Below are 230,686 nucleotides of genomic sequence, written 5' to 3'. Positions count from 1 at the left end.
TTGAGAAAAAAGCCGATCTTGGTTAAATCCTTGTCCTCAGCCAGACATTGAAAAACAGATTCCACAGCAGACAGCACCCGTTTTGTCACATCCTCCGTGTTTAATCCGTTTTCCAGAAGAAGTGACTCTGTCAGCTTTCTTACTCGGAAGTGAAAATCGGTGATTAACTCCTCAAAGATGGCTTCTTTGCTTTGAAAGTACAGGTAAAATGAAGGCTGCGTGAACCCAGCTTTTTTTACAATTTCACTTACCTTCGCGTCATGGAATCCCCGAATCGAAAATTCATTAGCGGCAGCTTTGAGTAACCGTTTCCGGCTTTCTTCCCCTTTACGTCCTTTTTTACTTTTCAACGAGGACCACCCCCAAAAATAATACTCGCAAGTAATGTTACTAACGAGTATTATTTCATGACATTAGCTTCATTGTCAATGATTTCAAACTGATCCTGTTTGCCAGCTTCCTTTATTAAAAGGTCTCATGCATTTCGAATAACTGAATCAATTCATTGCTTCCTATATCAATGGCTTTTCATTCACTGATAAGTATTTGCTGAATAGATTGACATTCAGGCTGTGACAAACTTTATTCTTTTTTCTAACGAGCATCACTCCAGGGCCAGATAGAGTTTTGCCCGCAAATGCTAGGAACAATTGGGTGCAGCGGCGCATAATGTACTGTACAGAAAGATGGAAGGGTGTGATGGGATGCCGTCTACAGTAATCAACCTATATTATTTGAAGATCAACAGTATTTCGGGCAATGGTTCAATTACAATAGGCGAAGCTGCTTATAACAGCCCTACCAACAATCAAAAATCTCAAGGGACCAACTCTTCTTTCGGTGATACATCACCTACAGAATCCGTAATGGAAAACTTCTTAAACGATCCTGATGTAAATGACCAGACATCTATCGGCAACTCTGATACATCCAACGTTAATGCTCCTCCGATTGCACCACCGCCAATTTTAGATTAAAGGGGTTTCGTCTATGCCATATCAAATTAATATCGCAAATATTAAGATCAACGGCGTCACGCAAAACGGAAATATAGATGTCGGTCCGACTGTGCACAACAGCCATACTGCGAACAGCAAATATTTTGGAGCAAACTTTTCCTTAGGGGATCTTTCGCCTACGTCTTCACTTTTGAACACTGGAAATATTGATTCAGACGTTAGTGACCAAGACCAAATCGGAAACCCTTCTGCGCCGATTTCAAATCAAATTTAAGGAGAATCTCATATGGATTTCGAAAAAATTCGAAAGTGGCTTGAGATTACGAATGAATATAAACAAAGTGACTTTTGGACAAATGTGCTCAAATATAAAGCCCCGGAACATTTTTTTGATTCCGAAGCTTCTACGTTTGTTTATGACTTTTATCAAGATGAGGAATATAATTTTATCATTGTGGAAATGCCCGGTGTGTATGAGGAAGAATTAACGATCCGTTTACTGTCTAAAACCCAGCTGCTGATCAAAGGAACGATCACGCCTGTTTTTCCAGCCGAAATGGAAGTGCTGCGTGAACGGTATTACGGAGAAATTGAGCGAATCATTCAGCTTCCCGAAGCCGCTGAAACTCATTTGTTACAGATTCAGCTGTTAAACGGGCTTCTGCATATTTCGTACCCAAGACAAGTTGAAACCATTGCGTTCAATAAGGGGCTTTAAGATTGATTGTTCCTTCATTCCTTATCCATAGGGACTGATATATGGTCTTTATATTGATCCACATAAATATCCCCATTACCCAGCAGCACTGCGTACACGGTCTCTTTCACCTTTATGTCTCTTTTTCGCAATTCTTCCAAAAGCCAGGATTCCGTCAAACGATTCTGCTTTAAATTATTCTCAATGATTTCTCCGTCCATAATAAGTTCTATCGGAAGCCTTTGTTCTTGGTTTACCGCAATCATTAAATCCTGTTTGGTCACATGCCGGAATTGCGGTTTTCTTAACACAGTCAGCTGACCATTCGTTTCAAGAATGGCAAAAAGAACTTCTTCGATATTAAATATTTCTTTTTCCCGTAATTGCTGATTTAAATAATCAAGTGTGTAACGCATTTTCCTCATATTTGATTCAAGTATCTTCCCGTTTTGAATCAGCACTGTTGGATCTCCGGCAAAAAATTTCCTCAGCTTCCTGTTCTTTATCGACAGAAACGAAATTAGAAAAATGGTTAGCACAAAAATACTAAACGAAATGGCCATATTGTGCGGTTTTATTGAAGTATTGTAAGCTAATCCGGCAGCAATCGCCCCTAGTGTGATCGCCGCAATAAAATCAAAAATCGTCATTTGAGAGATTGTCTGTTTGCCTAAAATTCGTTCTGCGATTAACAGCAAGCCAAAGCTGGCAACCGTTCTAATGACAACTTCAAGTTCAATCATGTTATGGCGCTCCCCGCTTCCCAGATTGTTTCGGCCAAAAAACTCCTGTTGCTATCATTGTTTGGCTTAATATATCCATCTATACCAAAAATATTGTTCGGTTCAGGACAGAATGAACCGACTGCCTTTCGGATATATTAAATTGCGATTGGCCGGAAGAAAAGCCAATCCCATGACAAATCTAATTCATCATTGGTCAGGTGGTAGCATGAATTTCACTTGGGAATCTCTTGTTCTCATTGTAGCCGGGGTCATTTTGCTGAGAATTTCAGGAAGGAAATCAATCGCACAAATGACGTCGACTCAAACGGTTGTCATGATTTCGATCGGAACTATTATCGTTCAGCCAATCATCGAGTACAGCCTCTTCAAAACATTAATTGCAGCGGCAATTTTCACAAGCACACTCATCGTTATGGAATGGATCCAAATGAAATCGAACACCATTGAAAAGATGTTAACCGGAAAAGCAAAAATCGTCATTGAAAACGGACAGCTTCATATCGAAAACTTAAAGAAGATGAGACTTACAGCTGACCAGCTTGAAATGCAGCTAAGGCTTCACGGCGTTACGGCTATACAAGATGTCAAAATTGCGACATTAGAGGCAAACGGGCAATTAGGAATAGAATTAACTGATGACGCCAAGCCTTTAACAGTCAGGGATCTGAAAAAACTCATTCACCCCGATTTCATAAATAAGGACGGACAAGCCCAGTCTGGCAATCAGAATATTTTTGATGAAGTTGGCAAAAAAAATAAAAAAAACGTCCCTAAAAAGCTGCATTAACAAAAGGCGCTTGTGGCATTTTGCAGGTTTTTGTCTCTTACTGAAAGTTTTTGCCGTTTTGTTTAAGCAACTGCTGCTCACACACCATATTGTATAAACAGTCATAACAGAGAGGAGAGATGAATGATGAAATTCCCAGTTTATATTCATTCGATATCCGGGAACAGCGTTTTTAATAACGGATTTGCAGTTTCCATCAGCCCGTTCTCTGTGTCTAAAACAACAGAGGGTTCCGGTGGGAGTAATACAGGTTTGGTTTTTGAATCCAATGCTTTAAGCCAAACAAGCTCCGCCAATCAAGCCCAAAATGTAACATATGCGATCCAAGAGCTGCTTTCCAAGCTTTTAGCGTAAAAATTAAGAAATAAACACTTCATGAGGTGCCGTATGGCTTTTCCAATTATTCACACGAACTTTTGGGATGCTGTGATAGCTGTTCCAATCATCATATTGATAACCCAAATCCTCAAAATATTATTGAAAATCCCCAAAACTTTTGTACCGTCAGTTGCCTTAATAACAGGCCTTGTCATTTCTGTTTTCATAAGCCATCGACACAGCCTCTTTTCTGGCGTATTTATGGGCTGGTTTTATGGCTACGCTGCTATAGGCTCCTACTCATCATTAAAAACGACTATCTTATCCTTCAGGCAAACGAAAAACGATACATCAAATTCATAGATGACATATAACGATCTGCCGCCTCTTTATCAGGCGGCTTTATTTCTGCTGATAGGTTGATCATCTTCAAAAGATGATCATTCACTCGCTATTATTTTTACCATTATGTTGATGCAATGATATAAAAACGCAATATCATAGAAGTAAATAGACTGCCAGCGTCCTTTATGACAGCTACTTCTGAGTGAAAGGAGTTTTTGAAGCATGCGATCTCAAATCAACATCTCAAATCTCACGATAAATGGAATGACACAAAACGCCAATACAGATATCGGACAAAACTTGCAAAACAGCCATACTGCGAACAGCAAAAATTACGGAGTGAATTTCACATTAGGAGATTACTCTCCTTCTCATTCAATTATTATTTCAGCAAGTTGTGATAATGATACAAGTGATCAAGGGCAGGTTGATAACCCTTCTTCGCCTAGTGAAGAATAAAAAAAGAACTCATTTGAGTTCTTTTTTTGCCTTATTCCTTTATTCGCCTTCATATAATCGATAAACCCTTTTCAGCTTTTGTTCAAGCTGTTCAAAATGAACAAAACGGGCTTCTCTTAGAAACTCAGTCCCATCAATGAACAAAAGAAGCACAGGAACGGTGAAAACTGAAAATCTGCCGGCGACCTCTGCTACATCGTCAGCATTGATATGCCCCAATTTGATGTTTGGAAACTGATCCAATACTATTCTGAGCTGGGGCAGAACTGCGTGACATACTGTACAGCCAGGCCTTGATATATAAATAAAACTGAATTTGTGCTGTTTGATAAAGTTTTCTATAGAAACTAATGAATGTAATCCTGTCATCTCTTTCATCCATTTACTCCTTCAAATAGGTCTGTTTTTCATGACCAAGCTCATCAATACGTATCATTCACTATACAGATTTATATTTATGATATCCGCTTTTTTGCTTTGCAGAGTACCTGCAAGCTTGCCGAAAATGTGAAAATAAAAGAACAGTTACTGACAAGCAGCAACTGTTCTTACATACTTTCGTATTAAAAATGCAAAGCGTAAGCTCCTGAACCGATGAGTGCAACCCCTATGGAAACTGCAATGAGCACCAGGTTATATTCAAAACCTCCGGCGCCATTCGCAAAACCTTTCGCTCCATGGACTTTTACGATAGCACCTAACATGATGATTGTTATGATAGCAGCTCCAAGCGGGAGGAATACGCCTAAAATAAATAGAATTCCGCTTACTAACTCCCCAAGACCTGATAGAGCGGCCGCAACGTTTCCTGGTTTCACCCCAATTGATTCGAACCATTGTCCGGTTCCTTTAATCCCGTATCCGCCAAACCAGCCGAATAATTTTTGTGTGCCATAAAACAAAAACACCACACCAATCATTATACGAATAAGCAACAGTCCTGCATCTTCCATTTGTATCTCTCCTCATCTTTGATTTTATCTGATTCTTTGCTGACAGTACCATCCAGCAATCATCAATTGAATATATGTTTCTTTATTTTTTATGTGTCAAATCAATCTAACTCTCTTACTTCAAACGGCAGCAGCCCTTGTTCAATTTGTGTGCGATGCGGTTCATATTGCACAGGCAGCATCAGTTTTTCGCCCATTGTTTCCTGTGTTTCATCATGTGCAAAGCCTGGGGGATCAGTTGCGATTTCAAACAGGATTTCCCCGTGTTCCCTGAAGTAAATGGCATTAAAGTAGTTTCTATCCCGAACAGGAGTTACACCATATCCGTGGGAAGCAATATATCTTTGCCAATCTAACTGATCTTCATCATCGTTAGCCCGCCAAGCGATGTGATGCACCGTTCCGGCCCCCATTTGCCCGCGGCCAATAGGCGTTAACTTAAGGTCAATCACATTTCCGATATCACCGGCGGAACGATAACGAACGAAGTCTCCTTCTTTGCCGACTCGCTCCAGCCCCATGATGTTTTCTAAAAGGTCAGCGGTTTTGTCAGGCTGCTCTGATAATAGGGTTGCACCCCCAAAACCTTTAATGGCAACATCGGGCGTTACTTCTCCGAAAGTCCACGTATTAGCCTCTCCTTCTTCTCTTTCCACGATTTCTAAGTGCAGTCCATGAGGATCATCAAATTCTACATATTGTTCCCCAAAGCGCTCGATTTTGGTGTAGGGAACGTTGAACTTTTCTAGTCTCTTTTCCCAAAATGCCATAGCCCCTTTCGGCACGACATACGAAGTCACGCCAACTTGACCGTCTCCAATGACGCCTTGGCGGGCTCCGGCCCACGGAAAGAAGGTAATGATTGTTCCCGGCTTCCCGCCTTCATTCCCAAAATAAAGATGATACGTACCTGGGTCATCAAAATTGACAGTTTGCTTGACCAAACGAAGCCCAAGCACTCCTGCGTAAAAATCTGTGTTCTCTTGAGGGTGACCGACAATCGCTGTAATATGATGAATTCCCATCGTTTTTTTAGCCATTTTTATCCGCTCCTTTTACATATACTCAACAAACTCATTCACAGGCTTCCGGTAGCCGCGCGGTCTTCTGCTCTCTGTTTTTTCTTTTCCAATCGTAATCATCATGACAACCTCAAATTGGTCGTCTATGTTCAAAATCCGTTTTACGGCTTCCGCATCAAAGCCGATCATCGGGCAGGTATCCCAGCCTTTTTCCTTAGCACTCAGCATAAACATCATCGCAGAAAGTGAAGCATTCCTTATCGCCTCATCTCTCTTAAATTGTTCTCCCCTGTTTTCATAAAACGAAACGGTGTCTTGCACCATGTGGTCATACTCTTGCTTATTTAATATCCCCAATACCTTTAAACCTTCATAGATATCGGCCGCTTGTTGATATGCCTGCTTATCCCCTAATACCAAGAGAACCGCAGAAGAGCTAACCACTTTATATTGTCCGTTTGCGGCCTGCTTCAGCTTTTCCTTTACGTCCTGGTCAAGAACCGTCACATATTTTGTATGCTGCAAATTAAAAGCCGATGGTGCCAATGCAACCAATTCAAACATCTCATTGAGATCTTCTTTTGTGATTGGATGACCTGAAAGAAAATTGCTTGCAGATCGTCTTTCATTGACTAAATGAGTAAATTCAGCCATTACGCTACACTCCCTTTTATCTCGAATTCGAGATATTATGTTATAAAAAATCATATTGAATATTGTGTAAAAGAACTGACAACGATTGAACACTTAGAGTTGCGCTTGATCGCTGATCTTTCCGACCAAATATCTCAAATTAAAATATCTTGAATATGAGATAATAGTAAAATACAGATCTTCTCATGTCAATAGGTTTTTGAAAATTAGGTGGAAATTTTTCACTGACGGCAGCATTTTAATAGCGAATCATCACTGTTGTTACATAAGAACTCATTTGTTTGCTGTATGACCTTTTTAGCATAGCTCCAACTTTTTTTCTGTCACCTTATTTATTAGTAAACAGGAAACAACGTTGCTATAGACCCACTCGAAATTGAATTGGTATGATAAACAAAGTGATTACACAGGAAATGATACGGAGAGCGTATATAGAGCACTCCTATTTTTTTGTGCAGTTTTATAGGAGGAAAAAATGGCAAGTGAAAGAGAACAAATAAGCAGAAAAGTTGCTTTGATTGCATTGATCGCCAATCTGATCTTAATGGCAGGAAAGGTCTTTTTTGGGCTGGTAGGCGATAGTGAAGCCGTGTTTGCAGACGGAATACATTCCGCGGCAGATGTCGTTGCTTCGATTGCAGTCTTGGCAGTGATCGGAATTTCCAATAAACCGCCCGATCAAGACCATCCTTTTGGTCACGGAAAAGCTGAAGTCATTAGTGAGGCGATTGTAGGAATTATCTTAGTGATCGTATCCGTTTATATCCTCATAGAAGCGATTCTGTCCTTTGTTAAAGGGCCAAGCGTTCCCCAATACAGCGCATTGTTTGCGGCTCTGATTTCGTACGTGGCTAAGGAAATCTTATATCGTTATTCTATAAAGCAAGGGAAAAAATGGAACAGCAAAGCGATTATAGCGATTGCGTACGATCATAAAGGCGATATCGTTGCCTCTCTTGCCGCTTTTATCGGCGTCCTGTTGGCTATCATCGGAAACAGCCGTGGATGGTCCTATCTGTTGTACGCCGATGCCATTGCCAGTGCAATCGTTGCTTACCTCATTTTTAAGATTTCAATGGAATTAATCAGGCCGTCTGTTGATGTGCTCATGGAAAAGAGTGTTGATCCCGAGCTGATAGAGGAATATAAAGCTGTTATTTTTCAATGTGATCAGGTAAAACGAATTGATAGAATCCGCGCGCGAGAACATGGCCACTATAAATTGCTTGATGTCCGTTTATCTTTGGATCATGATTTGACAATTAAGCAGGGACACGACATTGCCCGCGAAATTCGAAATGAAATCAAAAGACAGTTTTCAGATGTAGAAGAAGTGCTCATCCATGTAAATCCTTATTTCGAAGAATGAAAAGCTCCTTTTTAGAAGGAGTTTTTTCTTTATGCTGCAAACTTTACCTTTAGTACTCGCCGTACTATATAATGTGTGTATATCAATCATAGGACAGAAAGGTTGTTAGAATGAAGGAATTTTTTTCGATTGGAGAAGTGTCAAAGTTATTCAATGTGAAAATCTCTGCTCTTCGGTATTATGATGAAATCGGCCTTTTGAAACCGGAATATAAAGATGAGCAAACGAACTATAGATATTATTCTACCCAACAGTTTGAGCGGCTGGATACCATCAAGTATTTGAGGGCCCTAGGCCTGCCAATCAATAAGCTTCTTGATTTTTATAACTCTCAAAATACAAACACTCTTCTTCATTTACTAAAAAGCCAGCAGGTTGAAATTGATCGCAAGAAGAAAGAATTGGAACGCATTGAACGAAAGATCTCCCGACGCATCACACATATAGAAGATGCCGTTAACATGCCGTTACATCAAATTTCAAAAATCAAACTTCCCGCAATGCGTGTGGCCTATTTGCAGCATGAATATGTTCTCGGCCATGATATCGAACATTCGTTAGCTGAATTGAGAACCCACCTGAATGTAAACGAAGATATATTCATAGGCAAGATTGGTTTATCCATTTCTGCAGCAAATGTGAAAGCAAAACAGTTTGACAAATATTCCAGTATATTTATGATTCTTGAAGATGAAAATGAAAAAACTTCTTCAGAAATCATCTTTCCTTCAAGAGAATATCTGCAAATTAGGTTTAAAGGGTCACATCCAGAAGCCGAACCATACTACAAAAAATTACTGGCATATATGAAAGAACATCATTATGAGGTAGCAGGGGACTCAATCGAAATCACACTCATTGATTATGGCATTACGAATAACCTAGATAATTACGTGACTGAAATCCTGCTGCCCATCAAATAATCTCATGAATATGTTTTGATCTCCCTTGACTCTCTACTAACTAGAGGGTTTATTTTTTATGCAGGAATGATTTTTGGAGGAGAAAGCTTATGTTTGGAACGATTTTTAACACAGTGATGATCATTGCAGGAAGCATAATCGGGGGGATATTCAAAAAAGGCATTAAAGATGAATACCAGGATATTTTGATGCAGGCAATGGGATTCGCTGCGGTCGCACTGGGGATCAACGCCATTACACAGCATTTGCCTGATAGTAAATACCCCATTCTATTCATCGTGAGTTTAGCCATTGGAGGTTTGCTAGGCCAGATCATCAATTTAGAATTACGATTCAACAAGCTGGTGAACAAATTTTCTAAAAGCAATTTAGCAGAGGGCTTATCAACTGCGGTCTTATTATTTTGTATAGGTTCGCTGTCAATATTAGGCCCTGTTGAAGCCGCTTTGCATGGAGATTATACATACCTTCTGACAAACGGGATGTTAGATGGGATCACCTCCATTGTGCTCGCTTCAACTTTTGGTTTTGGAATAGCGGCTGCCGCACTTGTATTATTTTCCTGGCAGGGCTCCATCTATTTATTTGCACAAGTAATGGAGAGCGCAATCAATACAGACCTTATTAATGAAATCACAATTGTGGGAGGCATACTCATCCTCAGTTCAGGTCTAAGCATTCTTGGAATCAAGAAGTTCAAAACACTGAATCTGCTGCCTTCCCTCCTGATCCCTCCTGTTGTGATTTTTGTGATTCATGCATTTGGATTGCGGTTTTAATGAAGCGGCTCCACAAAGGAGGTTAATATTCTGTTATATTGATTTTCAATAATCTGTTTCAATCGTTTTTTTCCTTTTCATCTTGGATTTGACGTCTAATAACAACTGTATTATATTGTAAATAAAGTCTGTTATATCAAAATCAGATTCCCCATCACGAAACGGCACATTCATTTAAACAAAATTGGGAGGGGCATTTGTATGTCAAACCATTCATCTAGTATTCCCGAATTAAGTGACAACGGTATCCGCTATTATCAAACTTATAATGAAAGCCTTAGTCTTTGGCCGGTCCGTTGTAAATCATTCTATATATCTACTCGTTTTGGTCAAACACATGTGATTGCAAGCGGCCCAGAGGATGCCCCGCCGCTTGTATTACTCCACGGAGCATTATTCAGCTCGACGATGTGGTATCCCAACATCGCCGATTGGAGCAGTAAATACAGAACTTATGCAGTTGATATCATAGGTGATAAAAACAAGAGTATTCCTGAGAATGTAAGCGGTACAAGAACGGATTACGCCAATTGGCTTCTTGATGTGTTTGACAATCTGGGGATCGAAAAGTCCCACATGATCGGACTTTCGCTTGGCGGTCTCCATACGATGAATTTCCTTTTACGTATGCCTGAGAGAGTAAAAAGCGCAGCTATACTGAGTCCGGCAGAAACGTTTTTGCCATTTCATCACGATTTCTACAAATACGCTCTTGGCCTTACAGCGTCAAATGGAGTTGAAACATTCTTAAATTGGATGATGAATGATCAGAATGTGCTGCACCCGATTTTTGTGAAGCAGTTTAAGGCAGGGGTAATGTGGCAGGATGGATCAAGAAATCCAAATCCTAATGCCGACGGATTTCCGTATGTTTTTACCGATGAGGAATTACGTTCAGCAAGAGTTCCTATCCTATTATTACTTGGTGAACATGAAGTCATCTATGATCCCCACTCAGCCCTGCACCGAGCCTCTTCATTCGTTCCAGATATTGAGGCGGAAGTCATTAAAAATGCCGGACATGTTTTATCGATGGAACAACCCACTTACGTAAATGAACGTGTAATGCGTTTTTTCAATGCAGAAACAGGCATTTCACGGTAAGGGCTTATAAGATAGTGATTTGCATTCATAAAGTCCTGCAATATGCTTCTAGCCGGGCACTTCAAAAAATAGAGTCCCTCTTATGGACTCTATTTTTCTTGGACAAAACCCGCAGCTGGTTTTGTGTGCTTGTTTCTTTAGGTTTCTTATATGATCAGTTGTAAAATCCTTTATTTTCAAGAAGGATTCTCAAGATCCTTGGCATCAAGTAGTGAATGCAAAGTCAAAAAATCATGTCACTTCTCCTGGGATGCCTGCTAGTATGATGCAGCTTCTGCCAATATGAAACAAAGTTCCATCCATATCGAAAATGAGTGATGGCGCCATAAGCGTCTCCTTTTAACTGCCGACTTCATCTTCTAAATACTACCATAAGCAAAAGAGCAGATCATAAAAGATCTGCTTTTTCTATTACACACTGATTTGTTTCTTTTGTTCATGATCTATTTCCGGCTGTATTTCCTTTGTCAGTTGATGCCCTTCTATATCCACATTCGGAATAATCTTGTCTAACCATTTCGGCAAATACCAGGCTGCATTCCCCATCAGCTTCATGACACTTGGAATCAGTGTCATTCTTACAATAAAGGCATCAAAGAGTACACCAAAGGAAAGAGCCAGCCCATTGGCTTTAATAGAAGCTTCGCCTGCAAAGATAAATCCTGCAAAAACGAAGATCATGATCAAGCCGGCTGCTGTAACAACAGGACCACTGTGTTTTAATCCAGCCTGAATGGCTTGTACTGGATTGTTTGTTTTTACATATTCTTCACGCATTCTGCTGACAAGGAATACTTGATAATCCATGGCTAACCCGAACAGAATCCCAATCGATAAAATCGGCAGGAACGCGAGTATCGGCCCTTTTTCAGGTATTTTGAAAAAGTCGATGAGATTCCCGTCTTGCAAGACAAATACACAGATTCCAAGAGTGGCTGTCATCGTCAACATGAAACCTGCAACAGCAACAAGCGGCACAAGCAGCGAACGGAAAACGATGGTCAGCAATACAAACGCAAAGCCAACAATAAGTACAGCAAACACCGGTATCGCATCATTCAGGCGATCTGAAATGTCAATATTCACTGCAGTTGATCCAGTAACAAGCAAATCTACTCCGTTTTTATCTGATAAACTGCGTACATCATGTACCAAATCTTTCGTTGTGACATCATTTGGACCTGTTTCAGGAACGACCGTAATGATGGCAAAGTTCCCTTCTTTATTAGGCATTGCAGGAGTGACACTTGCTACATGGTCTAAGCCCTTTATTTCTTTCACTGCATCTGCGAAAGCCTCCGCCTTATTTTCTGTAGCATTTGTGGCATCCGCTACGATTGTTAATTGGCCATTAAATCCTTCTCCAAAGCCTTCGGCAAGCAAGTCATATGCCCGGCGATCCGGATTATCCTTAGCTTTCATCCCAGCATCAGGCAAGCCCAGTTCCAAATGCATAGATGGGATACTAATGACGATCAAAATCAGAATGCTGCATACACTTAGCATGATAGGATTTTTGGTGACAAAGCGTCCCCAGACATTTGTTTCAGTGCTTTGTTTTTCTATTTTCTTGTTTGATTTCGGAATCATCCGCTTCCCTGCAATCGATAAGACCGCAGGCACAAGTGTGATGGAAGCCAAAACAGCCATCAGTACACTAAGCCCTGCTGTCAGCCCCATCGCAGACATAAAAGGAATGTTAACGACAGTTAATCCGCAAAGTGCAACGATAACAGTAAGTCCGGCAAAAACCACTGCACTTCCCGCTGTTCCCACGGCTCTCGCAATTGATTCATTCTTTTGTATGCCTTCGCCTAAAAACTGGCGGTGTTTCGTAAAAATAAATAAAGCATAATCAATACCAACAGCAAGGCCAATCATTCCGGCTAATGAAAGACTGACAGAAGCAATATCAAATACTTGTGTCCCAATCAAAACCAGTCCAATACTTACACCTAAACCAATCAGTGCAGTTAAAATCGGCAAACCTGCTATTAATAAAGAACCGAATGTAATGGCTAAAACGACAAAAGCCAAGATAATGCCGACAATTTCAGAGACACCGCCTATCTCCATCTCCGCTCCCGGTACATCTCCGCTTAGCTCAGTTTGCAATCCTTCATCATCAGCCATTTTCAAACTGTCTTTTAAGTGTTTGATAGAGTAATCCTTTATATCATCTGCTGATGATTTATACTGGATATCAGCATAGGCAACTGTGCCATCTTTCGCGATTGTCCCTGTCACAAAAGGACTTGCAATCGAGTCAACAGAATCATCTTTACTGATTTCTTTGAACGTATCTTCTATTGCTTTTTTTGCTGGCTTCCCAGTAAGTTTCTCCCCATCACCAGCACCGAAAATAACCCGTATGCTCCCTTTATCAGGACCATGAGGAAATTCTTTTTGAATCACATCCATCGCTTTTTCCGAAGGTGTGTCAGGTATGGACATATCCTCAGAAAAACTTGGTTTCAAGGTCACTGCAAGGCCTATCGCAGCAACTAACACAACGATCCACGCACATATTGCTTTTATGCGATTGCGAGCAACCCATCCTCCTAATGTATATAACATTTTTGACATGATAATCTCCTTTCAACACATTGCTTGATCACATTCTTTCTCATTGTAGTTGACAATGAAATGAAAAAAACGTACATTCGGGCATGTACGTTTGGGCAATTTTCAAATATGCAGTTTAGTTGTCTATTGTCAGAATACCTTTTTGCATGGCAATCGTTACTGCCTCAGTTCTTGAATTCGCGCCTAATTTATTGTAAATGGACGTTAATCTGGACTTTACTGTTCGCTCAGAGACGCCCAAATCAAAGGCAATCGCTTTGCTTTTAAGACCTTTAGCAATTGCTTTTAGAACAATGACTTCCTTTTCTGTCAGCTGCGTCTCATTGCGCTGCTTTTTCATCCGCTCAAATTGGATTTCTTGCAGACGTTTAAGGATATCAGGCTGCAATAGCACATTTCCTCTGATGGCTGCATCCATTGTGTGAAAAAGGGTTTCTGAACTCGTATCTTTTAACAGATATCCTTTCGCTCCTAATTCAATCCCTTCGATCATTAAGTGATCTTCATTATATGTAGTCAAAATAATGATGGGGGTATCGTGTTTTTCTTTTATTTGTTTAATGGCCTCTAACCCGCTCATCTCCGGCATATACAAATCCATCAGAATGATATCCGGTTCTAATTCATCTGCAAGACGGACTGCTACTTTTCCATTTTCCGCCTCTCCTATAATGGTGTATTGATCATTCGTTTCAATTAAAAGCTTCAGACCTTCCCTCACGACAAGATGGTCATCAACGATTAAAACCTTATTCATCTTGCATCTCTCCCTGAATTGGTACAGTGATCTCAATTTGTGTTCCTTTCAATTTTGTACTCTTGATATTGAATTGGCCATTTATTGCCCTGACGCGTTCTTGTATGCCAAGAAGCCCATAATGTCCTCTCTTTTTCTTTCCTTTTTCAACATCAAATCCCTTGCCGTTATCCTTAACTGTTAAATGGAGCCTTCCCTTTTCATCATCCCAAATGGATATCCAGATTGTTTTCGCCTCAGCATGCTTTGCCGCATTCGTCATGCATTCTCCAATGATGTAATAACAGTTTTCAGCTGTACGCACATCCAGCACCTGATGCAATCTGTAATCTAATAAACAAGCCATGCCTGTCGACTCTATAAAATGATCCATTAGCGAGGTAATTCTTTCTTTTAAAACACCGATTTCTTCTGATTTGCTGCGGAGATCGTCAATAGCTGAACGTGCATCAGCTATTGTGCTTTTCACTCTTTTCATCGATTGTTGTATGATTTCCTTCGCTCTCTCTGTGTTGCCTTTGGCGAGATGAACATGAATCGCATCCAGCTGCATATTTAAACTGACAAGACCTTGAGCAAGCGTATCGTGTAAGTCTCGGGCCATCCGCTGTCTTTCGTTCTGCAGCGTCAGCTGTTCTACCTGCTGATGAGCCAGCTCCAGCCTTTCAAGAGTCAATTGAGCTTTTATTTTTTCATCGACTTGGGCAAAAAATGTTGCGGCATAAGTGATGATGACAATCATGATCGGCGCAGCAATAACAATAAAATGCAAAACTTCACCTTTATGAAGGTGATACGCCGAATTTATGACCAGCAGCAGCAATAGATAAAGAATGAGAAAAGTCCTTCTTCTGTCTGCCATTCCTATAATTTGTCCAATTAAAAATGCATAAAGGCCGATAATCACAAGTATAAAGAAGCCAGTCATGAGATTAGCAAGTGCAAAGGTGATCAAACCTTGTACCGCGAAATACAGAATCACTCTTTTCTTAACCCAGCGATATGAGTGCCAATGAAGCAAAGCAAAAATGGCGATTAATATGGTAAACGCATAAAGCAATAAAATGGACCAGCCCCCAGAAACAAATTGCAGCACGATAGAGGCTATATAGATCATGAGAATAAAAGCCAGGCCCGGCACTCTGAGTGCAAGCATGTTTAATGCCCGCCTATCATGTGAGTAATATTTATCTTTAAAAGGATTCCTTATAAGCAAACCTTATCCACTTCCTTTACCTGTTTCACCGAATAGAGATTCATGAAAATCGAACCCATATTTCAACGTGCAAACATACATGTATCCAATCATTTTATAGGAAGAGAAGGAACACAACAATATCAGGTGCAGGGAAACATTAGAGTTTCCAACAAGTGATCATTGCCCAAACGTACATGAACGTTCTGCCTCTATGTACGTTTTATCTTTTCAAATTTACCTTTAAAATCATAAGGAACTTACTATTCATTGAAGGAATGATCATCATTGAAATCGATTGATCTCACAATTTTATCATTAAAGAGAAAAGGAATCCGGACCGAAAAGGTATTAAAAAATCAGAACCCTGATCGATTAAGCCATATGACAGACAAAAATGCGCAACCAAAAAGCAAGGAAAAAGAGGAATGAACATGTATTGGTTTCTAGGTGCTTTATTATATTTTCTGATCGGTACTTATATATTCATTAGAGTCACTAGAGACAGCCAATCAGGCTCATGGATACTGCTTGCATTAGCAGCTCCACTCATCATTGCTGGCTACCCTTATTTTTATTCAAAGAAGCTTCTTTCCAAAAGACGCTGAAACAGCTGTCATTCAAACCGCACATTGGTAAAATGATCAATACCGGGATACAATCTAGGTATTCTATGGAAAGGAGTCTTGCTTTATGAGTCAAAGAGTGTCCTACTATGAGATTGCACCTGAAGGTATGAAAATCATGATGGATATGGAGAAATACACGAAACAATCCTCAATTAACCGAACGACGAGAGAACTAATCAAAATCAGAGTCTCTCAAATGAACGGCTGTGCCTTCTGCATAGATATGCATACGTCCGATGCCCGCAAAATGGGAGAAACTGAACAGCGAATTTACTGTTTACATGCTTGGAATGAATGTGATTTTTACTCACCTGAAGAGAAAGCGGCTCTCGAACTATCTGAACACATCACGCTCATTCCATCTAAAAGGGTTCCTGATGAGCTATATCATCGGGTGCGGGAACATTATGATGAGGAACAATATGTTGACCTTGTTCTGATCATTAATCAAATAAACAGTTGGAACCGCATCTCTATTGCAATGGGGAATCGAGCTGCTTCAAAATAAGAAGAAGGAGTAAGATTAGAACAAATCTTACTCCTCCTAGATATCGTGCCTCATCATCTGATGTTTCCGCTTCAAAATCCTAAATCTTCACGTTTAGGTGCTTTTCAAACGCGATTTTCCCGCTTTGTGTAATCCTAATCGCTCTCGTTTTAGGCATACGAACGATCCATTCTTCTTCTAACATGCGCACCAATAGGGCGTTTCCTAATGCTCCTGCAATATGATGCTGCCGTTCACTCCAATCCAAACAGCAGCGGGCAAAGGCTCTCCTCTTATTCCGTTGTTGCTCTTCATTGATGCCTAACTTCGAAAAGAATAAAGCACCCTCTGAAGTCACCTCAAAGTTTAAATCAACTTTTTTTAACATCCCCTGCTCAACTAGTGAATGTGCCATTTGCACGCCCACATAACCTGCCAAATGATCATAACAGGTCCGGGCGAAATGCAAGTCCTTTTTCTCTTTTGACTCTTTTAAAGATTTGACTTTTGCTTTAGGCGCAATATGAAGCAATTGTTCGATCACATTTGCAGCATCTGAGTCAGCCAATCTGTAATACCGATGTCTCCCATGCTTCTCTACGCTAATCAGCTTTGCTTCAAGCAATTTATTCAGGTGAAAACTTGCAGTTTGAGGTTTAATGTTAGCGAGATATGCAAGCTCTCCCGCAGGGTGTATCCTTCCATCCATCAGACTGAGAAGAATGGAAGAACGCGAGGGATCTGATAGCAACGAAGAGATTTTTGCAATATTAGGATTCATGATTTTCCTCCTTACATTCATATTTCGATGATAGTTGAAATGTTAATCCTTTACAATATAAATGTAAGCGTGACAAGGAGGAAAAAACGTTGGACATCAAAAAACAAGACACTCGTCGATTTAAGGAAATCAAACCCAAGATCATGTATTATGGTACCTCGACATTTCTTCTAACCACATTGAATGAGGATGGAACCACTAATATTAGTCCTATGTCTTCTTCTTGGGCTCTTGGACATTATATAATCCTTGGAGTAGGACTGGGAGGAAAAGCCATCGACAATTTGGAAAGACACAAAGAGTGTGTCATAAACTTGCCTGGCCCGGATTTATGGGAAAACGTTGAAAGAATTTCATCTTATAGCGGAAAAAAGAGTATACCGCCTTTAAAGAAGCAGATCGGATTTACATATAAAAAAGAAAAATACGAGGCAGCAGGGTTAACGCCTTTACAATCAAAAACAGTATCACCAACACGAATTAAAGAATGCCCTATCCAAATCGAAGCCGAAGTGAAACACATTCGGCTTCCAGAATATGAATCGTCATTCGCAATTGTAGAGACGCAGGCACTACATTTTCATGCCGAGGAAAGTATCATTCTGGACGAAAACCATATCAACCCTTCCAAATGGAGCCCGCTTATCTATAATTTCAGACACTACTTTGGTTTAGGAAGAGAAGTCGGAAAGACTTTTCGTTCAGAGACATGATTATTTTAAGACCGAACCATGATTTGGTCTATTCTAGTAACCCTTGTTATTATCAGATCAAGCGATCATTAGGCTTGATCTCTTTTTTAGTGAAACATCCATTTAAGGATATAAAAGTTACCTGCTTGCCAATTCTTTAATCATTAAACCCAACTCATAAATCCCCTTTTGAAGGTCTTCAAGAGATGCATAAGCATATGATAAGCGAATATAATTCCCTTTTTCCTGAGCATAGATACTGCCGAGATTGATCAGAATCCCTTTTGATAAGGCTTTAGTATAAAGTAATTTCATTGATATGGAAGGCAATATTTTTATCCAGACAAAAAACCCTCCTTTTGGGATATTCCATGTCGCCACTTCTTTCAAATGAGTTTCTAAAGCACTCAAGGCCAATTCTCTTCTCACCTTTAATTGCTGCCTAACCTTTTCTACATGCTGCTGGTAGTGGCCGGAAGTAAACCACTCTGCCGCTACTCTCTGGGATAGCGAACTGGATCCGTAATCTGTTTGCATTTTAATGTCAGATAAACGTTCAATCACCGGTTCCGGTCCGACGATCCATCCAATCCTCAAACCTGGGCTTAATGTTTTCGATAAACTTCCTATGTACAGTACGTGTCCATTTTTATCAATTGTTTTAATAGGATATGGCGGAATTTCATCGATCCATAACTCACGATAAATGTCATCTTCAATAATAGGAAGCTGTGTATTCTCACTTACTGCTAGGATTTCTTCCCGTCGCTTTTTAGACATAAGAATACCAGTCGGATTGTGAAAACATGGATTTGTATATAAGATAGCCCTTCCCCGCTCTCCTCTTGTTAAATGAACATTTTCAGGCAAAAGTCCTTCATTATCCATAGGAAGTCCAGTCAGCTTCATACCAGCTGATTGAAATACGTGTAATGAATAAAGGTAGGAGGGCTGATCAAGATAAACGGTTGATCCTCTTTGTAACAGCCCCATTGATATCAGCTGCAAGGCTTGCAACGCTCCTGAGACAATCAGAATGGAAGAAGATGAGACGTTGATTCCAATGGTTTTTAAATAGTTGCTTAATGCCTCCCTCAAAGGTAAGTAACCTTTTGGTTCTTCATATCCGAATGCCTCCATGTGTTGAGATACCTTCCCCATTATTTCTTTCATAACAGCCAAAGGAAAAATCTCAGCTGAAAGTTCACCTTTACTGAGCTGTATAAGGTCTGTATTTGATTCTGATTGATTTATCTCTTGAACGATTTTTCGGCTTGGCATCTGAATGCCAGAGGTGACATATTGATCCCAATCGGGAGCAGAATTCTTAGCCATCAGTGTCCATGTGTTGTTGATAACAACTGTGCCTTTCCCCATTGTGCCTTCTATTAGCCCATCGGCCATCAATTCCTCTAACGCTGTAATCACTGTGCTCCGATTTACCTGAAAATCTTTTGCAAGCGTGCGCTGGCTTGGAATCTTGCTTCCAATCGGCCACTCTCCATTTCCTATTTTCTCTTTAATAAAATGAACGATTTGTCTGTACTTAGGGAGCTTTTTCATCTTTTTTTCTTCTGGAAAGCTCATAGAATCGGTCTCCTTAAAATAAATTGGTTGGGTCAAAATCCGTTTAACTGGTTGAAGCCATATCACCAAATCTTTATTAATATAAAAACACATTAAATAACTGGTTGGTTTTTGTAAAGAGGAGTGGGAAATATGCAAAAGAAAACAGTTCAATTGATAACCTCAAACAGTCTGATGATCTGTTTATGGGCATCTGCTTTTCCGGGAATTCGCGCAGGACTAGAAGGGTACACACCAGAACACCTTGCTTTATTTCGTTTGTTAATCGGCTCTATGGCATTATTGCTTTTTGCTGTTTTGACTCAGATGCGCCTACCCGACTTGAAAGACATTCCTGCCATTTTTCTTTTAGGGTTTTTAGGATTTGCACTCTATCACATTTTGCTGAACATCGGTGAAAAAACAGTTAGTGCCGGAGTTGCAAGCTTACTCGTTACTACGGCACCGATCTTCTCAGCCATGCTATCCCGCCTGTTTTATAAAGAGCATTTTGGATTTACGAAATGGCTTGGCTCTATGATCAGTTTATTGGGTGTATTATTGATTGCATTTGGGGCGGGAGACTTTACATATTCAATGAGCGGTATCTTGGTCATCCTGCTGGCAGCATTTTCGGAGAGTATTTATTTCGTTTTTCAAGCCCGCTATATAAAAAAATATGGTTTTATTCCATTCGTTACATTTACCATTTGGGGCGGAACAATACCTATGCTTGTGTTTCTGCCAGGCTTAGGCGAAGAGATGATGAACGCTTCAATAAGCGCAACTTTGTCTATCGTTTACTTAGGATTATTGCCGACGGTTATTCCTTACTTCGCACTAGCATATGTCACTTCACTCGTCGGTGCTTCAGAAGCAACCCTTTCACTTTATGTTACACCGGCTTTAGCCTTGATCATATCTTGGATCTGGATCGGCGAAATACCCACACTGCTCTCTCTGCTAGGCGGAGTGGTTACAGTTGGCGGGGTATGTTTTACCTACCTAAAAGTAAATAAAATGAATAAGATTTTCATCACCCATTTTTCTGCTAAAAGGGTAAAAAAACTCTAAAACAAAAAAGATACCAACATCGGTTGGTATCTCCTTTTAAGGTTCTTTCATTAAGATTAGCCAGAGTAGTAAATAGTGTATTCCGTTACCGGCTTAAACCCTAGTTTAGCTGCTAATGCAATGGACGAATTGTTGCAGATATCACAATCCCAGCTAGGAACAATCCCATTTTCCATACAAAACGCTATAAACCTATTTGCTACGCAATAAGCTAACCCCAGTCCTCTATATTCCTCAAGTGTATAGATATCCATTTCCGCTCGATTATGCCCTAAAAATATAGAAGTACACTCACTTACTACATGATTGCCATGTAATACGGCAAATCCAAAACCTTTTGAAGCAAACTTTGAGACAGAATTCCAATACTCCTCATAATAAGCGCTGTTAAACGCTGTGCTGTGTGAAATGATGTCTTCGTCAATTCTTTTCAATACAAGCCCCTTTGGCAGTTGCAAAGTCTTTTTGAAAGATTTTGGTTGATAAGAAAATGCAGCTCTTCTCATTTGGTTCAAGTCATCTTTCAGTATGGGTTTCAGTACACTATCCCATGTATCACTGGAAGAAAACAAGGTAAATCGTTTTGATGATTTCACTTGTTCTTCATAATATCCTGCAATGAAATCATGAAAATCCCGATTCCCTTGGTCTCCCGCAATAAAATAAATGCCTGATTCAGTTCCTATAAAAAACGATTTAGGAAAGGTTTGATCATCTGCATAAACAGCTCCCGGAATGGTTTGGTCTAATATTGAATAGACAAATGTGGGACAATATTTGTCATCAAACATTGTTTTTAAGCTACTGTATTTTTCTTTTGTTAATTCCTGCAAAACAGACAACTCCTTTAAAACACCGTCTCCTTCATGATTCTGTTCACAAATCAATTTTCCTCTGTCACCAGCTAAATAACTTCCCTGTTACGAATCTCAGACAAATAAAAACAGGTGTCTGCACTCAGCTCGCAGACACCTGTTGAACAACACATTGCATTATATAAACCCAAGGAAACGCTGAGTATATCGATTTCTTATTCCCCAGTTACAGCAAACTGTTTTAAACAGTCACCAATTTCATCACATACCCTTTGGAAACACTTCTTCTGTTCCGTGTGCTTTTGCCGGATCATCAAATTTATCCGATGTTTGATTTGAAATATCAATCCCTGCTTCTTTCATTGCTTTGACAGCACTCGATGTCATCCATGAGCTTCGATTCCTGCGCTGTACACATTCCACTTAGCCCCAAGGTATTTTCTCCCCCACCCTTCAGCCATTTGGCTGCGGCAAGAGTTACCAGTGCATTGTTTTCCTTGATATAGTGACCTTGTCCTTTTAGAAACAAGAATGGATTATCAGCAGCCAAATATACAGGCCGACAAGTGTGATCAATAAAGTGGGTATCGTGAGGATAATTCCTGTTTTAAAATACGTGCCCCAGGAAATCTTCATACCTTTGTGCGAAAGAACATGAAGCCATAATAATGTCGCTAAGGAACCAATCGGTGTTATTTTAGGCCCTAAATCTGAACCGATCACATTTGCATAAATAAGCGCTTCTCTCATCATCCCATGTGTATCTGTACCGGCAATGGCCAATGCGTCAATCATAACAGTCGGCAAGTTATTCATAATGGAAGAAAGAATCGCCGCAATAAAGCCCATTCCAATTGTCCCAGCAAACAATCCTTGATCAGCTGCGGCTTGAATCACATCTGAAAGGACATCCGTTAATCCGGCATTTCGGACACCATACACAACAACGTACATGCCAATTGAAAAGAATACGATAGCCCATGGCGCCTCTTTCACCACTTTCTTTGTATGGACGGCCGGACTCTTTTGCGCAGCGATTAAGAAAATGATTGCAATGCTGCCCGCTACCACTGATACAGGGATAGAAAAAAATTCACTTGCAAAATATCCAATTAACAGCAGCCCTAAGATATACCATGACAGTCTGAACATGTTTTGATCTTTAATTGCTTCAACAGGTTTTTTAACCTCAGTCAGATCATAGCGTTTTGGTATGCTTTTTCTAAAGAAAAGGTAAAGTACAATGATGCTCGCCAGCAGCGAAAACAGGTACGGGACAACCATTCTGGATGCATAATCAATAAACGTAATATGAAAATAGTCCGCTGAAACAATGTTGACCAAATTGCTCACTACTAAAGGAAGCGAAGTGGTATCCGCAATAAATCCGCTGGCAATGATAAAAGGAAAAACTAATTTTTCATTAAAATGTAATGCTCTGACCATCGCTAATACGATTGGTGTCAATATAAGAGCTGCACCGTCATTTGCAAATAACGCGGCGACAATAGCTCCTAATAGAGATACATAAACGAACATCCGCACACCGTATCCTTTTGCAGCCTTAGCCATATGAAGCGCTGCCCATTCAAAGAAACCGATATTATCAAGAATTAACGATATCAGTATGATGGCCACAAAAGCCAATGTCGCATTCCAAACAATCCCTGTCACAGTTAACACATCATGAAAATTGACAACACCTGCTATTAGAGCTAAAACTGCGCCTCCACAGGCTGACCACCCTATAGATAAATTTTTCGGCTGCCATATGACCAATACTAGAGTTAATAAAAAGATGAATACTGCCAAAATCATTGATGTCAATCTAATGCCTCCTTACTGGCAACACGCTTGAGTTTTCTTTTGTTTGATATGGTTTAACAATTCATCCTCCTGATCAATTTGATGTAAGATCAATTGCAATGTATCAAACTCAGGACAGGAACCATTTATTGAATAATAACGCCATTGGCCTCTTCTGTCCTCATTCACAAAACCTGCGTTTTTTAATTTCCGCAAATGCTGGCTTATGGCGGGCTGGCTCATTTCGAACATATCAACCAATTGACAGACACAATATTCTTTTTCAAGAAATAATCTCATCATTATAAGCCTAGTTTGATCACTAAGTGTTTTCAAACAACGACTCATCGCCGCAACATCAATCGTCATATGAGCTCCTCCTTCCCAAATCAATATATAAGCAAATCGTTATATACACGCCAAATGATTATACATTCCCCTTTACGTTTCCATATGTAGCGCTCCGTATATCTTAAGGATCAAAACTTTGAAACGAAAACCTGAGTCGCTCCCCGCGTTTCCTTAGCGCCCCCGTCATTATATAAACTTTTATTTATATAAACAATCCCTTATATTCGGAACATCAGATATTCCGGTATAAATATTAGACTATTTCAGTTATGGGAGTAGTCATAGAACCCAAGATGAAAATAGACAGATCCTCTGGATATTAAAAAACAGGTCTCTTTAGAGGCCTGTTTACATTGCAAGTATTTTTTCGATTGCCATGACATCTACATAATGGCCATCGATTTTCCCCTGTTCTTTAAATACTCCAACTTTGCGATATTCCATTGAAGTATAGAACCCTTGTTCCAATCGATGAAAAGGAAATGTAATAATATAATGTATTCACGATTGAATGACTTCTTTTTCGACATCCGATAAGAGAACTTTTCCCTCGATGATTCCGCTCAGCAACAAAAATCTTATCTTTCACTGTGCGATTAGAGAGAACCAATTTGTCATATAAACCGTAGCTTTTGCAGTTCTTATCAGCTACATACTCTCTGTAGCAGAGGTAGCTTGAACTCCCTTAAACGCGTTCATCACCAAATCATGCACATAGGAATCATTCACCTCATCCCCTGTTATAAGCAGACGATAGAAAATTGGTCCGTAAATGAGATCTATGCTTACTTCAATATCAAGATTCTCTCTCAATTCACCTTTCTGAATTCCCTTTTCTAGAAGGCCTTTCGCTTGGAGGCGGCGAGGCTGGAAAAATCGCATGCGATATTCTTCTGCCAATTTTTCATCCAACTGCCCTGCACCTATTAATTCCTTAATAACGGTTCCTTCCCGGCTTGTCAAAAACCTAGCTAAATTCGTGGCGTGGGTTACTATATCTTGTACTGACGACCCTGTATCAGGCACAGGCAGCCTGTCCGTCGCTGTCGAAAGAAAGCTGTCCATGATAACGGCAGCTTTGTTAGACCACCATTTATAAATCGTTGCTTTACTCACTTTCGCACGCTCGGCAATTTTATCGACTGTCACCGCATCGAAGCCTTTTTCCAGCAATAGGCCATAGGCTGCAGAGAGAATCGCCTTATGAGTTCCTTCATCACGCGGCCGCCCTCGTTTACTCTGCACATGAATCATTCCTTCCCTAAATATAAACTATACGTTCAGTATACTTAACCTGAATAAAAAAGAAAACAGAAACCTATTTACAAAACTGAACGTTCAGTATATTATTTTCATTAATCAACAAAACTGAACGTTCAGTTTATAAAATCACTTGTGTTGAGAAGTCATGATTACACTCAAAAAACCACTTAAAAAGGAGTTCATTCTTATGGCTAATGGAAACAAACAAGCAGGTCAGAGGATTTCACCCAGTTTAACCCTTCTTCTCGCAACTGCATGCGGTATCATTGTTGCTAATCTTTACTATGCACAACCCTTGGTCGGATTAATTAGTAAGGCAATTGGACTTTCTCCAAGCAGTGCTGGATTAATTGTCACACTCACTCAAATCGGATACGTTGCCGGCTTATTATTTCTTGTCCCTTTGGGAGATATTATCGAAAACAAAAAACTTATTGTTGTATCGCTCCTTCTAAGCGCAGCGGCTTTGACACTAACAGCATTTGTGAAGCATGGAACACTGTTTTTAGCAGCTGCGTTTTTCGTCGGATTGGGATCAATCGCAGCCCAAGTGCTTGTTCCATTTGCATCATACCTTGCATCAGACGCTGCACGCGGCCGGGTTGTTGGCAATGTCATGAGCGGCTTATTACTCGGTATTATGCTTTCCCGTCCGATATCTAGTCTAGTCGCTGATATCTGGGGTTGGAATGCAATATTCGCTTTGTCCGCCGTGGTAAGTGTTATCCTGGCCATCGTATTATCAAAAGTGCTTCCTGCCAGAAAACCAACAGTAAATACAAACTATACTGCCTTACTCGGTTCAATGTGGAAGCTGCTGCGCACGACTCCAGTCTTACGCCGCCGTGCCATCTATCATGCGTTTGTATTTGGAGCTTTCAGCTTGTTCTGGACAACTGTTCCTTTATTATTGTCCGGTCCTGATTTTCATTTTTCTCAGAAGGCAATAGCACTCTACGCATTGGTGGGCATTGCGGGTGCAGTCGCTGCACCAATAGGCGGCCGCCTGGCTGATCGAGGCTTAACCAGGCTTGCCACTGGAATCGCTCTCGTTGTTGTCATTGTCTCTTTATTACTGCCCCTCATGATTCAGAGCAGCTCCCCCGTCGGTATAACAGTTCTAGTGGCCGCAGCTATTCTGTTAGATATGGGTGTATCTGCAAACCTTGTGCTCAGTCAACGTGCTATTTTTTCGTTGGCGCCTGAAATTCGCAGTCGATTAAACGGATTATTCATGGCGATCTTCTTTCTAGGCGGTGCGATAGGGTCATCAATTGGAGGATGGGCATATGCCTCAGGCGGATGGGATACAGCATTATGGATTGGCATCGCTTTTCCGGTCATCGCTTTGCTTTATTTCATCACAGAGAAATAAGTCTTTCACCAAAAATAAGCAGTCAGGACCAAGCGAATAGCTTATTTTTGGTGGCTTCTTCTTTTTTCGCTATATGTTAAAATCCCTCTGCTGAACAAGAAAAAATCCCGCTTGGTTAATACAGAATTTTCCAAAATCAATCTTTATGTTAAATCGACACCCTCCAGCTGTTTCAAATATCTTTGCAGGCGAACCTTCGGGTTTAATTCTATATTTGTAATATGCTTTACATACCGATTCGCACTTTCGGCAATTTCTTGGTCACTAATTGTATTGGCGCGATATTCGGCAAAGGAAGGCAGATAGGTCATGCCTACTAAATGGGCAGATGCTTGGAACGGTTTTGTCAGCTCGCTTATCGAAAACAAGTTATATCCGCCGGCTTGATAAGAGTGTTCAGGTGAACCGATGGACATGGCAGTTACCCACTCTTTCCCCTTCAATTTATTTCCGCCGGGACCATGAGCCCAGCCAAACGTAAACACTTCATCAAACCACTGTTTTAAAAGCGGGGGGCTGCTGTACCAGTAAATGGAAACTGAAAAACGATACGGTCATGGGCCAGGAGCTGCTGTTGTTCAAATTCCACATCAATTGGTTGATCACGATATTTTTCATAAAGATCATGGACAGTTACATCCGGTTCACTTAAAACGGCTTCTTTCCACTTTTTATTGATACGAGAGGATTCTATATTCGGATGTACAACGAGTACGAGTGTTTTCATATGATCCATTCCTTTCATTCCTTTGATGTGACATCATTATATGATGTATATTAAAATATAAAAAGTACGCACATTGAATGTATATAGTATCAAAAAGTATACTATTAGGAGTGAACAGCTTGAGAAATCGTAAACTCGGCATTGATTATTCTTCTGATGACTTTGAAGGATGTCCGGTGGAGACAACATTAGATATCATCGGAGGTAAGTGGAAAGGCATTCTTCTTTATCATCTCATTGACGGTAAAAAGAGGTTTAATGAGTTTCGAAAACTATACCCAAAAATTACCCAGCGTATGCTCACGCTGCAATTAAGAGAATTGGAACGGGATGGCGTGATTCACCGCGAGGTTTATAAACAGGTCCCTCCAAAAGTCGAATACTCTTTAACTGAGTTTGGAAGAACATTAGAACCTGTTATCCTGCACATGAAGGACTGGGGAGAAAAATATAAAGACAGGATTGATAAGCTCGAAGCAGCACGTAAAGCTGAAGATAAAATCTAATAACCAGAAAAAATACCAAGGGTTTTGACGCCCTTGGTATTTCTGTGATTCAGACCTTCACCGGTTATTCACCCACAAGCCTCAAAAAGTGTTTTTGATTACATTTACCGTCGGCATGTCAGTTACGGTTAAAAAGGTCATTCTATTTTTTAGTGATGATTAAGATTTCTAAAATTGCTGCCCTTCACTTCAGCTACGTCATATACGGTGACAAAGGCGGATTTATCAATATCATTAATAATTTCCTTTAGTTTGGTTTCTTCTAAACGGTTGATGACACATGTGATTTCTTTAAATTTCTCGTGGGAAAAACCCCCGTAAGCTTCTTTATATGTGGCGCTTCGGCCTAATTGATCACGTATTGTCTCTACCATTAATTCAGGTTGGGTTGTAATAATTTGAAAGGTTTTAGAGCCGCTTAAGCCTTCCTCCACAACATGAATCACTTTGGATGCAATGTAGTAAGCAATGACTGAAAGCAATGCCCCTTGTAAGCCAAATACTGTGGAAACAAAAATAAACACAAATAGGTTTAAGAATAGAATGAGATCGCTCGTTCCGAATGGCAGTTTTCGGGATAGCAGCACAGCAAGCATGTCAATTCCATCTAATGCGCCGCCATTACGCAGCGCCAGCCCCATTCCGAATCCAAGGATAATCCCGCCGACAACGGTAATTAACAGGGTATCTCCTTCTATGATGGCGGGTGTGTGGTGGAAAAAGCTTGTCCCCGCGGCAAGCGATACGATTCCGATAATTGATAATAATGCAAAGCTTTTCCCAATTTGCTTATATCCTAACCAGACAAATGGAATGTTGATCACAGCAATCAAAATCCCCAGCGGCAAGTTGAATAGCTGTGAACCAACGATGCTAAGACCCGTCACCCCTCCATCAGATACACTGTTTGGAATGAGCACTGTTTCTAGTCCATATGCCGCTATGATTCCTCCAATGATAACCATGATGATTTGGAGAATCATTTTCGCTTTAAATTTCTTATGTTTTTTGGGTGTATTCATACCATTCCTCATTTCTCAAATATTTCGTTATATTTAAATATACCATAATAGATATTTTCAGCTAAAAACATGCGTTTTTTTAAATAAAGTAACTAACAGTAAGGTAACCCTCTTTGACTTAGAACATTCATGTACCGTGCCGCCTGTTGAGCAAGCGGCCCCTTTCACTTCAGATCGTGAATCGCCCTCAAACTTCAACACCGAAAACCCTGAATTATTCTGTTATGATACTAAAAAAAGGAGGTTTGATTACAGTGAATAGCTTGTGCCGCAGTAAACAAGCCCCATTTGAATACACCTTATCTCTTATAGGGGGCAAATGGAAAATGAGAATTCTCTATGAGTTAGGGTGTGAAAAAACGATGAGATACGGCGAGCTGAAAAGGGCTATGCCCTTCATCACCCATAAAATGTTAAGCGCACAGCTTAAGGAATTGCAAACTGACGGCCTTATTCATCGGTCTGAGGTTTCTCAAACCCCACTGAAAGTAGAGTATTCGTTATCTGACAGAGGGCGATCTTTGTATCCCCTCATAGATGAAATGTGTAAGTGGGGAATGGTACAAGGAATGCCTCATATGTAAAACTACTTACAAAAAAGTGCGTACTTGTTTCCCAATGAGAGGAATTTTATACTGAATGAAAATATTTCTTAGGAGGAAAACATGACAAAACAAGTCTATATCATTCATGGCTACAGAGCCTCCTCAACAAATCATTGGTTCCCTTGGCTGAAAAAACGTCTGCTCGCAGATGGGGTCCAAGCAGACATTTTAAACATGCCCAATCCGCTCCAGCCAAGACTTGAGGATTGGCTGGATACACTCTCTTTATATCAGCACACTTTACATGAAAATACGTATTTGGTTGCGCACAGCTTAGGTTGCCCCACCATTTTGAGATTTTTGGAACATCTTCAATTACGAAAACAGCTTGGCGGAATCATACTTGTTTCCGGCTTTGCCAAATCATTGCCCACTTTAAAGATGTTAGATGAATTTACACAGGGATCGTTTGATCATCAAACAATCATTGAGTCCGCGAAGCACCGTGCTGTCATTGCTTCTAAGGACGACCAAATTGTGCCTTTTTCATTCAGCAAGGATCTGGCACAACAAATTGATGCTGCGTTATATGAAGTTCAGCACGGAGGTCATTTTCTAGAAGATGAGGGATTTACTTCTTTGCCTATTGTTTATGATGTTTTAACCTCTTATTTTTCAAAGGAAACTCGCTAACATCTTTCCCCCATCTGCTTCAATCGAGCCCGCGAAAAGCGGGCTTTCTGAGTTATCGTTTGATCAATACAGATAACTCACCTTCAAACACTTTTACTTCTTTTTGATTATAAGTAGATAGCAATACTGTGAGTATTCCCAATTCATTTCTCTTTGGCTGCTTATCAAGAACCTCAACAATTGTAAACAATTCATCATCCGGATATACAGGTTTTATGAATGTCATATGATTCATCTCTGTTCCGGCTATAATATCGTCTCCATAGAAACCTTCTTCAATCCAAAGTTTAAAAGATATGGCCAGTGTTTGTATGCCGGAAGCGATAATTCCATTAAATCTGCCTTTACTCGCTTTTTCTTCATCTACATGCATATACTGAGGGTCAAATTCACCCGCAAACCGCATAATATCATCTTTTGATACTTTTAATGATTTCGTTTTGAAGACCTGGCCAATTGTAAACTCATCTAACTTCATTCTTACACCTCTATTTTTTCAATTGTCTATTTTGTTTATTTTAGCACTGTGAGGAGCAAATAAAAAATTCTGTTTTTCGCTAAACAGACATATCGTGGACTGGACTGCTGGCACTCATCATATACTTAAAAAATATTGAACAGCTCTCAACACTTAGTCGTCACTTGGCCGTTTTGCTAAACTGAAAGCTCCCTCATATCTTCCAGGCAGCCTTCAGTTTTTTTATACCTTCTCTTATGTCGGATTCAGAAACCCCTGCAAACCCGAGCGAGACCGTTTTTGCAGGAGGATGATTTTGATAAGAAAGAGAAACAGGATAAATTTTTACTCCATGTTTTTTCGCCTTCTCAATTAACTCTTTTTCACCAAATGGCAAATAAACGTCAAGTAAGATACGAAGCCCAGAGTTTTCTCCGCGGATTCTGACATGCTCTCCTAATTCCCTTTGCACTGCCTCTAATACAATGGCTCTTTTTTTGCGGTAAAGTTTTCTCATTCTGTTGATGTGTTTTTGCCACTCTCCATTTTTTATAAATTCAGCTAGGGTTAGCTGACTGTGGCAGGACACTGTTTGCTTATATAAGGACGTGATTTCATGCCCCTTTTTTAAAAGAGGTGAAGGAAGAATCATATAGCTGATACGCAGCGAGGGCAAAAGAGACTTAGAAAAAGTGCCCATATAAATGACACGGTTATGCTGATCAAGCCCTTGAAGAGAAGGAACCGGCTGTCCTGTGTACCTAAATTCCCCGTCATAATCATCCTCTATGATAAAGGATTGATTTTCGGCCGCCCATTTGAGCAGCTGAATTCTTCTGTTTATTGTCATTATGGTTCCCAGCGTAAATTGATGGGAAGGTGTGACATATACAAGGTTTGGCTGCTGTTCTTTGATCTTCTGTATACAGATTCCTTCCTCATCGACTGGTATCGGAACAATATTCATGCGGTTGGCTTCAAAAATTTTGCGTGCTCTTGGATAACCAGGATCCTCATACCCTATAGAAATATTCGGCTCAAAAACTTGGCACAAGATTTGCAGCAGAATAGGGTTCCCGGCACCTATAATCACTTGTTCAGGGCCGCAATGAACACCCCGAGATTGATACAGGTACTCTGCAATGAGTGTTCTCAGCTCAAACTCTCCTAAAACATGTCCCGGCCGATAAAGCTCGTGTCCATATTGGTCTAAGCTATTGACCATGCTTTTTCGCCATGCGGAAAAAGGGAAGTAAGAAGAATCTACATTCCCATAATGAAAATCAATCCATTGTTTATTTTCTTCTGCTTCTTGTTGAATGGGTGTTGTGCTTGGCATTCTATCATAAGCAAAATCAGAATCATGATAATCAGCAAACCACCCGCTTCTTGGCTTGCTCACAATATAGCCCTCAGCAGCGAGCTGTTCATAGGCACGTTCTACAGTCGTTTGGCTGATGGAAAGCTGATTCGCCAAGAGTCTTTTTGAAGGAAGCTTCATTCCTTTTTGAATACGGCCCCGATGCATATTTTCTTTAAAATACCGATAAAGCTGCTGATAAAGCGGAATATCCAGAGTTCTATTCAAAAAAGGCGTGATATCCATTTGCACGTTGTTCTCCTAACTGGTATGCATTTTTTTATGAAAACTGGCCGTTTAAAAAAGGCCAATTCCAGTTTATAGTCATTGTAATCCTTAGCTGCTGGTTTTGTTAAGAAAATACAGACAATGAACAAGAAAGATATGTGGAGTGATTATAATGAACAAAACAACAAATGGCTGGATAAATGGTTTTATAGGCGTACTCATTTTCAGCGGCTCGCTGCCTGCGACCCGTTTGGCTGTGTCAGACTTCGATCCGTTATTTCTCACCGTTTGCCGTGCTGCGATAGCTGGTGTACTGGCGGGAGGTCTCCTTCTCATCTTCCGGCAGCAGCATCCTGCCAAAAGAGATCTCATTTCATTATTAGTGGTAGCGTTTGGCGTAGTGATTGGTTTCCCGTTGCTGACAGCTTTAGCGCTTCAGCATGTCACATCCGCACACGCCATTGTCTTCATTGGACTTCTTCCACTCGCAACGGCGGTCTTCGGCGTACTGCGCGGGGGTGAACGCCCTCGGCCCGTCTTCTGGATTTTCTCAACCGTTGGCAGCTTGTTAGTAGCAGGTTTCGCCCTCATTCAGGGGGGAGGTTCATCCCCGCTTGGCGACGCGTACATGCTGGCTTCTATTGTCGTATGCGGTCTTGGTTATGCAGAAGGGGCAAGGCTTTCACGTCGTCTGGGGAATTGGCAGGTGATCTCATGGGCACTCGTTCTGTCGCTTCCTCTTATGTTGCCATTGTCGTTCTTTTTTACGCCGGACTCATGGTCGGACATCGGCGTTCCCGCACTGCTCAGTCTTGCATATGTATCCTTATTCAGCATGCTGATCGGCTTTGTGTTCTGGTATCGAGGTCTTGCCCAAGGAGGAATTGCGGCGGTTGGGCAGCTCCAGCTTCTCCAGCCTTTTTTTGGGCTGCTGCTTGCCTCAGTGATTCTGCACGAGAAAGTGGGCTGGGCACTCGTAGCAGTGAATATCGCCGTTATCATGTGCGTTGCAGCAGCTCGGCGATTTGCAAAGTAAGGCAGACCTTTAAGCATAAACTTCAAAAATGCATGAAGGTATAAAAATACCAAGGGCCAGCAACCCTTGGTATTTTGTATGCGATCGAGGAGACTTGAATCTCCCGCCTAGACAAATAAGTCAACACCCATTTCCTGCCTCCATTATAAAATCCGCTCTAGTAAATCCCCCACTTTTTCTGCCATGACACGAGGCGGATAAGGCATTTCGTTTTTTAACCACCACTCCACTACCCCTACGTAAGCATTTGCTATAAATTCAACAATGACATCTTCACTTTGGCCGTAATTCTTGCCTTTCGTTACATCTACATCTTTCCTGAACTCTTCGATATTAAACTTAAGGAACTGACTGCGAAAATATCGAGCGCCTTCACTGGCTAACATCGTCGAAAAGAATAAATAATTACTCTCAAGGTATTCCATGCAGTGTACAGTCGATTCAATCCAGTCCATTTCAGCTGCCGACTCACAAAAATCCCCCATATTATTTATATGCTCTTCCATAATTTTTTCTAATAGATCAAATTTATCTAAGTAATGAAGATAGATTGTTCCCCGGTTTACATTTGCCCTTTCAGAAATTTCCTTAATCGTAATATGATCAAAACTTTTTTCAGTCATCAGCTCAATCAGAGCTATTTTAATAGCCTCTTGGCTTTTGGTTATTCTTCTATCCACTTTGGACATAGCTTTTCACCAAACTTTCTTAAGATAATCAACAATTTAGAGTGGAATGTTGAATAATCAACAAATAGCCTGAATGTAACCATTGTACACACCATGTTTGTATTTACAATAATAAATAAAAGCTGATAGTGAATCATGCTTTTTCCCGAATGAAGTCATTGTCCATTTTAGTTAGTTGAGAATTATTTTGTAAACACAAAGAAAGGGTGTTATTTCGATGAAATTAGACCGCTTATCCTAAAGGTACTCTAAATTCGAATTTGATCTGCAGCCCAACTATAAATCCGTCAAGAGGCAGAATGTAATGAGGTGAAGAATGATTAAAAGACAATTTACGATCATTAAGGAAACAGGGTTTGCGCGACCAGCTACCCTGTTAGTCAGTATAGCTCATCGGTTTACATCAGATATTTTTCTTGAATACCAAGGGAAAACTGTTAACCTCAAACAAGCGCCAAAAGCCATCATGGACATTATGGATTTAGGAATTAAACCAGGAACCGAAATACATATATACGCTCATGGAGCCGACGAAGCGAAGGCAATTCAAAAAATGAAAGAGCATTTACTAAAAAACGATTATATACAGTAATCAAAATCTATCGTAGTAGCGAGATTGTTATCGTTGGTTGATTTATTTATTTTGCGACAAAACAGCTTTTCAGATCATGCGTTCATTTTTCTTCTGGTGATCATTCAACCTAAAATACAAAAATTAAAAAGGATCTACAAACGAAAATGGAGGGTTTATATATGTGCAGCAGAACATAATACCAAGGGCAGTTATACCCTTGGTATTATTGGATAACGAAAGAACTTAAATCTCTACAGGTGCTTATAAGCTATAAATGGTTAGTCTCGTGGCATTTCTATGTGCTCCGTTTATGCTTAAGGGTGTTCCACATTTTAATGGATACAATAGAAACCAAAACAAATGATGCGACAACCAATACAGTTCCCATTAATGACTCACTAAAATTGATCACAATGAAATTCGAAAATATCAATAAAGGGATATTCGTAACGATAACCGTTAAAATGTAAGTGGTATACTTGATTCCTACAGCTGCCGATAAAAAACAAACGACATCTGTTGGAGCTATTGGACAAATCATCCCCAGCGCCAAAAACTTATAATTGTAAGTCTCCAATAATTTTTTCAACTCTGGATATTTACGTTCTAAATCCTTCATCATGTTCCCGCTTGAAAACACAGAAAAAGGGGCAAAACTTCTTAAGAATTCTTAAGTTTTCGCGATGCTATTCAAGATCGTTTCCTCTTCTTAAACAGTTTTCAATATCATCCTATCTATTCCATGGTAATATTTAGATACATAAACTTATATATGAAGCTGACCTGAGTTAATGGAGAGGAATGAAAAAATGAAGAAACACAGAAAGATATATTTTTGTATTACTGCCCTGCTGCTCATGATTTTGCTTGCTGGATGTACGGGCAGTAAGAATGGAGAAGCACATCAACCTTCAAATCAAGCTTCTGCTGTGCAAACTGACGAAAAACACACTGAGCCTGAAGAGAGAACCAAAATACGCAAGGATGAAGCGGAGCCAATAACAGAATCAGAAGAATCCGCAACAAAAGCTGCAAATGATACCTCTTCAGCAGAGGAGAAAAGCAAAGAAGACAATGTATTGGCAGCATACTCTTCGGAAAAAATTGAATATGCCAGGGTTTGGCTTCAACTGGGACCTAATCAAGAGATAGATGAATTAAACGTTCGACATATTTCGGCTGGCGAGCCAATTAATCCTAATGATGATACAAGTGCCAGCTATCCAGAAGATGTGACCCAGTTGGCAGGTTCTCGTTTAGTGGATGGATCAGTCACTTATCATGGCAATGGGGATGGCACGATTCATGTATATAATGTGCCTTTACGCTGGGATTCCGCTGATGATATAGAAAAAGGCGTCATGAGGGAAGTGACTGAGAGTATCATAAAAAACAGAAAAACAGTGTACGTTGATACAGGCGACGATGAAAAAATCAAACGGCTCATTGATATCATGATGATTCATTAATCAGTATTCGTTTGTCTGCACCTGACTAAAAACAATGGTTAATAAGGTATATTAATACAAAAACAAAGTTTGGAGTGTAGTAACTTGCTAAAAATCTTCCGGTTCTATTAGTTCTCCTAGGCATTCTAAATGTGATGAGCCGTACCATTGAGCTATTTCTAGGTGTTGCATTAATATTTTATAACGCTGTCTAGTGGCATACAATGTTAATCAAAAGAAGCATTTCAGCAGTAAGTGAATGTTGTCCTAAGAAAAAACAAGCATCTTACTATGCTTGTTTTTCTTCTATAGAAAGGATCTTATTACGCTATGATGATATTCCTTTAGCCTGAACCTTGGCGTGCCTAATCCTTTAATCCCTTTCCATCGAGAATTTTTTGCACATATTTTTCGACTCTCGATTCTCGGGTTTTGGATTGTTTGGCTTGAGAAAAATAAAGAGTGTACGCTCTTTGCCGTCCCGGGGTCAAAGCTTCAAAAGCAATTTTCAATGCAGGGATTTCATCGAATTTATTTTGAAGTTCTTCAGGAATGTTCAATTCAATATTTTTGTTAACTTCCACTTTCAAACCGGCTTTTTCAACTTCAATGGCTTCGTGAATATAGGCTTTCAAAATGTTTTCTAGCTCATTTATTTCCTGAACAGTTGTAAACCGAATCTGGCGCGCCGCCTGTACATTCTCCGTTTGTTGAATGAGAATTCCATCGGTATCCTGTAATAGGGCACCTTTGTGAAACAGAAGCGCACAATATTCTTTAAACCCATGTATTAAAACGACATTTTTATTATTGTATGTGTAACAAGGATGCATCCACTTAAAATCTTCAGTCAGCTCACAGTCAAGAATGATGGTTCTCAACTTCTCAAATTCTTCCTTCCACTTTTTCGCTTTACTTAAAAATTCATCAACCTTCGGATTCGTTCTGCTATTTGTCATGAAGGAATTCCCCTCTTTCCAATCTTTTTACATTTACGTGAATTGACAATAATGAAGTCCAGTTTTATTTTTGACATCTCGGTATTTATTTTATTCTTCTATAGGTTCCTTCTCTTATTATTCAATAGATTAAGCTTAAAGTGGGGATGATGCAACAAAAAAAAAGAAGGCCCACAAGCCTTCTCTTTTTGTATAATTATTTCACTGACAATCTGAAAAAATAACAATTCGATGATTATATATCTTTTTTATTCTTGCCAATGCATAAGGTTACGGCAACACTAGCTATACTGACTAAAGTTCCTGCAATAGAAACTAGAATTGTCAAAAAGCCATTGGGAATAAGAAATCCAATTGGAATGAGCCCCAGAAAAGTGAAAACGATAAAACATTGGTATACACCAGATATTATTCTTACAACCAAATTGCCAAAAAAGGACATGACTAATGGAGGGATAAATAAAAATACAACGATTCCAATTGAGATCATCAAGATAAGAGGTTCATCAAATGAGATGACATGATCTCCAGGCGACTCTTTAGCGGCCGCTAAAACAACAAGTATAGACATCATTAGTGTAACAAAAACAAGAGAAAACCTTTTTAACAACGTGATGACTCCTTTACCTAAAGCGAGTAATCCTGCCTTTTTCAAATCCGATAACCATTTTATGTGATTCAATTAAAGAATATGCAGTGAGTGACACAGCTATAAGGAATCCTAGTCAAATCTTTATAATAGATTTAATTGAGCAACTATAGTTAGTTAGAATATTAGACGACGCAATAGACTTTATCTAACAATATAACAAATTAATGTAAATTAAACAATCCTATCCTTTAGCGGCCCCTAAACCATACCACCACTGGAATGAGTAATAAGGACAACATCCCTCCAGTAAATGATAATGCGAGGTAACTTGACCCTGCCACAATCATTCCAGATAATGCTCCGCCAGCAGCTCCTGACAACGCAATCAGAACATCCACTGTCCCCTGCGTTTTAGCTCGTGTGGCACTATCAGTTGAATCTACAATAAGGGCAGTCCCGCTTATCAAACCAAAATTCCACCCTAATCCGAGTAAAGAAAGAGCAATGACGAGAAGAACCATAGAATCTCCCGGAGCAAATGCTGCTATTACACCTGCCAAAAGCAACGTTGTTCCAGAGGAAATAGCCATTGCGGTACGTCCCAACCTATCTACAAGAACACCTGTAACCAGTGAAGGGAGATACATAGCACCTATATGAAAACCAATAACAAGCCCTACTGCCCCCAAGTCATGCCCATGATGTCTCATATGAACCGGTGTCATTGTCATAATAGCTACCATTACTATTTGAGTAAGAACCATAACTGTTGCCCCAACGATTATCCCTTTTTTGTTTTCTGTATGCTCAGTTGCCGCCAAATGTCCTTTATCACCAGGCTCTTCATTTGCCACTTCTATTGTTCTTGCTATAACTAATGGATCTGGACGAAGCATAATGAAAAGGACCCCACCTGCTAACATATATGCTGCTGCGGCTAAAATGAAAGGGCCAGCAAGTGATGGAACACCAATAGAAAGAGCGAAATCCCCCATCACATTCACTAAGCTTGGACCTGCCACTGCGCCAAATGTAGTAAAAACCATCGTAATACTAACAGCAGTCGCTCGCTGCTTATGATTTGCTAAGTCTGTACCAGCATAACGGGCCTGTAAATTTGTGGCTGTTCCTGCACCGTAAATAAGCAACGAAATAAATAACAAGAAAATACTATTTATGATTGCTGCCATAATAACGCCTATTGCTCCAAGTCCGCCAATCATAAAGCCAGCTGAAAGACCTGTTCGACGGCCATAACGTTGAGAAAGTCTTCCAACAATTAATGCAGATCCTGCTGACCCTAAAGTAAATAAAGCAGAAGGCAAACCAGCAAACGCATCAGTGCCAAGCATTTGCTGTGCAATAAGCGCACCGACAGTCACTCCTGCCGCCAGCCCCGCACCGCCAAAAATTTGTGAGATACTCACAACGAATAGTGTACGCTTGTATAACGATTTTTGTTTTTCTGGTGAACTGATGTAGCTTTGTAATGAAGCAGTTTGAACATCTATTGCTTTTACGCTGTCCTTGTCTAACATCATCTGACCTTCCTTTCTAAAAGCCAATTTTGTATAAACCTCCCTCTAGATGTGGATCATCATAACACGCACAAAAAAGCCATACAATGTCTTAATTGTATGGCAAACAATATTAGGTAAGATCGTCTAGCAAACGTCTCAGGATCATTAATCCTTGTTCAAGCTCTTCAAGTGTTTTTGGTGCACAGACAGAAACCCTTACAGCCCTTTCAGGACAACTATTTCCCACTACAAAGCGTTCAGCCGCATACACTTGCACGCCATGTCGAGCAGCCAATTCTTCAAATTCGGCACCAGACATTTTACCCGGTAACAACAACCAGCGAAAAATGCCTGTTTCAACACCTAAACATGTATATCCCGCAACATATCGGTTTACGAGTTGATTTCTGCGAATGGTTTGTTCACGATGACTCTCAATTAAGACTTCAAATTGATTTGATACAATCGTGCGAGCAGTAAGTTCAGCTAATAGCGGGGAAACAGTTATATTTAAATTATAAAGCGCCTTTGATATTGGCTCCTTATATTGTCTCGGCACTGCTACATAAGCCAAACGCAGGCCTGGCGCTAACGATTTTGATAAACTTGCAATATGGATAACCTGTTGCGGTGCGAATGAGGCGAGTGCCGGAAGCGGCTTTTTGCTAAGAAGATGGTACGATGCATCCTCAATAACAAACAGATTATATTTCTTTGCAATGTCTGCAACCATTCTTCGATTCTCAACAGACATAAAGGAAGTCGTCGGATTATGATAATCCGGGATTAAATACAAACCTTTAATATTTTCATTTTTACACGCATATTCAAGTGACTCCGGACTCATTTCATCGTTCTCTGATTTTATCGGTACGATTTGCACACTAAGCAATGATGCAACAGTTTTTAAACCAGGGTACGTATGATGGTCAACTCCGATGCGGTCTCCAGGCTTACAAAGACTCGCCAATGTCGCTGCAATCGCATTTTGGCCTCCATTTGCAAATAAAATGTGTTCAACAGTTGTTTCAAACCCGCCTCTTTGGATGAGCTTTACAGCTGCATCTTTTTGCCAAAGGCTTTCACCTGCCCGGCCATAGCTAAACCATTTTTCATAATCCTCCTCCTGAACCATGTTTTTTAGTTGGTGTAACAAGGGCTCATATGAAGCGTGATCTGGAAGTATTGCTCCCATTTCAATTAAATGTTTCGGCTTTGTATCCTCAAGTAAATACGCATTCGATAACGCATCATACGATACAAATGTGCCGCTCCCTACAGTCGCACTTAACAACCCCTTTAACTCACACACTTTAAATGCTTTTGAAATCGTACTCACATTTAAATCTAAATAATCAGCCAATTCTCGCTGCGGAGGAAGTTTTGTTCCAGGTAATAAAACTCCGTTTAAAATATCCTGTTCCAATTGCCCTGCAAGTGCTTTATAAATAGGCTTTTCAGCTTTATCAATCGATGGCTTCCAGCTCATCGGATAATTTTCAAAAGAATTGATAGGCATGATACGCATCCTTTTTCACTCAATTATATGAATGTGCCGTTTATAAGACAATTATAACTTTCTTTTATTGATGCCTTTTTATGAACAGCATGCTTCAATAAAACCTGTACAAATACAAGTGAATCACTTACTTTATTTCATATAAGTCATCCTGCAAAACTGTGCACAGAATGTCGGATAAATACATTTCACTCCTGTTATTCTTTGGTTAAAGGAGGCCAAATAAATGGATTTGCTTAAAAGTATGAATAGGGCGTTAAAGTATATTGAAGAAAACCTCACTAATGATATTGATTTTCAAGAGGCAGCAAAGCTTGCTTTCTGCTCTGAATATCATTTTAAAAGGATGTTTTCCTTCCTTGCAGGTATTTCATTATCGGAATATATTCGTCGCAGACGTCTTACTCTTGCAGCTTTTGAACTGAAAGACAGCAATGTAAAAGTGATTGATATTGCAATAAAGTACGGTTATAACTCACCTGATTCTTTTGCACGGGCATTCCAAAATTTACATGGCATAAACCCATCAAAAGCCAGACTTAATGGCCATTCCCTTAAAGCTTATCCACGAATGACCTTCCAGCTAACAATTAAAGGAGGAAATGAAATGAACTACCGTATTGAAGAAAAAGAGGCATTTCGCATCGTTGGCATTAAAAAAAGAGTTCCTATTATTTTTAAAGGGATTAATCCGGAGATTGCATCTATGTGGGAAAGTTTAGATGAAAAAGCAATAAATAAACTAAAAGAGCTTTCTAATGTAGCACCATCAGGCCTCATTAGTGCATCCACCAATTTTTCTGAAGGTCGGACAGAGGAAAAAGGAGAGCTCGATCACTATATTGGCGCAGCCACAACGAAACAGTGTCCAGATAATTTCTCACGGCTTGAAGTTCCTGCCTCAACATGGGCTGTATTCGAATCAATCGGGCCATTTCCGGATACACTGCAAGAAGTATGGGGACGCATTTATTCCGAATGGTTTCCATCGTCAAATTACGAACAAATAGAAGGTCCAGAAATATTGTGGAACGAGCATAAGGATGTAACATCACCATCTTTTAAAAGTGAAATTTGGATACCAATTACAAAAAAGTAATACGTTTTTCGATCAGAGAAGAAAAATTGAAGGTTCTTGAAGAAAAAATACCAAGGGCGTCAAAACCCTTGGTATTTTTGATATTGCCGAGAGGGCTCAAACTCCACCAGTGTTTTTCATTGTCGGACCGGTCATGTAAGCAAAAAAAGCCCCTATATATCCCGATTTGCATGATTCCTAATCTTTAATATCGATTTTTCACTCTCCATAGAAGGCTCTTTATGTAAAGCCAATATTAAAGTTATCCCTATAATACAAATAGCACCAATCCATTGAAAAGAACCAAATGGCGCTTTTAACCAAACGACAGTTGTTACAACAGCGGATAGAGGTTCTAAACTGCCTAATAGGCTTGTTTCTTTGGGAGAAAGGCTTTCCAAGCTTTTTATGAAGAACCAGAACGCAATCATTGTTCCAAATAATATCACAAATAAAATATATGCATACGCCTCAGCAGTTAATCGTTGAAAATCCAGTTGCCATGGCGGATGGATAAAACCCAATGCAAAACCGCCAATAATCATAGCCCAACCTACAACGACAAGAGAATCAAATTTATGTAATAAACCAACGGCATACAAAGTATAAAAAGCTGCCGCGAATCCTGATAAAACTCCCCATACTACTGCAGCTGCCGGCACTGAAAGTTGAGACATTGAACCATTTGTTAACAAAAAAAAGCAACCCACTAAAGCAAGTACAACAGTAATGATATCTTGTTTGGCAAGAACCGTTTGTTTTCGCAAAAGCGTGTAGATAATGACGATTACTGGGGATAAATATTGCAATAATGTAGCAACGGCAGCATTCCCATGTTGAATGGATGCCATATATGTGTACTGCACAGCTAGCATTCCCAATAGGCCAAAAATAAGAAGCTGGACAGCCGACGCTTTGTTTTTCCAAACCTCAATAACCTGGGAACGATCCTTTCTGAACAGTTGCAGCATTAAAAGTAACATTCCAGCCGTAAGCAAGCGTGTCGTTACAAGCCAATTGACATCAATTTGATATTCTTGAAAAAGTTTTTTGGCTACTGTGCCTCCAATCCCCCAACATGTCGCCCCTGTGATAACATAGAACAATCCCATTCTTCTATTGGAAGTATTCATACATGACTCCTCACTAATAAATATAATAATAGTGTTATAATAAATGCAAAACATGATAAAAAATACTCAAATTGAATGAAAAAATATAAATATATTGAGGTGTGAAGTCAGAATGAAGAATTTTGTGATCGATCAAAATTTAAAAGAATTAACAGAGCACCGAACGGTAGAATTGCCAGTTGCCTGCTACAAGACAACGATCAATCAAAATATAAATGGCTATATTCCGCTTCATTGGCATGATGAAATCCAATTTGTTTTGATACTAAAAGGGATAGCTCTCTTTCAAATAAATGAAGAAAAAATAGAGGTTCACGAAGGGGATGGATTATTTATCAATAGCGGCTGCCTGCACATGGCCGAAGAAAAGGAAGGCTCGGATTGTACGTATATTTGCTTGAATGTGTCACCCCATTTCGTTTTATCTCAAGAACTGTATTCCAGCTATGTTCAGCCCTATATGTTTTCAACCAATTTGCCCTATTTATTTTTGGATGGAAATCAACAGTGGGCAAAAAATATTCTAGATGCTGTTAAAAAAATAAATCAATTGATTCAACAAAAGACATCGCTCTATGAGATTGACATTACGATGCAATTAACGTTAATGTGGAAAAACCTGGTCGTTAATGGTTTTCAATTAGAGTACGATCAATCTGAAATGATAAAAAGTCATCGAATGAAACAAATGTTAAACTGGATCCATCTCCATTATGCTGAAAAAATCACATTAGAGGACATTGCAAAAGCTGGCCAACTGAGCCGTTCTGAGTGCTGCCGTTATTTTAAACGAATGCTGAATAAGACGCCATTACGTTATGTAATGGATTATAGAATTCAAAAAAGCTTATTATTACTGCAACACCCTGAATCCAATGTGACAGAAGTGTCTTATCAAGTTGGATTTAACAGTACCAGTTATTTCATAAGTAAATTTCAACAAGCGATGAATATGACGCCATTATCATACAAAAAAATGAATTCATAAAGTTTATTCTATTAATAAACGGAGTCCCCTTAAGGTGTTTACGGCTTTATAACCAACATTGTATAATGATAGTCATTCTTAAAAATCGAGGTGATCATAACATGTTTTTAGCTCCACTATTTGAAAATGATGTTCCAGTAGCACTTCTCCGCCCTTAATGGAGTAAAGTGACTACTTCTCTCCGTTAGGGCATTTATTGACCTAATTTTAAATACGGAGGGAACAAAAAAATGAAAAATACCCTGTTAGGTTCTATATATTTAGCTTTAGCCGCTAGTATCTGGGGTGGCATGTATGTTGTGGTTAAGGTTGTTGTCGCAGTGATTCCGCCTTTTGAATTGGTTTGGACCAGGTATGTCATCGCCATCCTTGCGCTTCTTATTGTTGGTTTAATAAGGAAACAATCTTGGAAAATTCATAAGCGCGATCTTTTATTAATTGTGGCCATTGGAATTGTTGGCAACACCATTTCAATTGTTACACAAGAATATGGAACGATGTTGTCTTCAGCACAAATGGGAGCAATTATTACGTCCTCCACACCAGCGTTCATGGTTATTTTTGCTCGTCTATTACTTAAAGAACCATTGACTATCAAAAAAGGAACCTCAATTATTTTAGCGACCATAGGTGTATTCTTTATTGTGGGAAACGGACATATTGATACATCTCATCAGCTTGGCGGTATTTCTCTGCTTGTTGCAGCCCTTACATGGGCACTTATGTCAGTGCTGATCAAACGCGTTCCAAGCAGTTATTCACCAATACTTGTTACAACATATTCAACTTTTGTGGCCATTGTGGCGCTAACTCCTTTTGTAAAACCTAGCACCATTTTTACATCACAACTGCTTGACCCTAAAATTCTAGGTGGTCTTTTGTATTTGGGAATTGTTTCAACCGCTTGTGCTTTTTTATTGTGGAACCGAGGCTTACAGTTATTAAATGCCTCAAGTGGAGGCCTCTTTTTCTTTTTTCAGCCTCTGGTTGGAACCTTACTCGGATGGATTCTGCTTGGAGAACAAATAGGCGGGACATTTTGGATAGGTTCGTTTTTAATTCTGAGCGGTGTTTTATTAGTCATTAAAGAGAAAGAAAAAGAAGTGAATTCATAACAAAAAGAAAAGCAAACTATTTTATATAGTTTGCTTTTCAATTAACCTTGTTCTTTCCCCTTCACTTCTTTATGTTCTGGTCTTCATTTATAATCTCTCCTTTCTTTATTTTTCTTTTCACCTCAATACCCATTTGAAGGTTGTCAATTTCCATGATAATAATGCCAATTTGGTGGCTAAATGTTTATCAACAAACCTTTTTCTGTTCACAAGATAAGTGAAAATGCATCATTAAGTAAGTGGGCCGTTATCCATATCAAATCGGTAAAGAAATTAGAACTTAATCATGTGCTTTTATTATTTTTAGCTGACATTTCACAAATATCGTTCCTTCTTATTTCTACTCAAATCATTTCTGTGATGTCATTGAGCCAATGAAAAACTGATCACACGGATCAATTGACCTTTTCCTTGATTGGAAATCCGACACGTTCCCTATTGTTTTTGCTTGATCTGTTTTTCCAAAAAAGTTATTGACATCAAAAATTCGATCATGTTATTATTAAAATTTTGATATTACACCTCCATATATGGTAATCTTAAGAAGGTTACCATATATGGAGGTGGATGATATGTTTCAAATTGGCGATAACATTGTTTATCCAATGCACGGAGCAGGTATAATTGAAGCCATAGAAGAAAAAGAATTCTTAGAGGAAAAACAACAGTATTATGTCATAAGAATGTCAATCAGTAATATGACCGTTATGATTCCAACGAGTAAAATATTGAGTTCGAATATACGACCAGTTACCGATATACTTGCATTAAAACACATTATGGACATTTTTCAGCATGGAGAATCGGATAGGTTACTGCCATGGAAGCAAAGGTATAAAATAAACACGGACAAAATAAAAACAGGTGAAATACAAGAAGGCGCTGAAGTTGTACGTGATTTAATGCGTATGAAGGAAGAAAAAGCACTTAATGCAAGCGAAAAAAAAATGCTGGATAATGCATATGAATTTTTGATTAGTGAACTGGAAGTAATTAAAGGAATCACTGAAAAACAAATAAAAAGTTTTGGTTAGATACATCCCAAAAGATATTTCGGAATATTATGATGAAAAGCAAATCTTCTCCAACTTATGTTTAGAACATTAACGACCTCTTTTGTTATTCCTACATTCTAATCCATTTTTATTATTTACATTTCTTCTGCGAAGATTGAAGTTTTACCAAAAAACTCAATAAAATAGTCACTTTTTTTAGTATCCTGATTCACACTGGCACGGACAAGGAGCCGTAAGGATGGAAGAGAGGTAGGGCTTTCATTGTTTTAGGTATCTCTAAGTGATTATTTCCAGGAGAAAAAAACAATCGATCTCCTCATTATTTTTAAGAATTTCTTATATCCACTGCCACATTGAATAATAATTGTTTATCTTCTTCTCATAAAAGAGATATGCGAGTTGATAACATTTAGATGAAACCATTTTTATAATTCATCTAATCTTACTTAAATGAACGAACAGGTTAGTGAAAAAAAGAGTCAGTTATCTATATTTGAACAAAAAAATAAATATTTTATATACATTCCGCATATTGTCAATCCAGTATGTTATACTGTAAACAAACCTTTGAAGTTTTAAATCTTTTTCTATTACCTTGTAGCATCTCCCTACTCGAACGTTGAGTAGGGTTTTTTATTGAGTATGATATAGACATAAAAAAACAGGCCCTATATAAAGAGCCTGTTTGTATAAACGATTGAAGATTAAGCTTTTTGAACGTTAGCAGCTTGAGCTCCACGAGCACCTTGCTCAACGTCAAACGATACTTTTTGACCTTCGTCTAAAGATTTGAATCCGTCACTTTGGATTGCAGAAAAGTGTACGAATACATCGTCTCCATTTTCGCGTTCGATAAAGCCAAAACCTTTTTCTGCATTAAACCATTTAACTGTACCTTGTTCCATTTTTGTTGCCTCCTAGTGTGTAACCACACAGTATATACTATCCTTGCCCAAAGTATCATCAAGACGAAAAGTCAATCTTCATACTATCCTTTACACCGAACAAAAATAATTCTTCTTTATTATATCAGGTATCGGAAATAACTGCAAATTAATATTGATGGCATTATTTGTTAAACTTGACCTCAAATCATCTTTCTTTGCTTTATTAGGAAATTCAACTCAATCGCAAAGCCCCCTATTCGGGAAAATCATTTCCAGCAAATTAATCAACAAATGGATTTCCATATTTATCACAAAAATGATAAAAACCATAACGATTCATATACATCATTTTCTCTATGTTCTCAGGAGTATCAAAATCAATCATCTCTAAAATTAAATTAGTAAATTCAATAGGGGCAGTTCCATTAGCAGTAACCAAATTTTTATCTCTTACTGCTTGTTTCTCTACAAAACTGCTAATCGGTTTATATTGTTTGTAATCTTTCCATAAGTAAACAAAATTACCTGTATGGCTATGATTATTCAGCAAACCATTCTTCGCCAAAAAATCCACTGCACCGCATATCGCTGCTATTGGAATGTTTTTTTGAAATGCAGTTTTTACAAAATGTAATAGTTTTTTATTGTCATTACTCCAGGAATCCCCGCCAATCATAACTAGCAAATTAAAATTTGCAGGTTCTAACCCTATTATGTAATCGACAGATGTTTTAAAACCACCTATTGAGCTTACAATAGGGTCTAAAGAAACAGTGTGAACCGACCAATCTTCTCTTTGATTTAATGCAGATGCTAAGTAAACACCTTCCCAATCTGCATACTGGTCTAATATAAGAAATAACGCCTTTTTCACAACTATATACCGCCTTAGATTATAAGTTTTTTATTATCCAACCTTTTCGATTTGTTACGAAGAAAAAATACTCTATCTTCCGTACCTGCCCTTCCCCAACAATTTGGGGTCAGGTGAGTGCGATAAAGAGGAGTGTTCATCACATCCCTGTAATCTTTGAGTAACGTTTCCTCTTGCAACATTCATACGATAATATTTCATCAGAAAGCATTAAATCTCCTGTTCATGAAAATAATCAACGACTTCAATTGATTATATAAGCTGTAATCTCCAATTTGTTTCATTTTTCAAGGAATAATAAAGAAGGATACTACATAAGTAACATCCTTCTTTCCCAACTTTATGACTTTTAATTTGCTTGCTGTGCTTGTTTTACTGATTCTTTGCTAAAAAGTCCAACAATATTCCACAACACAATTACAGAAGCTATTATTAAACGAGTAGTACTGACTTCTTGGTTAGTAAATAATTTATAACCATATATTGATCCCAATGCTACTATACAAAAAACATTGAACCATTTACTCCAACGCAATTAAAAAACTCCTTTTTAATTAATTACATCTCCATACAATCTGTATACATTTATTATAGTACCAGTATTTTATTGAAAATATATAAAATTTTTCAATATCTAATCTTAAACCTTTCTTAACTGATCCTACAAATCATTACTTTCACACTTGTTACGTTGGCAAAATAAAAAGAAGACTACACGTTGTAACACCCTTTTTTATGCTTTGACTTCCATATAAACTTTTGAGCTTGGCATCAACCGTCCGGCTAATATCTTATTATTTAGAATGTGTAGCGATACATAGAAAAACTAAATTAGCAAGAAAAAAACATGTTATATCAAAATTGAACCAAGTTTTTTCCAAGATTCCTCAGACGAGGGATTTTACTTCTGTATAACAAAAAATCACTTTGTCCTTTATAAAGACAAAGTGATTTTAAAATTAGCTATTAGGTAAATCTACTTTTGCAGGAGTACTTGTCCAAGGTTTGCCCATTTTCTTTTTATGAGCTTTATCTTCAAAAAATTGAACTGTAGCATACTGATACCAACTATCAGTCATTGCTCCTTTTTCGTATAAATCATATTTATAATACGCATCAGGGATTTGTTCTTTTGCCCAATAAGAGAATAAAATAGTGGCAGCCTTACTCCCCCATCCCAAGCCAGGGACAATACCGACTAATGACATTGTAACTGATAACGCATTTTTAGCTGCTTTTGTATGCCCAGATAAAGTCCCCACATAATGGTATCCCTTTTTAGGTTTTGCAGCCTGTGTTGTGAATTCATTTGATTTCAAATTATTGTTTTCATAATTTGTTCTTTTAGCAACATTTTCATCATACTCAAAGTTTAAACCTTTTTGTTCTATGCCATCGACTTTTACAGTATGATTATTTCCGTTCATCTGAACTTTGTGAGTTTCATTTCCACTCACATACTCAATTTCAACTAATTTCCCGTTCGATGAAATCTTTTCACTTTTCATTTTGTAATGTAGAGCTAGTTCTTCGTAAGAAGGGGTTGTCTTAGAGTCCTCCTTTGCAGAAGCGTAACCTGCAGGTAAAAGTGAGCCTAAAGTCAATGATGCAGCCATAACACAAGTAATAACTCTTTTCTTTCTCAATTGAAATCCTCCTTGTGTTACACCTTAAGAATCTGAATTACTAAATACTTGCTTAATTTTATAAGCAATAACAGCGAGGTATAAAATTGCAACAAACACTAAAACTCCAGTGCCATAATCAGTTTTTGCAACTAGAAAAAGACTTAACACACCGAAAATAATGTACATAACAATATCAAAGATATTTTTCTTGTTGTTCATATAAACTCCCCCGTTTAGCAATTGATTCCAGGTGCATATTTGATTGCAGCCCCAGTGTATTAAACACTTACAATTTTGTCCAATTGAAACTCTCTGGCAATATTACTTTAATCATATCGCAAAATAATTTTTTGAATTATTTTCAGCACACCTACTCTAACATGATTCTTTTTTGATTTACATAAAAAATCGAAAAATTGAGTCATTTTTCCTTGGAGAATAAGTGTGTAAATCTTAAAAAGGACTATTCATTCATTTTGAAAATTAGAGATACATACGCTAATCATTTTATTTTCATTAAAATCCTTTTCGTGTTTGTTGATAATATGGAGAGGTGATGAAAATGTTCAAAAAAAGAAATCTGACTCCTGTTCTATGTAGGATACCGTTTTTTGAATTATTTGGTTTGGGGATACAGGGGAATATGAAATATAATAAGTGGTTTTAAATAACTGGTGAGTATTGGTTAGCATACGATCTTCCATAGTCGTTTTTCTGCATAAAAAAATAACACCAAAGATGGTAAACCCTTGGTATTATTGGGGTGCGGCCGAGCGAACTTGAACTTTACGGGTTATTCCCCCCACTGGGCCCTCAACATTGTAAATCCATATCATTGATTATGAAAGCTTGTTTTCATTACACTTTCTAACTCCACTTTACATCATTTCTATAAGGTTGTATGAATTATGGTTAATAATTGGCGGCAAAAAACCCCCATACTTTCCCACATCTCCAAATCTCATTATAAAATGATTTCATATTCGTTCCCTCTCCTAAAACAATTAAAACTACAGAGACACTATCTTTCTCGGTAATTGAATTCACAAAAAATCTTTTTTATATCGAACTGCTAGATAGATTGCTGAAGCGAAGAATGCAATAGAATACTTAAATAAGAAGAAAACTTGCCACATATATTCTTTTGGGAAAAGCAAGTCGCAAAAAATTAGTGCACATAACGTACAGAGACTACCTTTTAAAGCGATTTGGTTTGTTCTTTCGTCAGTCTTACCCATTTTTTTAGTAAATACGAATGTCAGAATCAATCCGACTACAAGCAATACAAACCCACTGCCAATAAGAATATTCCAATTTCCCGGAGAATGTTCAGCCCAGGACTTTAAAGGGGAAAAAATTGCGTTGGTGATCGTATCTGTGATCGAATTCATTTTCATTTTTGATCATTTCCTTTCTCATAAGTAAAAATCTCGTTTACATCCACTTTGAAAAATTCGGCAATTCGAAAAGCTAACAGCAGAGTCGGAACATAATTTCCTTTCTCCATTACAAAGATGGTTTGTTTGGAAACCCCGACTTTCTTTGCTAATTCTTGCTGAGACAATCTGGCAAGTACACGATATTCATAAACCTTATTTGAGATCGAATCACCAAAATCTTTCTTCATGACCATCACCTCTTGAACCAAATTATAAACTCACCTTATAAAAAAGTAAAGTAAACTTATATAAAAATATAAAATACTTTTATGTTTATTAAGATTACTTTGATTTAATCATGAACCAGAATGCAGAAAGAACCTGACGAAATTCATGATTCCGTCAGGTTCGATCTAGTGTAATTTATATTTTTAAAAGAACACGGTTTTGATGGCGCATACAGAATAATGATTCTTGGTTATGACTCTGAGGCGCTGAAGTTGTAGAGCAAACAAAAGAATACAGAATCACTGATTATGTAAGAATATTTTCATTACACTTTCTAACTTCTCTTTACGTTAATAATTGGTGAGCAAAAAAACACCCTTACTTCATATTTCTCCCACTCTCATTATGTTCAAATAATCTAAGATTCGTTCCCTACCCCTTAAACTTCATATCTATTCCATGGTAATATTTAGATATAAACTTACTGTAAGGATTGGACAATGAAGGTATTTGAAGCTAAGTCTTTGTTATCTGAAGCTGAAAACCGCGCAAAAGATTATAAAGAATTGAAAAATCAAATGATTAAGCTAAGAAAAGCATTTAAGGCTGTTGCCGATCTTGATGACAGTGAGTTCTCTGGCAAGGGAGCAAACAATATTAAAGCTTTTTATCACGATCATGTGGGTGTCACTGATCAATGGATTGATTTAATTGAAATGAAGATCGCTTTCCTTACTAGTATCTCCGGTGTTTTAGAAGATGCCAGCTTATCTGACGCATATATCGAGGAATCCTTCTTAGAACATGAACTAACAAACGCATATAAAAAATCAAAATCAATTATGTCTGAGCAGAAGAAAGCAATGAAAGATATTCTGAATGATATCGATGACATTCTTACACTTGATTTATTTTCAACAGAGACTTTTAAAGATGAACTCTCTTCTGCCGAAAACAAACGGAAAAAGACTGTTGATAAAATAGGCGATGTGGATGAAAACTTAAAAACTGAATATGCGATAACTGAACCTAACGAACAATTCATTAAAGCAGACTTTCAAAAGTTACAGGAATCAACAGGTAAGGGCAAGAATGCTACACCCCTTCACTATAATGCCAAGGCATATCGTGAGAGCGATATACATAAGAAAAAAGGCGATATCGAAAAGCAATCTGAAGCATATTTAAAGATCAAAAAAGAGGAAGCTAACAAATGTGAGATAAAAGATTTGAAAAAGCAGCTTGTAAAGGTAACAGATCCAGACGAGTATTTAAAAATTGCGAAGAAAATAGGATACGAGAATTTGGAACCTGAGCAGCAAGTTTATTTCCGCCAACTCGAAGAACTCCAACAAAAAGCTGAAATTGGAAAAGGTATTGCAATGGGAATGTATGAAGCAGGTAAAGATACAGTGATGGGTCTCTATCAACTTGCAAGACACCCGATTGAATCGCTTTCTGGAACTGTGAACGCAGCCTTACATCCAATCGATACTTATAAGATCATAGCAAAAGACATAGAAGACACATTTCAACGTGAAATGATTAATGGAGATAGCCACAGCAGAGCAAAATGGGTTTCCTATGTCGGCAGTACTGTTGTTCTTGCAATAGTTGGTCCGAAAGGTATTGATAAAGTATCCAAAGTTGCAAAAGCCGGTTCAAAAGTTGCTGCACTTAAGACACTTGAAGTTTCAAAAACAGGAATAAAAAAAGGTATTGAATACGTTAAAATACCAAGTGTTTTTGAACAACAGTACGCAATGGCTGGTGGTTCAGGGACTTTTCCTTTTAACGTGCTTGATGGAGAGAATTATAAAAACTCTGCACTTGAAATATTTAAGAACTCGTCTACTGTACAAGGATTAAAGAAAGCTAAACCGCATGAAGTTGTAAACGAATTAAAAACTTTCCAAAGCAGAAAATACACTTTTGGAGGACAATCATTCCTCATTGATAAGCGAGGAATGAAGCATTTTTTAGAGCGCCATCATCCTAATTTATGGGATGGTTCAATTAAGTCTCAACAATCTTTTCTCAATAAAGAGATGACTGTTAACGATGTTGCAGATGCGATAGAATCAATTATGAAACAAAACCGTGAAGAGTTAACGAAAAAAGGAACTAAATTTAGTTATCAAATTAGAGGATCATATGAGGGTCAACAATATGTTGTAGGCTTTCAAAAAGGAAGAGTAGGACAATTCTATCCGGAAAAATAGGAGAGGTAAAATGTTTTATATTGAATCATTAATTCTTAGGCCAAATAAGAAGATAAACGATCTTTCAATCTTAAAAAATAATATTGACGATTACTTTGTTCCACTTAGCAATATAGAGGGACTAAAGAACATAAAACCACAGTTAGACTCTTACTATTTATCTGGGGCGATTATTTTAAAATATGGTGAACAAGATTTGCTTGATGTCACTATGTGGGACTTGGTTGACCAATTGTGGGCTTATTTTTTAAATCTAATTGAAGAAGCTATTGAAACAGGAAAAAGCGAAACTTATTTTCCAGATCAACCCCTTCTATTGAAAATGAAATCAATATCGAACGATATGTTGTTATTTGAAATTGACCAAAAACAAAAAGTATTACTACCGAAACTTGATTTTTTTGAATCACTCTTAAAGAATGCGAAAAGTTTCTTTGAAACTATGAATTTTGTTTTAGAAGGTAACTGTGATTATGAGTATGAACTTAATAAGATCGATGAATTGCAAACCAAAATTAAATGTATGTGAGGCTAAATGTGAATTACTCTAGAGTAAAAAAATTCTTTGATGAGAATAAAAAATATTCAATTCTTACTGGAGGTGTCATAGATAAACAAATAGATACCAAGAAGTTGTAACTCGTCCTCAAAAATTATTTCTTAGAGATAAGAGTTTTCATTACTTATTTTCAATTTTTAACATTGAACTTCCGAGAGGAGAAATCAAATGAATCCTTTATTGTTAGATGTGCCTTTACAATTGGAAACAGAAAGACTAATCCTTCGGGCACCACACCAAACAGGAGACGGGAAAATTGTAAACCAAGCAATTAGGGATTCCTTTAATGAATTAAAAGCGTGGTTGCCATTTGCTCAAAAACTTCCCACTGTTGAAGAAACAGAGATAAATTTAAGACTTGCCCATATAAATTTTCTAAAAAGAAAAAGTTTTCGTTTTCTTATTTTTAATAAAGATACCAAGGGCTTTATTGGAATAACTAGCCTTCAGGGGATTGACTGGGACATACCTAAATGTGAAATTGGATACTGGGGAAATACCACATTTAGCGGGAATGGGTATATGGTAGAAGCAGTAAAGAAATTAGCTGACTTTGGGTTAAACAATATCAAATTTAGAAGAATTGAAATAAGGTGTGAATCGACAAACCTTAAAAGTCGTGCTATTCCAGAAAAACTTGGTTTTGTATTCGAAGGCACTTTAAGAAATGATGATTTATCCGCAGATGGAAGCAAGCTGACCGACACTTGTTTTTATTCCATAATAAAGTAACATTGTACCCTTAAAATAACGGAGGCGTTATTAAAACAAAAAAGGGCATAACATATTTTGTATGCTAATATACAATGCCCTTTTTATTATTAAACTATATACTTTTGCGGACAAATCAGACCACCTACTTAAAGTAAGTGGTCAGTTTTAGTCACAAAATACGTTCTGTTCAAAAGACACAAAAAATACCAAGGTACTCTAACCCTTGGTATCATTGATGCGGCCGAGAGGACTTGAACCTCCACGGGTTATTCACCCACTAGGCCCTCAACCTAGCGCGTCTGCCATTCCGCCACGACCGCGTGATCATTAAATTGTGTTGTGCTGGTTTAGTAGGCTCTTAACCTAGTAAAACAGATTTGCGTGCACTTTGTAAATAAAGTGCGGGTGAAGGGACTCGAACCCCCACGTCGTAAGACACTAGATCCTAAGTCTAGCGCGTCTGCCAATTCCGCCACACCCGCAAAAAGACAAATGGTGAGCCATGAAGGACTCGAACCTTCGACCCTCTGATTAAAAGTCAGATGCTCTACCAACTGAGCTAATGGCTCTTACTATTAGATTTCAAAAATAAAAATGGCTGGGCTAGCTGGATTCGAACCAACGCATGACGGAGTCAAAGTCCGTTGCCTTACCGCTTGGCTATAGCCCAACGAAATGGAATGACCCGTACGGGATTCGAACCCGTGTTACCGCCGTGAAAGGGCGGTGTCTTAACCGCTTGACCAACGGGCCGATGGTTGAGAACTTATATCGAAATCTTATGGCGGAGAAGGAGGGATTTGAACCCTCGCGCCGCTTACGCGACCTACACCCTTAGCAGGGGCGCCTCTTCAGCCACTTGAGTACTTCTCCAATATGGCTCCACAGGCAGGATTCGAACCTGCGACCGATCGGTTAACAGCCGATAGCTCTACCACTGAGCTACTGTGGAATAATGAGACAAGACTTATTATATCAGCCTTGATTTGCAGTGTCAAGAGGTAAATGTTTTTATTTATCTCTCGTGACGACTTTTATAATGTAACATAGGCTTGCCATATTCGTCAACCTTTTTCACGAAAAAATTCTTTTTATTTTTCCGCGGCATTTTCCGCATCTGTATCTGTCAGGGTTCATGGCGCGCTTCTTTATATACTGTTGGCCGCAGGTCGTACAGATATACATATAAGTTTTTTTGTTTTCCGCTTTTTTCTTAAGGGGTGTACAGAACCTCGGCGCGTTGACCTGCTGCAATAGCATTCTAAAATCTCTGTCTCTGTGCTTGTACCCTTTTCCTTCAAGATGAAGATGATAATGGCAGAGCTCGTGCTTGATGATGCCAATCAGTTCCTCCCTGCCGTGTTCAATCAAATATTTTCTGTTCAATTCAATGTTATGGGAGGTTAACAGGTACCTGCCGCCAGTGGTTTTAAGCCGGTCATTAAAAAGCGCCTGATGGCGGAACGGCTTTTTAAAATATGTTTCAGAAATATCCTCTGTCAGCTTTTGAAGCTCTTTGTTATCCATGGTGCACCTCACTTAAAAAACATTGAACGGGACAATTCACCGTTCGCATACAATATGGTAATCACTGTCCCTCTTATGATAAAAGCTGAGGAGGAATGAGCCTATGCCAAATTGGCTTAAAAAGCAGATGCAAAAAGCGTTCCTTGAAAAAGATAATTACCAAATTAAACTGCTGAATCAATGCTGGTATTTCTATAGGAAAAAACACTGCTCGTAAGCAGTGCTTTTATTTTACCATAGACAGCGATACTCTGCCTTTTTGTACATCTACGCCGTCAACCCAAACTGTCACAATATCGCCGACAGATACGACATCAAGAGGATGCTTGACGAATTGATTGCTCAATTTTGAGATATGCACAAGCCCGTCTTGTTTGACTCCGATATCAACAAACGCTCCGAAGTCCACTACATTGCGCACGGTGCCCTGCAGTTCCATTCCCTCTTTCAAATCTTCCAGCTGAAGGACGTCTGTTTTCAGCAAAGGCTTAGGCACCTTATCGCGTGGATCGCGTTCCGGCCTTGTCAGCTGTTCACAAATGTCTTTCAGAGTGATTTCGCCGATTCCCAGCTCTTTTGCCGTTTCAGAGAGCGCCAGCTGATTGATTTTGTCCTTCAATTCCGCCGTGCCGATATGTTCTGTTGAAAGTCCGAGTTTTTTCAAAAGTGCTTTTGTTTCTTTATAGCTTTCCGGGTGGATGCCTGTTCTATCCAAAGGCTCTGTCCCTTCCTGCACTCTTAAGAAACCGATACATTGCTCATAGGTTTTCGCACCTAACCTTGGGATGTCCTTCAGTTCTTTTCGATTTGAAAACTTTCCGATTTCCTCACGTTTTTTGACAACGTTGCCTGCTACAGACTTCGATAATCCAGCTACATATTGAAGCAGCGCGGCGGAGGCTGTGTTGACGTTTACTCCAACCTGGTTTACGACAGTTTCGACGACAAACCGCAGAGATTCATTTAAGCGTTTTTGGCTGACGTCATGCTGATACTGTCCGACACCAACAGACTTCGGATCGATCTTAACGAGCTCCGCGAGCGGGTCTTGAAGTCTCCGAGCAATAGATACGGCACTGCGCTCTTCAACCTTAAGGTCAGGGAATTCTTCTCTGGCAAGCTCTGAAGCCGAATAGACGCTTGCTCCCGCTTCATTGACGATCACATAATAAATTTTGCGCGGCATGTCTCTGAGTACATTGACGATGAATTGCTCTGTTTCTCTGGATGCTGTGCCGTTTCCGATCGCCACCATCTCGACTTGATACTGCTCAAGAATCTTTTTCACTTTTTCATGGGCTTCTTTTGTTTTGTTGACTGGCGCATGCGGATAGATCACATCAATTTTCAAGACTTTTCCGGTCTCATCTGACACAGCGAGCTTACAGCCAGTTCGAAAGGCTGGGTCAACACCGAGAACGGTTTTGCCTTTCATCGGCGGCTGCAAAAGAAGCTTTCTCAAGTTCTCTGAGAAAATATGAATCGCCTGTTCATCAGCTTTTTCTGAGAGCTCTTTCCTGATTTCACGCTCGATTGCCGGCTGGATCAGCCTTTTATAGCTGTCTTCAATTGTCTCCTGCAAAATCTCTCTTACGGATGTTGAGCGATTTTTGATGATTTGTTTTTCTAAATACGCCTTAATGTGATCCGCAGGCGGTTCGATCGCTACCTTTAAAATGTCTTCTTTTTCGCCGCGGTTCATTGCCAGCACCCTATGCGGAACAACTTTTGCAATTGGCTCTTCATACTCGTAATACATTTCATACACATTTTTCTCATCGGTGTCTGCCGACTTTCCGGCTGCAGACTTAATGGTTCCTCTTTTGAAGGTTTCCTGGCGAATCCACTTTCTGAAGGTCGGCTCGTCTGAGATTTGTTCCGCAATAATGTGCTTGGCGCCTTCAATCGCTTCTTCTCGTGTGAACACTTCTTTTTCTTCGCTGATGTATTGGTCTGCAGTTGCTGCCAGATGATCATCTTGGGGAAGTGTCAGGATATAGTCGGCAAGCGGCTCAAGGCCTTTGCTTTTGGCGACTGTCGCCTTTGTTTTACGTTTTTGTTTATAAGGGCGGTAAAGGTCTTCCACTTCCTGAAGCTTCACCGATTGCTCGATTTTACGTTTTAGATTATCTGTCAGTTTATCCTGCTCTGCAATCAGCCTGATGACTTCTTCTTTTCGCTGATTCAGGTTTTGTATGTATTGCCAGCGTTCAGAAATCGTCTGAATCTGAACCTCATCCATTGAACCCGTCTGCTCTTTTCGATACCGGGCAATAAACGGGACTGTATTGCCGTCCTCAAGCAGGCGGATGACACTTTCAACATGTTTTTGTGATAAACCTATTTCTTTCGCAATTTGCTGTTTTAAAAGGGCTGACGTTTCCATGTAACCAAAGCCTCCAATTTTGTCGTTCTTTCTCTAGTGTATCAAAAACCGAAAAAAACACATAAAAAAAGACAGCTGGCGCTGCCCGTATCTTTACTCATGTTTCAATAGTTCCTGTAAGCCGCTCAGAAAATTCTCTTTTTTCATCGCAGCTGCAAAGAAGGCTTGATCAATCTTCTCAACAATTGGCAAAGCCGCTGTTACTTTTTCTCCTCCTATTTCTGTAAGAGACAGGAGGACCTCTCTTTTATCCTGGGGATTTTTGCTTCTTTCGATAAATCCTTTTTTCTCAAGCGTCCGCACAACCTCCGAAACCATCATGATATTGGTCTGGCTGAAGCTTGCAAGTTTTTTTTGCGTGACGGTTTCTCCGTGAGCAATCATATACTTGCACGAGGTCAGCAGAACAAATTGAACGTGGGTCAGGTCAAACTCAGCCAATGCTTTTCCTACTTTCCGCTGCCAGCTTTGCGTGGCCTGCCATAATAAAAAGCCAGGGCTTGTGTTCGGACCGCTAAATTTAGAGTGCCATTCCACTTATGTTAACTCCCATCGCTTGTGCTATTGTCAAAAAATCTTTTTTGCTTATTTCAAAGTGTCCTCTGCGAAATAAAAAGCCAAGATGCTTGGTTTCCTGAACAAATTCAAGCTTTGATTTAATGTCGTAAAAACCGATTTTATGGCATGGATAATAGTCTATATCTAATCGGTATGGAATAAAATTCGGAGCCATTTGATACGGATAGATGTTTCCGCTTTTTACTTTGCCGATCGCAGTAAAGCTTCTCAGCAGTTTGCCGTCTGGATATGCGTCTCTCGGAGAATAATAAATCAGCCAATCTCCCTCTTTCATTTTGGCGAGCGGGGCTTTTTTTCCATGGCACAGCTGTGCAAAACCGCCGGCAGCGCCTTTTAATACATGCTGCTCTGACACAACGCCGATCCAGTAATTTGTGTTCATTTTATCACTCCTCCGTAAAGATGGACAAGCCTGCTGACAGCCGTCGGCATGTCTTTAGACAGTTCAGTCCCAATGATTTCTCCCCACTTTTTTGCTTCAGCGCCTTCTAATACAATTCCATATGTGATACACAAATCTTCTTTTTGCTTTTGAAGCACGTGAAAAAACTCCATTATTACATTGCTATGCGGGCATGTTGACCATGACAGAAAACGCCCGATGTTTCTCCACATGCTCAAGCCATAAGAGAATTGTTTTTCCTTGCAGAAGCAATGTTCCTTCCGTTCCATTTTGAAATTGTCCTTTCAAAGAATCTGATGCAATACCCGTCTCCCATTGATCCATTGTTTCTGTTTCCTGATAACAGTTCCAGGTTTTCCCACATCCACTTCAGCTATCGCTGTGTATTCATAATTCCACATCCCATAAGCTCCCAGAATGATAAGTTCACTTATTAATTATAATAAGCGCACTTATTAATAGTCAACCGCAAAAAAAAGAAGCCGGCATTCCGGCTTCTTCTTGTTCTTATTCTCTAGGACAGCTGTCCGAGAATATAGGTCAGGTCATCTTTTCTCGATGTCGTATACATTTTCAGCGAATTCGATATTTCTTCTACCGATTGGCCTTTTTTCAAATGGGAGCGGATATCAGGTACGTTGAGTCCATCTGTATGTATAATGAACTTTGAACCCTTTTCATAGGTGGCGGTGTGCGTTTTGTATTTTTGCGGCTTGCCTGATAAATAGCCCGAAATCGGCAGAGGATAAAAGCTTTCACCAGACGGGGAATGCAGAATAAACCGTACATTTCCGACAGAGCAGTACGTAAACTGCCTTTGCTCAAAATTGATTTTCAGGATAGATGCTGTAGCGCCTCTTTTGTTTTTCATCGCCTGATTACAGCGTTCGATAATGCTTTCTACGTCTTCACTCGCATAGTTTTCCACTAAGTCTTTGATGGCTGCAGAGGATTCATTAGCAAGTGATCCACTTCCCAGTCCGTCAGCAACCGCGCAAATTAACTCCTTATCATCAGCTTTCATAAAAAAACTGTCACCGCAAATCGATTTCCCTTCTTTATTCAGTTGATATACTAGAGTTTGAATATGCTCGTTTTCTTCAACCTGGATCATTACATTAACTCCATCGAGGGATCTTCAATCAAGGCCTCTCTGAGCTTCTTCACAGCTTTGCGTTGCAAGCGCGAGACGTGCATTTGAGATATACCGAGAATGTCCCCAGTTTCTTTTTGGCTTTTGTTTTGAATATACGTAAGGTCTATGATTTGTTTCTCACGGTCTGAAAGGACATGAAGCACGCTTTGCAGCATCAATTGCTGGTTGACCCGCTCATATCCGTCCTCCTGTGATCCGACGATATCAAGAATCGTGACAGTGCTTCCGTCCGAATCCGCTTCAATGCTGTGGTCAACGGATAAGGCTTGATAGCTTTTGCCCATTTCCATCGTTTCAAGAACCTCTTCTTCAGAAACATCGAGGAATTCGGCAATCTCTTCGACTTTCGGCGATCTTTGTGTTTCAGTGGTCAGCTGATCAACCGCCATTTTGATTCTTGGACCCAGTTCTTTAATTCGTCTCGGCACATGAACGCTCCATGTTTTATCTCTGAGGAAACGTTTAATTTCACCGATGATTGTCGGGATTGCAAAAGCTTCAAACGATTTGCCGACAACAGGATCGTATCGCTTAATCGCGCCTAGCAGCCCGATCATGCCGACCTGGCGGAGATCCTCGTGGAAGCTTTTGCCTTTTGAGTATTTTTTCGCAAGCATGTCAACCAGATTTGTGTACACCCGCACAAGCGTTTCCTGCGCTTGTTCATCTTGCTTTGTTTGGTAATCGCTTATGAGCCGATCGACTTCATCTTTAGTTAGTTTCGTAGTTTTTGATGGTTGTGTCATGATCAACTCGCTCCCCATTTAAATACTTTGTCATCGCTACGGTGACGCCGGAGTGGTTTTGCACTCTGACTTCATCCATGAGCGTTTCCATTAAATATAGACCGAGCCCTCCTTCTGATAATTGATCAACTGTGTGCGAAGGTGTGTACGGCCCTAGATCCTGCTGCTTTTGATCAAAGTCAAAGCTGTCTCCTTCATCCGCCACAATAACCTCTAAACGGTCTTCAAACACACCGAATCGTATTGACACTTCCCCATTTTTATCTTCTTTGTAAGCGTGCTGAACCGCATTTGTGCACGCCTCACTGACTGCGATTTTCAAGTCTTCAATTTCATCGTACGTATAGCCCATTCTGCTTGCGACCCCTGACAGCGTCAGTCTTATAATTCCCACATATTCAGGTTGGGCCGGCACTTTCATTTCGATGTAATCAGCATTATTCTTCATTGCACTCCACCTTCTGACTTTGCAGAAATATCAATGATGTCCTTCAAGCCTGTAATGTCAAACAGTCGGATCAGCCGTTCAGAAAGATTTTCAAGTTTCAGCGAACCACCTTGTTTTTTCACCATTTTAAAGGTCCCTACAAAAACGCCCAATCCGGTACTGTCCATGTAGCTGACATCTTTCAGGCAAATTCTTAAGTCAGCTCCTTGTTCTGCCAGAGGAACGAGCTTCTCTCTAAGCACCGGGGCTGAGTATACATCAATTTCTCCTGCAATGTTTACTTGTATATCATTCTCGTTTTGCTTCACATCAACATTTATATTCATTCGTATCACCTCAAATTTTCCTTCAAATCACTAGTTGCTTTATACCCTCGTCTGACAGACGTTAAACCTTTCTCCGCAAAACAATTAACGTAAAATCATCGTGAAGCTGAAAATCCTGCAATTTGAGGAGGCTGTCATAAATGTTTTTGACCATTTCCTGCGCAGAGGAACACATATGTTCCTCAATGAGCTTCTGCAGATCAGGACGCTCCAAGAAACCGTTTTCCGTTCTGCATTCTGTGACGCCGTCAGAAAATAAAACAATCATATCGCCCTTTTCCAGATGCTGATCGAATTGTTTGTAGTCATAGTCCTGCGAGATGCCGAGAACGAGTCCTTTGGCCTCTAAATCGTAAAACGTGTTGTCTTTTTGAGAATAATAGAATCCCGGTTCATGTCCCGCTGAAGCATATGTAAATTGATGCTTGTCCATATTGTAATTCGCATAAAACATCGTAATAAACATACTGGCATCAACGTTTTGTTCAACAACACGATTCAAATTTTTCAGCACTTGAGAAGGGTGTATGCCCGTTTCCGGCAAAGAGTCCATTGCGTATTTAATCATGGACATGCATAAAGCCGCTGGAATGCCTTTTCCGATCACGTCCGCGATTGCGATATTGATGGATTCCTTGTCTTTGACAAAGTGGTAGTAATCACCGCTCATCTGTTTAGCGGGAACACTGATGGCGCCGATATCCAGCGCTTCCTCCTGAGGAACTTTAGTTCCGAGAAGCGTCTGCTGGACATTTGCCGCGATTTCAATTTCTGATTTGATTTCCTGCTGTATCCCTCTAAGGGTTTGATGCTCCTGATAAGCCATTCCATAGCCAATCATGACTTCTATTAAAAAATCCAGCGAATGAAACACATCTTCCGGGAGACTTGGATACAGCTCCTTCAGCACTTTTCTGTGAATGCTGATGATTTCTTCCGGAGGAATTTGGTGCTCGATTGTTTTTCGGCTGAATTTTTGGGCTTGATATAAAGATGTTTCTGTTAATTCGGCTATATATCGACTAAGCAGCTGATGATACCGCTGCTCAATAACCTCCCTAAAATCCACGTTCTTACCTCCTACCGAAGCCATTTGATGGCTTGTATCTCTGTTCCTTCCCCCGCTACGGAATTTAAGCTGAATTCATCCATCAGCCTTTTGACCCCGGGAAGTCCCGCACCAAGTCCTCCAGACGTTGAAAACCCGTCTTCCATGACTTTTCGGATATCAGGAATTCCCGGCCCTTGGTCTTCCGCTATGATTTTCAGGCCTTTTTTTCCTCTGTCTGCGACCTGTTCAATTCCAATCTGCCCTTTGCCGGCATATAAATAAATATTCCTGGCTAATTCTGAAATAGCCGTTGTAATTCTAGCCTGGTCTACCGTGCCGAAACCCAGTTCTTTCGCAACGTTTCGTCCCAGCTGTCTGGCGGCCACAATATCCCATTCTGTCATGATTCTTACACAGGATTGGTCGTTCATTCGCTATTCCCCCAATTCCCGCTTCAATGTCTCAAGCCCCTGCTCTAAGTCGAGCGCAGTTTCGATTTCCTCAAGTGCGATTCCAAGTTCAATCAGCGTCACTGCCACAGCAGGCTGAATGCCGGTCAAGACGACTTTAGCCCCCATTAACTTAGACATTGTAATGACGTCGCCCAGCACTTTCGCGATAAATGAATCAATCATATCCACAGATGTCAGGTCAATGACGACTCCGTTAGCACCTGTTTCGTATATTTTATTTAATAAGTCTTCTTGAAAGGTTAATGCTGTTTGGTCATCAAGTTCCCACTGAATGGACACTAATAAGCAATTATACAGTTTCAAGATCGGGATTTTCGGATGTCTCAAAATGTTATTCCCCCAATGAAACGATTTTTCGATCCGTCATTTCCAATGCTGTTTGAATTCCTTTTTGCAGGGTATTCTTAGTTATAACTTGGGATAAATCAATCCCCAAATTGACGATGGTTTGAGCAATTTCCGGGCGGATTCCGGCCAGCAGGCATTTTGCTCCGACAAGCCTTACAGCTTCTGATGCCTGAATAATATGATGGGCAACCATCGTATCGACGACAGGGACACCTGTAATGTCAATCAGCACGACTTGGGAACGGTGTTTGACGACGCCATTAAGAAGGTTTTCCATAATTCGTTTCGCGCGTTCGGTATCAATTGTTCCGACAAGAGGCATCACAGTGATATTTTCAAACACCGGGATAAGCGGCGCAGACAGCTCTTGCAGCGCGATTTTTTGCAGAGATACTGTTTTTTCCCATGAGATTGAGTATTGATTAAAAATTTCTGTGTTAATCGGGCTGAAAAAGCGGTCAATCTGCCAGATTAATTCCGTGCTCTCTTGATCTGGCAATCTCTTATCATTCATTTTCGTGTAGAGACGCTTCCAGAATTCAGCAAGCGCAGTAGCCAAAAACTTCATAGACAGTCCGATTTGGACCGCTCGAAGCGCCAGTTCGCTGATTTGGCTTTCAGCAGCATTTTCGTCCTTAACAGACAGCAACAGAATGTCGATATATTCTTTAGTTATATTTTCATACACTTGGTCAGTCAGCTGATAGGATTCTTGCTCGCTTAATTCTTTTAGTGTGTCAGTCCACAGTTGGAGCAGTTCATTTTGATTTTCGGCAATGAACTGGTATACAGTCTGGTTCGACATCAAATTCGCTTACCTCCCAATAAAAAACAACATATTTTTTCGTTATTTCACTATTATATCGTTTATGTTTTTTGAAAACAAAAAAAGTTGCTCTATTTGAGCAACCTGCAAATATGTCTAAAAATCAATGAGTGCCAAACTGATTTGTAAGGCTTCATCAACCTTATCCATCATTTCATCATCCAGATGAGTAATCTTATCCGTTAACCTTTGCTTGTCAATCGTCCGAATTTGCTCCAGCAAAATAACGGAATCTCTTTCAAAACCGTAGCGTTTTGCATCGATTTCGACGTGGGTTGGTAATTTCGCTTTCTGTATTTGTGCTGTTATGGCTGCAACAATAGCAGTTGGGCTGAAGCGATTTCCGATGTCATTTTGGATCACTAAAACCGGGCGCACCCCGCCTTGCTCTGAGCCAACAACAGGAGATAAATCAGCAAAATAAACATCGCCGCGTTTCACAATCAAATGATTATCCTCCGCTGACTAAGCGCTCAACTGTCGTTTCAGCCTCGCACTCCGCAAAGTGAGCCTCAGAAGAAATATTCAGGTTGATTTTCGCCATTTCCATATAGCCGCGTCTCATCAAATCACGGTTGTGACGAGTTGTTCGTTCGCTGACATACGCTCTCACTGCTTGTGATATCAGTTCGTTTCTGCTTCGTTTCTCCCGCATCGCTACACCATCCAATTCAGCTACTAGGTTTTCGGGCAAGCTGATTTTCATTTCGGTTCTTGCGCTGGATTCAGACAAAAAACATACACCTCCACCAAACTTACGGATACGACTCTTTTATCCATCCAGTGATAATGATACCATTATTCACTCTTCAAGCAAAGCTGTTTTATGAATTCTCCATTTAGGTAAGTTAATTGCTTGTATTTACCTGCAATAAAGGATTTCTTACTTCCATTATACTCCCATTTTCCAAAAACATACGGGGAACACGGGAACTTATTGTACAGGCCACTTCGTAGTTAATGGTTTCGAGCCTTCCTGCAATCTCATCCATGGAAATATATTCATCCCCCTGCCGGCCTATTAATGTAACTTTTGTGCCCGGCGGATATTCCTGATCCAGCTCCACCATAAATTGGTCCATGCAAATTCGGCCGGCAATTTTCAAGCGTTTTCCCTTCACAAGGATGTCAGTCCCTTTCAATTTTCGGAGCCAGCCGTCCGCATAGCCTACAGGCACCGTCCCGATCCATGTGTCTTTTTCTGCTGTGTACTCGGCTCCGTAGCTGACGCTCTCGCCTTTTCTGATCAGTTTGACATGTGACAGCGTCGAATGCAGGGTAAATGCCGGACGCAGCTGAAACGGTATCTCGTCCGAAATGTCAGCAGACGGGCGAAGGCCATACATGCCGATGCCGAATCTGACTGCATTAAAAAAGCCTTTTTTCAGCCGGAGACCGGCGGCGCTGTTCGCGCAGTGGACCATCAGATTCTTTAACGGCAGCGGAGCAATCAGCTCTTTAAAGCGCTCAAACTGCATTAAGAAATAGCCTCTTTCTTTTTCATCCGCTGTCGCAAAATGGGTAAATACCCCTTTGCACTTTAAACGAGGGTTGCGGTCAAGAATGGCCATCACGTTCTGAACTTCTTCCTCTGTTTTTACACCAAGCCTGTTCATCCCCGTATCGACCTTCAGATGAAAATGAAGAGAACCTTTTTTCGTGTGGCGGGCTGCCTCCTGAAGCCATTCAACAGAATAACCTGTTAAGGTCACGTCATACTCAGCAGCGATTGCCACATACTCTGGGGGAACCGCGCCAAGCACCAATATAGGCGCCTTCAATCCCTTTTTGCGCAGTGAAATCGCTTCATCCAAAATGGCCACGGCCAGGCATGAGGCACCTGCGTCAAGAGCAGCCTTTGCTGTTTCTGCATCACCATGCCCGTAGGCGTTTGCTTTCACAACTGCCATCAGGTGGACATGTTCACCGATATGTTTTTTCATATTGCTGACATTTTCCTTTATTGCGGACAAGTCAATTTCCGCCCACGTATCTCTGTAAAAAGGTTTTGTGCTCATTACGACACTTCCTAGCTTTTATTCAATATCATTTACATATCATACTAAAATTAAAGGCTAAAGGGAAACGATGTCTAACGAAAAAAAGGCCAAATCATGTTTGGCCTTTGGCGGTTATTTCGATGATTGTCCCTGCATGCTTTTCGCTACTGTCACCATTTCCTCTTTAGAAAGATCTTTAGAAGAGAGAAGGTAATCTACGCCGTCATATGTCCATGATAATGATGCATCCGACAGGGCGCCGATGGTGTAGCCGAGATTTACCGGTTCGCCGTTCAGCGTAACGGAGGAGGAAGCCTTCGCAATCTGGGCTTTTTCCTGAATTAACGTAAATGATTTTTCTCCTCCGTACGTCATGATGATGCGCTTCCCGTCTTCAGTAGATATATCTTTTTCTTCAAGCAGCTTGACGCCAAGCGGCAGTTCCAGCGGCGTTTTGACCGCGAATGTATCGGAAGGCTTTGCGCTTGTGGCAACATCCATTTGAGAAAGGGTCATATTTTTCTTTTCGTCAAATGATTCTTTATCAAATTGTTTATTAAATTCAAAGCTGCTGAATTCTACTTTGACCATCACTTTCCGGTCAGTATCCATCACTTTGACAGATGACGGGCTCATATCTTTTTTGTTAAATGTGATTTCTTGCGTGGGCAGCATTTTGTTATGCTGATAATTTGTTTTTGTTTCGAATACGTATTTCTTTTCTTTCGCTGTGAAAACTGCATCCGAATCGTTTTGAACATCCTTTACGAGCGATTCAAACAGATAAACCTGGCTGCTGTTGTTCGGCCAATCGCTTTGAAATCTGAAGCTCTTATTTAAAGACGGCGTGAGAACGAATACTCCGTTTTCATTTCGTAAAATGACTTGGTTTTGGTCCTTTTTCGGATTTTCTAAATAAACCCTGTACAGAGACGGCTTTTTGTGCCAGATTTCCACATTGTATACTTGAGGCTCACTCCCTGTCTCGATGGTCATTTTCGCTTTTGCTTTGTACGAGGTGTATTCTTTCGCCTTTTCATCTAACCCGGCCACAATATCTTGCTGTGTTTTTTGCCCGCAGGCAGAAAGAATAAGAACAGCAAGCAGTCCCGTTAAAAGCAAAACAAAGCTTTTTCTCACCTTTTTCAACCCCTTTTTCTCAATTGATGTAAAAGGAAGAAATCGCTTGTTTGACTTTAACGGTACGCTCGGTACACGTTTAGGCAGAACAGATGCGTACCATAAAAGCCTCAAACAACTTGTCTCCCTTAATGCACTATCAAATATATGAGTGGGGTTTCCCTAATATGCAGACTAGCTTGACAACCTTTCAATCACAACCTGCGCGGCAGCGTATTCTTTTGTATGAGTGATCGATACGTGAACGGCGGCTTGGCTCAGTTTCGTGCAAATGATATAGGGCTTGCCATTTTGGTCTTTCCTAATTTCAATGTCCTGAAAGCTGAGCTGCCTCCCAATGCCGGTGCCAAATGCTTTCGAGAAAGCTTCTTTTGCCGCGAATCTGCCCGCGAGAAATTCGATTTTTCTTTTCTCTGAAAGCTCATAGTATTGGTCAAGCTCGCTTCGCGTCAAAATCCGCTCGGCAAACCTTTTCTGGCGCCCAGCCATAGAGGCGATGCGTTTAAGCTCGGTAATGTCCAGCCCAATGCCGTAAATCATGTATGATAACCTCCTTTGCCTACGTACTATTTAAATGGTTTGTCTCATAAACGTGTTACTATAGATATACCAAAATGAAGAAAAGGGGCTCGGAATGTTTATACGGACTGAAAATTTTCAAACGTTTATCAGGCTTTACCCCGTTGTCACCTTTATATTGGCTTTGCAAGCTGTTCTCTGGCTGTTTTTTTCACTTCCTGCCCATTCAGTCGTGTTATGGAGGGATACCGTCACAGGCTATAATCTAGGTGTCGCAAACGGTGAATGGTGGCGGCTGATCACACCGATTTTGCTGCACGCCGGTTTCACACATCTGCTGTTTAATTCCATGTCCATCTTTTTATTTGCCCCGGCTTTGGAACGCATGCTGGGAAAAGCGCGTTTTCTTCTTGTATACGCCGGCTCCGGCATCATCGGCAATATCGGCACTTATGTTACAGAGCCGCTTGATTACGTGCATGTCGGTGCTTCAGGCGCAATTTTCGGGCTATTCGGCGTGTACCTGTTTATGGTTCTTTTTCGCAATGAACTAATAGGGCAGGAGCATTCCAAAATGATCATCACACTGCTCGCATTTGCCGTTCTCATGTCGTTTATCAACTCCAATATTAACATGATGGCCCATCTGTTTGGACTATGCGGCGGGCTTCTTCTTTCGTTTTTATTCGTGCAAAAAAAAGAGCGGCGGTATTAACCGTCGCTTCAGATTGTTGACAAAATCCTAAAATGGTTTTCATTTTAGGATTTTGTCATCTTTTCAGCGTGATTGAAAACCCTTGAAGTCTAGGAAGGACGAGCATAGGAGCGGAGCGAATGTTCTAATTCGTGAGCACCGAAGCGCAGTCCTGACAACGAATGCGAGGGTTTGTCGACACGCTGGAGCGGCGGTATTAACCGTCCGCTTTTTCATATGAGTACCAGTTTAAAATGAAGGCTGCATCCTCTTCACCTACATCCCTCACCGTTAATTCTTCCATATGGCTCGATGATTTCACCGAAGTAGAAATGGTATACAAGCGGCCTTTCTTTTGGAAATAGGATTGGCTGAACTTGCAGACCTGCATTCGTTTTTTCAGTACAATGGCGGTTGTTCTGCCTATAAATCTAGACGTCAGCTGAAGACGGTCCCCGTTGATCGTCCATGCAGCCTCTTTATACGCGAGATAGCCGAAGAGCAACTCTATCGGCAACAGGATGGCTGACAGATAGCCCCATGGCTGAAAGAAGATACATAACGGGATGATCAAAAAGAGTGAAAAAATGACAGAACGGAACAAATAGCGTTTCAACGCGCGCCGCGGCAGGCGGCGGCAGTTTTCTTCCAGCGTATATTCCGGCGTAAATGTTCGGAGCATGTGCGGAAGCTTTTTTTTATGAATCATTGGAAAGAGAATGGTCAAAGCGCCTTCTTCTTTTTCCCGGTCGCCGCCTCCTGCGCTGACGATGGACACCGTTACAAAGCCGAAAAGCTGGCGAATGATATTTTCTTTGATTTTAATGGCTTGTATTTTTCGCAACGGAATCGTGACTTGATGTTTTTCAATAATTCCCCTTGAAATCACCAGTTCCTGCTCTTTTTTTATGATTTGAAAGTTCGCGTATCTAAACATCATGCCCGCGATGCTGAAAATCCAGGCGATAAATAAACCGATAAAAATGAGTACCGCGTAAATACCAATACTGGCGTGCTGAAGGAAGGAAAATTTATCAAATAACCAATCCATTGGCAGCACTTCATCAAGCTGGGAAATAAGTGCAAATACAGCGGAGATAATGACTCCGATTCCGCCGGAGGTAGAAGCGGCCATGAGCAATTCTTTCGCGTTCATGCGATAGTGCTCTTGCACCTCAACGGCCGGAACCAACTCCTCTTCAGCTTCAAGCCGTTCTTCATCAAGTTCATTTTCTCGTCTTTGCGCTTTTTTCTTAAAGACAGCTTCTTTGATGCGTTCGGCTTCTTCAACAGAAATAGCAGAAAGAACGGCTTCTGCCTCCTTGCCTCCGCCTGCTGTTTCAATTTGCAGCTTCACAAGCTTAAAGATTTGCTGGACAAGGCCCGCGCTCGTATTCATCGTTTGAATCCGATCAATCGATATGTATCGCTTTTTCGTAACAAATAAGCCTTCTTCGATTCTAAATTCATCATCTTCAATTCGATAGGTAAACCTTCTCCATTTGATAATGCTTGCCGCTACAAGCCAGATGAATAGCACACCGAGCGCAATGGCTCCGTAAAAACGGACAGTATGGTTTGAATTGACAATATACACAAAAAAGAATGGCAGAATGATATTTTTTATCGTTTGAATAATGGTATGGCATAAATTCAAAATGACTGCTGCCGGGTGCAGGCGTTTCGGTTCAGACATCATCATCAGTCACCCTCGCCAGACGGGAAATGGAGTCTCTCAGCCGATCCGCTTCCTCCATCTCTAAAGCGGGGATCGAATGAACGGTCGCGGCCGTGGAAATTTTCACCGTTGCCAGGTTGTATTTTTTTAATAATGGCCCTTGTGACGTATCGACGTGCTGAACTCTGACCATCGGAACAATCACACGTGTCACCACAAAAATACCTGACTGAATATCTATTTCATGTTCATGGACTTCATATCGCCACACCTTATGACGGACCTTCGGAATGATAAAGACCGTCACAATCGATCCCAACAGCCAAACCGCGCCGAGCACGCCGCTGATCCAGTACGGCCAATGAAAATAATAGCTTAACACTGCAACTGCAATGACAATAAGTAAGCAAACAGCGGATATGATGATCTCTTGAAGTCGCCAAACCTTTAATCCGTCTGGACTGATTTGGTTTTTTGGCTGCTCTCTCAAAAATACCTACCTCCCTTTTTTTCGTCGTTATTTATACGTCTCTTTTACAGAAAGGTTTCATTCTTAAGCATACAGAGAAAAATGGCTTCCGTCAGCTGAAAATTTGCTGAATAACAAATCGCGAACATAAAAAAGCCCAAAACATCATGTTTTGGGCTCTGAATCGATCAAATTAGTAAGATTTTTTCTGGCGTCTGTCACCTGAAGAACGGCGATCGTTTGAACGCTTTTTGTCATAGGAAGAACGGTTGTTGCTTTTCCCTTTTCCGCCGCGGTAGCCGCCGCCTTGACCGTCTCTGCGTTTAGAAGAGCGCTGGTTCTTGTAGCGTTTGCTGACCATCGGCGCTTCGTCTGTTAAGCGAACCGGTGTGTCGTCTGGCTCTTTTGTAGCCATTTTGATAGCCGCCGCAACCACTGTTACTGCATCATGATCTTCAAGCAGCTCAGCTGCCGCTGTCATGTAGAAGTTCAGGTTGTTTTCACTGATTGTCGTGCGAAGACGTTCAACAGTAACCTGCTGCTGGCCTTCTAACGCTTCATCAAGTGTAGGCTCCTTCATGCGGTCCATTTTGCGTTTTGTTGTTTGTTCAATTGCGCGAAGCATGCTTTTCTCACGCGGTGTAATGAACGTCATCGCCATACCTGTTTTTCCTGCACGGCCCGTTCTTCCGATACGGTGAACGTAGCTTTCAGGATCTTGAGGCACGTCGAAGTTGTATACGTGTGTAACACCTGAGATATCAAGTCCGCGAGCGGCAACATCAGTTGCGACTAGAACTTCGATTGCGCCTTCTTTAAATTTACGAAGCGCAACCATACGTTTCGCCTGCGTTAAGTCACCGTGAATACCTTCAGCTGCATATCCGCGAAGGTTCAGGGCTTCAGCCAGCTCATCGACACGGCGTTTTGTACGTCCGAATACGATCGCAAGCTCAGGAGACTGAATGTCAAGAAGGCGAGTCAGTGTATCGAATTTTTTGCGTTCTTGCACTTCCAAATAGAACTGCTGAATGTTAGAAACCGTCATTTCTTTCGCTTTTACTTTTACGTGTTCCGGCTCAGTCATAAAGCGCTCTGCAATGCGTTTGATCGGCGCAGGCATTGTGGCAGAGAACAGAAGTGTCTGATGCTCGCTTGGCACGTTTGAAAGGATAGATTCAATATCATCAATGAATCCCATGTTCAGCATTTCATCCGCTTCATCCATTACAACAGTATTAACATTGTTTAAACGAATGGTGCGGCGATTGATGTGGTCAAGAAGACGTCCAGGTGTTCCGACAATAATATTCGGATTCTTCTTTAACGCCCGGATTTGCCGTCCAATATCCTGTCCGCCGTAAATAGGAAGAACCTTCGCACGTTTATCTTGTCCGATTTTATACAATTCTTCAGATACTTGAATGGCTAATTCACGGGTTGGCGCGATTACGATTGCTTGAATATTAGGAGACTCGGGGTTAATTTTTTCAACAAGGGGTATACCAAACGCAGCTGTTTTACCTGTACCTGTTTGCGCTTGTCCAATGACGTCTTTATTTGAAAGTCCGAGCGGTATCGTTTGTGCCTGAATCGGTGTTGCTTCTTCAAATCCCATACGATTAATTGCTTTCATGAGATCAGAACTTAAATTAAAATCTTGAAACGTTATAGTCAAATTATTCAAACTCCTTCTAATTGCTGTTTCAGTAATGTCGTGATTTACCACTTATAAAACTGCCCTTTAGACAAGAAGGACAGGATCCATCCGTATACAAAGCCCGAATTACTTTAAGTTTTATCTTACCATTACACTATTTGTTTTTCAATAAGATGAGAAGCAGATCGGCATCTCGAATATGCCGGCTGCTGCTCCATCCGCTCCCAAGAATCCAGCGGAGAACTTCGGCTCACGATGAAAAGTCCGGACGAATATGTTCGTATCGCGAAATAACCTATATATATTGTATCATAGCCGCAGCCGGCCAGATATACATAATTTTCGGCCGGCATACATTAGTGTTTGCACATCATGTTATTTTATGATGCAATATGCGTTTTTTCGCAAAATATTTTCTTACGAAAGCGGGCTCTCTATTAAATCTTTAACGATTTCTTCAAGCTTCATACCTCTGGACGCTTTGAATAAAATCAAATCGCCTTTTAATGCGTTTTCCTTCACAGCTTGGAGGAGATCTTTTTTCTCAGTGTAATGGCTGACGCGGTCTTTCTCAAAGTGTTTCAGGGCGCCTTCCGCGATAAAAGCTCCCAGTTTTCCGTACGTAAAGACGCGGTCAATTTTATCAGGGCTGATCACAGCGCCGCACTCTTTATGGAACGTTTCTTCAAGATCGCCGAGTTCAAGCATATCACCGAGCACGAGCATTTTTTTGCCGTAGCCTTCGAGGCTTTCTGTCAATTGAATTGCAGCTTTCATGGAAGTCGGGCTCGCATTATAAGCGTCATTGATTATCGAAAGGCCGCTGTCTGTTTTGATGAGTTCAAGTCTCATCCCGGTTACCTTTAGGCCGCTCAGTCCTTTTGCCGCACCCTCAGGCGTGATGCCAAAATAAGCTCCTGCAGCAATCGCTGCCATGGCGTTCATCACATTGTGCTTGCCGAGTATTGGAATAAAAAACGTGTTTTTTATCCCTTTGATTGTAAAATGGGTTCCTTCCTCACTCTGGCTGACATCCTGAAGCTGATAATCATTATGCGCTCCCGTACCGTACGTTTTCGTCTGGCAGCTGTATGCATTTTGAAGAAGCGGTTCGTCCCCGATATAAATCAGCACTCCGTCTTCTTTAAGCCCGTTAATGATTTCAAGCTTCGCCTCCGCGATGCCCTCTCTAGAGCCAAGGTCTTGCATATGCGATTCGCCGATATTCGTAATCACTGCCGCATCCGGGTTTGCCAGTCGGCTCAAGAGGTCAATTTCTCCTTTGGCGCTCATTCCCATCTCCAATACGGCGATCTCCGTATTTTCAGGCATCGCTAAAACCGTCAGCGGCAAACCGATATGATTATTGAAGTTTCCTCCTGTTTTGTGAACACGGTACTTGGTCCCCAGTACGGCGTGAATCATATCTTTTGTTGTCGTTTTGCCATTGCTTCCGGTTACTCCGATGACACGTGTGCCAAGCTCCTGCAAATAGGCTTTTGCAAGCTGCTGAAGTGCGGTAAGGGTATCGTCCACTAAAATGACGGCGTGATTCTCGGGCGGATTTGGTTCTGACCGATCCCAAAGAACAGCCGCTACACCAGCTTCAAAAGCCTGCTCCACAAAAGTGTGGCCGTCAAAACGTTCCCCTTTCAGCGGAATGAAGAGCTGATGTTGTTCCAGTTTTCTTGTATCGGTTGCCACTCCATGAATGACTGTTTGTTCATATTGCGGATTTGTTAGTGTGCCATTAACCATTTCGGCAATGTTTTTTACTGTTCGCTTAATCAAGTAAGGTCCCTCTCTTTCTTTTGTATATACGGGAAAAAACACTGCCCTTTTACCGGCAGTGTCCTTCTTCATTAGAATGTATGCTTAATCAATTGTTTTTCAGCGTGGCGTTCTTTTGCAAGCTCCACAAGCTGTTCAATCAGGTCAGCATATTCCACTCCGGCTTCTTTCCAGAGCAGCGGGAACATGCTGAAAGGTGTAAAGCCAGGCATTGTGTTGACTTCATTGATCAGAACTTCGCCGTCAGCTGTCAGGAAAAAGTCCGCTCTGACGAGTCCTGAACCGTCGATCGCTTTAAATGCTTTGATCGCCATATCACTGATTGTTGCGTATTCCTCATCAGTCACAATCGCCGGAATCATCAGATCAGTATCTCCATCCTCATATTTCGCTTTGTAATCGTAGAAATCCGTCTTCGGTGCGATTTCCCCCACAACAGAGCATTTAGGATCGTCATTTCCAAGAACGCCGATTTCGATCTCGCGGCCGTTAATGCCTTCTTCGACGACGACTTTGCGGTCATATTGGAAAGCAAGCTCAAACGCTTTTTGCAGTTCTTCACGGTTTCGGCATTTGCTGATTCCGACACTTGAGCCGAGGTTAGCCGGCTTTACGAAGCAAGGGTAGCCTAATTCCTGTTCAACCTGCTCGCAGCTTTCTTTCGGAGAACGAGTCCAGTCTTTCTTAAGGAAAGCTGCGTATTTAGCCTGAGCAAGGCCAGCCTGCGCAAATAAATGTTTCATGACAACTTTATCCATGCCAGCTGAGGAAGCAAGCACTCCGTTGCCGACATAAGGAATGTTCAACAGCTCGAGCATTCCCTGAATCGTACCGTCTTCTCCGTTCGGTCCGTGGAGGAGCGGGAATACGACGTCGATGGCTTCATTTTGCTGTGACGCTTCCTGCGGAAACATCTCCTGGTTCAAGGCAGCTGGAGAAAAAGCACTGCCTCCTTGCTCAAATTGAAGCATTTTCACATTTGAAACAGGCTCAGTTAAACGGGCGCCTCTTACCCATTCGCCTTTTTCTGTTATATAAATCGGATGTATATCAAACTTCTCAGTATTTAGCGCTTTGATTACAGCCAGAGCCGTCTGCAGGGAAACATTATGTTCTGCCGACTTTCCTCCGTACACTAATCCTAGACTTGTTTTCAATGGATACTCCCCCCACTACAATTCATCTTTACTATCTTATCATTTTCACCGGAAAATGATCTAATTATTTTTGGGCATGCTGATGTTGAATGCATTTGTATGTAATTCCTTTTTATTTTATATTAAAATGGCATTGAAAAGGAGATGTGACATATGAAAAAAATCACAACAAACGAACAATTTAATGAACTGATTCAATCCGATAAAGAAATCATTGTAAAGTTTTATGCTGATTGGTGCCCAGACTGCACACGCATGAATATGTTCATCGGCGATATTTTGGAAGAATACAATCAAAACGATTGGTATGAGCTGAATAAGGACGAGCTTCCTGACCTGGCTGAAAAATACCAAGTAATGGGCATTCCCAGCCTGCTTATTTTCAAGAACGGTGAAAAAACAGCTCACCTTCACAGCGCCAATGCCAAAACGCTTGAAGAAGTGACTGAATTTTTATCTGAACATATAAGCTAATTCGTTAAACAGCCTTATTTTATGTCGTCAGGCTCTACATGAACATGAACATGAGTGACATCGTGTTCATGTTTTATTTTGTCTTCTACTTCATCCGCCACTCCATGGCCTTCTTCTACTGTAAGCTTCGGATCAACCGCAATGACCATCTCGATATGAACTGTACTGCCTAAATACCTCGCTTTCACATCCTTTAGGCGATGCACATTTTCGATCCTGCCGACGGTCTGTTTGTAAGGCTCAAGATCTTTTAAATGGAAGCCGTCTGTTAAGGAATGTGAAGCGTCTTTAAAGATATCCCACGCTGTTTTGCAAATGATGATGCCGATGATAAAAGCCGTTACCGGATCAATCCACGGCAGCTTCAGCTGGGACGAAAAAACACCGATAAACGCGCCGGCGCTTACAAAAGCGTCTGACCTGCTGTCCTTTGCCGCTGCCATCAGGGCAGAGCTTTTAATGGATGCTGCCAGCCTTTTGTTATATAAATAGATGCCATACATAAACACAGCACTGCCTAACGCCGTCCATGCCGCGATAAGATTTGGCGTTTCCGTTGTGCCGCCCGCAATCGCTTTTCCTCCGCCGATTAACACTTCAATGCCGACTGCCATCATAATAAAAGACGCAACAAGAGACGAAATTGTTTCAGCCCGATAATGGCCGTATGGATGATCGCTGTCAGCCGGTCTTTGAGAAATCCGCAATCCTATCAGCACTGCTACTGACGCAACAATATCTGTTCCATTATTTAACCCGTCTGCTCTCAGCGCTTCAGAATGATATAGAATCCCGATGACTAGCTTTACAACAGCAAGAATGACATATGCAAAAATATTGAGGAGCGCCCCTTTTTCTCCCTTTTTCAGATTTTCTGTCCGCTCCATTGAATACCAGCCTCCATTCTATTACATAGTATGGTTCAAAACATGAAAAATAGCAGGGTGCGTTCAATGAAGCGGAATATTTCGACAGCAAATTATTGCCCGGGAAACTTTTTGTCGATTTGTTGAATGTTTGTAAATTGGAGAAAGAATAGGACTCTTTTCATCTTTACAGGCTATTGCGGACATTGTATACTGAAGTTAATTGATAATGATTATCAATATCGTTTGATTGGAGGTTGGTGACACAATGACACCTCAGTCTGCAGAAATCAGAAAAAAACAGCTCATTCATCTGTTAATACAGAATGGTATATACAAAAAGTCAAAGCGTCATCTGTATGAATTGTCGCTGACGGAGTTAGAAAGTGAATACAAACATGTCAGGAGGGCGCCGGAGCATGCCGAAGCGTAAAGTGAAAACTTACCAACAGCTGATCCAGGAAAACAAAGAGGCGATTATGGGCAATCCAAAGCTGATGAACGTTATTTATGACAGAATTGACCGCAAGCATCAAAAAAATCTGCAAGAGCAAAACAATACATAAAAAGAGCCGGTAAGGCTCTTTTTTTTATGACTCAAACGCTTCAGCTGCCAGCTTGTGTATCACGGCGTCATCCATCGGCGGGTTGTGAAGACCGGCGCGCACATCACGGTAATAGCGCTGAAGCGGGTTGGTTCGTCCCAGGCTTTTGGCCCCGACAATTCTCATCGCTTTATCAACAACAGACAGCGCAGCGTTTGTGACGATATGTTTCGCCGCACCGAGCTCGCTGGTCAAGTGTGGACGCCGCTCCGGATCGTCATACAATTGAGCGATATGGAAAAGAAAGTGTCTGGCATTGAGCAGTTCAAGCTCCATTTCGCCTGTTCTTTGCTGTACGGCCGGGACATTCTTGATCGGTCCATTCAAGCTGTTTGGAGAATACTCAGATGCAAATTGCACTGCATAGTCACGAGCAGCTTGAGCCACACCAAGATAAATCGCAGGAATGTGAAGCAGCCAGCCATTCGGCTTAGCTCCACGAGGCCCTTGAAGCAGTTCCACCAGCTTATTCTCATCAAGCATTACTTCGTTCAGTACAAGGTCATGGCTCCCAGTCGCCCGCATCGCCATCATATCCCACGTCTCTTCAATCGACAAGCCGGGATCATCTTTATGAATGAGAAACACGCCTGTTGTTTGTTTGTCTTCAATCCATGCGGTTACTAAAAAATAATCCAGAGCTTGTGACATCGTCGTAAAGGTTTTTCTCCCGTTCACTGCCCATTTGCCATCCTTTTTGACGGCGTGTGTACCCGGACGCCCTCCTCTTGTCGGGCTTCCGGTTTTCGCTTCAGTCGCCGCCCTGTTAATGACGGCTCCGTTTTGGACTTCCTTGGCAACAAATGCAAATACGTCTTCATCCCAGCTGTTGCCTTCTCCAAGCTCCCCGATCACGCTCAAATGCCAGCCGATGCTAAGAGCCGTCGAAGCATCTCCCCGTGCAAGCCGTTCTTGAAACAGGAGCATATCGTAAACAGAAATGCCCCCTCCGCCATGAGATGCCGGCAATGTTAATGCTGTATACCCAGCATCACGCAGTTTTTGTATTTTCTCTGCAGGAAAACGTCCCTGTTCGTCATCTTCAGCAGCTGTTTGCTGAAATTCATCCGCAATCCGTCCGATTTTCTCCATCCATTGCCGCTGTTGATCGTTTTGTATAAATAATGACATCCGGCAGCCCCCCAAGTTTTAATTCCGATAAATTTAATATGTATTATAGATTTCCTGCCATTTTTCCGCAACTGTTAATCTTTTTGTCCAGTATAGAAAAACACGCCGTTCCCAAAGGGAACAGCGCGATTACACAGGATTTGCATCCCGGTCTTGTTTCATGCCGAGATAAATCAGCATATATGTCAGGTAACCCATCGTCATCACCAGGCCGCCAAAGAAAAAGCTTGAGAAAATCGGCTCTTCAAAAGCGGTCACTGCGGCCAACACAATCCAGCTGGCATACAGATAGATGATAAAATAGCGGATGCCCGTCTTCATTTTATATATCATGTACAGTCCCACGAGAGAAAACAACCCAAGCGCGAGCCTGAAATAAACAAGATGTTCAAACTGAAACATGAATGACACAAATGAGAATCCAAGCAGCAATACGATCGGTAAAGCGGTAATAAAGTTCCTCAATCGAGACACCTCCGTCAGTACCTTTAGTATAAACCAAAATATCAAATGATATTGATTTACGTGAGCTTTTTCACAAAAATGTCATTCCTTGCCTTTAGACCCGAACATCCCGTTTACAGAAGCACCACCAGCCAACAACGATGAAGAATATGGCATGTATGATGAGAATTCCAATTGAAAACAATGGCGTCATGCCTGAAAACAACGCTGTCTCTCCGCTTCTGTATTGCGTAAAGTCAGTGTTCGCAAAAAGCAAAAAGCTGCCCCACTTGTTTTCAAACAACTTCATGAGCTGAACAAGTGTACTCGCTCCGTATAAAACGACAAAAGAAACAACAACTGCTACCGCGCTGTTGCGGAACAGCGAAGAACAAAGCAGCCCGAATAATCCCATCATTACAGCTTCAAGCCAGTTTGACCCGATCAGCGCCAAGGTGTTGACCAGCAATGTCTTTGATTCCGCAGTCACCGATGTGCCAAAAAACACGAGACCGAATAATAATGCCAGAATGTAGTATGCCAGATACAAATAGAAGCTGACCATCACGACTGTGATTAATTTTGACCAAAAGACCTTTTGGCGTTTAACCGGACGAATGAGCAAAAATTTGATCGTCTTTTTATCAAATTCCATCGAAACAATTGTTGCTGCAATTACGATCGTTAAAGCCTGCAGCAAAATGTTCAGGCTCGGTGTATACGATAAATAGCCGATGAAGTTTTCATCTGTTCCGGCACTGATGACAATCCGTTTAATGATCAATGCCATGAAGAATTGAAAGACAGCCATCAGGATAAGAGAAACCAAAGTGACCTTCCGATTAAAAAGTTTCATATGTTCATTCCAAATTAATTTAGACAAGCTCTTCTCCCTCCTCTTGATGAGCTGTTGTCGCTTTTATAAATTCGTCTTCCAGTGACTGCGTGTAAGGCGTAATGGAAAACACATTCAGATCTTGTCCGACAAGTGATCGGTTCAGCTCCGGTATGTTTTCTTTTGCCACCTCAACTACAATTGTCCCGTCTTGGCTCTCAGCTTGATATTGATTGCCTGTCAGCCAATTGAGCGCTTTTTCTTGCGGCTGCACTTCTATAATCGCTTTTTCTGTGGTTTGATCAGTTCCTTGTAAGCTGACTTCCGCTTTGATCTCACCTTTTTGAATGATGATGACACGGTCGCACAAGTCTTCAACCTCGCGCAATAAATGAGTGGCGAACAGGACAGCTGTTCCTTCCATTTCTGCGAGCTCTTTAATATGATCGCGAAAATCCTTCATCCCCGCAGGATCGAGGCCGTTTGTTGGTTCATCTAGAATAAGAAGCTTCGGCCGGTGAAGAATTGCCTGGGCGATTCCCAGACGCTGGCGCATCCCAAGGGAATAGGTTTTCACCTTATCATGAATCGCTGACGTCAGCCCGACACGTTCCACCACTTCATCAAGCCGTTCATCCGCTATTTTTTTGTGCATATTCGCAAAGTGCTTGAGGTTTTCCCAGCCTGTCAGGTACGGATAGAACTCAGGGTTCTCAACAATCGCTCCAACCGCTTCCATCGCTTTTTCAAACTCTGTATCATGCTGGAATCCGCTAATTGTCACGCTTCCGCTGTTTTGTTTCAGCAGCCCGACGATGATACGGATGAGTGTTGTTTTTCCGGAACCATTTGGACCGAGAAGGCCGATGATTTCACCCTCCATGACGTCCATGCTGATCTGTTTTAAAATCTGTTTAGACCCAATCTTTTTATCGAGGCCTTCAATATGTAAAATCGGCTCAGCCATAAAGCCTTCCTCCTTTTTCGACAAAAAATAAACAGTGCCTAACATTAGGCACTGTTTGTATTATAGCATTTGTTGCTTCCAAATGTTTGGTTAAACCGATGATGAGCGTTTACTCCGACTGTTTGTTCTTTTCAGTTTCTGTAATGATGACAGGCATTGTCACCTGTTGTGTTCACCACTGTGCGAAGCAATGCCAAGCTCCGATTCCGAGTCTTAATTCCATGCCTTGAACAGGCAGGCCGGCAGATCGAGGCACACTCATTATTCGATTTTAAACTACATTTTATCGCTATTCTCTCGGGGTCCTTTAGACCTATCTTCCTTGTTGGTGACATCCAGAATATCAAGGAGAAACACAAAGATCGGAATCCCGATAATTAAACCCCAAATGCCGAAGAAGTGTTCAGAGAAAATGAGTACTGTGAAGGTGAAAAAAATTGGCAGCTCTGTTTTCGCCGACATCAGCTTCGGATTTAAGAAATAGGTTTCGATCGCATGAATGGCGAATATGACAAGGACAATGTAGAGCACATACATTCCACCGCCAGTGCTGTAGGCGATAATGCTGAGCGGAATCAGGGAAATGACGACGCCTGCTACAGGGATCAATCCAAGGAAGAACACCATAATCGAAAGCCCAAACAGCTGCGGAAAATGCATAATCCAAAGCGCGATAAACGTCAGAATACAGTTGACGAGCGCAATGATAAATTGAGCCTCGAGCACCTTGCCGAACGTTCTTGCAAATTTGCTTCCGAAAAAAGCAATCTCCTCATAAAAGACCCTCAGTTTGCTCGTTTTAAATTTCGCCATGAATTCAGAAAGCCGTTTTTTCTCAAATAAGAAAAACATGCTGAGAATGAGCGCCATCACGACCTGCAAGCCGAATGTGCTGATATCGGCCAGATACGTATACACTACATTGAAGCCCTCTTTGACATATGAACTGATGTTAATATCCCCGAAGACACTGGTGATCTCATCAAAGAAAGGGATGCTGTCAGGATGATACGCAATATGTTTAATCTGCTTTACCAGCTGCTGGATCTGCGCCGCGACGACCGGATAAAACACAAAGCCCCCGACTGTGAGCAGCACAGCCAGCAACATGTAAAGAAACGTAATGACAACCCGCTGGCTCACGCGGAAGAACTGGCTTACAAACTGCCGCACGACAAGCTCCAAACGATCCATTAGAAATGTGAAAATGAAGGTAAGCAATATTAAGTTGATCATGCTCTTAAATAGATATAACACACCAGTTAACACGACAAAGATGGAGAAACGCCTTACTCCCGGGTGCTGAAAAAATTTAACTAAAGCGGCCATTTATACACTCCTGTTAGGACAAACGTCCTTCATTCAATATAGTATCCATTTGTAAATTATATAACAAAAAAATGCTGAGGTCTCTGTCCTTACCTTAATAATTCTTAAACAATTAAAAAAACGGCCCCATGGATGGGCCGTTCTTTTTTCAGACTGCTGTTTTCATTTTTTTCATGCCTTCAACAGCCTCTACGCTTTTTTCTTCATCAAATTCATTTTCGCTTTTAGCAACAATGATCGTGGCGATTCCGTTTCCGATCAGGTTCACAATGGCTCTTCCTTCACTCATGAAACGGTCAACCCCTAGCAGGAGTGCAAGACCCTCCAGCGGAATGACCTGCAGCGCTGACAGCGTTGAGGCAAGGACGATAAATCCGCTTCCCGTCACACCTGCCGCTCCCTTCGATGTCAGCATCAGAACGAGGATAATCGTAATTTGCTGGCCGATGCTGAGGTCTACTCCAAACACCTGTGCCAAAAAGACAGTCGCCATTGATAAATAAATGGATGTGCCGTCGAGGTTAAACGAATAGCCCGTCGGAATAACTAGCCCGACAACGGATTTGGAACAGCCGTAGCGCTCCATTTTATCCATCATACGCGGAAGCACCGATTCGGAAGAGCTTGTGCCAAGCACGATCAGAAGCTCATCCTTAATGAAGCGAAGGTAATTCCACAGGCTGAATCCGTAAAGCTTGCAGATGATATTTAAAGCAACAAATACGAACAGGAACATCGTAATATAAACAGACATCATTAAGCTTGCCAGCGGTTTGATGGAATCGAGCCCGAAGTGTCCGATTGTATACGCCATCGCCCCGAATGCCCCGATTGGCGCGGCACGCATAATGTAGCCGATAATTTTGAAAAAAACGTGAGAAACCTTGTCGAAGAAATCAATGACGCTTTTCCCTTTTTCGCCTAATGCCGCAAGACCCACTCCGAAAAGAATAGAAAAGAATAAGACCTGCAAAATGTCCCCTTTTGCGAAGGCATCAACCATATTGGATGGAACAATGTGTGTAACAAATTCAATCCAGTCGATTCCCTGACCGCCATTTTGCGTGTATTGTGATACATCTCCCTTTTCAAGCTTGCTGTAATCAAGACCCGCACCCGGCTTCATAATATTGACGACAAATAAACCGATAATGAGTGCGAGGGTGGTGACAACCTCGAAATAGATAAACGCTTTTCCCCCTACTTTTCCAACCTTCTTCATATCGCCCATTTTTGCAATCCCGAGAACGATTGTGAAGAAAATAATTGGTGCGATCACCATTTTAACAGCGTTGATAAATGTATCGCCAAGCGGTTTCATTTCTTTGCCGACATCCGGCCAGACCAGCCCGACAATGACCCCGATGATGACCGCGGTTATGACCTGAACTGTTAAATTTTTAAACAGTTTCATATCCTTCATCCCCCTGTCCTATTCGCCTTTTGTGTCTTTCTTACTAGAATGATAGCGTTTTCATAACGTCTGGGGAAGTTTATGATCATAACGGACATTTTGGTCTTTTTGGTCTCAGGTTTATCCTTTTAACACGTAGCGGTTGACCGGCCGGCCGACTCCGCCGTATTGAACGTCCAATTTGATGATCCCGGTTTTTTCTAAGTAATCAAGATATCGTCTGGCTGTCACTCTGGCGATGCCGAGCGCCTTGGCGACCTCTTCAGCAGAAAGGGATGCGGTTTGCTGTTTCAAAAAAGCAGTGACTTCATTCATCGTGAAGTGATTCAACCCTTTCGGCAGATCCTGTACGGCCTGCTGCGGAATATTCAGGATCGCATCGAGCTGTTCCTGGGACAGCGTATCATTCGCTTCGATTTTTTGTTTATATTGCTTGTACTTTTCGAGTGCCTGTCTCATTCGCTCAAGCTTAAACGGCTTTAAGATATAGTCAACCGCCCCGTTTTGCAGCATGAGTGAGATCGTTTCCTTGTCTTTTGCAGCGGAGACGACAATGACATCCACTTCAAGCTTTTGCTTTCTGATCTCCTGCAAGGTCTTGATGCCGTCTTTTTTCGGCATGTACACATCGAGAATGACGAGATCCGGCTGTTCTTCTTTAATCAGCTTCATGCCTTCCTCTCCGTTTCCTGCCGTTGCACAGACAGTAACGCCTTTAACAGTTGTAATAAAATCCTTATTGACCTCTTGAACCATCGGATCGTCTTCAATGAGCAGAACCTTCCATTCTTTACGAGCCATGCTGTGCTTCCTCCCCCTTCATTGGAAAAACGATAGAAAAAGATGTCCCCTGCCCCGCATGTGAATCAACTTCTATCGTGCCCGATCCTTTGTCTATGATTTGTTTCACTAGATACAAGCCATAGCCTGTGCCGCCAGTTTTATTGACCGTAAAACCTTTGTCGTAAAGGCGAGGCATATGTGCCGGATCAATTCCGCAGCCGTTATCTTCTATTAAAATAGCAAGGATATCATCTGTTTGTTCGATACTAATGTCAATTCGTTTGTCTTCAGATTGAACGGTTTCAAATGAGCCGAAGGCATTTTCAATCAGATTCCCCAAAAGCACCACAATATCATGCTGATCAACATGCTCGGGAAATTGCTGAAGACTGCTGTTTTCATCTATATGAACAGCAACGCCGAGCTCTCTTCCCCTTCTGATTTTACTTAATAGAAGGCCTGCCGCAGCGTCATTTTGAATCGAGCGGTGCAGAAATTCAGTCACATTTTCCTGCTCAGTTGACGCCTGGAATGCAAGCTGCAAGGCTTTTTCAGATTTCCCCAGCTGGATGAGACCGGCGATCGTGTGCAGCTTATTCATATGCTCATGGTTTTGGACACGGAGCGCCTCCACAAAGTTTCTGACACCAGTCAATTCCTCTGCCATCTTGGCCGCTTCCGTTCTGTCCTGAAAAATCGCGACGGCGCCGATCACTTTTTTCTTCATGACGATCGGAATTCTGCTGCTCATGATGACTTTTCCGCTAACACGAATTTCTTCATTATAAACCGCTTTGTTCCGCTCCACGATTTCGGGCAGGCGCGAATCCTTGAGAACCTCCCAAATCACCTTGCCGATCAGATCCCCCTGCACTTCAAAGATCTGTTTCGCTTTTTCATTGAAAATCGTAATGACGAGCCGATTGTCAATAGCGATCACCCCTTCATTCATCGAGTGAAACGTCGCTGTCCGTTCTTCATACATTCGGACAATCTCATGGGGTTCAAGCTGAAACATTTGTTTTTTGATATGGCGGGCCAGCAAAAAGGAACCAGCAAGGCCAAAGCCGAGTGTCAGCACAACGATGAATGCAATATCACGCTTTAAATGAAGCAGGATGTCAGCGATCCCCGGCAGCGTTTTTCCGACAAGCACCACGCCTATTTGGTTCAGGTCTTGATCCTTAACCGGATAAAAAGCGCGAACCGCCGTGCCGAGCTCGCCCTTTGCTTCAGAGAAATAAATGTGCTCCGCAAACGCTGCCTCCTCGTCTGCACCTTCTGATTTCTTGCCGATGCTTGTGCTGACAGGATGCGTATATCGGATGTGATTCATATCCATGACGACAATATAGTCTGCTTCATTAATCATCCTGATTTCTTCAACCGCATGGCGAACAGCTTCTGTTTGTTTTTTTCGCGCCAAGGCTTCTTTCACTTCTGTCATCTCTGACACCGTCCGGGCCGTATTCATCAGCCGCTTTTTCAGCTCCCGCTCCTCTGTATGCTGAATGTTGCCGATGAGCACAATGCCGCCGATCAAAAAGGAGAAAATGACGAGTATATAGGATAAGATTGTGATTTTCCAACGGATTGAGAGCTTCTTTTTGTTCATCAGCTTCTCCTTTCAGGTCTTTACGAATGTCATTGCCCCCATTATCCTTAACATAGGGGAGGGCTTTTCATGAAGAGTTTGCTTGCATGTCTCGCACTGATGATCGCTGGAATTGCAACCGCTTTATTTATTGGATTCCATGATCATACAGGCAATAAAAAGATTGTTTATGATGACGACCAGGAAGGCCTGAAGGATCAAATCGTGTTTAAATTCAGCCACGTGGTTGCTGAAAATACGCCAAAAGGGCTGGCCGCCAATAAATTCGCTGATCTGGTGAACGAAAAATCAGGCGGGAAAATAAAAATAGAAGTATTTCCGAATGGAAGCCTGTACTCGGACATCGAAGAAATTGAAGCATTGCAAAACGGTGATGTTCAATTTATCGCCCCCTCCACATCGAAGCTCGGCATGCTCTCGCCTGAATGGGGAGTGCTGGATCTGCCGTATGCATTTACAGATTACAACGCCGCCAAAAAAGGGCTGAACGGAAGCATCGGCACACAGCTGTTTGATTCTCTAAAGAAAAACCAATTAAGAGGACTGGCCTATTGGACGAACGGCTTTAAGCAAATCACAACAAATCAAGGGCCGGTCAAAACACCGGATGATTTAAAAGGGCAGGATCTGCGCATTATGCAAAGCGATGTGATTGAGGATCAGTTCAAGCTGCTTGGCGCAACACCTCATCAGGAATCCTTCAATTCTACCTTTCAGCTGTTAGAAAACAATGTAGTCGATGGCGAAGAAAATACAATTTCAAACATCTATTCTAAAAAATTTTATAATGTTCAGGACTATTTGACAATAAGCAGCCACGGTTACCTCGGCTACGCTGTCATGACTGATGAACACTTCTGGAAGGCGCAAACACCAGAAACAAGACGCATTTTGACTGAAGCGATGAAGGAGACGACGGAGTGGAATGAAACGTATGCCGAACAAATGAACAAGGAGCAGCTGGAAGAAATCAAAAAGAATTCTGCTATACATATTTATGAGCTGTCAGATAAAGAGAAACAAGAATGGATGAAGCGTCTTGACCCTGTTTACCGGCAGTATGAGCCCATCTTTGGCCGGGAGCTGATCCGGGAACTGTTGGAGCTGCGAAAAGATTCATAGTTCCCATCTCGATACGCTGTTTTTCGTTTATCTTTCTATCGATCGGAAATATAAAAAGAGATAATCGAAAAAGGAGATGGGTACATGTTTAAGCACACAAAAATGCTGCAGCATCCTGCTAAACCAGATCGTCCAGATCCATTATTCGCTAAAAAAATGCAAGAAATTTTAGGCGGGCAATTCGGAGAAATTTCAGTTGCCATGCAGTACTTATTTCAAGGCTGGAACACAAGAGGAAATGAAAAATACAAGGACTTGCTGATGGATACGGCAACTGAGGAGCTCGGGCATGTTGAAATGATCGCAACGATGATTGCCAGACTTCTTGAGGATGCCCCTCTTGATCAGCAGGAAAAAGCTGCTGAAGATCCGGTCATCGGCTCCATCCTGGGCGGCATGAACCCTCACCATGCGATTGTATCAGGACTTGGCGCCATGCCGGAAAGCAGTACAGGCGTACCTTGGAGCGGCGGTTATATCGTAGCAAGCGGAAACCTGCTGGCAGACTTCCGCGCCAACCTGAATGCGGAATCTCAGGGCCGTCTGCAGGTCGCACGCCTGTTTGAAATGACGGATGACAAAGGCGTCAAAGATATGCTCAGCTTCCTGCTGGCGCGTGACACAATGCACCAGAACCAATGGCTTGCCGCCATTAAAGAATTAGAAGCACAGGAAGGTCCGGTTGTGCCGGGTACATTCCCGAAAGCGCTCGAAAAACAAGAGTTCTCACATCAGCTTATCAATTTCTCTGAAGGCGAAGAAAGCGCCGAGCAAAACTGGCTGAATGAAAAAGCGCCGGACGGAGAAGCCTTTGAATATGTGAAAGAAGCAAAAACGTTTGGAGAAAAACCGGAGTTAAAACCAGCACCGCCTTTTGTTCATAATACACTTCCGGGACGCGAGTAAAGAGACAAGCCCAAAACATGATGTTTTGGGCTTTGATTATGCCTTCAGAACCGTCCAGTCTGGTTCGTACCGGATATCAGGGTTATGTAACAGATCGTGAACGAACGGTTTATCCTCTTCGTACACCGTCACCTCTATCGAAAGAATTACAGCCTTCTGATCGTTTTCCTCGTATATGCTGTCATGTTCGTTCTCCATAAAATGATCATAGGCTTCTCTGTTTTCCCATACACTGATGATTTCTGCGGTGAGCGGCTCGTCTATCGTTTTTCGCCAGCCGCCGGCCTGTTTGATAAAGCCGCTTATATGCGATAATGCTTCCCACTGTGACTGCGCTTTTGCAAATGCTTCAGCGTTTGCAGCGTCTACTTCACATATCACCTTTTTGATTAGCATGGCTGCTCCTCTATGATGACGGTTTCGGCTTGTTTATGCTCCACACAGAGATTAACCGTTCTGACATAAGAGCGTGTGCGGTGAACCGTGCCTTTCGGGATCAGCAGGCTGTCATTTGCTTTGAGCACCGCGGTTTCTTTGTCCTTAAAATCGATCAGCAGCTCCCCTTCAAGAACAATAAACAATTCGTCTGAGTCAGGGTGATGGTGCCAGTCATATTCTCCCGTAAACACCGCAAGGCGCACGCAGTGGTCGTTGACCTCTGAGATTGAAAAATTGGCGTGCTTTTCTTTGACTTCATTTGCGATGGCGAGCAAGTTTTGCATCTTGGACATTAGCGAAAACCCCTTTTTCACTTATTGTATCGCAATAGTGGCATAAATTGAGAAGATTCCAAAAAAAAAGCGATCCAGCTGATGTGCCGGATCGCTTTTTTATTTACAGGTTGTCTGCCTTTATGCTTTTGATTAGTCGTTGTTGCGGGCGTTTCCGCCTTTTGAGCCAATTTCTTGGTAGAATTCTTTATCATGATTTTTGCTTGTTGCCTCTCCGCCTTTTCGGCCGATTTCTTGATAGAATTCTTTATCATGATTTTCGCTAGTGGCTTCTCCGCCTTTTTCACCGATTTCTTGATAGAACTCTTTGTCATGATTTTCGCTTGTGGCTTCTCCGCCTTTTTCACCGATTTCTTGATAGAATTCTTTGTCATGGTTTTTACTTGTGGCTTCTCCGCCTTTTTTCCCAATCTCTTGATAGAATTCTTTGTCATGGTTCTTGCTTGTTGTTTCTCCGCCTTTTCTACCTGCTTCTTCTCTGCTCATTTTGTTATCGTCTGCCATTTTGAATTCCTCCTTTAATTGGTGTTGGTTGTTGTATTCCCGCTATCAATTCTTTTAAACAAACAAAACACATTGGGTGTGTTTCCACTAAAAAAAGCAGGCGGATCGCGGTGTCCGTCTGCTTTCTGCTATTCCATCTCTCGTTCTGTTTCTTTCAGTCGTTCAAGAATGCGCCTCTTTTTGTACAGCATCATGCCTGTCTCGGTAATGTCGTTTAATGTTGAGCGATTGGCAGCGGCGCCAAAAACCATTCCGGCAACCGGCACCATCTGGAAAAGTTTTTTCCAGCCAAACGTGTCTCGATAGCCTAAAACAACTTCTCGCCAGCCTTGGATTTGAGAAGCGACATTCTTATATGTACGGTCTTGATCGTAGTGTTTTAATTCTTGCAAAATCGATCTTTTGCCGACAACATCAGCCGACGTCAGCTGCAGACATTTCACAATGAAGACGCGTTCTTTTTTCTCCTTTGGGTCATAGCCGTATGCGACTGCGATATCCTGTAATGTTTTTAGTGATAAGCCAAGCACTGCCGGAATGTCTGCCGCCAGCGTAAACACGCCGCCCACACCGGTTGTCGCGCCTTGAACGGTTGCTGCGTTGGTTCTGTTTTTGCCCATTCCTTCCGCAATTTCATCCATGACAGGAAGAGGCGCTTTCCGGATGTCCTCCAGCGATTCAAAGATCTCCTCCGGCAGTTTCTTTTGAAACATCCTGATAATCTGTTTTTCAGATGTCAGGTACTGTCCGCCTGTTTGAACAAAGCTGCCGACCTCATCCAAGAGCTTGCCGATCTTTTTCTGGATGAATTCCGGTGTCAGCTTGTCCAGCAGCTGAAACGGGAGACGGCTGAGCTTTTCCCAAAACCAGACTTTTTGCTGATCTTTTTCCCATTTCTCTATCTCTTTTAATTGCTGATGTAAGTCTTCTTTTCGTTCTGTTGGCACCCAACCCGCACTTCCCTTCCGTTTTTTCTACTATATAGTATACCTTCATTTTTTCGGATGCGTTTTTATTTTTCACCTGCGGGTACCATTTTTATAAAAGGAAAAGGAGTGATAGACATGCCTTGGTCGATGAAGGATTATCCTGCTTCATTAAAAAATCTTGAGAAGCCGGTGAGAAAAAAGGCGATAGACATTGCGAATGCGATGATTGATGAAGGCTATGAGGAAGGGCGCGCGATTCCAATTGCGACAAGCAAAGCGAAGGAATGGGCGGAAAACGCCTCTACAGATGAAATTGATGATTTCCTGACGCATGATGATGAGACAGAACGCGATGCTGATCCAAGCAGCGGCAGCGGCTCCGAGCTCATGAACAAAGCAGAACATGTTATTAAGCATAAAAAAGGCTGGGCAGTCAAAGCCGAGGGCGCCAAACGCGTGTCTGAAATCAAGGATACAAAGAAAGAAGCGATTGAACGGGCAAAGGAAATCGCGGCGCATAAAGGCACTGAGGTCATTGTTCATTTAGCTGACGGCAGTGTGCAGAGAAAGATTAAAACAGGATCATAAAGGAATATGCTTTTAGGTGTTTCGAAATGATCAGGAGCGGTTATTGATTGGTAAATCATTTATGAGAGGTGATCATGATGCTTAGCTTTTTGGTTTCATTAGTTGTTGCTATTGTTATCGGATTAATTGGGAGCGCCATTGTAGGAAACCGGCTGCCGGGAGGAATTTTCGGCTCTATGATTGCCGGGCTGATCGGCGCTTGGATTGGGCACGGACTTCTTGGCACATGGGGACCGAGCCTCGCCGGCTTTGCTATTTTCCCGGCCATCATCGGGGCAGCCATCTTCGTATTCTTGCTGGGCCTTATATTCCGCGGGCTGCGGAAGGAAGCCTAGACTCATTAGATACAGAAGGCATCGTTTCGAAATGAAACGATGTCTTTTTATATGGGACCTTATCCCGAATCCCTACATATCATGTTACATAACAGGGAAAAATTCAGAAGTGTATTTTGAACATTTTCGGTTGACAAGAAACCGGGATGGTCATATGATGTAGATAAAATAATTTGCCTTAAGGAAACTCTTTGTTGTACGGCAAAAACAAACAGAATTCAGGTGAGACATGATGAACAAGGACATCACAGCACAATCTCCCCGTTCCAAAGCCGTCCAAGATGCGCTTGACGGGAAAATCAGAGGATTCAGAGGGCTGCTCCCTTTTCTCGGCCCTGCATTTATAGCAGCCATTGCCTATATTGATCCCGGCAACTTCGCAACGAATATTTCGGCGGGTTCTAAATACGGATATATGCTCTTATGGGTGATCTTATTTTCTAATATCATGGCCCTTTTAATTCAATCCCTATCCGCCAAACTCGGTATTGCGACAGGCAAAAATCTGCCTGAGGTTGCCCGTGAAGAATTCCCGAAGCCTGTCTCGATCGGATTATGGATTCAGGGCGAGCTGGTCATTATCGCAACTGATCTGGCGGAATTTATCGGAGCGGCTCTGGGACTGTATTTGCTGTTCGGCATTCCGATGCTTGAAGCGTCTATTATAGCTGCGATCGGTTCTTTCGCGATATTGGAGCTTCAGCGCCGCGGTTATCGCTCACTTGAAGCCGGTATTGCCGGTATGCTGTTTGTGGTCGTGATCGCCTTTGCGCTGCAAACCTTTTTCGCAAAACCTGATGCCGTGTCTGTGATGAAGGGCCTTTTTGTCCCGGCGTTTCATGGCACCGACAGTGTGCTTCTTGCAGCGGGTATTCTTGGCGCAACTGTTATGCCGCACGCCATTTATTTACACTCTGCCCTTACACAGCGGCGGGTGGTTGGCAAAACTGATGCAGAACGGAAAAAAATCTTTAGGTTTGAATTTATTGATATTTTAATAGCGATGCTGATTGCAGGGGCTATTAATGCAAGTATGCTGATTGTGGCTGCTGCATTATTCTTCAAAAACGGCCTGTTTGTTGAGGATCTTGACGTCGCATTTCAGCAATTCGGACATCTTGTCAGCCCTATGTCTGCGGCTTTATTCGGGATCGGGCTGCTCGTTGCCGGTCTATCCAGTTCGTCTGTCGGCACACTTTCAGGCGACGTGATTATGCAAGGATTTATCAACTACCGCATTCCGCTGTATGTACGGCGTTTTATCACGATCATTCCGCCGATCTTGATCATCGCGTCAGGTGTTAATCCGACGACCGCTCTCGTACTGAGCCAAGTCGTGCTGTCATTCGGGATCGCCTTTGCCCTCATTCCGCTTATTATGTTTACAAGCAATAAACGGATCATGGGATCTCTGATCAACGCCAAATGGGTCACAGTGGTGTCTTGGCTGATTGCTGTATTGATCGTTGCTTTGAATGTGTTTTTAATTGTAGATACGTTTCGATAAAAAACCGGCTTCTAAAGCCGGTTTTTATTTTTTCGCAAAAGCTCATTGATACCCTTTTTGACAGAAATTTGTTATGATAGAAGAAAAATCGGAGTTTTGATGATGTCAGTATTTATTCTGTTTTATTTGTGGATTGTTCCTATTGTTATCGGCATTTTATGTTCTGTTGCTGCCCATAGATCCAAGGGAAAAATGAGAGTCGCGCCCGGCATTGCCATGATCGTGCTCAGTATCATTTCCCTAATCACGGCGTTTACGGCCGGACACACAAATTTCCACGTGTTTATCGGCGGCATGTTTTTATTCGGCACCTTCTTGGTCGGTTCTGCTTTTCCTTTCTTCTTCGGGCTGAAGAAAAAAGAGAAATAAGCTTATAATGAGAAGAATTCTGTAAGATTTGATAAGAATAAGCATGCAAGGACAAATGCATCTTCCTTTGAAACAAGATGCATTTGTCCTTTTGTCTGTTTCGAGTATGGCGAAATCAGTTCCTAATACATACACCGATCATTTTATGAATTCAAACATGTTATAGCTGAAAATACGTTTGTTTCCAACAAAAAACAGAGGCCTTTTGGGGCCCCTGTTTTTTTAAAATAACCGTTTCAAACTTTTCTTCAGTGACGGCATTTCAAATTTTTGGTTTTCGAAGAAGTTTTTCAGCATGTATTTGCTAAAGCCTTTCGCCTGCCCGTAGGTGATTTTGCCAGGCAGCGGCGGTTCGTTTCCAATCATGACATCCACTACGACCGGTTGGTCAGAGTGCAGCGCCTCATGGAAAGCCGGCGCAAGCTCTTCCGCTTTGGTCACTTTGATGCCCTTTGCTCCGCAGCTTTCTGCAAATGCGGCATAGTCGACATTTTGAAGTTTTGTGACATAGTCGATATTGCCTTTGACCTGCTGCTCGTACTCAATCATGCCGAGATTTTCGTTGTTTAAAATAACGACTGTGATCGGGAGCTTATATTTGACGGCGGTCGGGAGGTCCTGCATGACCATGGAAAATCCCCCGTCACCGCAGACGGCGATCGCCTGGCGTTCCGGTTCGGACAAGCTTGCTGCGATCGCTCCCGGCAGGCCGCAACCCATTGTCGCAAGCCAGCTGGAAACGATGAAATCCTGGTTCGCGTTCATTTTGAAATGACGCGCCATCCAGACTGTCACAGTGCCGACATCGACAGAGAGCACCGCATCATCGGCTGCCGCTTCCTGAAGACGTGCCACGACCTGCTGAGGTTTAAGCGGTGTTGTTGCCTCTGTCTCATCTTTTTCAATTTCGTTCCACCAATGCTGCATATGTTCTGTGCAGGCATTTAGGAATCTTCTGTCTTCCTTGCGTTCAATATACGCTGTCAATTCGCGCAGACCGAGAGCCGAATCGCAGACAAGGCCCGCTGTCACCGGATACCGTTTTCCGATTTTTGCCGGGTCTGAATCGAGCTGTATCGCCGGCGTGTCATCTGGCAAATAATCACGGTACGGGAATGACGTTCCGAGCATGATTAATAAATCACATTCCTCCATTGCCTCGTAAGCCGGCTTTGTTCCGATCTGCCCGAGGTTGCCGAGAAAATGCGGGTGCTTATCGGGAACAACACCCTTTGCCGGGAGTGTAACAACGATCGGAGCGGCGGCTTTGTCCGCAAATTCTAAGAGCTCCCGTTTCGCCTTTTTCATTCCCTGCCCTGCCAAGATAATCGGCTTCTTAGCGTTATTAATATATTGGGCGCAGGTGACGAGCTGTTCTTTTTTCGGTTCAAGGTTCCCTTCAATGTACACTGGTGAAGTATACACGGGCTCGCGTTTGATTTTCTCCGCAAACAAATCATCTGACACGCTCAATACCGCAACGCCTTTTTTGCTGTAGGCGGTCCTGATCGCCTGATTTAAGAGATCCGGAAGTGATTCTGCGCTATGTACCTCTCTGTTGAACACAGCCACGTCCTCAAACATTTGCTCCAGCTTAATCTCCTGGAAATAGTCCCGTCCGACTTCGCCAGAAGAAACCTGTCCTGCAATCGCCAGCACAGGGGCGCCGTCGGCTTTTGCATCATATAAACCATTTAATAAGTGCACCGCTCCCGGCCCTGCGATTGACAGACAGACTCCGATCTTGCCGGTGAGTTTTGCTTCAGCCGCGGCTGCCAGTGCCGCTACCTCTTCGTGGCGAGTTTGAATGAACTTCAGTTGATTTCTCTCGTGTCTTAATTCTTCAATAAACTCATTTATACTGTCTCCGGGGATGCCATATACATGATCAACTCCCCATTGCTCAAGCAGCTCTGTCATTGCTTGTCCTGCAGTTTTGTGTGCCATAACGTATCCTCCTTTTTCCTTTTTTCAATACCACAGGAGAAAGGCTTTAAAACCCGGAGACCTGAATCACTTGCCCAGTCTTCTTTTCAACAGGTCGATCGCCGCGAGCAACCCTCTATCCTTGACGGTGACATTTACATCTTGAGCGCCGTTCTTGAAATCATTGATCTGCCTTTTTCGGTTCGGCACCATAAAAAGCGGCAAACGCCCCGGAGAAACCCACTTTAATCCCGCTGTCTCTGTGCCGTCAGCCATTGCTTGTCCGCCTGTTATGCTTCCGAAAAACACATGCTGTTCATCTTGAAACTTTGGCCTTTGGTAAACACCTATTTTCGCAGAAAGCGCTGCATTGTATCCCGTTTCTTCTAATACCTCCCGCACTGCCGCTTCCTCAGCCGATTCCCCGGGATCAACCCTGCCGCCCGGCAAATCCCATAGAGGGACATCTTTTCGTTTCACCAGCAGAATTTGCTGACTTTCGTTCAGTGCGATCACAAAAGCACCTTGTGTATACACCGCCATACCTCCTTTTCCCGCAAAAAAGGACCAAGGTGATTCCCTTGGTCCTAGTGCTTTACTTTTTAAAATGATACGGCAGTGTGGCAACCATTATGTCCTTTTTCCAGAACAGCCGGACTCTGAGGAGGAAGGCCGATTGGTTGTGAAGGATGGTATGCCAGCGTTTTTTCGTTATAAATTGCGGAAACAGCACCATAACGGAAAACTGCTCCTTCTTCGCTTTTGCCTCAACTGTTTCCAAAAACTTATCAAACGGATGGACAAGGCTTCTGTACGAGGAGTGAAGCGTAACGAGACGCACGCCGTTATTAAGCTCTTCCCAGCGTTTTTCGAATTTCTTTTCCTGTTCTCTGTCAAATGACACGTGAACGGCGATCACCTGGTCGGACAGTGATTTCGCATAGTGAATCGATTTTTGCACGACGGTGGTGACACCGGCCACAGGCACAATCACAACGGTGCCTTTGATTTCTTCCGGCTCTTTGTCTACGATGCGAAGCTGTTCGCCAACTGCTGTATAGTGATTTTTAATCGCATAAAACAGCAAAACGACGATAGGCATAAAGATTAACACAGGCCATACGACATTAAACTTTGTCACAAACAGAATGGATAGAACCATAAACGATATCAGAGCGCCGCAGGAGTTGATCAGCATTTTTCCGATCCAGCCTTTTGGTTTTTGCTTGATCCATTTAACGCACATGCCGGTTTGTGAAAGCGTAAATGGAATAAATACGCCCACAGCATATAACGGGATTAAGTGCTCCGTCTGTCCTCCGAATAAGATAATGAGCACAATGGAGGCAAAGCCTAAAAAGATAATCCCATTTGAGAAGCCTAAGCGGTCGCCCCTGACTGTAAACATTCGCGGCATATACTGGTCTCTCGCCAGGTTGAAGGCAAGCTGCGGGAAGGCTGAAAATCCCGTATTTGCCGCAAGAACCAAAATAAGCGATGTGACACCTTGGATGACATAGTAGAACACATTCCGCCCGAAGGTTTCGGACGCAATTTGTGAAACCACTGTTTCATCAGGTTTCGGCGCCGTACCATACCCGTACGCGAGAACCGTGATGCCGGAAAACAGAATCGCCAGCAAAATCCCCATCATCGCAAGCGTTCTCGCCGCGTTTCGCGCAGGCGGGTTTTTGAATGCAGGAATCGCATTAGAAATGGCCTCTACCCCGGTCAACGCTGAGCACCCGGAGGAAAAAGCCTTAAGCAGCAAAAACAGCGTAATGCCGGCTACAGGTGTGCCGAGCGGTGTATGATGGGCTGGCTGGTCTATTTGTCCTGTCATAAGTTTAAACAACCCGACTGCAATGAGAACCAAAAGCGCCACCACAAACAGATAAACCGGGTAGGCAAGAATGGATGCCGATTCCGAAAGCCCGCGCAGGTTCAAAATCATAATCACTAACACGAGAAAAATAGCGATCGGCACATGATAATCATGCAATGCAGGAAAGGCTGACGTGATGGCGTCCGTGCCTGCGGAAATACTTACCGCTACTGTTAAAATATAATCAACAAGCAATGAACCGCCCGCAATCAATCCCGGTTTTTCACCGAGATTTTCTTTAGAAACGACATACGCCCCGCCGCCCTGCGGATAAGCGTAAATAATTTGCCTGTATGAAAGAATCAGTGCGAGCAGCAAGATGAGAACGCCAACCGCAATCGGAATGGAGTACCAAAATGCGGCAGCACTGATTGTTGCCAAAATGATTAGAATTTGTTCTGTCCCATATGCGACAGATGACAGCGCATCTGAGGAAAGCATAGCCAAGGCTTTTAATTTCGTCAGTTTTTGCTCTCCAGCTGCTTGGGATTTTAGTGGTTTCCCAATCAAAAAACGTTTGATTGAATGATACATCGATGTCTTCCCCTTTTAATTTCTCATTTTTCAATTAAAACAATAAAACATCAGTGTCTTGCTCTCACATGTTGATGATAGTCCTTTCTGCTATGATGTCTCTGTATGCGATTTGCATTCAAAAATGAACAACAAAAAACACAGAGGCAAACGGATGCCCCTGTGCCATAACATCGAACACAGGTTTCATTCATCTCCTCTCACGAACGCTTACGAGGTTAGCTGACGGATTCGGGCATATGAGAGTTAGCCCTACCTAAAAAGGATTCACCCCAACGGCAAAAAGCCGTTCTATTGGGTCCCCCGCTCTGATTTCAGATTAAGCGATTTGTTTTCTAAAAGAGATCATACTCCCGTTCCCGCACGTTGTAAAGAGGCTTATTGGCTGAGAGAAAAAAATAAAATGACAGGTTCCACAAATGGAATTTACTTACCAAAAATAAAAAAACAGAGGCTAAAATCGCCTCTGTTTTATTCTGTATCTGTCTTTCTTTTTCTGCGTCTTACTGCAATCCAAATGAACACTGCCGCAACCACCATAATGAGTGCCAGCACACCAATATACATCCATTTCTGGCTATGATCCTGTGTTGGTTGTTCTGCATCGGAACTGTTTGTTTCCGATTTGAGCTGCTGGTGGTTTGTAAACACCTGCTGGCTGTTTGTTTCATTAAGGACGGTTGCCGACTCATCGTTGCTGTTCAGATAACTGATGATCTCTTTTGTGACAGCCGTGCCATCTCCTTTTGACGGTGCAAAGACTGCCATTGTATAGCGTGAATCCCAAACCGATGCTTGGGTAAATACCACTTGTTTTGTTGTCTCATTCAGCATCTCGAAACCAGATACATCAAACGAGCCGTTCTTTTCCTGCGGCACAAGCAGATCTGATGATTTCTCCTTCAGAAGAGAAAATTGATTGATCCCCCCTATGAAAATGAGGTTTCGTCCTTTCGCATCCTTTGCTGTAACGTCAGATGATTTCTTTACCGTATATGAATGCTGTGCTTCGCTGCCAAAGGATTCCGTTACGAGAGAAAGCTCCTCAAGCTTCGATTGGCTTACGGTGTCAGGAAGCACGATTAATGTTGTTTGATCCTGGTTTCCGGCGTAAGGAAGCGGCCACTCTTGAAAATCCGCTGACGGAGACATGCCTTTGATGGCGTATGATAATGTACTGTTTTTATCGATAAAAACCCACTTTTCTTCATCAGTGGTGTTGCAAGGGTTGTTTTCCTTTAAACCGGTCGTGACGAACTGAATATCAATGTAGCGGTTTTTTTGCAGCAGTTTAGGGTCCACTTTCACTGTGACATGATAGAATCCGTTTTTATCTTCTTTTCCTAATTCATCAAGTCGGACCGAGTGCGGCTGGCCGTTGATCATCACTTTCAGTTCTGCGGCCTGAGAGGCAGACTCGTTTTCAGCCGCTGAGGCTTGAATCGTTTCAGACTTTTTCAGTTTAAGCGACAGCTTCGCCGATTGGTTTTCATCTAAAACAGCCGAAGCCGGATAAAAATAATGTGCTGAAGATGTTTTGTCAGCTCCAATTGTGATATCGCCCGCTCCAAAATTCTCAAGGGTCAGCTTATCGCTTTCTTTTTTTTCAGTCTGCTGAAGCTTGCTGATTGAAAGTGTATCGCCGCTGAGCTGGCCTGTATATGTCTGATCTGTTATCACGCTGATTTTTTTAGTGAGCGCGTCCTCGGACGCAGCTTGCGCAAACAAAACCGACTGCTGCTTGCCCTCTGCTTTCAGCACCCGCTCCGCAAGCAGAAGGTTTTCTCCTTTTGCCTGTAGCCCAGCTTGTTTCAACAGTTTTTTCACTTTGCCGTTCCAATGCTTGTCCACGCCGATAACAATCGTCGGCTTATCGATTTTTTTCAGTTCAGATTCCGTGACATACGCAATACTGACACTGCTGTCCACCGTTTTCAAATAGCCTTCTGTTTTAACAGCAGCTTCTATTTCTGCTGAACTTGGGTTATCCGGAATGACGATAGCTGTTTCTTCAGCTGTATTTCCAGATTGGGCGAAAGGATACGGATAATGGTCCAGCGACGTTCCCTTCGCTTCACTGCTGTCAGCAAGTGTCAGCCGGCTGTCCGGATAAATTTTGATCCAGTTGCCTGATGTATCCTGTCTGACGCACACGCCCTCTTTCATTACGCCGTAGAATTTCAGCGATACGTTGTGATAGCCTTGCGCAGACTGGCTTTTATTCAGATTCAGCTTCACTGTTTTCCGTTTGGAATCACCATCAAGCTTTAACGTCTTGACCGGTTCATCATCAATGACAGCCGTTAACGATGATGGAGAAATTAAAAGATTTGATGCCTCGTATTCGATTACCAATTGCTGATTGCCCGAAGAGGCGCCTGCCGGGATCTGATACGTCAGCTCTGCGCTGTCTTTTGATCCATACAGTGTAATCAACTCGCTTGTCAGCACCTGCTGTTTGGCTTGTTCTTGGCTGCTTTTCCCGAGGAGCGAACCACTGACCTGTACGTCTTTGGCAAGAGCCGTTTGTCCAGTCATCGCCAGCAGCATGAAGCTTGTGAGAAAAATCATTATTTGTTTCAAAAAGGTCACCCGCTTTTATGTTGATTGTATCGTTCTGTCTTGTACCATTTGACCTCTTGCTTGAATAAACGGTGCTTGATTTCTACGAATAAAGAGTAGATAACAAGCACAATCCATGCCTGCGAGTATGTGAAGTACATGAGAAATACGATAAAAAAGTTTTGCTTGTTCATTTCTGTTTTTTCAATGCTCAACGTAATCATGACCTCTGTCATAAATAAGAAAAACGCCAAAATCCAGAGAATCATTGCCAAAAATCCAACAGACAAATGCAAATCATAAAACAAATTCACTACAAAAATCGCATTTGACATGATCACGCCAAAGAAAAACAGGAAGTACGTAAAGAAAAAATAAAACAAATCAAAGATAATCCGTTTTCGTTTCAGCTTAAAAAACTGCGCCAAAAATTTGAGCACGACATATTGATTGCCGCGCGCCCATCGGGTGCGCTGGCGCCACCATACCTTCCATGTTTCCGGTTCCTGCTCCCACGTGATGGCGGCAGGGAAAAAGCGGATGTGATAGCCGAGATTATATACCCGGATGGTCAGCTCAGTATCCTCAGCGAGCGCTTTGTCATCCCAGCCTCCGAGCTTTTCGATAATGCTTCTGCGGATCGCGAAGTTGGTGCCTGGGATCGTGGCGATTTTGAACCACTTCCATCTGCCTCCCTGGGCCATCCACTGAAAACAGATCGTTTCGATATTAATAAACCTCGTCAGCAGCGTCTTTGCCGCATTGATGACGCGGAATTTCCCTACCACGGCGCCTGCCTTTTCGTCATTCATCAGGCCGAGCACGAGGTAATACACGGCCATTTTCTCAGGCGTGTTGTCGGCGTCATACACACAGATCACATCGCCGTTCGATTCGGCAAAACCCGAGTTAAGTGCAGAGGATTTTCCTTTTCCTGCATTTGGCGGCTTCGTAATCACCATTTTGATGAAATCGTATTTCTCGGAAAATTCATTGACGATATCACCCGTCCGGTCTGATGAATTATCATTAACGACGATAATCTCCAGCCGGTCCTTCGGATAATAAAGGTTGACCATGGCCTTCAGCGTCTGCCGAATCACAACCTCTTCGTTATGCGCCGGGATGAGGACGCTGACCTTCGGCAGTTCCTTCATATTTTCTCTCCACTTCGGGATATTCCGTTCGAAGGTCATATAGTGGCGAAACCCGCCCTGCATGAGGAACATGTGGTAGAGAAGCATAACCCATATTAAACTTAGCGAGATAAAGAACAGCGTATTACCCAAGGCTTCTTCTCTCCTTAAAAATTCGTTTTTTCAATGTGGCTCTCAAGTAAAACGTATAACTGACAAACATGATGACAAATAAGAGCACAACAGCGGAGAGAATCCATAACGCCTTTTCCAGAGGGGTTTGCCGGTGATGATCGAAAAACTCGTAAATGGGGCTTACGCCGTTTTTCACCTGAATCGTTCCGTCACCGCTTGTATGAATTTCCACTTTGTCTGTTTTGACGGTTTGTTTCGTTTTCTTTAAATCAAGCCATTCACTGTCTGGAATGCGTTCCATCTGATCAACCAGCTCAGGCAGATATTTCATCCCAAGGTACGGGTGATAAAATCCTCCGGCTACTCCGCCTTCAAAATCAATCATCTGGGAGATATGCTCCTCCATCTCACCGAGCGGGTTTTGCTTCGATGTGTCGACAAAGCCGATCGTTTCCGGATAAAGCGTCATTCCGTGCAGCATCGAAGGAGCAGTCACAAACGGAGGTGCACCGGATGTTTTCCATGTTGTGCTGCTGAGCTGGACCTGGCCGAAAATGCTTGTAAAATACTGCGAGGCGATTTGATAGCCATATTCGGACATCGTGTAATGCGGCGCTTCAAACGCCAGCGGGTAAAGACCCGATGATGTCAAATCCTCAATGGCACGCGTCAGTTTTTGTTTTGTATACGTTTCTTCCTTTTCCCGAAATGGTTCAAGATAGCTGTGATAGGCTTGTTCGTTCGGGAAGTCCTGTTCTTTCTCCAAAATGGACGGGGGGTCTTCGGCATTTCCGGATGTAATCGGCTGATCCGCCTTTGCATCCCAAAATTCAAATCCCTCTCCTGTTTCACTGTAGCGATAAGCGTGAGTATAGCCGTGAACTATGATACTGCCGCCCATGCTTTGCAGCTTCTTCAGCACCTTGACCATCTTCGGTTGATTAGACAAATACACTTTGTCGCCTGTTTCCGGATTCAAGTAAACCGGAATGACCGCCAGGATAAAAGGAATATGCCGCTTATGCAGGTATGTACCGGCTTGAAGCAGCAGTTTTTCATCAGACATCGGGCTGATATCCTCGAGACGCAAATACAATAACGTCGTCCCCGCCTTCTCTCCGAAAGCTTCTCTGAGCTGTTTCGCCACGATCAAATTGTCATTTAACAAATTTGTTAATCCAATGTACACATTCCCTTTTTTTGTTTTCCATATAAAAGAATGCGTTGTGCCTTCATCCGCTTTGAAGGTGTAAAGCGCCGTTCCTTTCAGGCCTGATACACTCAGCACGTTAAGCCCGCTTTCCAGAGACACATCGGCCTTTTCTGACCTGCTGTGAACCTGAAACACATTTTCTTTGCGGGCTAATGAAAGCCCAGAAAATTGGCTGATTTGGCCTGCGTTATAGCCAATGGCGACAACCGGTTTTTTTACGCCGCTGATAAGAGACAGCAATTTTTGGCTGAGCTTTCTTTTCGTTTGGCCGTAATAAATCACATGGTCTTTCCCTTTGAAATCCGACGCTTCAACGTCTGAATCTTTTTTGACTGTCACATGGGATGTAAAGTGGCCCGCAAGCAAATCGAGCATTTTGACTTGTGACGACTCTTTGCCGTCCAAGGTTGAGTAGATGATGAGAATGCCGGCATCCTGATCTTTCGCTTGCGCAGAAACGGGAAAAGACGCAATAGCTGAAAATAGAAGCATCATGACGCATAGCAATGTGATTCCTTTATAGTTCATTCATCATCATCTCGTTTTCCAGTTCTTCTAAAAATTGATCAGCTGTTTGGATATCGTTGCGGTAGGGCAAATAGCAAACGTGGAACGTAAGCGACACATACTTTCCATTTTCCAGCTGATATGTATCCAATTGTTTCTTCAGCTTAGTCAGAACGGCCGGCATATGTTCAGCAGGCGTGTGCGTCAGCACGATCCCGATACGCTCGTCAGAGGGACGGAATTTCTTATCCGTTTCCCGAACGCTTGTCCTGATTTGCTGACCGACATATTGGAAGAGGCGGTCCGTTTCTTTTTCACCGTACAAAGACTTAAACTCTTTGAAATAATGCATATGGAGCAGCAAAAACACAAAAGAATTGCCGTAGCGCTCCGCCCGCTTGATTTCTTCTGAAAGTTCCAGCTTCATCCTTTGCTTGTTATCAAAACCAGTCACTCTGTCAACAGCAACATAGCTTTTAATTTCGGATTGAAGCCGTGTCATTGAGCGCCGAAGCTCTGCTGTAATATCGTGGATTCTTCCAGAAATAAAAGAAAACAGCAAAAGCGCGATTCCCCACACGACAAGCATTCGCAGCCCTTCCTCAGCCGGAAAGAGCGATGTCTGTCCAGTCTGGAAAAACATCATTAAGGTGCCGAGAACAAAGAGTACGATTAAGGTCACTGCCAGCGCGTAAATCGGGCCGAACCAGATGCCTGCGGCGATGACGCCAAATGTGATGCAAAGGATCAGAGCACCTTCTGATTGCTGGGCTGACACATAATAAATAAACAAAGACAGGGCCGCGATGAGCCCTGAAAAATAAGCAAATAATTTTTGTGATTCACTGAATGATATTTTCATTAAAAAGCTTCCTTTCGGCTAACAGCGGCAGCAGATTGTCAAATGAATGCGTCTGAGTGCCGCTCATATAGCCTCCATAATACGATTTCACCGGATCATGAATTTCAAAGTCATTCATTCTATCATATATGGCTTTGATGACAGAACTGTTTTCATGCTGTTTTGTCAAAAACAATACGGCTAAGGCATATACGGATGGAGACTCATATTGGACGGCAGGCTCCTTCGTATATGCCGAATACCGCCCGTACAGCTTTCCGTTTTTCTGAAATTCCTGCTTGATCCAGTCCGCTAAAACAGATGCTTTTTCATCCCCTTCCGGCAAATGCCAAGCAGCGTAAAGCTGATCAATCAGGTTGATTTCACTATCATATGTGTATTCCTTCGTCTCCGAGCTGTATGTCTTCGGCAGAAAGCCATTTTTTAAAGGAGCTGAATAGAGAACATTGGCATTCCGCTGTTCTGTTTCTTCGTCTATGATTCCATTCTTCTTTAAGACAGCTAAGGCATCAGGCATGACGTATGAAAGCGTCACATCCTTTGAAGCGGCCTGTGAGTCGTAAAAGTCTGTAAAAAACCCGTTGTTCATATTGTATGTCTTCAAAGACGTGCCGATATCCCTAGCCGTTTGCGCGTAGTCGCTGCGGCCCCATTTTGCGGCGGCTTGGTCAAGAGACAGCATAATTCTCATATCATCTATCAGCGCATTCGTCCCGCTCGCTTGGCCATTTTGAATCTTCCACGTCACCAAGTGATTGCTCATCAGAAATGAATCAGTCAGATGCTGATATTGATCCTGGAAATGTGGTGCGTCATTTTTGCTGAGCAGAAACTCCATCCACAGTCCGAGAGATTCCGACAAGTAAGAAGGCTGGTCTGAAAAATCGGTTTTGATCAGCCCTTTGTCATTCATTAAATTGTGATAGATGAAATATTCCGCCGGCTGGAGCGGGCTGGCATTCACTTCTGTCGCCGACTGATTTTGGGTCTTGTTTCCAGCTTCAGCACACCCTGCGGAAAGTCCGATAGATAAGAAGAATAAGATGACAGCAATTAGTACATGCCTCACAGGCAAATCCCCCTTTGTCGCCTGAAGCAAATCAGACGCTCACAAATAGTTATAGACGAAAATATGACTGCCATGTTACAAAGTACATTTACTATAAAAGAAAAAAATGCAGATTGCTAGCTTTTTTTCCCCTTTTTGAACATTAAGAAAACAGGACCTAAGTCCAATAAAAAACCTGTGCGATAGGCACAGGTTTTTTTATTATTTATCCAAACCGAGTTTTTTCAGCTGTTCTGCCAGCGCGTTGTTAATCGGCTCATCTTTATTTTGTTTTTTCATATAAGAGGATACGTCCCGTTTGGTAGCACGCGCTTTGTCTTTGTTTTTTCGTTTTTCAAATACAGAGAGCTTTTCACGGTGACCGCACACACACGCAAAGGTTTGGCCCTCGCCTTGGCCGCGAAGCTCCATTCTTTTATGGCAATTTGGGCAGCGTGCGTTTGTTTTTCGGGCAATCGTTTTTCTGCTTCCGCATTCACGATCTTGGCACACGAGCATCGTCCCGCGTTTGCCGTTTACTTTCAGCATCATTTTGCCGCATTCCGGACATGCCGTTCCCGTAATGTTGTCATGTCGGAAGGTTTGGCTGCTGTTTTTGATTTCTTTTACCGTTTGGTGAGCGTAAGCCTTCATATCTTTAATAAAAACAGCCGATTTCAATTTGCCGGCCGCGATCGCAGACAGCTTTTGCTCCCATTCTGCTGTTAAGGCCGGTGATTTCAGATCCTCCGGAACAAGCTGCAGGAGCTGTTTTCCTTTAGATGTGATAAAAATATCTTGGCCTTTTTTCTCGATTAAAAAGCTGTTGAACAGTTTTTCAATAATGTCGGCACGCGTTGCCACCGTGCCGAGGCCGCCTGTTTCTCCAAGCGTTTTGACGAGGCCTTTTTCTTCTCCCTGCATAAACGCGCTTGGGTTTTCCATCGCTGACAGCAAGGTTCCTTCATTAAAGCGGGCAGGCGGCTTCGTTTGGCCGCTTGTTTCCGTTAACGTGCGGACGGCAAGTGTGTCGCCTTTTTGAAGCGCAGGAAGTGTCTGATCTCTGTCATCCTCCTGCTCATCATCCTCATCCGCCATATCATAAACGGCTTTCCACCCTTGCGACTGCACGGTTTTGCCTTTCGCCGTAAAGGTTTCTCCGCCGATTTCTGCGATGACCTTTGTTTCCTCATATTCGAATGCAGGCATTAATACAGCCAGGAAACGTTTCGCAATCAGGTCATACAGCTTTCGTTCTTTATCACTCAGACTGCTGAGAACGAGCGGCTCTTCGGTCGGGATAATCGCGTGGTGGTCTGACACCTTCGCGTCATTGACATATCCTTTATGAGATTTAATGCCGCGTTTTTTAATTTGGCTGACATATTGGGCATACGGTTTTACTTCCATGCCTTCCAGACGGTCTTTTAACGTCGGGACGATGTCACTGGATAAAAATCTAGAGTCCGTCCGCGGATATGTGACGAGCTTATGCTGCTCATATAGCTTCTGCAGGACAGAAAGCGTTTCTTTGGCAGAAAAACCGAAGCGCTTGTGGGCGTCACGCTGCAGCTCCGTTAAATCATAAAGCGCAGGCGCAAAGCTTTTTTTCGCTGTTTTTTTCAGCTCAGCTACGACCGCTTGCTTTCCTTGGAGATTTTTTAGCAGACGGCTTGTTACATCTTGATTGAACGTTCTCGTCTGCTTTGATTTCTTATCCTGCCACGTCAGCGTCATGCCGTCGACTGCAGCACGGATGCCGTAATACGGAACGGGCGTAAACGCCTGAATGTCTGCCTCGCGCTTTGCAATCATGGCAAGCGTCGGAGTCTGCACACGCCCGCATGAGAGCTGGGCATTGAATTTTGTGGTAAGTGCACGGGTGGCGTTGATCCCCACAATCCAATCCGCTTCCGCTCTGGCGACGGCAGAATGGTACAGGTTTTCATATTCTTTGCCGCTGCGCAGCTTTTGAAAACCTTCCTTGATCGCTTTATCCGTCACAGATGAAATCCACAGCCGCTTGATTGGTTTTCGGACATTCGCTTTCTCAATGATCCAGCGCGCAACAAGCTCACCTTCCCGGCCTGCGTCAGTCGCGATGACAATCTGATTGACGTCTTTACGGGTAAGCTGGGATTTGACTGCATTGAACTGCTTTCCGGTTTTTTTTATCACCACAAGCTTCAAGGGTTCTGGAATAATCGGCAGATCCTCTAGGCGCCATGATTGAAATTCTTTTCCGTAGCCTTCCGGATCAGCAAGCGTCACCAAATGGCCTAAAGCCCAGGTCACAATATATTGATCGCCTTCGAGATAACCGTTTCCTTTTTTATGGCACTTCAGCACCCGGGCTAAATCCCGGCCGACTGAAGGTTTTTCAGCTAATACAACTGTTTTTGACATGCTTGATCACTTCTCTTTCTTTCGCGCTCATCCTGTTATTATAACAGACTTCACGCGGCACTCTCTAACCGCGCCCGTTTTTCGTGTCAATTTCTGAGAAAATGACGTGAGTGACGGTTTGCGCGTAGGGCGATGTTTTGTTAATGAAATCTTCTACCGCTTCGAGGCTTTCGGCATTGATTTTCAGCATATAGCAGGCTGCACCTGCAATCCGGTAGCAAAATTCAATATTCGGCAATGTTTGAATATAGCTTTTGAACCGCTCGTAATCCGCGTTTTTAACGGTTGCTTCCACAATACAGGAAACGGGAAGCCCAAGTTTTTTCTGGTCGACCTCCAGCGTGTATTGCTTGATGATGCCAAACGATTCAAGCTGTCTTACCCGTTCTGTCACAGATGGAGGCGACAGCTTAATTTTTCTGCCTAATTCCCTCATCGACAAACGGCTGTCCTTCTTAAGCTCCTCAATGATATTCAGATCAATCTGGTCAAGTTTCATTTCAACATCCTTCTTTTTTGATTTTGTACACATTATCTCGGGTATTTTTGTAAATGACAAGTACAGTTCCCTAGAAAAGGCATGTAAAAATGAATGTTTTCCGAACATTTTTTGAAAGCTGTCATATGCCCCTCCGGATTGTTTATAGTATAAAATGAAAACGTGTCCACAAGGAGGGCGATTTATGCTGCACACGCCGATCGGAAGACTTCGCACGATGGGTTTTATTGAAGGAATGTCACTCTTAATCCTGTTGTTCATCGCTATGCCGCTTAAATATTGGGCAGGCCTTCCGCTTGCGGTGACAATTGTCGGTTCGGTTCACGGCGGGTTGTTCATTTTGTATTTGCTTGTCTTGGCTTATGCAACCTTCTCTGTCAAATGGCCGCTGAAATGGTCAGCTGCCGGCTTCGTCGCTGCTTTCGTCCCATTCGGAAATTTTTTGTACGACCGCGGATTAAGGAAATATAAATAAGGGAACGCAAAAAAGGCTGGATCTTTATGATCCAGCCTTTCTTATTAAAACCACTTTGTCAGCCACGCGATATAGTAGGCCCCCGGAATAAACATGAGCTGGGCGAGGAGTGTGCCCGCCACCCTTGATGTGACCATTGTGATAGAGGTCCATTTTAAATAGAGATAGCTTCGTTTTCCTTTTGCCACATCATCAGCTAGAACGGATACTTTAGGATCAACAAAAATGGCCAGCAGCATCGTCGCAATTCCGTTGATCAAACCCGAAGCCATGACGGCTGTCGTGCTGCGCTCCGGCGCCAGAAGGCCTGCGTATAAAGCCGAAAGCACGCCAATCGTATAAATCGATGTGATCAGCATGTTGATGACAAACAAACGCTTCGGAATCAAGCGCATATGAAATCCTTTTACATATGAAATGGACGGCAGACGCAAATAGGAAAGGGCATTTTTGAATCCTTGTTTCGAGAATCCCTTTCGGAATACTTGAAAAACGGAGCCGCCGCCGCCCGCCAAGTGAATAATCGCCCTTGAAAAAAGAGCGACAAAAGACGGGAGCAGGATAATGCCCAAAATGGTGCCGACTGTCGATCCGAAAATTAAAAAGCGGAACTGCTCCCCTACAATCGCCAGTGCGTTTTTTCCAGCAGCATCAATTAAATGCCCAGTAAAGGGCTGCTGCACCATGTTCGACATTCTGGATACGATGACCATGACATTAAACAGAGAAAGCGCGGACGCAATAAATCCAACGCGGGCCCCGGAAAGCCTTGTAGCATAGGCTAAGGTTTCTATCGAGTGAATCAGCAATAAAAAACAAAAAATAAAAAGTACTTGTGTTGTAATGACATGCACGTTATTCTTCCTCCAATTTCATCCTAGAGATAAGACTGGAAAGAAGACAAGGAGGTTTCAGTACGATGTGTTTTTTGCAATAAAAAAACCGTCCGGCGTACGCCGGGCGGTTTGTCTTATTCTTTTCTATACGCAAATAAAGATTATATCATCCGCCAAGTCAGGCGGGTTAGATTCATAAAGCATTGTTCCGAAGAATCATTCTGGAAAGTAAACACCATGGAAATTTCTTGAACACAAGACAACGAAAGCCCTACCTCTCAATCGTCACTGCGGCTCCGAAGCCGCGCCGGTGTGAATTGTAAAACAAAAAAGTCTTTTTTCCATCTCATCGTTAGGGGCGATTTGTTATGAAGGAAAAGAATAAGGGCAGCTGGTTATGCTGCTTGGGAAGCGGTAAGCTTCTCTCTCAAAACAGAAAAAAGAAGTTTACTTTCTTTTTTATTTGCTTATTTTTCTTACTAGCTATTCATAATAACATATCGCCCTTGAAAACACAAATTTTTTATAGTTCGAGTGAGACCGGCGTTTTCTCCCCGGCATTCATCAATCTGATATCCTCCGGTTCAATTTCAAGAATCACCAGATTCGGATCATCCTTGCCGTCAAACCAGCGCTCTAATTTGGAACTCCATATTTTGTCCTTGAGTTCTGCCGAATTGTTGATTTTGGCTTTTCCGGCAACTTCGACATATGCGTCGCCAAAGCCTTCACAATCATAGCCTAATAAAATGTGGACATTGGGGTTGTTCTCAATTTCTTCTGCTTTATGAGTTTCCTTGCTTGTCGGTGTGTAAATCGTCAGCCCGTCATGGAAAAAAGTCATGTAGCGGGAATGCGGTTTGCCCTTTTGAACCGTTGCGAGCGAACCTACTTTATGGTGATCTAGAACATCAAGCACTTTTTGTTTAATGTCTTGCTGATTCATCTCGAATCACTCCTTTTTAACGTCTCCGCTGTTACTTTTCCACATCCGGGGAAGATTTAAACAAGAAAGTGTGCTCTTTATTTTTCGCCTTCCCATTCACGCTTTAACAGACTGTAGTAGACGAGGTCGTGATGCCTGCCGTTTACGTATAAGCCATCCCGTGCCCTTCCTTCCTCTAGAAACCCGATCCGCTCCGGAACCGCTCTGCTTTTTTCGTTTCCGACAGCCGCACAGATCGCCACACGATTCAGCTCAAGCTCTTCAAAAGCATACGTAATGAGTTTTCGGCAGGCAGCTGTAATAATGCCTTTCCCTTCAAAGTCTTTAGCAATCCAATATCCGATTTCAGCCTTTCGATTCACTTGATCAAGGTTATGCAGGCTGATCATGCCGCATAGGCTGCCGTCATAAAGGAGCCCCGCCTCAATGCCGTTCAGGTCTGCATACTGATGCCGCCATTCTGGAATGATGGTTTCTCTGTACGTGTCAGCGCTGCTTGGATTTTCCGCCCAAAACAGCCACTGGCTGAGCCGCTGCTGATTTTGGATAATGAGGTCGGCCAGCCGCTCCGCATCATTCGGCTCCAATAATCGGATGGTGATGTGCTCATTTACCTTGCAAGTGAACATCGCTTCGCCCTCTTTCCTTTTTTACCCATTATATCGATGATTCTGTTTTTTTCAATACAAAAAAGGATGGGCTGCTAAGCCTCATCCTTATATTCTTGGATCGGTAAAGATATCATGTTTATCCGTGCTCGTCGATGACATTTCCGTCACGACGGCACCTTCTTCCCCGGCCTGGAACCAATGCTTTGTATTCGGGGGGATTGTATATTGCCCGCCCGGTTCTAGCTCAATTTCGTGCCAGACCGTATAGTGTTCTCTGTCTTCCTGAGGAGGGAGAACTTTTGGAAGCGGCGTTTTTTCTCCTTCTACGTAAAGATACACTTTTCCGTAGCGGCAGCGGAAGGTCTCCTGCTTGCCTTCCTGGCCGTCGACCGGCGGATGGCGGTGTTCCGGGCAAGTCTGTCCCGGAAACAGCACCAATTCCTTTGAACAATAACGGTCTGTATTGACGTAGACGAAGAGCTGGAGCCCGACTTTTCTTTCTTTTCCTAAGCCGTAATCCATCAGCTGGATTTGGTCTACTTCCTCGTCCGTTAATACAATCCCTGCTTTTTGATAGTAGCTGTTCACTTCTTCTTTCGTGATGCCCATATGTCTCACTCCCTCTTATGTCGTCACAAAGTTTCCGCCGTTGACATGCAGGGTCTGTCCTGTCATGTAAGAGGACTCATCTGATGCCAGAAGCACATAACAGCCGACGTGCTCAACAGGCTGTCCAGGACGGCCCATCGGCGTATCTTGCCCAAATTGAGCAACTGTTTCTTCAGGGAACGTAGCTGGGATTAGTGGCGTCCAGATTGGACCCGGCGCGACTGCATTTACACGGATGCCGTCTTTAACAAGCGCCTGCGCCATTGTTCTTGTAAAGGCGTTGATCGCCCCTTTTGTCGCTGTATAATCAATCAGTGTCGGGTTCCCTACGTACGGGTTGATGGATGTCGTATTGATGATGGCGCTGCCCGGTTTCAGGTAATCAATTGCTTTTTTAGTCAAATAAAATTGAGAATAAAAGTTTGTTTTGAATGTGCGGTGAAGCTGTTCGCTCGTAATCTCTTTGATGCTTTCCTTCGGATGCTGTTCACCTGCATTGTTGACAAGGATGTCAAGGCCGCCTAGTTCCTTGACCGTTTTTTCAACCGCTTCATTGCAGAATTCCTCTTCACCTACGTCACCAGTAATCAGCAGGCATTTTACGCCTTCTTGTTCAACACGTTTCTTCGTCTCCTCAGCGTCTTCATGCTCATCCTTATACACAATGGCGATGTCTGCGTCTTCCTTTGCATAAGCGACGGAAACCGCGCGTCCGATCCCGCTGTCGCCGCCTGTAATAAGAGCTACTTTTCCTTTTAATTTGTCTGCTCCTTTATAATCCTCGTACTCATACACCGGACTCGGATTCATTTCGCTTTCAATTCCCGGCTGGCGACTTTGAGTTTGTGCCGGCAGTTCTTTTGGATAATTTGCCATGATGATTCTCCTCCTTTGTTTTCATGTCTATTTGTTGTGTACCTCACACACTCTTTGGATAAACATGGCTTGGCACCTTCGCATTGCTTTATCAGAAAAATGTTTCACATGGAACGCTTGGAGGAAATAACTCAAAAAGGGGGTTGGTTGCTGAATGATTAACATGCTTTCTAGAAGATTCAGCAGGCCAAAGGGCGTCATCGGCATGATTGCCGGGTACATCATGGCTGCTGAAAATCAAACACTGAATCAGTGGACAATCAATCAGCTGGGTATCACGCGCGGGGACAGCATTTTAGAAGTCGGGTTTGGCCCGGGATACTGCATAGAGCAGGTGCTGAAACGCGAGAAGGATGTTCAGCTTCATGGGATTGATGTGTCAGAGGCCATGCTGAAGCTGGCCGCCCGCAGAGTGAAATCCAAGGGTGTGCGCCTGATACAAGGAAGCATCGAGACATTTCCTCTCCCCGCCTCGTTTTATGATAAAGTGATTTCCGTTAACAACTACACCATTTGGAATAACCAAACAAAAGGCATGAAACAGATTTATCGGGCATTAAAGCCAGGCGGCAAAGCAGCCATTACGATGCAGCCGCGGGAAGCGGATGCCAGTCCTGAGAAAACCAAATCATTTGGAAGACAGATGATTGCTGACTTTAAAGCAGCCGGCTTCGAAGACACTGATATACAATTTAAGAACATTAAGCCTGAGCTTTCCGTCTGTGCAACTGCAAAGAAGCCCGCCACATAAAGTGGACGGGCTTCTTCTTTTATGAATGTACAGCCTGATTGCGCAGGACGTCTTTTTTCACCTTGCCAAGGTTGTTTTTCGGCAGTTCGTTAACAAATTCAACTTCAGGTATTTTGTAAGCGGACAGGCGTTCTTTACAAAATGCGATGACATCCTCTACCGTGATGCGCTGGCCGCCATTTTTCACGATAAAAGCTTTCGGTTTTTCACCGTAAAGCGGGTCAGGAATACCGACCACAGCCGTTTCAAGGATTCCCGGGATCTGCTGGATAACTTCTTCAACCTGATCAGGATAGACGTTATCGCCTCCGTAAATAATGACATCCTTGTAGCGTCCCGTGATGAAAATAAAGCCATCTTCATCCACATATCCTGAATCTCCGGTTCTAAACCATCCGTTTTGCAGCACTTTCGCTGTTGCTTCAGGATTGTCTTCATAGCCTTTAAATAAGAATGGAGTATGAACAACGATTTCGCCGATTTCTCCTTGAGGAAGTTCTTCTCCGGTCAGAGGATCTTCCACTTTGACTTTAACACCTGCCACAGGTTTTCCTGCAGATGCCGCTTTATCCATTCCCATATCAGGCGTCCATGTGCTGATGCCCCAAGCCTCAGTACTTCCATAGCCATGCGCAAGCGGAATGCCAATATCAAGATAGCGGCGTATTAGGCTGCTCGGCACTTTTGTTCCGCCTGTCATTAAAATAACAAGCGAAGATAAGTCAGTTTGGTGCTTTTCCCACGCCTCAAGCAAATACGTGTAGAACACAGGAAGAGCCATCACGGTCTGAATCTTCTCTTCTTCAATGACCTTCAGCATGTGAACAGGATCTTGATCCTTTGTAAACACAAAGGTTGTTTCTGCAAACGTTCCAAGCATGATGCAAATGAGCGCACTCGTATGATAAATCGGATGGCACGCGAGAAAACGAAGGCCCTTCATGCGTGCTATTGAGCTGTTGGATTTTTTAACATATCTGTATATGCCGCCATGTGTAATCATGCATCTTTTCGGGTTTCCCGTTGTTCCAGATGTAAACATCAGAAGTGCTGTATCATCAGGTGAAACCATTTCCGTCTCTGGCAAATGATCAGGACCTGCAAACAGCGCTTCAAATTCAGCAGATGTTTCGTAAGCTGTTCCTGTTTCCATTGTTACACACAGTGAGGACAATTCAGGAAGAACTTCATCCAGTATCTCTTTAAACTCCGCTCCGTAAAACATCGCTTTCGGTTCACTTGCTTTTAAAATGCCTGTCATTTCATATGGTTTCAGCTGCCAGCTGACAGGTACGACAACAGCACCTATTTCAAGTGCGGCGAACATAACAGTTGAGGCGGGATGGCCGTTTTTGCAAAGCAATGCAACACGGTCGCCCTTTTGAATTCCTTTTTGAAGCATGGCATTCGCCAGCTGATTAATCCGTTTACGGTAACCTTTATATGTCAGTGTATGGTCTCCGCTTTTTACAGCCTCTATTTCTTCGCTATTCGGCATGTCATGCAGAATCAGATGCTGTAATGTTTCCATATCGTCATCTCCTATATTCTCTTGAATCTTCAATAATTTGTTAGATTTTCTTCCTTACCTCACCCATTTTAACCCAAAAAAGATAACTTGTAAAACTATTTCATTTTGGAATTATTCCAATACTGAATGATAAAATAGTCCCACATTTTCTTATTTTGTTCCCCCTCCACAGAAAAACACACGCCAAATTTTTGACGTGTGCCATGCAGGTTTACAGTATGTTTTTTTCTTTCATCCATGTGAAAAATATGCGGTTTAACCGCTGATACAATTCTTGTTCTCCTTCTTCCTGAAACCCCGCCATGCTTTCTCCGCTCTCGATAATTGCCGAGCTGATCGCGCTTAAAATCTCCGACCCTTCAGCGGATAATGAGCTAGGCGCCATCATGACGAGGATGCGTGTCATCCTGAGGGTATTTCCGTCCATGCCATCCACTTCATAGGGGGTGCTGAGATCAAACATTTTGAAAAAAGGCAGGACGATTTCATCATTTTTGAGATGATAAAGCGCCATGTTTGTTCCGGGGATTCCCAATCCCCCTTGTTTCTCCCGCTCAGCCAGGCAAACCGCGGCTTTTTCCGGATCACGGATCAGGCCATCCTTCTTCAGCTGTTGAAAAAGCTCTAGCAGAAGCATGCTATGGTCCGGGTTTGTTTGGAGTTGAGCTAGCGTAAAATGGCGCAGAACATCTTGGATAACTTCCATATACCGCCCTATGCTTTCCGCCGCCTCCAGCATGTCAGGTACATCAGCTTGCTGCGCCTCTTCCTTCGGGCTTCTTTTTTTGTTAAGAATAAGGGGGATCTTCCGCTTGATATACTGCTTGACCTGGTTTGCGTCTTCCTCATTTAATAGCGGGCTGACCATGATGTAATCAATGTTTTCATAAGGAATCGGTACAGTGGACACAATCATATCATAGGCTTGAACATCCTTCCCCTTTAGCTCGATCAGGGATGACATATCAAACGATTCAATTTCCGGCAGCTCTTTTTTCAGTCTGGAGGCAAGCATTTTCGAGGAGCCGATCCCGCTTGAGCAGACGACAAGCGCTTTCACTTTTGCTTCTTCTTTTTTGATTTCAAGAGCCGAGCCAAAGTGAAGAACGATAAAAGCGATTTCATCATCAGAAAAGGACATGCCCGGAAAATACTTTTCGACGCCTTCTTCGATCGCCATATAAAGCAGAAAATAATCGCGCTTGATCTGTTCCTTCATCGGATTGTATATCTCAATATTTTCTTTTATGCGGCTGACGGCCGGCTCCAAATGGGCAATCAAGCCTTCATATAAAGAGTAGTTTTTCGTCAGATCCATTCTGATTTTGTCTGAAATAAAAGCAATGAGCCGCTTTGTTTGCAGGGCTGTTTCCAGCTCAATTTCCTGCGCTTTGTATTCTGTTTTGTATTTTCGATTAGCGCTTCGAAGGTGGATTGTAATATAGCCGACCTCCGCCTCTGGAATCGTCACGCCGAAGGCACGTTCAAGCTCGCCCGCGATTTCAAGAGCCGAACTGTATTCTTTCGCATTCTTCAGTTCCTCAAACTCATTTTGCTCCATGGTAATAGTTTCCCCAAGCTTAATTCGTTCGATCGCATACGTCAGATGGACGACGAGCGCTATATAGGAGCTATCGGACAATGAAAAAGCGATTTTTTCTTTGAGCTGAAATAAGATGCGCTCCATTTTTAACAGCTCACCTTTGCTGACAACCCCGAACATTTTCTCTGAAGAATCGGCTTTTCCTTTGATGTTTAATTCAACCGCTTCCAAAAACATTTGGATGTCGAGACGGTTCACAATCAAGTTGCCGACAATTTTCCGTTTCGCATTCTCCGGCCCTATAAGCTGGATGCCAAAACCTCTTTTGCGGATCAGTGTCAGTCCGAAGGGAGAAATCCACTTCTCGAGCTCATCTAAGTCATAGCTGACCGTGGCATTCGTCACCTGGAGATCATGAGCAAGAGTGTACAGTTTGACGGGCTCCTGAGACTCTAATAACGAACAAAGAATGAGCAGTTTCCGTTCGTCGGCGCTGTATTCATGCTGTTCATATGATAAATCAGTAAGCAGCTTTTGTTTATCCTCGGGACTTCCCACTGCTTTCAACCCTTTACCGGGCTGTTTATCTAACGTAAGCCCCACGGTTTCCATCAGCGGTTTAATTGATTTGAGTTCCCTGTGAATGGTTCTCGTGCTGACTTGCATCAGCTCAGCAAGCTCAGTTACGGTTATATATCTGTTTTGTAATAATAAGTGCTTTAACAGCTTTTGTTCTCTGGCAGTCATATACATAAAAAAGACCTCCTAGCCAATCTTGATGTGCGGATGAAGTCGCAAGGAGATGCAGTAGAGGATATAGAGAGGTTTCCTTTTAATATAAAACGCTTTCAAGAAAGAATCAATCACTTATAAATGGTAATTTGGCACTATGCGGTGTGACAATATTGAAAAAGCATCAGCTGGTAAGCTGATGCTTTTTATGGAATATCGTAACCCTGTACGGCTGTAAAAATGCGGAACCATTGATCCTGGTCAAGCTTGTATGACAACGCATTTATCGCGGCGGAAATCCGCTCGCGCTTTCCGCTTCCGACAATCGGCATAATGCCGGCCGGATGCGTGAACAGCCATGCGTACATGACCTCGCCCAATGAAGCGGCGCCAATCTCTGCTTGAACGGATTCAAGCGCCGTGCGGACACGCCGGTCTTTTTCCGTGTCACCAGTGAAAACTTTGCCGCCTGCCAGAGGCGACCAAGCCATCGGCGGAATCCGTTTTTCCTGGCACAGGTTCAAAGTGCCGTCGAGCATATTTTCTAATTCGTATGCGGAAAGCTCAATCTGGTTGGTCACAAGCTTCTCAGGCAGATACGTTTCCAGCATCCGATACTGGTGATCTTTAAAATTTGAAACGCCAAAGTACCTGACCTTGCCAGAGCATTTCAAGGCCTGAAACGCCTCTGCTACTCCCTCCGGATCCATGAGCGGGTCCGGTCTGTGAATCAACAGCACATCGATATAATCCGTCCTAAGGTTCATAAGCGATTGCTCAACAGAAGCCAAAATATGCGATTTGCTTGTGTTATAATGATGCGATCTGTGAGCAGGCCGTTCAGGCGATTCAAGAACGATGCCGCATTTTGTGACCAGCTCTACGTTTTCTCTTAATCCAGGCGAAAGGGCAAGGGCGTTTCCAAACAGCTTTTCGCACGTATAGCCTCCATAAATATCCGCATGATCAAAGGTCGTGATGCCGTGATCGATACACCATTCAATGAGGCTCAGAAGTTCAGCATCTGAATAGTTCCATTCATTCAGCCGCCAAAGCCCGTGTATGACTCTTGAAAATTGAAGATCCTCCGCCAATTGAATACGCTGCATGCAAAATCCCTCTTTTCTTTGTATAAACCGGGTTTTGCCCCTTACTAGTTCATTCGGCCTCAGATCCCCTTTTTCCTTTCGCTCCTTTTAAAAAGACATTTTAATTCGATTGAAATTGCTTTTTCGCTTTCTCAACGACATAGTGGCTGCCGCCGCGGTCCTGCACATTTTGGATCATCATGGCGACAAGCAGGTCTTTGTTTTTGTAATCGTAGCCGACAAACCAGCCATTTTCCGTGCCGTCTTTATCATCTTTTGATGTTTTCAGCTCGGCTGTTCCTGTTTTCCCGGCCACTGTGATTCCTTTTACGACAGGCTGATACGCTGATCCGCGCTCATCTTCCACAACGCCTTTCAGACCTTTTGTAATGTCTGCCGCCCCTTCCTTCGTGACCACTTGCTTGTGCCAAACATCAGCTGTTTGTGAATCTTTTTTGATCAGCGTCGGTTTGACAAGGTCTCCATTGTCAACAAATGGCGTGTAAGCAGTTGCCAAGTGAAGCGGAGACATTTGCATTTGCCCTTGTCCGTAGCCTGTATCCGCAAGCAAAATGTCTGAATCAAGCTTGTCATTTGCAATAGACGATTTCTGGATCGGGAATTCATACGGAACGTCCTCTGAAAAACCGAATGTTTTTAAGCCTTTTGTGAAGGTGTCCGCTCCCATATCAAGCGCATTCTGGGCAAAATAAATATTGTCTGACGTAATAAGGGCGTTTTCCAAATCGACTTGTTGAAGTCTCTCAGACACACGTGTCACTGAATAGCCGCCCCAGCTCGAATCTTTTTGCCACTCCTTGCCTTTGATTGTTTTCTTCTCATCGGCTTTAAGGGTGCCGTTTTTGATTCCAATAGCAGCCGCAATCGGTTTAATGGTAGAACCTGGCGCGTATGTCTTATTGAATTTCGCTGAAAACGGATTGTTTTTATCTTTGTTTAGCTTTTTCCATTCCTTATCGCTCCAGCCGAAAATAAATCCGTTTGGATCGTAGGAAGGCGCGCTGACAAGGGCGAGTGTTTCGCCTGTCTTCGGCTGCAGCGCGACTGCCGCCCCGCTGTCATCCTTCAGTTCATCATACAGCTTCGTTTGCGTTTTGATATCAATTGTGAGGTGAAGATCCTCGCCGTCCTTTGCTTTCTTTTCAGCGATGACTTCCCCGGTTTGCGGCACGTAGATTTTCCAGCCAGTTGTGCCTCTTAGCTTGTCTTCATACACATTTTCAAGTCCGGCGATACCGATGTTAGACGTATCGCTGTACGTTCCTTCTTTCTTTTTCTTCAGTTCTTCCGCTGTAATGGCGCGGACATAGCCTGTCAAATGGGCTGTCTTTTCGCCATACGGATAGTAGCGGGAGCTGACATTCGTTCTTGTTACGCCTTGTAATGACGTCGCTTCAGAAACTAATTTCTCCTGGTCAGGCTTGACCTTTTTGAGCGGCACAAACGAATCGTCTTTTACCCAGCCTTGATCCAGCTTTTTCTTGATGTCGTCTTCAGTCAAATCAAGTTTTTTGGCGAGTTCTTTTATAACTTTCTCTTTTTTATCGCCAAGCTCTCCGGGAACAATTCCAATTTCCGGAACATCTGTATTGACAGCTAAACCTTTTCCATTTTTATCGTAAATTTGGCCTCGTTTCGGTTCAATGCTCATAATTTGCACGGTTTTGTCGTCAGCCAGCTGCTCGAAAATAAACGATGGGTCCCAATCTATATTCCATGACTCCTCGTCATCTGTTTTTTCTAATTTCAGCACAGCAGTATTCTTGAAGCTGACTTTGCCGGCATTTGTGTTCATGCTGACTTTATACGGGATATGTTTCATTGTCTTGTTGTCTTGATCGTCCTTATCTACTTCTCCCGCAGTGACTTTCAAATTTTTTACGCCAGCCTGCTCATAGATGGCTTTATACCTGTTGACGAAATCTTTTTTGGAGATTTCTTTTTTGACATCTTTAGTCAGGCTTTGATACATGTCATCGAATTGCTGATCGTTCCACTGTTTCACGAATGCTTCCATGCGATCCTCTGGTGAATCTGTTTTGGAGCATCCGATTAACCCAATCAATCCGACGCATAGAAATACTAGTAGAATACACTTTTTTAACATGACTTTCCCCTGCCTTCCACTTGTTATTTTCTCTTAATTGAATTGGTGCGTGCAAGATTTTTTTGAAAATGAAGGAAAAGTTCACCGATTTTGCAGAAATCTCCTATCGTTTGCTGTAGACTATTTGAAAAGACAGAAAGAAGGGATAGCATGGTCAGAGAGGCAGCAATGCTTCACATTAAAGAAGGCCTTGAACAAGAGTTTGAGGATGCATTCCGGCAAGCGGCGCCGATTATTTCCGGCATGAAGGGCTATATCACTCACTCATTATCAAAATGCATGGAGGAAACGCATAAATATCTGCTTCTTGTGGAGTGGGAAACACTTGAGGACCATACGGAAGGCTTTCGCGGTTCTTCAGAGTATCAAGAGTGGAAAGCCTTGCTTCATCGGTTCTATACCCCGTTCCCGACGGTCGAGCATTTTCAGGATGTGTAATAGATTTATATAATATGAAGTGTAAAACCGATAAGGGAGACAGACCATACAAAAACGGCGGTATAAATATTAAAAGCGCCTGAACCGTCATTTTCTTTTTTGCGTTCTTCAAGCCCCTGCATAAACATGACCGCACCAAGAAAGACGAGCATGACCGATTGGATAACAGAGGTGTGTTCCGTATAGTTAAAAGCAATAAGCGCCAGTATAATAATGATAACCGCAAAAGACATTTTAAAAATCCGAAACAAAAGGACCATCCTTCCTTATATACGAAATATTGAACGTTATGGCTATATTTGCCTACGCCCTCCATTATTCTAGCGCACTTTGTTTGTCTGTAGAACAGAAGACAGAGAATTTTAAGTTTCTTTTAATATTTCGATCACACATAAAAAACGCGCCTGTCATGAGGCGCGTTTTCTATGAAACTGATAATTCTTTATAGCCTAGCTTGTGAACGGCTTCAGCCATCGCTTGATAGCCTTTGCTGTTCGGATGGACACCGTCAAAGGACAGATATTCCTGTTCTTTGCCTTTGAAGATGCTATAGGCATCCGCGATTTTGACATGGGGTGCTGATGCAAGTGTTTCTAAATGTGAATTAAACGAAGTGATCCATTTGCCGGCGATATCAATTTCGGGAAACGGATTGTATAAGTTGAACACACGAATGGCGTACGGGGAAGGATTTTCTCCTTTAATCTCGGCGATTTCGGCAATCATCTTTTCAAAATTCTCATGGCAATGGGCGGATACACGGCTGAAAATCGTTTCATCCTTAGAGGTTTGGTAGGCTAAGACCGAATCGATGAGATCGTTTCCGCAACCTGTGATCGTTATCATATCAGCATCTCGAATGCATTTTTGCACATAGGGATATGACAGGAGTCCCAAAATCTCTTCTGTATTCAGGCCTGATCTGGCAAATATGTTTATTGCCGTTCTTGTTTTCAAGTCAGCTTCCATCATGTCCCCAAAACGCTGGACGAAGCCGGGTGAAAACAGCCCGGAGCCTCTCCCTGTCGTCAAGGAATCGCCCAGAGCTGTATATCGAAGCACCATGTTCTTTCCTCCACTCTTGAACGTCGATACGTTAATGTACGCAGCAGAGAAAAGATTGGCTACTTATGTATATCCTATTTTTCTTGAAATCTGTAAAGCGGCGTCCTTCACCTTTTCTGTTAAATAGGGCAGCCTGTCTTCTGTAAATCTCGCTTCAAAGCCTGCAATGCTAATGCCGGCTGCCACTTGGCGCTTATGGTTAAAGATCGGGGCGCCGATCGCCGCCGTATAGTTTTCGAGCTCTGAATAGCTGACAGTATAGCCATTTTGCACAGAGGCATCAATCTCCTGAAGCAGTTTTTCGGGATCGGTAATCGTTCCGGAGCCAATCGAAATGAGCTCGGTTTGTTTGATGTATGCTTCGATTTCTTCACGGGGAAGAAAGGACAGAATGCTTCTGGCGCACGCTCCCGCGTATAGGGGGGAACGCCTGCCGATCGCCGTATACAGCCGCACAGTCTGTGTCCCTTCTATTTTCTCAACGTATATCGCTTCATTGCCGTCTCTCATGATCAACTGCACGGCCTCATCCACTTCCCGGCACAGCTCTTCCATCACCGGTTTCGCTATTTTTCTGATATCCAGCCTGTCAGCGACAAGCTGTCCGAATTCCAAAAACACCAATCCCAGCGAATAAGCGCCGGACGCATCCCGACTGAGGAACCCCATTTCCTCCAAAGAGCTGACCATCCGGTGAACAGAGGTCTTCGGCATTCCTGTCAGCGCCACCAGTTCACTTAAGGTTAGGCTTGGTTTATGCAAAAACAAATTGAGCAGCGCCATAGATTTGACTACGGTTTTATTTTTATTCTGCATCATTCATCCCCTTTGCTATGTCAGCCATTCCATCTTCATTCTCGTTTTCAGTTCTTTTATATGCTGTTCCCGTTCTACCGCAAGCGCTTCTGCCTCCTGAAGGGACACAGGTTCAAACTGGACGTGCTCACCCGGCATGATTTGGGAAACAATCGGAAGATCAGCGGATATGATGTGCGCGATCCTCGGATAGCCGCCAGTCGTCTGCCGGTCTGCAAGCAGGATAATCGGGTTGCCGTCAGGCGGCACCTGAACTGTTCCGAATGAAACCGCTTCCGACACCATCTCAAGCGGGGCCTTCAGTTCGAGCGGTTCTCCTTTGAGCCTGTAGCCCATACGGTCAGACTGCGGCGTGACACGAAATGCTTCTTCATAAAAACGCGTTTTTGATTCTTCTGTGAAAAAGGCAAATTGCTTTCCTTCCAGCACCCGAATGACGGGATTCTTCTTCAATGGCAGAAATCTGCCGCGGCTGACTGACCACTTCGGTGCTGCAAATCCCTGTTTTCCAAGCTGCGAACTTAAGCGGGAAAGGATGGTTTGCGAAAGAGCTGACATCTCTCCAATGTTCAGTTCATCTTCTTTTTGAAGCGCTCTGCCATGAAGTCCGCCGATGCTTCCTCTGACGTATGTGCTTTTACTTTCCATGACGGCAGGCACCTCAATGCCGCCGGCTGCCGCCAAATAAGCACGGCTGCCGAGTTTGCAGGGGCCAAAGCTGACTGTGCTGTTTTCCTTGATGAGCACAGGCTTCCATAAAGGCGCTTCCTCGTCATTAATACGCAGCGTGAAGTCCGCCCCTGTCACAGCAATCAGTGTCTGTTTTGAAAAATGAAACGACGGACCGGGCCCCATCATCGTTATTTCGAGACCTGCTTCATTTTCGCCGTTTCCTATCAACAGATTGGCAATGCGCAGTGATACCGTGTCCATAGCGCCGCTGGCCAGAACGCCGTATTTTTGGTAACCCGTTCTGCCTATATCCTGAACCGTTGTGAGCAGTCCGGGCTTTAATACTTTCATGCTCAATTGGACTCCTCCTTATAGGCGTGATAGTCTTTTTCTGAGATGCGAACGAATTTCACAGTATCTCCCGCCCGCAGCAATGTCGGCGGGTTTTCCTGCGGCCGGAAAAGAGCCAGCGGCGTTTTGCCGATCAGCTGCCAGCCGCCCGGCGTTGAAATCGGGTAAACGCCTGTCTGCAATCCCGCAATACCGACCGAACCTGCGGGAATCGACGGTCTTGGCGATGATTTTCTCGGAGCTGCAATGCGTTTTGACATCCCGCCTAGAAAAGGAAAACCGGGCGCGAAGCCAAGCATATACACCACATATTCACCGTTTGTATGAATGTCGATTACTTCCTCCGGTGACAGCTGATTGATCTTCGCCACCTCTTCTAAATCCGGACCAAATTCACCGCCATAGCAGACGGGAATTTCTACAATACGGCGGTTGACCTCATAGTCTTCGGCTATTTCTGCCAGGCGCTCTTCGACATCGCGCTTGACCTTCTCAAAAGGTGAGCTTATGCCTTGAGGCAAATGCTTGTACACTTCATACATATCATAAAATACGGTTAGACTTGTAAAAGCTGGGATACATTCAATGAATCCCGGAAATGGCTGTTCTTCTATATAAGCGGCCGCGGCATGGACAATGCCGTTGACCTGTTCATTGATTTCTTCTCCGAATCGGATCATCATTGCAGAATCACCGAGCTGTTCGATTTGATATCGTACAGTCATCTTTCTCACCTCTTTTAATTCTCGTTCATCAGGATGACGAGAGGTTACAGCACCGCAAGCGACTCGTCTCGAATATCTGTGATGAGCATATGCCCCGGCGCATGTGTGATGACCATTTCAGGTTTTACATTCATAGCCACGGCTTGCGGTGTCACTCCGCATGCCCAAAAAACAGGAACCTCGCCTTCTCGAATGGGAACGGCATCTCCGAAATCCGGTTTCCCGAGATCGCGAATCCCGATTGCTCCCGGATTGCCGATATGGATCGGCCCTCCGTGCACAGCCGGAAAACGCGAGGTCACTTGCGCGGCACGTACAGCCAGCCGTTCAGGAACCGGTCTCATGCTGACAACCATCTGTCCGTGAAACGCCCCCGCCGGAACACAATCGATATTCGTTTTATACATCGAGACGTTTGTCCCCTCATCAATATGCCGGACAGCTATCCCATTATTGATCAGTGCCTGTTCAAAGGAGAAACTGCATCCGATCAGAAAGCCGACAAAATCGTCCTCCCAGTATGGCGTAATATCAGATACTTCTTCCGATAAGATACCGTGCCTGTAAATACGGTATTTCGGAAAGTCCGTTCTGATATCAGCATCCGGCGCAGCCAGAGACGGCACAGGCGAACCTGCTTCAGTCACATCCAGCACGGGGCAGGGCTTTTGATTTCGCTGGCAAAACAGCAGAAAATCAAAAGCAAGGTCCTTTTTCAAAACCACAAGATTCGCTTGGGCGTAGCCGCCGGACATGCCTGCGGTCGGCCCGTTTATTTTCCCCTCTCGTATCAGGGCGCGTACATCCTTCGGCGCCATTTTGTTTAATTGCTCCACTTATATCAGCTCCACAATTGAGGAAGTTGTGTACATAACGTGTAGATTCCCATAACTGCCATTACAATCACTACAAGCGCGCCTGTGCTTGTCAGCCAAAGCGGATGCTTATAATCACCGACAATGTTTTTCTTGTAGGCGGCAACAAGCAGCGTTCCGAGCGCAATCGGCAGAATTAAGCCGTTCAGTGAACCGACAAGGACGAGGATCTTCGCAGGCTGGCCGATTGTGACAAAAGCTAACGTAGAAACCACAATAAATCCGATAATAATACCGCGTGAATTCTTTTCAATTTTTGGAGAAAAGGTCTTGAAAAATGAAACAGATGTATAGGCTGCTCCAATAACAGACGTAATCGCCGCAGACCACATGATCAATCCGAAAATTTTATAACCAACATTTCCAGCAGCCAGCTTGAAGACAGAAGCCGCCGGGTTGCTTTCATCGATGTGCAGCCCTTTCGATACAACGCCTAGAACCGCAAGAAAAAGAGCGATACGCATGACAGATGTAATTAAAATGCCGACAACCGAGCTTTTTGTCACCTGCGGAATGGATTCCTTTCCTTTAATTCCGGCATCAAGCAAACGGTGTCCCCCGGCAAATGTGATATAACCGCCGACGGTTCCGCCCACTAGGGTGACAATGGCAAATATGCTGATGTGTTCCGGGACGAATGTATTTGCGACTGCCTGTCCGACCGGAGGAGCTGTCGTCGCCGCAACGTAGACCGTTAAAATAATCATCACGAACCCCGCGATTTGCGTAAAACGGTCCATCGCTTTTCCTGCTTCCTTGATGACAAAAATCAAAATGGCGATAACGGCACTGATTAAAGCGCCTGTTTCAGGTGTAATGCCGAACAGCACCTGAAGTCCCAGCCCGGCCCCTCCGATATTCCCAATATTAAAAGCTAGTCCGCCAAGCACGACGAGAATGGCGATGAAATACCCCAGTCCGGGAAGCACCATATTCGCAATTTCCTGACCTCGTTTTCCAGAAACTGCGATGATGCGCCACACATTGGTTTGGGCGAAAATATCTAAAATAATAGAGATTAAGATGACAAAACCGAAGCTTGCTGCGAGTGTGTTTGTGAATGTTGCGGTTTGGGTGAGGAAACCCGGTCCGATTGCTGATGTCGCCATTAAAAAGGCGGCGCCCATCAGCAATGACCAGCTGCCCGCTTTTTTTCCTGCTGTCTTTTTCTGCTGCTCCATCTATTGTTCCTCCTTTATGTTGACCTCTGTTCTGAAATAGCTGTCACTTCAATTCCAGCCGCTTTGAGCTGTTTTCTGATTTTTTGCGCAAATGTCAGCGCATGGGCTCCATCTCCATGAATGCAGACTGTATCTGCTTTTAATGACACATCATGTCCTTGCTGAGATTTGACCGCCCCTTCTTTCACCATTTTGATGACCTGGGTGACGGCGGCATCATCACTTTCAATGAGTGCGTCCGGCTGGGAGCGCGGTGTCAGCGTGCCGTCCGATTGGTATGTTCTGTCGGCGAACACTTCATTTGCGGTCTGAAGTCCGATCCGTTCTCCCGCTTTTACAAGCTCGCTCTCAGCAAGACCGAAAAGAATCAGGCCTGGATCAACCTTATAGACAGCTTTCGCGATAGCATCCGACAGTTTTTGATCGACTGCCGCCATATTGTATAAAGCGCCATGCGGCTTGACGTGCTGCATGTGAAGTCCCTCTGCTTTTAGAAAGCCAGAGAGCGCGCCAATTTGATAAACGACAAGATCATACGCTTCCTCAGGAGAAATCGCCATATTGCGGCGCCCAAAACCGAGTAAATCCGGCAAGCCCGGATGCGCACCCATTTTCACGCCTCTTTCTGCTGCAAGCGCGACGGTTTTTCGCATAACACTAGGATCTCCTGCATGAAATCCGCATGCGATATTCGCTGATGTCACATACTCTAAAATATCTTGGTCAAGGCCTATCTTGTAGGCTCCGAAGCTTTCTCCTAAATCACAGTTTAAATCAATCTGAAACACAGAATCCCTCCTGCCAAAGCAAACGATATGCTTTATGTCATTTATTGTCCCGAAATCCGGAACGACTATTCCGAATTTTTGAACTTTATTTCATTATAAGTGAATCATATCTGTTTGTGAAATACTTTTGTCAGAAAACCTACCATGGTCCCAGAAGAAAACCTGCCAAACTAAAAAAGAGAGTCCATCTTAGGACTCTCTTTTTTTATAGTACCCAATGGCGAATCGCTTTAGCGACACCATCCTCAATATTTGTATCCGTGATATAATCAGCCGTTTCTTTTACGATGTCTTGCGCATTGCCCATTGCGACGCCAAGACCCGCTTCTTTGATCATCGCAATGTCATTAAGGCTGTCGCCCATCGCCATCACATTCTCCATTGTAAAGCCGAGTTTTTCCGTAACCTTGGCAAGGGCTGCAGCTTTGTTGATGCCAAGCGCGTTGACTTCAATGTTTGTCGGACTTGAATTTGTGATTTCGAGCTCTTTGTTTTTTCTCAGCTCCTCAAGCACTTCGTTTCGGATATCGTCATCCTCGATGTCAAAGCCGAATTTGAGCCATTCATGATCCGTAATGTTTTCCGGAAACTCGCCTCTCCATACTTTATTCACCGTAGAAGCCCAGAAATTAGTGTTGTGCTTATTCCGCAAATCCCACATCATTTGAATATGGTCCGTATGAAGCAGCTTCCGTTCCACCAAATTAAAATTCGAATCCCAAATTTCACTGCCGTTTGCCGTGATTAGAAAGGATGACAGCTTTAGCGATTCCGCCAGCTCCCGGCACGTCATCAGCGTCCGGCCCGTGCTGATCACCACATACACACCTTTATCCTCCGCTTCACGAATGGCTTTGCGGTTTTCATCCGAGATCAGCTGCTCGTCGTTCAGCAGTGTACCATCCATATCAATTGCGATCAGCTTGATATCTACATCTTCTCTTTGAACAGACATATATGTACCTCTCTTTATCTTTTTGTTGTGCTTCTCTCTATTCTAATACATTATACCCAGCGGGACAAAAAAGCGATTTCCTATGTTTGAGGAGAACGGATAAGAGGAAAACAAACGGTGAGGTGATCAAACATGACAGAAAGAAAACAGCAAAACAAACCAAATGAAAACCCCGAGCACAACGACTTAACCGATCCGATTCCTAATGAAGAGCTGAAGGAAAATATGAATGATGAAAAACACAAACGCCAGCAAAGAGATAACTCTCAAAGCGAACGGGATTACGACACAAAATAGAACCCCTCACAAAATGTTGTGAAGGGTTTTTTTCATTTTTCAATATAGATGCCGATTTCAGCTTCAGCAACAGGCTGCTCTCCAACTGATGCCTTGGCATGTCCGAACACAAACCCGCGCCGATTGCGCGTGACTTCAAACGTAAGATCAAGCCGGTCACCAGGCACAGCTTCTCCCAGCTTTTCCGCTTTCTTCACCGAAGTCAATAATCCCAAGCTGTTCTCATCTGTAATTCCTGTAAAAGCCGCGGTTTGCGCAAGCGCTTCAATCACAAGTGAAAACGGCATTTCTGTTTGCGTATCAGTGATAAACCAGTCGTTCTCACTAATCAGCTTATAAGCTGCCGCATGTTTGCCGGGCTCGCTATCCGTCACGCCATCAATAAACAAAAATGGATAGCGGTGAGGCAAAGATAATGAGTTCATTTTATATCTCCTTTTTTGACCATTATATCTCAGCCTAAAGTGAAACGATAGGATATAATGGAAAAAACACAAAAGGAGGCCGTTATGTCCCCAAAACCGCTTGTCATTCTCGTACACGAAATATACGGTGTAAACAGCCATATGAAAAAGATGGGCCGGCTGATCAAAATGGCTGGATATGATGTGTTGACGCCCAACCTGCTCGGCGAGAATGAAGTCTACACACTGCAAGAAGAAAAAACGGCATACGAACAATTTACAAAACACGAACGGCTGAAAACGGGAGAAACCATCATCCAGAATGTGATCAGGCAAAACGCCGGACGGCACATCTTTGTGATTGGATTCAGCGTGGGGGCTACTATCGCATGGAAATGCAGCAGTATGCCTGAGGTGAGCGGATCGGTTTGTTATTACGGTTCCCGGATACGCGACTCTCTTCATCACGTGCCAGCCTGCCCGGTCCTATTGTTTTTCCCTAATTATGAGCCGTCGTTTGACGTAGCGCTTCTTATCAAAAAATTGCGGGAAAAACAGCATACCCATCTTGAGATTTATCAATTCGATGCGCTTCACGGCTTCGCCAATCCTGATTCTGTTTATTTCAACAGGGCCCTTTTCTTCAAAACGCTTTCTATCATAAAAAACGGGGCGGAAAGCCGGCTCCGCACCGTTTCATCATCATTTTTTTAAACGTGCACGGCGCTTTATTATCGGTGCCGTCATGTTCCATGTTCTTTTTGCATTGCATTTTATTTTGCCTGTCTCATCTCACCGAATGGATAAAAGACGAGAGATTCAGTACCGATGATATCGTCTTCAGAAGGCATGCCCATTCCGTTTCTGCTATCCAGTGAATTGAGACGGTTATCTCCCATCACAAAATATTTACCGGAAGGAACCTCAACTTCGAAGTCACCTGTTAAGGTTACACCCGACTCTTTGACCTCCTGTTTATATTCCTTTAAGTATGGTTCTTCCACCTTTTTATCATTTATGTATAGCTGATCATTTTTCATTTTAATGCTGTCACCAGGCAAACCGATTAAACGTTTGACAAATGAGCGGCCGCTCTTTTTGTCATGAATGACTATGATGTCGCCTCTGTGAAACCCGCCAATCCATTTGACTGCTTTATCAACCAGAATTCTTTCTGAGTCTTTAAGCGTTGGGGCCATTGATGATCCTTCAATAAGAAAAGGCTTGTAAAACACCAATCTAATCGTAAAAATGAGAGCTGCGATCATAATGATACTGAGTGCAACGATCGTTTTGATTTTTCTTTTTTTCTTTAACGTGATTGTTTTTGCATTCAACTTCCTTCACCCGATGCTTTCCTAAGAATTCCAAATTATTATACAGCATTTGGATCTGCTTGGTTAGACTTTCGTGGAAATTTTCGTAAGGAAATGGACAGGCCGAGGCAGCCATCTGCCACCGGCCTGATTCATCAGAGCTTTCTTAAGCGCGAACAGATTTCATCAGTGACCTCAGCCGTTGTGCTTTGTCCCCCAATGTCGCGTGTTTTGATGCCGTCGGCAGTCACTTGCTCCATTACATCCAGAATGTTCGCCCCCAGCTCTTCCTCTCCGAAGTGGTCTAGCATCAGCTTCGCTGTCCAAATCTGGCCGATCGGATTGGCAAGGCCCTGTCCGGCAATGTCAGGAGCTGAGCCGTGAACCGGTTCAAACATGGACGGATATTTGCCGGATGGATTGATGTTAGCAGAAGGCGCAATGCCGATGCTTCCCATCAGGCTTGAGCTGATGTCGGTTAAAATATCACCGAACAAGTTGCTCGCCACAATGACATCAAACGTTTCCGGACGCGTCACAAAAAAAGCGGCCAGCGCATCAATATGCTGAGATGATGTTTCGATTTCGCTATAATCAGCTGCTGTCTGCTGAAAGACTTCATCCCAAAACGGCATCGCGTGATAAATGCCGTTAGACTTTGTGGCGCTTGTCACATGGCTGCGCCGTTTTTTTGCCAATTCGAAGGCAAAGCGCATGACACGTTCTGTCGCTTTTCTCGTAAACACGGCATTCTGGATGGCGATTTCATCATCGCCTCTGTGAATGCGCCCGCCGACTTCACTGTATTCACCTTCACTGTTCTCGCGAATCACCACGAAGTCAAAATCATTTGGATGCAGAAGCGGCGACGTAATGCCTGCCATTTGTTTGGCGGGTCTCATATTAATGGAAAGCTCAAGCTCCCTCCGGATTTTCAGCAGCAGTCCCCATAACGATATATGATCGGGAACCAGCTTCGGATTTCCGACGGCTCCCAAAAAAACCGCTTCAAATTGAGTAAGCGTATGTATTCCATCTTCGGGCATCATTTTGCCGTGCTCCAAGTAATAATCACAGCTCCATGGAAAAGCCGTGAATGAGAATGACAAACCTCCGTGTACCTCAGCGGCTGTATGAAGCACTTTCTCAGCAGCCGCTACAACCTCTTTTCCTACTCCGTCTCCCGGTATTGCCGCAATCTCGAATTGTTTCATCGTCATTCTCCTCCCCCTGTTTTCGTAAGCGCTTTCTATTATACTAGATTGCGAGATAGTAAAAAAAGCCCGTGACATTGTGTCACGGGTGATCGGTTATTGATTAAGTTTCTTTAAAATGATGGCGTGCAACGGTTCATGGGACTGAATACCGCACACCTCTTGAAGTACGCCGCTGTATCCTTTTTCTTCAATCAGCGCTTGCAGTTCAACCGCTTCAGGGTCACCGGTGAAATCGAAGCGCAGGGCTGCGGCAATTCCTTCCGCCAGTGCATTCGGCTCTTTTATTTTCTTTGCCGGGCCTACAAGTCTATCATTTTCTCCCAGTTTTCTGAGAGGTGACCTCGCTACGCGGGTCACATCGTCCGAAATGAAAGGATTTTCAAAGCGGCCGATGATTTTTTTGATATATTGTTCGTGTTCAGTTTGCTTAAAGCCATACGATTTGACGAGATAGTCACCAGTTTCAAGCAGCGCCGAATGAACAACACGGCGGATTTCCGGATGATCGATTGCTTCTTTGACCGTCTTGAGTCCGCGCTGATAGCCGACATACGCTGTCACCGCGTGTCCGGTATTGACCGTAAACAGCTTCCGTTCGATGTACGGCGTTAAATCATCAACAAACAGTGCGCCGTTTATGACTGGTGTTTTCCCTTTAAAGCCTGATTCATCAATGACCCATTCGAAAAATGGTTCAACCGATACTTTCAGCGGGTCTTCATGATGCTGAATCGGGACGATCCGGTCAACGGCAGAATTCGGAAAACCTACCGTTTCACTGACGGACTTCTGCTCTGCTTCCGTTAAATGGCTGTATATTTCTTTCTTTAAGAAGCTGCTTCCGCCAATCATATTTTCGCAGGCAATGATATTCAGTGTGTCTGCAGTGTTTCTCCGTCTTAAACCTTCTGCGATAGATGGAGCAATCAGCTTCAGCACATTCGGACCGACAGCTGTTGTGATGAGCGCCGCCTCATTCATCAGCCGGTACAGCTCTTCGGGCTGACTGCCGCTGTTAATCGCGCTGACCGGGCCAATGACCTCTGATGAACGTCCCTCTTCTGCCAGTTCTACTGTGTATTCTTTTTTTTCGTTGAGGAGGCTGACCATCGTGTCGTTTACATCCGCAAACACCACATCATAGCCGGAGTGGTGAAGCAGCGCGCCGATAAACCCTCTCCCAATATTCCCCGCACCGAAATGTAATGCGATCATGTCAGTTCACCTCGTTGAAAATGGCGATCAAATCTTCTTCGCTTTTAGCGGAGATCAGGCGTTCAATATTTTCTTCTTCTGAGCAGATAATGGCGATATTAGACAAAATGTCTAAATGCTCATTGTTTTTACCCGCAATGCCGAATACCACTTTTGCCGTGTTGCCTTCTCCGTACTCAACGCCCTCTGGAATCTGTATGATTGAAATTCCAGAGTGAAGCACCTCGCTTTTCGCTTCTTCTGTGCCGTGTGGAATGGCAATGAAATTCCCCATAAACGTAGAAGACGTTTCTTCACGTTCAAACATTTTGCTAATGTAATCCTCTGTCACGTAGCCGTTGTCAATCAGCGTCTGGCCTGCCAATTTGATGGCCTCTTCTTTTGATGATACCGTTTGATTGAGTTTAATATTTTCCTTTGCGAGTACTTGCATGAGTATCACTCTCTTTCTATAAGATTACTTTTTCAGCTTTTCAATCAGCTCGTCGTATTTCGGGCTGTTTAAGAAGTTATCCACTGATATGTGCGTCGCGTTCGGCAGCTTTGCTTTCGCGCGGTCTGTTAAATCTTTGTGGGTGATGACAATATCCGCATCGCTTGGCAGATTGTTAATGGCCGTGTTGGTCACACTGATGTCAAGCTCCGCTTTTTTCACTTTGTTTCTTAAGATGGATGCCCCCATGGCACTTGATCCCATTCCCGCATCACACGCAAAGATAATTTTGTTCACGCTTTCAGGAGACAGCTCAGACGCTTCTTCTGCTTTGGCTTGTTCCGCCTCTAAAGCAGCTGCTGCTTGGCTTTTCTTCCCCTTCATGGACTGCATTTTTTCTGTTGCGGCAGCCAAGTCTTCTTCACTAGCTTTTGAGGATTTCAGGATCACTGCTGAAACGATGAACGATACAGCTGCAGCGACCAATACACCCGCCAATACCCCGAAATAGCCTCCTCTTGGCGTCATTGCCATCAATGCGATAATGCTTCCCGGTGACGCTGCCGCGACAAGTCCGGCATTAAAGATCGTAAACGTTAAGAGTCCGCTTGCTCCGCCGGCAATGGCTGCGAGAATCAGGGCCGGTTTCATCAGAATGTACGGGAAGTAAATCTCGTGAATCCCTCCGAAGAAATGGATGATCGCCGCACCGGGAGCCGTTGATTTTGAAGATCCTTTGCCAAAGAACATGTACGCCAGCAAAATGCCGAGCCCCGGTCCAGGGTTTGCTTCTACTAAAAACAGAATTGATTTTCCTGTTTGGGATGCTTGCTCGATTCCGATCGGGCTTAAGATTCCGTGGTTAATGGCGTTGTTGAGGAACAACACTTTCGCCGGTTCTACAAAAACACTGGCTATCGGCAGTAAATTAGCGTGTACAATGACTTCCACACCAGCCGCCAGCAATTTATTTAGCGTCAGGACAACCGGGCCGATGGCGTAAAACGCGAGAATCGTTAAAGCCGCGCCGACAATCCCTGCCGTAAAGTTGTTGATCAGCATTTCAAAGCCTTGTTTGACTTTATCCTTGAATAATTTATCAGTCTGTTTAATGAGGTATCCGCCAAGCGGACCCATAATCATTGCGCCTAAAAACATTGGAATATCCGATCCGACAATCACCCCAATTGCCGCTGTCGCTCCGACAACTCCGCCGCGGTGGTCGTAGATCATTTTTCCGCCTGTATACGCTATCAAAAGCGGCAATAAATACGTAATCATCGGGCTGACCAGCGTGTTCAGCTGTTCATTCGGAAACCATCCTGCCGGAATAAACAGCGCGGTAATGATACCCCACGCGATAAACGCGCCGATATTCGGCATAATCATTCCGCTCAAATAACTCCCAAAGCGCTGCACTTTCACTTTCATGCCGCCTTGCTGCTGTTCTTGCTGCTGCATATATAAACCCTCCCTGTTTTGTTTGTCGCTGTAAGATAAAAAAATATGTTCAGAGAATGATGCTTCCCTTTGACTCTATGTTAAAACGCTTACAGTCCCTATACAATTGAAAGTAAAGAGGACTTTGGCACATGACTGTGACAATTTTTTAAAAATAAAAAGGCTCCTGGTTTCAGGAGCCTTTTCTCTTTCCTCTATAAATAATGTTGCCGTTTTGAATCACGTACTTTGCGATCATCCGCTCACTCACAATAAAAACGGGATACGCGCACACAAGCGCAAATACAGCCATCGGCACGTGCTGTACAGCTGGCAGCACTGAGCCTGCCGCATTGCGGAGGAGCATCAAAAGATAAATAAGCAGCACGATGGCCGCTAATGATACCAGCATAATCGGAGCTGAAACTTTATATTCATAAAGCCGTTCCCGGCAGTGGCCGCAGCGAAATTGACAAGGCACATTTGATGATCTGACCATATCGCCTGTCAAAGGTTTGCCGCAGTTCGGGCATGGTGTTTCTTTCATAGGGTATTCCTCACTTTCTATTCCATCTGTCTATTATACCAGAGTCCCTTCTGTTTCGTTTTGTTGCTGTTCAACACATTTTCACATTTTTTATCATCCACTTACTTGTCTCCGTCTCTAAAATCCTCTACGCTTAAATAGATCTTAATGAAGAGGGTGTATGAATGCTTCCGATTAATAGACAGCAACACATACTGAAGTGGCTGAAAGAAGAAGGCTCGCTTAGAATTTCTGACATCAGCGCAAGGTTCGGCGTTTCGGAAATGACGGTATATAGAGATGTCAATCAGCTGGTTCAGTCAAATCAGGTCATAAAAACCGCCGGCGGTATCACGCTCCCCGTCCGAACACCTCAAACAGATCATATGTGCAGCTATTGCTTGAAGCCCGTCAATCAAGCTCATTCGGTTCAGCTGATTACGGTAAACCAAGACATTGAACAGCTATGCTGCGCACATTGCGCGTTTTTGCGTTACGCGGATAAAACGGAAGAGGTTTCACACTTGATTTGCAGAGATTTTCTGTTACAGACAACCGTCAGTGCCGGTTCGGCTTATTTCGTCGTAAATGCTGAATTAAACCTGCACTGCTGCCAGCCGCAGGCCATTCCGTTTGCGACACTTGACCATGCCGAACGATTTCAAAAAGGATTCGGCGGAGCCGTCCGCACTTTCGACCAAGCGCTGGAAGATATGCTTCAAGACAGAAAGAAACGCTGCACCTGCACCAAGAAATAACACAACACATACAGCGGAAGGTGGTGTCTGAGTGATGAAGCGAAACAGATGGTGGATCATCCTTCTGCTTTTTCTTGTTTTCCTGCCGAAAACAAGCTTTGCTCACGCCTATATTGTCAAATCTTCACCTGGGGAAAACAGCGAATTAAAAAGCGCCCCTGCGCAGGTGGAAATCGAATTTAATGAACCGGTTGAAGAAGGGTTTCATTACATTAAAGTCTATAATTCAAACGGCGACCGTGTGGATACGGACAAGACTGAAATCAAAAAAGATAATCATCACATCATGACAGTGAAGCTGAAGAAGAATCTGCCTCATGATGTGTACAGAGCGGAATGGAATGCTGTATCCGCGGACGGGCATCCTGTTTCCGGCGTCATTCCGTTCAGTATCGGGAAAGCGGATGGCGGATTCAGCAGCCAAAAAGCAGCCGATTCAGCGCTGAATCCGGGAACAGCAGCAGATCGCGCGATTCTGTATACAGCCTTATCTCTGTTTATCGGAACGGTTTTCTTCCATCTTTTCTGGTATAAAGGGAAATCAGAACAGCTCGTCAAACGGACGAGACGTATCCTGATCGTTTCGATCGCAGCATTGGGGCTAGCGCTTTTGCTTCAGCTTCCGATTCAGACAAAAGCGAACGCAGGCGGCGGCTGGGGCAGCGCATTCCAGCCGGGCTACATCAGAGAAACACTGTTTGAGACAGCAGGCGGCTCCATTTGGATCATACAGGCCGCGCTGTTCGTGCTGCTCGCACTGTCTGTAATCCCTGCGATACGGAAAAACCGCTTTTCATCCTTTGGCTATTGGACAGCGCCGCTCATTTTCTTTTTCGGTCTCCTGCTTGCCAAAGCGTTTACCGGGCATGCCGCTGTCGTTGAAGAAAAAACGGTCGGCATTTTGATGGATTTCCTTCATTTAACTTCCGCTTCCATCTGGGTCGGCGGAATAGCGGCACTCGTTTTGCTGCTCTCAAAAGAATGGAGGCAGCCTGACAAAACGCTCGCGTGGGAGACGGTCAGACGGTTCTCCCCATGGGCGCTCACTGCAGTCGGCGTCATTTTGTTTTCAGGCTTGCTCAATGGATTTTTCATCATTCGTTCAATGGATTCACTGTTCCATACAGCGTACGGACAAGCTCTTTTAGTGAAAAGCGGGCTGTTTGTTTTCATGCTGGTCTTAGGCGCAATTCATTTTCTGCTTACCAGAAAGCAGCGCCGCACAGGAATCAGCCGAACGTTGAAAGCGGAGTGGGCAATCGGCATCGCTGTATTGATCACAGCGGCCGTGTTTACAAGCCTGCCAAGCCCGCCTGAGCCGGCGCCGGAACCGTTCTACCAAACCAAAGCGATTGAGAACGGACAAAGCGTTTCTCTCAGCATCAGCCCAAACCAGCCCGGAAAAAATGTTTTTGAGCTGCGGGTCACCGACCATAACGGAGATCCCGTGAAAAACATCCAGCAAATCACGTTAACCGTTTATAAAACAGGCCTGTCAGGCAGCGAAAACAAAAGCACTTTTACATTAAAAGAAAAAACAAAAGGCGTCTTCCAGGATCAAAACCTGTCGATTAATGAAAAAGGAAACTGGAAGATCAAAGTCCACGGCCTGACCGGCGACTTTAACGAAATCAATATCATGTTTACAAAGACCAATTAAGGAGTGTTTACGTTGTTGAAAAAAATCGCATTGACACTATGTCCGGCTATTGTCGGCTCCCTCTTATTCTTTACGGCCCCTGCCAGCGCGCATGTTTCTGTAAAACCGGCTGAGTCTGCTGCAGGCTCTTGGGAAACGTATACAATGAAGGTTCCTTCAGAGAAAAATCTGCCGACAACGAAGGTAGTCCTCAAAATGCCGAAGGATGTTGAATTCCAGCAATATGAGCCAATTCCGGGCTGGAAGGTCTCCACTCAAAAACATGATGACAAATCAGTGTCCGTGACATGGGAGGCGACTGACGGAGGCATTCAGGAAGGACAGTTCCAGCAGTTTACCTTTGTTGCCAAAAACCCTGACAAAGCGGAGGAAGCTGCTTGGGACGCATACCAATATTACAAAGACGGCAGCATTGTTGAGTGGACAGGTGACGAGGATGCCGATACACCTCATTCCATTACAAACATCACGTCTGCAAAACAAGTGACAGATGAGCACGGCGCCACGAAAACAGAAGACGATTCCGAAGACTCAGGTTCTTCAGCTCTAGACATTACAGCGATTGTGCTGTCTGCGGCTGCCATTATTTTATCTGTAGCAGCACTTGTTAAGAAAAAGCGTGCGTAATAAAAAAGCGATCCAGATGTGATGTCTGGGTCGCTTTTTTTGTTTAACCGCGTCCTGCCTGGAATGAAGGATATTGTGTCATACCGCCGTCCGCGAATAACGTGATGCCTGTGACGTAGCTGGCTTCCTTCGAAGCAAGCCAGGCTGCTACTGCGGCGATCTCCTCCGGTTCGCCGATATATCCCATTGGAATCATGCTTTCTACATCAGCTTTCTGTTTAGGGTCAGCGAATTTTTCAGCATTGATTGGCGTGTTGATCGCACCTGGCCCAATATTATTGACGCGAATGCCCTTCGGCGCGTATTCCAACGCTAATGTTTCTGTCATCAGCTTTATCCCGCCTTTACTTGCCGCATAGTGGACAAATAACGGCCAAGGAATCACTTCGTGCACACTGGACATGTTAATGACATTTCCCTTGATATCGTTTTCTACGAAATATTTAATCGCTTCACGGCTTCCTAAAAAGGCACCCGTTAAGTTCGTGCCGATGACTTTATCCCAATCCTTGAGCGGCATTTCGTGAGATGGTACAGGATTTTCAAGACCGGCATTATTAATCATAATATCGAGTGTGCCGAACTCCTTAATTGCCGTTTGCACGATATTTTTTACATCTTCCTCTTTCGTGACATCTCCTTGGACGACAACAGCTTCACCGCCCGCCTTGATGACCTCTTCTTTTACCTCGTTTGGATCTTGTTTATTACTATAATAGTTGATAACCACTTTTGCCTGCTCCTTGCCGAAGCGAATGGCCATCGCCTTTCCGAGCCCTGAAGCAGCTCCTGTAATAGCGACGACTTTTCCTTTTAAATCCGGATACATATACATCCTCCTCCATTTGTTATGAATTTGTTTTGGCGATTCCTAAGAATACGGCGGCGGCAATAATCAGGATAATCCCGATCGCAATTGCTATTAGCTGGCGTTTCGTTTTCTTTTCACGCAGGATGAAAATACCGCCGAGCGTAGAAATGACAATTCCCATTTGTGAAAGGGAAAAGCTCGTTGCAACGCCGACTCGCGGCTGAGAAATAAACAAAAACATATTTCCGCCTGCCCAGATTAACCCTGGGAGAATATTTCTGATCGCATACTTGTTAAAGGGTTTGTGTCTATAGGTTAAAACTAACCCCCCGACCACCATACCAATTGCCTGTGGCAGCAACGCGGACCAGCCGGACACATTGAATAATCTAGCCACGACTACATAAACCAAATAACCAAGAGTCGAAACAAGGAGAATCAAAATGCCCTTTTTCAAATTGCTTGGCTCGCCCTCTTTTTTATCATTCTTATCTTCCAAGGACGTGAGAATGATTCCTACAATGATAAAGATCAAAGCGAGAACGCCAAGCGTAATCGCAATCGGTGTTGACCATTCGCGGAACACGATCACACCGAACAGCGAGGTGGAAACGAGCTGCATTCCTGTGGAAATCGGCATTGTTTTCGACACGCCCATCAATTGAATGCTTTTCAGCTGGTTGGCCTGTCCAAGTGACCAAAATAAGCCGGATACGATTCCAACAATAAAAATGCGAAGGGACAGAACGGGCTGAACAAAAAAGTAAATAACGATAGAAACAATGAGCGCCCCGATCGTCGTTCCCAGTGTCTGGCTGTACGGCCCGCCGCCTAATTTCACATTGAAGAGAACAATGCTCCCCCAAAACAAAGCCGGGAGAAGAGCCAATAATAAATCCATTGTTGGGGAACCTTCTTTCAAAATGTATTTGCTGTTATTTTGGCTGGAATTGTTGTGATTATTCGCCGGAACACAAAAAGAGCTGCCGGAAAATCCGGCAGCTCTTAGGAGCGTGCATTCTTTTATAAACCGATGGACAAATATTTTGTTTCAAGGTACGGCTCGATACCTTCTGAACCGCCTTCACGGCCGATGCCGCTTTCTTTCATTCCGCCGAATGGCGCTTGAACAGCTGACGGTCCGCCGTCATTCCAGCCGATAATGCCATACTCTAGATTCTCGGAAATATAGATGCCGCGGCGGTAGTTTTCTGTGAAGAAGTAAGCAGCCAAGCCATACGGTGTATCGTTGGCAAGCTGAATCGCTTCATCAATATCAGAAAACGTGACGATCGGGGCGACCGGGCCGAATGTTTCCTCATGCATGATGTTCATGGACGGATCGACATCGGTGAGCACTGTCGGATTCACAAAGTAGCACCCTTTGTCATCGTTTCGGTTATATGTGCCCCCAGCAATCACTTTCGCGCCTTTTTCAACCGCATCATCTATTTGGCTGACGATTTTTTCGAAGCCTCGTTTGTTGATGATCGGGCCGACATTGACGCCTTCCTCAAGTCCATTTCCGACTTTCAGCTTAGACACTTGCTCGCTCAGTTTCGCAGCAAATTCATCTTTAATGGATTCATGAACGATCAGGCGGTTGGCACATACGCAGGTTTGGCCGGCGTTTCGGTATTTGGACGCCATCGCCTGTTCAACGGCAAGGTCAATGTCCGCATCTTCATCTACGATCAGCGGGGCGTGTCCGCCGAGTTCCATTGAGACGTGCTTTACGGTGTCCGCGCTGTTTTTCATAAGGATTTTCCCTACAGGTGTTGAGCCTGTGAACGTGATTTTGCGGATTTTCGGACTGCTTGTGAACACATTTCCGATTTCTTCTCCATCGCCGATCACAACCTGAAGAACATCCTTCGGAATGCCCGCTTCATATGCGAGGCGCGCTAGTTCATAAGCAGACAGCGGTGTGTCCGGCGCCGGCTTGATGATAAATGTACAGCCGGCGGCAAGAGCAGGCGCCGCTTTGCGTGTAATCATCGCATTCGGGAAATTCCAGGGCGTGATAGCAGCAACAGGGCCGACCGGCTGGCGTGTGACAACAATTCGTTTACCAGTTGTCGGGGCCGGGACCGTTCTTCCGTACACACGCTTCGCTTCCTCTGCGAACCATTCGATATAGCCTGCGCCGTAAAGTACCTCGCCAACTGCTTCCTTGTATGGTTTTCCGTTTTCCTTTGTAATTAAATCTGCAAGCTCTTCTTTATGTTCAACAATCAGCTCATACCATTTTTTCAAAAGAGACGCTCTTTCGTTCGCTGATGTTTTAGACCACGTTTTAAACGCTTGATGTGAACGTTCAATGGCTTCTTCTACCTCTGTGGCTGATTGCTGAGGAATCGTTTTGATCTCCTCGCCCGTAGCCGGGTTGTAGACCGTTAATTGATCTGGCATATTGAACATTCCTTTCTTTTCATGATTACTTAAAATGATAGCAGACCCGGCCATTTTCTTTCCAATGATTAAGCTCGCAGGCCCGCCTCCAAGATGCTGAGCCCTTCATTTAATAGGCTGTCTGAGATGACGAGCGGTGTCAAAAAGCGGATGATATTACCGTTAATTCCCGCTGTCAGCAAAAGTAATCCGTTTTGATTCGCATAGGCTGCGATCGCCGCTGCTTTTGCTTTATCAGGCTCACGCGTGTCTGGATCCTTGACGATTTCGATTGCGGCCATCGCCCCGAGCCTGCGGATGTCACCGATGATCGGGAATTCTTGTTTCCACTCATACGCCTTGTCTTCAATGATTTTGCCAATTTCTTCAGATCGCTCATTCAGTCCTTCTTCTTCGATAATATCCAAGACTGCCAAAGCCGCCGCGCAGCCGAGCGGGCTGCCGGCATACGTGCCGCCCAGCTCCCCTGGCGCTGCCGCATCAAGCATTTCCGCACGCCCAATCACACCGCTTAATGGCAGGCCTGCCGCAAGCGATTTAGAAACCGTGATCAGATCGGGCACTACATCAAAGTGCTCAATTGCGAAATAAGTGCCAGTTCTGGCAAAGCCGGTTTGGATTTCATCAGCAACAAAAACAATGCCGTGTTCTTTGCAGAATGAAGCGACGTGCTGTACGAACCGTTTCGAAGGAATAATAAATCCGCCTTCTCCCTGCACCGGCTCCATCACGACACACGCCACCGTTTCAGGCGCCACTGAAGCGATAAAGAAATCATTGAATGCTTGAATGACCATATCGTCATAGCTTTCATCACTCATGCCGGCCGGCTTCTGATAATAATAAGGGAACGGCGCTTGATAAACCTCTGGCGCAAAAGGCCCGAAACCGAATTTATAAGGTTTTACCTTGCTTGTCATGCTCATCGTCATATTCGTGCGTCCATGAAACCCGCGCGTAAACGAGACAACGCCTTGGCGCTTTGTATACTTTCTGGCGATTTTCACAGCGTTTTCGACCGCTTCTGCCCCTGAGTTAAGAAAAATCGCTTTTTTCTCATGGCTGCCCGGCGCGATGCCGCACAGTTTTTCTGCTAATTCGATATAAGTCGGGTACATCATGACATTAAAACCAGGATGAATCAGCTCCTCCGCCTGCCGCTTCACAGCCTCAACCACCTTCGGATGCGAGTGTCCGACATTTAACGTGCCGATGGCGCCTGCAAAATCAATAAATCTCCGGCCGTCCAGATCGTACAGCTCGGCCCCTTCTCCTTTGACCGCCAGACTGCGGTTGCCGTTGCTCACACCTTTTGACACAAATTGATCCCGTTTTTGCTGCCATTGTGCAGTTGTGATGCTTACTGTTGTTTGACTCATGTGAATATCCCCCTGTCGGTATTTTCTTATCATTCTGACTTCTCTTTGGTATGATGAAAAGTACCAATTATAACTTTTTGATGGTATCAGAAGGAGAAACTACAAAATGGATATCACAATTACACTCGATCGTTCAGAGCAAGCCGATTATATCTATCAGCAAATTTATCAAAAGCTGAAAAAAGAAATCCTCAGCCGCAATCTGCTGCCGCACTCGAAGGTTCCCTCCAAGCGGGAGCTGGCTGAAAATCTCAAGGTCAGCGTAAATTCAGTGAATTCAGCCTATCAGCAGCTGCTGGCTGAAGGGTATTTGTACGCCATTGAACGAAAGGGTTTCTTCGTGGAGGAACTAGACATGTTTTCCGCCGAGGAGCACCCTCCATTTGCACTGCCGGATGATCTAAAAGAGATTCACATCGACCAGAGCGATTGGATATCGTTTTCACACATGAGTTCCGATACAGACCATTTTCCGATCAAAAGCTGGTTCCGCTGCGAGCAAAAAGCGGCCTCCCGCTCATACCGCACGCTCGGCGATATGTCACATCCGCAAGGGATATATGAAGTGAGAGCTGCCATTACCAGGTTCATTTCCCTGACGAGGGGTGTAAAATGCAGGCCAGAACAAATGATCATAGGGGCAGGCACACAGGTGCTCATGCAGCTGTTGACTGAGCTTTTACCCAAGGAAGCCGTGTATGCGATGGAGGAGCCTGGCTACAGGCGCATGTATCAGCTTTTGAAGAGTACCGGAAAACAAGTAAAGACGATCATGCTGGATGAAAAGGGCATGTCGATTGCTGAAATCACCAGACAGCAGCCAGATGTGCTGGTGACTACCCCGTCGCATCAGTTTCCGTCCGGAACGATTATGCCTGTATCCAGAAGAATTCAGCTGCTGAACTGGGCAGCCGAGGAGCCGCGCCGATATATCATTGAGGACGATTATGATAGTGAATTCACATATGATGTAGACAGTATTCCAGCGCTGCAAAGCCTCGACCGTTTTCAAAATGTTATCTATATGGGAACCTTTTCAAAGTCCCTTCTCCCCGGCTTGCGGATCAGCTATATGGTGTTGCCGCCTGAGCTGTTGAGGACATACAAACAGCGGGACTATGATCTGCAGACTTGCTCGTCACTCACGCAGCTCACTCTGCAGGAATTTATCGAGTCTGGTGAATATCAGAAGCATATAAAAAAAATGAAGCAGCATTATAAAGAAAAGAGAGAACGCCTGATCACCGCTTTAGAAGCAGAGTTCAGCGGAGAGGTTACCGTAAAAGGGGCAAATGCGGGGCTGCATTTTGTTACCGAATTTGATACCAGGCGCACCGAACAAGACATCCTGTCACATGCTGCCGGGCTGCAGCTTGAAATATTCGGAATGAGCCGATTTAACTTGAAGGAAAACAAGCGGCAAACGGGCAGGCCAGCTCTCATTATCGGCTTTGCACGGCTGAAGGAAGAAGATATTCAGGAGGGTGTGCAGCGGCTTTTCAAAGCGGTTTACGGACATAAAAAAATCCCCGTTACAGGGGATTGATTCACCAGCGGTCCTGGTCTACATTCAGCACGGCTTCAAGCAGGCCCGGAAATGCCTTTTCAAGGTCTTCAGCGCGAAGCGAATAATACCGGCGCTTTCCTTCTATCCGAACTTGAGCGATGCCTGATTCTCTCAAAACTTTAAAATGATGCGATAAAGTCGATTTGGCAACCTGCACATCTGCACAGGTGCTGCACGTTTTTTCTTTTGCTTCAGCTAATTGCTTGACGAGCTCTAAACGAAGCGGATCACTAAGTGCATGAAGAACCTTTGTCAGCTGCAATGTTTCTGTTTCTGGATGGTTTGGAATGTTCATGACACAAATGTATCACACAACAATTAGAATGACAATTTTACTATTTAAGGGTTTTTCCTTTACCTCAATTAGAATACATGTTACATTTAGTTCGATGAAATTCGAACAATAAATTCGCATAACAACGGAGGAGATTTAAATGATCGTATTACAAGCTTATATCAAAGTAAAACCAGAAAAACGCGAGGAATTTTTGAGCGAGGCTCAATCACTTGTTCAGCATTCAAGAGCTGAGGAAGGCAACGTGCAATACGACCTATTTGAAAAAGCAGGCGAAGAAAATACATTTGTCATGCTTGAAAAATGGAAAGATGAAGCGGCAATGAAATTCCATAACGAAACTGCGCATTTCCAAGGGTTTGTTGCAAAAGGAAAAGAACTGCTGAGCGCTCCTCTTGATGTTGTCCGCACAGAGCTTAGCGAGTAAAGGAAGGGTGTCTCATATGAATGAAGTGATTAAATCTTTAACAGACCACCGCTCGATTCGCAGCTACACAGATGAGCCTGTAGCTCAGGAGCAATTGGACCAAATCATTGAAGCGGTGCAATCAGCCCCTTCTTCTATCAACGGACAGCAAGTGACTGTGATCACAGTCCAGGATAAGGAGCGCAAAAAGAAAATCTCCGAGCTGGCAGGCGGCCAGCCATGGATCGATCAAGCTCCTGTTTTCCTGCTGTTCTGCGCAGATTTCAACCGGGCCAAAATTGCGCTTGAAGATCTGCATGATTTCAAAATGGAAATCACAAATGGATTGGAATCTGTTCTTGTCGGCGCAGTAGACGCTGGTATTGCCCTCGGCACAGCAACAGCAGCGGCGGAGTCACTCGGACTTGGCACAGTTCCGATCGGTGCAGTTCGCGGAAATCCTCAAGAGCTGATCGAACTGCTTGAGCTTCCAAAATACGTGTTCCCTTTATCCGGCCTTGTCATTGGGCATCCTGCCGACCGTTCAGCGAAAAAACCGCGCTTGCCGCAGGAAGCTGTCAATCATCAGGAAACTTATTTGAATCAGGATGAGCTGACGTCTCACATTCAGGCATACGACGAACAGATGTCTGAATACATGAATAAACGGACAAACGGAAAAGAAACAAGAAACTGGTCACAGAGCATCGCTTCCTACTATGAGCGCCTGTACTATCCGCACATCCGTGAAATGCTTGAAAAACAAGGATTTAAAGTTGAAAAATAAGCTCTTATTCGGCCTGTCGGATTTTCCGGCAGGCCTTTCATTTACCCGGTTAAAATCCATTGACTTCTATTTTGTTTATTTGGTAAAATTTTTTCATAGTTACTCATTGGTTTTCTGTGAACCAATGGGTTTTCTAATGTTCAAGAAAGAAGGAAGCCATGAGATGCTTGATAAAAAAACAGATATCTTGTTAGCCGCGCGAAAGCTTTTTTCGGAAAAGGATTTTACGTCGGTTTCCATGCAGGCGATCGCAGAAGAATGTAAGATGTCAAAAGCTTCGATATATAAGCTGTTCCAATCTAAAGAAGATCTGCTTTTGGAGCTGCTGTCATTTAACCAGAAGCAAATGGTGGCCGCAGCCTCAAGACTTCAGGAAAATACCGCACTTACACCGGAGGAGCGTTTGACGCAAAAGGTCAAAATGGAACTGGAGGGCTTCAGGCGGAATCAGCAGTTTTTCAATATGCTGACCTACGGAAACCCCAAGCTGCATAATGACCGGGTCAAACAGCATATCCATCAGACCAGATCGACGATTATCTGCTGGCACCGCGATTCGCTGATCCAGGCGTATGGAGAAACCATTCTCCCGTTTGTGTGGGATTTGGTTATCATTCTTCACGGCATGATGCGTGAGTTTTTAATGCTGATCAAAATCGAGGAAAAACCGCTTGAGCTTGACCCGATCGCAGAGTTTATCATCAGCACCCTCAATCAGATTATCAAAAACAGGGAAACCCGCCAGTCTCTTCTTCCGCCCGAAGCCATCGAGCTTTATATTCATTCAGCATCCTCCTACAAGCCAAAGGATAAGTCAGTCCTATTATCGGAAAGCCTGAAGGAATTACATAAAGGCATCTCTTCCCTGCCCGCCGCGGACTATGACGTAGATGAACTGACATCCGCAGCCGCCATGCTGGAGGAAGAAGCGAAGAAGGAAGAACCCCGCGCTTTTTTACTCAAATCACTGATTGGCTATCTGGAACAAACCGGTGTTTTAACACAGCCCGTTTCCATGTTAAAAACACTGTTAATTACTTAGAGAAAAGAAGGGATATGTATTGAACACAAGTATTGAACAAAAACCTTTTAACCGTTCTGTCATTGTCGGCATTTTGTTAGCCGGAGCGTTTGTGGCGATTTTGAACCAGACATTGTTGATTACCGCACTTCCCCATATCATGAGGGATTTCAATGTCGATGCCAACCAAGCACAATGGCTGACAACATCATTTATGTTAACCAACGGGATTTTAATTCCGATTACCGCGTTTTTAATTGAGAAATTCACAAGCCGGGCGCTGCTCATCACAGCAATGAGCATTTTCACTGCCGGAACAGTCGTCGGAGCGTTCGCGCCGAACTTCCCGGTTCTGCTGACAGCGCGTATCATTCAAGCGGCTGGAGCCGGCATTATGATGCCGCTCATGCAGACTGTATTCCTGACAATCTTTCCGATTGAAAAGCGCGGCCAGGCTATGGGTATGGTCGGATTGGTCATCTCATTCGCGCCTGCGATCGGACCGACTCTTTCCGGATGGGCTGTCGAAGCTTTCTCTTGGAGATCATTGTTTTATATTATTCTTCCGTTTGCTGTGATTGATTTGATTCTTGCCAGCATCCTGATGAAAAACGTGACGACTTTAAGAAAAACACAGATTGATATTTTATCAGTCATCCTTTCAACATTTGGGTTCGGCGGCCTTCTGTACGGCTTCTCAAGCGTCGGCTCTTATGGCTGGTCCAGTTCAACCGTCTTGATTTCACTGCTGGTGGGTGTCATCGCGCTGCTCTTGTTTATCACAAGACAAATGAAGCTTGAAAAACCGATGCTGGAATTCCGCGTCTTCACGTTTGGCGTTTTCAGTTTAACAACACTGCTGGGAACCCTCGTCTTTGCATTATTGATCGGTACGGAAACCATCCTGCCGCTTTATACACAAAATGTCAGAGACGTCACAGCTTTTGATACAGGGCTTATGCTCCTTCCGGGAGCCGTTGTGATGGGCTTTATGTCGCCGATTATCGGCAGAATTTTTGACCGTGTCGGCGGAAGAGGGCTGGCGATTGCCGGTTTCTGCATCATCTTCCTGACATCTCTGCCGTTTATGCAGCTGACTGACCATACGTCACTCGCTTGGATTGTCGTTTTATACACCGTTCGTCTCTTAGGCACCGCCATGATCATGATGCCGGTGACAACAGCTGGAATCAACGCGCTGCCGCGCCACTTGATTCCGCACGGAACTGCGATGAACAACACGATTCGCCAAGTCGGCGGCTCGATCGGAACCGCACTATTGGTTTCCGTGATGAGCAACCAGGCGGCACATGCAGGCACGACAAATGTAAAGCACGCCGCCCTGCACGGCATGAACGCCGCTTTTATTGTGGCTGCCGTCATTGCACTTGTCGGCTTCCTTCTCTCATTCACATTAAAAAAACCTCAGCGCCCTGCCGAACAGCAGCCGGCACGCTGATTAACAAAAAAAGAGCCCCGCTATTTAGCGGAGGCTCTTTTTGGTTTTACTTTTCTAAACCGTCTTTCACTTCTTTGATCATTTGTGCCATAGACTCAAGACCGCCTCCTGATAAGTACCAAGTAGCAGAATCAAGGTAGACGACATGATCATTTTTCACTGCGTTTACATTTTTCACATAATCATTTTCAACGACTTGTTTAGTAGATGATGTTTCACCGATCGCTGTACCGCGGTCAATGACAAACAGGTAATCCGGGTTTGTTTTTGAAATGTACTCGTAAGAAACGCTTTGTCCGTGAGTAGACGCTTTGATGTTTTTATCAGCCGGTGTCACGCCGAACACGTCATGGATCAGGCCGTATCTTGATTTAGGACCGAATGCGCTGATCTTCCCGTCGTTCGCCATGATGACGAGACCGTTTTTGTTAAGCTTTTCAGCGGTTTTCTTTACATCTGCGATTGAGTGATCAATGTTTGCGAGCTCATCTTTCACTTTGTCTTCTTTATCAAAGATTTTACCGATTGTTTCAGCGTCTGATTTAAATGATTCCATGTACTTCGCTGTATCTACACCAAGGTAAATCGTCGGCGCAATTTTAGAGAATTCTTTGTAAGACTCAGATTGTCTTGCTGAAATAATGATCAGATCAGGATCTAATTCTGCCACTTTGTCGAAGTCTGGCTCTTTTAAGCTGCCGACATCAGCGTATTTGTCATCCTTGAATTTGGACAGATATTTAGGAAGGACTTGTTTCGGCAGGCCCGCTACTATATCATCAAGTCCTAGTTTATCTAATGTATCTAAGCTTCCAAAGTCAAATACGACAACTTTTTTAGGGTTCTTCGGTACTTTTGTGCCGTTTTTGTCGAGCTGGTGTTTCACTGTGATTTGTTCTTTCTTTGTATCAGAACCTTTGCTGCTTGTGCTTTGGTTTCCGCATGCAGAAATGACAACGGCAGTGACCAAAGCGATGAATAGTAACGCGAACTTTTTCATGCTCCTCACCTCTTCTATATATTAAGAAAAATAAACACCTATTCTTTGATTATCAATCGTCTGAATCGGGATGGTCATATCGTAGATTTCCTCAAGCACTGATGTTTCTATCATTTCTTCAGGCGGTCCTTCTTTAACGATTCGGCCGTTTTTCAAAGCGACGATATAGTCAGAATAGACTGAAGCAAAATTGATATCGTGAATGACGATCACGATCGTTTTTCCAAACTCCTCTACCAGCCGTTTCAGCAGTTTCATAATTTCAACTGAGTGTTTCATATCCAGATTGTTCAGCGGTTCATCCAGAAAGATATAATCTGTGTCCTGGGCAATGACCATGGCGATAAATGCCCTTTGGCACTGTCCGCCGCTCAGCTGATCCAAGTATTTGTCTTGAATGTCTTCCAGCTTCATATAGCTAAGCGCCTGGTTGATATGAACCCAGTCTTCCTCTGTCAGCCGGCCCTGTGAGTACGGAAACCTGCCAAAACTGACGAGGTCTTTGATCGTGAGCCTGATATTGATTTGGTTCGCCTGCTTCAAAATGCTCATTTTCTTGGCAAGCTCTTTGCTGTCACATGCTCCAATCTCTTGTCCGTCTATGTAAATCTCGCCGGAATCCTTTTTGATCAGGCGGCTCATGATAGACAGCAGCGTACTTTTGCCGGCGCCGTTAGGACCGATAAACGAGGTGATTTTGCCCTTTTGAATCGTGACTGACGTCTCTTCAAGAACAACTTTCCCGCCATATTGTTTGCTTACATTTCTGACCTCTACCATGATTTATTCTCCTTTAACAGCAAGTAGATAAAATAAATCCCGCCGGCAAAATTAATAATGACGCTCAGCGTCGTTGAGAAGGTAAACACTTTCTCAACCACAAACTGCCCTCCGACCAGCGCAATGATGCTGATGAAAACGGAGCCTGCGATTAAGTATGAATGCTTATATGTTTTCAGGAATTCTCTCGCCAGGTTGACGACCAGAAGGCCTAAAAACATAATCGGCCCGACTAGCGCTGTTGAAACAGAAACCAAAATCGCAACCACGATCAGCATCTGCTTCACCACTTTGTCGTAGTCAATGCCCAAATTCACGGCGTGCTCGCGTCCGAGCGACAGCACATCGAAAAATTTTGTAAAACGCCAGACATAAACGCCTGTCAGCAGGAAGATGATGAACGCGAGCCATAACAAATCCGTATTGATATTGTTAAAGCTGGCAAACATCTTGTCCTGCACAACTTGGAACTCGTTCGGATCAATCAGCATCTGCATAAAAGAAGACAGGCTGCTGAACAGCGTGCCAAACACGATTCCGATAAGCAGAAGGAAAAAGATATTTCTCCCCTCACCCTTGAACATGATCTGATACAAAACAAGAGAAAACAGTATCATCAGCAGAACAGAGATGATAAAGTTGATGTTTTTATTCATGATGACCATATTCGCAGAACCGAACAAAAAGATAATGCCAGTCTGAATCAGCATGTAGAGAGAATCAAGGCCCAAAATGCTCGGCGTCAGGATGCGGTTGTTCGTAATCGTTTGAAAGATCATGGTCGAAAACGCAATCGCTCCCCCAGTCAGCACAATGGCAGCGACTTTTTTGATTCGTCTCGGCAGGGTGTAATCCCAATTTCCTAAGTCATAAAACAAAAACAAGCCAATACATACAATGGCTAAACCAACGAGCAAAGCTATTTTCATCTGGTTACGCATAGGCTTTTCTCCTTAACAGCATAAACAGGAAAATGCCGCTGCCGATGATTCCGACCATCAGGCCAATCGAGATTTCATAAGGGAAGATAATGATTCTGCCCAGTATATCGCAAAACAGCACAAAAACTGCTCCCAACAGCGCAGTATGCGGCAGGCTGCTCTTCAGATTGTCTCCTCTGTAAATCGATACAATATTCGGGATGATTAAACCGAGAAACGGCAGCATACCGACAGTCAAAATGACAAGAGACGTGATCAGGGACACGATAATGAGCCCGATGTTCACAACCCGTTTATACTTGAGGCCGAGGTTGACAGAAAAGCTTTCACCCATACCGGCCAATGTGAATTTATCCGCATACAAATAGGCAATGATGACGAGCGGAATACTCAGATAAAGAAGCTCGTATCTTCCTTTCACGACTAAAGAGAAGTCTCCCTGCAGCCATGATGACACATTCTGGATCAAGTCATATTTATATGCGATAAATGTCGCGATTGAACTGACGATATTCCCGAGCATTAAACCGACAAGCGGAATAAAGATGGTGTCGTTAAACTTGATTCTTTCAAGGATTTTCATAAACAGAAAATTTCCTGCAAGGGCAAAGACAAACGCGACCAGCATTTTGATCAAAGGACTGGCGGATGTAAACAGCAGCAAGGAAATTAAAATGCCGAGCCTCGCCCAATCCATCGTGCCCGCCGTCGTCGGTGACACGAATTTATTTCTGCTGATCTGCTGCATAATCAAACCGCAGATGCTCATGCTTAATCCCGCGATGACAATGCTGATCAATCGCGGCAAACGGCTTGCAAACAGCGTTGACGCCTCTTGTTTGCTTAAATCGAAGAGATCAAGCGGCGACAGATCTTCTACACCGATAAATACAGATGTGACTGCTAATATGATAAGTAGAATAAATAAGTAACGTAGCTTCATGCTGCCTCCTTACATCCTTACAGCAAAAAGAACGTATCTCCTACTCCGCAAGGACTCAAAACAATATGGCCATATAGTAATTGATTATCATTATCATTTACATATTACCATTTTTATAGGGTTAGTCAATATTCTTTAAAAATATTAACCTAGTCATTTATCAATTTTACTAATCATTCTAACCATTTTCCATCCCAAAACGTTAGGCTGTTTACCATATTTATCTTTATAACGCAGGCATACGGTCAGCAAACCTAACATTATTCCTCGTGAAAAATACAAATGTTCTCCTGAGAAAGAAATTCCCCCTTGATTTACAGTACTGAAAGAGAGATAATAAATACTAAATTTGTGTGAAAATTTTAAACATTAGGAGATGTAAACATGAAGGTCGTTAAATTCGGAGGCAGCTCACTTGCTTCAGGCGCCCAGCTTGACAAGGTGTTTCACATCGTTACCTCAGATCCGGCACGGAAAGCTGTAGTCGTTTCAGCTCCGGGAAAACGCTATGCCGAGGATACGAAAGTGACTGATCTCTTAATCGCATGTGCAGAACAATATTTGGCAACAGGCAGCGCACCTGAACTGGCGGAAGCTGTTGTGGAACGGTACGCTCTCATCGCCAATGAGCTTCAGCTGGGGCAAAGCATTATCGAAAAAATCAGAGATGATCTGTTTACGCTTTTAGAAGGAGACAAAAGCAATCCCGAACAATACCTTGACGCAGTCAAGGCCAGCGGAGAGGATAACAATGCCAAACTGATCGCCGCTTACTTCCGTTATAAAGGCGTCAAAGCGGAATATGTAAACCCGAAGGATGCCGGCCTCTTTGTGACAAATGAACCCGGCAACGCGCAAGTTCTTCCTGAATCCTATCAAAACCTCTATCGTCTTCGGGAACGTGACGGACTCATCATTTTTCCCGGTTTTTTCGGATTCAGCAAGGATGGCGATGTGATCACATTCTCACGGAGCGGTTCTGATATTACCGGTTCGATTCTTGCCAACGGACTACAAGCCGATTTGTACGAAAACTTTACAGACGTGGACGCTGTGTATTCTGTCAATCCGTCCTTCGTTGAGAATCCAAAGGAAATCAGCGAGCTGACATATAGAGAGATGCGGGAGCTGTCCTACGCGGGTTTTTCAGTGTTTCATGATGAAGCGCTCATTCCGGCATTCAGAGCGGGGATTCCTGTTCAGATCAAAAATACGAACAACCCCTCAGCCGAAGGCACCCGCGTCGTCAGCAAGCGGGATAACAAAAACGGGCCTGTCGTCGGCATTGCCAGCGACACCGGTTTTTGCAGCATTTATATCAGCAAGTATCTCATGAACAGAGAAATCGGTTTTGGACGCAGAGCCCTTCACATCCTGGAGGAGCATGGTTTGACGTATGAGCATGTTCCATCGGGAATCGATGACATGACAATCATTTTACGGCAGGGGCAAATGGATGCCGCCACTGAACGCAGCGTCATCAAACGGATCGAAGAGGATTTGCATGCCGATGAAGTCATCGTCGAGCATCATCTCGCCCTGATTATGGTTGTAGGGGAAGCGATGCGCCACAATGTCGGTACAACGGCAAGAGCCGCCAAAGCATTATCAGAGGCCCAGGTGAATATCGAAATGATCAATCAGGGATCTTCTGAAGTGAGCATGATGTTTGGCGTAAAAGAAGCCGAAGAAAGAAAAGCCGTTCAAGCATTATACCAGGAATTTTTCACGGGCGTGCTGATCTCTTAATCGTACATAAATAGCGGGCGGCAGCGCCCGCTATTTTTTTATATCACCTTCATATAGCCGAATTCTTCATTTTTTCTCTTGTCCACTATTATCCCTGCCAAATGGATCGGTTCAGCATATCTTATAGTATCCTTCATAGGGAGGTGAAACCTTATGTCAGGATACTCTAACGGCGGCGGTTACGGCGGCATCAGTTCTTTCGCTTTAATCGTTGTATTGTTTATTCTATTAATTATCGTAGGGACTGCGTTTGTTGGCGGCTTCTAAGCTGCTGACCGTCTCTGCGGGACCCTGTCCGCCACAGTTTTGCAGCATTTGCTGAAGCAATCTCGCAAGGAGGTGCACAAAATGTCAGGTTACGGAACTTCTTTCGCTTTGATTGTTGTGTTATTTATCCTCTTGATCATTGTGGGAACTGCATTTGTAGGAGGCTACTAAATAAACGTAATCTCCATGAAGGCGGCACCGCAAGACTATGTCTTGCGGTGTTTTTTTGAAAAGAAAAACCCCTTCTCGCTAATGAGAAGGGGCTTGTTCTTACGTCATTCCTCTTTCTGTCACATGAAAGTCGAGTGCTTCCGCATTAGCAGAAACGCCAGCCGCTGTAAAAATCGCGGCTGCGGCCAAACAAATAACAAACAACTTAGATTTCAATTTCATACAAACCTTCACTCCTTTGTATTTGTTTTCTTGCCTCTTCAACTTGTAGAAAGTAGGAAGCAGACAGTTTAAACCATTTCTGTTCATAGTAATATTTTGCTACTTCTAGGGCTAAATCCTCTATATCAGCGTACATATTTTTATTTTTTAAGTACTGGAAACATCGTTCGATTCCTTCTTCATTGGGCTGATCCAGATATAGGGATTGCAAAAACTCGAATTTTACGGCATAGTCTGCATCGTCTGTTTCTTTAGCATATTCATAGCCCCGCTTGTGATATTCCGAAGCTTTATCATGTTTTCCCTGTTTATAATAAATCAGGGTGATTAAAAAATAGGCTTGCGGGAGAGAATTGACGATCCTGCTGCTTTCAAATGTGGAGACCGCTTTTTCAAAGTAATCAATGGCAGGGTCTAGAAGGTCTTGATTGTAATAGCATAATCCGAGATTGTAGTATGCTCTTCCGACCAGCTGGGCTTTTTGTTCCGCTTGGGCCATGTTGAGCGCCAATTTGAAATGGCGTGCGGCTTGTTCGAAATTTCTTTCATCCATCAGGTTGACCCCGAACACGAAATGGCATTGAATGATTCTTACATTATAGGTTTCCTGCTCCACGTAAATTTCATAGGCGTTTTTTATATTAATCAAGGAAAAATACGTTTGCTTCATATAATAATAAGCTTCCGCGATTTTAAAATAGAATTCAGCCCGTTCAATATGGTCTGCTACAAAGGAGAGCTTTTTCTCCGCCTGTTTATAGTATGTAATGGCAGAAATAAATTCCCGCTTATCAAACTCATACATCCCGCGAAAAAAATTCACGTAATAGTCGAGCAGCCCTTTGAGATCTGCCTGATTGCTGTCAATGTTTCTTGATAATTCAGACAGGCTTGGCTGGTCTTCGATATTTAATTTCTCTAACGGCTCAAGATAATCCAGCATAAGCTGGTGCCGGAATTCCATTAGTGAATAATAAAGCAGCAAGTTGGAATCATGCTGCATGTGTTTCAGTTCCTGCTGGATTTCAGCTTTTAACACTTCGGCATCCGGCACGCTGAATGTCCGGATATATCTGTACCACTCGTTAATTTTTTGACCGACCGCTGAAGAAGGAATTACCCCGCTCTTCATTCCTTCACCCTCTCCCATCAAAAACTGTTTATGTCATATTTTATCATGTTTATAGACCGTCCCAACCCGAAAAACACGCAATCTTTGTTTTCGGGAGCACGCAATAAACCGAAGCGGTGTGCAAAAAAGGCGGCTCCATCAGATGATGCCGCCGCCCTGTATGCTATTGCTGTTTTGCCGTTAAAGGAAGGCGGATGATGAACTTTGTGCCTTTCCCTTCTTCACTCTTGATTTCTACTGTGCCCTGGTGCATTTCAACAAGCTGCTTGACGATCGAGAGACCGAGTCCGTATTCACCGTATGCCGTGTTCGTTCTTGAAATATCTGCTTTATAGAATCGCTCCCAAATATGCTCAATATCCTCTTTTGGAATGCCGATACCCGTGTCTTCAATTTCAATAATCGTCTCTTTATAACCTTCCATTCCGCGCAGCCAAATGTCACCGTTTTTCGTAAATTGGATGCTGTTTTTCGTAATGTTGACGAGAATTTGAATGAACCGGTCATAATCGGCATGTACGATGACGTGATCCTCTACCTGGATCATCAGCTTGTTTTGTTTTTCTTCCGCCTGCTGCTGCAAGTGCTCTTTCACGATTTCAAACACCTCGATCAGAGGAACGTTTAGCTTGTTCAAGGTAATTTGCTGGGATCTGATTTTTTCATAATCCAGATTTTCTTTTACGAGCCGCAGCATGCGCTTCGTTTCCTCACTGATCAGCGAGAAGCATTTATCCTTCTTATCCTCAGGAATCGTATGGCTGTTCAACCCTTCAACCAAACCGTTGATCGTCGTCAGCGGTGTTTTTAATTCATGTGACACGTCAGCGATAAACTGCCTTCTCCGCTTCTCAAGGCGATCGATTTCATCCCTTGACTGCTTTAGTTTTTTCGCCATGATATTAAAGTCAGACGCCAGTATGCCGATTTCGTCCCCGTAGCTGTTTTCCAAATGGATGTCATAATCGCCGGAAGCCACTTTATCTGTCGCTTCTCTCAGCTTTTGAATCCGCTTGACATGGAATTTGGACAGAAGCCAGCTCACAAGAATCGTAATCACAAGCGTGCTGATCACAGCGTAAAACATATAGAGGTTGACCTGATTGACCATCTGTTCAACACCGCTGATCGGAGAAATCAGCAGAACGGCGCCTTTAAATTCGTTCTGAACAAATATAGGCTGCGCCACAAGGGACACTTCATCATCAAAACGGCCATCTGCCCTGATCATGACAGTCTGCCCTTTTTTCAGCTTATTCCATTCTGATTTCTTCAGCTGTTCCCTTGGTGGGTGATGAAAGCCTTCAGGAAGAAAATAAGGCTGCTGCTCTTCATTAAAGATGATAAACTGCGTCTTTCTTGTGCTTAAAATGTCCTGATAAGGATAGAGCCTGCGCATGTCCACCTGGCCGGATTGGAATTCATTTGCAATCTGCACCGCATATGACGTCAATTCCTCTACTTTGTTCTGATAGGCAAATTCCTTCACAAAGTGGGAAAACAGAGAAATGATAATGACAAACGCTAAAATCAAAATGCTGATATGGCTTAGCAGCAGCTGATATAAATATTTAATCTTCATCAAATTTATACCCTACTCCCCACACAGTATACAGGAAAGGCTTGTCCTCGCTGGCAAGCTTTTTACGCAGCCGTTTGATATGAACGTCAACCGTTCGTTCATCTCCATAAAACTGATAGCCCCATACCTGCTCGAGCAGCTGTTCTCTGGAGAACACCTGCCGCGGATTTTGGACAAGGTAATAAAGCAGATCGAATTCCTTCGGCGTGAGATTTTCTACAGGCTCTCCGTTTAATAATACTTCTCTCGTCTTCTTATTAATGGTAAAGCATTCTGATTCGATCATATCTTCATCAATAACCGCTTTGCCTGTCGCCTTGTATCTTCTGATGACGGCTTTGATGCGGGCAACCAATGTCAGCGGGCTGAACGGCTTTGTGACATAATCGTCCGCCCCCATCTCAAACCCGATGACCTGATCTGATTCAGTGTCTTTGGCAGTCAGCATGATAATCGGCACCGTGCTTGTCTCTCTTATTTTTCTGCAGATGGTCACGCCGTCCATAGATGGAAGCATGATATCCAAAATGATCAGATCCCAATTTTCTTCCGTAAAACGCTGGTACCCTTCTAACCCGTCATGAACGAATTCCGCTTCAAAACCTTCTTTAAAAAAGAACATCTCCGTCATCGTACATACACTAACATTATCTTCTATCATTAATATTTTCATTATATCCTCCGGTTGTTTTGATGCTTTTTTATATAATAGCACCATTTTAAACAGAAGGTTTTGCGTTTCACAATTGTTAGTTTTTATTTCATCAACTAGAAATAGATTGTTCATATTTTTTTCATACCTTTGGACTACTATTAATTTATCAGCAAGGGGACGCGCCCCAGAGGTGGTCTTATCAATAAAAATACCTATACGGAGGAACATAAATGAACTTTATCAAACGGGCCTTTTGGAATATGAAGGCTAAAAAGGGAAAAACGTTATTGCAATTATTTGTGTTTACAGTCATATGTGTCTTTGTTCTATCAGGCCTCACCATCCAGTCGGCAGCACAAAAGTCAAGCGAACTGGCCAGACAGGAACTCGGCGGAAGCGTGACACTTCAGGTTGACCGCCAAAAGCAAATGGAAAAACAGCAGGACAGCGGTGAAAAGCGCAGCTTCGAATCCACACCGATCAAAGTGTCTGATGCGAATAAGCTTGCAGCGCTTGATCATGTGAAGAGCTACAATTACACCACATCAGCTTCAGCCAACGCGGGAAACTTTGATGCGATTGAAAGCTCTAGTTCAAGTGATTCCAGCTCCAGCAGTTCAAGCTCAAACGCTAAAAACAGTCAAGGCGGAGGACAAGGCGGACCGCAAATGGTTCAAGCTGATCTTTCTATTGAAGGTGTCATCAGCACAGCGTTAGTCGATGATTTCTCTGACGGAGATTCAAAAATCACAGACGGACGCGCGATTACAAAATCAGATGTCGGCAAAAAAGTAACAGTGATCAACGAAACATTAGCGGAAGAAAATGATTTAAGCGTTGGCGATTCGATCACAATTGAATCAGCAACGGATGAGGATACAACAGTAAAACTGAAGATCGTCGGTATTTATAAAACAACATCTTCTGGTGATGACCAAGCCCAAAATTTCTCTTTCTTAAATCCTTATAACAAGCTTTATACGCCTTACACAGCAACAGCGGCGCTGAAAGGCGACGACTATAAAAATACGATTGACTCAGCTGTTTACTATATGGACGACGCGAAAAATATGGATGCTTTCGTAAAAGCAGCGAAGAAAACATCAATTGACTTCGATACGTACACACTGAATACAAACGATCAGCTTTACCAGCAAATGGTCGGACCGATTGAAAATGTAGCTTCTTTCTCTAAAAACGTGGTGTATCTTGTATCAGTGGCAGGCGCCGTCATCCTTGGCCTGATTGTCATGATGTCAATCAGGGAGCGCAAATACGAAATGGGCGTGTTAATGGCCATCGGTGAAAAACGATGGAAATTGATTGGACAGTTCTTGACTGAGATTCTGATTGTGGCCGTTATCGCTATCGGCCTTGCATCTGTGACGGGAAATCTCGTCGCGAATCAGCTTGGAAATCAGCTTTTATCCCAGCAGATCAGTTCATCAACCGATTCAACGCAAACCGCAAGCGGACAAATGCCCGGCGGCGGTGGCGGCATGGGCAGCAGAATGTTCGGCCATAGTTCATCAAACGTGGACGTTATCGATTCACTGAACGTCGCGGTTTCTATGAACGACATGCTTATTCTTGGCGGGATCGGCATCCTAATCGCAATCATTGCAACATTGCTGCCGTCAATTTCAGTACTGCGGCTTCATCCGAAAACGATATTGACAAAACAAGAATAGAAAGAGGCGGAACCTATGAGCTTATTAGAATTTCAGCAAGTCGGCTACTGGTATAAAGACAAAAGCCAGCCATTGTTTCAGGATATTAACATCAGCTTTCAAAAAGGCAAATTCTACACAATCGTCGGCACATCAGGGACGGGGAAAACCACTTTCCTGTCTCTGGCAGGCGGACTTGACGCACCAAAAGAAGGAAACATCCTTTACGGCGGAAAAGCGGTTTCTAAAATCGGCTTAACCAATTTCAGAAATCAATATGTATCAATCGTCTTTCAGGCGTACAACCTGCTCCCGTATATGACGGCTTTGCAGAACGTCACAACCGCTATGGAAATCACAGGTTCTAAAGAAAAGAACAAAGAATCATATGCGCTTGACATGCTGCAGAAGGTTGGCATCAACGAAAAACAAGCCCGGCAAAAAGTGCTCACACTGAGCGGCGGACAGCAGCAGCGGGTATCAATTACAAGGGCTTTCTGCTGTGACACGGATCTTATCGTAGCCGATGAACCGACCGGAAACCTTGATGAGGACACATCAAAAGAGATCGTACGGCTCTTTCAGGATCTGGCGCACAAGGAAGATAAATGCGTCATTATGGTGACGCACGATGAACAAATTGCAAAAGTGTCAGACATCAATATCAGACTTTCAAGAGGAAGTTTTACTGTGAAGGAAAACGTCGCAGTCGTATAACAAAACGCGCCTCTGCCAGTGCAGACAGGGGCGCACCCTATATCCCCCTTTTATATAGAAGTGAACATAAAAAGAGCGGCGGCTGCATCCCCCCGCTCTTTTTATCATTTTTTTGCTTCCGCCCCTTTTGACTTCTCTCTTCGTTTCTTTTTCCAAACAGCCACAATAAACAGAAAGAGCGGAAACAATAATTGAAAAGGCAAATGAATATACAGCGGCACCACATTCAGGCCTTCATTCAAGTGCTCCGAAAAGTTAGTCGCGATCGTTATAGAAAGGATTAAGATGCCCAATCCCATCGGATAAGCCAATTGAGAGGGATTCTTTTCCTTAAAGAGCGTAGATGTCCCAACCACAGTGGCATATAAGTAGAGGCTGACCTTAAAGAAGCCCCCGATGATCAGCGCCAGCATAAAAAAGACATCGAGTCGGTCTAAAAATTCTTCGACCTTGATTGTCTGGATCGTGCTTAAAAGCGGAAACTGGGATCTGAGTGTAAGATCAACATCAAGCACGCTGATATTAATCGCCACGGTGAGCGCCACAACCAATCCGCTAATAGCCATGGCGATCATCCCCATTTTTTTCACATCTTTTCTGTCATTCAGGTTAGGGAAAATCATCACAAATAAAACAACTTCACCAAATGGAACGTACATGGTCTGCGTGAAAACAGAGTGAAGGATAGGAGAGATACCGTTTGCCAAAACCGGCTTTAAATTGTGCGGGTCTATAGTCCCTGAGACAATAATCAGCACAAGGCCGATCGCGCCCAGTAAATACATGGCCCCGAAAAGAAGTTCGGCCGCGCGTGCGAGTACTTCAATTCCTTTTCTTACGGCATATATGCTTACTACCATTAATAAAGCATTTACAATAATGATAGGTGTATCATGATAAGCAAACGTCAGCAGCATTTCTCCAAAGTCACGCAGCACCCTTGCGGCAATATAGGCAAAGTACAAGATATAGAGAAATGAAAACAGCCAGCTCAGCTTGGTTCCCAGCATATCATCCATATATTCTTTCGGAGAAGAATTCGGATAACATTGATAAATGCCTTGATACAAATAGAAAAGAAACAGTCCGATCGCACAGCCTAATAAAACTGCTATCCAAGCATCCCTGCCCGCCATCGAGCCCGGTGTAATCAATAAGGAGCTGCCCAGTTCAAAAATGATAATCATGACAAACAGCTGCCTTATGCTTATTCTGGCTTTTTCCATCTGTCACTTCCCCTTTCTTCAGACCTAATCATCTTTAAACTGGTGTTTGATCGGATTGTTTCGCAATCCCGTCCTTCTGATATACGTCTCGGCCTTCACATCGATGGGCAGTTCCGGCAAATATTCTTTGTCCCAAGTGTCCTTCATTTTCTCCCACTGCTCCGGATACTTTCTATATATCGTGTCACCAAAACCGATAAAATCTATTTTATTCTTCTTAATCTTTTTCACAGTATGGCTGATTTCCTTTTCAAGCTCTTTGTTGAGCGCTTTTTCAATAGCGGCCAGCACCTTGGGATCAGACAATTGGAAAGGGTATTTGACAGCATCTATAATACCTTCAACCGACACTTTCACATGGATGTACGGGCGTCCGTTCCGCATTTTCGGTACCAGCTTTGTATCTTGATGGGTAACCTGCAAGCTGACCGCATCCTTCGTCTTGCCCCAGTCAGCATTAATAAACGTATGCTGGATCTTATTCATAAGCCAGACTGCCCCCACGCTTTCATCATCTTCCAGCCAATACTTTAAATATCCTGCCTTATCAAAAACCGCCAAACCATCTGCCTGAAGAATGGCTTTCGGGTCAGTCGCCTGCGTGTTTTCCATGCTGACTCCTTTTTTATCGTCACCAATCATCATATATCCGGGGATGACCGGTGCCATAGTGTTGGCGGCAAGTGTTTTCAAAACGTCCTGAATATTGATTTTGACCACCCGCCCGTATTGTGCCTCCGTGAAATCGAGTGTTTTATTGACTTTATTTGACGGAATTTTATCAATCGGCGTCAAGATTTTCACAATATTTTCTGCTTTTGTTTTATGGGCAACGACGAATGTTGCTGTTGTCCTGAATTCTGTGTCCCGGTCAAGATTATCTAATACAAAATCCAAACCTTCTTCTTTTGCCAGCTTTTCATTGATCACGACTAGATTGGTATGGGCAAAATAAAGCCGCCGTGATACCTTCATGGAGGCTTTTCTGAGTGCTTCCGTTATATTGTTACCTTCAATCGAATAGACAGATACAGGCGGCCTGTCTCCAGCACCGCCTCCCTGAAGGCCGCCGGCAACATTTCCTGGATTGATAATTTGAAGATGCAGCACGTAGTTGCTGTCGTTTGTCCGATCGATGCCAATCGCCGAGATAATCGCAAGATCCGTCAGCTCCCGCTTATCCCAGCAGCCGGGCAGCACAATGACGCTCAAAAGCATGAGAACGGCTAATAGACATTTACGTACCATTCTGATCCCCTTCTTCCAAATCTTTGTTCACCATTCCTCGTGAAGCGGCCGGCTCTGGGCGTTGATCTTTCCCCTGCCGCACCTTATCTTCCTTGCTGACCGATTCCGGCCTTTTTTCATCGGCCCACCACGGAACCCGGAAAAGCGCGTCCTTTACGCCTTGTGAAGAAAAAGGTGCAAGCGGCGACATATATGGAACGCCGAATGAACGAAGACTGCATAAGTGGACAAACATCATAATGATCCCTAAAATCAGCCCGTAAAAACCCATAACAGCTGAGGCAATAATAAAGATAAACCGAATAAGCCGGGCTGAAATCGCCATTGCAAACGCCGGTGTTGCGAAGCTCGCAATCGCGGTGAGTGCCACGATAATCACCATTGCCGGAGAGACGATACCAGCCTGTACGGCAGCCTGGCCGATTACGAGCGCGCCTACGATTGACACTGCCGAGCCGACAACCCGGGGCAGCCTGACTCCCGCTTCCCTCAGAATCTCAAAAGCAACCTCCATCGTCAGCGCCTCCACAACAGCCGGAAACGGGACAATTTCCCGCTGGGCCGCAATGACCACTAACAGCTGAGTCGGTATCATTTCTTGATGAAACGTCGTGGCTGCCACGTATACAGCTGGTGCCACAAGCGAAATGAAAAAGACTAAAACACGAAGAATTCTTATGCTTGTCGCAATGTCAAAACGCGAATAATAATCCTCAACAGACTGAAAAAACTGGACAAATAAGGCTGGGGCAATAAGCACAAACGGTGTTCCGTCCACAATAATCGCGAATCTTCCTTCTAACAGATTACCCGCTACAACATCAGGGCGTTCTGTATGATACATAGTCGGAAACGTCGTAAAGGTTTCATCTTCAATCAGCTGCTCAATATATCCAGATTCCAAAATACTGTCAATATCTATTTTTTCCAGGCGCTGTTTCACTTCCTTCAGCACCTTTTCATCACATATTCCTTGAATGTACATGAGAGCGATATCCGTATTCGTAACAGAACCTTTTTTCATTTTTTCGACCCATAAATTGGGATTTTTAATGTATCGCCGAATCATGGAAATATTGGTTTGCAGAGATTCTGTAAACCCTTGGCGCGGGCCGCGGAATGACACCTGGGTGCTCGGCTCTTGGATAGAGCGCTGCTCTCCCCCTTGAGTGCTGCAAATCAGCGCTTCGGCATAGCCATCGGCAAAAATGAGCGCATTGCCGAGCATTAACTCGGAAAAAAGCTTGTCCCAGCTCTTTTCCGCTTTCACTCCGCCCAGCGGGAGCGTTTTTTCAAGAATTTGCTGGATCGCATGGGAATTCTGGATAGACTCATCCTGTACCAAAGGATCGATTAACGACTCATGGATTGTGTTATTATCGACCAGGCCTGCAATATAAATAACAGCCAAATGGACATGATCCTGCTCCCCGATTTTAATCTCGCGAATGATGACGTCAGAGCTACTTCCGACTTCCTTTTTCGTTTCCGCTATATTCTTTGCCAAACTTGGAGAAATGAGAACCGGCCTTTCTTTTTCTTGCTGCTGTTCCTGATTCCTTTCGTCTGTATTCTGCTTGTCTTTTGAATCGGTATTGTTCTTTCGCTTAGAAAATAAAGGCATACACAAATACCTTTCCTTGTCGTTTTCTCATATTCTTCCTTTTAAAATTGAGATTATGCATTAGGGTTAGATGCGGTATAACTTCTCCGCCAAAGATAGACACTAAAAGCGGAGGATGATGAAGCATGAAGATATTGGGCGTGACCGGATTCATATTAATTTGTTTATTAGCTATTTCTGTGTTGATGGACATGCTTCAAGGGTTCAGTTTAACAAAAGCCGTTTATAACAATATGTCCAGCTTTAAGATGACAACATTTGCGGAATGGGTCGTGCTTTTATTTTTTGTGTTAGTACTTGTGAGAGAAATGTACGTGATCTATAAATCGAAAAAAAAGAACCCCTAAAGGGGGGCGCTTTTTTCAGACAATCATATTGCCGTCTATTGTATCACTGCTGTGTTTGTTGATGGTCCCTTTAAAAATGCGGTTGCCGATGATTTTGGAATTGGTTGACGTGTTTGTTTGAATAGCTGTCGCAGTGCCCGCGGAGAGGTTATTGATGGTGTTTCCAGAGATGATAGAGCCTGCAGAGCCATTGAGATAAATCACAATCGGATTCCCGGCTGTTCTGTTGACTGAAATGGTATTATCAAAAATCTCATGCACACCTGCGCTGATATAGATGGTGACCAAAAGCGGGGATCGCTCTAAGTGGTTGCCGATAATTGAGGTTTTTGCACTTGTGGAGCAATAAATGGGGTAATTTTTGAACTCTTTAAATGTATTGTTTTTGATGATGGCGCCGGCATTGTTTGTGACGGAAACAGAATATGATTCCGGCACTGCTTCAAACGCGTCAGGATTCAGTGTATTCCCTTCAATCACCGCGTTCCCTTGAGCAATCCAAATGCCCCGGCTGAATTTTCTCAGGAGATTATCTTTAATGATCATATTTCCGCCGGAAACGTTCACACCGTCAACGACTTGAATGAGACAGTTATTCAGAAATGCGATGTCATCTGACAGCACTGCGCGAAGACCGATGCTGCGCCTTGTTTCAGACAGTCCGTTTTGAATTTGGTTTCCGTCTACCTTTACGTCGGAGGACTGATAAACCAATATCCCTGTGTTTTCAAAGTTGCTGATTTTGTTGTTCGTCACAAGAACGCTCTTTCCCCTGACATCAATTCCAGTTGAAAATCCGGTAATGAGGTTGCCAGCGATCACTGCATCACTGGTCTCTTTTCCTTGTGATACACCGAGTCCGGTTATCCCGACTCTTGGCGCAGCCGCCGCGTCTTCAGGGCGTCTCAGAATATTGCCCTTGATCACTGTTTGCGTCCCATATCCGTAGCTGATTGTATTGTCTGAGTGATTTCCTTCTATTAAAATGCCATACCCGTTAAAATTGGTCACAGAACTTGAAACGTTTCCAACAAAGTGGTTATTGCGAATTGATACATTAATCGGTTCCTCATAATCAACGTCACCTTCGCCATATCCTTCAATGTCAATTCCGAATTTCGGCGCTGTTCCATTCCCCGTTCCGGCATCTTCAATCAAGCATTCCTCCACCGTGACCATGTCACATCCGGTAATGGAAATGTTATTTCTCCTCGACCGCCGAACCTCACAGCGGCGGATGATAATTTGCTCTGACGTTCGATAATCTTGATTGGTCTTTAATCCCCTTGGGCTGACTATGATCCCATCGCCGGTAAAATCGGAAATTTTCACATCATCAATGACAACATTCGAGCATCCTTCAATACATATGCCAAAGCCCCATTCATGGGTTGACCTTATCCCCGCCGAGGCATACGTATGCTCATCCCGTTCGCCGATAATTTGTCCTCCGGAAATGGTTATATTCTCTTGCTTGCCTACATAAAATGCGGAATAACCCCACGAACTATTCGGTATCACTTTCATGATACATTCGGGGTCCATCATAATCTCAAGGTTGCCGGGAACAATGATCCCCGCGTTTCGAAACCTCTGATTAAGATCTCCGCCAAGCGTTGCGTCTATTAAATATGTTCCCTTTGGAAACCAGACAGTATGATAGCCTTTCGAAACAGCTGTACTGAGGCACTGATTAATCCGTTCTGTCGAATCCGTTTTACCATCTCTAGGAACACCGAAATCCGCTGCATTTAATATGAATTCAGCCAATTGCGAGCCTCCTTCTCTATGATTACTATCATGTTACTCACAAAGGCCCGATCTGCTTGTACATTTCTCTAAAATTTTATTAAAAAAATATAAAGGAATAGTTGTGTAAGAAAATCTCACGATAAAAAGTTTAAAAATTAGGAGGAAATCACTATTTTTAGGTATTTATAATTTTTCCAATATGGAACTATTTGAAATGAGTATAAATTATATTGACACAAGTATTATATAAGAATATGATTTTTATAATACACTTTTTTTAGAAAGGGTTTGGCTGACATGGCTTCGATTGATAACGAAAGTATCATTAAAAGCGTCCCGCAAAAAGGGTTCTTTGGTCACCCGCGAGGACTATTTACACTATTTTTCACCGAATTTTGGGAGCGTTTCTCTTACTATGGAATGAGAGCAATCTTACTTTACTATTTGTATACAGAGACGGTAAACGGAGGGCTCGGCTTTGACAAGGGCACTGCGGTTGCCATTATGTCGATTTACGGATCACTCGTATACATGTCCACCATTATTGGCGGATGGCTCGCTGACCGGGTATTCGGTACCGCAAACACCGTGTTTTACGGCGGCATATTCATTATGTTCGGCCACATTGCACTCGCCTATCCGGGCAGTTCGATAGCATTCTATATCAGTATGGTGCTTATCATTGTCGGAACAGGCTTATTAAAACCAAACGTTTCAAGCGTAGTTGGGGATCTTTACACGAAAGAAGACCCGCGCCGCGACTCAGGTTTCAGTATTTTCTACATGGGGATTAACCTCGGTGGTTTACTCGCGCCGTTAATTGTCGGAACACTCGGACAGAAGTACAACTATCATCTCGGATTCGGAGCTGCCGCGGTCGGAATGCTTCTCGGACTTATCGTATTTGCTTTGACAAGAAAGAAAAACCTCGGGCTTGCAGGTTCCAATGTGCCGAATCCGCTGTCTAAAAAATCTGCAATTGGCACCGGAATCGGTGTTATCATTGTGGCGATCGCAGTGATTATCTCTGTACAAACAGGCGTGCTGACGATCAAACGTTTCATTGACCTTGTAAGTATTCTCGGTATTTTGATTCCTGTGATTTATTTCATCATCATGTTTACAAGCAAAAAAGCGGACAAAACAGAAAAATCCCGTCTTGCCGCTTACGTTCCTTTGTTTATCGGTGCTGTCATGTTCTGGGCCATTCAGGAACAGGGAGCGACCATTCTTGCGGTATACGCTGATGAACGCATAAGACTTTCATTGGGCGGATTCGAACTTCAGTCATCATGGTTCCAATCATTAAATCCATTGTTTGTTGTCATTTTTGCGCCAATATTCGCATGGCTCTGGATGAAGCTTGGCAAACGTCAGCCGTCTACACCAGTTAAATTCTCAATCGGAATTATTTTAGCCGGATTGTCATTTATCATTATGGTATTCCCTGCTATGCAAGGAAAAGAAGCACTCGTAAGCCCGCTTTGGCTCGTTCTCAGCTTCCTGCTTGTCGTGCTTGGAGAGCTGTGCCTGTCTCCAGTCGGTTTATCCGTGACAACGAAACTGGCACCAGCTGCCTTCTCTGCACAGACAATGAGTATGTGGTTTCTGACGAACGCAGCAGCCCAAGCGATCAATGCCCAAGTAGCCGGATTGTTTGATAAAATTCCTGAAACAATGTACTTCGGCACCATCGGTTTGATTTCTATCGTTCTTGGCGGCATTCTCCTGCTGCTCTCGCCGGTGATCAAACGCGCGATGAAAGGGGTCTTATAATCAGAAACAGCCCGCGGATGTTGATCTGCGGGCTGTTTTTTATTGATCAAGCCATTTCCTGAAGCTTTGATCAAAGGCTTCCGGTTCTTCCAGCATCGGCTGATGGCCGCTCTTTTCAAAAATAACCTTATCAACATGGGGATATAAACCGTCAACAGCATCCCATAGCGAAACGGGCGCAACCAAATAATCATATCTCCCTAATCCGATATACACCGGCATACGAACATCAGCTAACCGCTGAAGAAGATCAATCCGGGCAAATGTATTGCCCCATAATTCATCAATGATCGGCATATTCGTGAATACACCGTCCCATAAGGCAGCAGCATGCGGCCGCTCTTGATAAAAGCTTTTCGCTTCAGCGCGAATACACATGTGCACAAAGCGCCTTTCAGGATCTTTGTCGATGTCCTGCGGCAAATTCTCGATGTCTTTTTCAAAGCGTTTCTTTCTCTCAAGACTGGCTGTTTCCATGAAAAATGATTCGCTTTTTCGCTGTCTTTCTTCACTGTTATCAGGCGCAGTATTAAAGAGCGCCACCTTCCGAACTTGTTTGGGATATGTCCTGGCATACTCTAAAGCCATAAAAGCGTGCCCGGAATGTCCCAGGATAGTAACATCCTCAAGCTGAAGAAATGTTCTCATCCTTTCGATATCAGCCAAGACGGCATCAAGCCTCGAATCCTCCGCACGAAGCTCCCGCTTAGGCTTAGCAAATCCCCTATGGTCGACAAAGACCCATTGATATTTCTGTTTGATATCTGAGGAAAAAAGGCGCGGATAGTAAACCGCACTCCCGATCACAAGGATGGGTGCGCCCTCGCCCTCAATTCGATAAGCTAAATCAAAGCCGTCCGAGTGACAGATCCCCGCACGTTCCATTTCTCACGCCCCCTTTTGTTTTCATTATATAAAAAAAGCCTGACGCATGGCGTCAGGCTATCGATATTACCGTTTTAAATCTTCCAGGGTCTTTTTCCATCTGCTCAGCACCTCTTCAGGGCTGTGAAGCTGTATACGGACACCTGAAGTCAAATCAGCGTATTTCGCAACGTCCTCTTTCACTGAAACGATGCGGCAGGAAAAACGGTCTCTTTCATATTCGGCATCTTTCAAAGGCGGTAAAGGCGCGCATTCAAGCTTTACATAATAGGCCGCTCCCTTCCACCACGCCGTGAACTGTGCTTTTCCTGTGCGAAGGATGTTGGCCGAAGTCATTGTGTTTTTCCACAGAGCGATTCGGATATCAGTTCGGCTCAGCGCGATGATTTCACCTGCACTGATCATAGCGGCATGCGGCCAGCCATCCTCTGATACTGTTTGCAGAACGAAGGCCTCATGCTGCTTCTCATTCAGGCAGCTCCCGTCAAGCAGCTCAAAGAGACGGTCTGACATACAGTTCACGCGGATCAAGCCTTTCGTTCCGGCACCGCCGGAACTTCAATTGCTGTTTCTGTTTCCTTTGGATCAATTTTAAACGCTGGATTGTATTTTTCGGGATTTGTAATGCTTTCCGGTTCACAGGATCTCCATGTAAAAAAGCATGTTTGGCACTGATAAACTTCCCATGCGCCTTCTACAGGCGATTTGCTCATGACTTCTCCCTTTTTTGAGTCGCATCGAGGACATGTATGCATTTCGAACATCCTTTCCTTATTTATTCATTAAGTCCATTAGTTTTTGTTCCCATTCTTTCGTTGTTAGCGGAGAATCAAGCGGCTGTGAATAATGGCCTCTTGTTTCCGGCGCAACCGGTGTAGTGGCGTCTAGAATCATTTTGTGAGTGATTCCTGATGGATTGGATCCCGGATCAAGCGGCAGGACAGATAAGTCCGGAATGATGACCGCATCATGTTTCGGATGCATTTTGGTCGAAAGCGCCCACATGACCTGCGGAAGGTTGAATGGATCGACATCCTCATCAACGACTATGACCATTTTGCAGTAGCCGAGTCCGTGCGGCGTTGTGAGTGCGCGCATGCCGACCGCTTTCGCAAATCCGCCATAGCGGGTTTTTGTGGAAACAATCGCGATTAAACCGTGTGTGTACATGGCGTTCACTGCCACAATTTCGTTCGGATACGCTTCTTTTAACTGCTGATAAAGCGGCACGCATGTGTTAATGCCGATCATGTAATCGCATTCTGTCCAAGGCATGCCTAAGTATAAATGTTCAAAGATCGGATTGTTTCTGTGATAGACGCGTTTAATTTTGATAATCGGCATGCTGCGTCCGCCGGAATAATGGCCTGTGAATTCACCGAACGGCCCTTCATATTCGCGCTCTCCGGCAATAATCTCACCTTCAAGCACCACTTCAGCGCCCCACGGAACATCAAGATCAGACAGCTTTGATTTGACGATGCGATATGGTTCGCCTTGAATCGCACCTGCCATTTCGTATTCTGATTGATCATAGAGAAGCGGAGTCGATGCCGCCGTTGTAATGACCGGCTCACAGCCGAGCGCAATAGTGACCGGAAGGTTGATGCCGCGTTCTTCAGCTTGGCGCAGATGGATTGCAATATCGTGCTGCGGGACAGGCTGAATGCCAAGGCGGTCTTTTCCTTTGACTTGCATTCTGTAAATGCCGACATTTTGTTTGCCGAAGTTGTCAGGGTCCTCAAGATCACGGGAAATGACACATGCTTTGTCTAAATAGTAGCCTCCATCACCCTGGTTAATTCTGAAAAGAGGCAGTATATCGAACAAATTGATATCTTCTGTGATTTCATTTTCATGAAATGGCGCTGTTTCCTCACGTTTGACCGGCATCGGAAACTGGTCATAACGCTTTGCGAATTCAAAAAACTGTTCTTTTACCGGTGTGTCTTTCGGCATGCCCAGCATCATGGCATGGTTTGGCCAAGAGCCGATGACATTCATCGCAATTCGCGCGTTATGATAGCCGTAAATGTTGTTAAATAAGAGCGCAGGGCTTTTATCGCCAAGATTGCTGGCTGCCCGTGCGGAGGCCCCTAAATCCGGTTCCGGCTTTACCTCTTCATTCACTGTAAGCAGCTGTCCTTCTTTTTCAAGGGCAGCGAGAAATTCTCTGAAATCTTGATAAGCCATGATCAAGCTCCTCCTTTTTGTTTTTCAATCCCATTCCAGCGCTTCGCTTCAGGAAGCCGAATGCCGAATTGGTCCAACGTTCTAAAAACAATATGGTCAACCATTTCCTCTAAGCTTCTCGGCCGATTATAAAATGCCGGCATCGGAGGAAGAATGATGGTGCCCATTTTCGTAAGCGCTAGCATATTTTCGAGATGAATTTGGTTCAAAGGCGTCTCTCTCGTTAAGAGGACGAGTTTTTTTCTCTCCTTGAGCATGACATCCGCCGCACGTGTCAGCAGATTATCCGCCATTCCTGTGCGAATGCTTGCGAGAGATTTCATGCTGCACGGCGCAACAATCATTCCATCGGTATCAAACGACCCGCTTGAAATGGCTGCCGCCTGATCCTTATGTGAGTAAGTGTATGTGGCCAGTTGTTCTACTTCTTGTAACGTATAGCCTGTTTCGTGTTTGATCGTGACGTTTGCCCAAGGAGACACAACGAGATGGGTTTCCACTCCGGCGGCCTTCAGCCACTGCAGCAGCCTGACCCCGAAAATGGCCCCTGTTGCCCCTGTCATTCCGACAACGAGTTTCACTTTGCCCCCTCCTTTACGCTTGAATTCTGCTTTCATTTCAATCATACTCCTGATATATCCATATGAAAAATATCTATTAAATCTATAATTAATACCTAAAAGGTATGATAAGGAGGCGCTTTCTTTTGGATATTCGCCAGCTTCGATACTTCATTACCATTGCCCAAGAACAGAAAATTACGTCCGCAGCCAAAAAGCTTCACATGGCGCAGCCGCCTTTAAGCAGGCAGCTCAAACAGCTGGAGGACGAACTTGGTGTTGTTCTGTTTGACCGTAACAAGAAAAAACAAATGACTCTTACATATGAAGGAGCTGTTTTTCTAAAAAGAGCAAAAGAGATTCTGCATAGGTTTGAAGATGCAGTCATTGAGGTACAGGAGCTGAAGGAGGAAGTAGCCGGTACACTTGCCGTGGGATCAACGATTTATTGCGCGGCTCTGATGCTTGAAAAAGTAACACAGATCAAAGAGAGATACCCCCATCTCACCTTTAATATTTGGGAAAATGAACCCGCGACACTGTTGGAACTGCTGGAAAGCCGGCAAATCGATGCGGCGGTCACGACAACACTGATCAAAAGTGACACAGTACAATTCAAGCAGCTTGATGACATTCCATGTGTGCTCGTGCTTTCAGATGAAGCCGGATATCCGTGCGGAGACACCATTAAGATGGTGGACATTCCTTCATTTCCGCTGATCCTGCTGCGGCCTGTCAACGGAAAAGGCGTCTATAATCAGGTCATGAATGAATTTCATCGTTTGAACCTGGAGCCGCGCATTGTTTGTGAATGCCACGACTCTGCAACTTTGCTCAGCCTCGTGTCATCCGGATTCGGCGCGTCTATTTTGCCTGTCACAATGATTCCCGTTCATATGAGAAATCACGTTCACACCGTCCATATCGAAAATAATCCCTTCATTATGACACCGGCTGTCATGTGGAGAACGGACAGTTATTTGCCTAAACCGGCACAGCAATTTTTGGATTTATTTTAAAAGATTTTGTCTTATGAAAACCAAATACTTGACTCATACTAAAAAAAAGTTATCCTTTAGATTTGTAAGCTAATTTTTTATTTCAATAAAATCAACCAGAAAAGTGGGGAATAAGATGAAAAAAGCATTATTGGCTTTATTCATGGTCGTAAGTATTGCAGCTCTTGCAGCTTGCGGAGCAGGAAATGACAATCAGTCAAAAGATAATGCCAAAGATGGCGATCTTTGGGCTTCAATTAAGAAAAAAGGTGTGCTCACAGTCGGAACGGAAGGAACATATGAGCCGTTCACTTACCACGACAAAGACACTGATAAACTGACTGGCTATGATGTCGAAGTTATCACAGAAGTCGCAAAACGCCTCGGGCTTAAAGTCGACTTTAAGGAAACACAATGGGACAGTATGTTTGCCGGCCTGAATTCCAAACGGTTTGACGTTGTTGCCAACCAAGTCGGAAAAACAGATCGTGAAGACAAATATGATTTCTCAGATAAATACACAACATCAAGAGCCGTTGTCGTAACGAAAAAAGACAACAACGATATTAAGTCTGAAGCAGATGTAAAAGGAAAAACGTCAGCTCAATCACTGACAAGCAACTACAACAAATTAGCTACAAATGCCGGCGCTAAAGTAGAAGGCGTTGAAGGCATGGCGCAGGCCCTTCAAATGATCCAGCAAGGCCGCGTCGATATGACATACAACGATAAGCTTGCCGTATTGAACTACTTAAAAACATCTGGCAATAAAAACGTGAAAATCGCGTTTGAAACAGGTGAGCCTCAGTCAACATATTTCACGTTCCGTAAAGGAAGCGGCGAGGTTGTTGATCAAGTCAACAAAGCATTAAAAGAAATGAAAGAGGACGGGACTCTTTCTAAAATTTCTAAAAAATGGTTCGGCGAAGATGTTTCTAAATAATCTGCCGGCATTGACGCTTGGCACGGCGATCCCGTGGGATCTGGTGCAGCAGTCATTCTGGCCGATACTTTCAGGGGGAATCTACTATACGATTCCCCTTACGATTCTTTCCTTTATATTCGGAATGATCCTGGCGCTGATTACGGCGCTTGCCAGAATGTCGAAAGTGAGACCTTTGAGATGGGTGTTCAGCGTATACGTATCCGCAATACGCGGCACTCCTCTTCTCGTTCAATTGTTCATCATTTTCTATCTGTTCCCGGCCTTTAACGTCACATTAGATCCATTTCCAAGCGCAGTTATCGCCTTTTCATTAAACGTCGGCGCCTATGCATCTGAAATCATTCGGGCATCTATTTTATCCGTGCCGAAAGGGCAATGGGAAGCCGGCTACACAATTGGCATGACACATCAAAAAACGCTGTTCCGCGTCATTTTGCCGCAGGCGTTTCGTGTGTCGATCCCGCCATTATCCAATACCTTTATCAGCCTGATTAAAGATACATCCCTCGCCTCTCAAATTCTGGTCGCTGAGCTGTTCAGAAAAGCCCAGGAAATCGGCGCGCGGAATCTTGATCAAATTTTAGTGATCTATATTGAAGCAGCCTTTATTTATTGGATTATCTGCTTCCTGCTCTCACTCGTCCAGCATGTCATCGAACGGCGTCTTGACCGCTACGTGGCCAAATAAGGAGGTTCCGAGTATGCTTACCGTTAAAGGATTAAACAAATCATTCGGTGAAAATGAAATTTTAAAAAAGATAGATATGAAGATTGAAAAAGGAAAAGTCATCGCCATACTTGGGCCTTCAGGTTCAGGGAAAACGACGCTGCTCCGCTGCCTGAACGCTCTGGAGATCCCGAATCGCGGAGAGCTTGCATTTGATGATTTCTCCATCGATTTCTCCAAAAAGGTGAAACAGGCGGATATCCTAAAGCTTCGCCGAAAATCCGGAATGGTGTTTCAGGCGTATCACCTGTTCCCGCACCGCACAGCCCTCGAAAACGTGATGGAGGGCCCTGTTCAGGTGCAAAAACGGAACAAAGAGGAAGTCAGAAAAGAAGCGATTCAGCTTCTTGATAAAGTCGGATTGAAGGACAAAATGGATTTATATCCGTTCCAGCTTTCCGGCGGCCAGCAGCAGCGCGTCGGCATCGCCCGCGCACTGGCGATACAGCCTGAGCTCATGCTGTTTGACGAACCGACCTCAGCGCTTGATCCCGAGCTTGTCGGAGAGGTGCTGAAGGTTATCAAGGACTTGGCCAATGAAGGCTGGACCATGGTCGTCGTGACCCACGAAATCAAGTTCGCGCAGGAGGTTGCGGATGAAGTCATCTTCATCGACGGCGGCGTTATCGTGGAGCAGGGACCGCCGGAGCAAATTTTCTCCGCACCAAAAGAAGAACGGACACAGCGGTTCTTAAACCGGATTTTGAACCCGCTGTAATAAGAAAAACAGAGCGTCAGCGCCCTGTTTCAGATTATTGACAAAATCCTAAAACGATATTCGTTTTAGGATTTTGTGATTTTCAGCGTGATTGAAAACCTTTGAAGTCTAGGAAGGGCGAGCATTGGAGCACAGCTAATGTTAAATTCGTGAGCACCGAAGCACAGGCCTGACAACGAATGCAAGGGTTTGCCAACACGCTGAAACAGGGCGCCTCCGGCGGCCCTGTTTTTTTGTTGAGCCCCTTTCGCCTATTCCGCCCTTCTGTCAGATGTGCTACAATGACAATCGACTGATTTTTACGAAAGAAGGGACCTCACGTGAAGCAAGAACTTGTTCTGCGCTGGACATTTTATTTTGCCGGTTTGATCATTTTGGCTTTTGGTGTATCCCTGACGATAGAAGGAAAAGCACTCGGCATTAGTCCGTGGGATGCATTTCATTACAGCCTGTTTCAGCACTTCGGGCTTACCGTCGGCCAGTGGTCAATCATTATTGGAGCGCTCATCGTCGGATTCACGTCATTGTTTACGAGAGCTTGGCCGAAAATTGGTGCCCTCCTGAATATGGTGCTCATTGGTGTATTTATAGATTTTTTCAATTTCATTCTGCCTGCCCTCTCGACCTACACAGGCTCGATCATCGTCTTCTCTCTAGGCGTGGTGCTGATTGGTTACGGCGTCGGTGTTTATGTATCAGCAGGCCTTGGCGCGGGGCCGCGTGATTCACTGATGATGCTGATTACAGAAAAAACCGGCTGGAATGTGCAATGGGTGCGGAACGGCATGGAATTAACCATTTTGTTTGCGGCATGGGGCATGGGCGGACCGATCGGTTTTGGCACCATTTTGACCGCCATCCTCACCGGACTTATTTTGCGTTTTTCATTGCCCCAGTCAATCCAGTTGCTGAATTATGCTGTGGCAAGGCGGACAGCCGCAGTGAAAGCATCTCCGCCTGTACACTAAAACAAAGCCGCCTTGGCTTTGTTTTTTTATTTTCTCCTCTATATGAGTCTTGTGGAAGTATGATAGGATGGTTTTGACAATCTTTTGCAGACGGAGGATCTAGAATGAAGATTTACGGAATTTATATGGACCGCCCGCTTTCACAGGAAGAAAATGAACGGTTCATGTCTTTCATATCACCTGAAAAACGGGAGAAATGCCGGAGATTTTATCATAAAGAAGATGCTCACCGCACCCTGCTGGGAGATGTGCTCGTTCGCTCAGTCATAAGCAGGCAGTATCAGTTGGACAAATCCGATATCCGCTTTAGCACGCAGGAATACGGGAAGCCGTGCATCCCTGATCTTCCCGACGCTCATTTCAACATTTCTCACTCCGGACGCTGGGTCATTTGCGCGTTTGATTCACAGCCGATCGGCATAGATATCGAAAAAACGAAACCGATCAGCCTTGAGATCGCCAAGCGCTTCTTTTCAAAAACAGAGTACAGCGACCTTTTAGCAAAAGACAAGGACGAGCAGACAGACTATTTTTATCATCTATGGTCAATGAAAGAAAGCTTTATCAAACAGGAAGGCAAAGGCTTATCGCTTCCGCTTGATTCCTTTTCAGTGCGCCTGCACCAGGACGGACAAGTATCCATTGAGCTTCCGGACAGCCATTCCCCATGCTATATCAAAACGTATGAGGTCGATCCCGGCTACAAAATGGCTGTATGCGCCGTACACCCTGATTTCCCCGAGGATATCACAATGGTCTCGTACGAAGAGCTTTTATAAATGGCTCATCAACAGCTTGACACCGCGCTCAATATCTTCCGTTTTCACATTGGAAATATTGATTTTTAATAGATTTTCTTTCGGATAATCTGATAAATAATGACGGTCTATCGCCTCAAGGAGAACCCCTTGTTTTTCCAGTCTATGAATCACTCTTGAGGCGGGCAGATCCTGAGGAAGCACCAGATGGGTGTGCATACAGGGTGCCTGCCCGCTGGAGAACGTAAAGCGTCCGCTTCCCAGCTGCCTGTGAGTTCGAATGGCTTGATGTAGCCTCAGCGACCGCTCTTTATAAGAATCTCTGATTTTCTCCTTATGCCTGCCGTACATACCGCTTTTCAGGTAAATCTCCAATGCCGCTTGAGAAATCATCGAACAGTCGATGTCGTTCAGCTTTTTGTACGCATAGAACGTGTCAGTCAGCGCTTCGGGCAAAACAGCCGCCCCCACGCGGAGGCCGGGGAACATCATTTTCGAGAAGCTTTTCAAATAGATGACATGTGAGGACAGATCATATGCGTACAGCGGATCTGCCTTTTTATTTTCCTCCAGATCACCGAGGTAATCATCCTCAACGAGATAGACATCATACGCTTCTGCCAGTCTCACAAGCTCCTGTTTATCACGCTCTGACAATGAGCACCCAAGCGGGTTATGGAAGCGCGGCATCGTATAAAAAAATTTAATCGATTCTGTTTGAAATAACCGCTCAACCTTGGCTATATCAAGCCCTTCTTCCGTTCGTTTCACCCCGATGGCGGGAATCCCAAGTGTCTCAAGCTGTTCGACCATCAAATGGTAGCCCGGCTGTTCAATGGCGATCTTCTCTTTCCCATTTGGGAACGGCATGGCACAAAGCAAGGATAACGCCTGCTGGACACCTGATGTAATGAAAATATGCCGTTCATCCGCAAATACCTGTTGAGTGGCCAAGAGCTTTCGGAGTACGCGGATGAGTGATGGAAGCCCCTTTGGCGTCCCATAAATAAACAAATCGTTTTTGTATGTATCAATCGCTTTGTTGATGCAGTGCTGAAAATCAAGATACGGAAACACATCGGGATCCGGCGCAGATGTGGCAAAGTCGATGGGGCCAGGCTGCCCGCTTTTTGATTTCCCTGACTTTTTCACAATATAATAGCCGCTTTTCGGAACAGAATAGATAAGGTGGCGCTTTTCCAGCTCCTGCAGCGCGCGGATCACTGTGCTTTTGCTGACTTGGTAGCGGGCGGACAGCTGACGGATAGATGGAAGCCTGTCTCCTTCTTGATATGAGGTGCTTTGCATCATCTCCTCTATCCTCGTTAATAGACTCATATATTTCTCCATGCCTTCTCCCCCTGTTTTGTACCGGTACAGTTCATTGTTTTTCTCATTGTACCGTTCTGACCGCGGCCATACAATAAAGGGAGCGACCGGCGCTGCAATTCAGGTAAAGGAGCCCTTCCCATTATGGTTAAACATCAGCAAACCCCCGCTTATATAGCGGCTATTTTATATTCGTTCATTATCGGTTTATCCTTTCTATTCGTAAAAATCGCACTGCAAACAGCAGAGCCGTTTGATATTTTGGCGCATCGGTTCACCATTGCGTTTGCTGCGGCCACTGTACCGATCTTATTCGGCTGGGTAAAGCTATCAATCCGCGTAAAGGACGTCATTGCCATTTTGCCGCTCGCCCTGCTGTATCCCGCGTTATTTTTCAGCTTTCAGGCATTTGGCCTTGTGTACTCGTCCTCCTCTGAAGCGGGAATTATTCAGGCAGCCATTCCGATTTTCACGATGGTCTTTGCCGCTTATGTTTTAAAGGAACGCCCAACGTGGACCCAAAAGGGGTTCACGGTTTTATCCGTTGCCGGCGTCATGTTTATTTTTGTGATGAAAGGCGTTGACGTGGAATCAGCCAGCTTAAAAGGGTCTTTGCTGATCCTATTGTCCGCTTTGTCTTCAGCGATGTACAATACTGCTGCCAGAAAAATGACGCAGCGGTTCAAGCTGACCGAGCTCACCTACATCATGTCAGCCATCGGCTTTGTCGTCTTCAACGCCATCGCCCTTGTGCGTCACGGAGCGGCGGGAACAGTCGGCACTTATTTTCTGCCGTTCCGGGAGCCCGGCTTCGTTCTCGCCATTGTGTATTTGGGCGTGCTGTCTTCACTTGTTACTTCGTTTCTGTCTAACTATACGCTGTCGCGAATTGAGGCGTTTAAAATGAGCGCTTTTAATCATGTATCTACCATTGTGACGATGATTGCAGGAGTTTTGATTCTCAACGAAAGCCTGGCCTGGTATCATCTTGCCGGGGCTGTTTGTATTATGATTGGCGTGGTGGGGAGCAATATCAATCTGGAGAAAAAAACAAAGCGCCTTGGTATGCCTGCAAAAAAATGAGAAATTATGCTAGACTGAAAGGAAAAACATGGTTAGAGGTGTAGGTTTACCGTATGATTCAATATGCTAGTGAAAGTATCAATCTTCCAGGAGAAATCGCTTTTAAGGATGTAAGAGAAATCTTTTTTTATCAAATCGCAAAAATATCATGCTTTTACTTTCTGTTGTTTTGCGCCATATTTGCTGCAGTTAACTTCATTAACGGATGGCCCCGTATCGTTTATGGCAGTGACGCGCTTAACTTGTTTATGAACAGTATGTTGATTATCGTGATGTCCGTTCTGTTTACACTGCTGCTTCTCCTTCTTCTATATGTGAAGTTTTCCAGAGCATACAAGAAGAACGAACGGATGAAATCTAAAAGAACATATACTCTGAACCAAGAAGGAATTCGTATATGTTCTAAAAAATATGACCTCATTTTCAATTGGGATGAAATCACAGCTGTTTTCGAATATAAGAATATCTTCCGCATCAATACATCCAGCAGCCAATATATTGCGATCCCAAAACATTTTTTCATTCCCAAGTGGAGATGAATAGATTCAAGAAGATTATCCTTAAAAATACCGGAACAAAAAAACTCAAATTTAAAAAGGATCAGCATTGACAGTGCTGATCCTTTTATATTGAATGGTGAGTTTCTTTTGCCTTCTGTTTATTGAAAAACGGCACCAGCTCTATTACAGCCGATAAACCCACAAACACAATGCACACAGCGACAATCAGCAAATAACCATGAGTCATGTCAAAAAACAAACCGCCCGCATACACGCTGAGAGCTCCGGCAACCTGATGGATAAAGAAATTGATGCCTAACAGCGATCCGATCAATCCTGTTTGATAGCTTTCCGAAATTGACGCCGCGGTCAGCGGGATCACGCCTGTGTAACTGAGCCCGAATAACAGGATAAACCCGAAGTACCAAAGGTCGCTGTGATGAATTCCGAGAATGGGAATGAGCAGGCAAATGAGGCTGAGCAGCCGAATGAAAAATAAGATGGATAGCATGACGCTTCTGCTGCCGAGGAGATCTGACAGCCAGCCCGCCAATAATCCGCCAATGATGATAAATGCCCCGAACGCGGCCATCATTCCGTTGACATGAGAGACATGCGCATCCTTCAGTATCGGGACGAGGTGAGCATCAATAATTCCCATTGTAAATCCGCAAGTAAACACGCCGAAGTACAGGATATGAATGAGGCGGGATTGCTTCATCACGTTCCAAAACCCTCGCCAATCATAAGATTTTTTCACAGTTTCCGCTTGCGCATGTGGCGGGTGCTTCATCCCAAAGACGAGGAGCGGCAGCAGAACAGCCGCCATGACGATTCCCAAAATGGTATAGGTGCTCTGCCAGCCGGCATGATACGGAGCCGCAGCCCAAATGGGCGAGAGAAGCAGCAGGCCCGCAGAGTTGGCATTGGTCAAAATAGCAAGCGCCAGACCTTTGTGTGTGTCAAACCAACAGCTGATGAAATACTGGGTCGTCACGCCGACCGCGCAGGAATACCCGATTCCGCCAAGCACACCGTAAATGGCGGAAAACACATGAACATTCGGTGAATAAGGAAGCACCAAAAAGCTTGCGCTGATGCAAACAGCTCCCAGCGCCATAATTTTTCTGACACTGAAACGGTCGATAAAAAAACCGACAAAAAACTGGACGATGCCGGTTGTGATCATAAAAATGCTGACAGAAACCGAAATCAGCGACCTGTCGGCATGGAAGGCGTCTGCCATTGGCAGCATAAAAAATTGAAAGGAATTTCTGAATGAGTTCATTCCGATGGCGAAAACAAACGTAAACAGCAATACAAACCATTTCATCCTGGGAGACGTGCGCATGTTTCGACCTGCCTTTATTTGAGTATTTCGACTATTATACCATGCAGAAATTGGCATTCAACACAAAAAAAGCGGAACAGCCGAAGCTGTCCGCTTTTGATCACGGTTGAATGATCGGATGCTGATTCAAGATCGCAAAAATCCGTTCTGCGACTTCTTCCGTTTGTGACAGCAGGAACATGTGCCCGCCGTCAAATTGATGGAATGTGATGTCTTTTGCCCACTTCTTCCACCCTTCCGCATCTCGTATGCACTTTTTATCATCAAGCCCGTTAAAGACATGAACAGGCGACTGGATCTGGGCCAGATCGTAAAGCTCAAATTGTTCAAGAGCCCGGTAATCTGATCGGAAAGAAGGCAGGAAAAAGGACATGACCTCCTTATTTTCAACAAGCTCTGCGGGCATTCCGCCTAATTGGATAATATGATCGAGAAACTGATCATCAGGCAGGTGGGACACTTTCTTCCGCTGAATATGAGGCGGCTGGATTGCAGAAATGATAACCGCCTGCGGAAAGATGCCTTCACGCTCAAGCTTTTGTGCCAGCCTGAAGGTGATCATTCCGCCCATACTGTGTCCGAACAGCACAAACGGCCGATCAGGGCGAAGGTTCAGTTCTTGCTTGTACAAATCCGTCAGCTCTTCGAGATCCTCAATGGCTGACGTTTGATTCGTGCCGTGTCCCGGCGGCTCGGCAGCGAGCATCTCGCACTCCCCCTGCAAAAAAGCATGGAGAGGGCGAAACGACGCCGAATAGCCGCCGGCAAACGGAAAACAGATGAGCTGTGTTTTTTCCGACGCATCAAATGATTTGAAGAGTTGGCTCATTGGCTGTCTCCTCCTTTCATCACTTCATTTATGAAACCGTTACGGTTTGTGTATTAAGAAATTCGAGCAAAATCCCGGCATTCCTATCTAGCGTTTCGCCCTGCAGCATTTCTGCGTGTGTTCCGAAGCCTCTTTTCATACGGTAAGCACCTGTTGTAGCTTCTTCCCATGATGCAAGCCATTCCGGCATGTCAAAATCAGCGCCGGAAGTCAGCAGATCAATATCTGCTTTCACCTGGCCTGTGCTGATCAGGTTGACGTAGTATGAGTAAAAGGCATGTGTTTTTTGCTTGAGGCCGTGTTTGACGGCTTCGCTGTTGAGCGCTTCATTGTCCCGATTGACATTCATCAACGCTTCGACATCACTTTCAACCGTGCGTCCGTCCAGATCACTGACACCTTGTTTTTTATAGGAATCCACCATGATGATCCGCTGAACAATACGGCCTTGTTCCTCAAGCTTTTTCGCAGCTTCAAACGCCAGGCTGCATCCCGCTGAATATCCAAACAATGTTAAAGGCCCTTCCGGCTGCAGCTTCTGGATCAAATCCGCATAGCGGTCAAGCCGGTCTTCCTCCTCAATAAAATCAAAGGCGCATAGCTTGTATGACGGCAAGCGGCTGGACAGATTTTGGTACATAAGGCCATAGCCCAGAACCGGCGGAAATGCGAAAATGATCTGCTCCTGATCCTGATTCATTATCGTTACATCCTGCAAGCCATCAGAGCCCCCGTTTTTCAAATACGCTGAAATGCCGGCGATCGTCGGCGCTTCAAACAAAAGCTTCACTGGAAGATCAATCCCGAGCTCTTTCTTGATGCGGGACGCGGCGGTCATGGCCTTCAAGGAATGCCCTCCGAGCGCAAAGAAATCGTCATGAATGCCAATTTGCTTTCTGCCGAGAACCTCAGACCATATTTGTGCGATTGTTTCTTCCATCTCGTTCCGCGGTCCAATCCATTCTTCCGCCAGCTGATCCTGATCAGGTTTTGGGAGCAGCCGTTTATTGACTTTCCCGTTCGTCGTTAAAGGAAGCTCATCCAAGAAGGTAAAGGTTTGCGGCACCATGTAAGCAGGAAGCTGTTTTTTCAGGTGCGCCTTCACGTCTTCAGCTGAAAGCTGCGTTCGGTTCACAAGGTAGGCATTGATTGATGCATCGCCAGACTCATGGCGGTCCGCCACAACGACCGCATCTTTCACACCTGGGTATTCCTGCAGCTGCTTTTCGATTTCTTCAAGCTCAATCCGGTGTCCGCGTATTTTGACCTGGTCGTCAATACGGCCGGCGTATTCAATCGTTCCATCCGGCAGCCAGCGCGCTAAATCCCCTGTACGGTAAAGCGTTTCTCCCGGCTTGAACGGGTTCTCGATAAACTTTTCCTTCGTGAGGTCAGCACGATTTACATACCCTTTTGACACGCCCATTCCGCTGATGCACAGTTCACCGACCGCCCCGAATGGCTGGAGCTGGCTTTGCTCATTCAGAATATAAACACTGGCATTGCTGATCGGCTTTCCGATCGGCAATGAGGAGATGGAATCCGGCAGATCATGCACGACGTGAGCTGTCGCAAACACTGTTCCCTCAGTCGGCCCGTAGCAGTTAATCAGCTTGCCCGGCCCCATGATCCGCAGCGCTTTTCTGACATGAGGCACTGACGCGCGCTCTCCGCCGAATAATATACAGCGAAGCCCCTTCATCCAATCCTCTCCCGCATCTGTGAGAAGATTAAATAGTGCGGTTGTCGCAAACATGACATTGACATTCTCTTGCAGGATCAGATCTGTGAGCCGTTCTGTATCAAGCAGCGTATGTTCATCTGCGATAATGAGCCGTGCCGCATTCAGCATAGAAGCATAGAAATCAAAGGTAAATGCATCAAAGGCGTAATTCGAAACAGACAAGAACGTATCCTGATCAGAAAATGCCATGTAGTCTACATGCTTGACCAATCCTTGAATATTGGCATGAGTGGTGATATTGCCCTTTGGCTTTCCGGTTGTGCCGGACGTGTACATGATATATGCCGGATCATTAGGATCAATCGCGGTTGCAGGATCGCTTGCCTGTTCTTCAAACCGTGTTTGATCATCAATGAAGAGCGTTGTGCCTGTATACGGCAGCTCAGCCGCTTGTTCTTTCATCTCCTGATGCGTCAGAAGACAGGCTGCCGCACTGTCAGCCAGCATATACGAGATTCGGTCCTCTGGCAGCTTCGGATCAACCGGCAGATAGGCTGCTCCCGCCTTTAATACACCGAGAATGCCGATCACCAGTTCAAGTGAGCGCTTCGTGTACAGCGCTACAACAGAGCCTTTGCCCGCACCGTGTTTTTGCAGCCGGCGTGCAATGCGGTTCGCTTCCTCATCTAATTCGCGATAAGACAGGGTCTGGCCGGAATACGTAAGCGCCGGTGCATCCGGATTGGCGTTCACTGCTTCCTTGAACCAATACGTCAGAGGCTTTGTTTCATGAGCTTGAGCCGGCGGGTTTAAGCCGGTTAGCAAAAATTCTCTCTCCCTGTCGTCAACGAGGTTGATCGTGCTGACAGGCTGATCAGGATTCTGGATGAGCTGCTGAATTGCTGTAAGAAGCTGAGATTTCAAGCGCAGGATAAACGCCTCATCAAACACATTCTCATTATAGGCAAGCTTAATCAGCATCTCATCTCCCGGGGAAGCCATCAGGTTGAGATCATAATTCGACTTCTCAAAAACATGAACATCCACCATATCAAAGCCGTTTTCACTGCTTTCTTCATTTTTCGCATCCTGAAGCGGATAGTTCTCAAAAACAATGATGTGGTCAATCAGTTTCGGCTGATCGGCCTGGCTTTGGATGTCATAAAGCGGCACATATTGATGCGGCTCGGACTGCAGCGATTGCTCCTGCAGCCGCTTGAGCAAGCCGTTAAATGTGATACCCTCAGACAGCTTCACACGTCTCGGGACAACGTTGATAAACAGCCCGACCATATGTTCAACGCCTTTGATTTCCGCGGGACGCCCTGAAACAACTGTACCGAAGGCCAAATCGCCAGACTGCTGATAGCGGCTGATCAATACGCTCCAGACTGCCTGCAGCGCCGTACTCAAAGTGGTATGCTGCGATTTTGCAAGCTCGGTAAAGGCCTTTGTTTCCGCCTCCGACAGTGAAAAGAGCAGCTCTTTCGGCTCATAGCCGTCCTTTTGTTTCTTTCTTTGCTCCGCAAACGTCGTTTGTCCTTCAAAGCCCTCTAAATATTCGCGCCAGTAACGCAGTGATGCTTGTTTATCCTGCTTTTCAAGCCACTTGATGTAGTCTTTATACGGTTTGACGGGCGGCAGGCTGTACGGCTTTTGTTCGCGCAGAGCATTGTATACCTTAAATAGATCCTGTACGACGATGCCGAAGCACCATCCGTCCAAAATAATGTGGTGGTAGCTCCACACCCATTCAAAGCTTTCTTCAGCTTTCTTGAAAATGGCTGCCCGCATCGGAATATCCCGCGTCAAATCAAAACCCCTGATCTTATCCTGTTCTTTGTACTCATTGATTTTGGCTGTTTGCTCGCTGCCCGTTAAGTGTGTCAGATCGATTTCTTCTATATGGAACTGCCGTTTTTTCAATACGACTTGGACAGGCCTTTTTACTTTTTCGTGAATGAACACGGTACGAAATACATCGTACCGGTCCATGATCACATTCATGCTTTCTTCAAGACATTTGATATTCAAGCTGCCTTTTACTTTCATCGTGATTTGTTCAAGGTAAAAGCTTTGGCCGGGATTCAGGATGGCATGAAAAAGCATCCCTTCCTGCATCGGCGATAGGTAATACATATCTTGAACCTGATCCTTGCTAAATTGACTCATATGTTTCGCTCCCGCCTTCTGTAATTCCCTTGCGTTTTATTTTAAATTCTCCTCAAGCATGTCAAAGATATCTCCCATCTCGTCCATTTCAAGGTCTTCGGCGCTGAAGTCGCTTGGTGTGAATTCCTTGTCTTCTTTTTCCGTGCAATGGCGGATTAGCATCAGGAGGTTTTCTTTAAACCGTTCCATTTGCTCCTCGACTGTAGCTCTTTCAAACTCCTTCTCATTGTAGGAGCAGGAAAGCACAAACCGGCCGTTTCTGATCATGCCGCTGAAGCTTAATGCGTACAGCGCCTCTGATTCTCCGCTTACTTGGCGCCCCATATCGAAAGCGGACGGTTCAAAGAAATCGGTTTTGACTTCACTGTCGAATTGGCCCAAATAGTTGAAGCTGATCTCCGGTGTGAAGCCCTTTGTTTCCGCTGTTTCTGTGAAATAACGAAGAATGCCGTAGCCAACACCTTTGTCCGGAATGCGGCGCAGGTTTTCTTTGACTGTTTTGATCACAGCTGAGGCATCTGCGTCAGATATGTCGAGCACAACAGGGTATTGTGCCGTAAACCAGCCGACCGTTCTGGAGATATTCACATTCGGGATAATGTCCTCCCGGCCGTGTCCCTCAAGGTTAATGCCAATTTTGGCCCCCTTTGTCCATTCTTTCATTGTCAAACCGAGCGCGCTGAGAAGAATATCGTTGATTTCAGTTCCATATGGCTGATGAACATCTGTTAAAAGATGCTTAGTGTCTTCTGCCGTTAATTCACATAGGACAGATGATGTATCCTTGACGATCCGCTGCTCTGTTTCACAATCCTTAGGTAAAGGAGAAACCTGTTCAGCGGCAATTTGCGACCAGTATTCAGCCTGCTGTAAAAGATGCGCTGATTGGCTGAATGCCGCCAGTTCTTCCGCCCAATCCTTGAAGGAGTTTGTTTTTTGCGGGAAGACAAGGCTCTCTTCTTTCTCAGCCTGCATGTAGCCTGAAGCAAAGTCTTCAAGCAAAATCCGCCATGACACACCGTCGACCACGAGATGGTGTACAGCAATGAGCAGGTGATCCCCAGCTTCTGTGCGATATTGCTCCGCCTTTAAAAGCGGCCCGTTTCGCAGATCGAGACTGCTTTGCAGCTTGTTCGCGAGAAGCTTAATCTGGCTTCTCAGCATCTCTTCATCGGAGCCGTACAGATCCACGATTTCGAAGCTGACCTTGCTCTCACCGATCGGTTTATACACCTGAACGATGTCCCCGTTTTCCTCGCGGTAGACCATGCGGAGCGCGTCATGATGCTCGATCAGCGCCTGCAATGTTTTCTCCACCCGTTCAGGATCAAAGCCCTTTTTGGCGTGAAGCATCACCGATTGGTTCCAGTGGTGCTTGTTCGTGAAGTTCTTTTCAAAGAACCAGCGCTGGATCGGCGTCAGGATGACTTCGCCCTCCACCGGGCCTTGGTCTGCCTGTTTGCCTTCGGCACGCTCTACGTACTGGGTGAGCTCTTCGATCGTCGGATGCTGGAAGAGATCTTTCATTTCCAGCTTCCAGCCGTGCTGATTCAAGCGGCTCGCCATTTGAATTCCTTTGATGGAATCTCCGCCAAGCGAGAAGAAATTGTCGGTGACACCGACTTCAGACATTCCAAGCACGTCCTGCCAGATGCCGGCAAGCAGCTCTTCCATGTCGGTCGTCGGCGCTTTGTATTCTCCGCTTCCCGCTTCGATGTCCGGCTCAGGCAAGGCTTTGCGGTCGACTTTGCCGTTTGCCGTAACCGGAAGCTCGTTCAGCGTCACCCAGAACGCCGGGATCATGTAATCCGGCAGGGTTTCCTTTAGTGTTGATTTTAGTGCTTCTATGTCAGCTGTTTCCGGTGTGACATACGCCGCGATCGCTGTATTGCCGCCTTTATCTTTGACAGCTGTCACCGCCGCATCCTGCACCTCAGAAAGCTGGGCGAGCTGGACTTCAATTTCTGAGAGCTCGATCCGGTAGCCGCGGACCTTGACCTGCTGGTCGATCCGGCCGATGTATTCGATGCCGCCGTTCACCCACTTCACCAAGTCGCCGGTGCGGTACATGCGTTCACCCGGCACAAACGGATCAGCGACAAACCGCTTCGCGGTTTCGTCTTCTCGATTCAGATAGCCTCGTGCCAGTCCGCGCCCCGCCACGCAAAGCTCTCCGGCTACGCCTTCCGGCTGCACCTGATTGCCCTCGCCGAGAATGTATACTCTCGTATTGGCAATGGCCCGTCCGATGGAAAGCGAGCCTTCCTCCGGATGGATTTCTGCGCTTGTGGCAACGACCGTATTTTCTGTCGGCCCGTAGTTGTTGACGAGTGTGTACGGCTTTTTCACTGCCCGCTTCAGCTTGTCTCCTCCGGTCAAGAGGACGCGAAGTGATGTGTTCTCAAGCTCCATGAACTGTTCCGCAAGCTGTGTCGGCAGGAACGTGATCGTTACGCCGTTCGTTTCAAAATAATCGTTCAGGCGGACGATATCGAGGCGGATCGCTTCATCAATGACGTGAAGTTCAGCGCCGATCGTCCAGGTCGGGAACATCTCCCAAATGGAAGCGTCGAACCCGAAGCCCGCGTACTTCGCACTGCGGTCCTCCGCTGTCATGCTGAACGCGTCGTGGTGCCAGAAGCACAGGTTCACAAGCGCATGGTGCTCGACCATGACACCCTTCGGCTGTCCGGTCGTTCCAGACGTGTAAATCATGTACGCCAAGTTCTCCGCGGTTACAGCGGTTTCTGGATTTTCCTCGTCGTTTTCATCAAGCGGCAGGCTTAGAATCGTGCGGCTTCCGTCGAGAAGAATGACATCTCCCGTATAGCTGTCCGGCACTGAAATGCCTTCCTGTTTCAAGAGAAGCTTCGCGCCGCTGTCCTGTAAAATATACTCAATCCGCTGATCCGGGTAGTCAGGATCAATCGGCACAAACGCCGCTCCGGCTTTCAAGACGCCGAGCACCGCGGCGGACATTTCAAGCGACGGCTTCGTGAGAACGCCGACGCGGTCATCCGGGCTGATGCCGCAGTCCATCAGAATCCGGGCGAGGCGGTTTGCCTTCGCGTTCAGCTCGCCGTACGTCCAAGATTGGCCGTTGTATGTGACAGCCGGGCGGTCTTTGTGGCGCTGGACAGTCTCTTCGAATAGCTGATGAACCGTTTTGTCTGTCGGCACAGGCAGCGCTTTGCCCTTCCATGCCTCAAGAAGCGCTTGCTTTTCTGTCTCGGTGACCAGTAACAGACTGGAAAGCGGCTGGTTCGGGTTATCCGCAACAGCCTTTAGTAGCCGCAGAACGTATTCGCTCCATTTTTCAGCTGTTTCTTTTGCGAACAGATCTGTCGCATATTCGAGCTGCAAGCCAATGCCATTTTCATCAGTAAATCCGCCCAGTGTCAGATCAAACTTAGAAGTTCCCTGATGAGCCTCATAAGGTGAAATGCTCAGATTTTGCAATGTAAGCTGTTCTTTATCAGGGTTTTCTGTCGTCACCATCACATTAAACAATGGGTTTCGGCTCATATCCCGAGGGAGATCAAGCTGATTAACCAGATCTTCAAACGGATACTCCTGATGCTCAAGGGCTGACAGGTTCGTCTGCTTTGCTAGCTCCAAAAGCTCCGCAAATGTTTGCTGTTCTTTCGCTTCCATTCTCAGGGCAAGTGTATTGACGAACATTCCCGGCATGTCCTGAACATCAGCATTCGTCCGGCCGGCAGTAACGGAGCCGATGACGATATCCCGCTGTCCGGAAATTTTGCTTAAAAAGACGTGGAAAACAGCATGGAGCACCATGTGCAAGGTCGTTCCGGTTTCGGCAAGCAGTTTTTCTACCGCCTTTGCCGTCTCACTTCCCGTACGGAAACGGATCGTATCTCCTTTAAAGCTTTGCACAGGCGGACGGGCATAATCGAGCGGGAGATCAAGCTCTGGCAGCTCGCCTGAAAGAACTGACATCCAGTACGCCTCATGCTCCTTCATCCGTTCTTTTTGCTCAGCTTCATTTTGCCAAACGGCGAAATCTTTATAATGAAGCGTCGGCTCCGGAAGCTGCTCTCCTTTGTAAAGCAGCGCCAATTCTTTTACAAAGATGCCTCTTGAGACGCCGTCTGCGATGATATGATGCATATCTAAAAGCAGCAAATGTTTTTTCGCTTCTATTCGAAGCAAAGCTGCGCGAATGAGCGGTGCGTCGTTTAAGTCGAATGGCCGGATAAATTCCTTAATCTTTTGGTCCGCTTCGTCTTCTTTGGCTTCAAACACATGAAGATCAACCTCCGCCTTCTCAATGATGCGCTGAACAGGCTCACCATTAGCTTCCATAAATGACGTCCGCAATGATTCGTGACGGTTCACAAGCTGATTGAGTGAGTCGCGCAGGCGCGAAATATCAAGCTCTCCTTCCATTAGAAGAACAGATGGCATGTTGTAGCTTATCGTCTGGCGGTCAAGCTGATTGAGCACGTACATTCGTTTCTGTGCGGATGACAATGGATACATATCCTGCTTGTCAGCCGGTTTGAGTACTTGATGGCCGCCTGAAACAGCAGACGCCTCCATATAAGCCGCCAGCTGGCGAACTGTCGGCTGCTCGAACAGTGCTTTAAGCGGTACGCTTTTCTCCAATTCCGCCTGAATGTTGGCAATCAGCATCATCCCTTTTAATGAATGGCCGCCTAAATCGAAAAAATTGTCATCAATGCCGATGGCTTCTATGCCAAGCGTTTTCTGCCAAATGCGGCATAAGCTTTCTTCAAGCGCTGTCTCCGGTGCGGCCAAGGCCTTGCCTCCGGATTGTGCCGCGTTAGGCTTCGGCAGAGCGTTTCTGTCGGTTTTTCCGTTTGCCGTCAGCGGAATCGCGTCAACCTGCACAAAGAAAGCAGGAATCATATGAGACGGCAGTGTTAGGGAAAGCTGGTACCGGAGCTCTGCTTTTTCAATATCTTGATCCGACGTATAATACGCGCAAAGCTCTTGAAGACCGCCCTCGGAAACCGCTAGTACAACCGCTTCTTGAATTCCGCTGAGGCTGAGCATGACCGTTTCAATTTCTTTCGGCTCAATGCGGTAGCCTCGGATTTTCACCTGATCATCAGCCCGGCCGATAAATGCAAGCGTACCGTCAGAAAGTCTTCGTACGACATCTCCGGTTTTGTACATGAGGCTTCCCGGCGAATATGGATTTTCTACAAATCTCTCGGCTGTCAGCTGAGGCCTGTTGAGATACCCTCTCGCGAGCCCCTGTCCCGTGATATAGAGCTGTCCGCTCGCTCCAGGCGGCACAAGCTTCAATGCTTCATTTAAGACAAGCGCACCGGCATTCGCAATCGGGCGTCCGATTGTCGGGCGTTTCGCAAATGCATCCGGCTCATACAGATCAACCCGCCCGGCGATGGCGCCGATCGTTGCTTCTGTCGGGCCGTAGTGATTGATAAATTCGGTATGTCCATACATCTTACGGAAGGCGATAACATCAGTCGGGATGATTTTTTCTCCTCCCAAGACGATCAAGCGCAAGGATTCAAAGTTCGCATCTTTTGCAAAACTGGCGGTGTTCACTATTGTATGGAACAGAGACGGTGTCAGCTTGATATAAGTGATCCCATGCTCCTTGATATAGTGCGCTATTTCATCCGGCGCCGTATAGGTTTCCTTCTGGACGATATGGAGCTCGCCCCCGCCCAGAAGTACAGGGAACATGCTCGTATAGCCAAGGTCAAATGCGTAAGATGAAAGCAATACAGTCTTATCATTTTCCGTCAGGCCCGCCTCTTCACTAAACCAAGAGACATAGTTTGTCAGATTACGATGCTCAATCTGCACGCCCTTTGGCTTTCCGGTCGTACCGGACGTATAAATGACGTATGCAAGATTGCGAGACCCGGAAATGGATGATGGGCGCTCCTTGCTTTCATTTCTCCATTTACCGTCATCAAGGCTGACAATTATCCCTTCATATTGCCCAATAGCCGTCATGTTTCTTTCATTCACGACCGCAAATTTTGCTCCGCTGTCCTCTAATGAATAACGGATTCGTTCTTCAGGTGTATCAGGATCAATCGGAAGGAAAGCTGCCCCCGCCTTCATGACACCGAGAATGGATACCATGACTTCAGCTGACCGGTCCATAACAATCGCGACGATGTCTTCATTTCCTGCCCCTTGGGCACGAAGATGATGCGCCAGCTGGTTCGCCTGTTCATCAAGCTCGCGATAGGTCAACAGATTTCCGCCAGCCTTCACCGCAGAATGGTCAGGTGTTTGCTGGGCCTGTTTTTCAAAAAGTGCTGCAAAGGTTGCTTCGGTAATTTGAGTCATATGTCTTTCTTCTAGCAAAGCAGCCGTTTCTGCAGATGAAAGCAGATCTACATCAGACAGCCGAACGTTCGGATTAGCCGCGGCCGCTTTGATGATATTGACAAAGTGGCGGCTCCAGCGGCGGATCGTCTCGTCCTTAAACAAGGCAGTCGCATAGTCAAAGCTTAGGCCGATATCCTCTTCACGCTCGACCGCTTCCAAGGAAAGATCAAATTTCGCAACATGATGAAGCATGGAATACGAGGAAATCTTCAAATCTCCTAATCTTAATGAAGGAATCTCCATATTCTGCATGTTGAACATCACGCTGAACAGCGGACTTCTGCTTGTATCCCTTGTAAGCGGAAGCTTTTCAATCAGCTCCTCAAGCGGATAGCTCTGGTGCTCGAATGCTTGAAGGCTGGCTGTTTTGACCTCTTCAAGGAATTGCGCGAAGGTTTTATCTCCCGCTGGTGCCGTTCTGAGTGCCACCGTGTTGACAAACATACCCGGCACACCTTGCAGATCAGGATGTGTTCTGCCAGCTGTCGGCGAGCCGACAATGATATCATCCTGTGACGCGTACTTGGAAAGGAGTACATTGAACGCCGCCAGCAAAAACATGTACATTGTCGTATCTGTTTCTGCCATGAGCGATTTGATTTGAGCCGTGATTTGCTTATCAAGCCCAAACATCACGCGCTCTCCCGCAAAGCTCCGTTCAGCAGGCCGCTCGAAATCCGCGGGAAGATCCAGTATTGGCAGTTCGCCTTTAAAGACATCGAGCCAGTATTCCTCATCTTTTTGATAATCAGTTTGTTCTTTGTGCCAAACTGCGTAATCTTTATAGTGAATTTGTGGCAGTTCCATATCTGCGCCTTGATATATTTTGGCAAGATCACCGATTAGAATGCCTGTTGAACTTCCGTCAGTAATAATATGATGCATATCAATGAGCAGCAGATGGCGTTTTTCTTCCAGCTGGACAAGCTTCGAACGGACGAGTGGCGCGCGGTTTAATTCAAACGGCTGAACAAATGCTTTGATTATCTCTTCCGCGTCTTCTTCCCGTCCCTTGGCAGCCTCCAGCTGGAACGATATGTTTTTATGAACGGTTTGCACAACCTCTCCGTCGATCATGTCAAACGATGTACGGAGGATTTCGTGCCGGTTGATTAATTGCTGAATCGCGTTTTCAAGCCGGTCTTTATCTACTTCTCCCTCCAGCAGAAGTACAGCGGGGACGTTGTAGCTTGTGTTTGCTTGTCCAAGCTGATTGAGGATATACATTCTCCGCTGGGCCGGGGATACAGGATAATGCTGCTGATAAGATGCTTGCCTGATCGATTCAAACGTCTGCTCCTCCTTGCTTTCGTTCTCTTCCAAATACAGTGCCAGTTCTTGAATAGTCGGCTTTTCAAAAAGCACTTTTATCGGAACTTCCTTATGAAAATGCTCTTGAATTTTCGCCGTCATCATCATCGCTTTCAAAGAATGGCCGCCGATCATAAAGAAGTTATCGGTAACGCCTGCTTTGACGCCGAGTATTCCTTCCCAGATCTCCGCTAATTTCTTTTCACTCTCTGTTTCTGGTGCTGCGTATTCCGGCTGCACGGCTTCTGATTGCGGTGCAGGCAGTTCTTTTTTGTTGATTTTCCCGTTTGGCGTGAGCGGCAGACTGTCCATTTGAATCAGGTGGGCAGGGACCATATAGTCAGGCAAAGACTGAGACAGTGTTTTTCTCAGCTCACTCACAGCCACTTCACGATCCGCCGTGAAGTACGCGCAAATTTCATTTTCATCTGCTTTGTTCTTGCGGATGATCACCGCAGCCTCTGTCACATGCTCAGCCATGTTCAGTTTTGTTTCAATTTCGCCAAGCTCAATTCGGAAGCCGCGCACCTTCACTTGGTTGTCGATTCTGCCTAAAAATTCGATATTGCCGTCCGGCAGCCATCTTGCCAAGTCACCAGTGCGGTAAATTCTCTCACCCGGTCTGAACGGGTCTTCCAGAAATTGCTTCTCCGTCAGCTCAGGGAGATTGACATACCCACGCGCTACACCGATTCCGCCTACGCAAAGCTCACCAGGCGCGCCGATTGGCTGCAGGCATTGCTGCTCATCCATAATATAGGCAGTGGAATTTCCGATCGGCTTCCCGATTGGGATAGAGCCGCCATACTCGCGGTCGATCAGAAAACTGGTTGAAAACGTCGTGTTTTCTGTCGGGCCGTATCCGTTCCACAATGAAAGCGACGGCGATGCCTGTTTTACTTTGCTGACAATATGCGGGACAAGGGCATCTCCGCCGATGATTAAATGGCGCAGTGTGCCGAACATACCCGCATCCTTTGCAGCAAGCTGGTTGAATAAAGGTGATGTCAGCCACATAGTTGTGATGCTTTGCTCACGCAGGAATGCAGCAAATTGTTTCGCATCAAGCAGTGTCTCTTTTTTGACCGGATAAAGTGCTGCGCCATTCAGCAGTGCGCCGAATACCTCAAACGTTCCGGCATCAAAGCTGACAGCTCCCGTTTGCGCCATGCGGTCTTCTTCAGTAACAGGAACGTACCCGGCATTTTTGACGAGGCGCAGAATGCTTTTATGTTCGATCATGACGCCTTTCGGTTTGCCCGTTGAACCGGATGTGTACATGATGTACGCCAAATCAGACGGGGCGGATGGCAGGTTGAGATTGTCAGCCGCTTCACTCTCTTCAAAGCCTATGTCCAGTGTAAGAACCGGCACTTGCAGCTGATGTGCCTGCCCTGTATAAGAATTTCCGATCAAAACCATTCGAACGGAGCTGTCCTCTGCCATGAAACGAAGACGATCCCCAGGAAGCGCTGGATCAAGCGGCACATATGCGGCGCCTGCTTTTAAAACAGCCAGCATGCCGACAACGGTTTCTACTGAGCGGTCGTTCATAATCGCTGCTGTTTCCCCTTTTTGAAGCCCATGTTCGACAAGCTTTCTCGCCAGACGGTTAGCCGCTGCATTCAGCTCGCGGTACGTCAGCTTGGTTCCTTCATATACGACGGCGGTGCTCGCCGGCGTCCGTTTCGCTTGCTCTTCAAACACTTGGTGAACAGCCATTCCTTCAGGGAGTTCGGCTTTCGTGCTGTTAAACACCTCGACAATTTGCCGCTGCTCTTCGTCTCCCACAAGCCCGTACTCACGCACAAAAGCGGCCGGCTGATCGACAGCTGCTTCCATCATGCGGGTAAGGTGCTCCGCTGTCCGTTCGATAAAAGCGGAATCAAAGGCGGCTCCGTTATATTTAATTTTGACGGTCCACGTTTTGCCCGGATACACAATCAGGTTGAAATCGAAGCTCGTTTGTTCAAATGCGCTTTCTACCTTAATCGAAAACCCGAGGCGGTCTTCCATGCTGCCGTTTTCAAGCTCTTGATCAAGCGGATAATTTTCAAACGCGACCAGATGGTTTAAGAGATTGCCATCAAGAGCTGAGCGTTTTTGAATCTCATAGAGCGGCACGTAATCGTAACGCTCTGCCTCTACTGCATGCTGCTGAACAGCTGTGAAAATATCAGCGAATGCAGCATCTCGTTCAACTTTCACCCGCACTGGAATGGTGTTGATAAACAGCCCCGCCATCGTTTCGATTCCGTTGATTTCAGACGGTCGTCCCGAGACGACCGTTCCGAAGATCACATCATCCGTAAAGTTGTATTTGCTGAGAACAATGCCCCAAACGGCCTGAAATAGGTTAGGCCCTGTCACTTGATGGAGATTTGCAGTTTGCTGAATACGGGCAACCAGTGTTTCGTCCCATGTAAATGAATATTCTTTATTGACGTATTCGTCTTTTTTCACAGGCAGGCGGCCCGGGAGCACGCTTGGCTGTTCAAAACCCGCCAAGCGCTCGCTCCAGTAGCTCTCCGCTTCTTCATTGTCCTGTTTTCCAAGCCACTTGATGTAATCGGAATAAGGCTTGCCCTGACCGTTTGCCGGTGTCCTGCCTGCTCTGAGCGCTTCATAGTTTTGGAACAGGCTTTTCATGAGGACGCCCATGCTCCAGCCGTCCATCATAATATGATGATTGCTCCAGACAAGATACAGCTGATCTGCAGCAAGGCGGAAAACCGCTACCTTGAACAATATGTCTTTTGCCAGGTTAAAGCCTTGGCGCTGAACGTCTTGTTTGTAACGCTCAATGTGCTCTTTCTGGCGGTTTTCGTCTGCATGACTGATATCCTCATAATGCACTTTTGTTTTGCGTTCCGCTAACACGACCTGACGCGGTTTTTGCAGCTGCTGATGCACAAATACCGTACGGAGAATATCGTATGACCGAATCAGTTCATTGACGCTTTTCTCAAAGATTTCAAGATCAAAAGCGCCGTGAATCCCAAGCTCTAATTGTGTGAAGTACGAGGAAGAATGCGGATCAAGCATCGCATGATACAGCATTCCCTCCTGCATTGGTGTCAGTGCGTACACCTTTTGAATCGATTTTTTGCTCATATGCCACCTCTATTAGAAAATTTCCATTAATTTATCCAGCTCATCCAGCGTCAAATCGTCGTCACCAAGATCACTCGGGGTCAGTTCCGTACCATCTTGAGATAGGCAATGTTCAATGATTCTGAGAAGATGCGCTTTAAAGCTGTCACTGAATGTTTGTACTGTTTTTTCATGAAATTCAAGAGAATGATAGGCCAGTGACATCGTCAGTTTTCCGTTTTCGATATATCCGACAACATCCAGCGCATTCGGTTTTTCTGTTTCAGGGCTTAATGACTGTCCTGATGGCAGCTCTGATCTCGTAAACAAACCTGCATCCGACATTTCGTCAAACTGACCTAAATAGTTGAAGCTGACATCCGGCTGAATCGAGAACGCCACATCTTCTTTATGTTCCGGTGCCGTCAGATAGCGCAGAATGCCGTATCCGACTCCCTTATTCGGCACATGTCTGATATCTTCTTTCATTTGCTTCAGCTGGTAGCCCAGATCATCCGCATGCTTCATATCGAGCACCATTGGGTACATACTTGTAAACCAGCCGACTGTGCGAGAAATGGTCAGGTCTTCTATGATTTCTTCACGTCCATGCCCCTCTAAATGAACACTTACTCGATCTTGACCCGTCCACTCCTTCATTGCCAATCCGAATGCCGTCAGCAAAATATCATTCATTTCTGTGTGATATGCCTCATGCACCTTTGTGGTGAGCTGTTCTGTCTCTTCAGCAGTCAGCGAGAATTCAATTGTCTTTGTATGTTTCATTCGCTGATCACCAGATTCGCGGTCTTTCGGAAGCTTTGCCGCAACAGCTTGTTCTTCAAGCTGTCTCCAATACTCTTTTTCTTTCAAAAAGGCTTTGGAGTTCGCGAAGTCTTGCAATCTCTCTGCATACTCTGCAAATGAATGTGTTTTCTGCGGGAGAACCGGTTCATTGCCTTGCTCAAGCTGTGTATATACCGCGGCGAAATCCTCCAGTAAAATCCGCCACGACACGCCGTCAACCACTAAGTGGTGAATGGCAAGAAGCAAGTGATCTCCGTCTTCCGCTTGGAACAAGCCTGCTTTTAACAAGCCGCCTTCCTGCAAGTCGATGCTGCTTTGCAAACGCTCCGCTTCTCTCTCTATTCGGTCTTCGTAATCTGCAGCTTGGCCCTCAATCTGGATGACCTCCAATTGAGCTGAAGCAGCTTCAAGACCTCTGTTGTATTGAATGACGTCTTCCTGTCCCTCACGATAGACCATGCGGAGCGCGTCATGATGCTCGATCAGCGCCTGCAATGTTTTCTCCACCCGTTCAGGATCAAAGCCCTTCTTGGCGTGAAGCATCACAGATTGGTTCCAGTGGTGCTTGTTCGTGAAGTTCTTTTCAAAGAACCAGCGCTGGATCGGCGTCAGGATGACTTCGCCCTCCACCGGGCCTTGGTCTGCCTGTTTGCCTTCGGCACGCTCTACGTACTGGGTGAGCTCTTCGATCGTCGGGTGCTGGAAGAGATCTTTCATTTCCAGCTTCCAGCCGTGCTGGTTCAAGCGGCTCGCCATTTGAATTCCTTTGATGGAATCTCCGCCAAGCGAGAAGAAATTGTCGGTGACACCGACTTCAGACATTCCAAGCACGTCCTGCCAGATGCCGGCAAGCAGCTCTTCCATGTCGGTCGTCGGCGCTTTGTATTCTCCGCTTCCCGCTTCGATGTCCGGCTCAGGCAAGGCTTTGCGGTCCACTTTGCCGTTTGCCGTAACCGGAAGCTCGTTCAGCGTCACCCAGAACGCCGGGATCATGTAATCCGGCAGGGTTTCCTTCAGTGCTGATTTCAGTGCTTCTATGTCAGCTGATTCCGGTGTGACATACGCCGCGATCGCTGTGTTGCCGCCTTTATCTTTGACAGCTGTCACCGCCGCATCCTGCACCTCAGAAAGCTGGGCGAGCTGGACTTCAATTTCTGAGAGCTCGATCCGGTAGCCGCGGACCTTGACCTGCTGGTCGATCCGGCCGATGTATTCGATGCCGCCGCCCGTCCATTTCACCAAATCGCCGGTGCGGTACATGCGCTCACCCGGCACAAACGGATCAGCGACAAACCGCTTCGCGGTTTCGTCTTCTCGATTCAGATAGCCGCGTGCCAGTCCGCGCCCCGCCACGCAAAGCTCTCCGGCTACGCCTTCCGGCTGCACCTGATTGCCCTCGCCGAGAATGTATACTCTCGTATTGGCAATGGCCCTTCCGATGGAAAGCGAGCCTTCCTCCGGATGGATTTCTGCGCTTGTGGCAACGACCGTATTCTCTGTCGGCCCGTAGTTATTGACGAGTGTGTACGGCTTTTTCACTGCGCGCTTCAGCTTGTCTCCTCCAGTAAGCAATACGCGAAGTGATGTGTTCTCAAGCTCCATGAACTGTTCCGCAAGCTGTGTCGGCAGGAACGTGATCGTTACGCCGTTCGTTTCAAAATAATCGTTCAGGCGGACGATATCGAGGCGGATCGCTTCCTCAATGACGTGAAGTTCGGCACCGATCGTCCAGGTCGGGAACATCTCCCAAATGGAAGCGTCGAACCCAAAGCCCGCGTACTTCGCACTGCGGTCCTCCGCTGTCATGCTGAACGCGTCGTGGTGCCAGAAGCACAGGTTCACAAGCGCATGGTGCTCGACCATGACACCCTTCGGCTGTCCGGTCGTTCCAGACGTGTAAATCATGTACGCCAAGTTCTCCGCGGTTACAGCGGTTTCTGGATTTTCCTCGTCGTTTTCATCAAGCGGCAGGCTTAGAATCGTGCGGCTTCCGTCGAGAAGAATGACATCTCCCGTATAGCTGTCCGGCACTGAAATGCCTTCCTGTTTCAAGAGAAGCTTCGCGCCGCTGTCCTGTAAAATATACTCAATCCGCTGATCCGGATAGTCAGGATCAATCGGCACAAACGCCGCTCCGGCTTTCAAGACGCCGAGCACCGCGGCGGACATTTCAAGCGACGGCTTCGTGAGAACGCCGACGCGGTCATCCGGGCTGATGCCGCAGTCCATCAGAATCCGCGCGAGACGGTTTGCCTTCGCATTCAGCTCGCCGTACGTCCAAGACTGGCCGTTGTATGTGACAGCCGGGCGGTCTTTGTGGCGCTGGGCAGTCTCTTCGAATAGCTGATGAACCGTTTTGTCTGTCGGCACAGGCAGCGCTTTGCCCTTCCATGCCTCAAGAAGCGCTTGCTTTTCTGTCTCGGTGACCAGTGACAGGCTGGAAAGCGGCTGGTTCGGGTTCCCAGTAACTGCATCTAAAAGCTCCATCCAATATTGCTTCCATCGTTCAATCGTTTCCTGCTTAAACAGAGCTGTATTGTATTCGAGTACGAATGTAAGCCCTCCGTCGGTTTCGTCAGCCGTCAGCGTGAGGTCAAACTTGGCTGTTTTCCGTTCAAACGGATGCGGCTCAAGCTGAATCCCTTTCATTGTTAAATCCTTTATATTCGCATTTTGCATTGAAAAAACTGCATCGAATAACGGATTTCTGCTTGTGTCACGCTGAACCTGAACATTTCCGATCAAATCCTCAAGCGGGTAATCCTGCGCATCAAAAGCGCTGAGTGCCGTTTCTTTCACTTCGTTAAGATAGTCAGCAAACGTCTTTTCACCCTTCGGATACGTGCGCAGCGCCAATGTATTGACGAACATTCCGATGACGCGGCTGACGTCCGCTTGAGATCGTCCGGCCACAGGTGAACCGACGATGATATCGTCTTGCCCGCTAATTTTTGATAAAAACGCACTGTATGAAGCCAGAAGCACCATGTAAAGCGTGGAATTCGTTTCTTTTGCAAGCCTGCGCAGAGCATCAGCTTTGCCTGCTTCTAATGAAAATGCAATGCGGTCTCCCTCAAATGTTTGAACGGCAGGCCGACTGTAATCAGTCGGAAGCGTCAGCACCGGCAGCTCTCCGTCCAGCTCCTTCAGCCAATGCTCTTCTTGCTTCTTGTAAAGCTCAGACTGAATGAACTGCTTCTGCCACACGGCATAATCCTTATATTGAATACGGAGCGGCTCAAGGGTTTCTCCGTCGTACAGCTTTGAAAGCTCCTCAATCAGCACACCGACAGATGCACCGTCAGAAATAATATGATGCATATCGAACAGCAGCACATGCTCAGTGTCTGAATGCTTGATAAGCCCTATTCTGAACAGTGGAAGTTGGTCGATTTTGAAAGGCTTAATAAACTCAGAAACGATCCGCTCTGTCTCTTCTTCCGGGGCTTCGAAATAGGCTATCTCGCACTCAGCCTCTTCCCAGATCCGCTGCACCGTTTCTCCATCTTTTATTTCAAACGTGGTTCTCAAGGCTTCATGACGCTGCATTAACTGCTGCATGACGCTGTTAAGCCTTTCAACATCAAGCTCACCTGTCAGGCGCAGAACCGCCGGCATGTTATAGCTCGTTTGCGCATCCTCAAGCTGCTGAAGCACGTACATCCGTTTTTGCGGTGAAGAAACAGGATACGTATCTTGTTTCTCTGCCGGGCTGATACTTGCGGCTGTCCCTTTTTCAGCGGAGGCAATCACCTGTGCCAAGCCCTCAACCGTCGGTGACTGGAAGAGATCCTTGAGTGACAGCTCAACGCCCAGTTCCTGATGAACCAAGGCAAGCATCTTCATGCCTGCTAATGAATGTCCGCCAATGTCAAAGAAGTGGTCATAAGCGCCGACTTGTTCTGCCTGAAGTACCTGTGCCCAAATGTCCGCGACTTTTTGTTCCGTTCCATTGCGTGGCGCAACATATGAAACACCTCTTGAAACGTTGGCATCAGGAATCGGCAGCGCTCTCCGGTCAATTTTTCCGTTCCCTGTCAGCGGCAGCTCGTCCATTTGGATAAACACCGCAGGAACCATATATGCCGGCAAGTCCTTCGCAGCATGCTCTCTCATCTCTTGTGATGAGATGTCTCCCTCTCCGACATAGTAAGCACACAACAGTTTATCTCCCGCTCCTTGATCAACGGCAAGCACAACACTTTCCTGAACACGATCATGGGTTTGCAGCTGATGTTCGATTTCTCCAAGCTCGATGCGCTGTCCGCGAATCTTCACCTGATGGTCGATTCGCCCGATAAATTCGATGTCGCCATTCGGCAGCCATCTCGCAAGGTCTCCCGTTTTATACATGCGTTCGCCGGATGTAAACGGATGGGGAACAAATTTCTCCTCAGTCAGTTCTGGACGGTTGTAATAGCCTTTCACGAGTCCTTCGCCGCTGACGCAAAGCTCTCCGGCAATCCCGGCAGGCTGCACGTGTCCCGTACGGTCAAGAATGTATACTTCCGTATTGCTAACCGGTTTTCCAATCGGAACAGACAGCGTGTGCTCCTCCAATTCATCAACCGGATGATACGTCGCGAAAACCGTGCTTTCAGACGGTCCATACATGTGAAGAAGCTTGCCCTTTCCAACCGTTTGCAAAGCTTTTCTGACATGCTCAACCGAAGCCCGTTCCCCGCCAAACATAATCTTGCGAAGCGTTGACAAGCATGCCGGATTCAAGTCCACAAGCAAGTGGAACAAAGCGGTTGTAATCATGAGAATGCTGATGTTCTCCCGTTCAATGACGCGGGACAGGCGAGCCATGTCCAAAACGGTTTCCTTCGGTATCAGCACCAGCTTGGCTCCGTTTAACAAAGAGCCGAACATATCGAACATAAACGCGTCAAACACGTAATTGGAAAGACCGAGAATCGTATCCTGTTCTGTAATGCTGAGATAATTCGTTTCCTTCACCGTGCGGAGAATATTGGCATGTGTCACGATATTCCCCTTAGGTGTTCCAGTCGTTCCGGAAGTATACGTCAGGTTGGCCATTGCTGCAGAATCAAGAGGCAGTGCGAGATTTCGCGCATCGGCATGATAGCTTTCTTCCTCATCGGCTAGCACGATAACGCCCTTAAATTCCGCTTCTTCCGCCAAAGCCTTTAATTTCCTCTGAGTGAGAAGCACCTTTGCTCCGCTGTCACGGAAGAAATGCTGCATCCGCTGAATCGGATGTTCCGGATCGATCGGAACATAAGCCGAACCTGATTTTAATACTGCCAAGATCGACACAATCATATCCATTGACCGCTCGCATAAGACAGCCGCAGTTCTGCCTTCGCCAGCTCCAAGAGAAAGAATGCCGCGGGCTAAACGATTGGCCCGTTCATTCAGTTCACGATAAGTGAGTGATTCGCCTTCATATTGAAGCGCAGTGTGGTCTGGCGTATTCGCCGCTTGCTCCTCAAACAGCTGAACAATTGTTTTATCTTTCGGATAAGGTGTTCTGCCCGGGTTAAACTGCTGAATTTGCGAAGCAGCCTCCTCTTCAGAAAGAAGCTTATACTCAGAAATCGGCTTCTCTGGATCAGCCGCAGCATCTTCAAGCAAACGCGCAAAATGCGTAAGCAGCCTGTCTGCCGTGCTTTGTTTAAACAGCTTTGTGCTGTAATCCACATCAATCTCAATGCCTTCATCGGTTTCTCTCGCCTGCACCGTCAAATCAAATTTGGCAATCTTGAAATTGGTCTCTTGAACAGACAAGGAAAGATCGCCGACAGCCGGAATGCCCTCTGTCGCGTTTTGAAGGCTGAACATCGTGTCAAACAGCGGATGCCTGCTAACATCACGCGGGATGTTCAAATCTTCAACAAGCCACTCAAACGGATAGTCCTGATGAGAAAAGGCATCCAGCACCCGTTTGCGGACACGCGAGATCAATTGGGTAAACGTCTCATTCTGCTTCACCTCACTGCGAATCGCAAGCGTATTGACGAACATCCCGATAATGCCCTCTGTATCGGAGTGATTTCTGCCCGCTGACGGTGTCCCGACAATGATGTCATCCTGCCCCGTATACTTTGACAAAAGCGTATAGTAAGCGGACAGCATCACCATATATAAAGTGGCGCCGTTTTGTTCAGCCAAACGATTGAGGCGATCCTTTACCCCCGCATCCAGCTTGATTGACACCCGATCCCCTTCAAAGCTTTGAACAGGTGGTCTTGGGTAATCGGACAGAAGCTGAAGCACCGGGAGCTCGCCTGCAAAGACTTCCTTCCAATAAGCCTGGTCCTTCTTGTACCCTTCAGCAGCCTGTCTGCTTTGCCATACAGCGTAGTCCTTATACTGGAGACGAAGATCAGGAAGCTGTTCGCCTTTATAAATGCGTGCTAACTCCTCCAGCATAATGCCAATGGATACACCGTCAGAAATCAAATGGTGCATGTCAAACAGCAGCATATGACGGTTCTCTTCAAGCCCCAGCAAACCGATTCTGAACAGCGGAGCTTTCGCCAAATCAAATGTCCGAACGAATGAAGCCATAATTGCCTCATCTGAGCGGCCGCCTCTTTCAATCATTTCGATGTTGAAATCAACGCTATCGTGAATTTTCTGTCTCGGCGTGCTGTTTTCAAGAACAAATGATGTTCTCAATGACTCGTGGCGTCGGATTAATCCCTGAAATGCGCGCTCCAGCTTTTGAATATCTAAAGGCCCTTCCAGAATTGCTGCTGCTGGCATGTTATAGCCGACTCCCGCATCCTCGAACTGGCTGACGATATATGTTCGCTGCTGTGCCAATGAAAGCGGGTAATGCTCCTGTTTTTCAGCAGGTTCAATCACCGCAAAAGCTTTGCTTTCTCTGTGATCAGCTTCCTCTGCAAGAGCCGTAATCGTCGGATGCTCAAACAAAAATTGAAGCGGAATCTCAATGCCTGTTTCCTTATGAATCTTTGTTAAAAGGGTCATGGCTTTTAATGAATGTCCGCCAGTTTCAAAGAAATTGTCAAAGATCCCCGCCTTCTCAACGTTCAGCACGTCCTGCCAAATGGCTGCGATTGCTTTTTCAGTCTCATTTCGCGGCGCTGTATAGGCAGTGCCGCTGACAGCCTTCACCTCTAGTGCAAACAGCTTGCGGCGGTCGACTTTGCCGCTTGGTGTAAGCGGAATTTCTGTCACTTCTGTAAAGTAAGCCGGCACCATATAGTCAGGAAGCTGTCTGGCCGCATGCTCCCTCAAACCGGCTGGCGCAAATTCGCTTCCAGGCTTCTGCACAACATATGCGCAAACCTCAAGATTTCCCTGTTCGTCAGGGCGTGCCAAAACAACGGCTTTTGCAACGTCTGGCGCCTGCTGAATCACGGCTTCAATTTCCCCAAGCTCAATCCGGTATCCGCGGACTTTGACCTGGTCATCCTCTCTGCCTAAATATTCGATTGTTCCATCTGGAAGCCAGCGCACCACGTCCCCGGTCCGGTACATGCGATCGCCCGGCACGAATGGATCTTGTAAAAACTTCTCTTCCGTTAATTCAGGCAAATGTAAATAGCCTCGGCCCACACCGTCTCCCGCGATATAAAGCTCACCCGCCACGCCTTCAGGCTGCAGCCGGCCTTTTTGATCCAAAATATATAAGCGGTTATTCCCCAGCGCTTTCCCGATCGGCACATACGCTGATTGAACTGCATTCTCAGGGATAACCGGATGAACAGACGCGTCAACGCACGTTTCAGTCGGCCCGTACACATTAGTCAAACGCGGCGCTGTGCCGGCTTCTTTAAACAGCTTCAGCAGCTTGTCCGCAACAACAGATGACAGGCCTTCTCCTCCGATCAGCATGTGCTTCAGTTTTAGGCCTTCAAAATCGCCTGCTGCTGCCAGCATTTGCAAATGAGCCGGTGTTCCGTCCGTCGCCTCAATGCTGTTCTTCCGATAATATGCAGTAAGGGCGGCCCCGTTCGTCACTGTTTTCTTCGGTACGATATAAAGGGTTTGGCCCAAAAGAAGCGACGCGAAGATCTGCTTCACTGACGCATCAAAGTGGAACGGCGCAAGCAATGCCATCCGCAGGGTTTGGCTGCCGCTTTGATAAATCGTCTGCTGCAGAGATTCAACCAAATGATGAACCTGGCGATGCTCGATCATAACGCCTTTCGGGCGTCCGGTTGTTCCCGATGTGTAAATAATGTAGGCAAGGTTCCGAGCGTTCACATCTGCATTCAGGCTTTCTTCTGCACCTTCCTCAATCGCCTGATCTAAGTCAATCAGCTCAGCATCGGCTTCAGGCGCCGCAACCTTCGATTCAGTCAGGATGAAATCCGCCCCGCAGTCCTCCAAAATATATTGAATGCGCTCAGCAGGAAAACCCGGATCAATCGGCACATAGGCTCCGCCGGCTTTTAAAATTCCCATGATAGCTGTAATCATCCGTTCAGAGCGTTCAATCAAAACCGCGACAGGACTGTCCGGGCCAACCCCTTTCTGTTTCAGCACATTGGCGATGCGTGCAGATTGCTCATGTAACGTTCGATAGGACAATGTGCGATCTTCAAATACAACCGCTGGATGATCAGAAAGCAGTTCAGCCTTTTCTTGGAACAGCTCTGGTATCGTCATGTCCTTACGGTAGCTCACAGATTTACCGCCGGCCCTCGCAAGCAGCTTCTCTTTCTCCGCATCAGAAATCAGTGTTAATTCATCAATTGTATGTTCTGGATGCGTTAACGCGTTCTCCAGCATTGTAATCATGCGCTCACAAATCATGTTGATTTCTTCACTTGAAAATAAATCAGTGCGGTAATCAAAATCTATGGTGAGTTTCCCAGTATCCCATCGATCCTTTACATGAATTGAGACATCATTTAATCCGCTGCCGCTGAAAATCGGCTCAGTCAAAAAGGCAAGATCCTCTTCTTTCTGCCACTGCATCACTTGATATTCAAGAGAAACCGTGAACAGCTTGGTCAGAGAGCTCTTTGTTTCACGCAAATCGTTGATTAGGAGATTATACGGATACTTTTGGTGGCGAAGTGTCTTCATCAGATCCTTCATCCGGTCTTTGACAAATTCTGAAAACGCCTGCCCGCCGTCAATGTTTGTCCGAAGCGGAACCGTAGAAACAAACATGCCAAGCATCTGCTTCTCTTTCGCATTTGTCCGGTTGCCCATAAAGGTTCCCGTCACAACATCATTCTGGCCGCTGACCCTGTACAAATAGGCGGCGAGCAGCGATTGAAATACTGAAAGAACACTGACTTTATTCGCCTCACAAAACGACAGAATCTGCTGATGAAGCGCTTCAGGCACATCTTTAGAGAACCTCTCAGCATCTAAACTTCCCCCTGCGGATGCATTCCGTTTCAAGGAAACAAGTTCAGGCACCGATTCAAATTGTTTGTTCCAAAACGCCTTGTCCTTTTCAAACCGCTTCGATTGAGCATAGTCCTGTTCAGATAAAACATGATCGATAAATGAATGCGAGATTCCTTCTTTTGCCTCTGAGCCGCTGGCTAATTCTAAATAAATGTGCATGATCGCATTCCCGAGAATATTCATGGAGATACCATCAGAAATCACGTGATGAACATTTGCGTAAAACCATACTTCATTTTCCTTTATGGTGAACAAGGAAAAACGGAATAAATCACAATCGTACAACGGCAAAGGTTTTTTCGTTTCCTCCCGGCTCCATTGTGAAATAAACTCTATCGCATTCGGATCTTCAGTAGTGTCAGTATGTTTTATATCAGCAGGCCGATACTCGCTAATATATTGTACAGGCTCCCCGTTTTCATCTAGCCGCAACCGAAGGCGCATGGCGTCATTTCTGCGAATAAACTCTTGAATCGCCTGCTCAACAAGCACATAATCAATCGCATCAGCTGAAACCAGCTTACCAATCCCCGCAAGATTTGAAATGCTCGTGTGAGGATAAAATTTTTCTGTGTACCAAATTCGTTTTTGTGCATCCGTTAAAGGATAAAAAGTTATTTCCATATTGTCATACCTCCCCTAATCTTTATAAGCAGTGAACATGTGCAACGCATTTTCTCTTTCTTATCCATATCAGCTTTTAATTCTTATGAACTAACAGCCGAAATAGCCCAAAGTACTACACTTAAAAAGCAGTGCTTCCAATCAAAAAACAGATGGCCGCTATTAAAGCAGGCTGCCGTCAGTCAGCATTGCGGCGTTTAACATAAGCGGATAAAGACCGCAAGACCCCACCCTAATAAGAAACCAATTTTGGCTATTTATTCATTGTTTTCAATATTTTTTATCTTTCTACCGTTTACTTTAAATGAAAAAAATGTTTTTATCACCGAAAAATGGGTGAAAAGTTTCATGCGGGATGCCGAAAGATTCCAGTTTATTTACAGGGATATTTTTGCGGGATGCCGCAATCATTTCCACTAAACATTATTTACAGAAAAATAAAAATTTTTAAACCAAACTGCTGCGTTCAATCTTTTTTTATTGCTGAATGCAATTTACAATCTTTACATGACTATGTGTACCGCGCAAAAACCGAAAAAAAGGCAAAAAAAAGACACCCTTGCGAAGAGCGTCTTACAACGATTCTTTCATGACATTTTTGTCGATATCAATCAATTCCATATAACCTTTCCCCCACTCATACATGGCTTCAAGAATAGGCATGAGGCTTTCTCCGTGCGGGGTCAGAGAATATTCAACCTTCGGCGGGACAACTGGATACACTTCCCTGTGAACAATCATATCCTGCTCAAGCTCTCTCAGCTGATTCACGAGGATCTTCTGCGTAATATCAGGAATCAATGTTTTTAATTCATTGAACCGTTTTGTGCCTTCTTTTCCTAAATGCCATAAAATGAGCATTTTCCATTTACCGCCAATCACTGCAAGCGTTAATTCCTTCTCACAATTAAACCTTTTGTCGTCCATCCGGCTCAATAGAATCCCCCCCTTAGTAACCTTTTTGTATGTTAGATACGTATCATCACTTACTTTTTTGCAGACTCTTTTTTCATTATACTCACTCATAAAATCAAGCGAAAGAAATCTGATTGTCTCTCCTCACAGTATCCTCCAAGTAACTTGTTGACTTCAAAGTGCCTACTTCTCATCAAAAGAAGGAACCTATAGAATGAAAAATAATTCGAAAAAGGGAGTGGATCAACAATGGAATTACAGCTTGCATTAGACCTCGTCAACATCCCGGAAGCCATTGAGCTCGTCAAAGAGGTAGAACAATACATCGACGTAGTTGAAATCGGAACACCGGTCGTCATCAATGAAGGCCTAAGAGCCGTTAAAGAAATAAAAGAAGCATTTCCTCAATTGAAGGTTCTTGCAGACCTGAAAATCATGGATGCCGGAGGCTACGAAATTATGAAAGCGTCGGAAGCAGGCGCTGACATCATCACCGTTTTAGGGGCTACAGACGATGCAACGATTAAAGGCGCAGTAGAAGAAGCCAAAAAACAAAAGAAGAAAATCTTAGTGGACATGATTAACGTGAAAGATATCGAATCCCGTGCGAAAGAAATTGACGCACTCGGTGTTGACTACATCTGCGTCCACACTGGCTATGATCTTCAAGCAGAGGGCAAAAACTCTTTCGAAGAATTAACGACAATCAAAAATACCGTAAAAAACGCAAAAACCGCAATCGCGGGCGGCATCAAACTTGATACACTGCCAGAAGTGATCAAGCAAAACCCTGACCTTGTCATTGTTGGGGGCGGAATTACAAGCGCAGCTGATAAGGCGGAAACAGCTTCAAAAATGAAGCAGCTGATTGTCCAAGGATAACTCCTATGAAAACGACTGAATACGTAGCGGAAATTCTCAATGAGTTACACCGTTCAGCAGCTTATATTTCTAATGAAGAGGCTGACCAGCTTGCCGATCACATTCTTTCATCCCACCAAATTTTCACTGCGGGTGCGGGGCGGTCTGGCCTGATGGCAAAATCCTTCGCGATGAGACTGATGCACATGGGCTTCAACGCCCATATTGTAGGTGAGATTCTCACTCCGCCGCTCGCCGAAGGAGATCTAGTTATTATCGGCTCAGGATCAGGCGAGACAAAAAGCTTGATTCATACCGCAGCAAAAGCAAAAAGCTTACACGGAATTGTTGCCGCTTTAACCATCAATCCGGAATCAAGCATCGGAAAACAAGCGGACCTCATCATCAGAATGCCTGGTTCTCCTAAAGACCAGTCTAACGGAAGCTATAAAACCATTCAGCCAATGGGATCATTATTTGAACAAACTTTGCTGCTCTTCTATGATGCAGTGATTTTAAAACTCATGGAGAAAAAAGGACTCGATTCTGAAACTATGTTCACTCACCACGCAAACCTTGAATAGCATCACACAACCGGCCTGAAGATCAGGTCGGTTTTATTTTTTCTAAAATAAAACTTTAAACCCAAAAACCCGATAAGTAATATGACCTACAAATCGTAAAGGGAGGAATTATGTTGATAAAACGATTTAAGATGAAGCTAGGAACTAAAATTCTTTGCCTCGTTTTCGTGGTGATTCTTTTGTTTTCGGCATCAGTTGGCACTGTGATGCTTAAGGAAATTACAGAAAACATGAAACAAATGGCAACTGAAAAAGCGAAAGGTGATCTCGCTTTAAGCAGCACTTATATTGATGATGTCATGTCAGGCGACTGGCAGGTGAAAAACAATAAGCTCTATAAAGGGCAAACACAAATCAATGGAAATGAAGATATTGTTGATCTGCTTGGTGAAAAGACAGGTGATACCATTACCATTTTCCAAGGCGATACTCGTGTTGCAACCAATGTCATGAAGAATGGCGAAAGAGCTGTCGGCACCCAGGCTTCTTCTGAAGTTATTGCCGCTGTTTTAAAGAAAGGAAAGCGTTTTTACGGACAAGCAGATGTAGCAGGTTCTTCTTATCAGACTGCATACATGCCGTTAAAAGATCAAAATGGCAACATCATCGGCATGCTGTATACCGGAGCTAATCAAAGTATTTTAGCATCACTTACACAATCACTTTTCACTCAATTCGCTATCGTTCTTGTTATCGTCATTATGGTATCAGTCATCCTTGTCTTGGTTTTCACCAGAAAAATCAACAAGCGGCTGAACGCTTTAAAAAGCGCCTTTGAAAGTGCCGGAAACGGAGATATGACAATAGAGGTGTCAGACAAAACCGGTGACGAGCTATCAGAACTAAGCGTCTATTATAATAAGATGAGAATGAAGCTGAACGATACCATACAAACCGTACAACAATCAGCCCTTCAGCTTGCGTCAGCCTCTCAGCAGCTCTCAGCTGGAGCAGAGGAAACAAATCAAGCTTCAGAAAAAATCACAGAAGCTGTACAGCAGATTGCAAATGGAGCCCAAGATCAAATCACCCGAATTGAAAGTAGTGAAAGCTCATTAAAACAAGCTTCAGCAGACATCCGGGATATTTCTGCAAATACTGCCGCTATCGCTGACAAAGGGCAGCTCGCTCAATCAAAAGCAGACATTGGACAAAAGGAAATTGCAAATGTACAGGCGCAAATGGATGCGATTCACCAGTCAATTCAGAAAAGCGGAGAAATCATACACCAGTTAGACGGCCGCTCTAAACAAATTGAGCAAATTTTATCGGTCATCACCCAAATTGCCGATCAGACAAACCTGCTTGCGCTGAATGCAGCGATTGAAGCTGCCAGAGCCGGTGAACAAGGAAAAGGCTTTGCTGTTGTTGCTGATGAAGTACGGAAATTAGCAGAAGAGTCTCAACAGTCTGCGGGGCAGATTTCAAAACTGATCATAGAAATACAAAATGATATGAACCGGTCTGCAAGATCTGTTGAGCATGTGAAAACAGAAGCTGCAGAAGGGGTCACCATGATCCAGCGCACCAGAGATGCATTTAAGGAAATTGCAGCTGCAACAGGTGAAATCAGCGCCGAGATTAGTGATTTATCAGCATCTGTAACAAACATTTCAGCCAGTGCACATCATATAAATGATTCCTTTGCAGCCAATACGGCCGACATTAAAGAATCTACTAAAAATACCCGGCAAGCGGCTGCATTAACAGAGGAGCAATTTGCTGCAATGGAGGAGATTACCGCAGCTTCTGAAACACTTTCTCAATTAGCTGAGGAGCTTACCGGTATCATAAGCCAATTTAAAATGATTAATCAAGCCGAAAACGGCTGATGACTTACTATCATTATTGTAAATTGGCAATCGTATTTTGCTGAAAACAAATATTTCGATCTGCTAAAATTACGATTTCTGCAATAAACTGAGCGTAAAACATAAAATTTAAACCTTTACACCAAATGCTTTCTGGATTACTCTTGTGTCAGTTTTAAAAGCGGGAGGTGAACATCACGACGGACATCATAAAAACGATACTTCTCGTCATCGTCATCATAGCAGCTGCAGCTGTCGGTCTGATAAAAGGAGACTTTTTTTCAACTGATCAAAAAACGTCTCAAACGAAAGAATATGATGAAACAATCGCCTTCCCATCTGACCGGTATCCCGAAACTGCCAAGCATATTAAGGATGCGATAAATGAGGGACACTCAGAGGTGTGCACTATTGACAGAGACGGAGCTGAGGAACGCCGCGAGCAATCATTAAAGGACGTACCTTCCAAAAAGGGGTATGACAGAGATGAATGGCCAATGGCCATGTGCAAAGAAGGCGGTGAGGGAGCTTCTGTAGAATACATTTCTCCCGCTGACAACCGCGGAGCAGGCTCTTGGGTCGGGCATCAGCTTACCGATTACCCAGACGGCACAAAGGTTTTATTCACAATTCAGTAAACAGTACATAGAGGAGGAACAGCACATTGATCAAATCATGGAAGCCGCAAGAACTTTCGATTTCATATCATCAATTTACTGTATTTCAAAAGGATTCTACACCTCCTGTAATGGATTGGACTGACGAAGCGATTGAAAAAGGATATGCTGCGGCAGACGGAGCCATTTCCTTTGAGGCACAGCGAAATACAAAGGCCTTTATTCTTTTGCGCCTGAACAGTTCAGAAACAGTAAGCTCCTACGAAAAAAAAGTGACTGTTCCTTTTCATGTCACAGAAAACGGAATTCATATTGAAAGCATCATGTCTAAAAGACTGTCCTTTGATCTGCCTAAAGGAGACTATCAATTGACATGCTGGACTGTGCCGGCTGAAATGTCAGATTTGCACGCCGACACTTATATTATTGATGCTGTTTCTGTGTAATGAAAAACCCCTGAGAGAATAACTCTCAGGGACTCTTTATAAACTTTCTCCGTTCGTCTTGATGACATCTTGATACCAATAAAAGCTTTTTTTCTTCAAGCGTTTTAAATCGGATGTGCTTTCTTCATCACGATTGACATATACAAATCCGTATCTTTTTTGGTAGCCGTTCAGCCAGCTTAACAGATCAGTAAACGACCAGCTGCAATAGCCGATTAAATCGACACCGTCACTGATGGCTTGTCTGCATTGCTCAAGATGCGAACGCAAATAATCAATTCGATAATCATCCTGTACAGTGCCGTCCTCAACTTTATCAAATTCACCCAAACCGTTCTCTGTTATAAACACTGGAAGCTGATAGCGGCTTGTAATTCGGCGAAGACCGATACGCAGCCCAATTGGGTCAATTGTCCAATCCCAGTTGCTCGTTGTCAGATACGGATTTTTTTTCGTTTTGAACACTCCGGGTATCCCCGTCTCCTGATTGGTTCCCTTTTGGCCTGTCGTATTCATTTTCCCTTCAGACACACCATCAAGCGGATTTCGTTCATAGGTGATCGTCTGATAATAATTGACACCTACAAAATCAGGCTTCCCTTTGGCAAGCAGCTCCATATCTCCTGCTTCGATTGTCGGCGCCCATCCCTGTTTTTCCAAGTAGCGGAATGGAATTTGCGGGTAGGTTCCCCAGCAATACATGTCAAGCCACCAATTGTTCATAAATTCTTCGGCGTTTTCAAATGCCAGTATATCCTCTGGATGGCTTGATAAAGGGTAAGCCGGAGAATAAGCAAAGCTAGGACCTATTTTGCCTTCAGGCACATATTCTCTAAATGATTCGATGGCTTTTGCATTAGCCAGAAACGCAATATGGTTTGCTTCGTAAAATCGTTTTCTGTCTTTCACTCCAGGCGGATGCATGGCTGTAATAAATCCGTGATTAAAATTGTAGTTCTGTTCATTTAACGTAACCCAATATTTCACCCTGTCTCCAAAACGTTTATAAAGAGTAATACAATAGTGATTAAAATCCTCTATGATGTTTCTGGATTCAAACCCGCCGTATTCGTCCATAAGCGCTTGAGGCAAATCCCAGTGATATAAAGTCAGAACCGGCTCGATGTGATGAGAAAGCAATTCATCAATCAGACTATCGTAAAACGCTAGACCTGCTTCATTGATCTCTCCTTTTCCTTTTGGAAAAACCCGTGGCCAGCTGACGGAAAATCGATATGCTTTTAACCCCATCTCAGCCATCAGAGCGACATCTTCTTTAAATCGGTGATAATGGTCAACCGCAATGTCGCCATTGGTTTCTTTAAACGTTTTGCCCGGTATTTTCGTAAACACATCCCAAACAGAAGGGCCTTTGCCATCTTCATTCCAAGCGCCTTCAATCTGGTACGCTGCAGAAGCAGAGCCCCACAAAAAATGTTTCGAAAAAGATTCTGGATGCTGGTGGATCATAGTGTTTATCACTCCTGAATTATTTGATAAACCTATCATAGCTATGAAACGCGTTTCATATCAACTCGATGTTAGTCGCGGAACAGCTCAGCTAATATTTTTTCTCTTTGTCCAAGAAAATATCGTGTTAATTGAACATGCTCTGTATTCTCATATTCAATATGATGTATTCTTCCACCATCAAAGCTTAAAATATTAGCATTGGGATAGCCCAGTAGGATTGGGGAGTGAGTCGCAATGATCATCTGTACATTTCCGCCCTTCACCAAATCATGTATAACTCTCAAAAAAGCTAATTGTCTAGATGGAGAAAGTGCTGCTTCTGGCTCATCTAAAAGGTAAATCGCTTTCTCTTTAAAACGATGACGGAATAGAGACATAAAGGACTCTCCATGTGATTGATTGTGTAGCGGCCTCCCTCCATAGGAACGGTATGGCTGAGGAGCATCTAGTTCCATCTCATCCAGATGAAGAGAAAGATGATAAAACGATTCAGCCCTTAAGAAGAAGCCATTTGTTACCTTTGGAAGCCAAGATAAACGTATGTAATCTCCTAAATGGGAATCTGACTCCCGTAATTCATAGACATTATTTCTGCTTCCGCCCGCTGTATTGAATTCACACTTATCTGCTATCGCTTCAAGCAAAGTAGATTTCCCAGATCCATTTTCCCCCACAAAAAAAGTCACTTGGCTAGTAAATAAGATGTCATTTAATTGACTTATAGCCGGGATAGTAAAAGGAAATCTGTCAAAGTCCAAAATCTTATCTCGAAGAAGAGTAACCTTTTTTAAAAACATAGCATCTCCTTTCTATACTCAGTTAAATAATATATTGAGAAAGATCTTCTGCATCCATAAAAACATAGCCCATCCTAGTATTCCAACACATAATGCAAACCAAAACGGCACATGAATTTTCAGCAAAAAAGCCAAAATAGCTAGTAAACAAACTGTAGCTGGGATTCCTGTAAGCACACCAGATGCAAATTGACTTAATTGAGCTGTTTTTTCACCTTGTATTTGCATCCAAAAAAGGCTTAATAAGCTGACCAAGGGCAAAGCAGCAATGATGCCGCCATAGGTCGGATGTCTTTTTGATATTTCAGTAACAAAACCGATAATCAACGCAGAGATGATTACTTTACTTAAAACTGCCATTGTTTAGCTTCCCTACTTAAAAGTTCAAATGCCTGTTCAAGTAATTCCTTTTCTGATGTGCTCATTCGTTCAATTATTTCTTTTAATTTCTCTTTATCTAGCTGTGTATGCTGTTCAAGAACAGATCTTCCTTCTTGTGTTAAGAAAACTAAAACTTTTCGTTCATCCTGTTGACTTCGCCGTTTAGCTATAAATCCCTTTTGAATCAAACGTTTAGTATGCTCTGACGCCGTATTGTGAGAGACAGACAAGTATTCAGCCAAAGCTCCTATTGTTGCCTCACCTTGCTTTTCAATATGCTGCATAATCCGTATTGCCTGGTGAGAAATATTATCTTTATGTTGATAATGTAATAAATAATAAATATCTGTCCACTGCTGATTAAGTTTAGAGATTAAATCCATTTCCATCATTATACACCCCATTTATATCTTATTATAAGATATAATCAACAAAAGCGATATATTTTTCCGGAAAATTCATTCAGTAACTTTTAACAATAAAAAAGCACCCAATTCCAATTGGATGCTTACCATTTTAATGTCTTTTTTCAAATTTATGCGGATGAGGATGGTGCTTTGGAACAAAGCCGTTTTGTTTCATCATTTCAAAGTGTTTGTCCAAGTGATTTTTGATGTGTTCTCCTCTTTCTTTAGGCAGGATACCGTATTGTACATACTTTGAGATCACGTCTTTGCGCTTTTTAAGAATCTCTGCTTCCAGTTGTTCAATCTCTTTCTTTTGCTGATCTGTCAGTGTAACATTTGCGGGAGGCTGCTGCTGTTTTTCAGCGGCCTCTGCTGTACCGGTCAGAGAAATGACAGCCGCTGCAATGAACATTGTGATGATGTTGATGGTTATTCGTTTCATCCAATTTATTCCTCCAATCCTATTTTTCATATGTTTTGCTGCCTTGTATTTTTTATGCATAAAAATAAAAAGAGCGAACCATTATTCGCTCTTTCTAATCTCTTCGTCAGCATTAAGTTCTTCTTCACCTGGCGTCGCATAAGTGACATACGTTCCCGCGATTAAATCATGCAGGGTCCGTTTGTCTTCTCGTACGGCAATCAGAATCAGGCTGGCGATCAAGCCGAGTCCGAAGGTTATAGCGTAAACTAGGCCGGCTACAATAACCCGTAAAAACATTGTTAACAGGCTGACTTGTGATCCGTCTTTTTTTACGATTCTGATTCCGCAGATTCTTTTTCCGATAAGGTAGCCGCGCCAAAACACCGGCAGCAAAATAGAGTACAGCAGTACAATCCGGATGGTTTGTAAATATTCATTTGCCCCCATTATGGTTTAAATGTTTCCATTTTCTTTCTTATCGAATATGTCATATGCCTTAGGGGCATCAGCAAGACTTAATTTATTCTGAAGATCGGTTTCATGCTTCTTGACCATTTCTTACGGTATTGGCATAGATGAATGACGGATCTGCTGCACCTTCACTTCACAAGCTCCTATCCATGCACGTCTGGCATTCATCCTTGGACAACTCCTTTTTTCATCACCTCTTCCCTTCATAGACGCTTTTAAACACCCACTATGCCTTTTGTATACACAATTCGAACTTTTTGAAAACGTGATCAACATATTGCAACCCCTTATGTTCAATGCTATCTTTTTAGTTGATTAACAGATTGGGGGAACTATAGGTGAAATCATTCAAGCAATCCAAAGCCGTTATATTCAGTTTCACAATGGCTTTCTTTCTTATATTGGCAGCCTGTTCCGGCAAAAATGAAGCCGATTCCAAGGATACAGGCTGGGAGCAAATCAAGGACAAAGGGAAAATCGTAGTCGCTACATCAGGTACGCTTTATCCCACTTCTTATCATGATACCGACTCTGGCTCCGATAAGCTGACGGGCTACGAGGTTGAAGTCGTTCGTGAAGCGGCAAAACGCCTGGGACTGAAGGTTGAGTTCAAGGAGATGGGCATTGATGGGATGCTGACAGCGGTGAACAGCGGACAGGTTGACGCAGCCGCGAATGACATCGATGTGACGAAGGACCGCGAGAAGAAGTTCGCATTTTCTACTCCATATAAATATTCATACGGTACGGCAATTGTCCGAAAAGACGATTTATCAGGGATTAAAACGCTTAAGGATTTAAAAGGGAAGAAAGCGGCTGGCGCGGCTACAACCGTCTACATGGAGGTCGCGAGAAAATACGGCGCCAAAGAAGTGATTTATGATAATGCGACGAATGAGCAATATTTAAAAGATGTTGCCAACGGACGCACTGACGTCATTTTAAACGACTATTACCTGCAGACACTTGCGCTCGCGGCATTCCCGGATCTCAACATTACAATTCATCCTGACATCAAGTACATGCCGAACAAACAGGCCCTTGTCATGAAAAAAAGCAATGCGGCACTTCAGAAAAAGATGAACGAAGCATTGAAAGAGATGAGCAAGGATGGCTCTTTGACTAAACTGTCGAAACAATTCTTCAATAAAGCAGATGTATCAAAAAAAATTGATGCCGACGTTCAGGACGTTGATTTGTAATCGGACGCCATGATCAATAGCATTCAATGGGAATATATTTTCAACACGAAGCTGGCTATTGAATCGTTCCCTTATGTCATAAAAGGCATTGGGTATACACTGCTCATCTCTTTTGTAAGCATGTTTGCGGGAACTGTGATCGGCCTGTTCATATCACTCGCCAGAATGTCTAAGCTTGCTTTGTTAAGATGGCCAGCGAAGCTCTATATCTCATTTATGCGGGGCGTTCCGATTTTAGTGATTTTGTTTATCCTTTATTTCGGGTTTCCTTATATCGGCATTCAATTTTCCGCGGTCACGGCTGCTTTAATCGGCTTTAGCCTTAACAGCGCCGCCTACATTGCGGAAATTAACCGATCAGCCATTTCATCCGTCGAAAAAGGACAGTGGGAAGCCGCATCCTCGCTGGGTCTTTCCTATTGGCAGACGATGAGGGGCATCATTTTGCCGCAATCGATACGTATTGCGCTGCCTCCGCTTGCCAATGTGTTGCTCGACTTAATCAAGGCGTCATCTCTCGCTGCGATGATTACAGTGCCGGAATTGCTCCAGCATGCGAAAATCATCGGGGGCAGAGAGTTTGATTATATGACCATGTATATTCTGACCGCTCTCATTTATTGGGCCATCTGCTCCATTGCCGCGGTCTTTCAGAATATCCTTGAGAAAAAATACGCTCATTATGTTTAAACAAACGTTTCATTAAAAAAAGCCGCTCCCCAGGGGACGGCTTTTTTTCTATTGATTCAGCTTCCATTTAAACGGGTCCTCAAACAGCGACCAGTCGGAATCAAATTCATACTCAGTCAACAGGCATTGATCAAGCTCTTTCGTGATCGTTTCTTCATCCAGGTCAGTTCCGATAAAAACTAGCTGCGTTAGGCGGTCGCCGAACTCCGGGTCCCACTCCTCCAGGATTTCCGGCTCCTGCTGTTTGACTTGCTCCTGCTCAAGCTTCGGCAGCGCCGCCACCCAATAAGATACAGGCTCAATCGTAACCGACGGACCTGCTTGCGACATCAGCAAAGCAAGGTTGTTATGAGATGCGCACCAGACGATTCCTTTGGCACGTACCACGTTCTTTGGCATTTGATCCAACCAACGGTAAAATCGTGTAGAATGAAACGGCAAACGTCTCTTATATACAAATGAAGAGATACCGTATTCTTCTGTTTCCGGGGTGTGTTCCGCATGGCCTGCCGTCAGTTCTTGAATCCAGCCGGCCGATCCGCTCGCTTCCTCGAAGTTAAATAACCCTGTATGCAAAATCTCCTGCGGTTTTACATTTCCTTTGACGGAACGAATGAACCTGGCTCTTGGCTGCAGTTTACGAAGAACTTTTTCAAGCTGTTCGAGCTCTTGCTCGCTGACCAAATCACATTTATTTAAGATCAGTACATCGCAAAACTCAATTTGATCGATCAAGAGGTCGGCGATTTCTCTTTCATCCTCTTCCCCCAATGCTTCTTTGCGGTCCAGAAGGCTTTCACCTGACTGATAATCATGCCAAAAACGGTTGGCATCAACCACTGTCACCATCGTATCCAGCTGACAAAATTTTGTAAGATCGATTCCCATCTCTTCATCGATATAAGAGAAAGTCTGGGCCACCGGGATCGGTTCGCTGATTCCTGTTGATTCGATGACGATATAATCAAACCGTCCGTCTTTTGCCAGCTTCTCAACTTCAATTAATAAGTCTTCGCGAAGCGTGCAGCAAATGCAGCCGTTTGACATTTCCACAAGCTTTTCATCTGTTCTGGAAAGGCCCCCTTCCTGCTTGACCAAGCCCGCGTCAATGTTCACCTCGCTCATATCGTTTACGATAACCGCTATTTTCAAGCCTTCGCGATTTTGCAGAATGCTGTTCAGCAATGTTGTTTTTCCCGCACCTAGATAACCGCTCAGTACGGTAACCGGAATTTTTTTCATAATAGTGCCTCCATTAAAATAGAATGATTACGATTTAAATTGAATACTTCGCCGTATGTACAATGGTGTAGAGCAGCTATTCGCGCTTATTTCTCGCTGCCACCCGATTTCTAAATCAGTAAAGGCTCCAACCGCGTTTAATTCCTTTTCCCCATCGCAAATCCTTGCCTTTGCCGACAGCAAGATCCTTAATCGATGCCTTTCCGCTTTTCACAGATGCACAGACAATGATAAGCCATTTATCATAAAACGTAATTGTTACGATTTAAATTGTATGGTCTTTTTTCCTTTTTGTCAACGGTTTTCAATTCAGCTGATCACCACTTTTGTATGTTCAGGGATATTTTCATATACCCATTTCGCATCTGGAATGGTCAGCCTGATACATCCGTGAGATGCTTTCGTTCCTAGTTTTTCTGCTTCCGTTTTGATGACTTTTTGATCCTTAGTCATTGGCACACTATGAAATAAAAATTCACCGTGATTTTTCCATGATACCCAGTATTCTGCGCCTTCCTGGTATCCTTCGGAGAAAAACCATTCTCCCCGTTCAGGCTCTACATAAAAGGTGCCCTTTGGCGTAGCATCATCTTTTGTTTGATCAAGACCAGAAGAAATCATCATTGTATAGATGGTGTTGCTTCCTTCCTTGATGTAAGCCTTCTGCTCCTTCACATTCACATCAATCCAGACATGCTTCTGTTTAATATCCGGGTATTCTCCGCCCGAAGGCTTTGTCCAATCAATGCTTGTTTTTGCTGTTTTTCGAACGTCCGTTATGTTTTCGACCGTTTTCTTTGTATTGATACTTGCGTGTTCTTCTGCATGATCGGAGCAGGCTGACAGCAGGATGACTGGCATAAGAACTGCAATAATGAATAATGAGAGTTTCATATTTTATCCACTTCCTTCGAAAAACACAGCTTCGCATAGGCATCGTGAAGATGGATCGATTCTTCATTTCGGCATTCAATCTCAAAGGCTGACACCCATTCAAGCTCAAACAAATCTGCAGCAATCAGCCGGGCGAGATCCTCAACAAATCTCGGGTTTTCATAGGCCGTTTCTGTCACGGCTTTTTCATCAGGCCGCTTCAATACCGGATGCAGTCTCGCAGAAGCATTTGATTCTGCGGCGTGAAGCAAATCAGCTTTAACATCACTTGGCAGCGATGCGGCCGGGTGAATATCCGCCCAAATGCTGACCGTTCCCCTCTGATTATGGGCACTGTATTCGCTGATTTCCTTGGAGCAAGGGCACAGAGTCGTTACTTTTGCTGAGATGCCGGCACGCTGTTTAAACGGCTGATCTTTGCGATAGGTGACAGACATGAATATATCAGCATGCATCAAACCCGCTTTCTCAAGCTTCGGGCTTTTCCGTTCGAAAAACCACGGAAACCTCACTTCAACTGTGGCAGATGATGTGTCCATGTTTTCTGCAAGCTCTTTCGTAAATTGCTGAAGAGAGGAAAATGAGAGAATCCAGCCATTTTGATGATAGACTTGCAGCAGCTCTGTTAACCGGCTCATGTTAATCCCCTTCTGATTTCTCGGCAAATTACAAGTCATTGTAAAGTTCGCAGCCGTTGTTTGCTCGGCAGGCATCATGGCAGAAGTGATTGTGACTGGATGGGACACATTAGCTACACCTACATGCTGAATGTCAAAAAAATAATCCTTCCTGATATTTTGCAGGTCCTTCATTTTCTCTTTTTCCACTGGTTTCTCGCCTTTGATCGGACTGACCGATCCAAAGTATTGAAGACGCTCCGTTTTTTTCGGGAGCAGCGTATGTTGATTCATTCAGAAAACTCCTCTCACTAACAAATCGTAATAATTACTATTTATTTTGATCGGTTCACTGTTGAAAATCAAGAGAAAATAAAAAAGACACGCACAAATGCGTGTCCGTCAAAATCCTAAACATCCGCCGGGCTGCTTTCCGCGCTCCAGCTTTTCCGCCAGTAATAGCCTGCGGCAAGGACAAGTGCAAACGCCAGCAGCGCGATACAGGAAAACGTGATAAAACCGATAGCATATGTGCCTGTCATCTGTTTGAGAGATCCTAAGATGTTCGGCAGGAAAAACCCTCCGATTCCTCCGGCCGCACCGACGATTCCCGTCACCATGCCAATTTCTTTGCGAAAACGCTGCGGTACGAGCTGGAATACTGCGCCGTTTCCCATTCCGAGCCCCATCATTCCGACAAACAATAGAACAATAACCATTGAAAGAGATGGCAGGCTGCTGACTCCGGCCATACACAGTGCCACGATGACAAACAATACAGAAAGAACTTTCGTGCCGCCGACACGATCCGAAATCAAGCCCCCGACAGGCCGGAAAAAGCTCCCCGCCGCCACACATAATGTAACGAAGTCCCCTGCGTGAATTTTTGACAGCTGGTATTGATCAACAAAGAAAATAGATAAAAAGCTTGAGAGCCCGACAAATCCGCCAAATGTGACGCTGTACAGCAGGCAGAAAAACCATGTTTCCTTTTGCCCGAACACATGCAGATAGCTTTTGAGCGGCTGGGGAGACGGCTGTGCAGGGGAATCCTTTGCCATGGATACAAAAAGAATAAAGACGATCAATAATGGAATTAGCGCAATTCCCATGACAATGTGCCAGCCGAACTGCTCCGCCAGACGAGGGCCAAACAGGGTTGCAAACAACGTGCCGCTGTTCCCCGCTCCGGCAATCCCCATCGCAAGCCCCTGCAAATGAGGCGGATACCATCGGCTGGCCATAGGCAGCGCTACAGCAAAGCTTGCCCCCGCCACGCCAAGCAGAATCCCGATGGCATACAGCTCAGTCAGGGAACGGCCGCCTAATGTCCCCCAAAGCAGCGGAATCATCGACACCAGCATCCCGATCACTGCCGTTTTTTTCGGTCCGATTCTGTCCGTTAAAATACCAAGAATGATACGAAACACTGATCCAGATAAAATCGGCACAGCTACGACAAGCCCTTTCTCAAAAGGAGACAGGCCAAAATCCTGAGAAATATAAACACCCAGCGCCCCAAGCATAACCCATATCATAAAACTGACATCAAAGTATAAAAAGGAACAGAGCAACGTGAGTGGATGACCGCTAGTTTTCAGTTCCGACAGCTTCATAAGATTCCCCTTTCTAGACCCTCATTATTTTACATTTTCTGAATCAAGGATATAGGACCCTTATTTTCTGGAAAAGACATGTGTAAGTTTTTGTGACACGTTTAATGCGTTAACAGTGCATTGTGACATAATTTTTAATAGGAGAAAACTTACGAGCTTCGCCAAAGGAGGTCTGATACATGAAGAAACAAAGATTGGTGTTAGCGGGAAACGGCATGGCCGGAATCCGCTGTATTGAAGAAGTATTAAAGCTGAATCGCCACATGTTTGAGATTGTCATTTTCGGAAGCGAGCCGCATCCCAATTACAATCGCATTCTCTTATCCTCTGTATTGCAGGGTGAAGCGTCACTCGATGATATTACACTGAACAGCAAGGATTGGTACGACAAGCACGGGATCACGCTTTACACAGGCGAAACGGTTATTCAGATTGATACAGATCAGCAGCAGGTCATCACAGATCGGAAACGCACTCTGTCGTATGACAAATTAATAGTGGCAACAGGCTCCTCCCCTCATATTCTCCCTATCCCCGGGGCAGACAAAAAAGGTGTCTATGGATTTCGGACAATAGAAGACTGCCAAGCGCTGATGAACATGGCCCAGCACTTTCAAAAGGCTGCGGTAATCGGAGCCGGCTTATTAGGACTGGAAGCTGCAGTAGGTTTACAGCATCTCGGTATGGATGTCAGCGTCATTCACCACTCCGCCGGCATTATGCAAAAACAGCTCGATCAAACAGCGGCGCGGCTGCTGCAAACAGAGCTGGAACAAAAAGGCCTAACCTTTCTTTTGGAGAAAGACACCGTCTCCATTTCCGGCGCCACGAAGGCAGACCGAATCCATTTTAAAGATGGCTCTTCATTAAAAGCAGACTTGATTGTGATGGCGGCCGGCGTCAAACCGAATATTGAATTGGCTGTATCCGCTGGAATCAAAGTGAACCGCGGGATCATCGTGAATGACTTCATGCAGACAAGCGAACCGAATATCTACGCCGTTGGTGAATGCGCTGAGCATAACGGAACGGTGTACGGATTGGTGGCTCCGCTTTATGAGCAGGGAAAAGCGCTCGCCAGTCATATTTGCGGCGTTCCATGTGAGGAATATCAAGGCTCAGCACCATCAGCGGCGTTAAAAATAGCTGGAATCGATGTGTGGTCAGCAGGAAAGATCCAAGAGGATGAACGCACGACGAGCATCAAAATCTACGACGAACAAGCAGGCGTTTATAAAAAAGCGCTTTTTGTAGATGAAAAACTGGCCGGCGTTATTTTATTCGGAGACACCCGTGACAAGCAGCGGCTTCTCGACAGCCTCCTTAAACAACGAGACATCTCCATTGTCAAAAAGCAGATCATCGAACCGGAGACAAGCGGCCCTTTATTTGAATCCATGCCTTCCAGTGAAACGATTTGCCAATGCAACACAGTGACGAAAGGCGCGATTGAAGAAGCGGTGCACACGAATAGCTTAACAACTGTTGAGGAAGTCAAGCACTGCACCAAAGCCACTGGGTCCTGCGGAGGATGCAAACCGCTCGTTGAAGACCTTTTGAGGCACATGACCAACAGCGAATATACGAAGCCCGCCGGCACACCTTCGTTTTGCAGCTGTACTGATTTTACAGAAGACGACATCATCGCTGAGCTTCAGCGCAGGCCATTCACTAATCCGGCAGAAGTGATGAACCAGCTTGACTGGAAAACAAAAAACGGATGCAGTACTTGTGTTCCTGCGATTCAATACTATCTGGAAATGCTGTACCCTGGGTTTGTCCAGCCTGAGCCAGCCACTGAAGAGACATGCATCCTGATCCCGCAAATGTACGGCGGGCGGACAAACGCGGAGCAGCTAAGAACCATCGCCAACATCATTGAGGCATACAGCATTCCCGACGTATCCATCACTCACGGCCAAAGGCTGAAGCTTTCCGGGATCAAGCCTGCGGATCTCCCGAACATAAAAAAAGACCTGAAGATGCCCGTTTACACTAATGAACACCGACACGCGCTGCAAAGCATCAAAGCATGTACATGCGGGCAAAATCGATCAATTCAGCAGCTGGCAGCCCAAATCGAAAGACAACTTGAGATGCTTCCCTTACCCGCTCCCATTTCTATCAGCTTATCATGTGAAACAGACTGCACCGATGCCGCCCTGCAAGATGTCGGCGCAATTCGGAGACAAGCTGGCTGGGACATTCACATCGGCGGCGTCCGGGGAACTCATGCCCGTTCAGGAGCTTTGTTTTGCGTGACTGAGAACGAAGACAGCACTGCCGGCATGATCAAAGGACTGATCCAGTATTATCGGGAAACGGCTCATTACTTAGAAGGTGTTCATCAGTGGATAGACCGTCTCGGGATCGTTCATATCAGAGAAGTGCTATTCGAAGAAGACCTAAGGGCACAGCTGCTGGAAAGCCTCCAAACAGATCTGTCACTGATTCAAAACCCGACTGTAGAGACGGGTGCATATAAGAAAGGATGAGGCATTTTGACTGAACGACTGCTTAGATATTTCCGTGATAAACAGCAAGACGTCCAATCAGAAAAAACATATGACACTCAATGCCCGTTTTGCAGCATGCAGTGCAAAATGCAGCTCGTGGAACAAACCATCGTCACGCGCAAAAAGTACACTGCGATTGGGATTGATAATCCTACAACACAGGGTCGGCTATGCATGAAGGGCATGAACGCCCACCAGCATGCCCTGAACTCCTCCCGCATCACCCGGCCGCTGCTGAAGAAAAACGGCGAGTTTATGCCTGTTTCCTGGGAAGAAGCACTGAATTACATTAAAGACCAAGTGACAATGATACAAGTAGAACACGGCCATGACGCTATGGCGGTATACGGAAGCGCCTCGATTACAAATGAAGAGGCGTATTTGTTAGGGAAATTCGCACGGGTGGGCTTACAGACAAAATACATCGACTACAACGGGAGGCTTTGTATGTCCGCCGCAGCAACCGCAGCCAACCAAACATTCGGCGCGGACAGAGGCTTAACGAATCCCTTATCAGACATTCCCCACACCCGTGTGATCATTCTGGCCGGCACCAATATCGCGGAGTGCCAGCCTACGATTATGCCATATTTTGAAAAAGCGAAAGAAAACGGAGCTTACATCATTGCCATTGATCCGCGTGAAACAGCGACAACAAAAATCGCCGATCTTCATTTGAAAATCAAACCCGGCACAGACGCCGCCCTTGCCAACGGTCTCGTCAAAATCATCATTGACGAACAGCTTATAAACGAGGATTTCATTCAATCACGAACAAATGGATTCGAAGAGCTGAAGCAGCATACTGACTCGTTGGACCTGAATGACATCGCCGAACAGACGAGTGTCCCCCTGGCGGATATAAGAAAAGCGGCTGTAAAGTTTGCCAAGGAAACGTCCGGCATGCTGTTTACAGCCCGCGGGATTGAACAGCAAACCGATGGAACAGCGGCTGTGAAAGGCTTCTTAAACATGGTGCTGATCACAGGAAAAATCGGTACACCTTACTCAGGTTACGGGGCGATCACCGGACAAGGCAACGGGCAAGGTGCAAGAGAGCATGGCCAAAAAGCCGATCAGCTTCCGGGCTATCGATCTATTGAAAACGAACAACACCGGGCACATGTTGCGAAAGTGTGGGGAATCCATCAGGATGATCTGCCGCGAAAAGGTGTCTCAGCCTATGAAATGATGGAAAAAATCAATGACGGCGACATCAAAGGATTGTTCCTCATGTGCTCCAATCCCGCTGTCTCCAGCCCAAATGCGAATCTTGTGAAAAAGGCTTTACGTAAACTGACATTCTTTGTTGCAATCGATTTGTTTATTTCTGAGACTGCGAAATACGCAGATGTGATTTTACCCGCCTCCTCTTACTTAGAAGATGAAGGCACCATGACAAATGTAGAAGGACGCGTGACATTAAGAGAAACAAGCCGGCCATGTCCCGGCGAAGCAAAGCATGATTGGCAGATCATTTGTGATCTCGCATCCGCTCTCGGCAAGGGCCGCTACTTTTCTTATACGTCAGCGGAGGATATTTTTGATGAATTGAGAGAAGCGAGCCGAGGCGGGATTGCCGATTATTCAGGCATCTCATACGGCAGGCTCAGACGTGAAGGCGGCATTCATTGGCCGTGTCCGGAACCTGATCATCCCGGAATTGGACGCTTGTTTACAGAATCATTTGCTCATCCGGATCAAAAAGCGGCATTAAGTGTGATTCCAAACGAGCCACCTGTTCCAAAAGAGAAGCCGACAGCCGATTATCCGCTTTATTTAACAACAGGCAGAGTCATGTCTCACTACTTAACAGGCGTCCAAACAAGAAAAAGCGCCGCCCTTACCGCGAGACATTTTGAATCGTTTATCGAAATCCATCCGCAAACAGCAGCAACCTACAATATCGAGGACCGTGTGCTGGTAAAAATAGAATCGCCGCGGGGAAGCATCACCGTCCGCAGCAAATTATCAGAACAAATCAGAAAAGATACTGTTTTTGTTCCCATCCATTGGGCAGACGCTCAAAATGTGAATGATTTAATCGGGGAAGCCTTAGATCCAGCCTGTAAAATGCCCGGTTTTAAGGTATGCGCCGTCCGAATCAGACCTATTTAAATTTTTCATAAAATTTTTAGAACTTTTCGTATATTTTGTTACATTTTATAACATGTATCTTAAATATTCCTTTTTGCTGTGCTACGCTGGAAAAAACATTGATAAGGAGCGGATCATCTGATGGGAAAAAAACAGCTAGTTCTTGTTGGTAATGGAATGGCCGGGGTAAGGGCCATTGAAGAGATACTGAGTGTTGCTAAAGACGAGTTTCAGATCACAATTTTCGGAGCCGAACCGCATCCCAATTACAACCGAATCCTTTTGTCAAAAGTGCTTCAAGGCGATACAGATATTAAAGATATTACGTTAAACGATTGGGACTGGTACGAAGAAAACAACATTCAATTGTATACAAATGAAACAGTCATCAAAGTGGACACGGAAAACAAAACAGTCATCACAGATGCAGACAGAATCCAGCCTTACGACGAATTGATCCTGGCGACAGGCTCGCTCCCTTTTATCCTTCCGATTCCGGGCGCAGACAAAAAAGGCGTCACAGCTTTCCGGGACATAAAAGATACAGACACAATGCTCACCGCGTCAAAACAATATAAAAAAGCAGCCGTCATCGGCGGAGGACTTCTTGGTTTGGAAGCCGCTCGCGGACTGCTGAATCTTGGCATGGACGTGTCCGTCATCCACCTCGCCCCATTCCTGATGGAGCGCCAGCTTGATGCAACGGCAGGACGCCTGCTGCAAAACGAGTTAGAAAAACAAGGTATGACCTTTTTACTTGAAAAGCAAACCGAAGAAATTGTTGGTGACGATCGTGTCGAAGGCCTCCGTTTCAAGGATGGCACAAGCATTGAAGCTGATTTAGTGGTCATGGCTGTCGGCATCCGCCCAAATACAACGCTCGGGGCCGAGAGCGGCATTCCGGTTAACCGCGGCATCATCGTCAATGATTATATGCAGACTGAAATCCCGCACATTTACGCGGTCGGCGAATGTGCCGAGCACCGAGGAATCGCCTACGGGCTTGTGGCGCCGCTCTATGAACAGGCAAAAGTGCTGGCGAAGCATATTTGCGGCATCGAAACAAACCCGTATGAGGGCTCCGTTCTCTCCACACAGTTAAAGGTATCGGGCGTCGAGGTTTTCTCTGCCGGGGACTTTGATGAATCAGAGGACAAAAAAGCGATTAAAGTCTTCGATGAGCAGGACGGCATCTATAAAAAAATTGTCCTGAGAGACAACAAAATTGTCGGTGCTGTTTTATTCGGTGACAGCAGCGAAGGCAATCGCCTGTTTTCTATGATTCAAAAAGAAGCCGATATCTCTGAAACCTCTAAAATATCAATCTTACAGCCTCTCAACCAAGAAGCAGGCACAAGCATCACCGCAGCGATGAGCGACGATGAAATCATCTGCGGCTGTAACGGCGTGTCAAAAGGTGCGATTATTCAAGCCATACAGGAAAAGGGCTGCTCGTCAACGGACGAGATCAAAGCATGCACTGGCGCATCCCGCTCATGCGGAGGCTGTAAGCCACTCGTAGAAGAAATCCTCCAGCATACGCTCGGATCAGACTTTGATGCGTCAGCGCAAAAAGAAGCCATTTGCGGCTGCACCACATTGTCAAGAGATGAAGTCGTAGAAGAAATCAAAGCCAAAGGGCTGTCACATACAAGAGAAGTCATGAATGTGCTCGGCTGGAAAACGCCAGAAGGCTGTTCCAAATGCCGGCCGGCTCTGAACTACTACTTAGGCATGATCAATCCAACCAAATACGAGGATGACCGGACATCCCGCTTTGTTAATGAACGAATGCACGCCAATATTCAAAAAGACGGAACATACTCAGTCGTTCCTCGGATGTACGGCGGCGTGACCAACTCCACAGATTTGCGCAAGATCGCCGATGTCGTTGACAAATATGAGATCCCGCTCGTGAAAATGACAGGCGGCCAGCGAATTGATCTTATCGGCGTGAAAAAAGAAGACCTTCCGAAGGTATGGGAAGATCTTGATATGCCGTCGGGCTACGCATACGGAAAAACGCTCCGCACAGTGAAAACATGTGTAGGCGAGCAATTCTGCCGCTTCGGCACACAAGACTCCATGGCACTGGGCATTGCGCTTGAGAAAAAATTCGAAGGGCTAAACACGCCGCACAAAGTCAAAATGGCCGTGTCTGCATGCCCGCGAAACTGTGCGGAATCCGGCATTAAGGACCTTGGCGTTGTCGGCATCGACGGAGGCTGGGAGCTTTATGTCGGCGGAAACGGCGGAACCCACTTGCGTGCCGGCGATTTGCTGATGAAGGTGAAAACAAATGAAGAAGTCTTAGAATACGCAGGCGCTTACCTGCAATATTACAGGGAAACCGCAAACTATCTGGAGCGTACGTCCGCATGGCTTGAGCGCGTCGGTTTATCCCATGTCCAATCCGTGTTAAACGATCCGGAAAAGCGGCAGGAGCTGAACGACCGAATGAATGAAACACTCTCTGTCCACAAGGATCCGTGGAAAGACTTTTTAGAGGATAAACAAACCTCGAAAGAATTATTTGAAAATGTCGTGACCACATCATAATGACAAAAACAATCATTGAGGAGGAATGGGCATGGTAAACAAAGACGTAACAAAAGTATGTATCGGAAAAATTGAAGAATTGCCTGAACAATTAGGCAAAACAGTGTATATTGAAGATAAGGAGCTCGCGGTTTTCAAGCTTTCAGACGGAAGCATCCGCGCCATCGAAAACCGCTGTCCGCATAAAGGCGGCGTCCTGGCAGAAGGCATCGTCAGCGGTCAATATGTTTTCTGCCCGATGCACGACTGGAAAATTTCCTTAGAAGACGGAATCGTCCAAGAACCTGACCACGGATGTGTCAAAACATATGAAACGCTGATCGAAGGAGAACATGTTTATCTCGTATATTGATCAAAAGACCGGATCACTTTTCTAGTGGTCCTTCATTTTTTACAGTGACGGAAGGATGACATGATCATGAAGAACGGAATCGTATATTTCGTGGGAGCCGGACCCGGCGACCCAGGCCTGCTCACCATCAAAGGAAAACAGGCGCTCGAGGAAGCAGATGTGATTTTATATGACCGGCTCGCCAACCCGAAGCTGCTCGAATTTGCATCACCGGACTGCCAGTTTATTTATTGCGGAAAACTGCCAAACCGCCATTTTATGAAACAAAAAGAAATTAACGCCCTGCTGGTTGAAAAAGCATTAAATGGGTTAACCGTCGTTCGCTTGAAGGGCGGAGATCCGAGCGTATTCGGCAGAGTCGGCGAGGAAGCAGATGCTCTTCATGAGCACGGCATTCGCTATGAAATGGTGCCGGGAATCACCTCTGGAATTGCAGCGCCGCTATATGCGGGCATCCCCGTCACGCATCGGGATTTTGCATCGTCTTTTGCCATGATTACAGCGCATGATAAATCATTAAAAGGCACGCCGAACCTTGACTGGGAAGGGCTGGCCCGAAGCGTTCAAACCCTTGTTTTTTACATGGGTGTCAAGAACTTGTCTTATATTTGCCAGCAGCTTATTTCATACGGGAAATCGCCTTCTGTCCCTGTCATTGTCATCCAATGGGGAACGTGGGGCCGCCAGCGGAGTGTGAAAGGAACACTTGAGAACATTCAGCAAAAAGTGCAGGAACACCAGATTACAAACCCTGCGATTATCGTCATCGGAGACATCGTCAACTTTCAAACACACAGCTGGTTTGAAAGCAAACCGCTCATCGGACGGCATTTGATGGTTGTGACTCATGGCGAAGATGAAGACCCGCTTGCAGACAAGCTGCGCGATTCCGG

At 44.3% G+C, this 230,686-nt stretch carries 224 protein-coding genes, 7 tRNA genes, 6 pseudogenes and 1 riboswitch (2 of these 238 cut by a window edge); of the genes and pseudogenes, 82 read left to right on the top strand and 155 right to left on the bottom strand.

Annotated elements, in window-relative coordinates; translation table 11 throughout:
• On the bottom strand, positions 1-350 hold the 5' portion of the coding sequence (locus bslm_RS02960; protein WP_046380798.1) for a TetR/AcrR family transcriptional regulator. The gene continues 250 nt to the left of window position 1, outside the view; 350 of the gene's 600 nt are visible here — the first part of the coding sequence; its start codon is at positions 348-350; its stop codon lies beyond the left edge, outside the window.
• Between the two features lie 354 nt (positions 351-704).
• On the opposite strand from bslm_RS02960, the gene bslm_RS02955 reads away from it, so the two are divergent.
• From bslm_RS02955 to cotP, 3 genes are read left to right on the top strand one after another with little or no spacing between them, the layout of a single operon-like run.
• Complete coding sequence (locus tag bslm_RS02955; RefSeq protein ID WP_003243854.1) at positions 705-977, top strand: spore germination protein; 273 nt, start codon at positions 705-707, stop codon at positions 975-977.
• Positions 978-990: 13 nt separating this feature from the next.
• Entirely contained in the window at positions 991-1,233 is a 243-nt protein-coding gene (locus bslm_RS02950; RefSeq protein ID WP_003234151.1) for a spore germination protein, read from the top strand.
• A 12-nt stretch (positions 1,234-1,245) separates the two neighbouring features.
• Positions 1,246-1,677: a spore coat protein CotP gene (cotP, locus tag bslm_RS02945; protein WP_015715315.1), complete on the top strand. Its 432-nt coding sequence runs from the start codon at positions 1,246-1,248 to the stop codon at positions 1,675-1,677.
• A 14-nt stretch (positions 1,678-1,691) separates the two neighbouring features.
• Here the strand turns inward: cotP and bslm_RS02940 are convergent, their stop codons facing one another.
• Positions 1,692-2,399 carry a DUF421 domain-containing protein gene (locus bslm_RS02940; RefSeq protein WP_003234156.1) on the bottom strand — a complete coding sequence of 236 codons (708 nt, stop codon included), beginning with the start codon at positions 2,397-2,399 and terminating at the stop codon, positions 1,692-1,694.
• A 208-nt stretch (positions 2,400-2,607) separates the two neighbouring features.
• Between bslm_RS02940 and bslm_RS02935 the strand changes: the two genes are divergently transcribed.
• The 4 genes from bslm_RS02935 to bslm_RS02920 all read left to right on the top strand — a co-directional run bounded on the left by bslm_RS02935 (position 2,608) and on the right by bslm_RS02920 (position 4,311).
• Positions 2,608-3,189, top strand: coding sequence for a DUF421 domain-containing protein (locus bslm_RS02935; protein ID WP_003234158.1), 582 nt, complete (start codon positions 2,608-2,610; stop codon positions 3,187-3,189).
• Positions 3,190-3,312: 123 nt separating this feature from the next.
• Entirely contained in the window at positions 3,313-3,543 is a 231-nt protein-coding gene (locus bslm_RS02930) for a spore germination protein (RefSeq protein WP_003244212.1), read from the top strand.
• Positions 3,544-3,576: 33 nt separating this feature from the next.
• Entirely contained in the window at positions 3,577-3,870 is a 294-nt protein-coding gene (locus bslm_RS21610; RefSeq protein ID WP_009969672.1) for a hypothetical protein, read from the top strand.
• A gap of 204 nt (positions 3,871-4,074) precedes the next feature.
• A complete protein-coding gene (locus tag bslm_RS02920) occupies positions 4,075-4,311 on the top strand; it encodes a spore germination protein (protein WP_003244342.1) in 237 nt (78 codons plus the stop codon).
• 39 nt (positions 4,312-4,350) lie between these two features.
• Here bslm_RS02920 and bslm_RS02915 read toward each other — a convergent pair whose 3' ends face one another.
• The 4 genes from bslm_RS02915 to bslm_RS02900 all read right to left on the bottom strand — a co-directional run bounded on the left by bslm_RS02915 (position 4,351) and on the right by bslm_RS02900 (position 6,940).
• The gene (locus tag bslm_RS02915; RefSeq protein WP_003244013.1) at positions 4,351-4,689 is read right to left on the bottom strand and encodes a thioredoxin family protein; all 339 of its coding nucleotides are present in this window, start codon (positions 4,687-4,689) and stop codon (positions 4,351-4,353) included.
• A 185-nt stretch (positions 4,690-4,874) separates the two neighbouring features.
• Positions 4,875-5,264 (bottom strand): DoxX family protein, encoded by a 390-nt coding sequence (locus bslm_RS02910; protein WP_003234169.1) that lies wholly within the window; start codon positions 5,262-5,264, stop codon positions 4,875-4,877.
• 101 nt (positions 5,265-5,365) lie between these two features.
• Complete coding sequence (locus bslm_RS02905; protein ID WP_003234172.1) at positions 5,366-6,304, bottom strand: ring-cleaving dioxygenase; 939 nt, start codon at positions 6,302-6,304, stop codon at positions 5,366-5,368.
• Between the two features lie 15 nt (positions 6,305-6,319).
• Positions 6,320-6,940, bottom strand: a complete 621-nt coding sequence (locus bslm_RS02900) for a nitroreductase family protein (RefSeq protein WP_003244392.1) — start codon at positions 6,938-6,940, stop codon at positions 6,320-6,322.
• A 475-nt stretch (positions 6,941-7,415) separates the two neighbouring features.
• On the opposite strand from bslm_RS02900, the gene mneP reads away from it, so the two are divergent.
• From mneP to bslm_RS02880, 4 genes are all read left to right on the top strand, one after another.
• Positions 7,416-8,309 (top strand): manganese transporter MneP, encoded by an 894-nt coding sequence (gene mneP / locus bslm_RS02895; protein WP_003244477.1) that lies wholly within the window; start codon positions 7,416-7,418, stop codon positions 8,307-8,309.
• Positions 8,310-8,419: 110 nt separating this feature from the next.
• Complete coding sequence (locus bslm_RS02890; protein WP_003244218.1) at positions 8,420-9,232, top strand: MerR family transcriptional regulator; 813 nt, start codon at positions 8,420-8,422, stop codon at positions 9,230-9,232.
• 89 nt (positions 9,233-9,321) lie between these two features.
• The gene (locus tag bslm_RS02885) at positions 9,322-10,011 is read left to right on the top strand and encodes a DUF554 domain-containing protein (protein WP_003242513.1); all 690 of its coding nucleotides are present in this window, start codon (positions 9,322-9,324) and stop codon (positions 10,009-10,011) included.
• A 201-nt stretch (positions 10,012-10,212) separates the two neighbouring features.
• Positions 10,213-11,115: a carboxylesterase gene (locus tag bslm_RS02880; RefSeq protein WP_003242638.1), complete on the top strand. Its 903-nt coding sequence runs from the start codon at positions 10,213-10,215 to the stop codon at positions 11,113-11,115.
• A gap of 411 nt (positions 11,116-11,526) precedes the next feature.
• Here bslm_RS02880 and bslm_RS02875 read toward each other — a convergent pair whose 3' ends face one another.
• The 3 genes from bslm_RS02875 to ydfH form a co-directional block, all read right to left on the bottom strand.
• Positions 11,527-13,701 (bottom strand): MMPL family transporter, encoded by a 2,175-nt coding sequence (locus tag bslm_RS02875; protein WP_003243548.1) that lies wholly within the window; start codon positions 13,699-13,701, stop codon positions 11,527-11,529.
• Between the two features lie 115 nt (positions 13,702-13,816).
• Positions 13,817-14,458, bottom strand: coding sequence for a two-component system response regulator YdfI (gene ydfI, locus bslm_RS02870; protein WP_003244318.1), 642 nt, complete (start codon positions 14,456-14,458; stop codon positions 13,817-13,819).
• Positions 14,451-15,674, bottom strand: a complete 1,224-nt coding sequence (gene ydfH / locus bslm_RS02865; RefSeq protein ID WP_010886422.1) for a two-component system sensor histidine kinase YdfH — start codon at positions 15,672-15,674, stop codon at positions 14,451-14,453. The genes ydfI and ydfH overlap by 8 nt, the downstream gene beginning before the upstream one ends.
• A 267-nt stretch (positions 15,675-15,941) precedes the next feature.
• Between ydfH and bslm_RS20375 the strand changes: the two genes are divergently transcribed.
• The 3 genes from bslm_RS20375 to bslm_RS02855 all read left to right on the top strand — a co-directional run bounded on the left by bslm_RS20375 (position 15,942) and on the right by bslm_RS02855 (position 16,790).
• Complete coding sequence (locus bslm_RS20375; protein WP_003243880.1) at positions 15,942-16,085, top strand: hypothetical protein; 144 nt, start codon at positions 15,942-15,944, stop codon at positions 16,083-16,085.
• Complete coding sequence (locus tag bslm_RS20370) at positions 16,082-16,261, top strand: hypothetical protein (RefSeq protein WP_010886421.1); 180 nt, start codon at positions 16,082-16,084, stop codon at positions 16,259-16,261. The genes bslm_RS20375 and bslm_RS20370 overlap by 4 nt, the downstream gene beginning before the upstream one ends.
• Before the next feature lie 85 nt (positions 16,262-16,346).
• Positions 16,347-16,790, top strand: a complete 444-nt coding sequence (locus bslm_RS02855) for a carboxymuconolactone decarboxylase family protein (protein WP_003242768.1) — start codon at positions 16,347-16,349, stop codon at positions 16,788-16,790.
• A gap of 79 nt (positions 16,791-16,869) precedes the next feature.
• Here bslm_RS02855 and bslm_RS02850 read toward each other — a convergent pair whose 3' ends face one another.
• Positions 16,870-17,550, bottom strand: a complete 681-nt coding sequence (locus bslm_RS02850; RefSeq protein WP_003244115.1) for an ArsR/SmtB family transcription factor — start codon at positions 17,548-17,550, stop codon at positions 16,870-16,872.
• An 89-nt stretch (positions 17,551-17,639) separates the two neighbouring features.
• On the opposite strand from bslm_RS02850, the gene bslm_RS02845 reads away from it, so the two are divergent.
• On the top strand, positions 17,640-18,263 hold the full coding sequence (locus bslm_RS02845; protein ID WP_003243530.1) for a flavin reductase family protein: 624 nt from the start codon (positions 17,640-17,642) through the stop codon (positions 18,261-18,263).
• Positions 18,264-18,380: 117 nt separating this feature from the next.
• Here the strand turns inward: bslm_RS02845 and bslm_RS02840 are convergent, their stop codons facing one another.
• Positions 18,381-19,829 (bottom strand): aminotransferase-like domain-containing protein, encoded by a 1,449-nt coding sequence (locus bslm_RS02840; RefSeq protein WP_038428408.1) that lies wholly within the window; start codon positions 19,827-19,829, stop codon positions 18,381-18,383.
• 132 nt (positions 19,830-19,961) lie between these two features.
• Between bslm_RS02840 and bslm_RS02835 the strand changes: the two genes are divergently transcribed.
• A complete protein-coding gene (locus tag bslm_RS02835) occupies positions 19,962-20,882 on the top strand; it encodes a DMT family transporter (protein WP_038428407.1) in 921 nt (306 codons plus the stop codon).
• 56 nt (positions 20,883-20,938) lie between these two features.
• Here bslm_RS02835 and bslm_RS02830 read toward each other — a convergent pair whose 3' ends face one another.
• The 5 genes and pseudogenes from bslm_RS02830 to bslm_RS02815 form a co-directional block, all read right to left on the bottom strand.
• Positions 20,939-21,724: a GNAT family N-acetyltransferase gene (locus tag bslm_RS02830; RefSeq protein WP_082098090.1), complete on the bottom strand. Its 786-nt coding sequence runs from the start codon at positions 21,722-21,724 to the stop codon at positions 20,939-20,941.
• A gap of 188 nt (positions 21,725-21,912) precedes the next feature.
• Positions 21,913-22,230: pseudogene (locus bslm_RS20365) on the bottom strand (arsenate reductase/protein-tyrosine-phosphatase family protein).
• A complete protein-coding gene (locus bslm_RS02825) occupies positions 22,217-23,524 on the bottom strand; it encodes an arsenical efflux pump membrane protein ArsB (protein WP_015252728.1) in 1,308 nt (435 codons plus the stop codon). The pseudogene bslm_RS20365 and the gene bslm_RS02825 overlap by 14 nt, the downstream one beginning before the upstream one ends.
• 12 nt (positions 23,525-23,536) lie before the next feature.
• Positions 23,537-23,872 (bottom strand): metal-responsive transcriptional regulator AseR, encoded by a 336-nt coding sequence (gene aseR / locus bslm_RS02820; RefSeq protein ID WP_015252729.1) that lies wholly within the window; start codon positions 23,870-23,872, stop codon positions 23,537-23,539.
• A 630-nt stretch (positions 23,873-24,502) separates the two neighbouring features.
• Positions 24,503-25,099, bottom strand: a complete 597-nt coding sequence (locus bslm_RS02815; RefSeq protein ID WP_080348090.1) for a TetR/AcrR family transcriptional regulator — start codon at positions 25,097-25,099, stop codon at positions 24,503-24,505.
• Between the two features lie 205 nt (positions 25,100-25,304).
• On the opposite strand from bslm_RS02815, the gene bslm_RS02810 reads away from it, so the two are divergent.
• Positions 25,305-26,492 (top strand): MFS transporter, encoded by a 1,188-nt coding sequence (locus bslm_RS02810; RefSeq protein WP_038428403.1) that lies wholly within the window; start codon positions 25,305-25,307, stop codon positions 26,490-26,492.
• A gap of 143 nt (positions 26,493-26,635) precedes the next feature.
• Here the strand turns inward: bslm_RS02810 and bslm_RS02805 are convergent.
• Positions 26,636-27,228, bottom strand: a pseudogene (locus tag bslm_RS02805) (NAD(P)H-dependent oxidoreductase).
• A gap of 110 nt (positions 27,229-27,338) precedes the next feature.
• Here bslm_RS02805 and bslm_RS02800 point away from each other — a divergent pair.
• Positions 27,339-27,725 (top strand): winged helix-turn-helix transcriptional regulator, encoded by a 387-nt coding sequence (locus bslm_RS02800; RefSeq protein WP_003242640.1) that lies wholly within the window; start codon positions 27,339-27,341, stop codon positions 27,723-27,725.
• A gap of 149 nt (positions 27,726-27,874) precedes the next feature.
• Here bslm_RS02800 and bslm_RS02795 read toward each other — a convergent pair whose 3' ends face one another.
• On the bottom strand, positions 27,875-28,747 hold the full coding sequence (locus bslm_RS02795; RefSeq protein WP_029725818.1) for a YitT family protein: 873 nt from the start codon (positions 28,745-28,747) through the stop codon (positions 27,875-27,877).
• 254 nt (positions 28,748-29,001) lie between these two features.
• Between bslm_RS02795 and bslm_RS02790 the strand changes: the two genes are divergently transcribed.
• Together bslm_RS02790 and bslm_RS02785 are read left to right on the top strand one after the other, a co-directional pair.
• Entirely contained in the window at positions 29,002-29,331 is a 330-nt protein-coding gene (locus tag bslm_RS02790) for a winged helix-turn-helix transcriptional regulator (protein WP_038428402.1), read from the top strand.
• 81 nt (positions 29,332-29,412) lie between these two features.
• Positions 29,413-29,985 carry an alpha/beta hydrolase gene (locus bslm_RS02785; RefSeq protein ID WP_038428401.1) on the top strand — a complete coding sequence of 191 codons (573 nt, stop codon included), beginning with the start codon at positions 29,413-29,415 and terminating at the stop codon, positions 29,983-29,985.
• 52 nt (positions 29,986-30,037) lie between these two features.
• Here the strand turns inward: bslm_RS02785 and bslm_RS02780 are convergent, their stop codons facing one another.
• Together bslm_RS02780 and pdxR are read right to left on the bottom strand one after the other, a co-directional pair.
• On the bottom strand, positions 30,038-30,463 hold the full coding sequence (locus bslm_RS02780; RefSeq protein WP_003234221.1) for a MaoC family dehydratase: 426 nt from the start codon (positions 30,461-30,463) through the stop codon (positions 30,038-30,040).
• A gap of 193 nt (positions 30,464-30,656) precedes the next feature.
• Positions 30,657-32,048: a MocR-like pyridoxine biosynthesis transcription factor PdxR gene (gene pdxR, locus bslm_RS02775; RefSeq protein WP_038428400.1), complete on the bottom strand. Its 1,392-nt coding sequence runs from the start codon at positions 32,046-32,048 to the stop codon at positions 30,657-30,659.
• A gap of 154 nt (positions 32,049-32,202) precedes the next feature.
• On the opposite strand from pdxR, the gene bslm_RS02770 reads away from it, so the two are divergent.
• Entirely contained in the window at positions 32,203-33,066 is an 864-nt protein-coding gene (locus tag bslm_RS02770; protein WP_038428399.1) for a DMT family transporter, read from the top strand.
• 143 nt (positions 33,067-33,209) lie between these two features.
• On the opposite strand, the gene bslm_RS02765 is transcribed toward bslm_RS02770, so the two are convergent.
• Positions 33,210-33,755, bottom strand: coding sequence for a TetR/AcrR family transcriptional regulator (locus bslm_RS02765; protein WP_015252737.1), 546 nt, complete (start codon positions 33,753-33,755; stop codon positions 33,210-33,212).
• A gap of 316 nt (positions 33,756-34,071) precedes the next feature.
• On the opposite strand from bslm_RS02765, the gene bslm_RS02760 reads away from it, so the two are divergent.
• Positions 34,072-34,347 carry an HPr family phosphocarrier protein gene (locus tag bslm_RS02760; RefSeq protein ID WP_014478952.1) on the top strand — a complete coding sequence of 92 codons (276 nt, stop codon included), beginning with the start codon at positions 34,072-34,074 and terminating at the stop codon, positions 34,345-34,347.
• Positions 34,348-34,624: 277 nt separating this feature from the next.
• On the opposite strand, the gene bslm_RS02755 is transcribed toward bslm_RS02760, so the two are convergent.
• Positions 34,625-34,948 carry a TVP38/TMEM64 family protein gene (locus tag bslm_RS02755; RefSeq protein WP_038429989.1) on the bottom strand — a complete coding sequence of 108 codons (324 nt, stop codon included), beginning with the start codon at positions 34,946-34,948 and terminating at the stop codon, positions 34,625-34,627.
• A 190-nt stretch (positions 34,949-35,138) separates the two neighbouring features.
• On the opposite strand from bslm_RS02755, the gene bslm_RS02750 reads away from it, so the two are divergent.
• Positions 35,139-35,798, top strand: coding sequence for a hypothetical protein (locus tag bslm_RS02750; protein ID WP_033881077.1), 660 nt, complete (start codon positions 35,139-35,141; stop codon positions 35,796-35,798).
• A gap of 344 nt (positions 35,799-36,142) precedes the next feature.
• On the opposite strand, the gene bslm_RS02745 is transcribed toward bslm_RS02750, so the two are convergent.
• The 4 genes from bslm_RS02745 to bslm_RS02730 all read right to left on the bottom strand — a co-directional run bounded on the left by bslm_RS02745 (position 36,143) and on the right by bslm_RS02730 (position 40,367).
• The gene (locus bslm_RS02745) at positions 36,143-36,736 is read right to left on the bottom strand and encodes a YdeI/OmpD-associated family protein (RefSeq protein ID WP_014478948.1); all 594 of its coding nucleotides are present in this window, start codon (positions 36,734-36,736) and stop codon (positions 36,143-36,145) included.
• Between the two features lie 235 nt (positions 36,737-36,971).
• Positions 36,972-37,346 (bottom strand): hypothetical protein, encoded by a 375-nt coding sequence (locus bslm_RS02740; protein WP_014478947.1) that lies wholly within the window; start codon positions 37,344-37,346, stop codon positions 36,972-36,974.
• Positions 37,347-37,576: 230 nt separating this feature from the next.
• Positions 37,577-38,869, bottom strand: a complete 1,293-nt coding sequence (locus bslm_RS02735; protein ID WP_032722960.1) for an MFS transporter — start codon at positions 38,867-38,869, stop codon at positions 37,577-37,579.
• A 109-nt stretch (positions 38,870-38,978) separates the two neighbouring features.
• Positions 38,979-40,367, bottom strand: a complete 1,389-nt coding sequence (locus bslm_RS02730; RefSeq protein ID WP_032722935.1) for an aminotransferase-like domain-containing protein — start codon at positions 40,365-40,367, stop codon at positions 38,979-38,981.
• Between the two features lie 226 nt (positions 40,368-40,593).
• On the opposite strand from bslm_RS02730, the gene bslm_RS02725 reads away from it, so the two are divergent.
• Positions 40,594-41,466 carry an AraC family transcriptional regulator gene (locus tag bslm_RS02725; RefSeq protein ID WP_046160082.1) on the top strand — a complete coding sequence of 291 codons (873 nt, stop codon included), beginning with the start codon at positions 40,594-40,596 and terminating at the stop codon, positions 41,464-41,466.
• Positions 41,467-41,618: 152 nt separating this feature from the next.
• Here bslm_RS02725 and bslm_RS02720 read toward each other — a convergent pair whose 3' ends face one another.
• The gene (locus tag bslm_RS02720; protein WP_046380797.1) at positions 41,619-42,578 is read right to left on the bottom strand and encodes a DMT family transporter; all 960 of its coding nucleotides are present in this window, start codon (positions 42,576-42,578) and stop codon (positions 41,619-41,621) included.
• Positions 42,579-42,690: 112 nt separating this feature from the next.
• Here bslm_RS02720 and bslm_RS02715 point away from each other — a divergent pair, with 112 nt between their 5' ends.
• The 3 genes from bslm_RS02715 to bslm_RS02700 all read left to right on the top strand — a co-directional run bounded on the left by bslm_RS02715 (position 42,691) and on the right by bslm_RS02700 (position 45,715).
• Positions 42,691-43,566, top strand: a complete 876-nt coding sequence (locus tag bslm_RS02715) for an AraC family transcriptional regulator (RefSeq protein ID WP_046380796.1) — start codon at positions 42,691-42,693, stop codon at positions 43,564-43,566.
• Positions 43,567-43,796: 230 nt separating this feature from the next.
• A complete protein-coding gene (locus bslm_RS02710; protein ID WP_038428392.1) occupies positions 43,797-44,681 on the top strand; it encodes a DMT family transporter in 885 nt (294 codons plus the stop codon).
• Positions 44,682-45,253: 572 nt separating this feature from the next.
• Positions 45,254-45,715: a CarD family transcriptional regulator gene (locus tag bslm_RS02700; protein WP_080480997.1), complete on the top strand. Its 462-nt coding sequence runs from the start codon at positions 45,254-45,256 to the stop codon at positions 45,713-45,715.
• A gap of 686 nt (positions 45,716-46,401) precedes the next feature.
• On the opposite strand, the gene cspC is transcribed toward bslm_RS02700, so the two are convergent.
• From cspC to bslm_RS02665, 7 genes are all read right to left on the bottom strand, one after another.
• On the bottom strand, positions 46,402-46,602 hold the full coding sequence (cspC, locus tag bslm_RS02695) for a cold shock protein CspC (protein ID WP_003234247.1): 201 nt from the start codon (positions 46,600-46,602) through the stop codon (positions 46,402-46,404).
• A gap of 262 nt (positions 46,603-46,864) precedes the next feature.
• Positions 46,865-47,458, bottom strand: a complete 594-nt coding sequence (locus bslm_RS02690) for a type 1 glutamine amidotransferase family protein (protein WP_003234249.1) — start codon at positions 47,456-47,458, stop codon at positions 46,865-46,867.
• A 349-nt stretch (positions 47,459-47,807) separates the two neighbouring features.
• Positions 47,808-47,993: a hypothetical protein gene (locus bslm_RS02685; RefSeq protein WP_009966647.1), complete on the bottom strand. Its 186-nt coding sequence runs from the start codon at positions 47,991-47,993 to the stop codon at positions 47,808-47,810.
• 424 nt (positions 47,994-48,417) lie between these two features.
• Positions 48,418-49,104: a hypothetical protein gene (locus tag bslm_RS02680; protein WP_004399401.1), complete on the bottom strand. Its 687-nt coding sequence runs from the start codon at positions 49,102-49,104 to the stop codon at positions 48,418-48,420.
• Between the two features lie 24 nt (positions 49,105-49,128).
• Entirely contained in the window at positions 49,129-49,305 is a 177-nt protein-coding gene (locus bslm_RS20360; RefSeq protein WP_009966645.1) for a hypothetical protein, read from the bottom strand.
• Positions 49,306-50,129: 824 nt separating this feature from the next.
• Positions 50,130-50,483 carry a hypothetical protein gene (locus bslm_RS21605; RefSeq protein ID WP_029317379.1) on the bottom strand — a complete coding sequence of 118 codons (354 nt, stop codon included), beginning with the start codon at positions 50,481-50,483 and terminating at the stop codon, positions 50,130-50,132.
• Positions 50,480-50,713, bottom strand: a complete 234-nt coding sequence (locus bslm_RS02665) for a helix-turn-helix transcriptional regulator (protein WP_029316771.1) — start codon at positions 50,711-50,713, stop codon at positions 50,480-50,482. Before bslm_RS02665 ends, bslm_RS21605 begins: the two co-directional genes overlap by 4 nt.
• Positions 50,714-51,193: 480 nt before the next feature.
• On the opposite strand from bslm_RS02665, the gene bslm_RS02660 reads away from it, so the two are divergent.
• The 3 genes from bslm_RS02660 (at position 51,194) to bslm_RS02650 (ending at position 54,206) form a co-directional block, all read left to right on the top strand.
• Positions 51,194-52,915 (top strand): ribonuclease YeeF family protein, encoded by a 1,722-nt coding sequence (locus bslm_RS02660; RefSeq protein WP_046380793.1) that lies wholly within the window; start codon positions 51,194-51,196, stop codon positions 52,913-52,915.
• Between the two features lie 10 nt (positions 52,916-52,925).
• Positions 52,926-53,444 (top strand): hypothetical protein, encoded by a 519-nt coding sequence (locus tag bslm_RS02655; protein WP_014478933.1) that lies wholly within the window; start codon positions 52,926-52,928, stop codon positions 53,442-53,444.
• A gap of 198 nt (positions 53,445-53,642) precedes the next feature.
• Positions 53,643-54,206 (top strand): GNAT family N-acetyltransferase, encoded by a 564-nt coding sequence (locus bslm_RS02650; protein WP_015252759.1) that lies wholly within the window; start codon positions 53,643-53,645, stop codon positions 54,204-54,206.
• Positions 54,207-54,424: 218 nt separating this feature from the next.
• Here bslm_RS02650 and bslm_RS02645 read toward each other — a convergent pair.
• The 8 genes from bslm_RS02645 to bslm_RS02610 form a co-directional block, all read right to left on the bottom strand.
• Positions 54,425-54,508: transfer RNA gene (locus tag bslm_RS02645), tRNA-Leu, on the bottom strand.
• Between the two features lie 80 nt (positions 54,509-54,588).
• Positions 54,589-54,670: transfer RNA gene (locus bslm_RS02640), tRNA-Leu, on the bottom strand.
• Between the two features lie 11 nt (positions 54,671-54,681).
• A tRNA-Lys gene (locus bslm_RS02635) sits at positions 54,682-54,757 on the bottom strand.
• Between the two features lie 26 nt (positions 54,758-54,783).
• Positions 54,784-54,858 (bottom strand) — tRNA-Gln (locus tag bslm_RS02630).
• An 11-nt stretch (positions 54,859-54,869) separates the two neighbouring features.
• Positions 54,870-54,941 (bottom strand) — tRNA-Glu (locus bslm_RS02625).
• 29 nt (positions 54,942-54,970) lie between these two features.
• A tRNA-Ser gene (locus bslm_RS02620) sits at positions 54,971-55,061 on the bottom strand.
• 4 nt (positions 55,062-55,065) lie between these two features.
• Positions 55,066-55,140: transfer RNA gene (locus tag bslm_RS02615), tRNA-Asn, on the bottom strand.
• 122 nt (positions 55,141-55,262) lie between these two features.
• On the bottom strand, positions 55,263-55,715 hold the full coding sequence (locus tag bslm_RS02610) for a SprT family protein (RefSeq protein ID WP_003246525.1): 453 nt from the start codon (positions 55,713-55,715) through the stop codon (positions 55,263-55,265).
• 103 nt (positions 55,716-55,818) lie between these two features.
• Between bslm_RS02610 and cmpA the strand changes: the two genes are divergently transcribed.
• Entirely contained in the window at positions 55,819-55,932 is a 114-nt protein-coding gene (gene cmpA / locus bslm_RS21235) for a cortex morphogenetic protein CmpA (protein WP_003225207.1), read from the top strand.
• 9 nt (positions 55,933-55,941) lie between these two features.
• Here cmpA and bslm_RS02605 read toward each other — a convergent pair whose 3' ends face one another.
• From bslm_RS02605 to acpS, 19 genes are all read right to left on the bottom strand, one after another.
• On the bottom strand, positions 55,942-58,101 hold the full coding sequence (locus tag bslm_RS02605; RefSeq protein WP_003246556.1) for a Tex family protein: 2,160 nt from the start codon (positions 58,099-58,101) through the stop codon (positions 55,942-55,944).
• A gap of 93 nt (positions 58,102-58,194) precedes the next feature.
• Positions 58,195-58,638, bottom strand: coding sequence for a MarR family winged helix-turn-helix transcriptional regulator (locus tag bslm_RS02600; protein WP_003246643.1), 444 nt, complete (start codon positions 58,636-58,638; stop codon positions 58,195-58,197).
• Complete coding sequence (locus tag bslm_RS02595; RefSeq protein WP_003246529.1) at positions 58,622-59,062, bottom strand: EVE domain-containing protein; 441 nt, start codon at positions 59,060-59,062, stop codon at positions 58,622-58,624. The genes bslm_RS02600 and bslm_RS02595 overlap by 17 nt, the downstream gene beginning before the upstream one ends.
• On the bottom strand, positions 59,059-59,295 hold the full coding sequence (locus bslm_RS20355) for a hypothetical protein (RefSeq protein ID WP_147797771.1): 237 nt from the start codon (positions 59,293-59,295) through the stop codon (positions 59,059-59,061). The genes bslm_RS02595 and bslm_RS20355 overlap by 4 nt, the downstream gene beginning before the upstream one ends.
• Positions 59,246-59,407 carry a hypothetical protein gene (locus tag bslm_RS21600; RefSeq protein WP_003246653.1) on the bottom strand — a complete coding sequence of 54 codons (162 nt, stop codon included), beginning with the start codon at positions 59,405-59,407 and terminating at the stop codon, positions 59,246-59,248. Before bslm_RS21600 ends, bslm_RS20355 begins: the two co-directional genes overlap by 50 nt.
• On the bottom strand, positions 59,368-59,484 hold the full coding sequence (locus bslm_RS21230; RefSeq protein ID WP_128422098.1) for a hypothetical protein: 117 nt from the start codon (positions 59,482-59,484) through the stop codon (positions 59,368-59,370). Before bslm_RS21230 ends, bslm_RS21600 begins: the two co-directional genes overlap by 40 nt.
• 113 nt (positions 59,485-59,597) lie before the next feature.
• Entirely contained in the window at positions 59,598-60,197 is a 600-nt protein-coding gene (rsbX, locus tag bslm_RS02590) for a phosphoserine phosphatase RsbX (protein ID WP_003246608.1), read from the bottom strand.
• The gene (sigB, locus tag bslm_RS02585) at positions 60,197-60,985 is read right to left on the bottom strand and encodes an RNA polymerase sigma factor SigB (protein WP_003246715.1); all 789 of its coding nucleotides are present in this window, start codon (positions 60,983-60,985) and stop codon (positions 60,197-60,199) included. The genes rsbX and sigB overlap by 1 nt, the downstream gene beginning before the upstream one ends.
• Positions 60,951-61,433 carry an anti-sigma B factor RsbW gene (rsbW, locus tag bslm_RS02580; protein WP_003234299.1) on the bottom strand — a complete coding sequence of 161 codons (483 nt, stop codon included), beginning with the start codon at positions 61,431-61,433 and terminating at the stop codon, positions 60,951-60,953. The genes sigB and rsbW overlap by 35 nt, the downstream gene beginning before the upstream one ends.
• Entirely contained in the window at positions 61,430-61,759 is a 330-nt protein-coding gene (gene rsbV / locus bslm_RS02575) for an anti-sigma factor antagonist RsbV (protein ID WP_003234298.1), read from the bottom strand. Before rsbV ends, rsbW begins: the two co-directional genes overlap by 4 nt.
• Positions 61,760-61,820: 61 nt before the next feature.
• Positions 61,821-62,828, bottom strand: a complete 1,008-nt coding sequence (gene rsbU / locus bslm_RS02570) for a phosphoserine phosphatase RsbU (RefSeq protein WP_003234295.1) — start codon at positions 62,826-62,828, stop codon at positions 61,821-61,823.
• 11 nt (positions 62,829-62,839) lie between these two features.
• Positions 62,840-63,241 carry a serine/threonine-protein kinase RsbT gene (rsbT, locus tag bslm_RS02565; RefSeq protein ID WP_003246640.1) on the bottom strand — a complete coding sequence of 134 codons (402 nt, stop codon included), beginning with the start codon at positions 63,239-63,241 and terminating at the stop codon, positions 62,840-62,842.
• Positions 63,242-63,244: 3 nt separating this feature from the next.
• Positions 63,245-63,610: an RsbT antagonist protein RsbS gene (rsbS, locus tag bslm_RS02560; RefSeq protein WP_003225190.1), complete on the bottom strand. Its 366-nt coding sequence runs from the start codon at positions 63,608-63,610 to the stop codon at positions 63,245-63,247.
• A gap of 4 nt (positions 63,611-63,614) precedes the next feature.
• Entirely contained in the window at positions 63,615-64,439 is an 825-nt protein-coding gene (gene rsbRA / locus bslm_RS02555) for an RsbT co-antagonist protein RsbRA (protein WP_080320324.1), read from the bottom strand.
• A gap of 114 nt (positions 64,440-64,553) precedes the next feature.
• Entirely contained in the window at positions 64,554-64,904 is a 351-nt protein-coding gene (gene ndoA / locus bslm_RS02550) for a type II toxin-antitoxin system endoribonuclease NdoA (RefSeq protein ID WP_003156187.1), read from the bottom strand.
• Between the two features lie 4 nt (positions 64,905-64,908).
• A complete protein-coding gene (endB, locus tag bslm_RS02545) occupies positions 64,909-65,190 on the bottom strand; it encodes a type II toxin-antitoxin system antitoxin EndoAI (RefSeq protein WP_003225183.1) in 282 nt (93 codons plus the stop codon).
• Between the two features lie 115 nt (positions 65,191-65,305).
• Entirely contained in the window at positions 65,306-66,475 is a 1,170-nt protein-coding gene (gene alr, locus bslm_RS02540; protein WP_015252766.1) for an alanine racemase, read from the bottom strand.
• A gap of 114 nt (positions 66,476-66,589) precedes the next feature.
• Positions 66,590-67,606: a LolA family protein gene (locus bslm_RS02535; protein ID WP_003234282.1), complete on the bottom strand. Its 1,017-nt coding sequence runs from the start codon at positions 67,604-67,606 to the stop codon at positions 66,590-66,592.
• 165 nt (positions 67,607-67,771) lie between these two features.
• Positions 67,772-68,137 (bottom strand): holo-ACP synthase, encoded by a 366-nt coding sequence (acpS, locus tag bslm_RS02530; RefSeq protein ID WP_015252768.1) that lies wholly within the window; start codon positions 68,135-68,137, stop codon positions 67,772-67,774.
• A gap of 94 nt (positions 68,138-68,231) precedes the next feature.
• Here acpS and bslm_RS02525 point away from each other — a divergent pair, with 94 nt between their 5' ends.
• Positions 68,232-68,831, top strand: coding sequence for a rhomboid family intramembrane serine protease (locus bslm_RS02525; protein WP_032722928.1), 600 nt, complete (start codon positions 68,232-68,234; stop codon positions 68,829-68,831).
• 196 nt (positions 68,832-69,027) lie between these two features.
• Here the strand turns inward: bslm_RS02525 and bslm_RS02520 are convergent, their stop codons facing one another.
• The 5 genes from bslm_RS02520 to bslm_RS02500 form a co-directional block, all read right to left on the bottom strand.
• Positions 69,028-70,509 carry a PH domain-containing protein gene (locus bslm_RS02520; RefSeq protein WP_017697005.1) on the bottom strand — a complete coding sequence of 494 codons (1,482 nt, stop codon included), beginning with the start codon at positions 70,507-70,509 and terminating at the stop codon, positions 69,028-69,030.
• On the bottom strand, positions 70,499-70,978 hold the full coding sequence (locus tag bslm_RS02515; RefSeq protein ID WP_003234318.1) for a PH domain-containing protein: 480 nt from the start codon (positions 70,976-70,978) through the stop codon (positions 70,499-70,501). Before bslm_RS02515 ends, bslm_RS02520 begins: the two co-directional genes overlap by 11 nt.
• Positions 70,979-71,150: 172 nt before the next feature.
• Entirely contained in the window at positions 71,151-72,635 is a 1,485-nt protein-coding gene (gene cshA / locus bslm_RS02510; RefSeq protein WP_003246685.1) for a degradosome RNA helicase CshA, read from the bottom strand.
• A gap of 399 nt (positions 72,636-73,034) precedes the next feature.
• On the bottom strand, positions 73,035-74,408 hold the full coding sequence (locus bslm_RS02505) for a UDP-N-acetylmuramoyl-tripeptide--D-alanyl-D-alanine ligase (protein ID WP_032722958.1): 1,374 nt from the start codon (positions 74,406-74,408) through the stop codon (positions 73,035-73,037).
• A gap of 71 nt (positions 74,409-74,479) precedes the next feature.
• The gene (locus bslm_RS02500; protein WP_014475870.1) at positions 74,480-75,565 is read right to left on the bottom strand and encodes a D-alanine--D-alanine ligase; all 1,086 of its coding nucleotides are present in this window, start codon (positions 75,563-75,565) and stop codon (positions 74,480-74,482) included.
• Between the two features lie 153 nt (positions 75,566-75,718).
• Between bslm_RS02500 and bslm_RS02495 the strand changes: the two genes are divergently transcribed.
• Positions 75,719-76,039, top strand: coding sequence for a thioredoxin family protein (locus tag bslm_RS02495; protein WP_032722927.1), 321 nt, complete (start codon positions 75,719-75,721; stop codon positions 76,037-76,039).
• Positions 76,040-76,053: 14 nt separating this feature from the next.
• On the opposite strand, the gene bslm_RS02490 is transcribed toward bslm_RS02495, so the two are convergent.
• Positions 76,054-76,926: a cation diffusion facilitator family transporter gene (locus tag bslm_RS02490; RefSeq protein WP_032722926.1), complete on the bottom strand. Its 873-nt coding sequence runs from the start codon at positions 76,924-76,926 to the stop codon at positions 76,054-76,056.
• Between the two features lie 247 nt (positions 76,927-77,173).
• On the opposite strand from bslm_RS02490, the gene bslm_RS20340 reads away from it, so the two are divergent.
• A complete protein-coding gene (locus bslm_RS20340; RefSeq protein ID WP_003225157.1) occupies positions 77,174-77,338 on the top strand; it encodes a Fur-regulated basic protein FbpA in 165 nt (54 codons plus the stop codon).
• Positions 77,292-77,471 carry a Fur-regulated basic protein FbpB gene (gene fbpB / locus bslm_RS20335; protein WP_010886410.1) on the top strand — a complete coding sequence of 60 codons (180 nt, stop codon included), beginning with the start codon at positions 77,292-77,294 and terminating at the stop codon, positions 77,469-77,471. Before bslm_RS20340 ends, fbpB begins: the two co-directional genes overlap by 47 nt.
• Positions 77,472-77,495: 24 nt before the next feature.
• Here the strand turns inward: fbpB and bslm_RS02485 are convergent, their stop codons facing one another.
• The 8 genes from bslm_RS02485 to dctS all read right to left on the bottom strand — a co-directional run bounded on the left by bslm_RS02485 (position 77,496) and on the right by dctS (position 86,028).
• Positions 77,496-78,641 carry an acyl-CoA dehydrogenase family protein gene (locus bslm_RS02485; protein ID WP_032722925.1) on the bottom strand — a complete coding sequence of 382 codons (1,146 nt, stop codon included), beginning with the start codon at positions 78,639-78,641 and terminating at the stop codon, positions 77,496-77,498.
• 129 nt (positions 78,642-78,770) lie between these two features.
• The gene (locus bslm_RS02480; RefSeq protein ID WP_003225151.1) at positions 78,771-79,106 is read right to left on the bottom strand and encodes a hypothetical protein; all 336 of its coding nucleotides are present in this window, start codon (positions 79,104-79,106) and stop codon (positions 78,771-78,773) included.
• 94 nt (positions 79,107-79,200) lie between these two features.
• Entirely contained in the window at positions 79,201-79,968 is a 768-nt protein-coding gene (locus bslm_RS02475; protein ID WP_015715273.1) for an ABC transporter permease, read from the bottom strand.
• Positions 79,961-80,887, bottom strand: coding sequence for an ABC transporter ATP-binding protein (locus tag bslm_RS02470; protein ID WP_003246573.1), 927 nt, complete (start codon positions 80,885-80,887; stop codon positions 79,961-79,963). Before bslm_RS02470 ends, bslm_RS02475 begins: the two co-directional genes overlap by 8 nt.
• Positions 80,888-81,163: 276 nt before the next feature.
• Positions 81,164-82,216 carry an AI-2E family transporter gene (locus bslm_RS02465; protein ID WP_015252777.1) on the bottom strand — a complete coding sequence of 351 codons (1,053 nt, stop codon included), beginning with the start codon at positions 82,214-82,216 and terminating at the stop codon, positions 81,164-81,166.
• 148 nt (positions 82,217-82,364) lie between these two features.
• Complete coding sequence (gene dctP / locus bslm_RS02460; protein ID WP_032722923.1) at positions 82,365-83,630, bottom strand: C4-dicarboxylate transporter DctP; 1,266 nt, start codon at positions 83,628-83,630, stop codon at positions 82,365-82,367.
• Positions 83,631-83,750: 120 nt separating this feature from the next.
• Positions 83,751-84,431 (bottom strand): two-component system response regulator DctR, encoded by a 681-nt coding sequence (gene dctR / locus bslm_RS02455; protein ID WP_003234347.1) that lies wholly within the window; start codon positions 84,429-84,431, stop codon positions 83,751-83,753.
• A complete protein-coding gene (dctS, locus tag bslm_RS02450) occupies positions 84,421-86,028 on the bottom strand; it encodes a two-component system sensor histidine kinase DctS (RefSeq protein WP_032722922.1) in 1,608 nt (535 codons plus the stop codon). Before dctS ends, dctR begins: the two co-directional genes overlap by 11 nt.
• 69 nt (positions 86,029-86,097) lie before the next feature.
• On the opposite strand from dctS, the gene dctB reads away from it, so the two are divergent.
• Positions 86,098-87,150 (top strand): C4-dicarboxylate TRAP transporter substrate-binding protein DctB, encoded by a 1,053-nt coding sequence (dctB, locus tag bslm_RS02445; protein WP_032722921.1) that lies wholly within the window; start codon positions 86,098-86,100, stop codon positions 87,148-87,150.
• An 84-nt stretch (positions 87,151-87,234) separates the two neighbouring features.
• The gene (locus bslm_RS02440; protein WP_015715268.1) at positions 87,235-88,056 is read left to right on the top strand and encodes a manganese catalase; all 822 of its coding nucleotides are present in this window, start codon (positions 87,235-87,237) and stop codon (positions 88,054-88,056) included.
• Between the two features lie 36 nt (positions 88,057-88,092).
• Here the strand turns inward: bslm_RS02440 and bslm_RS02435 are convergent, their stop codons facing one another.
• The 4 genes from bslm_RS02435 to bslm_RS02420 all read right to left on the bottom strand — a co-directional run bounded on the left by bslm_RS02435 (position 88,093) and on the right by bslm_RS02420 (position 90,238).
• Positions 88,093-88,452: a YdbC family protein gene (locus tag bslm_RS02435; protein WP_032722920.1), complete on the bottom strand. Its 360-nt coding sequence runs from the start codon at positions 88,450-88,452 to the stop codon at positions 88,093-88,095.
• Positions 88,446-88,787 carry a cupin domain-containing protein gene (locus bslm_RS02430; protein ID WP_003246564.1) on the bottom strand — a complete coding sequence of 114 codons (342 nt, stop codon included), beginning with the start codon at positions 88,785-88,787 and terminating at the stop codon, positions 88,446-88,448. The genes bslm_RS02435 and bslm_RS02430 overlap by 7 nt, the downstream gene beginning before the upstream one ends.
• Before the next feature lie 132 nt (positions 88,788-88,919).
• Positions 88,920-89,291 carry a glucose starvation-inducible protein GsiB gene (gene gsiB / locus bslm_RS02425; RefSeq protein WP_003234357.1) on the bottom strand — a complete coding sequence of 124 codons (372 nt, stop codon included), beginning with the start codon at positions 89,289-89,291 and terminating at the stop codon, positions 88,920-88,922.
• Positions 89,292-89,419: 128 nt separating this feature from the next.
• Entirely contained in the window at positions 89,420-90,238 is an 819-nt protein-coding gene (locus bslm_RS02420) for an EcsC family protein (RefSeq protein WP_014478880.1), read from the bottom strand.
• A gap of 117 nt (positions 90,239-90,355) precedes the next feature.
• Here bslm_RS02420 and bslm_RS02415 point away from each other — a divergent pair, with 117 nt between their 5' ends.
• The 5 genes and pseudogenes from bslm_RS02415 to bslm_RS21225 all read left to right on the top strand — a co-directional run bounded on the left by bslm_RS02415 (position 90,356) and on the right by bslm_RS21225 (position 93,250).
• Positions 90,356-90,808, top strand: a complete 453-nt coding sequence (locus bslm_RS02415) for a DUF2188 domain-containing protein (RefSeq protein ID WP_046380792.1) — start codon at positions 90,356-90,358, stop codon at positions 90,806-90,808.
• A 77-nt stretch (positions 90,809-90,885) separates the two neighbouring features.
• Positions 90,886-91,143 (top strand): GlsB/YeaQ/YmgE family stress response membrane protein, encoded by a 258-nt coding sequence (locus bslm_RS02410; RefSeq protein ID WP_003246519.1) that lies wholly within the window; start codon positions 90,886-90,888, stop codon positions 91,141-91,143.
• Between the two features lie 229 nt (positions 91,144-91,372).
• Positions 91,373-92,650, top strand: coding sequence for an Nramp family divalent metal transporter (locus bslm_RS02405; RefSeq protein WP_032680356.1), 1,278 nt, complete (start codon positions 91,373-91,375; stop codon positions 92,648-92,650).
• Between the two features lie 102 nt (positions 92,651-92,752).
• Positions 92,753-93,019, top strand: a complete 267-nt coding sequence (locus bslm_RS02400) for a hypothetical protein (protein WP_021481716.1) — start codon at positions 92,753-92,755, stop codon at positions 93,017-93,019.
• A gap of 28 nt (positions 93,020-93,047) precedes the next feature.
• Positions 93,048-93,250, top strand: a pseudogene (locus bslm_RS21225) (hypothetical protein).
• Here bslm_RS21225 and bslm_RS02395 read toward each other — a convergent pair.
• The 10 genes from bslm_RS02395 to lrpC form a co-directional block, all read right to left on the bottom strand.
• Positions 93,242-94,966, bottom strand: coding sequence for a pyruvate oxidase (locus bslm_RS02395; protein ID WP_046380791.1), 1,725 nt, complete (start codon positions 94,964-94,966; stop codon positions 93,242-93,244). The pseudogene bslm_RS21225 and the gene bslm_RS02395 sit on opposite strands and share 9 nt — an antisense overlap.
• 66 nt (positions 94,967-95,032) lie before the next feature.
• On the bottom strand, positions 95,033-95,482 hold the full coding sequence (gene mutT, locus bslm_RS02390) for an NUDIX hydrolase (protein ID WP_046380790.1): 450 nt from the start codon (positions 95,480-95,482) through the stop codon (positions 95,033-95,035).
• Positions 95,483-95,540: 58 nt separating this feature from the next.
• Positions 95,541-97,364, bottom strand: a complete 1,824-nt coding sequence (gene kimA, locus bslm_RS02385) for a potassium transporter KimA (protein WP_046380789.1) — start codon at positions 97,362-97,364, stop codon at positions 95,541-95,543.
• Positions 97,365-97,556: 192 nt separating this feature from the next.
• Positions 97,557-97,700, bottom strand: a riboswitch (cyclic di-AMP (ydaO/yuaA leader).
• A gap of 135 nt (positions 97,701-97,835) precedes the next feature.
• Positions 97,836-99,947 (bottom strand): cellulose biosynthesis cyclic di-GMP-binding regulatory protein BcsB, encoded by a 2,112-nt coding sequence (locus bslm_RS02380; protein ID WP_046380788.1) that lies wholly within the window; start codon positions 99,945-99,947, stop codon positions 97,836-97,838.
• Between the two features lie 5 nt (positions 99,948-99,952).
• Entirely contained in the window at positions 99,953-101,215 is a 1,263-nt protein-coding gene (locus tag bslm_RS02375) for a glycosyltransferase family 2 protein (protein WP_003246697.1), read from the bottom strand.
• Positions 101,208-102,917: a DUF2334 domain-containing protein gene (locus bslm_RS02370; protein WP_010886408.1), complete on the bottom strand. Its 1,710-nt coding sequence runs from the start codon at positions 102,915-102,917 to the stop codon at positions 101,208-101,210. The genes bslm_RS02375 and bslm_RS02370 overlap by 8 nt, the downstream gene beginning before the upstream one ends.
• 10 nt (positions 102,918-102,927) lie before the next feature.
• Positions 102,928-103,779 (bottom strand): cyclic-di-GMP receptor EpsK, encoded by an 852-nt coding sequence (gene epsK / locus bslm_RS02365; protein WP_003246541.1) that lies wholly within the window; start codon positions 103,777-103,779, stop codon positions 102,928-102,930.
• Complete coding sequence (locus tag bslm_RS02360) at positions 103,760-104,848, bottom strand: lipoprotein (protein WP_003246551.1); 1,089 nt, start codon at positions 104,846-104,848, stop codon at positions 103,760-103,762. The genes epsK and bslm_RS02360 overlap by 20 nt, the downstream gene beginning before the upstream one ends.
• 201 nt (positions 104,849-105,049) lie before the next feature.
• Positions 105,050-107,233: a DNA topoisomerase III gene (locus bslm_RS02355; protein ID WP_029317313.1), complete on the bottom strand. Its 2,184-nt coding sequence runs from the start codon at positions 107,231-107,233 to the stop codon at positions 105,050-105,052.
• Between the two features lie 64 nt (positions 107,234-107,297).
• Complete coding sequence (lrpC, locus tag bslm_RS02350) at positions 107,298-107,732, bottom strand: transcriptional regulator LrpC (protein WP_003246585.1); 435 nt, start codon at positions 107,730-107,732, stop codon at positions 107,298-107,300.
• 184 nt (positions 107,733-107,916) lie between these two features.
• On the opposite strand from lrpC, the gene bslm_RS02345 reads away from it, so the two are divergent.
• A complete protein-coding gene (locus tag bslm_RS02345) occupies positions 107,917-108,207 on the top strand; it encodes a DUF3817 domain-containing protein (RefSeq protein WP_015252794.1) in 291 nt (96 codons plus the stop codon).
• Positions 108,208-108,251: 44 nt separating this feature from the next.
• Here bslm_RS02345 and amj read toward each other — a convergent pair whose 3' ends face one another.
• The 5 genes from amj to bslm_RS02320 form a co-directional block, all read right to left on the bottom strand.
• Positions 108,252-109,061: a lipid II flippase Amj gene (amj, locus tag bslm_RS02340; protein ID WP_032722918.1), complete on the bottom strand. Its 810-nt coding sequence runs from the start codon at positions 109,059-109,061 to the stop codon at positions 108,252-108,254.
• A 505-nt stretch (positions 109,062-109,566) separates the two neighbouring features.
• Entirely contained in the window at positions 109,567-109,989 is a 423-nt protein-coding gene (locus bslm_RS02335; protein WP_003234396.1) for a pyridoxamine 5'-phosphate oxidase family protein, read from the bottom strand.
• Between the two features lie 77 nt (positions 109,990-110,066).
• A complete protein-coding gene (locus bslm_RS02330; RefSeq protein WP_046380787.1) occupies positions 110,067-110,618 on the bottom strand; it encodes a GNAT family N-acetyltransferase in 552 nt (183 codons plus the stop codon).
• A gap of 87 nt (positions 110,619-110,705) precedes the next feature.
• A complete protein-coding gene (gene lyxE, locus bslm_RS02325; protein ID WP_003234400.1) occupies positions 110,706-111,209 on the bottom strand; it encodes a D-lyxose ketol-isomerase in 504 nt (167 codons plus the stop codon).
• Positions 111,210-111,224: 15 nt separating this feature from the next.
• The gene (locus bslm_RS02320) at positions 111,225-112,085 is read right to left on the bottom strand and encodes an SDR family oxidoreductase (protein ID WP_038428370.1); all 861 of its coding nucleotides are present in this window, start codon (positions 112,083-112,085) and stop codon (positions 111,225-111,227) included.
• A gap of 154 nt (positions 112,086-112,239) precedes the next feature.
• Here bslm_RS02320 and bslm_RS02315 point away from each other — a divergent pair, with 154 nt between their 5' ends.
• Positions 112,240-112,836, top strand: a complete 597-nt coding sequence (locus bslm_RS02315; protein WP_038428368.1) for a class I SAM-dependent methyltransferase — start codon at positions 112,240-112,242, stop codon at positions 112,834-112,836.
• 19 nt (positions 112,837-112,855) lie between these two features.
• Here bslm_RS02315 and bslm_RS02310 read toward each other — a convergent pair whose 3' ends face one another.
• From bslm_RS02310 to pbpC, 4 genes are all read right to left on the bottom strand, one after another.
• Positions 112,856-114,367, bottom strand: coding sequence for a class I adenylate-forming enzyme family protein (locus bslm_RS02310; RefSeq protein ID WP_038428367.1), 1,512 nt, complete (start codon positions 114,365-114,367; stop codon positions 112,856-112,858).
• Positions 114,368-114,578: 211 nt separating this feature from the next.
• Positions 114,579-116,663 carry a mannitol operon transcriptional activator MtlR gene (gene mtlR, locus bslm_RS02305; protein WP_038428366.1) on the bottom strand — a complete coding sequence of 695 codons (2,085 nt, stop codon included), beginning with the start codon at positions 116,661-116,663 and terminating at the stop codon, positions 114,579-114,581.
• 185 nt (positions 116,664-116,848) lie between these two features.
• Positions 116,849-117,751, bottom strand: a complete 903-nt coding sequence (locus bslm_RS02300) for an aldo/keto reductase (RefSeq protein WP_033883703.1) — start codon at positions 117,749-117,751, stop codon at positions 116,849-116,851.
• A 100-nt stretch (positions 117,752-117,851) separates the two neighbouring features.
• Entirely contained in the window at positions 117,852-119,858 is a 2,007-nt protein-coding gene (pbpC, locus tag bslm_RS02295) for a penicillin-binding protein 3 (RefSeq protein ID WP_033883702.1), read from the bottom strand.
• 150 nt (positions 119,859-120,008) lie between these two features.
• Between pbpC and bslm_RS02290 the strand changes: the two genes are divergently transcribed.
• A complete protein-coding gene (locus bslm_RS02290) occupies positions 120,009-120,296 on the top strand; it encodes an antibiotic biosynthesis monooxygenase family protein (RefSeq protein ID WP_003234413.1) in 288 nt (95 codons plus the stop codon).
• A 5-nt stretch (positions 120,297-120,301) separates the two neighbouring features.
• On the opposite strand, the gene bslm_RS02285 is transcribed toward bslm_RS02290, so the two are convergent.
• From bslm_RS02285 to bslm_RS02245, 9 genes are all read right to left on the bottom strand, one after another.
• Positions 120,302-120,547: a YczI family protein gene (locus bslm_RS02285; protein ID WP_003240256.1), complete on the bottom strand. Its 246-nt coding sequence runs from the start codon at positions 120,545-120,547 to the stop codon at positions 120,302-120,304.
• A 172-nt stretch (positions 120,548-120,719) separates the two neighbouring features.
• On the bottom strand, positions 120,720-121,361 hold the full coding sequence (gene lipC, locus bslm_RS02280) for a spore germination lipase LipC (RefSeq protein ID WP_033883701.1): 642 nt from the start codon (positions 121,359-121,361) through the stop codon (positions 120,720-120,722).
• A gap of 63 nt (positions 121,362-121,424) precedes the next feature.
• The gene (locus bslm_RS02275; protein ID WP_014475834.1) at positions 121,425-122,177 is read right to left on the bottom strand and encodes an IclR family transcriptional regulator; all 753 of its coding nucleotides are present in this window, start codon (positions 122,175-122,177) and stop codon (positions 121,425-121,427) included.
• A 15-nt stretch (positions 122,178-122,192) separates the two neighbouring features.
• Complete coding sequence (gene pxpC, locus bslm_RS02270) at positions 122,193-123,200, bottom strand: 5-oxoprolinase subunit PxpC (protein ID WP_003234419.1); 1,008 nt, start codon at positions 123,198-123,200, stop codon at positions 122,193-122,195.
• Between the two features lie 2 nt (positions 123,201-123,202).
• Positions 123,203-123,925 (bottom strand): 5-oxoprolinase subunit PxpB, encoded by a 723-nt coding sequence (gene pxpB / locus bslm_RS02265; protein WP_014475832.1) that lies wholly within the window; start codon positions 123,923-123,925, stop codon positions 123,203-123,205.
• Positions 123,926-123,969: 44 nt separating this feature from the next.
• Positions 123,970-124,743 (bottom strand): putative hydro-lyase, encoded by a 774-nt coding sequence (locus bslm_RS02260; RefSeq protein ID WP_082098088.1) that lies wholly within the window; start codon positions 124,741-124,743, stop codon positions 123,970-123,972.
• Between the two features lie 23 nt (positions 124,744-124,766).
• Entirely contained in the window at positions 124,767-125,981 is a 1,215-nt protein-coding gene (locus bslm_RS02255; RefSeq protein WP_003234422.1) for an NRAMP family divalent metal transporter, read from the bottom strand.
• Between the two features lie 14 nt (positions 125,982-125,995).
• The gene (pxpA, locus tag bslm_RS02250; RefSeq protein WP_003234423.1) at positions 125,996-126,769 is read right to left on the bottom strand and encodes a 5-oxoprolinase subunit PpxA; all 774 of its coding nucleotides are present in this window, start codon (positions 126,767-126,769) and stop codon (positions 125,996-125,998) included.
• A 205-nt stretch (positions 126,770-126,974) separates the two neighbouring features.
• Positions 126,975-127,724, bottom strand: a complete 750-nt coding sequence (locus bslm_RS02245; protein WP_003234424.1) for a phosphoglycolate phosphatase — start codon at positions 127,722-127,724, stop codon at positions 126,975-126,977.
• 132 nt (positions 127,725-127,856) lie between these two features.
• Between bslm_RS02245 and bslm_RS20330 the strand changes: the two genes are divergently transcribed.
• On the top strand, positions 127,857-128,021 hold the full coding sequence (locus bslm_RS20330) for a hypothetical protein (RefSeq protein ID WP_032678934.1): 165 nt from the start codon (positions 127,857-127,859) through the stop codon (positions 128,019-128,021).
• Between the two features lie 32 nt (positions 128,022-128,053).
• Here the strand turns inward: bslm_RS20330 and bslm_RS02240 are convergent, their stop codons facing one another.
• Positions 128,054-128,446 carry a 3-hydroxyacyl-ACP dehydratase FabZ family protein gene (locus tag bslm_RS02240; protein ID WP_015252806.1) on the bottom strand — a complete coding sequence of 131 codons (393 nt, stop codon included), beginning with the start codon at positions 128,444-128,446 and terminating at the stop codon, positions 128,054-128,056.
• Between the two features lie 84 nt (positions 128,447-128,530).
• On the opposite strand from bslm_RS02240, the gene bslm_RS02235 reads away from it, so the two are divergent.
• Positions 128,531-129,139: a dienelactone hydrolase family protein gene (locus bslm_RS02235; RefSeq protein ID WP_029726564.1), complete on the top strand. Its 609-nt coding sequence runs from the start codon at positions 128,531-128,533 to the stop codon at positions 129,137-129,139.
• 59 nt (positions 129,140-129,198) lie between these two features.
• On the opposite strand, the gene sipU is transcribed toward bslm_RS02235, so the two are convergent.
• The 6 genes from sipU to bslm_RS02205 form a co-directional block, all read right to left on the bottom strand.
• Positions 129,199-129,762 (bottom strand): signal peptidase I sipU, encoded by a 564-nt coding sequence (gene sipU, locus bslm_RS02230; protein WP_038428365.1) that lies wholly within the window; start codon positions 129,760-129,762, stop codon positions 129,199-129,201.
• Between the two features lie 134 nt (positions 129,763-129,896).
• Complete coding sequence (locus tag bslm_RS02225) at positions 129,897-130,961, bottom strand: tartrate dehydrogenase (protein ID WP_082098067.1); 1,065 nt, start codon at positions 130,959-130,961, stop codon at positions 129,897-129,899.
• A gap of 90 nt (positions 130,962-131,051) precedes the next feature.
• Entirely contained in the window at positions 131,052-132,173 is a 1,122-nt protein-coding gene (locus tag bslm_RS02220; RefSeq protein ID WP_003234438.1) for a mannitol-1-phosphate 5-dehydrogenase, read from the bottom strand.
• Between the two features lies 1 nt (position 132,174).
• Complete coding sequence (locus tag bslm_RS02215) at positions 132,175-132,606, bottom strand: PTS mannitol transporter subunit IIA (RefSeq protein WP_003246714.1); 432 nt, start codon at positions 132,604-132,606, stop codon at positions 132,175-132,177.
• 24 nt (positions 132,607-132,630) lie between these two features.
• The gene (locus bslm_RS02210) at positions 132,631-134,067 is read right to left on the bottom strand and encodes a PTS mannitol transporter subunit IIBC (RefSeq protein ID WP_038428364.1); all 1,437 of its coding nucleotides are present in this window, start codon (positions 134,065-134,067) and stop codon (positions 132,631-132,633) included.
• A gap of 172 nt (positions 134,068-134,239) precedes the next feature.
• The gene (locus bslm_RS02205; protein WP_003246726.1) at positions 134,240-134,593 is read right to left on the bottom strand and encodes a hypothetical protein; all 354 of its coding nucleotides are present in this window, start codon (positions 134,591-134,593) and stop codon (positions 134,240-134,242) included.
• A 164-nt stretch (positions 134,594-134,757) separates the two neighbouring features.
• Here bslm_RS02205 and ycnK point away from each other — a divergent pair, with 164 nt between their 5' ends.
• Genes ycnK through bslm_RS02190 form a run of 3 tightly spaced genes read left to right on the top strand, consistent with a single transcriptional unit; the run spans position 134,758 to position 137,617 of the window.
• Positions 134,758-135,330, top strand: a complete 573-nt coding sequence (ycnK, locus tag bslm_RS02200; protein ID WP_015252812.1) for a copper uptake transcriptional regulator CutR — start codon at positions 134,758-134,760, stop codon at positions 135,328-135,330.
• Positions 135,331-135,364: 34 nt separating this feature from the next.
• Entirely contained in the window at positions 135,365-136,990 is a 1,626-nt protein-coding gene (ycnJ, locus tag bslm_RS02195) for a copper transporter YcnJ (RefSeq protein ID WP_038428363.1), read from the top strand.
• A 12-nt stretch (positions 136,991-137,002) separates the two neighbouring features.
• On the top strand, positions 137,003-137,617 hold the full coding sequence (locus tag bslm_RS02190; RefSeq protein WP_038428362.1) for a YcnI family copper-binding membrane protein: 615 nt from the start codon (positions 137,003-137,005) through the stop codon (positions 137,615-137,617).
• 43 nt (positions 137,618-137,660) lie between these two features.
• Here bslm_RS02190 and gdh read toward each other — a convergent pair whose 3' ends face one another.
• From gdh to gabT, 4 genes are all read right to left on the bottom strand, one after another.
• Complete coding sequence (gdh, locus tag bslm_RS02185) at positions 137,661-138,446, bottom strand: glucose 1-dehydrogenase (protein WP_003246720.1); 786 nt, start codon at positions 138,444-138,446, stop codon at positions 137,661-137,663.
• A 19-nt stretch (positions 138,447-138,465) separates the two neighbouring features.
• Positions 138,466-139,329, bottom strand: a complete 864-nt coding sequence (glcU, locus tag bslm_RS02180; protein WP_003234455.1) for a glucose uptake protein GlcU — start codon at positions 139,327-139,329, stop codon at positions 138,466-138,468.
• Between the two features lie 122 nt (positions 139,330-139,451).
• Positions 139,452-140,840 carry a succinate-semialdehyde dehydrogenase gene (gene gabD, locus bslm_RS02175; protein WP_038429981.1) on the bottom strand — a complete coding sequence of 463 codons (1,389 nt, stop codon included), beginning with the start codon at positions 140,838-140,840 and terminating at the stop codon, positions 139,452-139,454.
• Between the two features lie 68 nt (positions 140,841-140,908).
• Complete coding sequence (gabT, locus tag bslm_RS02170) at positions 140,909-142,219, bottom strand: 4-aminobutyrate--2-oxoglutarate transaminase (protein ID WP_038428361.1); 1,311 nt, start codon at positions 142,217-142,219, stop codon at positions 140,909-140,911.
• 106 nt (positions 142,220-142,325) lie between these two features.
• Here gabT and gabR point away from each other — a divergent pair, with 106 nt between their 5' ends.
• Positions 142,326-143,765, top strand: coding sequence for a MocR-like transcriptional regulator GabR (gene gabR, locus bslm_RS02165; protein WP_038428360.1), 1,440 nt, complete (start codon positions 142,326-142,328; stop codon positions 143,763-143,765).
• 1 nt (position 143,766) lies between these two features.
• Here gabR and bslm_RS02160 read toward each other — a convergent pair whose 3' ends face one another.
• Positions 143,767-144,081: an ArsR/SmtB family transcription factor gene (locus tag bslm_RS02160; protein ID WP_003234476.1), complete on the bottom strand. Its 315-nt coding sequence runs from the start codon at positions 144,079-144,081 to the stop codon at positions 143,767-143,769.
• A gap of 139 nt (positions 144,082-144,220) precedes the next feature.
• Between bslm_RS02160 and bslm_RS02155 the strand changes: the two genes are divergently transcribed.
• The 4 genes from bslm_RS02155 to bslm_RS02140 all read left to right on the top strand — a co-directional run bounded on the left by bslm_RS02155 (position 144,221) and on the right by bslm_RS02140 (position 147,754).
• On the top strand, positions 144,221-144,508 hold the full coding sequence (locus bslm_RS02155) for a putative quinol monooxygenase (RefSeq protein WP_038428359.1): 288 nt from the start codon (positions 144,221-144,223) through the stop codon (positions 144,506-144,508).
• A gap of 16 nt (positions 144,509-144,524) precedes the next feature.
• Positions 144,525-145,274 carry an oxygen-insensitive NADPH nitroreductase gene (gene nfsA / locus bslm_RS02150; RefSeq protein WP_003234479.1) on the top strand — a complete coding sequence of 250 codons (750 nt, stop codon included), beginning with the start codon at positions 144,525-144,527 and terminating at the stop codon, positions 145,272-145,274.
• 163 nt (positions 145,275-145,437) lie between these two features.
• On the top strand, positions 145,438-146,316 hold the full coding sequence (locus tag bslm_RS02145; protein WP_038429980.1) for a TetR/AcrR family transcriptional regulator: 879 nt from the start codon (positions 145,438-145,440) through the stop codon (positions 146,314-146,316).
• Between the two features lie 19 nt (positions 146,317-146,335).
• Positions 146,336-147,754 carry an MDR family MFS transporter gene (locus tag bslm_RS02140; RefSeq protein ID WP_014478836.1) on the top strand — a complete coding sequence of 473 codons (1,419 nt, stop codon included), beginning with the start codon at positions 146,336-146,338 and terminating at the stop codon, positions 147,752-147,754.
• A 46-nt stretch (positions 147,755-147,800) separates the two neighbouring features.
• Here bslm_RS02140 and yclQ read toward each other — a convergent pair whose 3' ends face one another.
• Genes yclQ through yclN form a run of 4 tightly spaced genes read right to left on the bottom strand, consistent with a single transcriptional unit; the run spans position 147,801 to position 151,418 of the window.
• Positions 147,801-148,754 carry a petrobactin ABC transporter substrate-binding protein YclQ gene (gene yclQ / locus bslm_RS02135; protein ID WP_038428358.1) on the bottom strand — a complete coding sequence of 318 codons (954 nt, stop codon included), beginning with the start codon at positions 148,752-148,754 and terminating at the stop codon, positions 147,801-147,803.
• A gap of 21 nt (positions 148,755-148,775) precedes the next feature.
• Positions 148,776-149,534 (bottom strand): petrobactin ABC transporter ATP-binding protein YclP, encoded by a 759-nt coding sequence (gene yclP / locus bslm_RS02130; protein WP_046380785.1) that lies wholly within the window; start codon positions 149,532-149,534, stop codon positions 148,776-148,778.
• Positions 149,528-150,475: a petrobactin ABC transporter permease YclO gene (gene yclO, locus bslm_RS02125; protein ID WP_003246705.1), complete on the bottom strand. Its 948-nt coding sequence runs from the start codon at positions 150,473-150,475 to the stop codon at positions 149,528-149,530. Before yclO ends, yclP begins: the two co-directional genes overlap by 7 nt.
• Positions 150,468-151,418, bottom strand: coding sequence for a petrobactin ABC transporter permease YclN (yclN, locus tag bslm_RS02120; RefSeq protein ID WP_038428356.1), 951 nt, complete (start codon positions 151,416-151,418; stop codon positions 150,468-150,470). Before yclN ends, yclO begins: the two co-directional genes overlap by 8 nt.
• Positions 151,419-151,802: 384 nt before the next feature.
• On the opposite strand from yclN, the gene bslm_RS02115 reads away from it, so the two are divergent.
• The 3 genes from bslm_RS02115 to bslm_RS20320 all read left to right on the top strand — a co-directional run bounded on the left by bslm_RS02115 (position 151,803) and on the right by bslm_RS20320 (position 153,605).
• On the top strand, positions 151,803-153,167 hold the full coding sequence (locus bslm_RS02115; protein ID WP_038428355.1) for an aspartate kinase: 1,365 nt from the start codon (positions 151,803-151,805) through the stop codon (positions 153,165-153,167).
• 153 nt (positions 153,168-153,320) lie between these two features.
• Positions 153,321-153,434 carry a YjcZ family sporulation protein gene (locus bslm_RS20325; protein ID WP_003234495.1) on the top strand — a complete coding sequence of 38 codons (114 nt, stop codon included), beginning with the start codon at positions 153,321-153,323 and terminating at the stop codon, positions 153,432-153,434.
• 81 nt (positions 153,435-153,515) lie between these two features.
• Positions 153,516-153,605, top strand: a complete 90-nt coding sequence (locus tag bslm_RS20320) for a YjcZ family sporulation protein (protein WP_015482794.1) — start codon at positions 153,516-153,518, stop codon at positions 153,603-153,605.
• 99 nt (positions 153,606-153,704) lie between these two features.
• Here bslm_RS20320 and phrC read toward each other — a convergent pair whose 3' ends face one another.
• The 4 genes from phrC to yclJ all read right to left on the bottom strand — a co-directional run bounded on the left by phrC (position 153,705) and on the right by yclJ (position 157,214).
• Positions 153,705-153,827, bottom strand: a complete 123-nt coding sequence (gene phrC, locus bslm_RS02100; RefSeq protein ID WP_003224994.1) for a phosphatase RapC inhibitor PhrC — start codon at positions 153,825-153,827, stop codon at positions 153,705-153,707.
• Positions 153,811-154,959, bottom strand: coding sequence for a response regulator aspartate phosphatase RapC (gene rapC / locus bslm_RS02095; protein ID WP_003246686.1), 1,149 nt, complete (start codon positions 154,957-154,959; stop codon positions 153,811-153,813). Before rapC ends, phrC begins: the two co-directional genes overlap by 17 nt.
• Positions 154,960-155,122: 163 nt before the next feature.
• Positions 155,123-156,544: a two-component system sensor histidine kinase YclK gene (yclK, locus tag bslm_RS02090; protein WP_082098066.1), complete on the bottom strand. Its 1,422-nt coding sequence runs from the start codon at positions 156,542-156,544 to the stop codon at positions 155,123-155,125.
• The gene (gene yclJ / locus bslm_RS02085) at positions 156,531-157,214 is read right to left on the bottom strand and encodes a two-component system response regulator YclJ (RefSeq protein WP_015482792.1); all 684 of its coding nucleotides are present in this window, start codon (positions 157,212-157,214) and stop codon (positions 156,531-156,533) included. Before yclJ ends, yclK begins: the two co-directional genes overlap by 14 nt.
• A 212-nt stretch (positions 157,215-157,426) precedes the next feature.
• Between yclJ and bslm_RS02080 the strand changes: the two genes are divergently transcribed.
• Both bslm_RS02080 and bslm_RS02075 read left to right on the top strand, forming a co-directional pair.
• Positions 157,427-158,887 (top strand): ABC transporter permease, encoded by a 1,461-nt coding sequence (locus bslm_RS02080; RefSeq protein WP_038428354.1) that lies wholly within the window; start codon positions 157,427-157,429, stop codon positions 158,885-158,887.
• Between the two features lie 15 nt (positions 158,888-158,902).
• The gene (locus bslm_RS02075) at positions 158,903-159,583 is read left to right on the top strand and encodes an ABC transporter ATP-binding protein (RefSeq protein WP_038428353.1); all 681 of its coding nucleotides are present in this window, start codon (positions 158,903-158,905) and stop codon (positions 159,581-159,583) included.
• A gap of 104 nt (positions 159,584-159,687) precedes the next feature.
• Here the strand turns inward: bslm_RS02075 and gerKB are convergent, their stop codons facing one another.
• Genes gerKB through gerKA form a run of 3 tightly spaced genes read right to left on the bottom strand, consistent with a single transcriptional unit; the run spans position 159,688 to position 163,681 of the window.
• Complete coding sequence (gene gerKB, locus bslm_RS02070; RefSeq protein WP_032726536.1) at positions 159,688-160,809, bottom strand: endospore germination permease GerKB; 1,122 nt, start codon at positions 160,807-160,809, stop codon at positions 159,688-159,690.
• Between the two features lie 24 nt (positions 160,810-160,833).
• Positions 160,834-162,057, bottom strand: coding sequence for a spore germination protein GerKC (gene gerKC, locus bslm_RS02065; protein ID WP_003246578.1), 1,224 nt, complete (start codon positions 162,055-162,057; stop codon positions 160,834-160,836).
• Entirely contained in the window at positions 162,047-163,681 is a 1,635-nt protein-coding gene (gene gerKA / locus bslm_RS02060; RefSeq protein WP_046380784.1) for a spore germination protein GerKA, read from the bottom strand. Before gerKA ends, gerKC begins: the two co-directional genes overlap by 11 nt.
• Before the next feature lie 125 nt (positions 163,682-163,806).
• Here gerKA and bslm_RS02055 point away from each other — a divergent pair, with 125 nt between their 5' ends.
• On the top strand, positions 163,807-164,028 hold the full coding sequence (locus bslm_RS02055) for a YczF family membrane protein (protein WP_003246546.1): 222 nt from the start codon (positions 163,807-163,809) through the stop codon (positions 164,026-164,028).
• Positions 164,029-164,043: 15 nt separating this feature from the next.
• On the opposite strand, the gene bslm_RS02050 is transcribed toward bslm_RS02055, so the two are convergent.
• Positions 164,044-165,798 carry a right-handed parallel beta-helix repeat-containing protein gene (locus bslm_RS02050; RefSeq protein WP_003246729.1) on the bottom strand — a complete coding sequence of 585 codons (1,755 nt, stop codon included), beginning with the start codon at positions 165,796-165,798 and terminating at the stop codon, positions 164,044-164,046.
• Positions 165,799-166,077: 279 nt separating this feature from the next.
• Between bslm_RS02050 and bslm_RS02045 the strand changes: the two genes are divergently transcribed.
• Positions 166,078-167,556 (top strand): peptide MFS transporter, encoded by a 1,479-nt coding sequence (locus tag bslm_RS02045; RefSeq protein ID WP_003246610.1) that lies wholly within the window; start codon positions 166,078-166,080, stop codon positions 167,554-167,556.
• 39 nt (positions 167,557-167,595) lie between these two features.
• Here the strand turns inward: bslm_RS02045 and bslm_RS02040 are convergent, their stop codons facing one another.
• The 5 genes from bslm_RS02040 to bslm_RS02020 form a co-directional block, all read right to left on the bottom strand.
• On the bottom strand, positions 167,596-168,441 hold the full coding sequence (locus bslm_RS02040) for an alpha/beta fold hydrolase (protein WP_003246662.1): 846 nt from the start codon (positions 168,439-168,441) through the stop codon (positions 167,596-167,598).
• 66 nt (positions 168,442-168,507) lie between these two features.
• Entirely contained in the window at positions 168,508-168,972 is a 465-nt protein-coding gene (locus bslm_RS02035) for a pyridoxamine 5'-phosphate oxidase family protein (protein ID WP_009969257.1), read from the bottom strand.
• Positions 168,969-169,196, bottom strand: coding sequence for a phenolic acid decarboxylase subunit BsdD (gene bsdD, locus bslm_RS02030; protein WP_010886405.1), 228 nt, complete (start codon positions 169,194-169,196; stop codon positions 168,969-168,971). Before bsdD ends, bslm_RS02035 begins: the two co-directional genes overlap by 4 nt.
• A 16-nt stretch (positions 169,197-169,212) precedes the next feature.
• On the bottom strand, positions 169,213-170,634 hold the full coding sequence (gene bsdC, locus bslm_RS02025; protein ID WP_003246683.1) for a phenolic acid decarboxylase BsdC: 1,422 nt from the start codon (positions 170,632-170,634) through the stop codon (positions 169,213-169,215).
• Positions 170,635-170,636: 2 nt separating this feature from the next.
• Positions 170,637-171,251 (bottom strand): non-oxidative hydroxyarylic acid decarboxylases subunit B, encoded by a 615-nt coding sequence (locus bslm_RS02020; RefSeq protein ID WP_009966530.1) that lies wholly within the window; start codon positions 171,249-171,251, stop codon positions 170,637-170,639.
• 89 nt (positions 171,252-171,340) lie between these two features.
• Between bslm_RS02020 and bsdA the strand changes: the two genes are divergently transcribed.
• From bsdA to bslm_RS01990, 6 genes are all read left to right on the top strand, one after another.
• Positions 171,341-172,213, top strand: coding sequence for a transcriptional regulator BsdA (gene bsdA, locus bslm_RS02015; RefSeq protein WP_003246552.1), 873 nt, complete (start codon positions 171,341-171,343; stop codon positions 172,211-172,213).
• 115 nt (positions 172,214-172,328) lie between these two features.
• Complete coding sequence (gene tcyA, locus bslm_RS02010) at positions 172,329-173,135, top strand: cystine ABC transporter substrate-binding lipoprotein TcyA (RefSeq protein WP_003246699.1); 807 nt, start codon at positions 172,329-172,331, stop codon at positions 173,133-173,135.
• On the top strand, positions 173,122-173,826 hold the full coding sequence (gene tcyB / locus bslm_RS02005; protein WP_003234541.1) for a cystine ABC transporter permease TcyB: 705 nt from the start codon (positions 173,122-173,124) through the stop codon (positions 173,824-173,826). The genes tcyA and tcyB overlap by 14 nt, the downstream gene beginning before the upstream one ends.
• Before the next feature lie 13 nt (positions 173,827-173,839).
• Positions 173,840-174,583, top strand: a complete 744-nt coding sequence (tcyC, locus tag bslm_RS02000; RefSeq protein WP_003246629.1) for a cystine ABC transporter ATP-binding protein TcyC — start codon at positions 173,840-173,842, stop codon at positions 174,581-174,583.
• A 320-nt stretch (positions 174,584-174,903) separates the two neighbouring features.
• Positions 174,904-175,551, top strand: coding sequence for a YczE/YyaS/YitT family protein (locus bslm_RS01995; protein WP_003246558.1), 648 nt, complete (start codon positions 174,904-174,906; stop codon positions 175,549-175,551).
• Between the two features lie 104 nt (positions 175,552-175,655).
• Positions 175,656-176,330, top strand: coding sequence for a 4'-phosphopantetheinyl transferase (locus bslm_RS01990; RefSeq protein ID WP_003246659.1), 675 nt, complete (start codon positions 175,656-175,658; stop codon positions 176,328-176,330).
• Here bslm_RS01990 and bslm_RS01985 read toward each other — a convergent pair.
• Entirely contained in the window at positions 176,325-177,659 is a 1,335-nt protein-coding gene (locus tag bslm_RS01985; protein ID WP_003246711.1) for an aminotransferase-like domain-containing protein, read from the bottom strand. The genes bslm_RS01990 and bslm_RS01985 overlap by 6 nt on opposite strands.
• Before the next feature lie 123 nt (positions 177,660-177,782).
• Here bslm_RS01985 and bslm_RS01980 point away from each other — a divergent pair, with 123 nt between their 5' ends.
• Together bslm_RS01980 and bslm_RS01975 are read left to right on the top strand one after the other, a co-directional pair.
• Entirely contained in the window at positions 177,783-178,721 is a 939-nt protein-coding gene (locus bslm_RS01980; protein WP_046380783.1) for a DMT family transporter, read from the top strand.
• Between the two features lie 53 nt (positions 178,722-178,774).
• A pseudogene (locus tag bslm_RS01975) lies at positions 178,775-179,331 on the top strand (YcxB family protein).
• A gap of 14 nt (positions 179,332-179,345) precedes the next feature.
• Here the strand turns inward: bslm_RS01975 and bslm_RS01970 are convergent.
• The 6 genes from bslm_RS01970 to hxlR form a co-directional block, all read right to left on the bottom strand.
• Positions 179,346-180,572, bottom strand: coding sequence for an MFS transporter (locus bslm_RS01970; protein ID WP_038428347.1), 1,227 nt, complete (start codon positions 180,570-180,572; stop codon positions 179,346-179,348).
• 100 nt (positions 180,573-180,672) lie between these two features.
• The gene (gene srfAD / locus bslm_RS01965; protein ID WP_003234568.1) at positions 180,673-181,401 is read right to left on the bottom strand and encodes a surfactin biosynthesis thioesterase SrfAD; all 729 of its coding nucleotides are present in this window, start codon (positions 181,399-181,401) and stop codon (positions 180,673-180,675) included.
• A gap of 28 nt (positions 181,402-181,429) precedes the next feature.
• Positions 181,430-185,257 (bottom strand): surfactin non-ribosomal peptide synthetase SrfAC, encoded by a 3,828-nt coding sequence (gene srfAC, locus bslm_RS01960; RefSeq protein ID WP_046380782.1) that lies wholly within the window; start codon positions 185,255-185,257, stop codon positions 181,430-181,432.
• Between the two features lie 36 nt (positions 185,258-185,293).
• Complete coding sequence (gene srfAB, locus bslm_RS21590; RefSeq protein ID WP_046380781.1) at positions 185,294-196,045, bottom strand: surfactin non-ribosomal peptide synthetase SrfAB; 10,752 nt, start codon at positions 196,043-196,045, stop codon at positions 185,294-185,296.
• 12 nt (positions 196,046-196,057) lie between these two features.
• Complete coding sequence (srfAA, locus tag bslm_RS01950) at positions 196,058-206,821, bottom strand: surfactin non-ribosomal peptide synthetase SrfAA (protein WP_046380780.1); 10,764 nt, start codon at positions 206,819-206,821, stop codon at positions 196,058-196,060.
• A gap of 573 nt (positions 206,822-207,394) precedes the next feature.
• A complete protein-coding gene (hxlR, locus tag bslm_RS01940) occupies positions 207,395-207,757 on the bottom strand; it encodes a transcriptional activator HxlR (RefSeq protein WP_003246265.1) in 363 nt (120 codons plus the stop codon).
• A 228-nt stretch (positions 207,758-207,985) separates the two neighbouring features.
• On the opposite strand from hxlR, the gene hxlA reads away from it, so the two are divergent.
• The 5 genes from hxlA (at position 207,986) to nin (ending at position 212,055) form a co-directional block, all read left to right on the top strand.
• A complete protein-coding gene (gene hxlA / locus bslm_RS01935) occupies positions 207,986-208,618 on the top strand; it encodes a 3-hexulose-6-phosphate synthase (protein WP_003234604.1) in 633 nt (210 codons plus the stop codon).
• A 5-nt stretch (positions 208,619-208,623) separates the two neighbouring features.
• Complete coding sequence (hxlB, locus tag bslm_RS01930; protein ID WP_003234605.1) at positions 208,624-209,181, top strand: 6-phospho-3-hexuloisomerase; 558 nt, start codon at positions 208,624-208,626, stop codon at positions 209,179-209,181.
• 110 nt (positions 209,182-209,291) lie between these two features.
• Complete coding sequence (gene tlpC, locus bslm_RS01925; RefSeq protein ID WP_046380779.1) at positions 209,292-211,013, top strand: methyl-accepting chemotaxis protein TlpC; 1,722 nt, start codon at positions 209,292-209,294, stop codon at positions 211,011-211,013.
• A 167-nt stretch (positions 211,014-211,180) separates the two neighbouring features.
• The gene (gene nucA, locus bslm_RS01920) at positions 211,181-211,630 is read left to right on the top strand and encodes a DNA-entry nuclease (RefSeq protein ID WP_003234608.1); all 450 of its coding nucleotides are present in this window, start codon (positions 211,181-211,183) and stop codon (positions 211,628-211,630) included.
• A 26-nt stretch (positions 211,631-211,656) separates the two neighbouring features.
• Positions 211,657-212,055 (top strand): DNA-entry nuclease inhibitor, encoded by a 399-nt coding sequence (gene nin, locus bslm_RS01915; protein ID WP_015715226.1) that lies wholly within the window; start codon positions 211,657-211,659, stop codon positions 212,053-212,055.
• A 36-nt stretch (positions 212,056-212,091) separates the two neighbouring features.
• On the opposite strand, the gene bglC is transcribed toward nin, so the two are convergent.
• The 7 genes and pseudogenes from bglC to bslm_RS21220 all read right to left on the bottom strand — a co-directional run bounded on the left by bglC (position 212,092) and on the right by bslm_RS21220 (position 216,186).
• A complete protein-coding gene (gene bglC / locus bslm_RS01910; RefSeq protein ID WP_046380778.1) occupies positions 212,092-213,525 on the bottom strand; it encodes a 6-phospho-beta-glucosidase in 1,434 nt (477 codons plus the stop codon).
• Between the two features lie 71 nt (positions 213,526-213,596).
• Positions 213,597-214,325, bottom strand: coding sequence for an AAA family ATPase (locus tag bslm_RS01905; RefSeq protein WP_046380777.1), 729 nt, complete (start codon positions 214,323-214,325; stop codon positions 213,597-213,599).
• Between the two features lie 18 nt (positions 214,326-214,343).
• Positions 214,344-214,685, bottom strand: a complete 342-nt coding sequence (locus bslm_RS01900; protein WP_032724911.1) for a DUF3147 family protein — start codon at positions 214,683-214,685, stop codon at positions 214,344-214,346.
• Entirely contained in the window at positions 214,673-215,095 is a 423-nt protein-coding gene (locus tag bslm_RS01895) for a MarR family winged helix-turn-helix transcriptional regulator (RefSeq protein ID WP_174616579.1), read from the bottom strand. Before bslm_RS01895 ends, bslm_RS01900 begins: the two co-directional genes overlap by 13 nt.
• A 127-nt stretch (positions 215,096-215,222) precedes the next feature.
• Positions 215,223-215,555, bottom strand: a complete 333-nt coding sequence (locus bslm_RS01890) for a YckD family protein (RefSeq protein WP_015252849.1) — start codon at positions 215,553-215,555, stop codon at positions 215,223-215,225.
• An 81-nt stretch (positions 215,556-215,636) separates the two neighbouring features.
• The gene (locus tag bslm_RS01885; RefSeq protein ID WP_082098065.1) at positions 215,637-215,984 is read right to left on the bottom strand and encodes an RDD family protein; all 348 of its coding nucleotides are present in this window, start codon (positions 215,982-215,984) and stop codon (positions 215,637-215,639) included.
• A 6-nt stretch (positions 215,985-215,990) separates the two neighbouring features.
• A pseudogene (locus tag bslm_RS21220) lies at positions 215,991-216,186 on the bottom strand (hypothetical protein).
• A gap of 160 nt (positions 216,187-216,346) precedes the next feature.
• Between bslm_RS21220 and bslm_RS01880 the strand changes: the two are divergent.
• A complete protein-coding gene (locus bslm_RS01880; RefSeq protein ID WP_029727074.1) occupies positions 216,347-217,210 on the top strand; it encodes a transporter substrate-binding domain-containing protein in 864 nt (287 codons plus the stop codon).
• A gap of 9 nt (positions 217,211-217,219) precedes the next feature.
• Positions 217,220-217,900 carry an amino acid ABC transporter permease gene (locus tag bslm_RS01875; RefSeq protein WP_024572176.1) on the top strand — a complete coding sequence of 227 codons (681 nt, stop codon included), beginning with the start codon at positions 217,220-217,222 and terminating at the stop codon, positions 217,898-217,900.
• Positions 217,901-217,948: 48 nt separating this feature from the next.
• Here the strand turns inward: bslm_RS01875 and zinU are convergent, their stop codons facing one another.
• The 5 genes and pseudogenes from zinU to bslm_RS01855 form a co-directional block, all read right to left on the bottom strand.
• On the bottom strand, positions 217,949-219,142 hold the full coding sequence (zinU, locus tag bslm_RS01870; RefSeq protein WP_046380776.1) for a zinc metallochaperone ZinU: 1,194 nt from the start codon (positions 219,140-219,142) through the stop codon (positions 217,949-217,951).
• A 27-nt stretch (positions 219,143-219,169) separates the two neighbouring features.
• Positions 219,170-219,356 (bottom strand): annotated as a pseudogene (locus bslm_RS20315) (hypothetical protein).
• 95 nt (positions 219,357-219,451) lie between these two features.
• Positions 219,452-220,036, bottom strand: coding sequence for a L,D-transpeptidase (locus bslm_RS01865; RefSeq protein WP_003246380.1), 585 nt, complete (start codon positions 220,034-220,036; stop codon positions 219,452-219,454).
• Entirely contained in the window at positions 220,033-220,947 is a 915-nt protein-coding gene (gene folE2 / locus bslm_RS01860; RefSeq protein WP_003246378.1) for a GTP cyclohydrolase FolE2, read from the bottom strand. The genes bslm_RS01865 and folE2 overlap by 4 nt, the downstream gene beginning before the upstream one ends.
• Positions 220,948-221,063: 116 nt before the next feature.
• Positions 221,064-222,269, bottom strand: a complete 1,206-nt coding sequence (locus bslm_RS01855; protein WP_046380775.1) for an MFS transporter — start codon at positions 222,267-222,269, stop codon at positions 221,064-221,066.
• A 179-nt stretch (positions 222,270-222,448) separates the two neighbouring features.
• On the opposite strand from bslm_RS01855, the gene nasB reads away from it, so the two are divergent.
• The 5 genes from nasB to cobA all read left to right on the top strand — a co-directional run.
• Positions 222,449-224,764 (top strand): assimilatory nitrate reductase electron transfer subunit NasB, encoded by a 2,316-nt coding sequence (gene nasB / locus bslm_RS01850; protein ID WP_014478785.1) that lies wholly within the window; start codon positions 222,449-222,451, stop codon positions 224,762-224,764.
• Between the two features lie 6 nt (positions 224,765-224,770).
• A complete protein-coding gene (nasC, locus tag bslm_RS01845) occupies positions 224,771-226,903 on the top strand; it encodes an assimilatory nitrate reductase catalytic subunit NasC (protein WP_014478784.1) in 2,133 nt (710 codons plus the stop codon).
• A gap of 120 nt (positions 226,904-227,023) precedes the next feature.
• Complete coding sequence (gene nasD, locus bslm_RS01840; RefSeq protein WP_014478783.1) at positions 227,024-229,441, top strand: NADPH-nitrite reductase; 2,418 nt, start codon at positions 227,024-227,026, stop codon at positions 229,439-229,441.
• 31 nt (positions 229,442-229,472) lie between these two features.
• Positions 229,473-229,793, top strand: a complete 321-nt coding sequence (gene nirD, locus bslm_RS01835) for a nitrite reductase small subunit NirD (protein ID WP_003246252.1) — start codon at positions 229,473-229,475, stop codon at positions 229,791-229,793.
• A 60-nt stretch (positions 229,794-229,853) separates the two neighbouring features.
• Positions 229,854-230,686: the 5' portion of a uroporphyrinogen-III C-methyltransferase gene (gene cobA, locus bslm_RS01830; RefSeq protein ID WP_076458388.1), read on the top strand. 619 nt of this gene lie beyond the right edge of the window; 833 of the gene's 1,452 nt are visible here — the first part of the coding sequence; its start codon is at positions 229,854-229,856; its stop codon lies off the right edge, out of view.

Origin of the sequence: Bacillus sp. LM 4-2, from assembly GCF_000978495.1 — a bacterium.
GTDB classification, from domain to species: domain Bacteria; phylum Bacillota; class Bacilli; order Bacillales; family Bacillaceae; genus Bacillus; species Bacillus subtilis.
This window is presented reverse-complemented; position numbering and strand designations above follow the sequence as displayed.

Coding starts and splice junctions, on each gene's coding strand:
- bslm_RS02160 (WP_003234476.1), bottom strand. CDS start 144,081: ATGAACATTCCAAACCATCCAGAAACAGAAACATTGCAGCTGACAAAG.
- bslm_RS02810 (WP_038428403.1), top strand. CDS start 25,305: ATGGCTAATGGAAACAAACAAGCAGGTCAGAGGATTTCACCCAGTTTA.
- alr (WP_015252766.1), bottom strand. CDS start 66,475: ATGAGCACAAAACCTTTTTACAGAGATACGTGGGCGGAAATTGACTTG.
- bslm_RS20355 (WP_147797771.1), bottom strand. CDS start 59,295: ATGTGGAGAAACATCGGGCGTTTTCTGTCATGGTCAACATGCCCGCAT.
- bslm_RS02885 (WP_003242513.1), top strand. CDS start 9,322: ATGTTTGGAACGATTTTTAACACAGTGATGATCATTGCAGGAAGCATA.
- bslm_RS21605 (WP_029317379.1), bottom strand. CDS start 50,483: ATGAAAATGAATTCGATCACAGATACGATCACCAACGCAATTTTTTCC.
- srfAC (WP_046380782.1), bottom strand. CDS start 185,257: ATGAGTCAATTTAGCAAGGATCAGGTTCAAGATATGTATTACCTATCG.
- bslm_RS02770 (WP_038428399.1), top strand. CDS start 32,203: ATGAACAAAACAACAAATGGCTGGATAAATGGTTTTATAGGCGTACTC.
- bslm_RS02290 (WP_003234413.1), top strand. CDS start 120,009: ATGGTCAGAGAGGCAGCAATGCTTCACATTAAAGAAGGCCTTGAACAA.
- lrpC (WP_003246585.1), bottom strand. CDS start 107,732: ATGAAACTTGACCAGATTGATCTGAATATCATTGAGGAGCTTAAGAAG.
- bslm_RS01905 (WP_046380777.1), bottom strand. CDS start 214,325: ATGTTTTTAAAAAAGGTTACTCTTCTTCGAGATAAGATTTTGGACTTT.
- bslm_RS01980 (WP_046380783.1), top strand. CDS start 177,783: ATGGTTAAACATCAGCAAACCCCCGCTTATATAGCGGCTATTTTATAT.
- hxlA (WP_003234604.1), top strand. CDS start 207,986: ATGGAATTACAGCTTGCATTAGACCTCGTCAACATCCCGGAAGCCATT.
- gabT (WP_038428361.1), bottom strand. CDS start 142,219: ATGAGTCAAACAACAGTAAGCATCACAACTGCACAATGGCAGCAAAAA.
- bslm_RS02665 (WP_029316771.1), bottom strand. CDS start 50,713: ATGAAGAAAGATTTTGGTGATTCGATCTCAAATAAGGTTTATGAATAT.
- dctP (WP_032722923.1), bottom strand. CDS start 83,630: ATGAAACTGTTTAAAAATTTAACAGTTCAGGTCATAACCGCGGTCATC.
- bslm_RS02240 (WP_015252806.1), bottom strand. CDS start 128,446: ATGAACTCATTATCTTTGCCTCACCGCTATCCATTTTTGTTTATTGAT.
- tlpC (WP_046380779.1), top strand. CDS start 209,292: ATGTTGATAAAACGATTTAAGATGAAGCTAGGAACTAAAATTCTTTGC.
- rsbV (WP_003234298.1), bottom strand. CDS start 61,759: ATGAATATAAATGTTGATGTGAAGCAAAACGAGAATGATATACAAGTA.
- bslm_RS02495 (WP_032722927.1), top strand. CDS start 75,719: ATGAAAAAAATCACAACAAACGAACAATTTAATGAACTGATTCAATCC.
- bslm_RS02335 (WP_003234396.1), bottom strand. CDS start 109,989: ATGAATCAGCAAGACATTAAACAAAAAGTGCTTGATGTTCTAGATCAC.
- rapC (WP_003246686.1), bottom strand. CDS start 154,959: ATGAAGAGCGGGGTAATTCCTTCTTCAGCGGTCGGTCAAAAAATTAAC.
- bslm_RS02235 (WP_029726564.1), top strand. CDS start 128,531: ATGTCCCCAAAACCGCTTGTCATTCTCGTACACGAAATATACGGTGTA.
- bslm_RS02850 (WP_003244115.1), bottom strand. CDS start 17,550: ATGAATCCTAATATTGCAAAAATCTCTTCGTTGCTATCAGATCCCTCG.
- bslm_RS02020 (WP_009966530.1), bottom strand. CDS start 171,251: ATGAAAGCAGAATTCAAGCGTAAAGGAGGGGGCAAAGTGAAACTCGTT.
- bslm_RS02910 (WP_003234169.1), bottom strand. CDS start 5,264: ATGGAAGATGCAGGACTGTTGCTTATTCGTATAATGATTGGTGTGGTG.
- cotP (WP_015715315.1), top strand. CDS start 1,246: ATGGATTTCGAAAAAATTCGAAAGTGGCTTGAGATTACGAATGAATAT.
- bslm_RS02755 (WP_038429989.1), bottom strand. CDS start 34,948: ATGAAGGATTTAGAACGTAAATATCCAGAGTTGAAAAAATTATTGGAG.
- bslm_RS02525 (WP_032722928.1), top strand. CDS start 68,232: ATGTTTATACGGACTGAAAATTTTCAAACGTTTATCAGGCTTTACCCC.
- nasB (WP_014478785.1), top strand. CDS start 222,449: ATGAAGAAACAAAGATTGGTGTTAGCGGGAAACGGCATGGCCGGAATC.
- dctR (WP_003234347.1), bottom strand. CDS start 84,431: ATGGCTCGTAAAGAATGGAAGGTTCTGCTCATTGAAGACGATCCGATG.
- mtlR (WP_038428366.1), bottom strand. CDS start 116,663: ATGTATATGACTGCCAGAGAACAAAAGCTGTTAAAGCACTTATTATTA.
- bslm_RS02780 (WP_003234221.1), bottom strand. CDS start 30,463: ATGAAGTTAGATGAGTTTACAATTGGCCAGGTCTTCAAAACGAAATCA.
- nirD (WP_003246252.1), top strand. CDS start 229,473: ATGGTAAACAAAGACGTAACAAAAGTATGTATCGGAAAAATTGAAGAA.
- bslm_RS02440 (WP_015715268.1), top strand. CDS start 87,235: ATGTTTAAGCACACAAAAATGCTGCAGCATCCTGCTAAACCAGATCGT.
- bslm_RS02855 (WP_003242768.1), top strand. CDS start 16,347: ATGAGTCAAAGAGTGTCCTACTATGAGATTGCACCTGAAGGTATGAAA.
- yclQ (WP_038428358.1), bottom strand. CDS start 148,754: ATGAAAAAGTTCGCGTTACTATTCATCGCTTTGGTCACTGCCGTTGTC.
- rsbT (WP_003246640.1), bottom strand. CDS start 63,241: ATGAACGACCAATCCTGTGTAAGAATCATGACAGAATGGGATATTGTG.
- bslm_RS01990 (WP_003246659.1), top strand. CDS start 175,656: ATGAAGATTTACGGAATTTATATGGACCGCCCGCTTTCACAGGAAGAA.
- bslm_RS02330 (WP_046380787.1), bottom strand. CDS start 110,618: ATGTTCACTTGCAAGGTAAATGAGCACATCACCATCCGATTATTGGAG.
- bslm_RS02205 (WP_003246726.1), bottom strand. CDS start 134,593: ATGAAAGAAACACCATGCCCGAACTGCGGCAAACCTTTGACAGGCGAT.
- gabD (WP_038429981.1), bottom strand. CDS start 140,840: ATGCCAGATCAATTAACGGTCTACAACCCGGCTACGGGCGAGGAGATC.
- bslm_RS02955 (WP_003243854.1), top strand. CDS start 705: ATGCCGTCTACAGTAATCAACCTATATTATTTGAAGATCAACAGTATT.
- bslm_RS02595 (WP_003246529.1), bottom strand. CDS start 59,062: ATGAACACAAATTACTGGATCGGCGTTGTGTCAGAGCAGCATGTATTA.
- ycnJ (WP_038428363.1), top strand. CDS start 135,365: ATGAAGCGAAACAGATGGTGGATCATCCTTCTGCTTTTTCTTGTTTTC.
- nasD (WP_014478783.1), top strand. CDS start 227,024: ATGGGAAAAAAACAGCTAGTTCTTGTTGGTAATGGAATGGCCGGGGTA.
- pdxR (WP_038428400.1), bottom strand. CDS start 32,048: ATGGATATCACGCCTTTTTTGAATAGAACTCTGGATATTCCGCTTTAT.
- bslm_RS02245 (WP_003234424.1), bottom strand. CDS start 127,724: ATGTCTGTTCAAAGAGAAGATGTAGATATCAAGCTGATCGCAATTGAT.
- bslm_RS02315 (WP_038428368.1), top strand. CDS start 112,240: ATGATTAACATGCTTTCTAGAAGATTCAGCAGGCCAAAGGGCGTCATC.
- yclO (WP_003246705.1), bottom strand. CDS start 150,475: ATGCGTAACCAGATGAAAATAGCTTTGCTCGTTGGTTTAGCCATTGTA.
- bslm_RS02080 (WP_038428354.1), top strand. CDS start 157,427: ATGAACTTTATCAAACGGGCCTTTTGGAATATGAAGGCTAAAAAGGGA.
- phrC (WP_003224994.1), bottom strand. CDS start 153,827: ATGAAATTGAAATCTAAGTTGTTTGTTATTTGTTTGGCCGCAGCCGCG.
- dctB (WP_032722921.1), top strand. CDS start 86,098: ATGAAGAGTTTGCTTGCATGTCTCGCACTGATGATCGCTGGAATTGCA.
- bslm_RS02415 (WP_046380792.1), top strand. CDS start 90,356: ATGCCTTGGTCGATGAAGGATTATCCTGCTTCATTAAAAAATCTTGAG.
- bsdC (WP_003246683.1), bottom strand. CDS start 170,634: ATGGCTTATCAAGATTTCAGAGAATTTCTCGCTGCCCTTGAAAAAGAA.
- aseR (WP_015252729.1), bottom strand. CDS start 23,872: ATGACGATTGATGTTGCGGCGATGAGTCGTTGTTTGAAAACACTTAGT.
- nfsA (WP_003234479.1), top strand. CDS start 144,525: ATGAATGAAGTGATTAAATCTTTAACAGACCACCGCTCGATTCGCAGC.
- bslm_RS02225 (WP_082098067.1), bottom strand. CDS start 130,961: ATGACGATGAAACAATTCGAGATTGCGGCAATACCGGGAGACGGAGTA.
- tcyC (WP_003246629.1), top strand. CDS start 173,840: ATGCTTACCGTTAAAGGATTAAACAAATCATTCGGTGAAAATGAAATT.
- bslm_RS20340 (WP_003225157.1), top strand. CDS start 77,174: ATGACACCTCAGTCTGCAGAAATCAGAAAAAAACAGCTCATTCATCTG.
- bslm_RS02395 (WP_046380791.1), bottom strand. CDS start 94,966: ATGGCACACAAAACTGCAGGACAAGCAATGACAGAGCTGCTTGAGCAA.
- yclP (WP_046380785.1), bottom strand. CDS start 149,534: ATGGTAGAGGTCAGAAATGTAAGCAAACAATATGGCGGGAAAGTTGTT.
- bslm_RS02875 (WP_003243548.1), bottom strand. CDS start 13,701: ATGTCAAAAATGTTATATACATTAGGAGGATGGGTTGCTCGCAATCGC.
- gerKB (WP_032726536.1), bottom strand. CDS start 160,809: ATGGAAAAAGCCAGAATAAGCATAAGGCAGCTGTTTGTCATGATTATC.
- acpS (WP_015252768.1), bottom strand. CDS start 68,137: ATGATTTACGGCATTGGGCTGGACATTACCGAGCTTAAACGCATCGCC.
- mneP (WP_003244477.1), top strand. CDS start 7,416: ATGGCAAGTGAAAGAGAACAAATAAGCAGAAAAGTTGCTTTGATTGCA.
- bslm_RS02490 (WP_032722926.1), bottom strand. CDS start 76,926: ATGGAGCGGACAGAAAATCTGAAAAAGGGAGAAAAAGGGGCGCTCCTC.
- bslm_RS02905 (WP_003234172.1), bottom strand. CDS start 6,304: ATGGCTAAAAAAACGATGGGAATTCATCATATTACAGCGATTGTCGGT.
- bslm_RS01865 (WP_003246380.1), bottom strand. CDS start 220,036: ATGAAACTCTCATTATTCATTATTGCAGTTCTTATGCCAGTCATCCTG.
- rsbW (WP_003234299.1), bottom strand. CDS start 61,433: ATGAAGAATAATGCTGATTACATCGAAATGAAAGTGCCGGCCCAACCT.
- gdh (WP_003246720.1), bottom strand. CDS start 138,446: ATGTATCCGGATTTAAAAGGAAAAGTCGTCGCTATTACAGGAGCTGCT.
- srfAA (WP_046380780.1), bottom strand. CDS start 206,821: ATGGAAATAACTTTTTATCCTTTAACGGATGCACAAAAACGAATTTGG.
- kimA (WP_046380789.1), bottom strand. CDS start 97,364: ATGTATCATTCAATCAAACGTTTTTTGATTGGGAAACCACTAAAATCC.
- rsbX (WP_003246608.1), bottom strand. CDS start 60,197: ATGATCCAGGTTGAAGAAAACGAGCATATTCAAACTCTAGTATATCAA.
- bslm_RS01970 (WP_038428347.1), bottom strand. CDS start 180,572: ATGCGCACGTCTCCCAGGATGAAATGGTTTGTATTGCTGTTTACGTTT.
- bslm_RS02765 (WP_015252737.1), bottom strand. CDS start 33,755: ATGTCCAAAGTGGATAGAAGAATAACCAAAAGCCAAGAGGCTATTAAA.
- bslm_RS02155 (WP_038428359.1), top strand. CDS start 144,221: ATGATCGTATTACAAGCTTATATCAAAGTAAAACCAGAAAAACGCGAG.
- bslm_RS02320 (WP_038428370.1), bottom strand. CDS start 112,085: ATGGCAAATTATCCAAAAGAACTGCCGGCACAAACTCAAAGTCGCCAG.
- bslm_RS02650 (WP_015252759.1), top strand. CDS start 53,643: ATGAATCCTTTATTGTTAGATGTGCCTTTACAATTGGAAACAGAAAGA.
- pxpC (WP_003234419.1), bottom strand. CDS start 123,200: ATGAAAGTATTAAAGCCCGGACTGCTCACAACGGTTCAGGATATAGGC.
- bslm_RS02835 (WP_038428407.1), top strand. CDS start 19,962: ATGCAAAAGAAAACAGTTCAATTGATAACCTCAAACAGTCTGATGATC.
- sigB (WP_003246715.1), bottom strand. CDS start 60,985: ATGACACAACCATCAAAAACTACGAAACTAACTAAAGATGAAGTCGAT.
- pxpB (WP_014475832.1), bottom strand. CDS start 123,925: ATGACTGTACGATATCAAATCGAACAGCTCGGTGATTCTGCAATGATG.
- bslm_RS21600 (WP_003246653.1), bottom strand. CDS start 59,407: ATGGATCAATGGGAGACGGGTATTGCATCAGATTCTTTGAAAGGACAA.
- bslm_RS02610 (WP_003246525.1), bottom strand. CDS start 55,715: ATGGATAACAAAGAGCTTCAAAAGCTGACAGAGGATATTTCTGAAACA.
- bslm_RS02055 (WP_003246546.1), top strand. CDS start 163,807: ATGAAGATATTGGGCGTGACCGGATTCATATTAATTTGTTTATTAGCT.
- bslm_RS02735 (WP_032722960.1), bottom strand. CDS start 38,869: ATGATGTTAGACAAGGACAGCGTAAAAGCAATAGATGTTCAAACTGCT.
- bslm_RS02840 (WP_038428408.1), bottom strand. CDS start 19,829: ATGAGCTTTCCAGAAGAAAAAAAGATGAAAAAGCTCCCTAAGTACAGA.
- cspC (WP_003234247.1), bottom strand. CDS start 46,602: ATGGAACAAGGTACAGTTAAATGGTTTAATGCAGAAAAAGGTTTTGGC.
- bslm_RS02700 (WP_080480997.1), top strand. CDS start 45,254: ATGTTTCAAATTGGCGATAACATTGTTTATCCAATGCACGGAGCAGGT.
- bslm_RS01985 (WP_003246711.1), bottom strand. CDS start 177,659: ATGGAGAAATATATGAGTCTATTAACGAGGATAGAGGAGATGATGCAA.
- srfAD (WP_003234568.1), bottom strand. CDS start 181,401: ATGAGCCAACTCTTCAAATCATTTGATGCGTCGGAAAAAACACAGCTC.
- bslm_RS02045 (WP_003246610.1), top strand. CDS start 166,078: ATGGCTTCGATTGATAACGAAAGTATCATTAAAAGCGTCCCGCAAAAA.
- bslm_RS01900 (WP_032724911.1), bottom strand. CDS start 214,685: ATGGCAGTTTTAAGTAAAGTAATCATCTCTGCGTTGATTATCGGTTTT.
- bslm_RS02115 (WP_038428355.1), top strand. CDS start 151,803: ATGAAGGTCGTTAAATTCGGAGGCAGCTCACTTGCTTCAGGCGCCCAG.
- bslm_RS02935 (WP_003234158.1), top strand. CDS start 2,608: ATGAATTTCACTTGGGAATCTCTTGTTCTCATTGTAGCCGGGGTCATT.
- yclN (WP_038428356.1), bottom strand. CDS start 151,418: ATGAAGCTACGTTACTTATTTATTCTACTTATCATATTAGCAGTCACA.
- gabR (WP_038428360.1), top strand. CDS start 142,326: ATGGATATCACAATTACACTCGATCGTTCAGAGCAAGCCGATTATATC.
- bslm_RS21610 (WP_009969672.1), top strand. CDS start 3,577: ATGGCTTTTCCAATTATTCACACGAACTTTTGGGATGCTGTGATAGCT.
- bslm_RS01890 (WP_015252849.1), bottom strand. CDS start 215,555: ATGAAACGAATAACCATCAACATCATCACAATGTTCATTGCAGCGGCT.
- lyxE (WP_003234400.1), bottom strand. CDS start 111,209: ATGGGCATCACGAAAGAAGAAGTGAACAGCTACTATCAAAAAGCAGGG.
- bslm_RS02075 (WP_038428353.1), top strand. CDS start 158,903: ATGAGCTTATTAGAATTTCAGCAAGTCGGCTACTGGTATAAAGACAAA.
- bslm_RS01885 (WP_082098065.1), bottom strand. CDS start 215,984: ATGGGGGCAAATGAATATTTACAAACCATCCGGATTGTACTGCTGTAC.
- bslm_RS02900 (WP_003244392.1), bottom strand. CDS start 6,940: ATGGCTGAATTTACTCATTTAGTCAATGAAAGACGATCTGCAAGCAAT.
- bslm_RS02880 (WP_003242638.1), top strand. CDS start 10,213: ATGTCAAACCATTCATCTAGTATTCCCGAATTAAGTGACAACGGTATC.
- ydfI (WP_003244318.1), bottom strand. CDS start 14,458: ATGAATAAGGTTTTAATCGTTGATGACCATCTTGTCGTGAGGGAAGGT.
- bslm_RS01895 (WP_174616579.1), bottom strand. CDS start 215,095: ATGGAAATGGATTTAATCTCTAAACTTAATCAGCAGTGGACAGATATT.
- bslm_RS02940 (WP_003234156.1), bottom strand. CDS start 2,399: ATGATTGAACTTGAAGTTGTCATTAGAACGGTTGCCAGCTTTGGCTTG.
- bslm_RS02920 (WP_003244342.1), top strand. CDS start 4,075: ATGCGATCTCAAATCAACATCTCAAATCTCACGATAAATGGAATGACA.
- bslm_RS20330 (WP_032678934.1), top strand. CDS start 127,857: ATGACAGAAAGAAAACAGCAAAACAAACCAAATGAAAACCCCGAGCAC.
- bslm_RS02785 (WP_038428401.1), top strand. CDS start 29,413: ATGACAAAACAAGTCTATATCATTCATGGCTACAGAGCCTCCTCAACA.
- bslm_RS02655 (WP_014478933.1), top strand. CDS start 52,926: ATGTTTTATATTGAATCATTAATTCTTAGGCCAAATAAGAAGATAAAC.
- bslm_RS02465 (WP_015252777.1), bottom strand. CDS start 82,216: ATGGCCGCTTTAGTTAAATTTTTTCAGCACCCGGGAGTAAGGCGTTTC.
- bslm_RS02145 (WP_038429980.1), top strand. CDS start 145,438: ATGCTTGATAAAAAAACAGATATCTTGTTAGCCGCGCGAAAGCTTTTT.
- lipC (WP_033883701.1), bottom strand. CDS start 121,361: ATGGTGCTTCGATATACAGCTCTGGGCGATTCCTTGACGACAGGGAGA.
- bslm_RS20360 (WP_009966645.1), bottom strand. CDS start 49,305: ATGAACAACAAGAAAAATATCTTTGATATTGTTATGTACATTATTTTC.
- gerKA (WP_046380784.1), bottom strand. CDS start 163,681: ATGCCTTTATTTTCTAAGCGAAAGAACAATACCGATTCAAAAGACAAG.
- bslm_RS02715 (WP_046380796.1), top strand. CDS start 42,691: ATGAAGAATTTTGTGATCGATCAAAATTTAAAAGAATTAACAGAGCAC.
- bslm_RS02605 (WP_003246556.1), bottom strand. CDS start 58,101: ATGGAAACGTCAGCCCTTTTAAAACAGCAAATTGCGAAAGAAATAGGT.
- folE2 (WP_003246378.1), bottom strand. CDS start 220,947: ATGAATCAACATACGCTGCTCCCGAAAAAAACGGAGCGTCTTCAATAC.
- tcyB (WP_003234541.1), top strand. CDS start 173,122: ATGTTTCTAAATAATCTGCCGGCATTGACGCTTGGCACGGCGATCCCG.
- bslm_RS02260 (WP_082098088.1), bottom strand. CDS start 124,743: ATGGCGCCGAAGGATGTACGCGCCCTGATACGAGAGGGGAAAATAAAC.
- bslm_RS02520 (WP_017697005.1), bottom strand. CDS start 70,509: ATGATGTCTGAACCGAAACGCCTGCACCCGGCAGCAGTCATTTTGAAT.
- bslm_RS02430 (WP_003246564.1), bottom strand. CDS start 88,787: ATGTCCAAGATGCAAAACTTGCTCGCCATCGCAAATGAAGTCAAAGAA.
- bsdD (WP_010886405.1), bottom strand. CDS start 169,196: ATGCATACATGTCCTCGATGCGACTCAAAAAAGGGAGAAGTCATGAGC.
- zinU (WP_046380776.1), bottom strand. CDS start 219,142: ATGAAAAAAATTCCGGTTACCGTACTGAGCGGTTATCTAGGTGCGGGA.
- bslm_RS02660 (WP_046380793.1), top strand. CDS start 51,194: ATGAAGGTATTTGAAGCTAAGTCTTTGTTATCTGAAGCTGAAAACCGC.
- bslm_RS02400 (WP_021481716.1), top strand. CDS start 92,753: ATGTCAGTATTTATTCTGTTTTATTTGTGGATTGTTCCTATTGTTATC.
- dctS (WP_032722922.1), bottom strand. CDS start 86,028: ATGAACAAAAAGAAGCTCTCAATCCGTTGGAAAATCACAATCTTATCC.
- bglC (WP_046380778.1), bottom strand. CDS start 213,525: ATGATCCACCAGCATCCAGAATCTTTTTCGAAACATTTTTTGTGGGGC.
- gsiB (WP_003234357.1), bottom strand. CDS start 89,291: ATGGCAGACGATAACAAAATGAGCAGAGAAGAAGCAGGTAGAAAAGGC.
- bslm_RS02930 (WP_003244212.1), top strand. CDS start 3,313: ATGATGAAATTCCCAGTTTATATTCATTCGATATCCGGGAACAGCGTT.
- bslm_RS02210 (WP_038428364.1), bottom strand. CDS start 134,067: ATGCAGCAGCAAGAACAGCAGCAAGGCGGCATGAAAGTGAAAGTGCAG.
- bslm_RS02720 (WP_046380797.1), bottom strand. CDS start 42,578: ATGAATACTTCCAATAGAAGAATGGGATTGTTCTATGTTATCACAGGG.
- bslm_RS02410 (WP_003246519.1), top strand. CDS start 90,886: ATGCTTAGCTTTTTGGTTTCATTAGTTGTTGCTATTGTTATCGGATTA.
- yclJ (WP_015482792.1), bottom strand. CDS start 157,214: ATGAAAATATTAATGATAGAAGATAATGTTAGTGTATGTACGATGACG.
- bslm_RS02760 (WP_014478952.1), top strand. CDS start 34,072: ATGATTAAAAGACAATTTACGATCATTAAGGAAACAGGGTTTGCGCGA.
- hxlB (WP_003234605.1), top strand. CDS start 208,624: ATGAAAACGACTGAATACGTAGCGGAAATTCTCAATGAGTTACACCGT.
- bslm_RS02750 (WP_033881077.1), top strand. CDS start 35,139: ATGAAGAAACACAGAAAGATATATTTTTGTATTACTGCCCTGCTGCTC.
- bslm_RS02345 (WP_015252794.1), top strand. CDS start 107,917: ATGCTGCACACGCCGATCGGAAGACTTCGCACGATGGGTTTTATTGAA.
- glcU (WP_003234455.1), bottom strand. CDS start 139,329: ATGGATTTATTATTGGCTCTTCTCCCGGCTTTGTTTTGGGGGAGCATT.
- bslm_RS02405 (WP_032680356.1), top strand. CDS start 91,373: ATGATGAACAAGGACATCACAGCACAATCTCCCCGTTCCAAAGCCGTC.
- bslm_RS02915 (WP_003244013.1), bottom strand. CDS start 4,689: ATGAAAGAGATGACAGGATTACATTCATTAGTTTCTATAGAAAACTTT.
- bslm_RS02300 (WP_033883703.1), bottom strand. CDS start 117,751: ATGCAGCGTATTCAATTGGCGGAGGATCTTCAATTTTCAAGAGTCATA.
- bslm_RS02220 (WP_003234438.1), bottom strand. CDS start 132,173: ATGATCGCATTACATTTCGGTGCGGGGAATATTGGGAGAGGGTTTATC.
- bslm_RS02745 (WP_014478948.1), bottom strand. CDS start 36,736: ATGACAAATAGCAGAACGAATCCGAAGGTTGATGAATTTTTAAGTAAA.
- bslm_RS02730 (WP_032722935.1), bottom strand. CDS start 40,367: ATGCCTATCAATTCTTTTGAAAATTATCCGATGAGCTGGAAGCCATCG.
- bslm_RS02040 (WP_003246662.1), bottom strand. CDS start 168,441: ATGGAACGTGCGGGGATCTGTCACTCGGACGGCTTTGATTTAGCTTAT.
- bslm_RS02710 (WP_038428392.1), top strand. CDS start 43,797: ATGAAAAATACCCTGTTAGGTTCTATATATTTAGCTTTAGCCGCTAGT.
- bslm_RS20325 (WP_003234495.1), top strand. CDS start 153,321: ATGTCAGGATACTCTAACGGCGGCGGTTACGGCGGCATCAGTTCTTTC.
- srfAB (WP_046380781.1), bottom strand. CDS start 196,045: ATGAGCAAAAAATCGATTCAAAAGGTGTACGCACTGACACCAATGCAG.
- bslm_RS21230 (WP_128422098.1), bottom strand. CDS start 59,484: ATGTGGAATTATGAATACACAGCGATAGCTGAAGTGGATGTGGGAAAA.
- pbpC (WP_033883702.1), bottom strand. CDS start 119,858: ATGTTAAAAAAGTGTATTCTACTAGTATTTCTATGCGTCGGATTGATT.
- bslm_RS02950 (WP_003234151.1), top strand. CDS start 991: ATGCCATATCAAATTAATATCGCAAATATTAAGATCAACGGCGTCACG.
- bslm_RS02725 (WP_046160082.1), top strand. CDS start 40,594: ATGGATTTGCTTAAAAGTATGAATAGGGCGTTAAAGTATATTGAAGAA.
- gerKC (WP_003246578.1), bottom strand. CDS start 162,057: ATGGTACGTAAATGTCTATTAGCCGTTCTCATGCTTTTGAGCGTCATT.
- tcyA (WP_003246699.1), top strand. CDS start 172,329: ATGAAAAAAGCATTATTGGCTTTATTCATGGTCGTAAGTATTGCAGCT.
- ycnK (WP_015252812.1), top strand. CDS start 134,758: ATGCTTCCGATTAATAGACAGCAACACATACTGAAGTGGCTGAAAGAA.
- bslm_RS02890 (WP_003244218.1), top strand. CDS start 8,420: ATGAAGGAATTTTTTTCGATTGGAGAAGTGTCAAAGTTATTCAATGTG.
- bslm_RS20370 (WP_010886421.1), top strand. CDS start 16,082: ATGAACATGTATTGGTTTCTAGGTGCTTTATTATATTTTCTGATCGGT.
- bslm_RS02275 (WP_014475834.1), bottom strand. CDS start 122,177: ATGCAGAATAAAAATAAAACCGTAGTCAAATCTATGGCGCTGCTCAAT.
- bslm_RS02435 (WP_032722920.1), bottom strand. CDS start 88,452: ATGCTAATCAAAAAGGTGATATGTGAAGTAGACGCTGCAAACGCTGAA.
- bslm_RS02795 (WP_029725818.1), bottom strand. CDS start 28,747: ATGAATACACCCAAAAAACATAAGAAATTTAAAGCGAAAATGATTCTC.
- bslm_RS02215 (WP_003246714.1), bottom strand. CDS start 132,606: ATGCAAGTACTCGCAAAGGAAAATATTAAACTCAATCAAACGGTATCA.
- bslm_RS20320 (WP_015482794.1), top strand. CDS start 153,516: ATGTCAGGTTACGGAACTTCTTTCGCTTTGATTGTTGTGTTATTTATC.
- bslm_RS02355 (WP_029317313.1), bottom strand. CDS start 107,233: ATGTCAAAAACAGTTGTATTAGCTGAAAAACCTTCAGTCGGCCGGGAT.
- bslm_RS02255 (WP_003234422.1), bottom strand. CDS start 125,981: ATGGAGCAGCAGAAAAAGACAGCAGGAAAAAAAGCGGGCAGCTGGTCA.
- bslm_RS02485 (WP_032722925.1), bottom strand. CDS start 78,641: ATGTCATTATTTATACAAAACGATCAACAGCGGCAATGGATGGAGAAA.
- bslm_RS02470 (WP_003246573.1), bottom strand. CDS start 80,887: ATGGCTGAGCCGATTTTACATATTGAAGGCCTCGATAAAAAGATTGGG.
- bslm_RS02310 (WP_038428367.1), bottom strand. CDS start 114,367: ATGGAAACATTACAGCATCTGATTCTGCATGACATGCCGAATAGCGAA.
- bslm_RS01875 (WP_024572176.1), top strand. CDS start 217,220: ATGATCAATAGCATTCAATGGGAATATATTTTCAACACGAAGCTGGCT.
- cmpA (WP_003225207.1), top strand. CDS start 55,819: ATGCCAAATTGGCTTAAAAAGCAGATGCAAAAAGCGTTCCTTGAAAAA.
- epsK (WP_003246541.1), bottom strand. CDS start 103,779: ATGAAAATATCATTCAGTGAATCACAAAAATTATTTGCTTATTTTTCA.
- bslm_RS01855 (WP_046380775.1), bottom strand. CDS start 222,269: ATGAAGCTGTCGGAACTGAAAACTAGCGGTCATCCACTCACGTTGCTC.